Origin of the sequence: Enterococcus sp. AZ103 (assembly GCF_051714685.1) — a bacterium.
GTDB lineage: Bacteria > Bacillota > Bacilli > Lactobacillales > Enterococcaceae > Enterococcus_A > Enterococcus_A alishanensis.
On sequence record NZ_JBIOSI010000001.1, the window covers coordinates 1,265,209 to 1,495,894 of the forward strand.

Annotated in this window: 205 protein-coding genes, 1 other RNA gene and 4 pseudogenes (2 of these 210 running past the window's edge); 163 read left to right on the forward strand and 47 right to left on the reverse strand. The window is 34.7% G+C overall.

The features are described from left to right. On the forward strand, positions 1–1,745 hold the 3' portion of the coding sequence (locus tag ID741_RS06540; RefSeq protein ID WP_260620696.1) for a YobI family P-loop NTPase. Its footprint begins 2,275 nt before the window's first position; 1,745 of the gene's 4,020 nt are visible here — the last part of the coding sequence; its start codon lies off the left edge, out of view; the stop codon is at positions 1,743–1,745. A gap of 556 nt (positions 1,746–2,301) precedes the next feature. On the opposite strand, the gene ID741_RS06545 is transcribed toward ID741_RS06540, so the two are convergent. Continuing rightward, complete coding sequence (locus ID741_RS06545) at positions 2,302–2,958, reverse strand: lysostaphin resistance A-like protein (RefSeq protein ID WP_438719441.1); 657 nt, start codon at positions 2,956–2,958, stop codon at positions 2,302–2,304. A 384-nt stretch (positions 2,959–3,342) separates the two neighbouring features. Then, entirely contained in the window at positions 3,343–3,549 is a 207-nt protein-coding gene (locus ID741_RS06550) for a hypothetical protein (protein ID WP_218326385.1), read from the reverse strand. 304 nt (positions 3,550–3,853) lie between these two features. Here ID741_RS06550 and ID741_RS06555 point away from each other — a divergent pair, with 304 nt between their 5' ends. The 5 genes and pseudogenes from ID741_RS06555 to ID741_RS06575 all read left to right on the forward strand — a co-directional run. Further along, the gene (locus ID741_RS06555) at positions 3,854–4,360 is read left to right on the forward strand and encodes a hypothetical protein (protein ID WP_218326384.1); all 507 of its coding nucleotides are present in this window, start codon (positions 3,854–3,856) and stop codon (positions 4,358–4,360) included. Positions 4,361–4,379: 19 nt separating this feature from the next. After that, a complete protein-coding gene (locus ID741_RS06560; protein WP_438719442.1) occupies positions 4,380–5,036 on the forward strand; it encodes a hypothetical protein in 657 nt (218 codons plus the stop codon). Positions 5,037–5,113: 77 nt separating this feature from the next. After that, positions 5,114–6,364, forward strand: a complete 1,251-nt coding sequence (locus ID741_RS06565) for an oxalate decarboxylase family bicupin (protein ID WP_281419028.1) — start codon at positions 5,114–5,116, stop codon at positions 6,362–6,364. A 67-nt stretch (positions 6,365–6,431) separates the two neighbouring features. Next, complete coding sequence (locus ID741_RS06570; protein ID WP_438719443.1) at positions 6,432–7,136, forward strand: YoaK family protein; 705 nt, start codon at positions 6,432–6,434, stop codon at positions 7,134–7,136. Positions 7,137–7,398: 262 nt separating this feature from the next. Beyond that, positions 7,399–8,272: pseudogene (locus ID741_RS06575) on the forward strand (IS256 family transposase); the annotation flags it as partial. Between the two features lie 59 nt (positions 8,273–8,331). Here ID741_RS06575 and ID741_RS06580 read toward each other — a convergent pair. Then, the gene (locus ID741_RS06580) at positions 8,332–8,490 is read right to left on the reverse strand and encodes a type II toxin-antitoxin system PemK/MazF family toxin (RefSeq protein WP_218326380.1); all 159 of its coding nucleotides are present in this window, start codon (positions 8,488–8,490) and stop codon (positions 8,332–8,334) included. A 184-nt stretch (positions 8,491–8,674) separates the two neighbouring features. On the opposite strand from ID741_RS06580, the pseudogene ID741_RS06585 reads away from it, so the two are divergent. Together ID741_RS06585 and ID741_RS06590 are read left to right on the forward strand one after the other, a co-directional pair. Continuing rightward, positions 8,675–8,970: pseudogene (locus ID741_RS06585) on the forward strand (hypothetical protein). A gap of 293 nt (positions 8,971–9,263) precedes the next feature. Beyond that, positions 9,264–9,782 carry a GNAT family N-acetyltransferase gene (locus tag ID741_RS06590; protein WP_438719444.1) on the forward strand — a complete coding sequence of 173 codons (519 nt, stop codon included), beginning with the start codon at positions 9,264–9,266 and terminating at the stop codon, positions 9,780–9,782. A 266-nt stretch (positions 9,783–10,048) separates the two neighbouring features. Here ID741_RS06590 and ID741_RS06595 read toward each other — a convergent pair whose 3' ends face one another. Further along, positions 10,049–10,438, reverse strand: a complete 390-nt coding sequence (locus tag ID741_RS06595; RefSeq protein WP_438719445.1) for a hypothetical protein — start codon at positions 10,436–10,438, stop codon at positions 10,049–10,051. Positions 10,439–10,961: 523 nt separating this feature from the next. Then, entirely contained in the window at positions 10,962–12,569 is a 1,608-nt protein-coding gene (locus ID741_RS06600; protein ID WP_438719446.1) for a DHA2 family efflux MFS transporter permease subunit, read from the reverse strand. Between the two features lie 333 nt (positions 12,570–12,902). Between ID741_RS06600 and ID741_RS06605 the strand changes: the two genes are divergently transcribed. Beyond that, positions 12,903–13,592 (forward strand): MgtC/SapB family protein, encoded by a 690-nt coding sequence (locus tag ID741_RS06605; protein WP_438719447.1) that lies wholly within the window; start codon positions 12,903–12,905, stop codon positions 13,590–13,592. Positions 13,593–13,633: 41 nt separating this feature from the next. Here ID741_RS06605 and ID741_RS06610 read toward each other — a convergent pair whose 3' ends face one another. From ID741_RS06610 to ID741_RS06625, 4 genes are all read right to left on the reverse strand, one after another. After that, a complete protein-coding gene (locus tag ID741_RS06610; RefSeq protein ID WP_438719448.1) occupies positions 13,634–14,368 on the reverse strand; it encodes a tyrosine-protein phosphatase in 735 nt (244 codons plus the stop codon). 1,203 nt (positions 14,369–15,571) lie between these two features. Next, on the reverse strand, positions 15,572–16,699 hold the full coding sequence (gene glf, locus ID741_RS06615; RefSeq protein ID WP_218326372.1) for a UDP-galactopyranose mutase: 1,128 nt from the start codon (positions 16,697–16,699) through the stop codon (positions 15,572–15,574). Next, positions 16,700–18,019, reverse strand: coding sequence for a GHKL domain-containing protein (locus ID741_RS06620; protein WP_438719449.1), 1,320 nt, complete (start codon positions 18,017–18,019; stop codon positions 16,700–16,702). It abuts the gene before it with no gap. Further along, positions 18,019–18,726, reverse strand: coding sequence for a LytR/AlgR family response regulator transcription factor (locus ID741_RS06625; protein WP_438719450.1), 708 nt, complete (start codon positions 18,724–18,726; stop codon positions 18,019–18,021). Before ID741_RS06625 ends, ID741_RS06620 begins: the two co-directional genes overlap by 1 nt. A gap of 195 nt (positions 18,727–18,921) precedes the next feature. Between ID741_RS06625 and ID741_RS06630 the strand changes: the two genes are divergently transcribed. From ID741_RS06630 to ID741_RS06645, 4 genes are all read left to right on the forward strand, one after another. Continuing rightward, the gene (locus tag ID741_RS06630) at positions 18,922–21,324 is read left to right on the forward strand and encodes a beta-glucosidase (protein WP_438719451.1); all 2,403 of its coding nucleotides are present in this window, start codon (positions 18,922–18,924) and stop codon (positions 21,322–21,324) included. 4 nt (positions 21,325–21,328) lie between these two features. Beyond that, positions 21,329–21,838, forward strand: a complete 510-nt coding sequence (locus ID741_RS06635) for a GtrA family protein (RefSeq protein ID WP_438719452.1) — start codon at positions 21,329–21,331, stop codon at positions 21,836–21,838. An 8-nt stretch (positions 21,839–21,846) separates the two neighbouring features. Beyond that, entirely contained in the window at positions 21,847–22,857 is a 1,011-nt protein-coding gene (locus ID741_RS06640) for a glycosyltransferase (RefSeq protein WP_438719453.1), read from the forward strand. Between the two features lie 217 nt (positions 22,858–23,074). Then, a complete protein-coding gene (locus ID741_RS06645; RefSeq protein WP_438719454.1) occupies positions 23,075–25,981 on the forward strand; it encodes a glycoside hydrolase family 3 C-terminal domain-containing protein in 2,907 nt (968 codons plus the stop codon). Positions 25,982–26,557: 576 nt separating this feature from the next. On the opposite strand, the gene ID741_RS06650 is transcribed toward ID741_RS06645, so the two are convergent. From ID741_RS06650 to ID741_RS06665, 4 genes are read right to left on the reverse strand one after another with little or no spacing between them, the layout of a single operon-like run. Continuing rightward, positions 26,558–27,316, reverse strand: a complete 759-nt coding sequence (locus ID741_RS06650) for a DeoR/GlpR family DNA-binding transcription regulator (RefSeq protein ID WP_438719455.1) — start codon at positions 27,314–27,316, stop codon at positions 26,558–26,560. Positions 27,317–27,370: 54 nt separating this feature from the next. After that, positions 27,371–28,009 (reverse strand): L-fuculose-phosphate aldolase, encoded by a 639-nt coding sequence (locus ID741_RS06655; RefSeq protein WP_438719456.1) that lies wholly within the window; start codon positions 28,007–28,009, stop codon positions 27,371–27,373. Positions 28,010–28,030: 21 nt separating this feature from the next. Continuing rightward, positions 28,031–29,812 (reverse strand): L-fucose isomerase, encoded by a 1,782-nt coding sequence (locus ID741_RS06660; protein WP_438719457.1) that lies wholly within the window; start codon positions 29,810–29,812, stop codon positions 28,031–28,033. Then, positions 29,812–31,257: a rhamnulokinase gene (locus tag ID741_RS06665; RefSeq protein WP_438719458.1), complete on the reverse strand. Its 1,446-nt coding sequence runs from the start codon at positions 31,255–31,257 to the stop codon at positions 29,812–29,814. Before ID741_RS06665 ends, ID741_RS06660 begins: the two co-directional genes overlap by 1 nt. 187 nt (positions 31,258–31,444) lie before the next feature. Here ID741_RS06665 and ID741_RS06670 point away from each other — a divergent pair, with 187 nt between their 5' ends. Genes ID741_RS06670 through ID741_RS06690 form a run of 5 tightly spaced genes read left to right on the forward strand, consistent with a single transcriptional unit; the run spans position 31,445 to position 36,044 of the window. After that, positions 31,445–32,755, forward strand: a complete 1,311-nt coding sequence (locus ID741_RS06670) for an alpha-L-fucosidase (protein WP_438719459.1) — start codon at positions 31,445–31,447, stop codon at positions 32,753–32,755. Positions 32,756–32,757: 2 nt separating this feature from the next. Further along, the gene (locus ID741_RS06675) at positions 32,758–33,708 is read left to right on the forward strand and encodes a PTS mannose/fructose/sorbose transporter subunit IIAB (RefSeq protein WP_438719460.1); all 951 of its coding nucleotides are present in this window, start codon (positions 32,758–32,760) and stop codon (positions 33,706–33,708) included. Between the two features lie 9 nt (positions 33,709–33,717). Then, a complete protein-coding gene (locus ID741_RS06680) occupies positions 33,718–34,527 on the forward strand; it encodes a PTS mannose/fructose/sorbose/N-acetylgalactosamine transporter subunit IIC (protein ID WP_218326354.1) in 810 nt (269 codons plus the stop codon). Further along, complete coding sequence (locus ID741_RS06685) at positions 34,511–35,305, forward strand: PTS system mannose/fructose/sorbose family transporter subunit IID (protein WP_218326722.1); 795 nt, start codon at positions 34,511–34,513, stop codon at positions 35,303–35,305. Before ID741_RS06680 ends, ID741_RS06685 begins: the two co-directional genes overlap by 17 nt. A 34-nt stretch (positions 35,306–35,339) precedes the next feature. Next, a complete protein-coding gene (locus tag ID741_RS06690; protein ID WP_218326353.1) occupies positions 35,340–36,044 on the forward strand; it encodes an SIS domain-containing protein in 705 nt (234 codons plus the stop codon). 266 nt (positions 36,045–36,310) lie between these two features. Here the strand turns inward: ID741_RS06690 and ID741_RS06695 are convergent, their stop codons facing one another. Then, positions 36,311–37,162: a MurR/RpiR family transcriptional regulator gene (locus tag ID741_RS06695; RefSeq protein WP_438719461.1), complete on the reverse strand. Its 852-nt coding sequence runs from the start codon at positions 37,160–37,162 to the stop codon at positions 36,311–36,313. A gap of 236 nt (positions 37,163–37,398) precedes the next feature. Here ID741_RS06695 and ID741_RS06700 point away from each other — a divergent pair, with 236 nt between their 5' ends. The 10 genes from ID741_RS06700 (at position 37,399) to ID741_RS06745 (ending at position 46,017) form a co-directional block, all read left to right on the forward strand. Continuing rightward, positions 37,399–38,412 (forward strand): D-isomer specific 2-hydroxyacid dehydrogenase family protein, encoded by a 1,014-nt coding sequence (locus tag ID741_RS06700; protein WP_438719462.1) that lies wholly within the window; start codon positions 37,399–37,401, stop codon positions 38,410–38,412. Between the two features lie 44 nt (positions 38,413–38,456). Continuing rightward, positions 38,457–39,293 (forward strand): PTS mannose/fructose/sorbose/N-acetylgalactosamine transporter subunit IIC, encoded by an 837-nt coding sequence (locus ID741_RS06705; protein ID WP_218326349.1) that lies wholly within the window; start codon positions 38,457–38,459, stop codon positions 39,291–39,293. A 24-nt stretch (positions 39,294–39,317) separates the two neighbouring features. Then, positions 39,318–40,163 carry a PTS system mannose/fructose/sorbose family transporter subunit IID gene (locus ID741_RS06710; RefSeq protein ID WP_425514621.1) on the forward strand — a complete coding sequence of 282 codons (846 nt, stop codon included), beginning with the start codon at positions 39,318–39,320 and terminating at the stop codon, positions 40,161–40,163. 28 nt (positions 40,164–40,191) lie between these two features. Continuing rightward, on the forward strand, positions 40,192–40,698 hold the full coding sequence (locus tag ID741_RS06715; protein ID WP_218326346.1) for a PTS system mannose/fructose/N-acetylgalactosamine-transporter subunit IIB: 507 nt from the start codon (positions 40,192–40,194) through the stop codon (positions 40,696–40,698). Positions 40,699–40,725: 27 nt separating this feature from the next. Further along, the gene (locus ID741_RS06720) at positions 40,726–41,586 is read left to right on the forward strand and encodes a hypothetical protein (protein WP_438719463.1); all 861 of its coding nucleotides are present in this window, start codon (positions 40,726–40,728) and stop codon (positions 41,584–41,586) included. A gap of 18 nt (positions 41,587–41,604) precedes the next feature. Beyond that, entirely contained in the window at positions 41,605–42,051 is a 447-nt protein-coding gene (locus ID741_RS06725) for a PTS sugar transporter subunit IIA (protein WP_438719464.1), read from the forward strand. Positions 42,052–42,072: 21 nt separating this feature from the next. Beyond that, positions 42,073–43,143 (forward strand): mannonate dehydratase, encoded by a 1,071-nt coding sequence (locus ID741_RS06730; protein ID WP_438719465.1) that lies wholly within the window; start codon positions 42,073–42,075, stop codon positions 43,141–43,143. Positions 43,144–43,164: 21 nt separating this feature from the next. Beyond that, positions 43,165–43,791 (forward strand): bifunctional 4-hydroxy-2-oxoglutarate aldolase/2-dehydro-3-deoxy-phosphogluconate aldolase, encoded by a 627-nt coding sequence (locus tag ID741_RS06735; protein WP_218326721.1) that lies wholly within the window; start codon positions 43,165–43,167, stop codon positions 43,789–43,791. 61 nt (positions 43,792–43,852) lie between these two features. Continuing rightward, the gene (locus ID741_RS06740) at positions 43,853–44,566 is read left to right on the forward strand and encodes an HAD family hydrolase (RefSeq protein WP_438719466.1); all 714 of its coding nucleotides are present in this window, start codon (positions 43,853–43,855) and stop codon (positions 44,564–44,566) included. Positions 44,567–44,853: 287 nt separating this feature from the next. Then, positions 44,854–46,017 carry an MFS transporter gene (locus ID741_RS06745; protein WP_438719467.1) on the forward strand — a complete coding sequence of 388 codons (1,164 nt, stop codon included), beginning with the start codon at positions 44,854–44,856 and terminating at the stop codon, positions 46,015–46,017. Positions 46,018–46,424: 407 nt separating this feature from the next. On the opposite strand, the gene ID741_RS06750 is transcribed toward ID741_RS06745, so the two are convergent. Both ID741_RS06750 and ID741_RS06755 read right to left on the reverse strand, forming a co-directional pair. Then, complete coding sequence (locus ID741_RS06750; protein WP_438719468.1) at positions 46,425–48,317, reverse strand: Ig-like domain-containing protein; 1,893 nt, start codon at positions 48,315–48,317, stop codon at positions 46,425–46,427. A gap of 284 nt (positions 48,318–48,601) precedes the next feature. Further along, positions 48,602–48,997: a RidA family protein gene (locus tag ID741_RS06755; protein ID WP_438719470.1), complete on the reverse strand. Its 396-nt coding sequence runs from the start codon at positions 48,995–48,997 to the stop codon at positions 48,602–48,604. A gap of 254 nt (positions 48,998–49,251) precedes the next feature. Between ID741_RS06755 and ID741_RS06760 the strand changes: the two genes are divergently transcribed. The 7 genes from ID741_RS06760 to ID741_RS06790 all read left to right on the forward strand — a co-directional run bounded on the left by ID741_RS06760 (position 49,252) and on the right by ID741_RS06790 (position 60,672). Continuing rightward, positions 49,252–50,103: a VOC family protein gene (locus ID741_RS06760; RefSeq protein ID WP_438719471.1), complete on the forward strand. Its 852-nt coding sequence runs from the start codon at positions 49,252–49,254 to the stop codon at positions 50,101–50,103. 266 nt (positions 50,104–50,369) lie between these two features. Continuing rightward, complete coding sequence (locus ID741_RS06765) at positions 50,370–51,758, forward strand: tryptophanase (RefSeq protein ID WP_246601490.1); 1,389 nt, start codon at positions 50,370–50,372, stop codon at positions 51,756–51,758. Between the two features lie 374 nt (positions 51,759–52,132). Then, the gene (locus ID741_RS06770; protein WP_438719472.1) at positions 52,133–55,501 is read left to right on the forward strand and encodes a MucBP domain-containing protein; all 3,369 of its coding nucleotides are present in this window, start codon (positions 52,133–52,135) and stop codon (positions 55,499–55,501) included. Between the two features lie 582 nt (positions 55,502–56,083). Beyond that, a complete protein-coding gene (locus ID741_RS06775; protein ID WP_218326332.1) occupies positions 56,084–57,274 on the forward strand; it encodes a glycine C-acetyltransferase in 1,191 nt (396 codons plus the stop codon). A 53-nt stretch (positions 57,275–57,327) separates the two neighbouring features. Continuing rightward, positions 57,328–58,329, forward strand: a complete 1,002-nt coding sequence (locus ID741_RS06780; RefSeq protein ID WP_438719473.1) for an NAD-dependent epimerase/dehydratase family protein — start codon at positions 57,328–57,330, stop codon at positions 58,327–58,329. 257 nt (positions 58,330–58,586) lie between these two features. Next, entirely contained in the window at positions 58,587–59,939 is a 1,353-nt protein-coding gene (locus ID741_RS06785) for an APC family permease (protein WP_438719474.1), read from the forward strand. A 184-nt stretch (positions 59,940–60,123) separates the two neighbouring features. Next, the gene (locus tag ID741_RS06790; protein WP_218326329.1) at positions 60,124–60,672 is read left to right on the forward strand and encodes an ECF-type riboflavin transporter substrate-binding protein; all 549 of its coding nucleotides are present in this window, start codon (positions 60,124–60,126) and stop codon (positions 60,670–60,672) included. A 90-nt stretch (positions 60,673–60,762) separates the two neighbouring features. Here ID741_RS06790 and ID741_RS06795 read toward each other — a convergent pair whose 3' ends face one another. Then, positions 60,763–61,203 (reverse strand): acyl-CoA thioesterase, encoded by a 441-nt coding sequence (locus ID741_RS06795; protein ID WP_438719475.1) that lies wholly within the window; start codon positions 61,201–61,203, stop codon positions 60,763–60,765. A 3-nt stretch (positions 61,204–61,206) separates the two neighbouring features. Next, positions 61,207–62,040: an NAD(P)H-hydrate dehydratase gene (locus tag ID741_RS06800; RefSeq protein ID WP_438719476.1), complete on the reverse strand. Its 834-nt coding sequence runs from the start codon at positions 62,038–62,040 to the stop codon at positions 61,207–61,209. A 104-nt stretch (positions 62,041–62,144) separates the two neighbouring features. On the opposite strand from ID741_RS06800, the gene pepV reads away from it, so the two are divergent. Next, entirely contained in the window at positions 62,145–63,554 is a 1,410-nt protein-coding gene (pepV, locus tag ID741_RS06805; protein ID WP_438719477.1) for a dipeptidase PepV, read from the forward strand. Between the two features lie 22 nt (positions 63,555–63,576). On the opposite strand, the gene ID741_RS06810 is transcribed toward pepV, so the two are convergent. Further along, positions 63,577–63,927 carry a hypothetical protein gene (locus ID741_RS06810; protein WP_438719478.1) on the reverse strand — a complete coding sequence of 117 codons (351 nt, stop codon included), beginning with the start codon at positions 63,925–63,927 and terminating at the stop codon, positions 63,577–63,579. A gap of 137 nt (positions 63,928–64,064) precedes the next feature. Here ID741_RS06810 and ID741_RS06815 point away from each other — a divergent pair, with 137 nt between their 5' ends. From ID741_RS06815 to ytpR, 4 genes are all read left to right on the forward strand, one after another. Next, on the forward strand, positions 64,065–64,382 hold the full coding sequence (locus ID741_RS06815; RefSeq protein WP_218326323.1) for a thioredoxin family protein: 318 nt from the start codon (positions 64,065–64,067) through the stop codon (positions 64,380–64,382). A 10-nt stretch (positions 64,383–64,392) separates the two neighbouring features. Next, the gene (locus tag ID741_RS06820; RefSeq protein ID WP_218326321.1) at positions 64,393–64,851 is read left to right on the forward strand and encodes a universal stress protein; all 459 of its coding nucleotides are present in this window, start codon (positions 64,393–64,395) and stop codon (positions 64,849–64,851) included. A 41-nt stretch (positions 64,852–64,892) separates the two neighbouring features. Continuing rightward, entirely contained in the window at positions 64,893–65,534 is a 642-nt protein-coding gene (locus ID741_RS06825; RefSeq protein ID WP_438719479.1) for an endonuclease III domain-containing protein, read from the forward strand. 70 nt (positions 65,535–65,604) lie between these two features. After that, positions 65,605–66,216 carry a YtpR family tRNA-binding protein gene (gene ytpR / locus ID741_RS06830; protein WP_438719480.1) on the forward strand — a complete coding sequence of 204 codons (612 nt, stop codon included), beginning with the start codon at positions 65,605–65,607 and terminating at the stop codon, positions 66,214–66,216. A 158-nt stretch (positions 66,217–66,374) separates the two neighbouring features. On the opposite strand, the gene ID741_RS06835 is transcribed toward ytpR, so the two are convergent. Next, positions 66,375–67,667, reverse strand: coding sequence for a S1C family serine protease (locus tag ID741_RS06835; protein ID WP_438719481.1), 1,293 nt, complete (start codon positions 67,665–67,667; stop codon positions 66,375–66,377). A gap of 342 nt (positions 67,668–68,009) precedes the next feature. Here ID741_RS06835 and rlmH point away from each other — a divergent pair, with 342 nt between their 5' ends. From rlmH to ID741_RS06870, 7 genes are all read left to right on the forward strand, one after another. Then, a complete protein-coding gene (gene rlmH, locus ID741_RS06840; protein WP_438719483.1) occupies positions 68,010–68,489 on the forward strand; it encodes a 23S rRNA (pseudouridine(1915)-N(3))-methyltransferase RlmH in 480 nt (159 codons plus the stop codon). A 215-nt stretch (positions 68,490–68,704) separates the two neighbouring features. Next, positions 68,705–69,538 carry a PRD domain-containing protein gene (locus ID741_RS06845; RefSeq protein WP_438719484.1) on the forward strand — a complete coding sequence of 278 codons (834 nt, stop codon included), beginning with the start codon at positions 68,705–68,707 and terminating at the stop codon, positions 69,536–69,538. A 29-nt stretch (positions 69,539–69,567) separates the two neighbouring features. Beyond that, complete coding sequence (locus ID741_RS06850; protein ID WP_438719485.1) at positions 69,568–69,885, forward strand: PTS lactose/cellobiose transporter subunit IIA; 318 nt, start codon at positions 69,568–69,570, stop codon at positions 69,883–69,885. 36 nt (positions 69,886–69,921) lie between these two features. Beyond that, the gene (locus ID741_RS06855) at positions 69,922–71,628 is read left to right on the forward strand and encodes a lactose-specific PTS transporter subunit EIIC (RefSeq protein WP_438719486.1); all 1,707 of its coding nucleotides are present in this window, start codon (positions 69,922–69,924) and stop codon (positions 71,626–71,628) included. Beyond that, positions 71,629–73,035 (forward strand): 6-phospho-beta-galactosidase, encoded by a 1,407-nt coding sequence (gene lacG / locus ID741_RS06860; RefSeq protein WP_438719488.1) that lies wholly within the window; start codon positions 71,629–71,631, stop codon positions 73,033–73,035. A 294-nt stretch (positions 73,036–73,329) separates the two neighbouring features. Beyond that, positions 73,330–73,848, forward strand: a complete 519-nt coding sequence (locus ID741_RS06865; RefSeq protein WP_438719490.1) for a DUF1456 family protein — start codon at positions 73,330–73,332, stop codon at positions 73,846–73,848. A 271-nt stretch (positions 73,849–74,119) separates the two neighbouring features. Then, entirely contained in the window at positions 74,120–74,878 is a 759-nt protein-coding gene (locus ID741_RS06870; protein WP_438719491.1) for a tyrosine-protein phosphatase, read from the forward strand. A gap of 33 nt (positions 74,879–74,911) precedes the next feature. Here ID741_RS06870 and ID741_RS06875 read toward each other — a convergent pair whose 3' ends face one another. Then, positions 74,912–76,465 (reverse strand): helix-turn-helix domain-containing protein, encoded by a 1,554-nt coding sequence (locus ID741_RS06875; RefSeq protein ID WP_438719492.1) that lies wholly within the window; start codon positions 76,463–76,465, stop codon positions 74,912–74,914. 271 nt (positions 76,466–76,736) lie between these two features. Here ID741_RS06875 and ID741_RS06880 point away from each other — a divergent pair, with 271 nt between their 5' ends. The 25 genes from ID741_RS06880 to hypD all read left to right on the forward strand — a co-directional run bounded on the left by ID741_RS06880 (position 76,737) and on the right by hypD (position 102,540). Next, positions 76,737–77,993, forward strand: a complete 1,257-nt coding sequence (locus ID741_RS06880; protein ID WP_438719493.1) for an O-antigen ligase family protein — start codon at positions 76,737–76,739, stop codon at positions 77,991–77,993. Further along, positions 77,981–79,030, forward strand: a complete 1,050-nt coding sequence (locus ID741_RS06885) for a glycosyltransferase family 4 protein (protein WP_438719494.1) — start codon at positions 77,981–77,983, stop codon at positions 79,028–79,030. Before ID741_RS06880 ends, ID741_RS06885 begins: the two co-directional genes overlap by 13 nt. Positions 79,031–79,134: 104 nt before the next feature. Next, on the forward strand, positions 79,135–79,719 hold the full coding sequence (locus ID741_RS06890) for a YveK family protein (protein ID WP_438719495.1): 585 nt from the start codon (positions 79,135–79,137) through the stop codon (positions 79,717–79,719). Between the two features lie 31 nt (positions 79,720–79,750). Further along, positions 79,751–80,962 carry a polysaccharide pyruvyl transferase family protein gene (locus ID741_RS06895; RefSeq protein WP_438719496.1) on the forward strand — a complete coding sequence of 404 codons (1,212 nt, stop codon included), beginning with the start codon at positions 79,751–79,753 and terminating at the stop codon, positions 80,960–80,962. Further along, positions 80,959–82,371, forward strand: a complete 1,413-nt coding sequence (locus ID741_RS06900; protein WP_438719497.1) for an oligosaccharide flippase family protein — start codon at positions 80,959–80,961, stop codon at positions 82,369–82,371. The genes ID741_RS06895 and ID741_RS06900 overlap by 4 nt, the downstream gene beginning before the upstream one ends. Further along, positions 82,368–83,093: a WecB/TagA/CpsF family glycosyltransferase gene (locus ID741_RS06905; protein ID WP_438719498.1), complete on the forward strand. Its 726-nt coding sequence runs from the start codon at positions 82,368–82,370 to the stop codon at positions 83,091–83,093. The genes ID741_RS06900 and ID741_RS06905 overlap by 4 nt, the downstream gene beginning before the upstream one ends. After that, a complete protein-coding gene (locus ID741_RS06910) occupies positions 83,090–84,274 on the forward strand; it encodes a glycosyltransferase family 4 protein (RefSeq protein WP_438719499.1) in 1,185 nt (394 codons plus the stop codon). Before ID741_RS06905 ends, ID741_RS06910 begins: the two co-directional genes overlap by 4 nt. Positions 84,275–84,336: 62 nt before the next feature. Next, on the forward strand, positions 84,337–85,029 hold the full coding sequence (locus ID741_RS06915) for a winged helix-turn-helix domain-containing protein (RefSeq protein WP_218326299.1): 693 nt from the start codon (positions 84,337–84,339) through the stop codon (positions 85,027–85,029). Positions 85,030–85,313: 284 nt separating this feature from the next. After that, positions 85,314–85,997, forward strand: a complete 684-nt coding sequence (locus ID741_RS06920; RefSeq protein WP_438719500.1) for a sugar transferase — start codon at positions 85,314–85,316, stop codon at positions 85,995–85,997. 35 nt (positions 85,998–86,032) lie between these two features. Then, the gene (locus tag ID741_RS06925; RefSeq protein WP_438719501.1) at positions 86,033–86,437 is read left to right on the forward strand and encodes a YveK family protein; all 405 of its coding nucleotides are present in this window, start codon (positions 86,033–86,035) and stop codon (positions 86,435–86,437) included. A 149-nt stretch (positions 86,438–86,586) separates the two neighbouring features. After that, on the forward strand, positions 86,587–86,805 hold the full coding sequence (locus ID741_RS06930; protein WP_438719502.1) for a hypothetical protein: 219 nt from the start codon (positions 86,587–86,589) through the stop codon (positions 86,803–86,805). Positions 86,806–86,822: 17 nt separating this feature from the next. Beyond that, complete coding sequence (locus ID741_RS06935) at positions 86,823–87,506, forward strand: CpsD/CapB family tyrosine-protein kinase (RefSeq protein WP_438719503.1); 684 nt, start codon at positions 86,823–86,825, stop codon at positions 87,504–87,506. Positions 87,507–87,570: 64 nt separating this feature from the next. Beyond that, complete coding sequence (locus tag ID741_RS06940; RefSeq protein ID WP_438719504.1) at positions 87,571–90,405, forward strand: immunoglobulin-like domain-containing protein; 2,835 nt, start codon at positions 87,571–87,573, stop codon at positions 90,403–90,405. Between the two features lie 16 nt (positions 90,406–90,421). Then, a complete protein-coding gene (locus ID741_RS06945) occupies positions 90,422–90,904 on the forward strand; it encodes a DUF4352 domain-containing protein (protein ID WP_438719506.1) in 483 nt (160 codons plus the stop codon). Positions 90,905–91,070: 166 nt separating this feature from the next. Next, positions 91,071–92,177: a non-hydrolyzing UDP-N-acetylglucosamine 2-epimerase gene (wecB, locus tag ID741_RS06950; RefSeq protein WP_218326292.1), complete on the forward strand. Its 1,107-nt coding sequence runs from the start codon at positions 91,071–91,073 to the stop codon at positions 92,175–92,177. A gap of 35 nt (positions 92,178–92,212) precedes the next feature. Beyond that, the gene (locus ID741_RS06955) at positions 92,213–93,148 is read left to right on the forward strand and encodes an LCP family glycopolymer transferase (RefSeq protein WP_438719507.1); all 936 of its coding nucleotides are present in this window, start codon (positions 92,213–92,215) and stop codon (positions 93,146–93,148) included. Between the two features lie 294 nt (positions 93,149–93,442). Further along, entirely contained in the window at positions 93,443–93,583 is a 141-nt protein-coding gene (locus ID741_RS06960) for a hypothetical protein (RefSeq protein ID WP_438719508.1), read from the forward strand. 177 nt (positions 93,584–93,760) lie between these two features. Then, on the forward strand, positions 93,761–94,492 hold the full coding sequence (locus ID741_RS06965) for an alpha/beta hydrolase (protein ID WP_438719509.1): 732 nt from the start codon (positions 93,761–93,763) through the stop codon (positions 94,490–94,492). 197 nt (positions 94,493–94,689) lie between these two features. Further along, positions 94,690–96,126, forward strand: a complete 1,437-nt coding sequence (locus ID741_RS06970) for a cryptochrome/photolyase family protein (protein ID WP_438719510.1) — start codon at positions 94,690–94,692, stop codon at positions 96,124–96,126. Further along, positions 96,116–96,496 carry a YbgA family protein gene (locus ID741_RS06975; RefSeq protein WP_438719511.1) on the forward strand — a complete coding sequence of 127 codons (381 nt, stop codon included), beginning with the start codon at positions 96,116–96,118 and terminating at the stop codon, positions 96,494–96,496. Before ID741_RS06970 ends, ID741_RS06975 begins: the two co-directional genes overlap by 11 nt. Positions 96,497–96,798: 302 nt before the next feature. Continuing rightward, positions 96,799–97,497: a gamma-glutamyl-gamma-aminobutyrate hydrolase family protein gene (locus ID741_RS06980; RefSeq protein ID WP_438719512.1), complete on the forward strand. Its 699-nt coding sequence runs from the start codon at positions 96,799–96,801 to the stop codon at positions 97,495–97,497. A gap of 294 nt (positions 97,498–97,791) precedes the next feature. Further along, positions 97,792–98,346 carry a helix-turn-helix domain-containing protein gene (locus ID741_RS06985; protein ID WP_438719514.1) on the forward strand — a complete coding sequence of 185 codons (555 nt, stop codon included), beginning with the start codon at positions 97,792–97,794 and terminating at the stop codon, positions 98,344–98,346. 170 nt (positions 98,347–98,516) lie between these two features. Continuing rightward, positions 98,517–99,317, forward strand: coding sequence for a pyrroline-5-carboxylate reductase (proC, locus tag ID741_RS06990; RefSeq protein WP_438719516.1), 801 nt, complete (start codon positions 98,517–98,519; stop codon positions 99,315–99,317). 18 nt (positions 99,318–99,335) lie between these two features. Continuing rightward, a complete protein-coding gene (locus tag ID741_RS06995; RefSeq protein ID WP_438719518.1) occupies positions 99,336–100,115 on the forward strand; it encodes a 4Fe-4S cluster-binding domain-containing protein in 780 nt (259 codons plus the stop codon). Positions 100,116–100,137: 22 nt separating this feature from the next. Continuing rightward, positions 100,138–102,540: a trans-4-hydroxy-L-proline dehydratase gene (gene hypD / locus ID741_RS07000; RefSeq protein ID WP_438719519.1), complete on the forward strand. Its 2,403-nt coding sequence runs from the start codon at positions 100,138–100,140 to the stop codon at positions 102,538–102,540. 39 nt (positions 102,541–102,579) lie between these two features. On the opposite strand, the gene ID741_RS07005 is transcribed toward hypD, so the two are convergent. The 3 genes from ID741_RS07005 to ID741_RS07015 form a co-directional block, all read right to left on the reverse strand. Beyond that, positions 102,580–103,350 carry an ABC transporter permease gene (locus ID741_RS07005; RefSeq protein WP_218326279.1) on the reverse strand — a complete coding sequence of 257 codons (771 nt, stop codon included), beginning with the start codon at positions 103,348–103,350 and terminating at the stop codon, positions 102,580–102,582. Beyond that, positions 103,343–104,260 (reverse strand): ABC transporter ATP-binding protein, encoded by a 918-nt coding sequence (locus ID741_RS07010; RefSeq protein ID WP_218326277.1) that lies wholly within the window; start codon positions 104,258–104,260, stop codon positions 103,343–103,345. Before ID741_RS07010 ends, ID741_RS07005 begins: the two co-directional genes overlap by 8 nt. A gap of 157 nt (positions 104,261–104,417) precedes the next feature. Next, entirely contained in the window at positions 104,418–104,936 is a 519-nt protein-coding gene (locus ID741_RS07015; RefSeq protein WP_218326276.1) for a type 1 glutamine amidotransferase domain-containing protein, read from the reverse strand. Positions 104,937–105,295: 359 nt separating this feature from the next. Here ID741_RS07015 and ID741_RS07020 point away from each other — a divergent pair, with 359 nt between their 5' ends. The 5 genes from ID741_RS07020 to ID741_RS07040 all read left to right on the forward strand — a co-directional run bounded on the left by ID741_RS07020 (position 105,296) and on the right by ID741_RS07040 (position 116,146). Continuing rightward, positions 105,296–111,469 (forward strand): SpaA isopeptide-forming pilin-related protein, encoded by a 6,174-nt coding sequence (locus ID741_RS07020; protein ID WP_438719520.1) that lies wholly within the window; start codon positions 105,296–105,298, stop codon positions 111,467–111,469. A gap of 232 nt (positions 111,470–111,701) precedes the next feature. Next, complete coding sequence (locus ID741_RS07025) at positions 111,702–112,208, forward strand: cell division protein (RefSeq protein ID WP_438719521.1); 507 nt, start codon at positions 111,702–111,704, stop codon at positions 112,206–112,208. Then, positions 112,205–113,548 carry a glycosyltransferase family 2 protein gene (locus ID741_RS07030; protein WP_438719522.1) on the forward strand — a complete coding sequence of 448 codons (1,344 nt, stop codon included), beginning with the start codon at positions 112,205–112,207 and terminating at the stop codon, positions 113,546–113,548. Before ID741_RS07025 ends, ID741_RS07030 begins: the two co-directional genes overlap by 4 nt. A 77-nt stretch (positions 113,549–113,625) precedes the next feature. Continuing rightward, positions 113,626–114,363, forward strand: coding sequence for a tRNA pseudouridine(38-40) synthase TruA (gene truA, locus ID741_RS07035; RefSeq protein WP_438719523.1), 738 nt, complete (start codon positions 113,626–113,628; stop codon positions 114,361–114,363). An 85-nt stretch (positions 114,364–114,448) separates the two neighbouring features. After that, positions 114,449–116,146 (forward strand): ABC transporter ATP-binding protein, encoded by a 1,698-nt coding sequence (locus ID741_RS07040; RefSeq protein ID WP_438719524.1) that lies wholly within the window; start codon positions 114,449–114,451, stop codon positions 116,144–116,146. Positions 116,147–116,245: 99 nt separating this feature from the next. Here the strand turns inward: ID741_RS07040 and ID741_RS07045 are convergent, their stop codons facing one another. Both ID741_RS07045 and ID741_RS07050 read right to left on the reverse strand, forming a co-directional pair. Continuing rightward, on the reverse strand, positions 116,246–117,421 hold the full coding sequence (locus tag ID741_RS07045; protein ID WP_438719525.1) for a toxic anion resistance protein: 1,176 nt from the start codon (positions 117,419–117,421) through the stop codon (positions 116,246–116,248). Between the two features lie 68 nt (positions 117,422–117,489). Then, positions 117,490–118,140 carry a 5-bromo-4-chloroindolyl phosphate hydrolysis family protein gene (locus tag ID741_RS07050; protein ID WP_438719526.1) on the reverse strand — a complete coding sequence of 217 codons (651 nt, stop codon included), beginning with the start codon at positions 118,138–118,140 and terminating at the stop codon, positions 117,490–117,492. A gap of 168 nt (positions 118,141–118,308) precedes the next feature. Here ID741_RS07050 and ID741_RS07055 point away from each other — a divergent pair, with 168 nt between their 5' ends. From ID741_RS07055 to ID741_RS07070, 4 genes are read left to right on the forward strand one after another with little or no spacing between them, the layout of a single operon-like run. Then, on the forward strand, positions 118,309–118,881 hold the full coding sequence (locus tag ID741_RS07055; RefSeq protein ID WP_438719528.1) for an NUDIX hydrolase: 573 nt from the start codon (positions 118,309–118,311) through the stop codon (positions 118,879–118,881). Positions 118,882–118,883: 2 nt separating this feature from the next. Beyond that, a complete protein-coding gene (gene macP / locus ID741_RS07060) occupies positions 118,884–119,165 on the forward strand; it encodes a cell wall synthase accessory phosphoprotein MacP (protein ID WP_218326265.1) in 282 nt (93 codons plus the stop codon). Between the two features lie 34 nt (positions 119,166–119,199). Next, positions 119,200–119,892, forward strand: coding sequence for a 5'-methylthioadenosine/adenosylhomocysteine nucleosidase (locus ID741_RS07065; protein ID WP_438719530.1), 693 nt, complete (start codon positions 119,200–119,202; stop codon positions 119,890–119,892). A 25-nt stretch (positions 119,893–119,917) separates the two neighbouring features. Further along, on the forward strand, positions 119,918–120,463 hold the full coding sequence (locus ID741_RS07070; protein WP_218326263.1) for a cysteine hydrolase family protein: 546 nt from the start codon (positions 119,918–119,920) through the stop codon (positions 120,461–120,463). A 25-nt stretch (positions 120,464–120,488) separates the two neighbouring features. On the opposite strand, the gene ID741_RS07075 is transcribed toward ID741_RS07070, so the two are convergent. Next, positions 120,489–121,160 carry an HAD family hydrolase gene (locus ID741_RS07075; protein ID WP_438719531.1) on the reverse strand — a complete coding sequence of 224 codons (672 nt, stop codon included), beginning with the start codon at positions 121,158–121,160 and terminating at the stop codon, positions 120,489–120,491. A 115-nt stretch (positions 121,161–121,275) separates the two neighbouring features. On the opposite strand from ID741_RS07075, the gene crcB reads away from it, so the two are divergent. Then, complete coding sequence (gene crcB / locus ID741_RS07080) at positions 121,276–121,662, forward strand: fluoride efflux transporter CrcB (protein WP_218326260.1); 387 nt, start codon at positions 121,276–121,278, stop codon at positions 121,660–121,662. Continuing rightward, a complete protein-coding gene (locus ID741_RS07085) occupies positions 121,655–122,008 on the forward strand; it encodes a fluoride efflux transporter FluC (protein ID WP_218326259.1) in 354 nt (117 codons plus the stop codon). The genes crcB and ID741_RS07085 overlap by 8 nt, the downstream gene beginning before the upstream one ends. A 37-nt stretch (positions 122,009–122,045) precedes the next feature. On the opposite strand, the gene ID741_RS07090 is transcribed toward ID741_RS07085, so the two are convergent. From ID741_RS07090 to ssrS, 4 genes are all read right to left on the reverse strand, one after another. Next, positions 122,046–122,312 (reverse strand): hypothetical protein, encoded by a 267-nt coding sequence (locus tag ID741_RS07090; protein ID WP_438719532.1) that lies wholly within the window; start codon positions 122,310–122,312, stop codon positions 122,046–122,048. A gap of 26 nt (positions 122,313–122,338) precedes the next feature. After that, positions 122,339–122,809 carry a universal stress protein gene (locus ID741_RS07095; RefSeq protein ID WP_218326256.1) on the reverse strand — a complete coding sequence of 157 codons (471 nt, stop codon included), beginning with the start codon at positions 122,807–122,809 and terminating at the stop codon, positions 122,339–122,341. A 61-nt stretch (positions 122,810–122,870) separates the two neighbouring features. Beyond that, positions 122,871–123,155 (reverse strand): hypothetical protein, encoded by a 285-nt coding sequence (locus ID741_RS07100; protein WP_218326255.1) that lies wholly within the window; start codon positions 123,153–123,155, stop codon positions 122,871–122,873. A 69-nt stretch (positions 123,156–123,224) separates the two neighbouring features. Further along, positions 123,225–123,418: non-coding RNA, 6S RNA (ssrS, locus tag ID741_RS07105), on the reverse strand. Between the two features lie 97 nt (positions 123,419–123,515). Between ssrS and ID741_RS07110 the strand changes: the two genes are divergently transcribed. Beyond that, positions 123,516–126,992 carry a hypothetical protein gene (locus ID741_RS07110; protein WP_438719533.1) on the forward strand — a complete coding sequence of 1,159 codons (3,477 nt, stop codon included), beginning with the start codon at positions 123,516–123,518 and terminating at the stop codon, positions 126,990–126,992. Here the strand turns inward: ID741_RS07110 and ID741_RS07115 are convergent. Beyond that, positions 126,989–128,269 (reverse strand): replication-associated recombination protein A, encoded by a 1,281-nt coding sequence (locus ID741_RS07115; protein WP_218326251.1) that lies wholly within the window; start codon positions 128,267–128,269, stop codon positions 126,989–126,991. The two genes, ID741_RS07110 and ID741_RS07115, sit on opposite strands and share 4 nt — an antisense overlap. 110 nt (positions 128,270–128,379) lie before the next feature. Here ID741_RS07115 and ID741_RS07120 point away from each other — a divergent pair, with 110 nt between their 5' ends. The 21 genes from ID741_RS07120 (at position 128,380) to metG (ending at position 154,970) form a co-directional block, all read left to right on the forward strand. Beyond that, entirely contained in the window at positions 128,380–129,015 is a 636-nt protein-coding gene (locus ID741_RS07120) for a DNA-3-methyladenine glycosylase (RefSeq protein WP_438719534.1), read from the forward strand. Between the two features lie 5 nt (positions 129,016–129,020). After that, complete coding sequence (locus ID741_RS07125) at positions 129,021–129,488, forward strand: DUF3013 family protein (protein WP_438719535.1); 468 nt, start codon at positions 129,021–129,023, stop codon at positions 129,486–129,488. Positions 129,489–129,524: 36 nt separating this feature from the next. Then, entirely contained in the window at positions 129,525–130,472 is a 948-nt protein-coding gene (gene prmA, locus ID741_RS07130) for a 50S ribosomal protein L11 methyltransferase (protein WP_438719536.1), read from the forward strand. Continuing rightward, positions 130,472–131,227, forward strand: coding sequence for a 16S rRNA (uracil(1498)-N(3))-methyltransferase (locus ID741_RS07135; protein WP_438719537.1), 756 nt, complete (start codon positions 130,472–130,474; stop codon positions 131,225–131,227). Before prmA ends, ID741_RS07135 begins: the two co-directional genes overlap by 1 nt. 84 nt (positions 131,228–131,311) lie before the next feature. Next, a complete protein-coding gene (locus ID741_RS07140) occupies positions 131,312–133,525 on the forward strand; it encodes a RelA/SpoT family protein (RefSeq protein WP_218326244.1) in 2,214 nt (737 codons plus the stop codon). Between the two features lie 34 nt (positions 133,526–133,559). Further along, the gene (gene dtd / locus ID741_RS07145) at positions 133,560–134,006 is read left to right on the forward strand and encodes a D-aminoacyl-tRNA deacylase (protein WP_438719538.1); all 447 of its coding nucleotides are present in this window, start codon (positions 133,560–133,562) and stop codon (positions 134,004–134,006) included. A 502-nt stretch (positions 134,007–134,508) separates the two neighbouring features. Further along, entirely contained in the window at positions 134,509–136,827 is a 2,319-nt protein-coding gene (xdhA, locus tag ID741_RS07150; protein WP_438719539.1) for a xanthine dehydrogenase subunit XdhA, read from the forward strand. 18 nt (positions 136,828–136,845) lie between these two features. After that, complete coding sequence (gene xdhB / locus ID741_RS07155; protein ID WP_438719540.1) at positions 136,846–137,715, forward strand: xanthine dehydrogenase subunit XdhB; 870 nt, start codon at positions 136,846–136,848, stop codon at positions 137,713–137,715. Between the two features lie 2 nt (positions 137,716–137,717). Then, positions 137,718–138,206 carry a xanthine dehydrogenase subunit XdhC gene (xdhC, locus tag ID741_RS07160; RefSeq protein ID WP_218326236.1) on the forward strand — a complete coding sequence of 163 codons (489 nt, stop codon included), beginning with the start codon at positions 137,718–137,720 and terminating at the stop codon, positions 138,204–138,206. A gap of 26 nt (positions 138,207–138,232) precedes the next feature. Beyond that, the gene (locus ID741_RS07165; RefSeq protein ID WP_438719541.1) at positions 138,233–139,675 is read left to right on the forward strand and encodes a uracil-xanthine permease family protein; all 1,443 of its coding nucleotides are present in this window, start codon (positions 138,233–138,235) and stop codon (positions 139,673–139,675) included. Between the two features lie 424 nt (positions 139,676–140,099). After that, positions 140,100–140,369: an LPXTG cell wall anchor domain-containing protein gene (locus ID741_RS07170; RefSeq protein ID WP_438719542.1), complete on the forward strand. Its 270-nt coding sequence runs from the start codon at positions 140,100–140,102 to the stop codon at positions 140,367–140,369. Then, complete coding sequence (locus tag ID741_RS07175; protein WP_438719543.1) at positions 140,366–141,079, forward strand: WxL domain-containing protein; 714 nt, start codon at positions 140,366–140,368, stop codon at positions 141,077–141,079. The genes ID741_RS07170 and ID741_RS07175 overlap by 4 nt, the downstream gene beginning before the upstream one ends. Before the next feature lie 54 nt (positions 141,080–141,133). Next, complete coding sequence (locus ID741_RS07180; protein ID WP_438719544.1) at positions 141,134–141,877, forward strand: WxL domain-containing protein; 744 nt, start codon at positions 141,134–141,136, stop codon at positions 141,875–141,877. 17 nt (positions 141,878–141,894) lie between these two features. After that, the gene (locus tag ID741_RS07185) at positions 141,895–146,817 is read left to right on the forward strand and encodes a beta strand repeat-containing protein (RefSeq protein WP_438719545.1); all 4,923 of its coding nucleotides are present in this window, start codon (positions 141,895–141,897) and stop codon (positions 146,815–146,817) included. Positions 146,818–146,834: 17 nt separating this feature from the next. After that, positions 146,835–147,587 carry a WxL domain-containing protein gene (locus tag ID741_RS07190; RefSeq protein ID WP_218326229.1) on the forward strand — a complete coding sequence of 251 codons (753 nt, stop codon included), beginning with the start codon at positions 146,835–146,837 and terminating at the stop codon, positions 147,585–147,587. 98 nt (positions 147,588–147,685) lie between these two features. Beyond that, the gene (locus ID741_RS07195; protein ID WP_438719546.1) at positions 147,686–148,783 is read left to right on the forward strand and encodes a DUF916 and DUF3324 domain-containing protein; all 1,098 of its coding nucleotides are present in this window, start codon (positions 147,686–147,688) and stop codon (positions 148,781–148,783) included. Next, the gene (locus tag ID741_RS07200; protein WP_438719547.1) at positions 148,755–149,531 is read left to right on the forward strand and encodes a class A sortase; all 777 of its coding nucleotides are present in this window, start codon (positions 148,755–148,757) and stop codon (positions 149,529–149,531) included. Before ID741_RS07195 ends, ID741_RS07200 begins: the two co-directional genes overlap by 29 nt. A gap of 2 nt (positions 149,532–149,533) precedes the next feature. Then, on the forward strand, positions 149,534–149,974 hold the full coding sequence (locus ID741_RS07205) for a hypothetical protein (RefSeq protein ID WP_438719548.1): 441 nt from the start codon (positions 149,534–149,536) through the stop codon (positions 149,972–149,974). Next, positions 149,958–151,412: a helix-turn-helix domain-containing protein gene (locus ID741_RS07210; RefSeq protein WP_438719549.1), complete on the forward strand. Its 1,455-nt coding sequence runs from the start codon at positions 149,958–149,960 to the stop codon at positions 151,410–151,412. Before ID741_RS07205 ends, ID741_RS07210 begins: the two co-directional genes overlap by 17 nt. A 102-nt stretch (positions 151,413–151,514) precedes the next feature. After that, the gene (fumC, locus tag ID741_RS07215) at positions 151,515–152,885 is read left to right on the forward strand and encodes a class II fumarate hydratase (RefSeq protein ID WP_438719550.1); all 1,371 of its coding nucleotides are present in this window, start codon (positions 151,515–151,517) and stop codon (positions 152,883–152,885) included. A gap of 54 nt (positions 152,886–152,939) precedes the next feature. Then, on the forward strand, positions 152,940–154,970 hold the full coding sequence (gene metG / locus ID741_RS07220; protein ID WP_438720454.1) for a methionine--tRNA ligase: 2,031 nt from the start codon (positions 152,940–152,942) through the stop codon (positions 154,968–154,970). 46 nt (positions 154,971–155,016) lie between these two features. Here metG and ID741_RS07225 read toward each other — a convergent pair whose 3' ends face one another. From ID741_RS07225 to ID741_RS07235, 3 genes are all read right to left on the reverse strand, one after another. Then, a complete protein-coding gene (locus tag ID741_RS07225) occupies positions 155,017–156,078 on the reverse strand; it encodes a hypothetical protein (RefSeq protein WP_438719551.1) in 1,062 nt (353 codons plus the stop codon). A gap of 94 nt (positions 156,079–156,172) precedes the next feature. Continuing rightward, on the reverse strand, positions 156,173–157,219 hold the full coding sequence (locus ID741_RS07230) for a hypothetical protein (RefSeq protein ID WP_438719552.1): 1,047 nt from the start codon (positions 157,217–157,219) through the stop codon (positions 156,173–156,175). An 83-nt stretch (positions 157,220–157,302) separates the two neighbouring features. Next, positions 157,303–157,827, reverse strand: a complete 525-nt coding sequence (locus tag ID741_RS07235) for a hypothetical protein (RefSeq protein ID WP_438719553.1) — start codon at positions 157,825–157,827, stop codon at positions 157,303–157,305. Between the two features lie 172 nt (positions 157,828–157,999). On the opposite strand from ID741_RS07235, the gene ID741_RS07240 reads away from it, so the two are divergent. The 32 genes from ID741_RS07240 (at position 158,000) to ID741_RS07395 (ending at position 195,964) form a co-directional block, all read left to right on the forward strand. Then, positions 158,000–158,767, forward strand: a complete 768-nt coding sequence (locus ID741_RS07240; RefSeq protein WP_438719554.1) for a TatD family hydrolase — start codon at positions 158,000–158,002, stop codon at positions 158,765–158,767. Then, positions 158,768–159,331: a ribonuclease M5 gene (rnmV, locus tag ID741_RS07245; RefSeq protein WP_438719555.1), complete on the forward strand. Its 564-nt coding sequence runs from the start codon at positions 158,768–158,770 to the stop codon at positions 159,329–159,331. Then, positions 159,328–160,200: a 16S rRNA (adenine(1518)-N(6)/adenine(1519)-N(6))-dimethyltransferase RsmA gene (rsmA, locus tag ID741_RS07250; RefSeq protein ID WP_438719556.1), complete on the forward strand. Its 873-nt coding sequence runs from the start codon at positions 159,328–159,330 to the stop codon at positions 160,198–160,200. The genes rnmV and rsmA overlap by 4 nt, the downstream gene beginning before the upstream one ends. A 104-nt stretch (positions 160,201–160,304) precedes the next feature. Then, complete coding sequence (locus ID741_RS07255; RefSeq protein ID WP_218326213.1) at positions 160,305–161,429, forward strand: DUF3089 domain-containing protein; 1,125 nt, start codon at positions 160,305–160,307, stop codon at positions 161,427–161,429. A gap of 123 nt (positions 161,430–161,552) precedes the next feature. Beyond that, positions 161,553–162,512: an oxygen-dependent tRNA uridine(34) hydroxylase TrhO gene (gene trhO / locus ID741_RS07260; protein ID WP_438719557.1), complete on the forward strand. Its 960-nt coding sequence runs from the start codon at positions 161,553–161,555 to the stop codon at positions 162,510–162,512. 79 nt (positions 162,513–162,591) lie between these two features. Further along, a complete protein-coding gene (locus ID741_RS07265; protein ID WP_438719558.1) occupies positions 162,592–163,200 on the forward strand; it encodes a hypothetical protein in 609 nt (202 codons plus the stop codon). A 156-nt stretch (positions 163,201–163,356) separates the two neighbouring features. Next, positions 163,357–163,563 (forward strand): hypothetical protein, encoded by a 207-nt coding sequence (locus ID741_RS07270; RefSeq protein ID WP_438719559.1) that lies wholly within the window; start codon positions 163,357–163,359, stop codon positions 163,561–163,563. A 12-nt stretch (positions 163,564–163,575) separates the two neighbouring features. Continuing rightward, positions 163,576–163,788, forward strand: a complete 213-nt coding sequence (locus ID741_RS07275) for a DUF2922 domain-containing protein (protein ID WP_218326209.1) — start codon at positions 163,576–163,578, stop codon at positions 163,786–163,788. Positions 163,789–163,893: 105 nt separating this feature from the next. Beyond that, entirely contained in the window at positions 163,894–164,496 is a 603-nt protein-coding gene (locus tag ID741_RS07280; RefSeq protein ID WP_438719560.1) for an alpha/beta hydrolase, read from the forward strand. 77 nt (positions 164,497–164,573) lie between these two features. Further along, the gene (locus tag ID741_RS07285) at positions 164,574–165,623 is read left to right on the forward strand and encodes an aspartate-semialdehyde dehydrogenase (RefSeq protein WP_218326207.1); all 1,050 of its coding nucleotides are present in this window, start codon (positions 164,574–164,576) and stop codon (positions 165,621–165,623) included. A 462-nt stretch (positions 165,624–166,085) separates the two neighbouring features. After that, positions 166,086–168,464, forward strand: a complete 2,379-nt coding sequence (gene secA2, locus ID741_RS07290) for an accessory Sec system translocase SecA2 (RefSeq protein WP_438719561.1) — start codon at positions 166,086–166,088, stop codon at positions 168,462–168,464. Positions 168,465–168,500: 36 nt separating this feature from the next. Further along, positions 168,501–169,712: an accessory Sec system protein translocase subunit SecY2 gene (locus ID741_RS07295; RefSeq protein ID WP_438719562.1), complete on the forward strand. Its 1,212-nt coding sequence runs from the start codon at positions 168,501–168,503 to the stop codon at positions 169,710–169,712. A 22-nt stretch (positions 169,713–169,734) separates the two neighbouring features. After that, positions 169,735–171,342, forward strand: a complete 1,608-nt coding sequence (gene asp1 / locus ID741_RS07300) for an accessory Sec system protein Asp1 (RefSeq protein ID WP_438719563.1) — start codon at positions 169,735–169,737, stop codon at positions 171,340–171,342. Then, positions 171,335–172,924 (forward strand): accessory Sec system protein Asp2, encoded by a 1,590-nt coding sequence (gene asp2 / locus ID741_RS07305; protein WP_438719564.1) that lies wholly within the window; start codon positions 171,335–171,337, stop codon positions 172,922–172,924. Before asp1 ends, asp2 begins: the two co-directional genes overlap by 8 nt. Positions 172,925–172,936: 12 nt before the next feature. Then, positions 172,937–173,827 (forward strand): accessory Sec system protein Asp3, encoded by an 891-nt coding sequence (gene asp3 / locus ID741_RS07310; RefSeq protein WP_438719565.1) that lies wholly within the window; start codon positions 172,937–172,939, stop codon positions 173,825–173,827. Further along, a complete protein-coding gene (locus ID741_RS07315; RefSeq protein WP_438719566.1) occupies positions 173,824–175,269 on the forward strand; it encodes a glycosyltransferase in 1,446 nt (481 codons plus the stop codon). Before asp3 ends, ID741_RS07315 begins: the two co-directional genes overlap by 4 nt. After that, positions 175,259–176,146, forward strand: a complete 888-nt coding sequence (locus ID741_RS07320) for a hypothetical protein (RefSeq protein ID WP_438719567.1) — start codon at positions 175,259–175,261, stop codon at positions 176,144–176,146. The genes ID741_RS07315 and ID741_RS07320 overlap by 11 nt, the downstream gene beginning before the upstream one ends. A 63-nt stretch (positions 176,147–176,209) precedes the next feature. Next, entirely contained in the window at positions 176,210–176,395 is a 186-nt protein-coding gene (locus tag ID741_RS07325; protein ID WP_438719568.1) for a hypothetical protein, read from the forward strand. Between the two features lie 27 nt (positions 176,396–176,422). Further along, positions 176,423–177,424 carry a helix-turn-helix domain-containing protein gene (locus ID741_RS07330; RefSeq protein WP_438719569.1) on the forward strand — a complete coding sequence of 334 codons (1,002 nt, stop codon included), beginning with the start codon at positions 176,423–176,425 and terminating at the stop codon, positions 177,422–177,424. Next, positions 177,396–178,418, forward strand: coding sequence for a sugar transferase (locus ID741_RS07335; protein ID WP_438719570.1), 1,023 nt, complete (start codon positions 177,396–177,398; stop codon positions 178,416–178,418). Before ID741_RS07330 ends, ID741_RS07335 begins: the two co-directional genes overlap by 29 nt. A 1-nt stretch (position 178,419) precedes the next feature. Beyond that, the gene (locus tag ID741_RS07340) at positions 178,420–179,034 is read left to right on the forward strand and encodes a hypothetical protein (protein WP_438719571.1); all 615 of its coding nucleotides are present in this window, start codon (positions 178,420–178,422) and stop codon (positions 179,032–179,034) included. Continuing rightward, a complete protein-coding gene (gene glf / locus ID741_RS07345; protein WP_438719572.1) occupies positions 179,024–180,145 on the forward strand; it encodes a UDP-galactopyranose mutase in 1,122 nt (373 codons plus the stop codon). Before ID741_RS07340 ends, glf (ID741_RS07345) begins: the two co-directional genes overlap by 11 nt. A 22-nt stretch (positions 180,146–180,167) precedes the next feature. Next, a complete protein-coding gene (locus ID741_RS07350) occupies positions 180,168–181,040 on the forward strand; it encodes a glycosyltransferase (RefSeq protein ID WP_438719573.1) in 873 nt (290 codons plus the stop codon). 21 nt (positions 181,041–181,061) lie between these two features. After that, positions 181,062–181,958, forward strand: a complete 897-nt coding sequence (locus tag ID741_RS07355) for a glycosyltransferase family 8 protein (protein ID WP_438719574.1) — start codon at positions 181,062–181,064, stop codon at positions 181,956–181,958. Between the two features lie 247 nt (positions 181,959–182,205). Continuing rightward, complete coding sequence (locus tag ID741_RS07360) at positions 182,206–189,450, forward strand: KxYKxGKxW signal peptide domain-containing protein (RefSeq protein ID WP_438719575.1); 7,245 nt, start codon at positions 182,206–182,208, stop codon at positions 189,448–189,450. Between the two features lie 421 nt (positions 189,451–189,871). Beyond that, positions 189,872–191,977, forward strand: a complete 2,106-nt coding sequence (locus ID741_RS07365; protein ID WP_438719576.1) for a hypothetical protein — start codon at positions 189,872–189,874, stop codon at positions 191,975–191,977. A gap of 13 nt (positions 191,978–191,990) precedes the next feature. Next, a complete protein-coding gene (locus tag ID741_RS07370) occupies positions 191,991–192,524 on the forward strand; it encodes a hypothetical protein (RefSeq protein WP_218327765.1) in 534 nt (177 codons plus the stop codon). Positions 192,525–192,550: 26 nt separating this feature from the next. Then, positions 192,551–193,156 (forward strand): hypothetical protein, encoded by a 606-nt coding sequence (locus tag ID741_RS07375; protein WP_218327766.1) that lies wholly within the window; start codon positions 192,551–192,553, stop codon positions 193,154–193,156. 21 nt (positions 193,157–193,177) lie between these two features. Further along, positions 193,178–193,399: a hypothetical protein gene (locus ID741_RS07380; protein WP_438719577.1), complete on the forward strand. Its 222-nt coding sequence runs from the start codon at positions 193,178–193,180 to the stop codon at positions 193,397–193,399. Between the two features lie 451 nt (positions 193,400–193,850). After that, positions 193,851–194,234: a hypothetical protein gene (locus tag ID741_RS07385; protein ID WP_438719578.1), complete on the forward strand. Its 384-nt coding sequence runs from the start codon at positions 193,851–193,853 to the stop codon at positions 194,232–194,234. A 276-nt stretch (positions 194,235–194,510) separates the two neighbouring features. Then, positions 194,511–195,041, forward strand: a complete 531-nt coding sequence (locus ID741_RS07390) for a hypothetical protein (protein ID WP_218326941.1) — start codon at positions 194,511–194,513, stop codon at positions 195,039–195,041. Between the two features lie 239 nt (positions 195,042–195,280). Further along, positions 195,281–195,964, forward strand: a complete 684-nt coding sequence (locus tag ID741_RS07395) for a winged helix-turn-helix domain-containing protein (protein WP_438719579.1) — start codon at positions 195,281–195,283, stop codon at positions 195,962–195,964. Between the two features lie 495 nt (positions 195,965–196,459). Here the strand turns inward: ID741_RS07395 and ID741_RS07400 are convergent, their stop codons facing one another. Together ID741_RS07400 and ID741_RS07405 are read right to left on the reverse strand one after the other, a co-directional pair. Then, complete coding sequence (locus tag ID741_RS07400; RefSeq protein WP_218326939.1) at positions 196,460–196,789, reverse strand: helix-turn-helix domain-containing protein; 330 nt, start codon at positions 196,787–196,789, stop codon at positions 196,460–196,462. 330 nt (positions 196,790–197,119) lie between these two features. Continuing rightward, the gene (locus ID741_RS07405; protein WP_218326938.1) at positions 197,120–197,554 is read right to left on the reverse strand and encodes a DUF3788 domain-containing protein; all 435 of its coding nucleotides are present in this window, start codon (positions 197,552–197,554) and stop codon (positions 197,120–197,122) included. A gap of 829 nt (positions 197,555–198,383) precedes the next feature. Between ID741_RS07405 and ID741_RS07410 the strand changes: the two genes are divergently transcribed. The 9 genes and pseudogenes from ID741_RS07410 (at position 198,384) to ID741_RS07450 (ending at position 203,974) form a co-directional block, all read left to right on the forward strand. Next, a complete protein-coding gene (locus ID741_RS07410; RefSeq protein WP_438719580.1) occupies positions 198,384–198,836 on the forward strand; it encodes a hypothetical protein in 453 nt (150 codons plus the stop codon). Positions 198,837–199,012: 176 nt separating this feature from the next. Next, complete coding sequence (locus ID741_RS07415; protein ID WP_218326936.1) at positions 199,013–199,276, forward strand: hypothetical protein; 264 nt, start codon at positions 199,013–199,015, stop codon at positions 199,274–199,276. A gap of 188 nt (positions 199,277–199,464) precedes the next feature. Beyond that, a complete protein-coding gene (locus ID741_RS07420) occupies positions 199,465–200,328 on the forward strand; it encodes a LysR family transcriptional regulator (RefSeq protein WP_218326935.1) in 864 nt (287 codons plus the stop codon). A 105-nt stretch (positions 200,329–200,433) separates the two neighbouring features. Beyond that, complete coding sequence (locus tag ID741_RS07425; RefSeq protein ID WP_218326934.1) at positions 200,434–200,802, forward strand: MerR family transcriptional regulator; 369 nt, start codon at positions 200,434–200,436, stop codon at positions 200,800–200,802. Continuing rightward, positions 200,799–201,347, forward strand: a complete 549-nt coding sequence (locus ID741_RS07430) for an NAD(P)H-dependent oxidoreductase (RefSeq protein ID WP_438719581.1) — start codon at positions 200,799–200,801, stop codon at positions 201,345–201,347. The genes ID741_RS07425 and ID741_RS07430 overlap by 4 nt, the downstream gene beginning before the upstream one ends. Positions 201,348–201,358: 11 nt before the next feature. Further along, positions 201,359–201,763 (forward strand): annotated as a pseudogene (locus ID741_RS07435) (aldo/keto reductase); the annotation flags it as partial. Positions 201,764–201,771: 8 nt separating this feature from the next. Beyond that, positions 201,772–201,915, forward strand: a complete 144-nt coding sequence (locus tag ID741_RS07440; protein WP_438719582.1) for a hypothetical protein — start codon at positions 201,772–201,774, stop codon at positions 201,913–201,915. An 11-nt stretch (positions 201,916–201,926) separates the two neighbouring features. After that, positions 201,927–202,112 (forward strand): 4-oxalocrotonate tautomerase DmpI, encoded by a 186-nt coding sequence (gene dmpI / locus ID741_RS07445; protein WP_218326931.1) that lies wholly within the window; start codon positions 201,927–201,929, stop codon positions 202,110–202,112. A gap of 515 nt (positions 202,113–202,627) precedes the next feature. Further along, positions 202,628–203,974 (forward strand): MFS transporter, encoded by a 1,347-nt coding sequence (locus ID741_RS07450; RefSeq protein WP_438719583.1) that lies wholly within the window; start codon positions 202,628–202,630, stop codon positions 203,972–203,974. A gap of 80 nt (positions 203,975–204,054) precedes the next feature. On the opposite strand, the pseudogene ID741_RS07455 reads toward ID741_RS07450, so the two are convergent. The 3 genes and pseudogenes from ID741_RS07455 to ID741_RS07465 all read right to left on the reverse strand — a co-directional run. Continuing rightward, positions 204,055–204,162: pseudogene (locus ID741_RS07455) on the reverse strand (recombinase family protein); the annotation flags it as partial. A 618-nt stretch (positions 204,163–204,780) separates the two neighbouring features. Continuing rightward, positions 204,781–205,434 carry a bifunctional 2-keto-4-hydroxyglutarate aldolase/2-keto-3-deoxy-6-phosphogluconate aldolase gene (locus ID741_RS07460; protein WP_438719584.1) on the reverse strand — a complete coding sequence of 218 codons (654 nt, stop codon included), beginning with the start codon at positions 205,432–205,434 and terminating at the stop codon, positions 204,781–204,783. An 18-nt stretch (positions 205,435–205,452) separates the two neighbouring features. Further along, a complete protein-coding gene (locus ID741_RS07465) occupies positions 205,453–207,279 on the reverse strand; it encodes a glucose PTS transporter subunit IIA (protein ID WP_218326928.1) in 1,827 nt (608 codons plus the stop codon). Positions 207,280–207,590: 311 nt separating this feature from the next. On the opposite strand from ID741_RS07465, the gene ID741_RS07470 reads away from it, so the two are divergent. Further along, complete coding sequence (locus ID741_RS07470) at positions 207,591–208,790, forward strand: enolase C-terminal domain-like protein (RefSeq protein WP_438719585.1); 1,200 nt, start codon at positions 207,591–207,593, stop codon at positions 208,788–208,790. Between the two features lie 48 nt (positions 208,791–208,838). On the opposite strand, the gene ID741_RS07475 is transcribed toward ID741_RS07470, so the two are convergent. Further along, positions 208,839–209,546 carry a GntR family transcriptional regulator gene (locus ID741_RS07475; protein ID WP_218326926.1) on the reverse strand — a complete coding sequence of 236 codons (708 nt, stop codon included), beginning with the start codon at positions 209,544–209,546 and terminating at the stop codon, positions 208,839–208,841. Between the two features lie 665 nt (positions 209,547–210,211). Here ID741_RS07475 and ID741_RS07480 point away from each other — a divergent pair. The 8 genes from ID741_RS07480 (at position 210,212) to lepB (ending at position 217,812) form a co-directional block, all read left to right on the forward strand. Next, positions 210,212–210,952 carry a GntR family transcriptional regulator gene (locus tag ID741_RS07480; protein WP_218326925.1) on the forward strand — a complete coding sequence of 247 codons (741 nt, stop codon included), beginning with the start codon at positions 210,212–210,214 and terminating at the stop codon, positions 210,950–210,952. A 2-nt stretch (positions 210,953–210,954) separates the two neighbouring features. Further along, a complete protein-coding gene (locus ID741_RS07485; RefSeq protein ID WP_218326924.1) occupies positions 210,955–211,803 on the forward strand; it encodes a class II aldolase in 849 nt (282 codons plus the stop codon). 2 nt (positions 211,804–211,805) lie between these two features. Then, on the forward strand, positions 211,806–212,270 hold the full coding sequence (locus tag ID741_RS07490) for a PTS sugar transporter subunit IIA (RefSeq protein WP_218326923.1): 465 nt from the start codon (positions 211,806–211,808) through the stop codon (positions 212,268–212,270). Between the two features lie 12 nt (positions 212,271–212,282). Continuing rightward, the gene (locus tag ID741_RS07495) at positions 212,283–212,570 is read left to right on the forward strand and encodes a PTS sugar transporter subunit IIB (protein ID WP_218326922.1); all 288 of its coding nucleotides are present in this window, start codon (positions 212,283–212,285) and stop codon (positions 212,568–212,570) included. A 1-nt stretch (position 212,571) separates the two neighbouring features. Next, positions 212,572–213,972, forward strand: coding sequence for a PTS galactitol transporter subunit IIC (locus ID741_RS07500; protein WP_218326921.1), 1,401 nt, complete (start codon positions 212,572–212,574; stop codon positions 213,970–213,972). Beyond that, positions 213,965–215,428: an FGGY-family carbohydrate kinase gene (locus ID741_RS07505; protein ID WP_438719586.1), complete on the forward strand. Its 1,464-nt coding sequence runs from the start codon at positions 213,965–213,967 to the stop codon at positions 215,426–215,428. Before ID741_RS07500 ends, ID741_RS07505 begins: the two co-directional genes overlap by 8 nt. Positions 215,429–215,959: 531 nt before the next feature. After that, positions 215,960–216,838 carry a sulfite exporter TauE/SafE family protein gene (locus ID741_RS07510; RefSeq protein WP_438719587.1) on the forward strand — a complete coding sequence of 293 codons (879 nt, stop codon included), beginning with the start codon at positions 215,960–215,962 and terminating at the stop codon, positions 216,836–216,838. Positions 216,839–217,212: 374 nt separating this feature from the next. Next, entirely contained in the window at positions 217,213–217,812 is a 600-nt protein-coding gene (gene lepB, locus ID741_RS07515; protein ID WP_438719588.1) for a signal peptidase I, read from the forward strand. A 216-nt stretch (positions 217,813–218,028) separates the two neighbouring features. Here lepB and ID741_RS07520 read toward each other — a convergent pair whose 3' ends face one another. Next, a complete protein-coding gene (locus ID741_RS07520; protein WP_218326917.1) occupies positions 218,029–218,406 on the reverse strand; it encodes a DUF1622 domain-containing protein in 378 nt (125 codons plus the stop codon). A gap of 178 nt (positions 218,407–218,584) precedes the next feature. Between ID741_RS07520 and ID741_RS07525 the strand changes: the two genes are divergently transcribed. Further along, entirely contained in the window at positions 218,585–220,264 is a 1,680-nt protein-coding gene (locus ID741_RS07525) for a ribonuclease J (RefSeq protein ID WP_218326916.1), read from the forward strand. Between the two features lie 54 nt (positions 220,265–220,318). On the opposite strand, the gene ID741_RS07530 is transcribed toward ID741_RS07525, so the two are convergent. Further along, the gene (locus ID741_RS07530) at positions 220,319–220,876 is read right to left on the reverse strand and encodes a chromate transporter (protein ID WP_438719589.1); all 558 of its coding nucleotides are present in this window, start codon (positions 220,874–220,876) and stop codon (positions 220,319–220,321) included. Beyond that, positions 220,877–221,422, reverse strand: coding sequence for a chromate transporter (locus tag ID741_RS07535; protein WP_438719590.1), 546 nt, complete (start codon positions 221,420–221,422; stop codon positions 220,877–220,879). Between the two features lie 127 nt (positions 221,423–221,549). On the opposite strand from ID741_RS07535, the gene ID741_RS07540 reads away from it, so the two are divergent. From ID741_RS07540 to ID741_RS07550, 3 genes are all read left to right on the forward strand, one after another. Beyond that, the gene (locus tag ID741_RS07540; RefSeq protein ID WP_438719591.1) at positions 221,550–222,392 is read left to right on the forward strand and encodes a LysR family transcriptional regulator; all 843 of its coding nucleotides are present in this window, start codon (positions 221,550–221,552) and stop codon (positions 222,390–222,392) included. A gap of 80 nt (positions 222,393–222,472) precedes the next feature. Further along, positions 222,473–223,690: an FprA family A-type flavoprotein gene (locus ID741_RS07545; protein ID WP_438719592.1), complete on the forward strand. Its 1,218-nt coding sequence runs from the start codon at positions 222,473–222,475 to the stop codon at positions 223,688–223,690. A gap of 1 nt (position 223,691) precedes the next feature. Further along, positions 223,692–224,072: a VOC family protein gene (locus ID741_RS07550; RefSeq protein WP_438719593.1), complete on the forward strand. Its 381-nt coding sequence runs from the start codon at positions 223,692–223,694 to the stop codon at positions 224,070–224,072. 34 nt (positions 224,073–224,106) lie between these two features. Here the strand turns inward: ID741_RS07550 and ID741_RS07555 are convergent, their stop codons facing one another. Together ID741_RS07555 and ID741_RS07560 are read right to left on the reverse strand one after the other, a co-directional pair. After that, positions 224,107–225,867 (reverse strand): ABC transporter ATP-binding protein, encoded by a 1,761-nt coding sequence (locus tag ID741_RS07555; RefSeq protein WP_438719594.1) that lies wholly within the window; start codon positions 225,865–225,867, stop codon positions 224,107–224,109. A gap of 18 nt (positions 225,868–225,885) precedes the next feature. Continuing rightward, positions 225,886–226,578 carry a MarR family winged helix-turn-helix transcriptional regulator gene (locus tag ID741_RS07560; RefSeq protein WP_438719595.1) on the reverse strand — a complete coding sequence of 231 codons (693 nt, stop codon included), beginning with the start codon at positions 226,576–226,578 and terminating at the stop codon, positions 225,886–225,888. Between the two features lie 229 nt (positions 226,579–226,807). On the opposite strand from ID741_RS07560, the gene rpsN reads away from it, so the two are divergent. From rpsN to ID741_RS07580, 4 genes are all read left to right on the forward strand, one after another. Continuing rightward, complete coding sequence (gene rpsN / locus ID741_RS07565) at positions 226,808–227,077, forward strand: 30S ribosomal protein S14 (protein ID WP_218326908.1); 270 nt, start codon at positions 226,808–226,810, stop codon at positions 227,075–227,077. Between the two features lie 42 nt (positions 227,078–227,119). Next, positions 227,120–227,236 (forward strand): putative metal homeostasis protein, encoded by a 117-nt coding sequence (locus tag ID741_RS07570; protein WP_218326907.1) that lies wholly within the window; start codon positions 227,120–227,122, stop codon positions 227,234–227,236. A 12-nt stretch (positions 227,237–227,248) separates the two neighbouring features. Next, positions 227,249–227,413 carry a 50S ribosomal protein L32 gene (rpmF, locus tag ID741_RS07575; RefSeq protein WP_218326906.1) on the forward strand — a complete coding sequence of 55 codons (165 nt, stop codon included), beginning with the start codon at positions 227,249–227,251 and terminating at the stop codon, positions 227,411–227,413. 316 nt (positions 227,414–227,729) lie between these two features. After that, positions 227,730–230,201, forward strand: coding sequence for an ABC transporter permease (locus ID741_RS07580; RefSeq protein ID WP_438719596.1), 2,472 nt, complete (start codon positions 227,730–227,732; stop codon positions 230,199–230,201). A 76-nt stretch (positions 230,202–230,277) separates the two neighbouring features. On the opposite strand, the gene rarD is transcribed toward ID741_RS07580, so the two are convergent. Continuing rightward, positions 230,278–230,686 carry the 3' portion of an EamA family transporter RarD gene (gene rarD / locus ID741_RS07585; RefSeq protein ID WP_438719597.1) on the reverse strand. 491 nt of this gene lie beyond the right edge of the window, so the window shows 409 of its 900 coding nt (coding positions 492–900); its start codon lies off the right edge, out of view — the gene reads right to left on this strand; the stop codon is at positions 230,278–230,280.

Genomic DNA, 230,686 nt, shown 5'->3' on the forward strand with positions numbered 1-230,686 from the left:
GAAGAAATGAACTGCAAAATATAATTTTCTACTCATGTTTGGGAGAAAATACCAACTTTTCAGTTCTGTATAACAAAGAGGATAGAAAAAATGTTTTATTCAATTTATTGAATCAACCTGTACAAGAATGGGATGAAGAAGCTGAGGATTACACAGATGTTTATGACTATGTGTTTTCTGAGAACATTCTTTCTAGAAGTAATTTTTTTGTTGAAGTCGAAGAATATGTAAATTTTGAAAAAGTTATGTCTCTATTTTATGAGCATAATAATAGTGAAGTCTACGTTGAGGATGAGTCGAAAATCTATTTTAAAGATTTAAACATCCAAAATTTTTCTTGGGAGATGTTTGAAAAATTTGTTGATTATGAGCTTTTCGAGTTTGAACCTACAATCATCTCTAAAATTTTGAACTATGGAAATGAAGAGGAGAAAAAACCAGTATCGTATAATCAAGTTCTATTATCAGGTATAGATACATTTATAAGTTACATCGAAAGTAATATTGACCTTTTTATAGAAAATGTTTTGTTGAGATTAGAAAACATGTTTGAAACGGAAGAAAGCTTTTTGAACCTATTAAATTTCAAGTTCAGCAGTATTAATACAGAAAAATATAATTCTTTAAAATTCAAGTTGATAGAAAAATCAAATGTTTCTACTATTAAACTAGCCGCGGTCAATGAAACTTTACTGTGGAGAAAAATTTTGGAGGAAAGAAAATGTATTATTACGTGGGAGAATTTGAAGAGCTATTATGATTCAGAACACGAGGATTTTGAATTGATTAAATCAGTGTTCAATTGTGTTGCTGACCTTAATGCGTTGAAAATGGACTATCAAGTTTTGAGTGACGAAGGAAAGAAGACTGCAGAAGAATTACTGTCTACATTTGTTGATAACAGAGTAATAGATGTGACAGATGTTAATATTGAACTACTTAAAATTACGACTTATAATGCTGATGATCTTAACGAAAAGGATATCAGGATCTTAGTTGATAATCACCTAGTCAATTTTAATTTGGAAACTGTGGATATATTTATCAAATATAATTTAATCGTGGATATAATTCTTGATCACCCAAATGAGTTCATTGCAAACTACAAAGAACTAACTTTATCAAGTAGCAATTTGATAAGGTTAATTAAACAATGGAATGACGACCCAATCAACGATTTATTAAATCTTATAACTGAAGAAGAGTCCGATGAATTATTTGAAAACACTGAATTGATAGATGTTTTAATTGAAAGAAAAATTATTTCTTCTGATAAACTTTTCTTGCGGTTAATTAATAATAAAAATCCTCGTTTGAAAAAGTATTTTATTCAAAATTTGAAACAACATTCATTGAGTAAGAATGTAATTGAAAATTCCTTGATTTCATTCCATGATAATAATATTGTAGATTTTACTAATGATGAGTATAATTGCATTTTTGAAAATTTAGCAAATAATGAACTGTTTGTAAAACTTTTAAATCAGGCTTTTATTAACAGTAAAATAAATAGCGATTCTATAGATCATGTAATTTACTGGGTACAAACTCAAAATAGTCCAATCTCTGAACTCTATATCAATCAAAATAGTGAAGTTAAACTTAAGAAAACACTTGAAAACGAGCAATTGCTTAAAAATTTAAGGCGAATTGGTATAGTATCGAAATTTAATGAAGTAGAAGGAGATTATTTTAGTGTTTATAATAAAAGAAAGTATCCCCCAAAAAAAAATATTAGTACTTGAAATAAACATTTTTCAGCGCCCCACATTACTTATTTTGACCGAAAATTGACCCAAATCCGCTTGAAATTTTATGAAATCGAATGAATTCAGGTGAAAACTAGATATTAAAAAGTTTACACTTATACAATCCTATGAGACTGCATGAGACATACTTAGTCGCTGACCAAGCTAAAGGATCTTTAAGTAAATAATTTTTAAACATTGATTTAACAATGTTAAGCCCACTATTTTTAGTGGGCTTTTTTTGTTTTCTAATAATTTCCCTTAGTTCTTGATACCAATCGATAACTGATGATGAATTATAAAGAGCAGAGCCGTAGTTAAGCTTATTTTAATTTTTATGAAAAAGAATCTAATGTAACTCTTACCTTCACCTGTACTTGAAAGTGTATAGTTTGTTCTATTCAATTTAACTTTGGTGAAATATTGGAAAGATGGCTGTTCACCATGGTAGCTATTGTTGTGATTGGACTGTCATTAAACCAAATAAAAAAAGGTAGAAATGTAAAAAAATAGCTTAGTCGGCTATTTTTTTTGGGATGAAATAATATTAGATTTAAAAAATTAAAAGTGCTAAATCCCAAAGCATGTGAATGACGATTGGGACGAGAATATTTTTACTTTTTAAAAATATAACTGAAAAAATAATACTCAATATCAAGACATTAATGAAGCCACCGGAAGCAAAATTTTGAATGAAACTTCCTGTTTTAACCCAAATAGGAAAATGAATACATAAAAACAAGACCGAAGAAATAAGAACCGCAGGGATCGTTGTAGTTTTTAATAACAACGCATTCAGCAACCAACCTCTAAACACCATCTCCTCGGTAATTCCCACAAATAAGAAGACACCAATTAAATCAGTTGCATTAAAAGAATTGCTAAATTGCAAGCTGCCATGTTCAACCCATTCTCCCAAAATAATATAACTAATCATCAAAAATGTAATCAAAATATAAGGTGCGACACGAAATTTATTTGTAAAAATTTTATCAAAGGGTACATATAAAGAATCGTGATATTTTTTCATCAAAAGAAAAGCTGGAACAGTCCAAGTCGCAAATTTAATTAATGAACCAGATAATGCTTGCGGGAAGGGTGTGGCAAATAATTGAAAGCCAGATAATTCATAAAAAGACCACCATAAAAAGAAAATCACGAGATAAATGCCGATTATTTTTGTGGGCACTTGTTTTTGGAGGTTTGTCATAGAAAACTCCTTTGTATATTTTCTGAAATAATTCTATCTCAAATACAAAAGGAATAAAAGAAAATATTCCCTCACCAAAGTGTTTTTTTCACCGACCAATAAATCATGCTCAAGACGATGAAAATCAGTCACCCAAGATCATACAAAAAATTGACCATTATTTCAGCTGCTGAAGTTGCAGAGTGAGCACTTCTATATTAATCGGTGTCGTTTTGTTAAAGACTAATTCATCCAAACTTATACCAAAAAATCGAGCCAGAGCTACCAATTTTTCTAAATCAGGTGTCGTGTCTCATAATTCTCATTTTGAAATTGTCTGTCGCGAGATGTAAAGTTTGTCGGCAAGAAATTCTTGCGAGATTTTTTTTTATCAAATTAATTAATTTAGCTTGAAATTCGATAGTCAAATAAGAAGTGATGTTTTACGACTAATTGATAAATTCGTTCTTCAATATCTGTGAGTGTAGAAAAATTTCGAGTGCTATTTCGATAATAAATACTTCTAGAAATACCGAATAAAGAGGTTAAGCGAGTAATAGCTAGCTTTTCAGTGTGTTGATTGATGAAACGAATAATGTTTTCCGCGGTCACCACCTTTCCTGGTAGAAAAAATTATTAAAGGTGCATGGGTTCATTTAATAGATTACAGTGAATAACTTGTCTACATTTACATTACAGAGTTAAACACCTCAATAGGTTTTTCAAAAAATGTATCTGGACTTAAATTTTACCCAATCAACGTATAGTCAGAAATTAACACCTATTAAAAAAAAATGAATAAAAGCTTTCATTAAGGGGTTCATAGCCGATTTTAATTCTCTTTTTTTCCCTCTTTTTTTTACAAATAAAGCCGAGGCAATTAAGATGACTTTACTGAAAAGAAAGAAGGAATTTTATGAAAAAAGTAGCATTAATTACTTATAATGAAAAAGCTGTTAATTATGAAGCCTTTTCTCGTTTAAAAGAATTATCAAATGGGAAAACACTGGTCATTAAACAGGCTGCCATTATAGAAAAAGATCGTTCTGGAAAAAAAGTCTCTATTAGAGACGGTGTTGATTATGAAAGCACGGATCGAATTTTACGTGGCGGATTAATCGGTATGATTATTGGGATACTAGCAGGTCCTTTAGGTATCTTATGTGGGTGGATTATTGGTGATGTTGCAGGAATGGGCTCAAATTATATTAAAGCAAAAAAGACAACAACTATATTTGATTCCATTAGTCAAGTATTAGACGATGGTTCTGTGGGCTTACTTGTATATATGAATGAATCAAATGAAGACATTATTGATACTATGCTAGTTAAAGACCTTAATGGAGTGATTGTAAGATTCAATTATGAAGAAGTAGAAGCAGATATTGAGCTAGCTAAACAGCATGAAAATACAAAAGCATAGGAAGTGGATAGTAATGAATATGAGAAAAAAGGTAAGTCTTAGTATTGTAACATTAGCAGTAATTGCGACATTAGGTGCATGTGGTACAACAAAAGAAAAAGTAGATAATGTTTATGGAGATTCTAGTTCACAAAAAACAAATAAGGAAAAAGATGGTGTTGTTGAAACTGAAACAAACGAAAAGCTAAAGTATGATGGTTACTTCAAAGACATAGTGACACATGATGTTGATCCTCGAATTGAGACAAAACTGTCTTACGATACTGATTACGAAAACACAGACTGGGATAATATCACATTTAAAGTAGATCATGCAAAATTTGTTACTGTTGATCACTATAAGGACACAGATGGCACACCTTATAAAACGTTAGCATCGCTTCATTACAAACTTGAAAATGAAGACTCATCTGATAAACATATTACACCAGATACTGCTGAATTGGTGATGAAAGATGGAGAACATGTCAAGGCTGAAATCTTTATGAATGTTTGGGATGACGAAGTTTTAACTTCACACAAACATAAAGATGGCTACATGCATTTTAAAGTAGCAGATGAGAAGAAATTGGAAGAAATCAAAGCTATCGATATTACCTTTAAAGCTAAAGATAGCGAAGGAAATGAAGTGACGCATACTTATACTGTAAACATGCCTATAGATGCTGAAAAATAGAATTATGGTCAGATGTGATTACGATACGCTCATTAATGGTAGTGATATCTCAAAATTAAAATGTAAAGGATGTTTTTATGATGAAAAAAGAAAATAATGCACCACAACCAATTCGTAAAAAAGATGGAAAGGGATGGCTAGATTTTGGCCCTCGAGACATTCAAAGGGATATTGAAGGACCTGATTTTTTAATTCCCCCTGCAACTGATCACGGAACATTGCCTAATATGCGTTTTAGTTATAACGATGTTCGTAATCGACTGGAAGATGGTGGTTGGGCACGAGAAGTTACCAACCGAGAAATGCCTGCATCTGATAAGGTCGCAGGAGTTAATATGAGTTTGGCGCCTGGTGCCTATCGTGAAATGCACTGGCATAAAGAAGCTGAATGGGGATTGATGTTATATGGAAATGCCCGCGTAACAGCTATTGATGAGAATGGTAAGACTTATATTGATGATGTAAAGGCTGGAGATATTTGGAATTTTGAAGCTGGTGTTGCACATTCTATTCAAGGTTTAGATGAAGGTTGTGAATTTTTATTAGTTTTTAGCGAGCCTGATTTCTCTGAAAATAATACGTTACTAATTACAGACTGGTTAGCTCATACACCACCTGAAATTGTTGCAGCTAATTTTAAAAAGAAACAATCTGAACTGGAAAGCTTACCGGATAAACAAAAATATATTTTTAGAGCAGATGTACCAAAAGCTATTGATGAGGTCTCTCGTCCAAATAAAAATGGAGAGGTCCCAAACCCTTTGACCTTCCATATTGATACATTGGATCCAATTGAATCAGAAGCAGGACGTGTGTGGATTGTTGATTCGAAAGTATTTCCTGGCTCTCCAACTATATCTGCTGCAATTGTTGAAGTTGAGCCTGGTGGTATGCGGGAATTACACTGGCATCCTAAAGCTGCTGAATGGCAATATTATATTCAAGGCGATGCGCGCATGACTGTATTTAATTCTAATTCATTAGCAAGAACATTTGATTATCATGCAGGCGATGCTGGGTATGTACCCATGGTGGCTGGTCATTATGTCCAAAATATTGGTAGTGAAAAGCTAATTTTTATTGAAGTATTTAAAAATCCTGATTATTCAGATATTTCTTTAAATAAATGGTTAGCTACGATCCCATCTCAAATAGTAGCAGACCATCTAAATCTCACTAAAGATTTTGTCGAAAGCTTACCACAAGAAGAATCTCCTTCTCCAGTTATTTGGTTTGATCAAGATAAGATTGATGAAGCTTTAAAAAATCCTAGTAAAGATTCCATTAATAAAATGAAATCAGGATTAAACGCAACAGATATTTTTTAAATTCAATATCCTCTTTGATTCTATGATTGAAGGGGATTTTAATATAATGAAAAGAGATGTTTAAATAATGATGAATAAAGAAATTAAAAGTGGAGAACCATATATGGAGTTTCCCATGATTGCTTTTTTCTTAGCTGTAGCAGCTGGAAGTATGAGTGGATATACTTATTTTATAGGAAAAGCATTTAGTACAGTACAATCAGGAAATATTATTTTATTAGGTCAATCATTGGCGGAGAAAGATTGGTCACATTTTTTTACTGTGGCGTTAACAGTACTAGCTTTTGGTATCGGAGCTGCAATCACAGCAATCATTCAAAAAGATAGCCCTAAAAACTGGTCGTTCAATGTCATTATTATAGAAGTTATTGTTTTATTCTTATTGTCATTAAACTTTATAAATTCGCAATTACAAACCGTTCATATTTGTATGATTATCTCTTTATTAGCAGGAATGCAAGGAAATGCTTTCCATAAGTTTGGTAAAGATTTAGTTTATGGAAATGTTGCAGTAACTTTGGTTGTACAAAATGCTTTTAGCTTTTTAATGAAATCATTTTTTAACCAATCTGGAGCTGCACATAAAGCTTTTCTGTACTTTAGCATTTTGGTAGGCTTTGGATTTGGAGGTTTTGCGGGAACATTATTGACAAGTAATTTCAATGATAAAGCTTTATTTCTACCGATTATTGTTCTATTGGTAATATATACTTTAGGTAAGAATATAGAATCTAAAACTAACCAAGCTATATCTGTTAACCCAAAAGGTTAATATTTAAAGAGTAGATCAAAATTAATAACCGAAGAGGATTTTCTTTTCGTTTTTTTAAAAGTAACAGGGAAAAATTATTAATGGATTTGACAATTCCTTATGTATTTAACCATTTAAACTGTAATTTTTTAATAGTAAAGTCGTTTCTTATTATTATGGAAAACTAAGAGTGTAAAAAAACCGTGTGAGTAACCGTTATTCTAGATATGGGTTGCTTCACGGTTTTTCTTTTTCTGAAGTAAGATGAAGAGGTGATTACAAAATGTCTAATAAGAAAAGAAATTCTGAATCGGTGAAGTTAGCTGAATCCAGTCTTAATACTTACCAGCCAGAATTTGTAAAAGATACGCAAGATGTCTTGAAAGGCGTATTTGGTTCGTTGCTTGAAAAAATGCTACAGGGAGAACTAAACAATCATCTAGGTATAAATTCCATTCTAAAGAGCTTAAGGAACATGAAAATCGTTGGAATGGTTATGGGAATAAAACACTCAAAACAAGTTTTGATGAAGTAAATATTGATGTTCCCAGAGATCGAGATGCTTCTTTTGATCCTGAGCTAGTCCCTAAAAGAAACCGTATGTCTCCGACATTGAAGAAAAATTTCTTTCTATGTACCCTCGTGGAATGAGTCAACGAGATATTGCCACGACGATTCAGGACACCTATAGGTTTGATATCTCTCACGAAGTGATCTCTGATATTACAGATGCACTTCTTCCCGAATTAGAGGAATGACAAGCGCGCCTATTAGCCAAATGTTACGCCTTTTATTTGTCGATTGTATGTACGTCACTTTACGAGAAAACTACGAAGCAAAGAAATCTGCAGTCTATACAAACCTTGGTTACGATTTGAACGGTAATAAAGATATTTTAGGTTTATGGCTACATCAAACTGAGTCGAAAAATCGCTGGATGCAAGTATTTGATGAACTAAAATCACGTGATGTTGAAGACGTCTTTTTTTATCTCCATGGATGGTGTTTCTGGCCTCGAAAAAGGCACAAAAACGATTTTCCCTTTAGTGGTTGTTCAACTTTGTATGGTTCATCTTGTTCGAAATACATTACGCTATATTCCAAGTAAAGACTATAAAGAAGTGTGCAGAGATATGAAAAAATTCTATGGTGCTTCCTTCTTCACTTAAAGCTGCTCACGCTGCAGTTTCTTAGGGTAAATCTTGTTGTACCTAGTTTAACGATAGCAAATCACCACCAATAATGTGGATTGATTAAATTGATTATTTGAGATGACTAATCCAGGTCGTCTTTTTTTGTTTTCTTCCGTTGAACCTACTTTAGGATTTATCCAAATAATATCTCCAGTATTGGATGATGCAAAAGGATTTTCCACTTTCTGAATTAATTTAATAGAACCATCTTTTTTAGATTAACTTTTAACATTACATATTACTGAATGTAATGTAGTTAAGTAACGTTGGTAGGAGTTGGTAAAATAAAGACTATTTCATCTATTCGAGAAAAAAAGAGAGGATATGAAAAAATTTTCGCTTAGCAATCAATAGGGAGAACGAAATATTTTATTACTTTATATTGGCATAAATACTGAGTATAGAATTTCTGATTTACGTCAATTAAAGTCATTTGATGTTTTAGGAATTTCTCGTGGTCAAATTGTTGTTTAAGAACTGAAACAATCCACTTAAAAAATATTGGTTCTCGGTCTATTAGAAAGTCCTTCAGTTATTTATTATGTAAACAAGGAATAAAAAAAGAGATTATTCAATCTTTATTAAAACATCCTTCACAGAGGGCGGTCTTGCGATATATTGATATCACACAGCAAGATAGAGATGTAGCTGTTAGGAGCTAGGAACTTTAAATTACCATGCTGTTCCACCTTTTTATAGTACTTATGAATTTGGAAAGACTTTTATAGAAAAAAATCAAGGAACTTCTATGGTTATCCAAACTTCCGACAATGTAAATATACAATAAAAATAAAAAGTGAGAAATCATTCTAAAGTATAGAGTAAGCTGTTTAATGTAAAAAAAGACAAAAAAACTATAATTTCTCTGATAACATTGATTTCTTTGAATTTTAGCTCATTAGATACTATATAATGTGTTTAGGGTAAGAATATTAATTTTAAGGAGTATAAAGATATGGACACAGAAATCAAAGTTACTTGCAGAAATCCTACTGAGGACGATGCAAAAAATATCGTTGATTTTTATAATTTAGTTGGTGGTGAAACGACGTATTTAAGTTTTGAAGAAAATGAGTATCCTTTAAATGTGAAAGAAGTAAAAGAATTAATCATTAATACAAATCACCAGATAAATTCTACGATACTTTTAGCACTCATAAATGGAAAAATAATAGGTATCGGAACGGTGAGTTCTGGAAATAAAGTTAAATCAAAACATTGCGGTGAACTTGGTATAGTGGTAACAGAAAAATTCCAAAGCATAGGTATTGGAAAGGAAATTATTTACCAGCTATTAACTTGGGCAAAGTCTAATGGTGTGACTACCAAAATTCAACTAGATACCCGTGTAGATAATAAAAAAGCCGTAAAACTATATAAAAAATTCGGATTTAAAATAGAAGGTAAGCTCGAAAATACTACTATAATAGAAGGTAAGTACTATGATTTATATGTGATGGGGCTGATGTTATAGTCTATAAAACTGTCATTGGTGAAAGCAATATAAGTTGAAAAAATAAATAGTTAATAAAAGAATATTATCAAGTAATACTTCTGTTTTTTGAATATGTCTTTTACGCACTCTTTTCTTTATTTCTAAAAATGCAATCTATGAGTGTACCAAAAGATAAATTAATTATCTCTTAGTAATTTAACAATTATGTAACTATAATTTCAAATGAGGTGTCACTTTTTTATTTTTATAAAAAAAAAATTCTTCTTGTAAAGGCTGTAAAAATACTATTCAAAATTATTATTGAAGTAATTGATTATGTGAGGAACTATAATACGAACATAAATCCACATGAATGAAAAAATTGTAGCTGATATAAATACATTGACTGGCCATGTAATTTCTTTTTTTAAACGAATATGATTGATAATATAAACGATATAATAGCTACAGAAAAAACTTAACATTAATTCTTTGAGGTAAAAAATTCTGAGTTTCAACTTTTGATTAATTTTTTTATTATATCGTATTTCATAATTTTCAGGATTTATAAATAATGTGATGATTGTTCCAATAATGCCAACCTTTCCTGTTTTATCAGCTGCTAAAATCAGTAGAAAAAAGCAACAGATGAAAGGAATAAAAATGACCATATCTCTTAAATCACGCTTTATCAAATAGACACTTCCTTTGTGAAAGGATTTTTATAATATATGTAGAAGAAAAAATATCAAGTCAGTGAAATTATGTACTAGTATTTTCCAAACTATTGAACAATTTTATTGCTTAATTCCTAGTTTTTATTATATTTTATGAAACGGTAAAAAAATCAGGGATTATATGAAAAAAAATAATATTGGATATGTATTCAGATGAAATTATCAAATATGGAGGCCAAATAATTTTTGGGGTTATGGCATACCCTCATAAATGTTCGATGGTCATAATATGCAAGCAAAAAATAAAAAACCATACACAAAGAAATGTTAGCACTAATGAATCAAGATCAGGATTAGATGGAAATGGACCACTTACAAATGAAATAAAAAATCAGCTCAACTTTTGACAGTAGCTCCCCACCATGGCTACCATTTCCTAAGAATTATAAGAAATGAGACAAGCTGAGAAAAGTATTTTTTCAAGGTTACAACATTGTCGATATTGTCCTTAACAACTGTCAAAAGATAAGCAAATCAATTTTTAGTTATTTTTTTGTTTGTATAGTCCAAATGTTAGAAAGAAACTAATCAGTATAACAATAGATGAAATACCTATTGTTTTCACTAAACTATTTGTAAAGTTAATATCTAATTTTACAACCATATTATTTCGCATAGTTTCTGTTATGTTCAATATCTTTGGATTGGATACTTTTAATGCATGAATAGCTGATCCTGCACTATTTATCACACTTGATTCCAATGAATGCTGCATTTTTGCTGATATTCCTAAACCATCAAGAGTATGGGGAATGTCATTTTGTAGTTTTGAATTAAATATTGTTCCGATAATAGCAACACCTAATGCAGATCCAATTTGTCGTGTAGTGGATTGAATACTTGATCCCTGTCCTGACTGAATAGGTGGGACATCCTTTAATACAATGGATGTTAACTGGGCTGAAGCAAATCCAAGTCCTATACCGTAAATAATAAGCCAGATAACAATCCAGGCTAAACTATTATTGGGATTTACAGTTTTGAAAAAGCCAAAAAATCCTAAAGTTTCTAAAAATAAACCAAGAGATACAACAAAAGATGCTGATGTTTTTTCAACAATAAATGTAGCCATACCACCTGCTAAGAACGCTCCTAACCCCATCACTGAAAGTATAATTCCAGACTTTATTGGACTAAGTACTAAAATATTTTGCAAGAATAATGGTAATAAAAATAAGAGTCCAGATTCTCCGATAGCAACGATACCGGCAATAATATTTCCTAATGAAAAACTTTTAAACTTAAATAGTGATACATCTAGTAAATGAGATTTATTTTGTTTGTTCAGACGCGATTCCCATACTATAAATAATGAAAATACTAATATACCAATGGCAATTAATGTAGGTATAATGGATAAATTAAAGAACGTTGGATAGCCATTATTGGCATGCCACCAGCCGTATGTACGACCTTCTATAACTCCGAATACAAAAGAAATTAAACTTATCGTAGAAAGTAAAAAACCGATAAAATCAAATTTCCCTACTATTTTTTCACCATAAGTTTCGGGTAAATATTTTAATGCTGAAATAATGATGAAAACACCAATTGGAAAATTAATCCAAAAAATCCAGTGCCAAGATAAGTAAGTTGTCAAATACCCACCTAATAATGGACCGATTGCTGCCATACCAGCAATTACTGATCCCCATACTGCAAAGGCAACAGTTCTATCCTTTCCAAAAAACAATGAATTTACAACTGATAAAGTTGTTGGTAAAATAGATGCTCCACCGACTCCTTGTATCGCTCTAGCAGTTAGCATAAAAGTAATATCTTTTGAGAAGCTTGCCAATATTGATCCGAACAGAAAAATTATAATTCCTATAATTAATATTTTTTTTCGACCAAAATTATCTGCAAGTCGTCCCATGGTAATGAGCAATGAAGAAAAAAGCAGAGAATACAGAGTAATAATCCATTCGGCATTTGTAAAAGATAATTTCAAATCCTTCATTATGACTGGTAATGATACATTCACAATTGTGCCATCGATAATAACTAATGATACGGATAACGCTAATATTGTTAAAACCCACCATTTGTGTTTAACAGTTTTAGTATAAGTATTTGTTACATTTAACATTTTGCACCTCTTTTTTAATTTGATAATATAATGTGCTTTCAGATTACCGCATTACCTGTAAAAGACTAATCAAATAAAAATATTTCTATTTTTAAATAACTTAAATTTATCAATAAGTGTCATTAAAAAAGAGTATAATTGTCATAAAAAAACTATATCCATTTTTTAAAAAAAAATAAAAAAATGAATTATAAATTAATGGCTATTTTTAGGTTAAACACTAACTAACTCATAGGATCTAATAGTAAAACATATAGGTCTCAGTTAACTACCGCATGATTTTTCTAAATAAATTACTACCGTTTCAACAAAAATATATTTGTGAGGTAAATGATGAATTTAATTAATATTTTAGAACCTTTATTATTTAGTATACTTGTATCTTCTATGATTGGTTATAATAGAGAAACCAAAAGTAGTCCTGCAGGAATGAGAACTTATAATTTAGTTTGTTTGGGTGCAGTCATTTTGACAATCATATCTAAAGAATTATCTGAAGCTACTGCTCAAGCAGTGATCACTAACCCTGAATTAAAGGGAATCATCAGTGCTGATTCTAGCAAAATCATTGCTCAAATAGTTAGTGGTATTGGTTTTTTAGGTGCTGGAACAATTATTGTCTCTCAAAAAAGAGTAAAAGGTTTGTCGACAGCATCTTCTTTGTGGGTAACTGCTGCTATAGGGATCGCTGTAGGATTAGGATACTACCTGCTAGCTTTATTTAGTTCATTATTAGTGGTAGTTATCTTAGCAACTTTTAACAAAATCATTCCCTTTCAATCTTTAAAAAATTTAGCCATAACTATTTCATCAGTGGAGACAGAAAAAATGATTACAGAATATTTTAAAAATAACCAAATAACTGTTAAAAATTTAACAACAAAAGTATACACAAATGAAGATAGGAAATACTATACTAATGTGTACACTATCAAACCTCATCATGTTACAGACATGCATCACCTTATTATTGATTTAGCAAGAATAGATGATATCAGTTCAATAGAAATACTCGATGTGTAGGAGGCTCTTACGACAAGCCTCTCACACATCGAGTATTTTGTTTATTTTTGTATATAAATTTTTTGAAATTGTTCAACATAATCATCCTGCAATTTAAGACCAGATGTTAAGTAATTATCCAAACTACCAAACTGTTTAATTAATATTTCCTTCGCATGTTCTAAGTAAGAAGAATCTACAACTAAAGCAACCTTTAAGTCATTTATTTGAGAAGCAGACAACTTGCCATCTAATGAATTGAGAATTGACTGATTAGCAATCTTTCGAGATTCATTTGTTTTCAAATAGTCCTTCATAATTTGTTCATCAGAGGCACCTGAAATTTTTAATATCAAAGCAGCGGCGAATCCTGTTCTATCTTTTCCCGCAAAACAGTGAAATAATATAGGCTGTTTTGTTTGTAAAACTTCTGTTAGAAATTTTGAGTAACCATTTAACGCTGACTGACTTGTTACAATCTCGGTATAAGTTTCTAACATAGATTTATGAATATCAGAATTACTTAGCATACCTTCTAAAGAAGCACCGTTAGCTGTAATAGAGGCTAAAATATCAATATTGCTTATTTCTATACCATTAATTTTTAAATCTGGATTTTTCTTTATTTCATCAGCACTTCTAAAATCATAGACTTTTTTTATTTCGCATTTATTTTTTAAAAAATTTATATCAGATTCATTTAGTTCCGTGAGTTCTCCACTCCTGAAAAATAGTCCGCTTTCTAATTTTCCTAATTGCGTAGTTATATCACCAATATCTCTAAAATTTGTTATCATAAAATGTATCCTCCAATTTTGTTAATGGATTTATTGTACAATTTTTTTATCAAATAAGAAATTTTTAAGACATAATTTTCTGTTGCTTATATTTTTTTAATTCAGATTACTGTTAGTATGCCCATTAATAACACTTTTTATTTTCCAAAAAATTTTATTTTACTGAATCCTTTGGAACGTTTGATAAGGTGGTTATTATGTTGTAAACGAATTAGACACAAATAAATGAGATATGTTGTTATTAATAATAATGATTACAAAGAAGAAATATTTTAAAAAAAAATTTAGGTTTGTGACTGGGTGTGTTTTATAGTCATACGCTGAAGCAGAAGAACTAGGGTTAGAAACTTTATTTCTTAGAGTTTATTACTCAAATTTGGGTATTTTTTCACGGTTAATTATGATGAAGGAAAGCACCGCTCGGGCAATCTCAGATAAAGGGATTGTAAAATCGTGGGTTCCATGTATACAAGAAGAAAGTTCAACCCTTGATTCGAAAGCGGGAGATTGAAGTCCACTCATCCATGAGGAAAACTTACCGTTATCAGTCTCATCGGGGAAAATCGAATTCATCAATGCTTTATACACAAATGTGTGTTATCAAAAAATCACGACAGATACAACAGCAAGATTATCTCTTATCGAATTTCAGGGATGCTGAATATATTGGTAATCAAGGAGGATTTATAAGAGGTAATCTACGTAATGGAAAACAGCATCTAGTATCGAACCTTGGATGAGCCTACCATATGAACGTCTATACTTACAAATTAAAAGAGCATAAGATTTTCCAAAATAAGTCCCGTAAAAAAATTTATTTAGATAATTCGATCATTGAGAATTTCTTTAGTCTAATAAAGCAAAAAATCTATAATGTAAGAGAATATCACAGCTTTGAGAAATTGAAATAAGAAATTGATTACTATAATTATGAGCTTATGAAGGGAAAACTAAATTGGCTGAGTCCAGTGAATATAGAGAAGTGACATTAAAAGCTATCTAAAGTCATCAATAAAAGCACAGAAAAATGGAGTGGATTTCTCCACTCCCAAAAAGTCTAACTTTTTTGATCGCTACACCCACTAATTTTGGTGGACTTTTTTTATAGAGTTATACTCTTTAATGTCATAGAAAAATAGTACAAATTTTAAAATACTCACTGACTTTTGAGCTGTGTCTTAAAAGTCGGTGGGTATTTTTGTATCAATTAAATTCTTTTTGCACCACATGTAAGGCGGCGCTGATTACTTGGTCCATATCGTAATATTTATAATTACCCAAGCGTCCACCAAAAATTACTTGTGGCAGTTGTTTGGCTTTGGCGCGGTACTGTTTGAAAAGTTGATTATTTTTTTCATCATTAATCGGATAATAGGCCTCTTTTGTTTCATCCCAATCTTGAGGAAACTCTTTGGTAATTAAAGTGATATTATCTTCCCCCTGACCATCAAAATGGCGCCATTCCATGCTGCGAGTGTAAGGCGTTTTGCTGTCAGTGTAATTAATCACAGCATTGCCTTGAAAATTTGCGGTAGGCTCTGCAACTGTTTCAAATCGCAGTGAGCGATATTCTAAAGGACCATATTCAAAATCAAAAAAAGCATCAATCATTCCTGTATAAATGGTTTTAGGAAATTCAGCTAAATAAGTTGATTTATCCGCAAAAAAATCAGTGTTCAATTGAACATCAATGAGTTCGCTTGCCAGTAATTTTTCAAAAATTGTCGTGTAACCACTAACAGGAATTCCTTGATAGCGATGATCAAAATAATTATTGTCAAAGGTAAAACGAGTCGGCAGGCGCCGAATGATAAAACTTGGGAGTTCTTTAGGATCTTTGCCCCATTGTTTTTGCGTGTAGCCTTTGATTAGTTTTTGATAGATGTCAGTACCAATAAGGCTAATGGCCTGCTCCTCAAGGTTTTTAGGGGAGCCAGTCAGACCGGCAGCTTTTTTTTGTTGAGCAATTTTAGCTTGCGCTTCTGCTGGCGTTTTCACTCCCCACATTTGATAAAAAGTATTCATATTAAAAGGTAGATTATACAATTGGCCTTGATAGTTAGCGATGACTTGATTGATATAATTATTGAACTCTGAAAATTGATTAATGTACTGCCAAATTTCTAAGCTATTCGTGTGAAAAATATGGGCACCATAATCATGGACATTAATGCCATGCTCTTGGTGTGTCGCTAAGTTTCCACCGATTTGAGGACGTTTTTCGATAACTAACGAGCGTTTATTTCTTAGCGCCGCTTCATAGGCAAAAATTGCACCAAATAGACCAGCGCCGACAATCAAGTAATCATAATTTTTTTGGTTGATTTTCATTTAAATACCTTTCTTTTGTAAAGGAATCAAAACATTTAATTTAAACCAGTTGTCCTCCAATTTCACAGTCAAACTGCCATTATACTTTTCAGCAATATATGCGCTGCTTTTTAATCCGTAGCCGTGATATCGCTGATCTTCTTTAGTAGTTTGTGGCAGACCATCTTCAAAATGAAGGGGCGTCTCTGAATAATTTTCTAGACTATACATGACAAAATTAGCTTTTTTGGATACGCGTAAATTAATCAAGCGTTTTTCTGTACTTGCTAAAGCCAAGGTGGACTCAATCGCATTGTCTAAAGTATTTCCTAGTAGACTGACTAAATCCATTGTATTCATAAAGCTTAACAGAGCACCATCAACAATACAGGTGAAAGTGATTTGATTTTCAATACAATAAATATTTTTTCGTGTGACAATCACATCAATAATTGGATTGCCTGTTTTAATATTGGTTTGATATTTTTCAATATCTTCTTTGAGTTGATTGACATAGCTAAGACGTTTGTTTTCGTCTGGCTCCATTTCAATAATCGAGAGCTGATGTTTGAGATCGTGAAATTTTCGATTGATAATCTGGTTACTTTCACGATAGGCTTCATATTGTTCATACTGAGACTGAAAGACATTGTTCATCGCAGTTAATTCCTGTCGCAGATTATTTTCATAACGAGAATTTTCTTGAATATAAATCAGAAAAATCCCACAAAGATTAATCAAGCTACGAAAAATAAAAATTGCAACAGAATCCCCAATCGCAAAGTTTGTACTTGAAAGAATAAAACCGATATTACTCATAGTAAAAATTATGACAGCTGTCAAAATAACTTCCAACGTATCTTTGGGTTGGATATTTTTCAGTAACAGTTGGTGGTTGCTCTTTTTTTCAATTGCAAAATAGATCCAGGCTAGTAACAAGTAGCTAATCAGCATAAATGCAATCTGTAATGGGATGATTTCTTCAAAGCGATTATAAAATAAATAACAATAAAGCTGCCAAGTCAAGGATGCAATAAATTCAGCGAAGATGAAAGCCTTGCTGACATTGTATAGGTTACTGAGGGCTCTTTGATTAACCAATACCATAAAGGTTAAAAGCATCCAACAGACATTGATAATCATACCAGGAATCCAAAAAAACAAAGGCCAAGTACCTACCCAAAGTTGCAGACAAATTTGACCAATGAGCAAGGCAATAGCCTTTAAATAAAAAAAGTTTTGTCGTTTTTCTGGTACGATGGCCATTATGAGAGCGATACAGGCAAGCCACTCAGAAATTGCTGTATAAATACGGGGAATATTTGGAAAAATGTCATTCATCAATTCATATCAGCTCCTAAATAGTTGGTTAAAGCCTGCATAAAATCTTTTTTGCGGGGCCGACTGATAATTAATTCATATTTATCCAGGTACAGCATATTGCCATCAATCGATTTAACGTGTTTCAAGTTGACCAAATAACCATTATTAGAACGGAAAAAGTCTTTGTCTTTTAATTGATTTTCAACATTTTTCATCGAATCCAACACAGTATAATCACCAGAGACACTGTGGAAATGCAAATAATGCCCCTCGCTTTCAACAAAAAATAAATCATCTAGAAAGATTTTCCGAATGCCACTGTTCGTTTTTAAGGTATAGCTTTCTTTAGGACTTTGATTCAGACGTTCTAGCACTCGTTTAAAATGTTCTTGAAAATTAAATCGGGTGATGGGCTTTAATAAAAAGTCAGCCGCCTCCACTGCATAACCTTCAATGGCCCATTGAACATAATTTGTCAAAAAAATAATGATTACATTAGTATCTACCTTGCGAATTTTTTTTGCAGCGGTCATACCGTCCATAATCGGCATTTCTACATCAAAGTAAATCACATCATAATTGCCTTGATAATTATCCACAATTTCAATGCCATCACTAAATTGGATTAATTCTAACGAGATATCTTGTTCATTACAAAAATTCGTGATTAAACGAGCAAGGGTTTGACTGGCCTCTGGACTATCTTCAACAATTGCGATTTTCATTTCAGGCCTCCGTTTCTTTAAATACTCCCTTATTATAGAAGAAGGCGGATAAATATCAAATAAAATCTGTTTAAATTTTTTTCAGCGACAAGTTATGCTGTAATTTTATCAGGTTATGTAATTTAGGTTTGCGAACGCTTACTTTGTTGTTAGAGTATTTTTAAGAAGCATGGAAGAATAAAGGTGGGGGAACTTATGAAACATGAAAATATTGTAAAGCAGTTGAATTTAGGTCAAAAGGCAGCAATGATGTCCGGCAAAAATACGTGGGAGACTCAAGATATCAAAGGTCTAATCCCATCAATGTTTTTATCTGACGGGCCTCATGGTTTGCGTAAACAGCTAGGTAGCTCCGATCACTTAGGCTTAAATGAAAGCGTACCAGCAACTTGTTTTCCGACAGCAGCGACTTTGGCCAATAGTTGGGATGAGAAGATTTTAACAGAAGTTGGTTATTGTTTAGGTGAAGAGGCACAAGCTTTAGATGTGCAGGTGGTTCTGGGACCGGGTTTAAATATTAAGCGTAATCCTAAATGCGGCCGGAATTTTGAATATTATAGTGAAGACCCTTATTTAGCTGGAAAGTTGGCAGCGGCTAGCATTCGTGGTATTCAAACAAATGGTACGATCGCAAGTCCGAAGCATTTAGCAGTTAATAGTCAAGAAAATAGAAGAATGGCCTCAGATTCGATTGTTGATGAACGAACATTACGGGAAATTTATCTGACTAATTTTGAAATCGCGGTAAAAGAAGGACAGCCAAAATCGATTATGAGTTCTTACAATTTGATTAACGATGTTTACGCTAATGAAAATTCTGAACTTCTTCAAGATATATTAAGAAAAGATTGGCATTTTGACGGCTTTGTAGTTTCCGACTGGGGTGGTGATAATAACCATGTAGCAGGCGTGAAAAATGGTAGTCATTTAGCAATGCCTGGACAAGCAATGACAGGGCCGTTAGAAATTTATCGTGCTGTCAAAAACGGACAACTTGATGAAGCAGTACTTGATGAGCGAGTAGATGAGTTAATTGACGTGATTTTCCAATCGACCGCTGGAAAAAATGATAACGTGACGATTGATTGGGACCATCATCATAAGGTTGCCAAAGAAGCAGCAATGCGTAGTGTCGTTTTATTAAAAAATGACAATGTCTTGCCTCTTGCCAACAATCAAAAGGTAGCAGTCATTGGTGATTTCGCTCAAAATCCGCGCTATCAAGGGGCTGGATCATCAGTAGTCAATCCTAAAAACTTGGAATCAACAATGTCCGTCATTGATGGTTATCCGTTGGACGTGGTCGGCTACGCGCAAGGTTATACCCGTGGTGGCGTTATTCAACCAGAATTGGAAGCAGAAGCTTTGTCACTAGCAGAAAAAAGTGATGTTGTTTTATTGTATATTGGTTTAGATGAAATTTTTGAAAGTGAAGGCATGGATCGAAGTAGTCTTAGCATGCCTAATAGTCAACAGCAATTGATTGAAAAGTTGGCAGCTCTTGATACGAAAGTTGTGGTAATCTTGTCCGCTGGTTCGGCTATTGAAATGCCGTGGGTGGATCAAGTTGACGGCATTTTACATGGCTATTTATCTGGGGAAGCTGGTGCGAGTGCCATGCTGGAAGTTATTTGTGGGCATTACAATCCTAGCGGGAAATTAAATGAAAGTTATCCTATGACTTATGGAGAGGTTTACTTCGGTGAAAACTTTCCAGCCACTAGCCGTTACTCATATTATCAGGAAAGTCTTTTTGTTGGTTATCGTTACTATGAAGCTGCAAAAAAAGCAGTTAGATTTCCTTTTGGTTTCGGTCTTAGCTATACGACTTTTGATTATTCTGATCTAAAAGTGAATGATACATCTATTGAGATGACAATTACGAATACAGGTGATGTTGAGGGTGAAGAAATTGTTCAACTATACGTTGGTAAAAAAGATAGTCAGCTGATTCGTCCAGTCAAGGAGTTGAAAGGCTTTAAGAAGATTACCTTGCAAGCGGGAGAAAGTCGTATGATAACGATTGGTTTTGATGATAAAACCTTCCGCTACTATGATGTCGATGAAAAAAATTGGCAAATTGAGGCGGGGGAATATCAAATTTACGTTGGAAAAAATGTCGCTTCAATTGAATTGCAGGGAAGTGTGACAGTTGCTGGTGTTGAAGTGAGGAACCATAATCACGAGAATTATCAAAAGCATTATTTCGAAAAAATTACGTTAGCGGATTTTGAAGAGCTGTATGGCAGAGCTTTACCGCGAGAATCACAAGAAAATCAGATGGTGTTACATGAGAACAATGTCATTTCAGAACTAAAATATGCGAAAAGTTGGATTGGTCGTTTTGTTTATGGTCGTTTGCATAGTATGTTGAAAAAAAGTGAGGCTAAAGGGGAACCGGATTTGAATATCCTGTTTATCTATAACATGCCTTTCAGAGCAATAGCTAAGATGACTAATGGAATGGTTAGTATGGAAATGGTTGAGAAAATTTTATTAGCAGTTAATGGTCATTTTTTCAAAGGTGTGGGTGGTTTGATTGCCAGCTTTTTCCGCAACCGTAAAGAACAAAAGATTAATATATTGGAACAGGAGTGAGTAGATGGCTGAAAAAAATCAAGCAACCGGTGTCTTAAAAAAATTCAAACAGAATCATCCCGATTTATTTGAGTTTATTCTATTTAATATTATGAGTAACGTTGCAACAATCACTAACTTTATCGTACTGTGGATTGGTACTGGCTTTTTATTTACCAGCTTTGCTAATCGCAGTTTCAACTGGTTCATTTTTAATTACGGTATTGATCAAGGTGGACTGGGTGGATTTTTAAGCTTTTTACTCGCTTATATATGTGCCCAAATTGTCAATTTTATCGTACAGCGAAAAGTTGTGTTCTCAGCCAACGTAAAAATTGCTAAAGTGTTGCCGTGGTATATTTTAACAGTAGTGGTGGCAGGTTTGATTTCGATTTGGTTGCCACCATACATCATATCAATTTTGACTCCTTATGTTGGGGGTTGGGCTGCTACAATTGCAAATGCTGTTAATATTATCATTCAGGTTGTGATAAACTATCCTATGATGAAATTTGTAATTATGAAAAAGGAATGATAGTAAACATGAAAATTTTAAGTATAATCGTTCCTTGTTATAACTCGGCAGAATACATGGAACGCTGTATCAATTCTCTTTTGCTTGGTGGGAAATTGGTGGAAATTATTCTTGTGAATGATGGATCTAGAGACAATACCCCTCAAATTGCTGATCATTATTTGGAAAATTTTCCATCTCAAGTGAAAGTTGTTCATCAAAAAAATGGTGGCCACGGACAAGCGATTAATTCTGGGTTACAAATCGCGACAGGGAAATTTACGAAAATTGTCGATAGCGATGACTGGGTGGATGTCCAAGCTTATCGAGAAATTTTAAATTTTTTAGAAACTAAAGCAGACGACTTAGAGATTGATATGTTGATAAGTAATTATGTTTATGAAAAGCAAGGTCAAAAAAATAAAAAGGTTATGAACTATCGACGTTTTTTACCGACGGACAAAGCATTTACTTGGCAAGATGTGAAATTTCCTTTTGGTAAATATTTGTTGATGCATTCTGTCATTTATCGCTTGGAAGTATTGAAAGAATCGCACATTCAATTGCCGCAACATTCTTTTTATGTGGACAACCTTTATATTTTCGAACCGTTACCAATCGTGGAGAACATGTATTATTTAGATGTTGATTTCTATCGTTACTTCATTGGACGAGAGGATCAATCGGTGAATGAAAAAGTTATGATTAGCCGTATCGATCAACAAATTGCAATAAATAAAACGATGATTGCCTATTATTCTGATACACAAGGAACAGAGGATAATGTGCTGACTTATATGCGACGTTATCTAGAAATTATTACAGCAGTTTCATCGATTTTGTTGATTAAAGAAGGTTCATCAGAAAGTTTGGAGAAGAAAAAAGAGCTATGGCAATTTATCCGTAGCCAGGATACGCATTTGTATTATCGTCTGCGTCTCGGGCTTCTAGGAATAGGCCTGCATTTGCCTGGTAAGGTAGGTCGCAAGACGACAGTCGGCGTTTACCATATGGCACAACGAATTTATGGATTTAATTAAAATTACGTTCAGTTGAAGTCATTTTAGATTTCAACTGATTTTTTTGTGACGCTTTAAAAATAAAATGAAAGCCTGTTCAAGTTATGTAGAATAAATGACAGATTATGCAGCATAAATATATTTTTTGAAATTCGAAAGGTATACTAAAAAAGTAAGAAACCCCTTACAAAGCTAGGGTTGTAGTTTAAGGGGTTAAAACAATTTAAGGAGGATTCATATGAAGAAGTATTTAAAAATAATTATTCCCATTGTGATTGTTTTGGGGATTGTTGGCGGAGGGGCATTCTTTCTCAACAAACTGAGTCAAGATGGTACGTTGAATATGGAAGATGTATATGCCACAATTGAAACCGTTTCAGTTTATTTTATACCAACTGCAATTTTATTAGTTGTAATTATTATTGCTTTAATTGTATTCCGTAAAAGAAGTCGAACTTTTAAGTTTTGGCTAAAGGCAGAATCTGTTATTGCCTTATTGGTAGCGGTTGCTATCACTATAAATGTGGTAGTTTTTGGTCCGATGGCTAGTTTGTTTAATTTGAACTATGCAAAACTAAATGAAATCAGTGCTGCTACGCTTGACGATAGTGCCGCACTAACAAATGAAATCGCAGATGAAGGAACGGTCCTACTAAAAAATACTGATAATTACCTACCTTTAGGGACAGGTACAAAAAATTTAAATGTCTTTGGCTGGGCCTCTACTAATCCAGTCTATGGTGGAACTGGTTCAGGGAATGTTGATACGAGTAGTGCAGTTAACTTGTTAAACGGTATAGAAAATGGTGGCTTTAATCTAAATACTGAGCTTTCTGATTTCTACACTGATTATCGTAGTGATCGTCCAGAAGTTGGTATGTGGGAGCAGGATTGGACATTACCAGAACCGACTGCAAAATCCTATTCTGACAAATTAATGCAAAATGCCAAAGATTTTTCTGATACTGCCGTTGTTGTAATTGGTCGTGTCGGAGGCGAAGGTGCCGATTTACCGACAGACATGAATGCTAAAGGAATCACTTATGATGGTAATGAGGGTGATTTCACTGATGGTCAACATTTCTTAGAATTATCACAAACTGAAAGAGATATGGTTGATCTTGTAACGAATAATTTTGAAAATGTAGTAGTTGTAATTAATTCAGCAAACTCAATGGAGTTGGGTTGGTTAAACGATTATGAAAATATCAGAGGCGCCCTTTGGATGGCAGGTCCTGGAACAACTGGATTCAATGCGTTGGGATCAATTTTAAATGGTGATGTTAATCCTTCTGGAAAAACTGTAGATACTTATGCTTATGATTTAACAGCAACGCCTACTTGGAACAACTTCGGTGATTATCAATATAAAGATAGTGATTACACCTATATTAATTATGTTGAAGATATCTATGTTGGTTATAAGTTCTATGAAACTTATTACGAAGCAAATGATGAAAGTTATGACGCAGCTGTGCAATATCCATTTGGATATGGTCTGAGTTATACAAACTTCACCCAAGAAATGACACCAGTTACAGTCGCTAATGATGGTAAAATGTCCTTTGATGTAACTGTCACTAATGTTGGTGATGTTGCTGGTAAAGATGTCGTACAGAGTTATTTCACACCACCTTATACGAATGGTGGCATTGAAAAAGCAAGCACGAACTTGATTGCTTTTGAAAAAACTGACACTCTAGAACCTGGTCAAAGCCAAACCTTAACAATTACTTTTAATCAAGAAGATATGGCTAGCTACGATTCTACAGGGACAGGTGCTTATGTTCTGGAAGAAGGTCAGTACGCAATTCAATTAAAAGCTGATTCTCATACAGTGTTAGCTGAGCAAAACTATACCTTAGGAGCAACAATTATGTTTGATGAATCAAACAAACGCTCAACCGATGAGATTGTTGCCACGAATCAATTCGATTATGCAGAAGGCGAAGTAACTTATCTTAGCCGAGCAGATGATTTTGCCAACTATGAGTCAGCGACAGCAGTTCCTGAATCTCGAGCTTTAACAGAGGCAGAAAGTAATGGTTTGATGAACTCTAGTAATTATGAATTAACCGATGACAGTGATGCAGAAATGCCAACAACTGGTGCGGATAATGGCGCTACTTTGTCAGATTATGTCGGCGTAGATTACGATGATGATTCTTGGAATGATCTACTGGATCAATTAACAATTGATGATATGAGTAACGTCATTAGTTACGCTGGCTACCAAACTGTTTCTGCTGATTCAGTAGGCAAGGCACAAACTTATGATTTTGATGGTCCAGCTGGAATAAGTAGTTTCTTTGTCGCAACAAACGGATCAGCTTTTCCAACGGCCGTGATGATTGCTGCAACTTGGAATAAGGATTTAGCTAATCAACGAGGAACTGCAGTAGGAACTGAAGCCAGTGAATTAGGTATTTCAGGGTGGTATGGTCCTGCAATGAATATCCACCGAAGCGCTTTTGCAGGTCGAAACTTTGAGTATTATTCAGAAGATGCTGTAATGTCAGGCTTTATGGCTGCCAATGAAATTGCCGGTGCAAATACACAAGGTGTTTATTCTTACATGAAACATTTCGCTTTGAACGACCAAGAAACTAATCGAACAGACTTATTGTTAACTTGGTCGAGAGAACAGGCAATCCGTGAAATCTACTTAAAACCATTTGAAATGGCTGTTAAAGAAGGTGGCGCAACTGCTGCAATGTCAGCTTTTAACTACATTGGTAATAAATGGGCTGGAGCTAACTCAGATCTAATGAACACTGTGCTACGTGATGAATGGGGCTTTGATGGATTTGTTTCCACTGACTATTTTGGCGGATATGGCTACATGGAAGCTGATATTGCTATTCGTAACGGGAATGATACCATGCTTTCAACAACTGGTGAGAATGGTGCAACTTTAGAAGATACAACAAGCGCAACTTCCGTTTCAGCAATGCGGACAGCTGTTCATAATGTTTTGTACACTGTTGTAAATAGTCGTTCATACTCTGATGGGCAGACTGAAAACCAATTACTTCCTTGGGAACAAACAGTTCGAAACATCGACATTGCGGTTGGTGCAGTTATTCTAATCATACAAGGTTTGATTGTTCTACTATATGTAAAACGAATTAAGAAGAAGGCTTAGAATACAATATATTTGTTACCGAAGTCGGTAATTTTTTAGAGGCATAAATGAATAGTTTATGATGAAAAATACGGAGAAAGTGCGTTTCCTGAAAAAAGGAAGCGCACTTTTTGATACACACTCATTTAAAAAAAGTGAAGCTTGTTTACTTTAAATATTTCAATAGAGATGAACATAGCGGGTTGAATATGTAGAGGATCTAATCAGTAGACCTGTTCCATAAATCGACAAATTTTAAAGTGGCAAAAAAAGTCCCATTAGTTTTATTTTTTGAATTAGATGTATTTTGAGTTGAGTGTCCTTAATTTATTAAAAACCTGATTTAAAGTCTATCGTTTGTGTTTTACCAAGTACTATTAAGCTTTAAATTTGGTTGATCCAGCGGAAACTTCATTGGCTAAATAATGAAAAAAAGGAACCTCTACTATTTTCAGTAGAGGTTCCTTTTGTATTTAATGTATAACTAAAAGAAGTCAATGATAAACCTATTTTCATTGATGTCATCGCATATATAATATAGCATTTTTCGAAGATCATTTTCTTGGAAATTTACAAATAAAATTCAAAAAAATATATTTAATATAAAATTTCTGTATCGTATTTTTTAGCAATAGCTAGATATTCATCATCGGGTTGCTGATCAGTAATGACATATTCAAAAGAAGCCCAGTCTGAAAATTTATAAGCGTGTTTTTTTCCAAACTTAGTATAATCTGCTAACAGTAAACTTTTACCGCCCATAGCCATAGCCTTTTTTTTGACTAACGCTTGCGCAAAATTAGCCTCGTAGATACCAAATGAATCGATACCAGTAGAACTGAAGATACATAAATCTATTTGAAATAACTCTAGAAATGAGTTGCCATAATCACCAACGACACTCTCGGCATCTTTAATTACTTCACCAGCAATCATAAAAATTTTAGAATCTTCTGTACAAACATGGGAAAATTCATATGCAATTTTGAGACCATTTGTTATAACAACTAGTTTTGGAGTATTTGCTAAATATGGAAGTAATCTTTTAACGGTAGAGCTTGAATCAATAAAAATACTCATTCCGGGACCAATAAAAGTGCTAGCTATTTCAGCTATTTTTTCTTTTTCAGAGATCATGACATTTTCTCGGTAATTAGTGGAAATAACATGATTTTGTTCCACTTCTAAAACAACTCCTCCGCGGTATCGGCGAATAACTCCTTCCTTTTCAAGAATAAGTAGTTCTCGTCTTAAAGTAGAGTATGAACAAAATAACATTTTTTCGAGTTCGTAATTATCTAATTTCTTATATTTTTTCAATAAATTTACTATCTGATCTCTTCTAGAATCACTCATAAATGTACCTCCTCAATCACTGACAATGAATGATTTAAGTGTACCATAGGGTTGTTATTTTTGTCCGTAGGTTTCAAAACGGATCGCCATGTTTGCCATCTCATCATCAGTCATAACTGTAGGAATTCCCACAGTTGACGCAATGATATGAACTTTTGAGCAATATTCTAACTCCTCTAGGACCGCGAAGGCTTCTGCCATTGTTTTTCCACCTGTGAGAACTCCGTGGTTTGCTAATAAAACAGCTTTTCTATATTTCATTGCTTCAAAAGCATTAATCGCCAATTCTTCAGTTCCAAATGACGCATATCTGGCACAGCGTACATTTTTCCCAGCGGTAGCAATCATATAGTGAGAGGCTGGAAGTGGTTTTCCAAGTAAGGCTAAAGCAGTTGAATAAATAGTGTGACCATGAATAACACAATTTAAATCATCACGTTTCTCATACATTATGCTATGCATACGCCATTCACTTGATGGTAATCGTGTTCCTTCAACGATAGTGCCATTAAGTTCCATAGTAACTATATCTTTAAGTTCAATTTTATCGAAAGGTATTCCTGATGGTGTGATAAGCATTAGATTGTCTTGACGAATAAAAGAGCTTAGATTTCCTCCTGTTCCTAAAGTATAGCCATCTGAAATTAATTTATTTCCGTAATCAATCAGTTCTTGTTTTTGTGATGAATACATGGAGATCCTTCTTTCTCAATATTATTTATAAAATGGTCCAAAAGTTTGACAGGCTTTGAAATCTGAAGACTCTGTGTCTTTTGTTCCAAACCCAGAAAAGACATGCGGTCTAAATATTTTTTTACTTGGGACATTGTGAAGAGACACTGGGATTTGTAACATACTAGCTAAAGTTAATAATTCTGCGCCGATATGTCCATGAACACTAGCACCATGGTTGCTTCCCCAATTATTCATCATTGTATAAACATCTTCAAAACCAGTTTCACCTAGGTTTGGAGCAAACCAAAGTGTTGGCCAAGTCTCGTCGGTCCGTTTATTCAAAATATCGTGAACATGTACTGGTAATTCACAAGAATAACCTTCAGCAATCTGTAGGGTTGGTCCAACCCCATCAATAATATTCAACCGAATCAAAGTCAAAGGTAGTTCAGCTTGTAAATGATATTGACTTGAAAAGCCGCCACCTCTGAAGTATTCATAATTAGCTCGACACCATTTAGTTTTACTAAGACAGCTATCAATGTCTTCTTCGGTCATATTCCAAAATTCTTTCATAGTTGGTTGTCCATTTTCATCAAGACTGCCACCACTACCATCCAAAGCACTAGCACCTGAATTTAATAGATGAATTAATCCATTCTGAGCTTTACCAGTTAATTCGTAACCTGTAATTCGTTTAATTGATTCAGTACTCCAGTAGGTTCTGACATCAGAAAATATTGGTGCTTTATTCGTTAGAAGAGAACCAAAGAGCATAGCAGCAGCATTACAAGTGTCGTTTTCTGTAGCAAAAGAAATCGGTTGTTTTGGTCCGTTCCAGTCAAATGTGCTAGTTAAGATTGATTCCATAAAGTCACCATTAGGTAACCAATCTGTCCATTGACGTTGACCTTGAAAGCCTCCCGAAATAGCATTTCTCCCTTTAGCTTCTTCTAACCATCCTAATTGAGCTAACTTAGGGTTGCCAAATAAAATATCACGAACGATTAAGGTTTGTTTTGCAATAAAATCCCACTGATCATTATCAGAAATATAGCGGGATTTAGTAATTATTTCTGGAAATTCTTTCCCTTCATTAATATCAATCCCTTCATGACATTTAGTGTCAATCCACTCTCGAATAACTTTGTATTCGTTAGGGTCAAAAATTTCCAATTCGATGCGACGTAAGATTTCTGTCATATCAACATACTCAATGTGCATACCTAAATATTTTTCAAAGAATTCTTGATTAATCTGACTTCCGGCAATCCCCATTGAAGAAGAACCAATGTTAACGTAAGATTTATTTTTCATTTCCCCAGCAGCAATGCTAGCACGAGCAAATAATAATATTTTTTCTTTAACATCTTTCGGAATAGCTTGATCATCGTTGTCTTGAACTTCTTTACCATAAATTTTGTACGCAGGAATTCCTTTTTGAGCATAGCCGCTCATTGCAGCTGCTAAGTATACAGCCCCAGGTCTTTCGGTTCCGTTGAATCCCCAAATAGCTTTAAAAGTACCTGGTCGTAAATCAATCGTTTCAGTACCGTAACACCAACAGGGTGAGACAGTTAAAGTTGCAATAACATCCTGCTGTGCAAAAGAATCATCTACTTTGCTAGCATCAGCATAGCCTCCAATTGTGATATTTGGAACGATACATTCTACCGGTGATCCATCCATATAATAAAGTGATGATTCTATTAACTTTTTCGCTTTGAGTGCCATCTCCATAGTTTGTTGTTCTAGTGATTCTCGGACACCTCCTTGTCTACCATCGATTGCAGGTCTAATACCGATTTTAGGATAATTCATTAGTAGTTCCTCCTCATAAATTGTTTATATTGGTTATAACTATTATTGAACTCTTCTGATTTTTGCGGATAAAAATAAATAGGGGGATAATTTTCATTGACAATGCTTACTAATTCAACACGATTTTGAATTGTTTCAATGGCTAAAAATTGAGCCAATGCGTTTCCTAATGCGGAATTTTCAGAATAACAGACAGCTATGGGTGATTGAATTAAATCAGCAGTCAATTGATTCAAAAATTTTGATTTACCGCCACCACCAAATAAAAAAAGAGTACTTAATGGCGTGGATTGAGCTAAATTTTCTAAGACAGTAGCATATTTAAAAGCTAGATTTTGATAAATAATCAGAAAAATTTGGTGTGGTTCATCGATAGATGGAAACTGATGGAATTCTCCATATTTTTTTAATTTTTCCACGAATTGTTCCTGATTTATCAAATCAGAATTTTGATTATCAAAGAAAAAATCAATGGGACTGCAGTTAATTAACATTTCTTGAATTTGTTGGATGGTTATTGATTGAGATTGATTAACAAAATTTAATGCTTCTTCAATAAACCACATACCTAGCAAATTTTTCAGTTTTAATATTTTTCCATCACCGGCTTGTTCATAAGAGTAATCAGAATTAAGTGGTTGATTTACCAAAATACCCCTTTCTGATTTTTCTCCTAGTACAGACCATGTTCCTGAAGATAAAAAGAAACAAGAATGATCATTTGAAGGTAACGCAAAAATAGCACTAGCTGTATCATGTTCCATGACTGAGTGAACCAATATTTTTTTATTGTTTAATTTGATTTCTCCGATTTGAGTGTAAGGCAGAACAATTGTTGAAAATAAAGAAGTAGAGACGCCTAATAGTTCTATCAAATCTAATGCCCACTGATGCTTATCTATATCAAATAGCTGACTTGTTGAAGCGATTGATGATTCTGTCCAAATTGCACCGGTTAATAGATACTGAATTAAATCAGGCATCATTAAAAGGTGGTTAGCTTTCTTTAAAACTTCAGGATAAAAATCTTTTAAAAAGAGTAGCTGTGAACTGGTATTAATAGATGCATTAGCGATCCCTGTTCGTTCTTGAAACACGTTAGGTAAGGACATACCATAATGTAAATACTCAGCTTGTAACATGGTTTGATAACATAAAGGAAGCATTAAGAGATTTCCGTTTTCATCTAATAAACCAAAATCACATCCCCAAGTATCAAATCCAATGCTTTCAATAGAATATTCAGTTGAAGCAAGAACGATGATTTGTTTGATTTCAGATATAATTTTATCTATATTCCAATAAATTTGATTTTTTGTAGAATCGATTAATTGATAGTCTTTAAATCTATAAATTTTTTCTTCTGTAAGTTTTCCATTATTTAAAGAAAAAACCACACCTCGGCCACTTGTTGCACCTAAATCAAAGGATAAAACTGTGGACATTTCATATACCTCCCAATCTAATTACATAATCCATATTTCAATAATAATCATACATTAGAACGCTTCCATTTTTTTAGATGGCGTATTTTTTGAAGAATTGCCAACAAACTTTCCAACTATGGAAACGTTTTTATGCAAACGCTATAATTTATTTAAATAAAATAAAAAAACTTTACAGGAGGAAAAAATGACAGCAAAAAATGGACGCAAGTGGTTTTCAGAAAGTAGATATGGTTTGTTTATTCATTTTGGCTTATATTCAGTTGCCGGAAGACATGAGTGGGTTCAGACTTTAGAAGAAATCAGTGTTGAAAGTTATAAAAAGTATTTTGATCATTTTAATCCTGACTTATTAAACCCTAAAGAATGGGCACAAAAGGCTAAAGATGATGGGTTTAAATATGTGATTATTACTGCGAAACATCATGATGGTTTTTGTCTGTGGGATACTAAAGAAACTTCATATAATGTAATGAATTCGCCTTATCAAAGAGATTTATTAGGTGAACTTATTGAAGAATTTAGAAAAGTTGGTATTAAAATTGGTATTTATTATTCATTGTTAGATTGGTACCAGACTGACTTTTTAGTTGATGGTTACCACCCAATGAGAAACAACAAAGAGTACATTGATAAAAATCCTGGTGACATGGAGAATTATAGACAATTTTTAACCAATCAAGTGAAAGAAATATTAACAAATTACGGAACGATTGATTATTTATGGTTTGATTTTTCATATAAAAGTAGAGACTGGGGAACTTCGGTTGGTAAAGGTGCTGCTGATTGGGGAAGTGTCGAGCTTGAAAAAATGATTTATGAAATTCAACCTAATATATTTATTAATGACCGTTTAGATCTTAATAGAGGAGTGCTTACACCAGAACAGTTTGCACGGAACAATGCTATGGAAAACGAAGAAGATGTCTGGGAAACAGTCCAAACCTTGAATAATAGTTGGGGCTATGATCGGGATAATTTGAACTTCAAAACAAGTGAAATGGTAGCTAAACAATTAGTAGATACAGTTTCTAAAGGCGGCAATTTCACAATGAATATTGGGCCAAATGCTCGAGGAGAATGGGACTCGACTAGTGATGAGATTTTAGAAACTGTAGGAGAATGGTTACGAAAACACGGAGATTCTATCTATGGAGCTACATTGTCTGAGTTTAAAGCACCCTTAGATTGTCGCTATACTCAAAAAGGGAATAAATTATTTTTACACATTTTTAGTTGGCCATATAGAACAATTTTATTACCAGAGTTAGGTGGAAAGATCTCGTTTGCAAGACTGTTAAATGATGGTTCGGAAATTCGGTTTACAGATACAAAAAATTTAGGAGGAGATAGAAAAGCGACCACTAACTTATACAAAGAAATTACAGAAGTTCATGTAAAAGAAGCACTTGATCCAAGCATGTTGATGCTAAATATTCCAGTTAGAAAACCAAATGAATTAATTCCAGTGATCGAACTAACATTAAAGGAGGGGTAAAAATGAGTGTGGGAATAATTATCGCAAGTCATGGTGATTTTGCTCTAGGTGTTAAGCAAACAAGCGATATGATTTTTGGGGAACAAGAAAAAGTGGAAGTATGTATTTTAAAACCTGAAGATAGTTTAGAATTATTTCGTGAAAAATTAGATAAAGTATTAACTAAATTTGACTCAGATGATGAGCTATTATGTTTAGTTGATTTATGGGGAGGCACACCATTCAATCAATTAAATCAATTAAAAGAAGAAGAGACGAGACCGATTGAAATAGTTTCAGGTTTAAATATCCCCATGATATTAAGAGCGTATAGTGATAGATTCAATCCAAATGAAACGGCGGCTAGTATTGCAAAATCTATTATGATAGAAGGATCAAATGGGATTAAAACATCAGCTAGTAATAATGAAGAATTAGTACACAAACAATCTAATTTAATGAATCTCCCAATATCTGAAAGTAAAATGATTAATCTGGGAATCAGACATGTAAGGTTAGATGAACGTTTGATTCATGGTCAAGTTGCAACACTTTGGTTAGGGTCTTTGGGAGCTACAAGAGTGATGATTGTCGATGATGAGGTAGTTAATGATCCAATTGCCAAAGCTTCATTAAAAGCTGCTGTTCCAGGAGGCATTAAGTTAAGTATTTTAAAAACTGAAACAGCCGCACGACGAATAAAAGAAGATGCTTACCATGGACAAAAGGTAATGTTAATTGTAAAAAATATCAAAACGATTTTTCGTTTGATTGAATCAGGGGTGCCAATTAATAAGTTTAATTTAGGCAACTCTAGTCCCAAAGAAGGTACAAAACAAGTGACCAAATCAGTATTTCTATCAGAAGAAGATGTGCATAAAATTTTAGAATTAGAAAAAGATGGAGTTGTTGTGACGGCTCAGATGGTTCCAATGGAGGAAGAGAAATCGTTCTCACAATTTTATGGGAAGTAGGGAAAAAGAATGAATATTGAAATTTGGCAAATTGTAGTCTTATCATTATTAGGGTTTTATGCAATTGTAGAAAATTTAGGTATTAATGTTATTGCTAATCAAGCATTAATCGTTGGGACGATTACTGGGTTAGTTATGGGTGATATAAAGATGGGGTTGGCAGTAGGGGCAACCTTACAATTGATGGGATTAGGAATTCAAGCTTATGGTGGAGCCAGCGTACCAGACTATATGACAGCATCAATTGTAGGTACGGTATTTGCAGTGATAAGTGGTAAAGGTGTGGAATTTGGTATTGGTTTAGCAGTACCAGTTGCATTGTTAATGATTCAGTTAGATATTTTTGCTCGTTTTTGCAATGTTTTTTTCCAAAAGAAAATTGATAAAAGTATTGAAGAAGATAATGTTAAAGGAATCAAAATGTACCACTTAATGGGGACAATAAGTTGGGGTCTTTCTCGTGGATTACCGATTTTTATCGTATTTAGTTTTGGTGATGGTGTAATTAAATTTGTTTCAGATGTTATTCCTGAGTGGCTAACTGGCGGACTCTCAGTGGCAGGTGGGATGCTACCAGCAGTTGGTATTGCTATTTTATTGCGATTTTTACCAGTTAAAAATTTCATAACATATTTAATGATTGGCTTTTTAGCAGTGGCTTATTTAGAAATACCAATGTTTGGCGTGGCGCTTTTAGGTCTAGCATTAGCTATTTTAGAGTTTAAAAAATTAATCAGTAATCAAAACACATCTGAAAATACAGTACCAGTTAATGTAAATGCAGGAGGGGGACTAAGTGACGATGAGTACGAAAATTAATCAAAAAGATCTGGATAAAGTAAGTTTGAATTGGTTGGTAGGTAGTCAATTGTCCTGGAACTATGAACGAATGATGGGCGGAGGTTATCTATTTTCAATGCTTCCTATTCTAGAGAAGCTGTACGGAAAAGATAAAGAGACAAAAAAAGACATGATGCGTATGCAAAGCCAATTTTTTAATACTACTCCTCATATGGGTGGATTTATTTTAGGAATGGATATTGCAACAGAAGAAGCTGAAGGTAAAAATTCGAAAGATACGGTATCTAGTTTAAAAACCGGATTAATGGGCTCCTTTGCTGGTGTTGGAGATACAATTTTTGGAGTGCTTTTTCCAACAGTTTTTGGTTCAGTAGCATCATATTTAGCCTTAAAAGGAAATGCGATTGGTGTCATCATCTGGTTGCTAGTAAATATTTTAATATTAATATTTAGATTTTTTTCTGTAAGAATAGGTTACAAACAAGGTGTTAAATTAGTAACGAGTATGTCTGGACATTTAAATGCTCTAACAACTTCAGCAACACTATTAGGAGTTACAGTTATTGGTGCAATGATACCTTCAGTTATAAATGCTAAGATTGCTTGGACTTTTAAAACTGGAGATGTTGAACTGAATATTCAAGATACACTTGATCAAATTATGCCAATGATGATCCCAGCTATCTTGGTAGGTGTCATCTATTGGTTGTTAGGTAAAAAACATTTTAATTCAACAAGAGCAATTCTTTCGATTATTGTACTGTCTATTATTTTAAAAGTATTAGGAATCATGTAGAAGTTTACACGAGATTTAAGAGAGGGTGTTCATTATGTCATTAGAATTTTTTGATGAATGTAGAAAACTTACTGAAATACTTGAAAAGTATGAAGCAGCAAATATTACAAAAGCGGCTGAGATCGTTGCGGAAGGAATAATGAATGGCGGTATCACTCAATCTTTTGGAAGTGGCCATTCGTATGCTGCGGCGCTCGAAATCAGCGGGCGTGCAGGAGGGTTAATACCATCGAAATTAATTATGGATCCTGCCGGTGGTATGTATGAACAGAATCACGGGGTAGGTAAAACATTAATGCATAAAGTTTTAGTTAGTCCAAATGATATTTTTTTCTTAGTTTCAAACTCAGGACGAAATCCGATGATTATTGAAATGGCTGAAGAAATAAAGAAACATGACAATAAATTAATAGTTGTAACCGCACTTGAATCATCTAAGGCGTCAACTTCTCGACATGAGAGTGGCAAATTATTGTATGAATTTGCTGATGTAGTTTTAGATAATCATTCAGTTTATGGTGATGCGGCATTGAATATTAGTGGATTGGAAACAAAAGTATGCGGCACATCCTCCTTTGCAGCTACACTGTTATTACAGCAAACGATGTATGAAGCAATTAAAATAATGGTATCTAAAGGTTTTGAACCACCGGTGTATTTAAGTGCGAATATTGATGGTGGTCATGAAAGAAACTTGAAAATAGAAAATCAATATGCAGAAAGAATTTTCCATATTTAATTTTATGAAATAGCCCTACCTATCCTAGATTGCTTATTAAAGATATAAAGTAGCTAATATCTTAAAATATTGATTTTAGTTATTTTTAACAGTGAAAAAAATCTGAAGTTAGAAATAATTAGACTACTTTATGAAGGGGGTTCAGTCAGTAGACAAAGTTCATGTTTTGGCTACTGTCTACAGTATTTTATTTACGACAAATTTCAAATAACTAAGGACTCAGTAATCATCATTGCCGATTACTGAGTCCTTTTTTATTTAAATGATTATTCTTTAATTTTGTTGATGACTTCTCGAATTTTTCCAATCGAAGTTTGCGAACCAGCTGCATTTCTGAACATCAAAATGGTGAAAATAGCGTCTAAAATGCTTAACTGAGAAATCCGTGATGCCAGTGCTTCAGACCGAAAAGCAGTTTCTTCAGAAATCGAGGTGAACACAATATCTGCTAGTTTAGCTAACTGGGATTGGATTTGGCTGGTGACCACAATAATTTTTGCACCATTTTTTTTAGCTACTTCTGCTAACTGAATGGTTTCTTTTGATTTGCCAGTGTGGCTTATCAGTAAGGCACAGTCTTTTTCTGTCATCATGGAAGCTTCCATTAATTGGATATGATAATCAGCGTTGTGAACAACATTTACTGGGCTACGAAGAAATTTATGATAGGCATCTGAAGCAACAATTTCCGATCCTCCCACACCAAAGAAAAATAATCTATCGGAATGATCAATGAAGTCAACAGCATCTTTTAATTTCTGCTTATCCAAAAGTTTCTTGGTATCTAGAAGAGTTGAAATATTTGAGTCAAAGATCTTATAAGCCATTTCAAGTTCGTCGTCGTCTTGTGTAATGCCTTGATGGATCGTTGTCATCGAATTTTGATAATCGTCACTAGTTAATAACGCCATTTTAAAGTCTTTAAAACCTGAAAACCCTAGTTTTTTAGTGAATTGAAAAAAAGTGGAATCAGCGATGTTTAAATCGTTAGCTATATCACTGATTGAGCTATGGCTAACTTTTTGCGGCTCTTTCAAAATATAATCAGCAATCGATTGCTCTTTAGGCGTCAAATTTTTGTAGATGGATTTTATTGTTAAACGAATAGAAGTAGCCATGATGATTAATCTCCTTAATTATTTATATTTCTAAAACTATATCATGCATAGAAGTTTATTCAACCTGTATTTTACATGATAAGTGGGAGAAGAACAAAAATCAATAAAAACTTTTTTTCTTAAATCTATTTACAAAAAAATATTTTTTTGTATAATAAGAGTATGAAATGAATACGCTATCATTATTTATGGAAAAGGCTGTTGAAAAATCGAGTGGTTTAAAATGGAGGAAGAAAATGACAAAATACAAAATTGGTATTGTAAATTCAAGTAGTTTTGGAAAAGTTTTCCCTAAGCATTTGGAACGGTTAGAAAAAATTGGACAAGTCCAGCACATTAATGTTGATTCGGAAATTGGAGGAAAGGAGTTGGCTGAGACTTTACAGGGAATCAATATTGTCATCGCCAGTGTAACGCCATTTTTTACTGAAGAATTTTTCCAGCATAAAGATGAACTGTTGATGATTTCTAGACATGGAATTGGTTTTAACAACATAGACTTAGCTGCAGCAAAAAAACACGATACAGTAGTAACGATTATACCTGCTTTGGTTGAACGAGATGCTGTAGCAGAAAATAATGTGACGAACTTATTGGCTTTAATGAGGCAAACAGTTCAAGCTCACAATCGAGTTGCCGATAATCGTTGGGAAGATCGGGCAAGTTTTGTCGGCCACACACTTTTTAATAAAACAGTTGGTGTAGTTGGAGTCGGTAATACTGGTAGTTGTGTCGTAGAAACCATTCGAAATGGATTTCGGTGTGAAGTATTGGCTTATGATCCTTATAAATCAGCCCTGCATATTGAAAGTTACGGTGCCAAAAAAGTTGAATTTGATCAATTGTTAGAGCAGTCGGATGTGATTTGTTTATGCGCTAGTTTAAATGATGGTAATTATCATATCATTAATGAAGAGACAATCGCTAAGATGAAAGAAAGCGTTTATATCTCTAATAGTGCAAGAGGGGCATTAATTGAAGAGGCAGCGATGGTCGCAGGTTTAAAAAGTGGGAAGATTGGTGGCTTAGCGACAGATGTTTTAGAAGAAGAACCTGGGCGAAGTGATCATCCTTATCTTAAGTTTGAGAATGTCATTATGACACCGCATACTTCAGCTTATACAATGGAATGTTTAGAATCGATGGGCGAAAAATGTGTGAAAGATGTTGAAGCTATTATTGCCGGTCAGTTGCCGGAGAGGGCCGTACAAGCCGAAAGTAAATATTTAAAAACGAATGTTTTAGTATAAAAAATTAAGCATTGATTGATATTAAAGATTCAGAGGGAGGACTTATGGAAACATTAAATGTATTACAAAGTTTATTGATTGCCTTATGGGTTGCAGCAATTATGTCACGTTGGCTAGGTGGTGGGGCGACTTTAACCTTACGTTTTTCACCTTTAATGACTGGTTTAGTTGTTGGGATTATTATGGGAGATGTACCACAAGCCATGATTGTTACTGCCGCATTGCAAATGATTTATATGGGGGTGTTTTCTCCTGGCGGTTCGATGCCAGCAGAACCATCTATTGCAGCAGCGATTGCTGTACCCGTTGCGTTACTAGGTAATTTAAAACCAGAAGCAGCGATTGCAGTAGCTGTACCCGTTGGACTTTTAGGAAGTTATTTGTATCAATTCCGTTTCTTTATCAATACATTCCTTGGAAAATATACCGATAAAGCCGTGGATGATTTAAATGATAGTGCTATTAGACGGTCAATTATTTGGTATCCAACAATTGCTTCTTTCTTATTATTCGTACCATTGGTATTCTTCGCATTGTATTTAGGGGCACCAGTAATTGCAGATATTATTACAGCTTTAGAAGGTACCGTAGTTATTCATATTTTAGAAGTTGTCGGTGGTGGTTTAGCCGCGATTGGTATTGCAACAACGGTCTATGTTATTGGTCGAAAAGATTATCTAGTATTTTTCTTCTTAGCATATTTCTTAAGTGTCGTGTTCAAATCGTTAGAAATCACTATGGTAACTTATGCAATCTTTGGTGTGTTAATTGCATTGATTTTTGTTCAATCACAAAAAGGGAAATTGGCGCCGGCACCTGCACAAGCTAGCAGCTCCAGTACTTTAGATGATGACGACGATGATTATGATGATGGATTTTAATAAGGAGGAAAAAAGATGAGTGAAATGACTGAGACAACCCAAGCGCCAGAAGAAATTACAAAAAAAGACGTAACAAAAGCCTATCTCCGTTGGCATTTTGCAAACGAGATTCCTCACTCTTTTGAGCGATATTTAGCACCGTCACTACTATACGGGATGATGCCGATTCTACGAAAATTATATAAGGATCCGGAACAATTAAAAGCAGCGTACAAACGTCAATTATTATTCTTCAACACTCAGTTAAGTTGGGGTGGTGGGGTCATCACTGGTTTGATGTCTTCGATGGAACAACAACGAGCAGAAGAAGAAAGCCAAAATAAAGAAATTATGATGCAAGATGATTTAATGTACAACACAAAAGCGGGTTTGATGGGTGCTTTAGCTGGGATTGGTGATGCAATTGATTCAGGCACGGTTCAATATATTTTTATCGCGATTGCTGTTCCATGGGCACAAGAAGGTAGTGCTTTAGGTGCAATTTTCCCATTTGTTTGTTTTGCTTTATATCAAGCAATTTTAGGTGTGTTTTTTGCAAGACAGGCTTTTACAATGGGACGAAGTGCATCAGGTTTAATGCAAAGTACTGGAGTTCAGACAGCAATTGAAACATTATCTGTTTTAGGGTTGTTCATGATGGGGATTTTAGCAGGTAACTATGTAAATGTCTCCTCAGCATTGAAATTTGATATTTCAGGTCGAGAATTTGTTATTCAAGATATTTTAGATCAGATTGCACCAGGTATATTACCGCTAGCGGTTGTAATGGGTGTGTACTGGTTCTATACGAAAAAAGGGTTAAAAGTAACCCAAGCATTACTCTTGCTGACTGCAATCTTAATTGTATTGGCAGCAATCGGAATTTTATAAATCTGAAACATAAAGGAGAAAATAAAAAATGGGTAGAGTTAATTTAGCACGCGTTGATGAACGATTGATTCATGGTCAAGTAATGGTGACCTTATCACAAAAAAGTGGTGTAAATTCAATTTTTGTTGTTGATGAAATAGTAGCAAAAGATAAATTTATGAGAGATTTATATAAAAGTGCTGGTGGCCGAACAGGTCAAAAGACCATTGTGATTACACCAGAGAAAGCTAAATTTTACTGGGATGAATATAAATTTAAAGATTATGATTGTATTTTGATTACTAAGACTGTCAGTGTTATTTATGACTTAGTGAAGCATGGCTTACCAATGGAGGAATTAAATATTGGTGGGATTGCGCAAAAAGATCCTGAAAAAGATTTGCTAGTAACGAAATCAGTTTATTTGAATAAAGAAGATGCAATAAAATTAAAAGATTTAAACGAAAACTATGGTGTGAAAGACATCTATTTCCAAGCAACACCATCGGCACCTAAGTCTAGTTTAAAAGATGTATTAAAACAGTTTGATTTATAGAAACTCATCTTATTAGGAGGTCATGAAATGGCAGCAACAGAAAAATTTAAAGATTGGCAATTTCGCTACCAATATATGTACGCAACTCGCAGAAGTGAAAAATCTAAAAAACGTTTCATTGGTGCCTTAGTGACCGACTTGTCTGAGTTGGGTGTTGAACCGAAAGTGATTGAATTTGATCAACAAAAAAAGGGTGCATCTCGTAATATTTATGTCGGTGATTTGAAGCGGGCGAAAAAAATTATTTGTACCTATTATGATACCCCGCCAAATTTTTTTGGTGATTATGTCTTGTTTGATCGTCAAGCTCAGTCTCGTAAAACAATCTTTTTTATTGTTTTAACAACCATCATTTCAATAGTCTTAGGTTTAGCTGGTCTGGCATTGTTTATGCAAAATAATTTATTTGCCTTTGATTTTAGTCAGTTGAAAACATATGTTGGAATTGCAGCAATACTGCTTTTCTTTCTGATTTTCGGTAAAGTCACAAAGGGTTTGTCAAGTCGAAAAAATTTGGTAAGAAACACTTCAACGATATTGATGATGCTAGCTATGATCGAAGAAAATAAAAATGCCGATATCGCTTATGCTTTTATTGATGAAGGTAGTTACGGCGAAAGAGGACTAGAAGTGTTAAAAGAGTCTACAAAAAAAACAATACCTATTTATTTTATGGATTCAGTTGGTGCTGAAACACCATTGTATTTTAAAGGAGATAAGACTGAAAGCTTTTCTAAAACAGCAGTTGATACTCAAACAAAAAGACAGATGAATTATATTTTTTGTGGTGAATCAAAAGATACTACGTTTTATTTATCAAAGGATATATTGAAAAGAAAAGAAATTAACATGGCAAACATTAATCAATTAATAGAAGCTTTTTCATAAAAAAATGGAGGTTTTGAAATGTTAGGAATCGTAATTGCCACTCATGGAAAGTTAAGTGATGGTCTCAAAGATTCAGCAGAAGTCATTATTGGTGCGACTGATAATATTGCAACAGTAAATCTGAATCATGGTGAGGATATTCAACAATTAGGTGCCAAAATTTCTGAAGCTACTCAAAAAGTTGATCAAGGAGATGGCATTATTATTTTAACCGATGTTATTAGTGCTAGTCCGTATAATCAATCTTTAATGGTTGTAAGTCAGATGAAGGAAGACGTGCAAACCAATACGTATGTTATCGGTGGTGTTAATTTACCAATGTTATTGGAAACAATCAACCATCAAATTCTATCAACACCTGTTAATGAGGCAGCAAAAGCAATAGTAGATCAAGGTGCTGTCAGTATGAGCCTCTGGCATGCTTCAATGGTGGCAGATGATGAAGACGAAGAAGATGAATTCTAAAATCAGAAAGGAAGTAAGTCTATGAAATGGGGCTTTAGATGGTATGGTACAGAAGGTGACCCGATTCCGATCCAACATGTGAAACAAATTCCTGCGATTGATGGGATTGTTGGCACTTTACTAAATAAAATGCCTGGAGATGTCTGGGAAATTGACGAAATTAAAGAATTAAAAGCTGAAGTTCAAGCAGGAGATTTGGAATTATTAGGTATTGAAAGTGTTGCGATTCACGATGCAATTAAAGCTGGAACGGATGAACGAGATCAATATATTGATAACTATATTCAAACCATTCGTAATTTAGCGGCATGTGATGTTCGTCTGATTTGTTATAGTTTTAAACCGATCTTTGGTTGGTTTAAAACAAATATGAATTATGAATTACCAGATGGCAGTACAACCTTGCAATTTGATCAAGCAGTGATTGACGAATTGGAACCTCAGGATTTATATAAACGCATTGCCAGTCAGTCAAAAGGGTTTCAAATTTCCGGCTGGGAAGAAGAACGATTAGCTAAATTCAATGGATTAGTAGCCATGTATGATGGCGTGACGGAAGAAATTTTATTTGAAAATCTAAAATATTTTCTAGAAAAAGTTATTCCTGTTTGTGAAGAAGTTGATGTTAAAATGGCTATTCATCCAGATGATCCACCATGGGAAATTTTTGATTTTCCACGTATTACAAAAAATCTTGCTGATTTGAAGCGGATTATCAATGCAGTTGATTCACCCTATAATGGACTAACTTTTTGTACTGGCGCATTAGGTGCTGATCCAAATAATGATATCCCTCAAATGATTCGTGAAGTCGGTCATCGAATTAATTTTGTTCATTTCCGTAACGTGGGCTTTTTAGGAGAGCAAAACTTTATCGAGACAGCTCATTTATCAACAGAAGGTTCATTAGACATGTATGCTATTATGGAAGCATTAGTAGATGTCGGCTATGAGGGACTTTTACGACCAGATCATGGACGAACTGTTTGGGGTGAAGTTGCCCGACCAGGTTATGGATTGTATGATCGTGCGATGGGCTTGACTTATACTCAAGGCTTACACGAAGCAATTACAAAAGCCAAAAAGAAATAGGAGGGTCATTAATTGTTTGATATGAAACAGCACCCAGTTTATTTAAAGATGAAAGAAGCAAGACTATTACCGCTTTACACGGCTACTGATTTAACTTATTTACCAATAGTTGAAAAGATTTTAGTAGATCATTCACTACCACTTATTGAAGTAACCTTTAGAAGTGATTTGGCGGTAGCAGCGATTAAACAACTTTCAGCATCGGGTGATTTGATGGTTGGTGCCGGAACTGTTAAGACAAAAGAACAAGCAGTTGCAGCAATTGAAAATGGTGCACAATTTATCGTATCACCAGCGATTGTGCCAGAAGTAGTTCTTTATTGTAAAGAAAAAAATATTCCAGTATTTCCAGGAGTTGCTACCCCCGGGGATCTTCAACGAGCACTGGAATTAGGATTAGATGTTGTGAAGTTCTTCCCTGCGGATGTTTATGGAGGCTTAAAAGCTATTAAAGCATTAAGTGGCCCTTATTTTGAGATGTCATTTGTACCAACGGGTGGGATCAACAAAAATAACTTAGCTGAATATCTTTCTTTTGATAAAATTCTAGCTGTAGGCGGATCGTTTATTCTTTCTGAAGATGTCGTGAAAGAAGATAATGGTGAAAAAGCCAGTTTAATCTTAGACGAGTTAATGAAAATAAAATAATCAAGAAATAGTGTGGTTGATTTTTTTGCCATGCTATTTTGTTGTGTTGGGAGGAATAAGTATGGAAAAAGTGGAATTGCTAATATTTGATATGGATGGTCTGATGTTTGAAACAGGACGCTTAGCTTATCGTTCGTATCTTAAATCAGCTGAAAAGTATGATTATGAAATGAATCATAATGTTTATTATTATTTAACCGGTCGCGTAGAAGAGGCGATCCTTAATGAGATGGGCAATCTTTATGGTGAAGAGGTTCCTTATCCAGAATGGCGTGAAGAAATGAAAGCAAGCAAAAGCCGGATTTTTGCAGCTGAAAAAAGAGTCTTTAAGAAAAAAGGACTGGAGAATCTACTGAAATACGCTAAAGATAGTCAAAGAATGGTTGCTGTCGCTTCTTCTAATTTTCTGCACAATATTGAGGAATATTTGGAGATTGAAGGAGTGATCCAATACATCGATTTCATTATTTCGGGTGATGAAGTAACAAATGGAAAACCTGATCCAGAAATTTTTCTGAAAGCCTGCAAAAAAGCCAATGCTTTACCAGAAAATGCGGTCGTGCTTGAAGATTCTAGAGTGGGAATAAAAGCCGCAAAAGCCGCAAAAATTCGTGCATTCTTAGTAGAGGATGATATTACCGACCTGCCAATAAATATGGGGAAATATAAATTATTGATGGATTTATCCCAATCTTTGGCCTATGAGGTGAAACCGGATGTAAGCTTCAAAGATCTTGATGAAGTGGTTGATTATTTAAAAAATGAGAAGATTTAAGTAGTACTACGGAGATATAGACATCCATATAGTAGAATAAAGCGGATAAATAAACGAAATAAGTATGTTTAACCTCACTTTAGCGAGTGGGGTTTTTTGTTTGCAATTATTTACCGGATTATCTTGAAGCAATTTTGATAGTAATGCTATATTTTTTAATAAAGTTACAAAAGTTTTTTAAATAAAAAATAAATCAATTTGGCTTATTAATGTTTTTTTAACCAAGGAGGAATTATAAAAGATGAGAATACTAGTTGATATAAAAAATATTAAATGGGCAGTGTCAGATGAATAAAAAATTGATATTTTTATTGATTATTTATTTAACCTTTATAAGCTTGGGATTACCAGATTCTTTATTAGGGGTTTCTTGGCCAGAAATGGCTAGAAATTTCTCTGTTCCTTACAGTGCTGCTGGGATTATCTCTATGACGATCTCAATTTGTACGATTCTTTCAAGTCTTTCAACGATGAAATTGGTGGCGAAATTAGGAACGGGCAAGTTAGTTTTATTAAGTGTATTGGCGACGGCTATTGGAATAGTAGGAATTGGCTTTACTCAAAACTATGCTTTTTTAATTTTCTTTGCCTTGCCAATGGGGCTAGGTGCAGGGGCAATCGATACTTCATTGAATCAATATGTGGCTTTGCATTTTAAAGCCCATCATATGAATTGGCTGCACGCTTTTTGGGGAATCGGCGCTACTTTAGGCCCGATAACGATGGGGGCTGTGATGCGAGGAGGTCATTCATGGCGATTTGGCTATTGGATTATTGGTGGAATCCAGTTGTTTTTAGTCGCAGTACTTTTTTTCAGCTTGCCCTTATGGGAAGAGGAGAAAAAAACTGGGAAAAATAAATCAAACCAATCCAATCTAAAATTTGTCGATGCGTTCAAAATACCAGGTGTTCCCTTTGCATTGCTTTCCTTCATATTTTATGTGGGAACTGAAGCAACTATTGGTTTATGGGGTAGTAGTTTTCTAATTGATATAAAAGGAATTTCAGTAAGTTCGGCCAGTTTTATAGTTTCCATCTTTTATGCTAGTTTAACTGTTGGTCGGATTCTTTCTGGTTTCATAACTTTTTGGCTTTCTAACAAAAAGCTGCTTATTATTAGTGAATTATCTTTGCTAGTAGGAATCATAATTATCGGAATAGGTTCTGGAAGTGTGCTTTATCTTGGTTTTGCATTAATTGGTTTGGGTTGTGCTGCTATTTTTCCAACAATGCTTCATGAAACACCTAAAAGATTTGGTGATCAAAATTCTGGTGTTATCATGAGTTTACAATTGGCACTGGCATATGTGGGAACCACCTTATTACCTCCTTTATTAGGTGTACTTACTCAAACTTATAGCATGTCATTATTTCCAATCTTTCTTTTTATCTATGGCATAATTTTATTGACAGCAACAATCATTATTGAAAAAATTCAAAAGTCGGGATAAGGCGGATTTATTTGCTCGATGCACAACCGAAAGATATTAGAATATAGGATGAAAAAATGATACTAAGTTTTTATACCTTAAAAACGTAGCAGATAGTCTGGAATATGGGCCGAACGTTCTGGTAAAAAAATTTTAAAAAGAAAAATCAGTTAAAATAGATTCCTAATTTGAAAAGTGACGATGTCGGCATTCCTTAAAGTTTATCGGAACTTGGCATGAAGGAAACTGATATCAAAAAAATGTAGAAGATGCTTATCAAGATGTTTGTACTGGAGAAAATCCAAGAGATGCAAGCGAGGAAGAAATTATTGAATTGTATCAATCAATGTTATAGACGATAAAATCCCTTGACTCACAGTCAAGGGATTTTCTATTTGAAATCTGTAATAATGAAATATTCATATTGATTATTTTGTTTGATTCACACCGTACCAGCCAATACCTTCATCTTTCCAACCAATTGAAAGCAAACTACGATGTTCGCCAGTGTTAGTCGTATAATTGTGATTCCCTGTTAATGCATTTGGATTATATGAGCGATATAACGGCACTGTTTGGTTGACATCTGAATACCAGCCGATACCTTCGAAAACCCAATTATTAAAGACTAAGAAATCTCTTTCGACTACATTTGAAGTATAATGATGATCGCCTGAAACGGGATTGTACATACGATAGACCGCATTTCCAGCTTCGGGTGCATACCAACCGATTTGTTCATAGCGCCAGCCAAAATCAACTAGTACATTTTTTTCATCTGAACTTGCTGTAAAGAAGTGTTCGCCAGTATTCGGATTATACAAACGGAACATTGCTATGGATTTTTCCGGTGTAGGTTCTTCATCTTTTGCTACATTAATAATGCAAGTCCCTATTTTGTCGCCATCTTTACTTGTCGCGGTGATTAAAGCTAGACCAGCTTTTTTAGCAGTCACTAATCCTTTAGCAGAAATACTCGCTACTTCTGGCGTATCGCTGCTCCAAACGTATTCTTGGTTAGATGCATTTGCCGGAGAAATTTCAGCATCTAGTAAAAAAGTCTCTCCAATCGCCAAATCTTTTGTTTTTGTTGTCACAGTAATACTGTCAACACTAATAATTTTAGGCCCAATTTTTACAACAGCGGTTCCAGTGATGCCGCCATCTTCAGTGGTGGCAGTTATTGTGGCAACACCTTCACTGATACCAGTAACTTCTCCAGCAGCATCAATCGTTGCGATCGATTCGTTAGAAGAGGACCAACTGATATTTTGATTTTCAGCATTTGCCGGCAAAACTTCGGCAGTAAAAGTTTCTTCTTGTTCAATGGTTAATTCACGATAAGCAGGGCTAACGAGAACATCACTAGGATGAACTGTTCGATCTTTGACAGTAATTGTTGCGGTCGCTTCGATGTTTGTGCCATCTTGAGTGATTGCAGTAATCACTGCTGTCCCAGCTTTTTTAGTCGTAATCAAACCAGTATCAATTTCTACGCTGGCGATATCAACATTGTTACTGTACCATTTTAGATTCCGATTTGTTGGATTACTTGGTTTGAATTCTGGTAACAATTGCCACTGTTCATCAACAAATAATTCTTTTGTATCAGGATGAATGTTTAAACCGGATACTAGAACATCAGCCGGAGCAGTTGCATCTTCTTCTTGAGGTAGGATTTCAAATTTAATAAAAGGTGGAGCAGATTGTAGACCAAAAATAAGAACAATCCCGTTTTCTATAGCTCCTAAACCGAGTGCTTCTAATATTTGTTGTGTAATCTTATCGATTGCTTCTTCGATAATATTACCAAGAATATCTCCGATACCTGGAATCAAAGAAACAATTGTTTTAAGAATCCCTTGAAGTAATCCGATTGATCCATTCAAAAGTAATTCGCACATACTTTGACTCAAATACAATTTTACCAAAGTACCTTCAAAAACAATTCCAGTTACCCCACCAGCAGGAACGGCAATTCTTGATGCTGGTGTATTTGGTGTAATCTTTAACATATTTCCTTCAGCACTGACTGAAAATTCATTGCCAAGTTCCGCTTGCGTTTCCGCAACATAGGCCTGTGTTACTTGCAGCTCACCCGTATTTGTTTCTGCTAAGTAGCCAGCATCAAGTAAATTATCAATAATTTTCTCTGAATCCATTTCTTTTAGAACTTGATTCACTACTTGTTGCTCTTCTGGTGTGACTATTTCTGTCTCAGTTTCAGGAGTTATTTCTGCTACCGCGACAATACTAGGTATTGAAACGCTACCAATTATTAACCCCGTCATAACTAACAAACCTATCTTTTTCAAATTCATGACACACTTCCTTCCAAATAATTGTAGATTTTGTTGCTAAAGATTAATGATTTTTTATTAATCTTTAAAGATATATTTTCGCCTTTAAAAATAATTAAAAACATTAACTTTATTACATTATATTATATGTCGTTGATGAATTCAATTTGAATTGGAATAATTTGAAATTGCTGGGCCATAGCGAAAGAATTAACTTATTTTTTTTTCGTATAATCATTAATTTTATAAAAAAAGCCAGTCAAAGCTAGATTATTTCTAACTTTGACTGGCATAGATAATTTGATTTAATTTCCTTTTGAGGCAATGACTTCGATTTCAATCAAAGCACCCAATGGCAAGTTTCCAACTTCATAAGCGGTACGAGCTGGATATTCACCATCTTCAAAATAAGCGGCATAAATATCATTTACTTTTGCAAAATCACTGACATCATCCATAAAAATATTTGTCTTCACAATATCTTTCATTTCCATATCTTCATGGGCTAGTAAAACACGGCAATTTTCTAAGGATTGTTTTGCTTGGGCTTCGATTCCTTCAGACATTTTTCCAGTTTTTGGATCAATTGGTAACTGTCCAGAACTAAATAAGATACCATTAATCATCGATCCATGCACATACGGACCTACTGCTGCGGGTAATTCCTCGCTAATAATTCTTTTGATGGCTTTTTTACTCATTAACATCAACTCCCTAATATTTATTCTTTTTCAGCTATAGCCATATATCTGAAAAAGATATCGAAAACAGTTTATCATCAATACGCATTTTTTTCATGGGGGTAGACCAAAAAGTCGCTTAACAATAGATGAGCATTATTTGGCTTCTCTTTGAAATAAATTGAATAATAAAACTAAAGTATCACAAACGGATGATTTTACAGACAATATAGAAACCGCTAAGATGAGAAATATAGTCAATTTGGAGGTAAATAATGCATAAATTTAAATTATCAGACGGCGATGGTATTGGTTTCGTTGTCTTGAAAGTAAAAAAACTTTCCGAAATGGTGGCATTTTATCATAACGACTTAGGTTTAGAAGTCATTCAAGCAGAAGAAGACACAGCCTCATTAGGTGTAAATCAACGAACGCTGTTAATGTTACAGAAAGTTTCGAATGGAGTAGCCAATCCAGCTGCAACGGGTTTGTATCATTTGGCATTCTTATTACCAACAAGAAAAGATTTAGCCAATATTCTTCAGTATCTCCTAGTTAATGATATTCCTTTAACTGGTGGTGCTGATCATGGGTATAGTGAGGCACTTTATTTAAATGATCCTGAAGGAAATGGTGTCGAGATTTATTGGGATAAGCCGATATCTGAGTGGGATATTCGTGAAAATGGCGAGGTCGTTGGTGTCACCGAGCCAATGGATGCTGAAGGCTTAATTCAATTGAGTGATGAGAACTGGCAAGGATTTCCTGCGGCTAGTAAAATTGGACACGTCCATCTAAAAGTAGCTGATTTAGTCAAGACACAAGAATTTTACGAAGATATACTAGGTTTTTCTTTGAAATATAATTTTGGAGAACAAGCGAAATTTCTATCTAGCGGCACTTATCATCATCACATCGGCGCAAATACATGGTCAGGAAAAGATTTACCAGCGATGAAGGATATAGATTTAGGTTTGGCATATTTTTCAATTGAGCTACAAACTGAAGAATTTGAATTATTGAAACAGCATTTAGCTAAAAATAATCAAAACTTTGATAATTCTGCATCTGATCAAATTTGGATAACGGATCCAAATGGTATTAACATTTTAATTAGTCACCTTTAACCTTTTACATTATATAGAAGGTTTTTTTATTTTTAGGAAATTATCATCTTATTTTTATCTAATTATCTTTTTTTTATTTATGCATTGTGAAAATTATTGCTTGATTTTAATGAATGTAAAAACGCTTTCATGTTAAACTGACAAAAGAATGTGAATGATTTTCAACTTCACCAGATTTATGAATGATTCATCCTTGGTATTATACTGTCCGCTCATCATCTATCGATAACCGGGGTATTGTATAAATATATGTAGGAGGTTTTTTGATGGAGAAGAAATATGTAGCAGAACCATTCAGAATTAAAGCAGTAGAGCCTTTGAAAATGTTGACTCGCGCAGAACGTGAGGAAAAAATTCAAGCCGCTAAGTACAATCTTTTCAATTTAGCTGGGGAAGATTGTTACATTGATCTACTGACTGATTCTGGAACAAATGCTATGAGTCAAGATCAATGGGCAGGCATTATGCGAGGTGATGAGGCATATGCAGGTTCGTCCAGTTATTACAAATTAATGGATGCTGGCAAAGATATTTTTGGTTATGGTTTCATCCAACCAGTGCATCAGGGCAGAGCAGCAGAAAAAGTGTTACTGCCACTATTTTTATCAGAAGGGAAATTTGCAATTTCTAACATGTTCTTTGACACGACTAGAGCGCATGTGATTCTAGCAGGTGCCCGACCAATTGACTGTGTGGTAGAAGAAGCAAAAGATCCCAAAGTTCGCGCCAAATTCAAAGGTAATATGGACGTACGTAAATTAGAAGAAACCATTAACGAAAAAGGGATAGAAAATGTTGGTCTAGTAGTTATGACTATCACCAACAATTCTGCCGGTGGTCAGCCAGTTTCGATGGAAAACTTGCGAGCAGTTTCAGAAATTTGTAAAAAATATGATTTACCAATGTGTATTGATGCCGCTCGATTTGCCGAAAATGCTCATTTTATAAAACGGGATGAAGATGGCTACCAAGATAAAGAAATCAAAGAAATTATTCGCGAAATGTTTAGCTACGGTGACATGTTTACTATGTCAGCGAAAAAAGATGCCATCTTAAATATCGGTGGATTGTTAGGAATTAAAGACGGCGATTCACCACTAGTACTTGATGTAAAAGCTAATTGTATCAGTTACGAAGGATTCTTCACTTACGGTGGATTAGCTGGACGTGATTTAGAAGCGATGGCAATTGGTTTATATGAAGGCATCGAAGAAAATTATTTAGAGTACCGAATTGGACAAATGGAATATTTAGCCGCTCGTTTAGATGAAGCTGGGATTGCTTATCAATCACCAGTTGGCGGTCACGGTGTGTTTATTGATGCAGCAGATATGTTTCCAGATATTCCTTATTATGAATTCCCAGCCCAAACTTTATGTATCGAATTATATAAAGAAGCAGGAATTCGGACCTGTGATATTGGTTCATATATGCTAGGTAATGATCCAGATACCAATGAACAATTAAAAGCTGATTTCGAGTTTTCTCGACTAGCTATTCCACGCCGAGTGTATACACAGGCTCACTTAGATATTATGGCAGATGCATTAATTGCTATTAAGGAAAGAGCAAGTGATGTGAAAAAAGGTTATCGAATTACTTGGGAGCCGCCAATTTTACGTCACTTCCAAGCACATTTGGAACCAATTGAATAAAAAATACTTTTGTAAGCAGCAATGGATTTTATCCATTGCTGCTTTTTTATTTTAAAAAAATGATATATATATTTATTTTTAATTGTTAATAAAAGGATTAAATATCACATATCAATAAAATAATATTTAAAAAATCATTAAAATGAAATTTTATTGTAATTTAAGAAAAAAATTTATATTTTTTTTAGATGTAAAACAAATGAATACGAATTAAACCAAATAGAATATACATAATATTTGAGTTTAATAACATAAATAGTTTTTAAATTGTTGTTTTTGGTTTGATAATACAAATATTTATAAAAAATGTTTTACATTATATAATTAATTAATGAAAAAATTTAAAAATAAATAATTTGTATGAGGTGAGAACAATGAAGAAGTGGACAATAGTACTTAGCGTATGGCTGAGTATAATTTTTATAGGAGGATTTTCGAAGAAAGCGCTTGGTGCGCCTGTTAATTCAATCGATCAGTTAGAAAGCGCTGTAAATAATGCGAAAGGTAATGAGACGATTACTTTGAGTGAGAGTTTTCCAGAAGTAATTGATCGAACAATTAAACTAAAAGAAACAGCCAATCAAATAATAATCGATGGAAATGGACAAACTTTTAAAACTGAACTTGGAAAAAATGTTGAAATATTTTCCTATGGTAGTGGCAATGGCAATGCGACATCTACTTTGACACTACAAAATATGAAGCTTGTGGGAAATGATACTTCCGATAGAAGTAAGGCTCTATCTACTAATGATTATTCGGGAACATTTATTTTAGATAACGTATTAATTGATAGTTTCAATGGAGGAGGACATGGAGGGGCAATTTATTTGTCTGCTGATACTATTATTAAAAATTCTACTATCTCGAATAATCAACAACTAGATCATGGTTATTCAGGCGGAGCGATTGGAACAAAAGATGGCTTTAGCAAAAAAGTTGAAATAACAAATACTAAATTTATCAATAATTGTACACCAGATGTTCATGGAGCAAGTGTCGGTGGTGAAGGTGGTGCTATTCATTTTCACCAACCAACAGCTAGTGCGGTAATTGAACTAACGGACAATTACTTTGAAGGGAATTCCGCAGCAAAAGATGTAGATGCCAATAATGATAAATCTCTTTTAGCTGATGGAGGTGCCATTTCTTTTTGGAATATAAAAAAAGGAGTAACTATAGATTTAGAAGGGAATACTTTTGCAAATAATATTGCTGGAGATGACGGCGGAGCGATATTAATTCAAGCAACTGAAACTATAAGTAGTGGAATATCATTAAAAAATAATACCTTTTACGGTAATAAAGCATTGGGGAAAGATTCTGGATCTAATAGTGGTGGTGCTATTCAGGTTTTTACAACAGGATTTTTGCGTGTGTCGTATGTCGAGTATATTAATAATAATTTCATTAACAATTTTGCTACCCATGATGGTGGTGCAATTGGCAATAGTGGTGGTGCTGGTGGGAGCTCAGCAGGTAAATTTTCAAATAATTTATTTGTTGGAAATATTTCAAATTCATCACAACTAGACGATAAAGGAAATAATATTGCAGGTTCTTCTTCAGAGTCTAAGAAAGATTCAAATGTCGGATTTGCTGATAATAAAGTTAAAATGAAAGACGTCTTTGGTTTTGACACAATGAACCTTTCTGAAAACTATAGTACAGTTATGGCTGGAGCAACAGTTGATGGATCGGCAGCAATTATCCCAACAATACCAATTGCTCCTGAAAAAGCAGCTGATGACAAAATCGATAATTTTGTAACTGGAATTGATTCTGTATTGGATCAAAGAAATCGACCACGACCAAGTGAAACAGATATTAATACTAACGGCTTAAAATCAGATATTGGAGCTGTGGAAATCAATTGGGTTAAATACGATGCTAATGGTGGCACATTTGAAATGAATAATGAATTAACTTCCTATGATGGAAAAATTTATTATGAAGGTGCCAATCCAACTGAGTATTATCAAGTTGGTTACGATAAACTATCAGAAACAGTTGTAGATGGAAAAAATACACTCAGTGCCACTCCTGATGATCCTGAGTCAGAATTTTTGGGTTGGTCAAAATATAAAAATGCAACAGAACCAGATGAAGGATTAGAAGCTGGGACAACAATCACGATACAAAAAGGTAATGAAATCTTGTATGCTGTTTATCAAAAGAAAGCTGCTGCAGATGTTACGGTTCGGTATATTGAGATAAATGAAGATGGAGATGAAGTTCAAGAATTAGGTAAAAAAATTCTAAAAGGGAACATTGGTGGAGAGTATAAAGCACCATTCCAAGAATTTGAAGGTTATAGATTAACAGAAATCAGAGATAGTGAAGGAAATATAACTCAAACACCGACAGGAGTATTCACTGATGAACCGCAAACCATTATTTTTAAATATCGTAAAGAAAAGTCTTCAAAAGGTACGGTATTAGTTCATCATGAAGACGAGTCTGGAAAACCAATAGCGAAATCTGAAGTTCAAACGGGAGAAGTGAACGCACCATATACTACCTCTGCTAAATCAATTAGTGGACATACTTTAAAAACAACACCAGCTAATGCAAAGGGCTCTTTTACTGATGGAGTGATTGAAGTTACTTATGTTTATAGTAAAGACCCAGTCGGTCAAGGAAAAGTGATTGTGAAATATCAAGATGAAGCTGGTAATAATCTTTTGCCAGATGGTAGAGAATCGATTGAGTTAACTGGAGATATTGATAGTGTTTATGCAGCTGAATTGAAAGAGTTTGAAGGATATACTATAAAGACAATTCCTGATAATTTTTCTGGTCTATTTACAGATAAAGAACAAGAAGTAATTTTAGTGTATAGAAAAGGTGAAGCTGGTCAAAGAAACGGTGTAGTATTGGTTCACTACGTAGATGAACAAGGTAATCCCCTGGTAAAAAGTGAAGCAACTCTAGGTGAAATTGACGAACCATACACTACTAATCCTAAAACAATTTCAGGATATGAAGTAGTGAACCGAATACCAACTAATTATCGAGGCACGTACAGAGACGGAATCATTACTGTCACTTATGTATACAAAAAAACAGCCATTGAAACTGGGAATGTTACTTATCATTATCAAGATCAAGCCGGTAATAAATTAGCAGATCCAAAAATAATTTCTGGAGAAGTAGGTGCGAGCTATCCGGGAGCAAATGATAGCATCTTACGAAATTTTGATGGCTATTATTTAACAGATATCGAAGGAGAATATGCTGGCTTATTCACTGTAGAAGACAAGAAGGTAACTTTAATTTATGCTAAACAAACTGTTCCGACAATTAATCAAGGTCTAGTCATTGCTAAATATCAAGATGAAAATGGCAATGAAATAGATGATACAGTCTTTTCTTTAGGAGATATCGGTAGCGACTATACAACTGAACAGAAAAAAATTGATGATTATACTTTTAAAGAAGTCAAAGGAAATCCGATAGGAAAGTATATCGACGAAACTATTACAGTAACTTATGTTTACACAAAAAATACTGAAGTTGGCGGCGGAGTAACTGGAACGAATAACACTGGTACCACAAGCAGAGGTAGTACCTTACCTGTGACCAGTAGCGGCAATAATGCAACTACTAAAAATTTACCACAAACTGGTGAGAGTAAAAGAATGGCTACAATTTTAACCATTATAGGAGTAATTGTCCTAGCTGGGGTGGCTTTTATCGTATATCGTCGTAGAGAGCAATCAAACGTATCGTCTAAAGACTAGAGATAGTTTTTAGACGATTTTTTGTGAAAACATTCAAGAATCTTATCAATCGCATCAATTAAATCAATAATTTGTGAGAAATTTTTCCACTAAAATGAGAGAATGGAAACGATTTATAAAAAAATCGGTTTTATTTATATTGATTTAGAAATAAGAATGAAAAAAATTTTTTTGTGAGGTATTAAACGATTAAAATCTGTTTATTATCGATAAATAAGTAGCTTAAACAGGGGAATACTTTGCAATAATCTAATAAAAGATTTATTAATTGTGAATAAAAAAACTTTGTAATTGCAAGAAAAATATTTTGATTTTAAGGTTTTTGTTGATTAAATCATAATGAAAGATAGACGTAAATTTACTGAAGAATTGATTTAAATTAAAATTTTTTTCATCAAAATTATAATTCAAACAATTTGAGGTGAGATTAATTGAAAACGTTAACAACCAGTTATATACTAAGCATGTAATCAAATGAAAGCGGTAATATCAATCATTCTTGCCCATATTAAGAATTATAAAAATTTATAATATAACAGAATGAGAAATATTTACACTTTCAAATTAATGGGAGGAATTATAATGAGTTCAAAAGTACTTGATCAGTTCTTAGAAACAAACTTGAATGACCTAAAAGAAAAAGGTTTGTTCAACACAATTGACGTGTTAGAAGGAGCAAATGGTCCAGTTATTACTGTTAACGACAAAAAAATGATCAACTTAGCTTCTAATAACTATCTAGGATTTGCTACAAATCCTGAAATCGTTGAAGCTGATGTTGAAGCAACTGAACATTACGGAGCTGGTGCTGGTGCGGTTCGTACAATTAACGGAACTTTAGATATCCACCAAAAATTAGAAGAAAAAATTGCTGAGTTTAAAGGAACTGAAGCTGCAATTGCTTTCCAATCAGGTTTCAACTGTAACATGGGTGCCATTTCAGCAGTAATGAAAAAAGGCGATGCAATTTTATCAGATGAATTAAATCATGCATCTATTATTGATGGCTGTCGTTTATCTGGAGCAAAAATTATCCGTGTAAACCATCAAGATATGGCAGATTTAGATGCTAAAGCAAAAGAAGCGACTGAAAGTGGCGAATACAACAAAGTAATGTACATCTCTGACGGTGTATTCTCAATGGACGGCGATGTTGCGAAAATTCCTGAAATCGTTGAAATTTGCGAAAAATACAATGTTATCACTTATATTGATGATGCTCATGGTACAGGTGTTATGGGTCATGGTCACGGAACAGTTAAACATTTTGACATGCAAGATCACATTGACTTCCAAATGGGTACTTTATCAAAAGGTATCGGCGTTGTCGGTGGATACGTTGCCGGCTCTAAACAATTAATTACTTGGTTGAAATCTCAAGCACGTCCATTCTTATTCTCAACTTCATTAACACCAGGAGCTGCAGGTGCTTGTATTAAAGCGATTGATTTAATCGAAACACATCCTGAATTTGTTGATAAATTATGGGATAACGCTAACTACTTCAAACAAGAATTAAAACGTATCGGTTATGATATTGGCGTTTCAGAAACACCAATCACACCAGTAATTGTGGGCGACGAAAAAGTTGCACAAGAATTTTCTAAAAAATTATTAGAAAACGGTGTATACGTTAAACCAATCGTATTCCCAACTGTGCCATTAGGAACAGGTCGTGTTCGTAACATGCCAAATGCTGGACATACAAAAGAAATGTTAGACGAAGCAATCACTGTTTACGAAAAAGTAGGTAAAGAATTAGGAATCATCTAAAAAAAGGTAAAAAGTTTCACACTATAAAATGTTATTCAGAAAGGGAGAACAACATGAAAAAAGTAATGATTACCGGAGCATTAGGACAAATTGGATCAGAATTAGCTGAAAGATTACGTCGCGACTTAGGTGTAGATAATGTAATCGCAACAGATATCCGTAAACCTGAAAATAACCCAACAGTTGAAAATGGACATTTTGAAGTATTAGATGTTCAAGACTATGATAAATTCTTAGAAATTGCTAAAACAAATAAAGTAGACACAATTATTCACTTAGCAGCTTTACTTTCAGCAACTGCTGAACAACGTCCTGCTTTTGCATGGAATTTAAATATGGGCGGATTAATGAAGGCATTAGAAGTTGCTCGTGAAGTAGGGGAAGGAACTAAATTCTTCGCTCCTTCATCTATCGCAGCATATGGTCCAGATGCACAACCAGATAACACACCTCAAGATACTGTTATGCATCCAACAACTATGTATGGTGTAACAAAAGTTTCTGGTGAAATGTTAGAAAATTATTACCACGATAAATATGGTGTAGATACTCGTTCCGTACGTTTCCCTGGTTTGATTTCTTATAAAGTTGAACCTGGTGGCGGTACTACTGACTACGCTGTAGATATTTATTATGAAGCATTGAAAAACAAATCTTACAAATCATTCATCGACAAAGGTACTTACATGGATATGATGTACATGGACGATGCAATCGATGCAATCGTTAAGTTGATGAACGCTGATCCTTCTCGTTTGGTTCACCGTAATGCCTTCAATATTACTGCAATGGCATTTGAACCAGAACAAATCGCAGCTTCAATCAAACGTCGTATTCCAGACTTTGAAATGGGCTATGATGTAGATCCAGTTCGTCAAGGAATTGCAAACTCTTGGCCAAATGCGATTGATGCTACAGATGCGAAAACAGAATGGGACTTCTCACCTAACTATGATTTAGATAAAATGACTGACGAAATGTTAGTAAGACTTTCTAAAAAATTCGCTGAAGAAGGCGTAGAAACTAAAGTATCATTTGATACAGTTGAAAGCTAATTCACTAGTTTAACAGAAACATCACAAGTTAAGAATGTCAGGAAGGTAACATTAGAAAAAGGTAAATGTTAAAAATAACATTCACCTTTTTCTGCCTTCATGGTAGAATAAGCGAGGAATAAAAATAACGTACTAGAGATACATATTTTAGAATAGAACTTCTGAAGGATGGCAAAAAAAGCTAGTTTATTTTTATTATTCCAAAACAAGTTAAGAAGTGCACAAGTAGAGGTGCGTACTTCTGAAGGAGGAGAAAAATGGCTTCAAACGAGAACAATACAGCTACTCCAAATGGCGGCGGCGAATTACAACGGACGATGACTTTCTTCCCAGCACTTTCGACAGTTATGGGAACGGTAATCGGAGCCGGCGTATTCTTTAAGGCAGCCAGCGTAGCACAAAATACAGGGTCAACAAGTATGGTTATGCTTTCGTGGTTCTTGGGAGGATTAATTAGTGTCTGTGCTGGATTAACTGGGGCAGAACTAGCAGCAGCTATTCCTGAAACAGGCGGTATGTTACGTTATATCGAACGAGCATACGGAAAATTTGCAAGTTTCTTACTAGGTTGGGCACAAGTTATTATTTATTTCCCAGCTAACGTAGCGGCATTATCTATTATTTTTGGTACACAATTTAAGAACTTATTCGGTTTATCAGATGGGACTGTAGTTCCAATTGCAATCGTCGCTGCGATTTCAATTATGTTAATCAACTTTTTAGGCTCAAAAGCCGGTGGTATGCTTCAATCAGTTACTTTAGTATGTAAACTATTGCCACTTGCTGCAATCGTAATCTTTGGGTTATTGCGCCAAGGAGATGTTTCAGTTAGCTTGTTCCCAGTTCAAGCTGGCGCAAGTGCTGGTGGTTTTGCTCCTGCATTAGGTGCTGGTTTACTAGCAACAATGTTTGCTTATGATGGCTGGATTCACGTAGGTAACATTGCTGGAGAATTGAAAAATCCTGCCCGTGACTTACCTCGAGCAATCGCTGGTGGTATCTTAGGGATCATGGTTGTTTATTTATTAGTAAACTTTGCTTATCTACGTACTTTGCCAATTGATCAATTAGCAGGTAATGAAAATGCATCAATGGAAGTTGCCGGTAGAATCTTTGGCGGCATGGGCGGTAAAATTGTAACTATTGGTATTTTAATTTCTGTATATGGAACAATTAATGGTTATACTATGACAGGTATGCGTCTTCCTTACACAATGGGTAAAGAAAAAACATTACCATTCTCTAACCAACTATCTAAATTAAACAAAAACTCAGTTCCTTATATTGCGGGTGTTTTAGAATTAATTATTGCTATCATCATGATGCTAGTTGGTGGTTTCGATATGTTAACAGATATGTTGATTTTCGTAATCTGGATTTTCTACACACTAGTATTTATTGCAGTTATCAAACTTAGAAAAACTGAGCCAGATTTGGTTCGCCCGTACAAAGTACCTTTATACCCAGTTATTCCAATTATTGCTATTTTAGGTGGCTTGTTCATCTTAGTAATGACCTTACTTACTCAATTCACATTAGCAATGATCGGTATCTTAATAACTGCAATCGGTATTCCTTTCTACTTCTTCATGCAAAGTAAAAATAAATAATTGATTCAATTGACTGAAGTAGCTTTTTAGCTGCTTCGGTTTTTTTATGTTTCAAATAGTTTTCATTGCATTTTGAAAGTTAACATTATAATATGGTTAGTGATTCCTTTGCAATCTTAATATAATTATTAATCGAAATTATTTCATCTTAAGTAGGAGTCAATCATATTTTAGGAGGAAGAAAATGAATAAAGGTTTTTCAGTTAAAACAATTGTTGCGATCGGAATTGGCGCGGCAGTATTTGTTATTTTAGGACGTTTTGTTACAATTCCAACCGGTATTCCTAATACGAATTTACAAACAACATATCCTTTCTTAGCTTTGATGTCTGTTTTATTTGGTCCAATTGCAGGTGGTTTGATTGGGCTAATTGGTCACACACTCGTTGATTTTACAACTTATGGTCCTTGGTGGAGTTGGATTATTTGTTCAGGTGTGATGGGAATTATTTTTGGTTTAGCTGGTCGTAAAATTGATTTGCAGCATGGTGTTTTTGGTAAAAAAGAAATGATTAGTTTTAATATTTTCCAAATTATCGGAAACGTTGCCGTTTGGGCAGTTTTAGCACCAATTTTAGATATTTTAATTTATAGCGAACCTGCTAATAAAGTATTCACCCAAGGAATTGTTTCTGCAATCTTAAATGCTCTATCAGTAGCAATTATTGGAACAATTATTATGAAAGCTTATGCAGCGACGCAAACAAAACAAGGTAGTTTGACAAAAGATTAATTTAAAAAGCACAAAAAGTTTAATGTACCGACCCTAAAAATGTTAGATTTTTGGGGGCGATACATTAGTTAAAAACTTTTTTGTGCTTTTTTATTTGCCGGTTTCATTTTTGGTTAAATCAAAATAGGTTTCAAATAATTGATGCAAGTCAGGTTGTGATTTCTTAAGTTGTACTAAACGATTAGTTTCGTAAGACATAAAGCAATGTTGACTGGTTCCAGTTGTGACTAACTTATCATTTTTAAAAATTTGATATTCAAAATTTAAGCGCGTCCCCGTATATTTACTGACATATGGCTGAATGATAATCTCATCACCAAAGTAAACCATCTCCTTATAATTGCAACTCACTCCTAAAACAGGTACCATGATGCCCATTTCTTCAATTTTTTCAAAAGGATACCCTAAAAAAGTTAGGACGTCGACACGGGCCTCTTCAAACCAGCGAATGTAGTTGGAGTGATGGATAATCCCCATTTTGTCAGTTTCATAATAAAAAGGTTTGCGTGGATAGCCAGGATATTTTTCCATTGTTTAGTTCCTTTCTGTGGCGTATTTTTTCATATATTTTGGTAACTCACGGCTAATATTGGTGGGCAAAACAACATAATTATCTACTGCTAAGTCATCAGCAATTTTGCTATGAAGATAAACAGCCGCTGCAATTGTTTCCGTATTTTTTTCAAATTGGGCTAAAAAGCCAGCAATCATACCTGCTAAAGTGTCACCCATTCCACCAGTCGCCATAGCTGGATTACCGGCTGTATTGTGATAGATTTCTTTTCCATCATAAATCTTGGTGCGATGACTTTTTAAAACAATAGTTGCTTGGAGAGCTTGTTGTTTAATTAGATTATTTGCGTCATCTTGTTGAGCTATAGGTAAACCACTCAATCGTTGCCACTCCATTTGATGAGGGGTAAAAACTGTGTGTTCTGGATAATTTAAGGCCAAAGTATGATTAGCAAATAAGGTAATCGCCGAGCCATCAATAATTAGCCACTGATTTTCTTTTTGCTTGCTTAAAATTTCTGATAATAGTGCCAAACTTTCATATTCAAGACCTAATCCGGGACCAATTAAGATGACGTCTGTCTTAGCTAATAATTCTTTTTGCAAAGAAATTTCTCGAAAGTTTAGAACCATTGCTTCTGGCAGTCTGGTGTGTAAGGCACTGTGATTTTTTTCATCGGTCACAACAGTCACTAGACCTGCACCTGATTGCAGACAACTTTCAGCACTCATGATAATGGCGCCACCATATTGTCGGTTGCCGCCAAGTAATAATGCTCGCCCGTAAGTTCCTTTGTGGGAATCGGCCGCTCTTTTTTTGATAACTTCAGTTAAAATATCTTCAGTTATATTCAAAAATATCCACCTTCTTTCTACCCTCTCATTATACCAGAGTTATCAGTTTTCAATTAAAATCGAAAGTGCTATCATTAAATTGACATCAAGAAGGAGGAACTTTCATGAGTATTGATTGGAAAAAAGAAGTTGAGGCACGTAAGACAGATTTATTTGCTGATTTAAATGAATTATTACGGGTGAAAAGTGAACGAGATGACAATCTTGCAACAAAAGAAGCACCCTTTGGTCCTGGTCCTAAAGAAGCTTTAGAAAAAGTTTTAGCGATGGCTGAACGAGATGGCTTTGCAACTAAAAATGTTGATAACTATGCAGGTCACATTGACTATGGTGAAGGTGATGAAACTTTAGGTATTTTTGCTCACGTTGATGTCGTGCCAGCTGGTGAAGGTTGGGATACAGATCCTTATGAACCAGTAGTAAAAGATGGAAAACTTTTTGCTCGGGGCTCTAGTGATGATAAAGGTCCAACAATCGCGGCTTATTATGGAATGAAAATAATTAAAGAATTAGGCTTACCAGTTTCTAAAAAAATTCGTTTTGTTGTCGGAACGGATGAAGAAAGTGGCTGGGCTGATATGGATCACTACTTTGAAAAAGAACCAAAACCAGATTTTGGTTTCTCACCGGATGCTGAATTTCCAATGATTAATGGAGAAAAAGGCAATGTAACTATGATTCCTCATTTTGATGGGACAAATGGCACAAGCTATGTATTGGTGAATTTCGATGCAGGCCTACGTCAAAATATGGTACCAGGAAATGCTAAGGCGATTGTCAAAGTTTTGGATAATACTGAAGCTGCTAAATTAGCACATGAATTTGAAGATTATGTGATTAATAATCCAGTTAGTGGAACTGCAAGTGTGGATGGCAATTACGTTACATTAGACTTAGAAGGAAAAGCTGCCCACGGTGCAAGCCCGCAATTAGGGACCAATGCCGGAACATTTTTAGCCGTCTTTTTAAATAATTTTGACTTTGATGGTGGTGCCAAAGCCTTTATCGATTATTCTGCTAAATATATTCATGAAGATGTTTATGGTAAAAAATTAGGTGTTGCTTTCCGTGATCCTAAAATGGGTGAGGTAACAATGAATGCCGGAATCTTTAGCTTCAAAGATGGCGAAAAAGATAATTATATTACCTTGAATTTCCGTTATCCAAAAGGAACAACAGCGGACGCAATCAAAGGGAAACTAGCAGACTTATTTGGTAAGGATGCAAAAGTAACGCAAGATGGCCATCATATGTTGCCACATTATACACCGTTAACGGATCCATTAGTTGCGAATTTAATGGCTACTTTTGAAGATCATACTGGTCTAAAAGGAGAAGAAAAAATTATTGGTGGCGGCACATTTGGTCGTTTATTAGAACGCGGCGTGGCTTACGGCGCTCAATTCCCAGGCTATACCGATACGATGCACCAAGCCAACGAATTTATGCCAGTTGAAGATATTTTACGGGCAACAGCAATTTATGCAGATGCCATTTATCGTTTGGTGAAATAAAGAAAAAAAGCTATGCCTTGGTTTAATCCAAAGCATAGCTTTCTTGTTGTGCACGATTAATTGAAAGTACAGTACCGGTTTTAGCATCTGCTAAAAATTCATACGCAACTAAAGTACCATCTTCAATTCGAGTGATGCCGCCTTCAACCGTTTCAATGTTGATTGCAAAGCGTTGCATCGGTTTGGTTTCAAAAGAAATCCAAGATCCTTCAATCGGACCTTCATTGGTAAATGAGTGTTTTACTTTGTTTAAAATTGCATCTGGAGATAAGTTTTGTTTATTACTATACCAGCGAGTACCAACAACGCCTAAAGCGAGTCCTAACGCTGAACCAATTGTTAATCCACGTGAAAATTCTTCAAAATTTGCCATCTACTCAACTCCCACTAGAAATGTTGACTTTATTTTAACATACAACCGTCTCAAACCCACGGAAAAATCGCTTTGATTATCGCTTATTTGAAAAAAAGAGTATAATTAAGGCAATAATAGAAAAGGTTGTGACGGTTATGATTATTCCTAAAAATATAGAAGAACTAGCAAGTTACGCTGAAAAAGGAAAAAATGTGTTCTTTTTTACGGCGGACTGGTGTGGAGATTGTAGTTTTATTAAACCGCAAATGCCTGAAATCGAAGCGGATTTCCCGCAATTTAACTTTATCCAAGTAGATCGCGATCAATATATTGATGTTGCAGCAGAATGGAGTATTTTTGGGATCCCTAGTTTTGTTGTCACTAATGACGGTGAAGAATTGGGTCGCTTAGTCAATAAAAATCGTAAGACAAAAGAAGAAATTAGTGGCTTCTTAAAAATGGTAGAAGGGTAGGCGAGAGCGGATGTTTGCACAAACATATCAAAATATTTTAGTTGGAACTGACGGTAGTGAGCAAGCGATGGAAGCGTTCAAAAAAGCAGTAGCAGTTGCTAAACGAAATGACGGAACTGTTTTTGTTGCAAATGTGATTGATCATCAATTATACAGTTTTATGGGCTACTCACCTTTAAATGAAAGCATTATTGATCAACAAACCGAAGATGCCAAGAAATTAATTGAAGAATGTAAACAAGTCGCTAAAGATATGGGCTATGATCGAATCGAAGGGATTGTTGCCTACGGATCGGCCAAAGAAGCGATGGCTCGTACCTTGCCAGAAAAATACGATATTGATTTAGTGATGGTAGGTCAATCTGGTTTAAACGCAGTGGAGCGATTTATGACTGGAAGCGTGGCTAGTTATACTATTAAAGAAGCGGTCTGTGATGTCTTGATCGTTCATCCAAGTGTTGAAAAATAAAGTAAAAGCTGGTGGGAGCCAGCTTTTTTAATGGAGAAAAGATGGATAAATTATTTCAACAGTTAGAAAATCATTATGGTCAACAAAAATGGTGGGATGTCCATAATCAACTTTTTTCAGTGACTGAAATGGTGTTGATTCAAAATACGAATTCACTCAATGTGGAAAAAGCGATGGTGAATTTACGTCCGTATTTAACTGATTTAGAGACGGTATTATCGTTACCAGAAGATAATTTAGCAACATTAATTCGACCTAGCGGCTATTACAAAATCAAAGCCAAAAGACTGCGGGCAGTTTATCAATGGTTAGTCGAACATTCGAAAGAAATAGTTGAAAAAATACCCACTGAAGATTTGCGAATCGAACTGTTAAATATTTATGGTATTGGTAATGAAACAGCAGATGTAATGATGCTTTATTTATATAATCGTCCCGTTTTTGTAGCAGATAATTATGCCCGACGTTTGTTCGAACGCTTAGGTTTTGGGAAAAATACAGACTACAATAAGATGCGGAATATATATCAACCAGAGGTTAATCAATGGCCAGCTAACCAAGCCAAAGAATTTCACGCGTTAATTGATGAACACTGTAAAGCGCATTGTTTGAAAAAACCTCACTGTAAAAATTGTCCGTTGTTGGAAACCTGTCAATATCCAGAAAAAGATTTGACTAGATGAAAAAAATCTCATGCACAAGCTACAGAGTTTTTGGTAAGATTATCTGTTGTATAGAGAAGGAGGATGCAAAGTGATTTTTGCTTATAATAAACAAAATGTCGGTGATACTTTAATGGTACTCATTGCAGATGATCATCAAATGGATAATATTTCTGAAAGAAAAGGCAATGTTGCCCGAATTAGTATTCCTGACGGCACAACAGTTGCTTGGAATTTCTTTGATATTTCAAGATTAATGATTTTTAAAGAAGATGGTCAACAATTTTTATCGGAAAAAGAAATTGATTTATTAAATCAAGAACTAAAAAATGCAGGTTTTGAAGAACGTTTACCTGATGATAATGAACCAAAATTTGTTGTAGGTTATGTTAAAACAAGTGTTGACCATCCAGATTCAGACCATTTACATATTACTGAAACAGAAATTGACAATGGACAAGTATTACAAATTGTCTGCGGAGCAAAAAATATTGCCGCTGGTCAAAAAGTGGTCGTAGCTAAACCTGGTGCTATGATGCCAGATGGCATGATGATTTGGCCAGGGAAATTACGGGGCATAGAAAGCTTTGGCATGATTTGTTCAGCAGCAGAATTACACTTACCTGACGCAAAAACAGGACAAGGAATTTTAGTTTTACCAGAAGATACGCCGACTGGTGAAGCGTTCCCGATTGGAAAATAGATTTTAAGAGGCTGTGACATCAGTCTTTTTACAGATAAAAAATGGTATTTAGCAGTTTTTAATGAGTGCTGTACCAATATTTTGAATCTGTTTTGGCTGATGTTGCTGCCTCTTTTTGTGAAAAAAAGAAGACCGTCAAAGGACGATCTTCAAAAAACTTATTGATTTTGATTACTTGCTGATGAAGTAAGTTGTGAAGCATCCATAGTTAATTTCGCTTCAGCTGTTTCTTCTTTTCCATCGCGATAGTAAGTAATTTTCACGGTGTCACCAATTTTATGTTTGTATAAAGCTGATTGTAATTCAACACCTGTGTCTACTTCAGTGTCACCAATTTTTGTAATGACATCATATTGTTTCAAACCAGCTTCATCAGCAGGAGTACCAGCAGTCACGTTAGCAACTACGACACCTTGAGTCACTGATTCAGGAAGATTCTTCAAGAATTGTGATTGTTGTTCGCTAGTGATATTTGCTAAATCAACCATTGAAACGCCGAGACCAGGACGACTAACAGAGCCGCTAGTTTCAATTTGATTAATTACTGAGACAACATCATTACTTGGAATGGCAAAACCAATTCCTTCAACGCTGACACTTGATTCAGTTTGAACAATTTTACTTGAGTTGATGCCGACAACTTGACCTGCTGCATTTACTAGTGGACCACCAGAGTTCCCAGGATTAATCGCTGCATCTGTTTGGATTGCATTGATATTTACTGTTTGGCCTTCTTCATTTTGACTAGTTACTTGACGATTCAATGAAGAAATAATTCCAGAAGTTACTGAATTTGCATATTGAGAACCTAAAGGAGAACCAATCGCAATCGCTGTTTCACCAACTTTTAAGTTGTCAGAATCACCAAATGTTGCTGGGGTAATATCTTTTACTTTGTCAGAATCAACTTTTAAAACAGCTAAGTCAGTATAAGAATCTGTTCCGACTAACTCAGCCGTCACTTTACTACCATCAGATAGCAATACTTCTAAACCATTTTGTCCTTCAACTACGTGATTGTTTGTTACGATATAAGCAGTATTGCCCTCAACTTTGTAAATCACACCAGAACCTTCAGAAGATTCCTCTAAATCACCACTACTATCGTTAGAATCACTTTGACTACTATTACCACTGCCAAAAATACTTGACCAATCAGAATTTGATTGCGCATTTTGTAAATTAACAACTGAAACAACTGCATCTTGTGCTTTTTCTACTGCCTCAGTAATATCTGAGCTAGAATCTACTTTTACATTACTAACTTGTGTCGATCCAGCAGAAGGCGAGCCACTCGTGTTATTCGATGAACCCAGCCCATTAGCAAAATAAAATATTCCTAAAATTACTCCTGCACCAACCACGCCCCCGGCAACACCTGTCAAAAAGCGTTTCAAGCCATTGCGGGGTTTTTTAGGACTAGGGGTAGGGATAAAATCTTTTTCTTCCATGTTTAATTTCCTCCAACTATTATTAATCTTATTTAAAGTATAGTATCTTTGTATGAGATTAGTCTACTACGTTGATTTGAACTTTTTATGAAGAAGATTGGGAAAAATTTCTGTAAATAGTAAAATAAGGTATAAATTTGTCCACAAGAGTAAGTGGAAAAACTATGAATAACTAAAAAAATCAAAACAAATAGTTATCCACAAATCTGTGGATAACGGGGATAACTCTGGGGAAAACATATGTTTGTATCCAAAAAGCTGGTAAAAAAGGTAAAATAATCCAAAATTTTGTGGATAAGCCTGTGATTAATGTGGATAAAAAAGTGGAAAAGAGGAGACAAAATGAATATCAAAATTATTTCAGTGGGGAAACTAAAAGAAAAATACTTAATTCAAGGAATTGCCGAATACACCAAACGACTATCTAAATACGCCAAAATTGAGTTAATTGAAGTACCCGACGAAAAAGCACCAGAAAAACTAAGTGATGCAGAAATGCGTCAAGTCAAAGAAAAAGAAGGCCAACGAATCTTAGCCAAAATAAAAGAGCAAGAATACGTCTACGCCCTAGCAATAGAAGGAAAAAATCCCAGCAGCGAAAGCTTTGCTGCCGAAATCGATCGCCTACAAGTCAGCGGCAAAAGCCAATTTGTCTTTGTCATCGGCGGATCACTAGGCTTAAGCCAAGAAGTAGTCAAAAGAAGTAATACTCAAATTTCGTTTGGTAAAATGACTTATCCCCATCAATTGATGCGCTTGATTTTAGTTGAGCAGATTTATCGGGCTTTTCGGATTAATTTTGGGGAGCCTTATCATAAGTGAAAAAGGCAATAATTATGCAATATACAAACAAAATCAAACAAAAATCAATAAAATGCAACAAGAAAAGGTTTACAAGATTAAAATGCTGTGCTAATATAAATTTAAATTTAATACCAGTGGATTGTTACTATTCAATTAGGCAAAAACCGCAAATGACTGAGGGATAGCTCTCTGTCGTTTTGCGGTTTTTTTATTTCTTAAAGGAGGGGTGAAAGTTGTATCGAGTCGTTCAAGTTTTAAATAATAACGTAGCAATTGTCAAAAATCAGTTTGATGAACAATCAATAGCAATGGGCAAAGGACTGGTTTTTCAAAAAAAGAAAGGTGATTTAATTACTGAGGAAGCTATTCAAAATTTATTTGTTTTAAAAAATGATGAATCTAAAGAAAACCTTTATACGTTGCTAAAAGATGTACCTTTAGATTTTATTACTACAACCTATGAGATCATCGATAATGCCATAAAAAAATATAATTATCCTGTTCAAGAATATATTTATGTCACTTTAACCGATCATATTTTTTGGGGTTATCAACGGTTAATAAAGAACGAATATCAAAGAAGTTTGCTACCAGAAATGGAAGGACAATATCCAGTGGAGTATGCGATTGCTAAAGATGCTTTGATGATTTTAAAACAGCATTTAGCGCTAGACTTTCCTAAAGAAGAAATCAAAAGTATTGCACTACATTTCATCAATGCTAAAGGTAAGACTGAAAAATATGACAAAACAAAAATTGATAAAAAGCAAATAACACTAGATGAAGTTTCAAATATTTTAGAACGAGAAAATATATCTCGCAATAATCACAATCAAAATTTTTATGATCGCTTGATGATTCATCTTCGCTATATGTTGGAAAGAGAAGAAAAAAATATTGAGCTTGATGAGTTTACAAAAAAAATGGATAAAGAATTACAACAAAATTATCCTAAAGCATACAAGATAGCTGAAGAAATTTATCAGGTCATTGTTAATAAAATGGGTGTCAAATTGAGCAGTAATGAAAAGGTTTACTTAACAATCCATATTCAAAGAATTATCTAAAAAAATATTTTAACGGAGGAATTTATATTATGAATAAAGAAGAAGTAGCTATGTTAGGTTTTGAAATTGTTGCTTATTCAGGAGATGCACGATCTAAACTATTGAATTTATTAAAAGAAGTTCGTAGTGGAAATAGTGAGAATGTCACAGAAGTCATGGAAAAAGTTGATGAACTGTTGAAATTAGCTCACGAGTCCCAAACTCAAATGTTAGCTAAAGAATCTGGAGGTGAAGAGGTAGAACTAGGATTTATTTTTGTTCATGGACAGGATCATTTAATGACGACCTTATTATTAAGAGACATTATTTTTGACATGATTGAGTTGTATAACAGAAGCGAAAAATAAAAAATACATTCAAAAAATAGGTTGGGGGAAAGAAAAATGAATAGATTAGTTGCTCAAATTGAAAAATGGAAACCCTTTTTTGAAAAGATATCCAAAAATACTTATTTAAGTGGAATAAAAAATGGATTTGTCGCATGTATGCCAATTGTTGTGTTCTCAAGTATTTTTCTGCTGATTGCTTATGTTCCTAATATTTTTAATTTTTATTGGCCTGAAGCAATTGAAGCAGTTCTTTTAAAACCGTATAACTTTACCATGGGTTTTTTAGCTGTCGGGGTTGCAGCTACTACGGCGAAGTCAGTAACAGAAAGCTTTAACCGAGATATGCCGAAAACCAATCAAATCAGTACTGTTGCGACAATGTTAGCTGCTATTTGTGGGATTTTGATGCTAGCAACTGATCCGATTGAAGGCGGAATATCGACTAGTTATCTTGGTTCAAGCGGATTATTAGCTGCATTTGTTGTGGCTTTTGTGACTAGTATTGTGTATCGCTTTTGTGTGAAACGTAATATTACTATTCGTTTACCAGAAGAAGTACCACCAAATATTTCTCAAGCTTTTAAAGATATTATTCCTTTTGGTTTTTCGATTATCATTTTTTGGTTGTTTGAATTAGGATTTAGAAATTTGACCGGTGTAAATTTTGCTCAAGGGGTCATCCAATTTTTCCAACCATTATTTACTGCAGCAGATGGATGGATTGGGTTAGCAGTAATTTACGGTGCAATGGCTTTTTTCTGGTTCATCGGAATTCATGGACCATCAATTGTCGAACCAGCTGTTTCAGCAATTTATTATGTTAATATTGCGGCCAATATTTCAACTTTCCAAGCAGGAAATCACGCTACCGATTTATTAACTCCGGGGCTACAATATTTCGTAGCCACGCTTGGAGGAACGGGCGCAACTTTTGTTGTACCTTTCCTATTCATTATCTTTGCAAAATCAAAAGCAAATAAAGCGGTCGGAAAAGCAGCAGTCATCCCTACATCTTTCGGGGTGAACGAACCAATATTATTTGGCGCACCTTTGGTATTGAATCCGGTTTTCTTTGTACCATTTATTTTAGCGCCAATTGTAAATGTATGGTTGTTTAAGGCCTTTGTTGATTTTCTTGGAATGAACAGTTTCCTGTATGTTTTGCCATGGACGTTTCCTGGACCAATTGGACTAGTGATGGGGACTGGTTTTAGCCCAATGTCCTTTGTTTTGGCAATCGCTTTAGTAGTCGTTGATGGATTGATTTATTATCCATTCTTTAAAGCTTATGATTTAGAAAAATATGAAGAAGAACAAAAAAATGAAGATCTGAATGTAGAATCTGCTTTAGATGATGTTATCACGAGTACAAATAATTTAGTCAACGTAGTTGAAGAATTGCCGAGTGAAACAGAAGATGAGGTTTCAGTATTGGTAGTTTGTGCGGGTGGTGGTACCAGTGGACTATTGGCTAATGCTTTGAATAAGGGTGCAAAAGAACATCAGATGGCTTTAACAGCAGCAGCAACATCGTGGGGTGTTCACCAAGAGATGTTACCTGATTATGATTTAGTTGTATTAGCACCACAAGTTGCTACTAATTTGCCGGATTTGAAAAAAGATACAGATCGACTAAATATTGAAGCAATTGCGACAGAAGGAAGAGAATATATTACATTAACACGTGATCCAGAAAAAGCCCTCAACTTTGTTTCAAAAATATTGAAGCAAAGAAAAAATAAACAGATGGAGGAAGTATAAATGAGCTTAAATTTACCGAAAGAATTTGTTTTTGGCGGAGCAACAGCAGCCTACCAAGTGGAAGGATCAACAAAAGTAGATGGAAAAGGTCAAGTGTGTTGGGATGTGTTACTAGAAAAAGATGGACGTTTTTCACCAGATCCAGCGAGTGATTTTTATAATCGTTATGCAGAAGACTTGCAGTTATCTCATGAATTTGGTGTCGATGCAATTCGTATCTCAATCGCTTGGTCAAGAATTTTTCCTGATGGTACTGGCGAAATCAATCCAAAAGGGGTTGAGTTTTATCATCATTTAATTGACGAATGTTTGAAACAAGGTGTAGAACCTTACGTTACTTTACATCATTTTGATACCCCCTTACCACTGCACACTTCTGGTGACTGGTTAAGTCGAAAAACAATCGATGCTTTTGAAAAGTATGCCGAGTTTTGTTTCGCTGAATATGGCAACAAAGTAAAAAAATGGATTACGATTAATGAACCTGGCTCAACAGCACAGGCGGCGTACATTATGGGGAGCTTTCCACCAAGTATCAAATATGATATTCCCAAAGCAATTCAAGCGATGCATAATCAAATGGTTGCTCATGCTCGAGTAGTAAATCTATTTAAAGAAAAAGGCTATAATGGTGAGATTGGTGTCGTGCATATTTTAGAATCTTATTATCCAGCGGATGATGCCGTTGAAAATGTTTCTGCTGCCAATAGAGGAAATGTCTTACTTAATCAATTTATGCTAGATGCATTATACAAAGGTTATTATGATAATGATACATTATTAGTGATCAATGATATCTTAGATAAAAATGATGGGGTATTAGATATTTCATCTGAAGATCTAAACGCTTTAGCTAAAGCAGCAAAATATAATGATTTTCTTGGGTTAAATTATTATCAAAGTCATTTTGTAAAACCTTTTGAAGGAGAAACATTTATTCATCATAATGGAACTGGTGATAAGGGAACAGCTGTCTTTCGTCTAAATGGTGTTTTGGAAAAAACTTATAATTCAGCAATTCCTAGAACGGATTGGGATTGGGTCATTTATCCTAAAGGCTTGTATGATATGCTACTTTATATCAAGAATAGATATGAAAACTATAAAGCTATTTATGTTACTGAAAATGGCTTAGGTTACAAAGATGAAGTCATTGATGGTAAAGTAGAAGATCAGCCTAGAATTGATTATGTTGCTCAACATTTAGCAGCGATACAAAAGGCGATTGAAGTAGGAATTAATGTAAAAGGGTACTTTATTTGGTCGCTTCAAGATATGTTTTCTTGGACAAATGGCTACAATAAACGTTATGGTTTGTTTTACGTTGACTTTGAAACCCAAGAAAGAATACCCAAAGCTAGTGCTAGTTGGTGGAAGGAACTTTCTGAAGTAACGAAAAAATTATAGATAGCAGTTAAAATTAACTATTAAAAGAGACTCGTAAAAAATAGATCAAACTAGAATAATCATCATTTAATCAGACAGCATATAAAGTGTTGTCTGATTTTTTAATTCTATAATTCTAAATACGTATTAGAAATCAAAAAATTACTTAAATAATCTTTCCCATCAATAATTATAGATTACCTAATCCATGCTACAATAACTGAAGACAAGTTTGTCAGTATTTTCGTAAATGATAGATGGTTTGCCGTATCATAATACTGATAAATGAAATATCAAATAATAAGGAGCCCCTCAATGAACAACAACGACAGATTACTACGACTAAGATATGCAATAGATATAAAAGATAATGACTTAATGAAAGCCTTTGAATTAGGTGGTTTGAATGTAACGAAAGAAGAAATGCGAGATATGTTAACTAAGGTGGGAACACCTAAAGAAAATGAAAACAATACGTATGCCAAAGCCATCAATAATGAAATGCTGGATAAATTTTTAAATGGTTTCATTATACTTAAGCGTGGTGAACAAGAGAAGAAAACAGAAGGTGTAGCACAGCCAAAAAGTAAGGATATTAAATACATCAATAATGTCCTTTTAAAGAAATTGAAAATTGCTTTGTATTTAACAAGTGATGATATGTTAGCAGTTTTTGCCGAAGCTGGCGTATATCCTTCAAAGGGAGAATTGGGTGCGATTTTGAGAAAAGAAGATCATCGTAATTTTAAACCTTGTGGAGATAAATATGCTCGCAATTTCTTAAAAGGATTAGGTATGGTCTATCGGAGTCAAGAAAATCGTAATAGTCGATGATTTTTTGTAATATAGAGGATTAAAAAATAGGCTGAATTAGTATGATACCTTAACTAAGATTTTATTATTTCTTTGTCTTAGCTGGGGTATCATATCATTTTTTATCAAAAAGTATACAAATTCTGACATGAACATTTCTAGTATTTTGTTAAAATGATAAGAACAAAAAAATACTTATTAATTTTATTTGGTAAAATGGAATATTTTTTAAAATCGTTAAAACTTGATAAGTAAATTGTTGCAGTCTAATCAATGATTTGGAGTGATATTTGTGATCGACTTACATTGTCATATTTTGCCTGGGATAGATGATGGTCCTCAAACATTGGAAGAGAGTATAGCTATGGCTCATGAAGCGATCCGACAAGGGATTAACTATATTTTATGTACCCCTCATCATGATAATGGTCATTATAATAACCCTGCTTCAAAAATTATCCCAGCTGTTCAAGATTTACAACAACAATTAGATCAGCGTAAGATTGAGTTAACTTTGTTTGAGGGTCAAGAAATACGTTTAACTAGTAATCTGATGAAAGAAATTCAACAAAAAGACATTCTATTTGTTGATTTAGCGAATCAATATTTATTGATAGAGTTTCCAACAATGGAAGTACCAGCTTATGCTGAACAGTTATTTTTTCAACTGATTGAACAAGGCCATGTACCGGTAATTGTGCATCCTGAACGCAATGTTATTTTTTCTCAAAATCCAAATCGCTTACTCCCCTTTTTAGAGATGGGTACACTAACTCAGTTGACAGCACCTAGTATTGTTGGTTTTTTTGGTAAGAAAATTCAAAAGGCAGCCAAGCTAATGCTGGAAAATAATTTGGTTTATATGGTGGCTTCTGATGCACATAGTATTAAAGACCGTGGTTTTTATTTAAAAGAGGCTTATCAGGAAATTGAAAAAATGTTTGGTAAACAATATGCGAGGGACATGGAACAGATGTCAAAGGATTTGTTGAATGGTGATCCAGTGCAACGACCAGCCTTTAGAAAAGTAAAACACAGTTTTTTTAAATGAATAAAATAAAGCACGAGTAGTTAAAATATTATTTTAACTACTCGTGCTTTTTAGTTCGGGCAATTTTTTTTGTTGATTTTTTTTGAGATAAAGACTGCTTAGTATTTTTTCTAATGTATAAAAATCGAGCTTCGTGGGTTCTGTTGGAATGACGATATTTGGTGTTAAAGATTGCTCTACTACAGAAATTTTTTTAGTGGAAAGAAATAAATCCATTGATCTGCTCTTAAATAAACAATCATTATGGGTGTAAATTTCTAATTTATATTTATCAATAAACTCATTTTTGATTGTTTTAATGAGTTTTTTTTCTTCTAAACTTGATAGATCCGATTCAAAAAAAATCTGCAAAGGTTCTTCGATTTTTGAAAGCAGCGTGAGGGACTCTAGTAATAGTGAATAAACTGAACGTAAAAAGTTGGTTTCTTTAAAAAGTGGGAAGCCCGTCTCACTATACAGTAAAGAAATCAAAGTTTCTGAAAGACTTTTTAAATGAATGGGTAGCTGCTGGTTTGAAACATCAAATAAGCCATTTAGGTTGGTTACCGTCTGATCTTCGTTATGAAATATTTGTGCGCATAAATGTGCACTGTATAAACTTTGACTAACCAGTTTAAGGTCATCTTTTTGAATGAAAAGATTTTGGTTATCCAATAAAATTTTTTTAAATGCTTCGACCGATTGGAATAACTGTGTCTTTCTTTCATAATGAAATGTCGTGAACTTTTTTAAAATGTAACTGTCATTAAACACCTCATCTTTTGTGAAGATGTATAAAAAAAGAAATCCGATTTCTTCTCGATGATAAAATTCTTTTGGTAAAACATCCTTCAATTCATAAAAAAAATGATCAAATAAGTCATTTTTCTCAATATTTTCCTTTAATTCTTTCGATAAAGTGATGTACTTTCCCTGTTTTGTCCGTTCAATGCCTATTGCAATCATGCAAAAGAGCTTTTTATACCCAAAGTCTGACAGACATAAATGAAAAAAAGGAATAACTTTATTAATAATTTTTTCCACTTTTAATTTTGTTGTACTGCCATAAAGCCAGGTGTCTTTGGTATAGGAATGAAACAAGAGCGATAGACTTAATCGACGAATTTGGATTTCACTACCAATTAGTTCCAGAGAACGTCGTTCGATTGAAATCCCCTTAGGTAAAAGTTTTTTTCTGAATTTATTAATCATTCGCCACAAAGAAGATTCACTTACGTAATATTCATGTGAAAACTGGATAATTGAAGGGATTTTTGAAAAAAAAATTTTCATTAGAAGCTGATAATTAATCGTTTCTTCAATAATTTTAAAGACTAAATCTTCTAAAGCAGTCTCAAAGTCATAATCTAAAAAAAAGCCTTTTTTACTATGACTTTTAATTACGATTTCTTTGTTTAAGGAGAAAGTATCAATGTCTTCTTCAATAAATGTTAGGTACTTTGAAATTGTCCGTTGATTAATCTCCAATGTCAATGACAATTCATCTACAGAAACCCAAGTTTTTTTTTCCATAAAGAAATAAATGATTTTAATTTTTGTGACTGTTTCTTTATCAAACAGATCAGCAAGTTGATTAATTGGAATCATTTTGCATGATAATCTCCTTCCAATAAGTCAATGACTTATTTTTAATGTAGTAAATATTTTAAAAAAATATAAATTCGAAAAAAATAAGGACTTGTTAATTTAAGTTTTAATAATAATCACACTTATAAGTATATATGTTAAAGATAAAGTTATTCTGTCAGAAAAATGCTAAAAACTAACAAAAAAAGATGTTTATTAACTAACTAGATAGAATAATATTAATTATATTTGTTGTGGCAATTTGTTAATTCTAATGTAGGGGAGAAACATTTTGATTGATCGAATGAAGGCGCAAGGCTTTTTATACTTAATAATGATTTTTCCATTAATTGATATTTTTAATGGGGTTTTTATATCTTATGGGCATAATATTCCTTTAGGAACAGCTTATCGAATATTTTTTATTGCATACATAATATACGGTGTTTTATCAAAAGGCATAAAACTTAATGGTAGTTATGCTCTACTAATTATTTCACTCTTTTTATTTATAATACTCTGTATTGTTCAAACTATTTTTTTTGAAACGAATATTTCTTTATTAATAGAAGAATTTTCTTATGTTATTCGTTTTTCATTGTGCTTGTTGATTCCTTTTTTTGCTAATCAATTTGAAGAATATTTGTCAATTAAAAAAATTATGAACGTAGCCATCTCCTTAAATGTTCTATTAATTGGGGGCTTAATTATCCCTTATTTTCTTGGTTTAGGGAATAGCACATATGATGATACAGCTGGTTTTAAAGGTTTTTATTTCGCAACGAATGATATCGCTTATGCTTTTTTAATTATGCTTTTTTTCATGGGCTGGCTGCTTATTCAGCGAAAAAGAAGATCGATCCCTGCCGGTTACTTATTGATTCTTTATTTTCTTGATATGTATTGTTTATTGATTTTAGGAACAAAGTCGGGATTGTTGGCTGGTTTGATCTATTCTATTTATTTGATTTTTCATTTTCTTTATCGCTATCGAAGTCAAACATTATATGAACAATTTTTTGTTTTTGAATTTTTGTTAGCTATGCTTTTTTTTCTATTAGTAAAAGGAAAAGAGTTCATATTAGGATCTCTATCTGGAGTGCTACAACGATTTGCTTATTTTAGAACACTGTATCAAGACGATTGGGTAAGGCTATTTATGAGCTCTCGAAATGTCTATCTTAAAGAAGCTGTAGATAATTTTTTACAATTGCCTGATAATCAATATATTTTTTGGTTCGGCCAAGGTTTTGAAAACCGTTGGAATTGGTATGGAAGAAGAGGCGGATTAGTCGAAATGGATTTTTTTGATATGTTTTTTTCTTATGGAATTATCGGAACTATGATTCTTATAGCAGTGATAGTTTATTTTTTAAAAGTAGCCTTGTATCGAAAAGCGAATAAATTCAGCATTTTTTTATTAGTTTTTACCATTATATATAGTCTTTTAGTGGGACATGTATTTTTCTCAGCATTATCGGCAACGGTGTTTGGTTTTATGTGCATGTTTATCCAAGAAGTAAAGAAGGAGCAAGTATGTCAAGAATAATTATGGTAGGACCAGAAAGTACTGGCAAGGGTGGGATTTCAACAGTTATTAAAAATTTCATTCAATATTTCCCCGAAAATAATAATTTGCAAATAGATTATCTATTTTCTTGGCATGAAAATTGCAAATTACGCTATGCTTTACAGTCGTTTGGACAACTATGGCACAAAACCCATACCAAAAAAATAGCAATTGTTCATTTTCACGTGTCGCAAGATGCTAGTTTTTACCGAAAATCTGTTTTGTTAAAAGCAGTCAAAAAAGGAACAAAAACTATTTTTCATATGCATGCACCAAATTTTGAAAAATTTTACCAACAAGCATCTGTAAAAAAGAAACAATATATTCGTAAAATATTGGATCAAATCGATTTAATTGTGGCTCTTAGTGAAGAGTGGGCTGTGTATTATCAGTCTTTGACAAAGACAGAAGTAATCGTGATTCATAATGCTGTTTATGTACCACAAGATAATCATTATCAAGCTCAATCAATGAACATTCTTACTTTCGGTCGAATCTGTGAACGAAAAGGCAGTCAGGACATTGTCACAATTGCATCAAGACTTGAAAAAAAAATACCAAAACTACGATTTCATCTTTTCGGTGATACTGATGAAACGACAGTTAATATTATTGAAAAAATAAAACAACTTGATTGCAAAAATATTGAGCTGCATTCTTGGACAACAAATCAACAAGATCTTTTAGCTGATTGTGCTTTACACTTACTGCCCTCTTACCATGAAGGTGTTCCAATGGCTATTTTGGAAACGATGGCTTTTGGGGTTCCTAATTTGGCAACTGATGTTGGCGGGATTAAGCAAGTCTTAGAGGACAAGAAGAATGGTTTTTTAGTTGTACCAGGTGACGTTGATCAAATGGAAGAAGATATCTTGAACTTTTTTTCTAATGTAGAAAAACGAAAAGACTTTTCTGTTCATGCCAAGCAAAAAATTGAAGACCATTTTTCTATTTCAGCTTATTTTTTAATTTGGGAAAATGTATATGAATCATTATCTGAGACAGGAAAGGAGTAATCATGTATTCATTTAAAGATTTCATATATTTTCTTTGGTTACACAAGAAAAGTATTGTGATAATGACATTTTTATTCACGGTGATAGGTTGTGCAGGCTTTGCCTTGACAAAGGGTTTTCAATATTCTAATCATGTTTCTTTTTTATTGTCAGCAACAGATGAACAGACTGAAAAAAATTCTTTTGAAGGGGAAGATGAACAAGAAATTGAAAATAGAATCATCAACAGCAATATCAAACTAGTGGAAACATACAAAGAAATGGTTAAAAGTGACACCATGATTCAACAAATTCAAAAAGATAATCCTCAAAAAAATTGGTCAGAAATTTTGAATGCTCTGACAGTCAACAGCAGTATCAATTCACAAATATTCACTGTAGTTGTTACTACTGATAGCCCTGAGAAAAGTCAAAAAATAGCTAGATCAATAGGGAAAAACTTTCCAAAAGTAGTTGAAAAAAATCATTTACCGCGAGAAGTTTTTGTTCTTGCAGCAGAATCAACTGAGACCAGCCGTTCGCCTAGTTTTTCTAAATTATTAATTGAAGCTCTGTTACTGAGTTTTATTTTAAGCACTTCTTGTAGTTTTATTTGGGACAATTTATATAAAAGAAAATACATTCAAAACTCGGAAACCGTCCAGTCCCTGATCGGGGTAGAAGTTATCGGAGTTATTGATTATTACTAAATACAGAAAATATGAAAGTAGAGTTTAACAAATGAAAGCAATATTAGTAAGTTTCATTGACAGTACAAATATAGGGGATCGTTTGATAGCTGAAGTTTTATCTAAAGAGTTATTGACTGGTATTGAGACACGTAAATTTAGTTACAAATTGCTTGAGGATTCTCAAATTAAGCTAGATAAAAATTTAGTTCGTCGATCGGAAGTTCATAACATCTATTATAAGTACTTTCGTCAATTACCTTTTGTAAAAAATTTGGTTAGCCACAGTAAGTGGCTAAAATCTTGCAAAAAAATGTATGATCCGGAAAGTATCCAACGATTTGAAGAGGCTTTGAAGCAAACCGATCTTTTAGTAATTGGAGGTGGGAATGCGATTTTTGATTTATCACCAGTTACGTTATCTGCGCAACGGTTTGATCAAGTAGTGACTTTGGCAAAACAATATCAAGTGCCGATATTTGTAAGTTCAATTGGTATTGGTCCCTTTTGTACTGAAAAACAAAAGCAAGCGGCTGTTGAGACATTAAAAAAATGTGACTATATTACTTTTCGCGATTATCGATCTTGGCAATACATGAATGGTTCTCATCATCCTGCAGTTTACCCTTCAGTTGACCCAGTGTTTCTTTTGCCAGCAGAAAAATCTTTCGAGCAATTAAAAGCTCAACGCGATGGATTCCAGCGTATTGGTATTTGTGTGATTGATTACCGGATTACTGGTTGCTCACAGAAAGAATATTTACGGTACTTAAAAGATTTAACAGCTTTAATTCAACGTCTAGTTGACCAACAAAGAGAGATAGTTTTATTTTCTTCTGAAGTTCAAGATTATGAAACAATTGAAACTATTTATAGTGAGTTTCAAAGACAGCCGCAAGTAAAATTGGTTCCTATTAAAGATAAAGAGGAGTTACTCACGTTATATCAAACTTTGAATCTAGTAATTGGTACTAGGATGCACTCGATGATTGTGGCAGTTTCACAATATATACCTATTATCGGATTATCTTGGCAACAAAAAGTTGTTGAAATGTTTAAAAATCTTAGCATTGAGAATGATGTTTTTCCGATAGAAGAATTACATGTAAACACTGAACTATTAATAAAAAAAGTAGATGAAAGATTAGACAATAATCAGCAAATGATCAATCAGGTGAAACAAGCTAAAGAAGATATGCAAAGTGCTTTTACAATTAATTATCAGATCATGAAAACTATTCAGAACAGTTTGACAGATCTATGAATCAATATAAAAAATTATTCAATGATTCGCTGATTTTTGCTATTGGTAGTTTTGGGAGCAAATTAATTACCTTTTTTTTAGTAGGTTTTTATACCTACTATCTAACTAAAGCACAGTATGGAACTGCCGATTTATTGATAAATACAATTAATCTTTTACTTCCAATTGTTAGTTTAAGTGTCTCAGAAGGTGTATTGCGTTTTGTATTAGATAGTAAAAGCAAAAAAGAACAGATGAGCTGGTTATCAGTAGCTTTACGAATTAATTTGATAGGTCTTGCTTTTTCGGGAGTTTTGCTATTAATTGTCTATTTATTAGGGCTACATTGGACAATCTCTTCAAGTATTGGGTTGCTAAGTTTTGTTCTATTAACAATTCAATCATTTCAATTAATTCTTATGCAATATATCAAAGCGGTTGGTAAATTAAAAATCTATGCAGCAAACGGCATTATTCTTTCATTGCTGACTTTACTTTTTGGCATTCTATTCTTTCGGCAAATGAATAACAAATTGGTAGCTTATTTCTTGTCATTAGTAGTTGCCAATAGTTTCTCATTAATTTTTTTAGTTCTTAATATTTCTTGGAAGGATATGTTCTTTAAAAAGTCGGCAAGCAGTTTTCAAAGCAAACAAATTATTAAGTATAGTTTGCCACTAATTCCAAACTCTGCAATGTGGTGGATATTGACTACCTCTAGTCGTTTTATTATGACCTTTTTCTTAGGGGTAGCAAGTAATGGAATGTATGCTGCTGCAAGCAAAATACCTAATTTATTATCGGTGCTTGGTGCTATTTTTATGCAAGCTTGGCAGTTATCCGCAGTTGAGCAATATCATAAAAAAGATGCGGGTCTCTTTTTTCAAAAAGTATTTAATCACTACAGTACCTTTTTATTGTTTTCTTCAGGTATGATCTTACTATTTTTGGATCCATTAGCAGCCGTTTTATTGTCTAAAGAATTTTATTTTGCTAAAGCATACATTCCTCTTTTATTGATTAGTAATTTTTTCTCCTGTATTTCAGGTTTCTTTGGCACTACTTATATAGTAGTGAAAAAAACAAAAGGAATTTTGACTACTTCATTAATCGGAGCAGCAGTGAATTTGGTAGGTAGCCTATCATTAATCCCATTAATTGGCATTAATGGAGCGTCTTTAGCTTCTAGTTTAGGTTTTTTCATCATTTTTTATTTACGTAAACGACAAACTAATCATTTAATGGACAGTCAATTAACTACTGGAACGATGTTTTTACAATTGGGTTTATTAATTGTTCAGATCATGTTGAAACAGTGGGGAGGATTCTCCAAAATATTCCTGTTTACCAGTCAAGGATTAATTATTTTTTTGATTGTTCTAATTGGATTATACCGTAGTAATTCAGGTCAGAAAGGGGCGTTAAAATGAAAAAAATAAAATTATTTGACCTCCTAATAGATAATGGAAATTTGCAGGAAACTGTTGATGAAATGGTGGAGAGAATCAAAAATAACGAGGTAATTGAACACATTGGGGTGAATTCTAATAAAGTAGTTCTTTGTCAAAAAGATCCTAAAATAAAAAAAATTATTCAACAAGCCGACATGGTAAGTGCCGATGGTTATTCGATTGTATGGGCTTGTCGGTGGCTTAAAAAAAAGAAAATCGAACGAGTTACCGGCATTGACACCATGACAGAGTTACTTAAAAGTGCTGAAAAAAATGGTTTGAGTTTATATTTTTGGGGTACTAAAGAACGCATCTTAAAACAATTATTAATAGTACTCAAACAACAGTATCCAAATTTGAATATTGTTGGTGCTCAAAATGGGTACTTCAAGGATGAGACAGCTGTAGTAAAAGAAATTGCTGAGTGTCATCCGCAAATTTTATTCATTGGAATGACTTCTCCTTACAAGGAAGAATTTGTTGCTAAGTATAAAAGGAAGTTCAATGCTAATTTACTGATGGGAGTAGGCGGTAGTTTTGATGTGTTGGCAGGAGAAATTTCACGAGCGCCTACATGGATGCAACAAAGTGGTCTGGAGTGGCTACACCGGTTTATGAAAGAACCGAAAAGACTTTATAAACGCTATGTTTTTGAGAATATTTATTTCATTTACTTAGTGATAAAGGAGAAATTTAAATGAAGAAGCTTCGGGTAATGTTACTCACTTATGGGAAACTGCCTATTCCAGCAGTAAAAGGCGGTGCTGTTGAAACTTTATTAGATTCTTTAATTGAGGAAAATGAGAAACATCAATTATTAGAATTATTCATAGTATCTAAAGATGATGTGGCCATTACCGTTTTTAATAAAACTCACAAGTTTAGTAAGGTGATCGCAGTCAAAACAAAAGAACGTCCTTTAAGGTGGTTCATGCAAAAAGTTTTGAATAAAGTGCGGTTCATGTTAACTGGGAAAAAAAAGAATTTGATTCCCTACCCAGAGATAATGACTAAAGCTCAAGATTATTTGCAGAATACTGCAGTCGATTGTCTAGTGGACTTAAATTGTCCTGAAAGAATTCCCATTATTCGGACATTTTTTTCAGGTAAATTAGCGGTCTATTTACACAATGATTATTTAAATGACCAAACTATGAATGGAAAGGAAATTTTACAACAGTTAGATGGAGTCATGTCAGTCTGCGATTTTTTAGCTAAACAAATAAAGAAAATTCCCAAAGTCAAAGAAATGCCACCATTTTATCGAGTAAACAATGGGATTAAATTAGAAGATTATCAAATGGCAAGCCCGATTGAGAAACAAACACTTCGGTCGGAATTAAGTCTAAAAAAAGACGATTGTGTCATTGTATTTTCTGGGCGAATTACGGAAACCAAAGGAGTACATTTACTGCTAGCAGCCTTAGATAAAGTTAAATTTAAAAAAAATGTGAAAGTTCTAATACTAGGTGGTACAACTTATAGCGCAATTAAAAAGGATAACTACTTCAAAAAAGTCATGGCTCAAGCAGAACAACTACCGATCGAAGTAAGATTCACCGGCTATATAAAAAAGACAGAGGTTCCTTCTTATTTAAAAGCAGCCGATATTTGCGCCGTTCCATCAATCTTTCATGAAACTTGTTGTCTTTCGGCTGTCGAAGCACAAGCAATGGGGATACCAGTAATTGTCACTAGAATTGGTGGAATTCCAGAATATATCAGTGAAGATAGTGCGCTTCTAATTGATTATGATAAAAATTATATAAATAATTTCGCCAAAGGGTTAGATCGATTAATTCATGATGATAAATTTCGTAAGCGATTAAGTGATCAGGCAATAAAAGGAAGAAACCGACATTCACAAAAACGCTACTATTGAGGAATTTGTTAGGAGTATAGAACAATTAACTGAAACCGAACAGTTAAAGAAGGAGGAAAGTCATGAAAATATTAATCTTGACTAAAAATGTATTAGCTGAATCAAGTTTCCAAAATAAACTACAACAATTAAACCATGAAGTTTTTTGTAGTACTTGTCTGATAAGCGATTTTCATTTGATGGCGAAAAAAACTACGCAATTAGTTACTTGTTTTGATGCAGTAATCTTAAGTGAAACTATTTCTTACCAAGAATTGGATGAACTAATGTTCAATATTCGTAATCAAGTTCCTGCTATTTTCAGAAAGTATGAAAGTAAATTTGCAAAAAATTACGAAGAAGAACGAACAGAGTACAGTATAGATCAATGGATCAAAAGTGATGCTTCATTGGAAGAGATTCGAGAATTGTGCCAGACAGTTCTCCAAACAGAAATCGCAGAAATAGATAAAGGAAATTATAAAAAGAAATATCATTTTTATAGTTTTGGCTTATCAAAAAAAGAAAGTTTACTTTTGAATTGTTTGTATGAATATAAAGGACTGTACGTTTCGAGACAAGAACTGATTGAAAAAATTTGGGGAAAAGAAGAAGTTACTAATTCAAGACTATCTGCTTTGTCCACCTGTGTCCGTAACATCAAAGAAAAAGTCGAAAAAAGTGGGCTATATTGCAACCCGATTGATACCTCATGGGGGAAAGGTTATAAAATTTCAGATGATTTCTATCAATTAATTGAAAATAAGGCAGGTTAGCTTAAAATTATATAATATTAATTTTTATAGAGAATTTTTAATTAAAAATCTAAAAAAAACGAAAAATTAACAAAAAAAAAAGAAGATTGCATTAAATATCATTCTAATTTAAAAAAACAGTATTTTTTGAATATAAAAATTCAAAAAAGAGACAATTAATTGATGGTTCATTAATTCCCTTCTGTTTTATTATTACTTTGTTAGCTGTAATGACTCTAAAGAACAAGGTCTTATTAATAAAGAAAAATATATCGGTAATTTACCGATCATTTGGAAGTGAAAAGATGAATAACATTTATGAGAATAATCCTGCAATAGGAAAATTTGATTTAAAAAACAAAACAAGTTTGGCTTATTCCGACTTTTTGGGAAGTAAAACCAAAAGACTTATCGATATTATTATCAGTTTTGTAGGGCTCATTGTTCTTTTAATTCCTTTTGCTTTAGTGAGCTTGCTGATTAAAATAGAAGATCCTAAAGCACCTGTTTTTTTTAGTCAAAAGCGAGTTGGTCAAAATGGGAAGTATTTTATCCTATATAAGTTTCGGACGATGTCTGTGAACGCAGAAAAACGTTTGGCAGACTTGACTGAAAAAAATGAAATTCAAGGCCCAATGTTCAAGATAAAATGTGACCCGCGCATTACTCGTGTTGGTCATTTTTTACGAAAGTTTAGCATTGATGAGTTTCCACAATTATTAAATGTATTAAAGGGAGACATGTCGATTGTGGGGCCACGACCAGCTCTACCTAAAGAGGTTGATCAATATTCGGCTTATCATCGTTTAAGATTACTTGTAAAACCTGGATGTACCGGTCTTTGGCAAGTAAGTGGACGGAATAAACTTCATTTTGAAGAAATGATCCGCTTAGATATAAGCTACATAAATAAAGGGAGTTTTCTTTTTGATTTAAAAATCATGCTAAAAACTTTTTTAGTCATTATCACCCATGACGGAGCTTATTAGACCAGTACATAAATTATCGGAGGCAACAAATTATTATGGATGAAAAATTCAATTTCACCTTTTTACTTCAAACAATTAAAGAAAAACTACCCATTATTATTTTTTGTAGTATCACGGGATTATTGATTGGTGGGTATATTTCTTTTTTCTGGATTACACCAAAGTACAGCTCGCAGACTCAAATGATTGCTGCGACCAAAACGACTGAAGAAAATATTTCAAATGAAATTACTGCCAATTTACAATTAGTAAAAACTTATAAAGAACTGGTATTAAGTGACTTAGTTTTAGGCGAAGTGCAACAAGAGCTGCAATCTGAAGAAAATCAGAATATGTCTATTAGTCAATTAAGAGAAGCAATCACGCTGGAACAACAGCAGGAGTCGCTTTTTTTTCCATTCGAGCAGTTAGCGATCGTCCTAGGTTGGCTTCTTATTTAGCCAACACAACTTCTGAAGTATTTCAGGAAGCACTGGAAGATAGTCAGATACCAGGTGAGATTTCGATTACAAGTAAAGCAACAGCAAGTTGAAATCCTTTTTCACCAAATCATAAATTAAATTTAGTGTTGAGTTCATTTATTGGAGGAATGGTTGGATTTTTATTTGTCCTGTTACGAGCTAGCCTTGATCAAACAATAAAAACTGAACAAACAGTCTTTGAAATTTTTGGTACCAGTGCACTAGGAATTATTCCTCATACGACAAATGTAGATATGAAAATGTCTGCTAAAGATAAAGATCTTTTGAAAAGAGATCTCACAGGCACTTCAAACAGTGTTTCAAGAAGAAGAAGAAAAAGAGTTTAAATTAGGAGTAGCGAAAAATGAGAGAAAGAGAAAACCGATTAATTGCGATTGAAAACAGATTTTCACCAATTACCGAGCAATATCGCAACGTACGAACAAGTATTCAATTTGCTGCTTCATCTGGAAGACCAATGAAATTACTTTTGGTTACATCAACTGAACAGGAAGAAGGAAAAACGACCTTGGCTTCAAATTTAGCGGTCGTCATGGCAGAAACCAATACAAAAGTACTATTGATTGATGGTGATTTACGCCGATCAACTGCTGGGAAAATTTTTAATTTACGTACTGGCACAGTTGCTGGTTTAAGCACATTGTTAAGTAATGTTGGTAGTTCACTTGAAGAGGCTATTCAAAGAACACAAATTAAAAATTTAGACTTTTTACCTGCAGGACCGATTCCTTCTAATCCTTCAGAGCTGTTAAATTCAAATCGTTTAAATGAAATTTTTCAACAGGTGGAGGAAAAATATGATTTTATTATCGTCGATTCACCACCGCTTTTAGTAGTAACAGATGCTCAAATTTTCTCATCGAAAGTTGATGGCGTTGTTTTAGTGGTTCGAGAAAATCGTACGAAACGAAATAATTTAATAAAATGTAAAACCCTACTAGAGCGATCGAAAGCACGCTTAATCGGCGTTGTTTATAACGGTGCCAAATCTCTGAGTGCTGGAAATTATAATTATTATAAGTATTAGGGGGTGATGAATGATTAGGTTGAGATTCAATTCATAAAAGGAAAAAAAGAGAGGGGAAAAAAGAGTGAAGAAAAAGAAATTATTAACTATTGGTGCTAGCAGTTTAATGTTATTGAATGCAGGATTACTTCCTGTCGTATCGTTAGCTGAAGAAAAAACAGCGGGGACTGAGGAAGTATCGCCGGAATTAGCTGAAAGTTTAGCTGACAATAACTTGCCAGAAATTAATGCTGAGCAACCAGCACCGGCGGAAGAACCAGCTGAATCTGCTGTAGTTGAAAATACAGAGGAAACGACTGAACAAAATGCTATTCAACCACTAGATGTTGGTTTGGTTGCTTGGGGAGAAATCGGTTTGAAGATGTCAACCGATAAAAATTTAGTTATCAACAACCAAAAAACAGAAGGTATTTTAACAGTTGATTTAAATGTTAGACAATTAGCTAACATGTCATACAACGACAAAACTTTTTATCAAGTGAAATTGCCTAATGAGTTTAAACCGTTGTTACAAGATCCGCGTTTCATCAATTATTTATCAGGTGAAATGAAAGCTTATAACTTTGGTATTCAAATTAAAGCTCAAAATTATACTTCAGCTGATATTAAAGTAGATCCAGATAGTTGCTCTTTAATTATTCAAAATCCAACAATTTCTACAATTATCGGGATTTTACCACGGGTTTATTGTTCAATTAACATCGATTTAGGTGGCTTCGTAACTGATACAGAAATTCGCGTGCCAAATTCCCTAGATGGGAAATATCACTTTAACACAGCTCTATCTCAAGACAACAACATTATTGATTGGACTGTTGGTGGCGGAAAAGAATCTAGTGGCTTCTTAGAATATGCTCAATTAGATCCAGCATACGGAACTGAAAAACCTGTTTTAACTGCTGAAGATCGAAAAATTATTTTAGGTGAAGACTTTACTGGTTCATTTGCTATGAGAGGTGTCTCTGCAATTGATAAAGAAGATGGCGATATCACTAAAAATGTAGTCATAATTGATAATCCAGTACAACCAAATGTACCAGGTGTTTACCCTGTAACATACAAAATCACAGATAGCCACGGGTTAACTGCTACTAAGACAATCAACGTAACAGTAGGTGAAAATGTATTACCGGTAATCAATGCCGAAAATAAAATTATTGAAAAAGGTGAACCTTTTAATCCATTAGAAGGTATTACCGCGCATGATGAAGAAGATGGGGACTTAACTTCAAAAGTCATCATCAAATCAAATAACGTTAATACTAATGTCGCTGGAAAATACTTTATTACTTATTCAGTAGAAGATAGTCATAGAGGAATTACCACTAAAGATATTGAAGTTGAAGTGAAAGAAAGTATTCATGGTATTACAGTGAATGATTATACTGTGGGCCAAGGGCTTATCACTGGTAACTATGAAGGTGATGTTTCTTATCTTGAATTTTATGTTGATGATAATTTGGTCTCTAAAGGTGGGACATTGAAAGATGGTAAATTCACCTATGAAGTGAACAGTGGACTAATCAAGAAAAATTCAAAAGTTGTGTTAGTTGCTTATGATAAAGATCAAAAGAAATTAGATGAAAAAACTGTCAAAGTTCTATCTAATTATACTGGCACAATTTCCGCTTATGATTATACAGTTGGTGATGAATACATTCGTGGAACGTACACAGGTGATGTGAAAAAAGCAAAAGTAATTGTTAATGGAAAAGTACTTTCTTTAGGTGGCTCTTTCAAAGATGGTGAATTTAGCTACTGGGTTGGTAAAAACGCAATTAAACAAGGTAACAGCGTATTAATTAACGGTTACGATGTTGATGGTGATGTGTTAAGCCAAAATAATAAAGTGACTGTAATTGCTGCGCCTGCAGCAGCTGGAACTATTACACCAAATAATTTTTCAGTTGGAGCGGTCGAAATTACTGGTTCTTACACAGGTGATGTGAAAAAAGCTAAATTGTACGTTAATGATAAATTAATTTCACAAGGTGGAACATTTAGAAATGGTACTTTCACTTATTATGTAGGTCAAAATGTAATTTCTAAAAATTCAAATGTACGTTTAGTTGCTTTAGATTCTGAAAACAAAGAATTAGATAGTAAAACAGTTCGAGTTGAATCTAATACTTCAGGGACTATGCTAGCAAGTGATTATACAGTTGGAGATGAATACATCACTGGGGTTTACAGTGGAGATGTGAAAAAAGCGAAAGTAATTGTTAATGGAACTGTTTTATCACTCGGTGGTAATTTTGCTAATGGACGCTTTACTTATTGGGTAGGAACATCAAGAATTAAAGCTGGAGACAGTGTGATGATTAATGGTTATGATCAAAATAATTCGTTGTTGACTCAAAATAACCCAGTTACTGTTAAACAAGCGCCTGCAAAACAAGGTTCAATTTCTCCAAATAGCTATACTATTGGTAATGGTGAAATCACTGGAACATATAGTGGAGATGTACGCAAAGCTCGCTTATCAGTGAACGGAAATGTTATTTCTTGGGGCGGAACTTTTAAAGATGGACGCTTCAATTACTATGTGGGTAATGCTATTAAAGAAGGCGATAATGTTACTATGAACGCTTATGGAACAGACGATGTCTTATTGCAAGAAAACGTAAAAGTATCTTTTGCAAATTCATCTTATAATGGCAACATTTCTCCTAATGTATACAACGTTGGGGCAATTGAAATTTCTGGAGTTTATTCAGGTGATGTAAAACAAGCTTATCTTTATATAAATAATAGCTTGGTTTCAATTGGTGGAACATTTAGAAATGGATCCTTCACTTATTACGTTGGAAATGCCATCAAAAAAGGTGATATTGTCAATTTAGTCGCTTATGGTCCTGATGGAAAAGAATTAGATAGAAAAACAGTTCAAGTGAACTAATGAACGGAGATTTTGCATGAAAAAATTTTTATTGAGTATGATCGCAGTTGGTTTTGTTTTAACTGGGTGTAATTCTAACACTAACAATAAAACAGATGACAGTGGTAATAGCTCCGCTTCAATTGCTAAAGTGGAAGTAAAAGATGGTTTAAATGTGCCTTTTACAGCTGACAGTATTGAAATGAAAATCACTGAAGTATCCAGCAGCGAATCTGTAAATGAAGCTGAAAAACCTAAACAATTAATTACTTTTTCAGTCGAATACAAAAACATTGGTACCCAAGATAAAGGTATGGGAGCAATCGATTTTCAATTAGTAACGGATAAGAAAGATAAAACCTACAATGTAACAGAAGAAATGGAAGCTTTTGGTGGTGTGTTAAAACCAGAAGAATCAGCGACTGGTAAATTGTATTATCTAATTGGAACTGGAGAAAAACCAACAAAATTGGAGTATGCACCAACTGATAAAACTCTAAAAACATGGGACCTACAATAATAGATTTTTTCATTGTCCGTTATAACAAAAGAATGGTTTATGAATCAGTAGATTTAAGATTGTTTATTTTATGTAGAAAATGAGGGGTTTTGAAGGAGAGTGGCGGATTTCTCCTTCAAGACCTTTTGTTATAAATTGTGAATTTTTTAATAAAAGGGAGATACATATGTCGATAAAAGTAATGTCGATTTTTGGTACTAGACCGGAAGCAATCAAGATGGCACCAGTAATAAAAACTTTAGAGAGGGATCCACGTTTTCAATCAAGAGTTGTCGTTTCAGGTCAACATCGTGACATGCTGGATCAGGTATTGAATTTCTTTAAAATAACTCCAGACTTTGACTTGAATATTATGAAAAAAAAGCAAAGTTTAAGCGAAATGACAACTCATATTATTGATAAATTGACGCCCGTACTAGAAGCGAATATGCCGGATGTTGTTTTGGTTCATGGTGATACGACAACGACTTTAGCAGCAGCTTTAACAGCTTATTATCTAAAAATTCCGATTGGACATGTTGAATCAGGGTTACGTACTTGGAATAAATACTCTCCATTTCCAGAGGAAGTGAATCGTCAATTAGTTGATGCTTTGTCGGATATTTGTTTTGCTCCAACAAAGGAGAGTGCCGTTAATTTGATTAAAGAAAACCATCGACAAGAACAAGTATTTGTTACTGGAAATACAGCGATTGATGCAATGACATATACGATAGATAAAAAATATACTCACCCCAATTTATCAAACGAGGGAAAGAAAAGACTTTTAGTCACGATGCATCGAAGAGAAAATTTAGGACAGCCAATGATAGAAGTATTTAAAGCATTGGCGCAGATAGCAAAAGAAAAAGATGATGTAGAAATTATTTTTCCGATGCACAAAAATCCGCTTGTTCGTGAACTGGCTGAAAAAGAACTTGGAAATTTAAAAAACATACAATTAATCGAACCGCTAGATTTATTTGATTTCCATAATTTTGCACAACATTCAGATTTAATTTTGACTGATTCTGGTGGTGTTCAAGAAGAAGCGCCCTCACTGGGGATTCCAGTTCTTGTATTACGTGATACAACAGAGCGTCCAGAAGGAATAAAAGCGGGTACTTTAAAACTTGTTGGTACAAATCAAGCAACAGTCTATCAGGAAACGATGAGGTTATTAGAAGATCCGATAGCTTATCAGAAGATGTCTGAGGCAACTAATCCCTATGGTGATGGTCATGCGAGTGAACGGATAGCTGATATATTAGCGCAGTCTTTTAATGATTTTTGAAAGAAGACATGCTAGATGGATAATGGAGTGAGTATATGAGAAATAAGGGAAGAAGACCAAGTGGAAAGCTGAAAAAAACCTTAATTTTACTAGTAAGTATTTTATTAGTTTTGGTTGGCTTGATTACTGCTACAGCAGCAAAAGTGCTTTATGATGTAAAAGGAGTCACTGATGAAGTATATGAGCCAGCAAAAAAAACTCAACCTCTTGATGAAGTTAGCTTAAATCAGAAAAAATCATTTAGCGTATTATTATTAGGTGTTGACACAGGTGCTTTAGGTCGAACAGAACGAGGACGTTCTGATACGTTAATGGTAGCAACCGTTAATCCAAATACGAAAAAAACCGTAATAGTAAGCATTCCTCGAGATACTTATACAGAGATTGTTGGACATGATACGATGGATAAAGTTAATCACGCTTATGCTTTTGGTGGTGTTGATATGGCTGCGGATACTGTTGCTCAATTATTAGCTATACCAATCAATTACTATGTTGTTATCAACATGAAGGGGATCGAGACTTTAGTTGATTCAGTTGGGGGGATTGAAGTAGATAATCCATTTGCTTTTACCTATGAAGAAACTGAATTTCCAGCTGGTTCACAGTATCTAAATGGAAATAAGACATTAAAATACGTTCGGATGCGCTATGATGATCCAGAAGGAGATTATGGCCGTCAAGGAAGACAGCGAGAAGTAATAGCTGGAATTTTGAAACAAATGGTTAGTATTAAATCGTTAAGAAATTATCATAGTATTTTAAATAGTCTAGGAGATAATTTACAAACAGATATTACCTTTAATGATATCGAATTATTATTTAGAAACTATCGTGAAGCGTTTAATCAAGTGGATTCAGAACAAGCAATGGGTGAAGGTTTTATGCTAGATGAAATTTCTTACCAAAGTATTCCATTGGACGAACTTATTAGAATTCAAACGTTATTAAAAGAACAATTAGCCAATTAAAATTAGTGTAATAAAATGTAGATTCCATTTTAGTGAGGTATTAGATTACAAAAATACCTTGTTAAAATGGTTTTTTTATACGGTTTGATTTACAAAATTTACCATTAGAAAGTTTTAGATATGTCCAGAGAAAATGCACAAGAATATTTAATTTCAACTAGAGAGTTGTGCTGGTAGTGGTGGTAGATTTGATCCATTATGTGGGCCTACAGTCCTCAGATATGGACTTCTGATGATATAAAGGCTGTTGAACGTTTGTAAAACGAAGCCTCTTTAATTTATCCGCTAGTAGCTATGAGTTTTTATGTTTCAACGTTACCAAATCATCAACTTGGTCGAATAACTAGTTTGAAAATTAGAGAAATCATCGCTCAACAAGGAAATTTTTATGATGAATTAAATTTAGGCGACCATTTTTTTATGGGCGAGAGTTAAAAATACTGGCTTGGGTTTACCAAAATCTGCAGGTGATTGCTTCAGTAGTCAGTGGATATTTACAATCGAAAATAAGAAATAGTAAAATTTGTTGAGTTGCTTTGCCTTTTCATTTAACGTCTAAAAAAATTGTTCTTTTTCCTGTCTTCTTCTACAATGAACAGCAGGAGGGACGAAATGAAACGATTAAAAAGATGGCAAAAGATAGTATTAGGTGTAATTATTACTCTGGCTCTACTAGTATCTGGTGGGTTGATTTATCTAAATTCACTGACCTATCCGCCAGCAGAAAATGCAGTGAGTGCAGCAAAAGTTAGCCAAAATGATGCGGGTTATTTATTATTTGAGGCACCAGAAGAAAGTCAGACAAATTTAATCTTTTATCCAGGTGCGTTAGTAGATGCTGAAAGCTATAGTGTGTGGGCAAAAGAGGTCGCAGCAGCTGGTTACAATGTTTATATTGTAAAAATGCCGTTGGATTTAGCCGTTTTAGGCGGCAATAAAGCTGAGGAAATTATCGAACAAAAACCACAGCAAAAATATATCTTAGCTGGACACTCTTTAGGCGGTGTGATGGCCAGTCGGTTTGCAGATGAACATGCTAATCAAGTTGCTGGCATGATTTTTCTAGCTAGTTATCCTGATGAAAAAGGCAGTCTTAAACAAACTGAGCTGCCAGTCTTATCGATTACAGCTAGTAATGATAAGGTGTTAAATTGGGACAGCTATGATGCTGCAAAAAAATATTTACCAAAAAATGCTGCTTATACTACGATTGAAGGTGGCAACCACGGTGGATTTGGTAGCTATGGTAAGCAAAAAGGTGACGGTAAAGCCGAAATCACTAATGATGCGCAACAACAAGAAGTTAGTCAAAAAATAGTTGATTGGTTGAAAGAAATTAATTAAAATAAATCCAAAATTAAGTTGAAAAAGCATGTTGTAGATATCTGTTGCAACGAGTTTTTTCAACTTTTTTATTAACAGATTTGTCTAAAGATTGAAAGATTTTTATCTTGCTGAATAAGTTGCAAACATATCCAATGCATCACTTTTAATAGTGTGATACCTTGAAATGAATCAACTGGGAATAGTGAGGTAAGAAGATGAAAACAGTTATGTGGTTTCGCAGAGATTTACGAATTCAAGATAATAAAGCGTTATATTATGCTTGCGAAAATTTAGGTTCAGATGAATTAGTCTTATTATTTCAAGCAAATCCGAATCAATTTATTCAAGATAGCCCCAATCATCAAGCATTTTTTTCAAGTGTTCAGCATTTTAAGGAAACAATTGATCAACAAGCCCATTTACAAATTCAATATGGTGAACCGCTGGAGTTATTTGAACGGCTGAAAAACGAGTTGAAGGATTGGAATAAGATTTATTTCAATGAAGATACTAGCGGCTATGGCGCGGTTCGTGATCAAGAGGCAATTAAATTCTTTCATGAAAATGAAATCGAAAGTTACGCATATCAAGATGCTTATCTTCATGGGGCCAAAGAAATCAAAAAAGAAGATGGCGACTACTATAAAGTCTTTACGCCTTATTATAAAAAATGGTTGGAAATGATCAAAGAGACACCTTTGAAAGTAGCTTACGACGCGAAAGCCGTCTATAAAAAAGTCTTGTTTTCAAAAGACGAAGAAAAATTCAAAAAAATGATTGAAAAGATTCCTGAACAACAAATTTCCTTTGGTGAAGAAGCTGCTGAAGAACGTCTTACAAAGTTTATTCAAGCTGATTTAGAAGAATATCAGCAAGCTCGAGATATTCCTAGCTTAGACCAGACTAGTCATTTGTCGCGTTTTTTACGGACAGGAGAAATTTCGATGCGAACTGTTTGGGAAAAGGTTCAAAAGGTTAATAAGTCTCAAAGCAGGACAACTTTTCAAAAAGAACTTTGTTGGCGGGACTTTTACAATATGATTTACACTTCTTTTCCAAAACAAAAGGATGAACCGATTCAAGCGAAGTTTAAATTTGTGGAATGGGAAAATGACCAAGAAAAATTTGAACGTTGGCAAGCGGGAAAAACTGGTTATCCAATTGTGGATGCTGCGATGCGGCAACTAAAGAAAACTGGTTGGATGCATAATCGGTTGCGGATGATCGTGGCCTCCTTTTTGACTAAAGATTTGTTAATCGATTGGCGCTGGGGAGAAAAATACTTTCAACAGATGTTGATTGATTACGATCCTGCCAGTAACATCGGAGGTTGGCAGTGGGCAGCATCTACTGGAACAGATGCAGTACCATACTTTAGAATTTTTAACCCCACCACACAAGCTGAAAAATTTGATAAACATGGGGATTTTATTCGAGAATATCTACCAGAATTGGCAGATTTACCGGATAAATATATTCATCAACCAGAAAAAATGACTATTGAACAGCAAGAAGAATACGGTGTCATACTTGATGACACTTATCCTAAACCAATTGTTAACCATAAAGAACGTCGCAAAAAAGCTTTAGCAACTTATGAATCCAGTAAAGAATATGCCCAAGAAACTTTTGGTGAGTCAGATGGAAAATGATTTATTAAAAGATTTTCAACAATCTTGGGCCAAACATAAATATTGGGTGATGGCACGGAATCAGAATGCTTATAACAAGATTCGTTTATTAGCTAAAAATAATCAATGGGATGCAATGAAACAAGCACAATATCAAAAGCTATTAACTGAATTGGAAACAGTGGAACCGACTGAAAAAACTTTACGAGTGACTTATCAACATATTTGGGGCTATTTCAAAAAGCAAGCTACTAGTGAAGAAAAAGAAAAGTATGCTTTATTGATAGAAGACATAACACCAGATAGTCATGACTTAGATCATTTCTTTCAACATTTAATAACGAAATATCAACAACCTTATTTATTACACATGCGTTGGATAAAAGATTGAGAAATAGGTTGTAACTGACTCAATAACTTTATTTTAAATATAAAGAACTGATATGCGAAATCTTCTCCAGCAAATCAGCTCTTTTATTTTTATGAAATAAATGAAAATTTTTTATATTTTTAAGTTAGTTATGAGTCATTTTCTCACTGTTGCTACATCTAGCTATAAAAAAGGTTTAATTTCTAAATGATATACTAAATCTATTGCGACTAAAAATGATTTGCGGATTATAAAAAAGGTTTGAAGAAATACATACCGTTATACGAGGATATTAAAAAAATAAACAACACGGAGGACGAATTATGAAACCAGTAATCGGCGTGATGCCATTATTTGATAATCAGAAAGATAGTATTTGGATGTTGCCAGCTTATTTAGATTTACTAGAAAAGTATGGAGCGATTCCGTTAATTTTACCTTTAACTACAAATCAAGAAAACTTAGATTACTTTTTAGGACAATGTGACGGATTTTTGTTTACTGGTGGTCAAGATGTTTCACCAGAATTATACGGCGCATTGCCAAGTGTGCTTTCTGGGGAACCTTGTTTAAAAAGAGATAAGATGGAAATTTATTGTATGCAAAAAGTTATTGCGATGGACAAGCCATTATTAGGTATTTGTCGTGGGATTCAAGTGCTGAATGTTGTCAATGGCGGGACGCTTTATCAAGATATTGCAGCAGAATATTCAACCCAGATTGCCCACGATATGACAGCACCTTATGATCGCACTCAACACTCAGTTAAACTTTTAAAAGAAGGGCCTCTCTTTCAATTATTAGAAAAAGAAAATCTAGGTGTCAATAGCTATCATCATCAAGCAATCAAAGACTTAGCACCAAATTTAGAAGTGACCGCACTTTCTGCGGATGACTTAATTGAGGCAGTTTATATGCCAGATAAAAAATTTGTTTGGGCAGTTCAATGGCATCCAGAATTTTTTGGAACAGATACAGTGGTAAATGAACGACTATTTAAGGCTTTTATAGCCAAATGCTAAAAAAACACTTACGATTGGAAGGAAACTTTCGACCGTAAGTGTTTTTTTTATTCGCCATATAAGAAGTCTTTATAATTTTCACGATTTTCTTTTGAAAAGTCTGCTAACGAATCCCATTTTGTTGTGGCATAAGAAACTACTTTATATAAGATTGATTTGAAGAATAAACTAATATCTAAAATACTATTATATACACTTTACAAAATAAATATCAATATAACTGAAAGTTAGTACTTTTTAGTTATTAATAATTCGGTATAATATGAATGAATACTGAAGGGAAGGTGTTTACTTTTGGAACTGGGTCAGCAAATCAAGAAATTACGTAAAAATAAAAAAATTACTATTAAGCAAATGGCTGCGTTAACAGGACTTTCAACGGGATTTATCTCTCAATTTGAAAGGGGAATTACTACAATAGATGTGGACCATCTGAATGAAATGGCACAGATACTTGAAACAGATGTAGCTGATTTTTTTAGAAATAATGGCAAAGCAGCCGAAAATTTTGAAGATGAGATTGTTGTACGTGGCTATCAACGACCTTATTTGCAAAATTTGAATCAATCGATTCATTTCAATTTAAGTCAGATTTCTCCTCAAGCAGTGATCCGACCAGAATATATCGAAGTCATGCCGCGCGAAATTAAGGAAAAACCGACTATTTATACTCATGAGGGTGAGGAATTTATTTTTGTTCTGGAAGGAATATTGACTTTTTATTGGGATGATCAAGTTACAAAACTTTATCCCGGTGATTCTGCTCATTATCATGCGGAACATCCCCATAATTGGGCGAATTTGAGTGATTCAGTAGTTCGTTTACTAGTGATTCACGTTCCAGAATAAATCGCATGAGCAATCATGCTTTTTTTATATCATAAAAATGAAATTGTTGTTGAAAAAATTCATTTGAGTGAATATAATGGAGTTGAAAAAGAAAATATTTTTTTAAATTATTTTGTGAAAAAAGTTCAAATAAAAAAACAGATATTAAAAAACTTGAGGAGTGACGATGCATGGCAAAAACGATTGGATTTTTCGGAACAGGAAACATGGGCAAGGCAATGATTCGTGGTTTAGTGGAAACAAAAAATTATCAACCAGAAAATATTTGGATTTATGATGTTTATCAACCAGCTATGATGGCGTTAAAAGAAGAATTAAATGTTTCAGCAGCGACTGATCCCAAAGAATTAATTCAAAATAGCCAGATGATTATTTTTGCAGTGAAACCTTATGTACTACCTAACCTGTTAACTGAATTAAAACCAACATTATCGAAGGAAAAAATTATTGTCTCAATTGCGGCTGGAGTGACGATTGAAACGATTGAAAATGCACTTTCGACAAGTCATAAAATTATTCGGGCCATGCCGAATACACCTGCATTAGTCGGTGAAGGAATGGCAGCGTTTTGTCGCAATCAACAAATTACCGATGATGAAACTGAATTGGTAGCGGCGGTCTTTAATAGCTTTGGGAAATGCGAAGTAGTGGAAGAAAAATTAATGTCGGCAGTTGTCAGTCTTAGTGGATCAGGTCCAGCTTATGTTTATATCTTTATCGAAGCTTTAGCTGATGCAGCCGTTTTAGAAGGAATGCCTAGAAATCAAGCTTATAAATTTGCTGCTCAAACTGTCTTAGGTAGTGCGCAAATGGTTTTAGAAACTGGAAAACATCCAGGAGAATTGAAAGATATGGTCACTTCACCAGCAGGAACAACAATTGCGGCAGTGAAATCGTTAGAAGATCACCATTTTCGTAGTGCAGTGATGAATGCAGTTCAGGCGGCAGCTATTCGAGATAAAGAAATGTAGTTTGCGGGAGGCAATTTGATGAAAACACCGACAGTTTTTAACATTCAGAAGTTTTCTACCCACGATGGTCCTGGTGTGCGGACGACTATTTTCTTTAAAGGTTGTCCAATTAGATGTCTCTGGTGTCATAATCCTGAAAGTCAAAATTTTAAGCCAGAAATCATGCTAAATAAAGATGGCAAAGAAGAATTGATTGGTCAAAATTATTCCATTAAAGAATTAGTCAAAAAAATTCAAGCTGATCAAATTTTTTATGATCAATCAGGTGGTGGCGTGACTTTTTCTGGCGGGGAAGTGATGGCCCAACCGCTAGATTATGTGGTGGAGCTGGCCAAAGAATGTCAACGTGTCGGTGTCTCAGTGTTAATTGATACCTGTGGCGTAGCACCAACTGAGCATTATCAAAAGATACTGCCTTATGTAGATGGTTTTTTATATGATTTGAAATTTTTGGATTCTTCATTGCATCAGCAATATACCGGTGTTGACAATCAATTGGTTTTGAAAAACTTATTGTATTTATCCGATCAGGGAGCAGAGATTGATCTGCGTTTAATTTTATTGGATGAAATTAATACTGATAACCAGATAGCTGAAAATATTCTTGCTTGGTTAAAAAAAGAAGCAGTGCGGGTCGCAAAAATTTCTCTGTTGCCTTATCACAATTTTGGACAAGACAAATATCGTCGCTTAATGCGAGAATGCACGCAACATTTTATTGAGCCAAGTCAAGCAAAATTAGCAGAAATTCAGGCGTTGTATCAAGCTGCTGGGTATCAAGTTTCCATCGGCGGCTAGTCAGTATATAGGAGGAAAAGAAATGCCAGAACTAACTTTAGAACCAACACGCAGAGGAAGCACTGAACGAATCAAACATTTGCGGGAGCGTTCAGAAAAAGAATGCCAGCCGAAAATTTCGATTGAACGAGCTGTATTGTTAACAGAAGCCTATAAAAAATGGGAAGGCAAAGTATCTGCGCCTGTTTTACGTGGCTTAGCTTTTAAATATATTATGGAAAATCGAACCAATTATATTGAAAAAGGCAGTTTGATTTTAGGTGAAAAAGGTCATGAACCTTGGGCCGCACCAACATTTCCAGAATTGTGTTGTCATACGATGGCAGATTTTGAAAATATGAACAATCGTGAAAAAGTCTTCTTCAAAGTGTCTGATGAGGATCGTCGAATTCAAGAAGAAGTGATTATTCCTTATTGGCAAGATCGGGCGATGATGACTCGCATGAATAAATTGTTACCAGAAGAATGGCATTTATTATTTGATGCTGGTTTATATACCGAATTTTTAATGCAACGAGGCCCCGGCCATACCGTTGCTGATGGTAAAATGTATCAAAAAGGCTTTGCTGATTTTAAAGCGGAAATTGAAAAAGAAATCGAACAATTGGATTTCAACAATGATATGGAAGCTTTAAATAAAAGAGAAGAATTAGAAGGCATGAAATTAGTCTGCGAAGCAATGATTATTTTTGGTCATCGTTACGCGGCACAATGTCGCGAATTAGCTGAAAATGAAACGGATTTAAAATGGAAACAAGAATTGTTAGAATTAGCCGAAGTCTGTGATGTAGTCCCAGAACATGCACCGCAAACTTTCCGCCAAGCGCTACAAATGTACTGGTTTGTGCACATTGGTGTGACTGTAGAAATGAATAACTGGGATGCCTATTCTCCTGGAAAGTTAGATCAACATTTAGAACCATTTTATGAAAAAGATCTAGCTGAAGGACGCCTAACGCGGGAAGAAGCCAAAGAATTATTAGAAAACTTCTGGATTCAGTTTAACAATCAACCGGCACCGCCAAAAGTGGGCATTACTTTAAAAGAAAGTGCCACTTATACAGATTTTTGTAACATTAATACTGGTGCTTTACGACCTGACGGGACAAGTGGTGTCAGTGGTGTCAGCTATCTGATTTTAGAAGTTATGGATGAAATGAAATTATTACAGCCGAGTTCTAATATCCAAGTTTCTAAAAAATCACCAGAAAAATTTTTACGAGAAGCTCTAAAAATTTCTCGCCGAGGCTGGGGCCAACCGGCAATTTATAATTCTGAAGCCATTTTAAATGAGCTGGCTTATTTAGGAAAATCAGTGGATGATGCCAGAGAAAGTGGTATTTGCTCTGGTTGCGTGGAAGTTGGCGTCGCCGGTAAAGAAGCCTATGTATTAACTGGCTATTTAAATGTTCCGAAAATTTTTGAGTTAGCAATGCATCGTGGTTATGATCATTACACGAATAAACAAGTGGGTATTGATGTTGGTGATTTTAATGAAATGACTAGCTATGAAGAAGTTTTTAAAGCATTTTATGAAGAATTAAAATATGTGGTAGATATTAAAGTTGCTGGCAATAATTTGATTGAAAGAATGTACATGGAAAATATGCCGGTTCCTTTATTGTCAGTGATGACCGATGATTGTGTTCGAGATGGGAAAGATTATAACTGTGGTGGCGCTCGTTACAATACGAGCTACATTCAATGTGTTGGGATTGCGACTATTACTGATTCTTTGGCAGCTATTAAGCATCATATTTTTGAAGAAAAAACTATGACGATGGAAGAATTAATTGTTGCATGTAACGATGATTTTGTTGGGCATGAAGCCGTTTATGAAGCTGTATATAATCAAGCACCGAAATATGGCAACGATGAAGATTATGCCGATGACTTATTAAAAGATGTTGCCGAATCTTTACAAGCGGTGATTGCTGGTCGATCAACACCAAAAGGATCTAAAACGGTGGTAGAATTTTTACCGACAACTTGCCACGTTTATTTTGGGCAAGTGATGGAAGCTTCACCAAACGGTCGTCACAAAGGAATTCCTTTGCCAGATGGGATTTCTCCAGAAAAAGGTGCCGATCGTAACGGACCAACCGCGGTGATTAAATCTGCGTCTAAAATTGATCAAACCAAAACAGGTGGTGCCTTGTTAAATCAAAAATTCACACCAAGTGTCGTCGCAGGTGAACAAGGAATTAGTCATATGGCAGCACTAGTCAGAAGTTATTTTGCATTAGACGGTCACCATATCCAGTTTAATGTCATTGATCGAGAAGTTTTATTAAAAGCGCAAAAACATCCGAAGGAATATGAAAACTTAATTGTGCGGGTGGCAGGTTATAGTGATTATTTCAACAATTTAGATAAAGCGTTACAAGATGAGATAATCAATCGGACAGAGCAGTCGTTTGGATAACGAAAAAGTCGATGAGTGAAAAATCACCCATCGACTTTTTTAACTTCTTAATCCCCGTCCTCGGTCAATAAAATACCAGCAGACAGAATATAAAACCACAATAAAACCAACTAAAATAATTAAAGAAACTACAATCGAGACATCTTCTACCCCTAGAAACCCATAACGAAAGCCTGAAATCATATAAACAATTGGATTTACTTTAGAAACGGCTTGCCAAAATGGTGGCAACATTGAAATAGCATAAAAGACACCACCAAGATAAGTTAAAGGTTGTAAAACAAAGGTTGGTACAATTGATACATCGTCATAGGATTGTGCAAAAACTCCGTTTAACAATCCTGCTAGTGAAAATAGTGTCGAAGTCATTAATAAAGTAACTATTATAATAATCCAAGAATGTACTTGTAACGGGACAAAAAATAGTGAAACAATCGTCACAAAAGTTCCGACAATCAAGCTTCGACCTAAACCACCAATTACAAAGCCCCACATAATAATATGAGTTGGCACTGGAGCAATCAGCAATTCTTCAATATTTTTTTGGAATTTTTGTGAGAAAAAAGATGAAGAAACGTTGGCATAAGAACTGGTGATGACTGACATCATGATTAAACCAGGAACAATAAATTGCATATAAGAAAATCCCGCCATGTCACCAATTCGTCCACCGATTAAATTGCCAAAAATAATGAAATACAATGAAGTAGTAATCACTGGTGGAACTAAAGTTTGGACCCAAATCCTTAAATAGCGGTTGGTTTCTTTGACAGCCAGACTTTTTAAAGCTGTATAATATAGACTAAACATGTTTATCCTCCGTAATTTTCAAAAACAGTTCTTCCAGACGGTTGGATTTGTTGCGCATGGAAAGAACTTTGATTCCTTGTTCGCTTAACTGATGAAAAATTTCATTGACGCCTTGATCGCGATGGACTTCCACAGCTAATGTTTGTTCATCTTCTAATTCACTTCGATAGCCAGAAATTTCTGGTATTTTGCTAGAAGGTTCTAAATCAAAGATAAAGGTTTCAAATTGTAATTTTGAAAGTAAATTCTTCATACTAGTATTTTCAATTAATTCACCTGATTGAATAATACCAATATGGCGACACAACATTTCGGCTTCTTCTAAATAATGAGTAGTTAAAATAATCGTTGTGCCAGCTTCGTTTAATTCCCGTAAAAAGTGCCACATTTCACGACGTAATTCAATATCGACCCCGGCAGTTGGTTCGTCTAAAATTAATAATTTTGGCTCGTGCATCAAGGCGCGAGCAATCATTAATCGACGCTTCATTCCACCAGAAAGCATCCGTGCTTTTTCATGTCGTTTTTCCCATAAATCCGACTGTTTTAAATATTTCTCGCTGCGTTCCATGGCTTCTTTACGAGGGACACCATAGTAGCCCGCTTGATTAACAACAATTTGTTGGACTGTTTCAAATGGATTGAAATTGAATTCTTGTGGCACTAGTCCGATTTGTTGTTTGGCTCTGACTAAATCACGATCGATATCGTAGTCAAAAACTTTTACAGTACCGCCAGATTTGTTAACTAGTGAAGTAATAATACCGATAGTAGTAGATTTTCCAGCGCCATTTGGTCCTAATAGTGCATAAAAATCGCCTTCTTCAACAGTTAAGTCAATCCCTTTTAAGGCTTCTACACCTGTGGCATAGATTTTTTTAAGATCTTTTATTTCTAGTGCATAAGTCATTTTATCTAAATCTCCTTGTTACAATGTGATTATTCATTCTATCATTAATTTGTTCGTTTACAAACTGCAAAGATTGGTTAAATTCATATATATTTTTTCAATAGAAAGACAAAAAAAGTTGTGACTAAAGTGAGTAATCACTTCAATCACAACTTTTTTAGGCATTAGCTAAAACTTCTAAGATACCACGATTAAAATCAGGTAGATCATCGGGGTTTCGACTAGTGACTAAACCTCGATCAATGACTAAGGATTGATCTTTTAGGTTAGCTCCAGCATAAATTAAATCTGGCTGAACACTAGTATAAGCCGTCATAGTCCGACCTTCTGTTAATCCTGTTTGAATAAATAATTGAGGGCCATGACAAATCGCGAATAAAGGTAAGTCATTTTCTAAATAGTACGTAACAAAATCAACAAAACGTTGATCAGAACGTAATTGATCAGGTGAAAAACCACCAGGAATTAAAAGTCCCGTAAAATCGGTAGGTGCTACATCATCAATTGCTTGATCAATGATAAAAGTTGTTCCTTTTTTTCCTTCAATCTTTTTACCAGCTTCTTTTTCAATTAGAACCAATTCATAACCAGCATCTTCTAAAGCTTTTCTAGGAGAAGTTAATTCTACATCTTCCACTAAATCTGTCACTAATACGGCAATTTTATTGTTGTTCATTATCTCTCATCCTACTTTCTTTAGTCTCTTCTAACAACCTTCAGAGTAAAAGTAATTATCTAAAAACTCAAAGATTTCACTTTTGAATACTTTAGAATTTATTTTAAAAAATGTTATTTTAAACTACAAAAACAGTTCTGTGAAAGCTTTTAAATATGCTCAATCAAAATAAATTATCATAGAAAAAAAGATTCTAAAATAAAAAAAAGATGAATAAACTTGATAAATTCAATTTTATTGTATTCAAATTCATACAATATAGACTGATATAATGCGGTTTTACAGCCAACATTTTTCATAAAAATGAAAAATTTTGATAGCATGACCCTGAAGCGATAAGACGTTTAGGGGGAATTATAATGAAACAGGGGAAAAACAAATTTATTTATTTAATGATGCTAATGACAATTATTTTATCAAATATTTTACCACTAACAGTGTTAGCTGAAGGGGAAACGACTGATGGTATCGTTCAACTAAAAGATTTTATGATTCAAAAAGCACCAACTGAGGAGATAGAAGGGGATTTAAGCCTTCAAATTTCAAATACACAGACCACTTTCAGTGAAAAAATTATTTCATTAAATGAAGGAATTAAAATAAACACAGCTGAAATTTCTGAAAAAAATCCAGGAATTGTCGTGGAAAAAAGTGGCGAACCTTCTAGTTTAACTGCTGTGGCGACAACAAACGCTTCATCAGATGAACTAAGAGAATCACCCATTCAACCAACTACGCCAACATCGATTAATCAAAATCAATTGCGTATAGTTATTCAGCCAAATGTAAAAGAGGATATTTCGTTAAAGCTAAGTTTGACGACAGACCAGACTTCGATCACAGCGACATTGGATAAACAACAACTATCAGCCAGTTTACCTGTAGTAGAAAGTTCAACTACTGAAGCGACTGATACTAAGGAAGAAACTAGTGAACCTAAAAGTTCTAGTGAAGAAACTACTCAAAGCCAATCTTCAAGTGAGGAAACAACAGAAAGTAGCACTGCTACATCTGGAAATAAACTAAAAAAGCAACAAAGAGTAACGACTTTACGAGCAGCGGCGAACATTGGTGATTTAATTGACCAATATTCACCTGGTGATCGGTTTGTTACTAATGTTGTTGCCGATATTCCTAATCCGGCTATTATTTCTCAACCTAATAGTTTGAAAATTAATTTTGCTGTACCAGAAACGGTGCGTACCCAGTTACAGATTGGTGATTATTATGAGTTTCCATTACCAGACGGTTTAACCGTGGAAAATTTCATTGAGGAACCATTAGTTGATCCTGATAATCCGAGTCTGACTTTAGGGAAATATACGATTGATCCGGTTACTAAAATGATTCGCATTACCTTGACTGATACTACTGGTGGGACAACTGGAACTTTTGAACCTTTGCAGTCTGGCGAAATTAATGTGGCAACTAAATTTGATCGTCAAGTGATTACCCAACCAGGAATAAATCAACTTATATTTCCGACAGAATACCAGTTACCGCCGATGTCAATTATGATTCAACCAGAAACGGCAACCTCGGTTTCTAAAGCGGGGAATTTTGATAAACAAATTAACCCAGAGAAAATTATTTGGTCGGTAGATGTGAATAAGGATTTGTCGACACTAACTGATCCAGTGGTCAATGAAACTTTTCCGACTGATACAACTTTTGAATCAGCTCAAGTTTTTCCAGTGCAGTTAGATTTTTCTGGCAATGTAACAAGTGTTGGCAATACAGCATTAACTGCTGATCAATATCAAATTGATAATAATGGCAATATCAAATTTAATGGCATGATTAATCAAGCTTATCGAATTGTTTATCAGACAAAAATTAATGATGAAGCGAAACCGGCTAACGGCGGTAATGCGACTTTTACCAATAACGTAACTTTTAATAATTTACCCGCTAGTGCGTCAGTAACGGCAAGCTATGGCAAGTTAATTGAAAAAGTTCAATCAAATTATTCTGCTAGTAATCAGCAATATTCATGGACTATTCGCTACAATTATGGGCAAAAACAAATTGCCAATGGTGCTACTGTGACAGATAATTTTTCTAACAATATGGATGTGACCGCAGATGATGTCAAACTTTATTATATGATTGCTAACCCAAATGGACAGTTTTCTAGAGGTCAACTGGTCCCAGATAATACCTACGAAGTAAATGTTACATCAGGAAGTCCCACCAATAAATTGACTGTAACTTTTAATGATCAAATCATGCAAAATCAAGCGATTGACATCGTTTATACTTCAAAAGTGAATGGGATTGTATCTGATGACAGTCAACCGAAAATTACCAACACGGCTGAAACAAATGGGCTAACGACTACACCAAATATTTCACAACCAGTTCAACAAGCAGTTATAAAAAATGCACCTTCAGTTGAAGTCGGGTCAAAAATTGCTAATTGGTCGGTAGATATTAACCGCAATCGCTATCAAATAAAAAATGCCACCTTTACTGACACGTTGACTCAATCAGAAAAAGGATATGTTTCATTTCCTCAATATCAAGTTGATGGAGAAAGTATTGCTGGTGTGGAAATCGTAGATAATCAGACTGGAGAAACATTAAACAGTCAAGTTTTGTTGAATGGACAGTATATTTTTGGTGATGATGATCCAGATTTTGAAGTAAATATTGTTACTGGACAAGATCAGTATAGTGATACGTATCAATATTTTACTGTGAAATTTTTGAATAAGTATCTTACAACCGATCATTCCTTCAGTATGAAATATCAAACTTATTATAATCAGTTTTCCAGTAGTAATCCGCCTACGCCACAAAGATTGAATTACAATAATGAAATTGAAATGAAGTGGACGGACCAAAACAATAATGATCATGAAGCAAAATCAAACAACGGTTTTGAAACCACTACCGAAGAAGCCAATCAAGGAGAAAAATCTGGTAGCTACAATCCAGTTACCAAAGAAATTACTTGGACCATTGTGGCAAATTATAATAATCAACTAGTTAATCAATTTGATTTCAATGATCCGATTACTGGTAATCAAGTTTATCTGAAAGATTCTTTAACAATCACTAGAGGGATCATCGATAATAATACAGGCCGCTTTGAAGCCACTGACGATTCGCTTTTTGCTGGGGAACAAAAAAATAGTTCTTATATTACTTCATCGGAACCAACAGAAAATAATAATCAATTAGCTATCTCAATCGGGAACAATCAAACAAGTATTCCTGGTGGTAGCAATTACGATACGCCAAAGGTTTTTCAGATTCAATTTAAAACTAGCTTGAAGAATCAGATTATTCAAGATCAAAGCAGTTACAAAAATACTGCGGATATTACAATAAATGGGCTTACCGAAAGTTTGCCAGCTTCAGTTTCAATTGAGTACAGCAATGAAATCGTTAATAAGTCGGTTAATTACAATGCCTCAACCAATACGATTAATTGGGGTTTGTGGTTAAATCGCAATCAATCTTTATTGGTGGAACCAACGATTACTGACATGCCTTCTAATAATCAAACAATTGACCCAGCTTCAATTAATATTTATCAAGGTACAGTGACGGAAAATGGCAATGTCAATCAAACCAGTCAAACTTTGAGACAAGGAACAGATTACACCTTAAATATCACTACCGATAATGTTTCTGGACAGCAAAAAATGGTTATTGCCTTTTCAAAAGATTATTTGGAAGAAGGACAATCTCAAACAGGTTTTATAGAAAAACCTTATTATATTTCATATCGTTCAAGTCCTAACTTTACAACTGCGCGGGAACAGGTTAGTAATATGGTGAATGTGACTACCAAAGAAGGTGTCATTCCTCATCCAGATACCCAACAATCGCAAACCATCCAGATTACCAATACAAGCGGTACAGCAATTGGTGAAAAAGGTTCGGTAACTGTTCAAAAAAATAATGACGAGGGGGCTGTTTTGGCTGGCGCCAAATTAACTTTGACTCGTGTATTTAATAATGAAACGATTCCTGAGCAAAAATTATACGAAGTTACGACTGATCAACAAGGTCAAGCAACTTTCGGTAATTTAGTTTATACCAACACCGACTCAGTAAATGGCTTTCGCTATATATTAAAGGAAACGCAAGCACCAGATGGGTATACGATTAGTGATGAATTAATGCAGGGAGTTGAATTAAGAGTTGATCGAAACTCCTCGCAAGAAAATGAGATTGAAAAGATTATTAATCAGCCTGTTTCACTGACTTTTAATAAAGAAGATGCAAGTGGACAAAAAATTTCAGGGGGATTGTTTGCTTTAGAAAAGGAAAATGAGCAGGGCATTTTTGCAGCCTATGGGAGACCGTTTGCAGCTGAAGAAAATGGGAAAAAGTTAACTGGTTTAACTGATGGTAATTATCGTTTATTTGAGATATCCTCACCAGCAGACGAAGCAGGAAACTTACAATATTTATTAAATCAAAAACGATTACCTTTTAGTGTGAATATGAATGATACTGGTCAACGTCAAGTAATTGTTGATGGTGCTCCAGTGACTTCTTTAACATTGACGAATTATCGAGGAAGTGCTCGACTTTATAAAACAAATGAAGACAAGCAGCCAATTGCAAATGCAACATTTTCAGTAGAATGGGCACCGTTAGATACAAATGATTTTAGTGAATATCAGCCGACAACTAACTTTGTAACGGATGAAGCAGGGGTGCTTAACCTAACTGATTTACCACCTGGAAAATATCAAGTGAGAGAAAGCGCTGCTCCGACAGGTTACTATGTGAACAATCAAATTTTTAGTTTTGCAATTCAAGGCGATGCTAGCGACCAAGCACCTGTACCAGTAGAATTAAATACTGCTGAAGATCCTTTAATAGATTATTTAGGTAACGCACGTTTTACTAAAATTGACGGCAGTTTATTTGCTGAAACTAGTGAACAAAAAATATTAGCTGGCGCCAGTTTCCAACTTTATAGTGAAGATGGTGAAACGCCAATCGGTACGCCGGTTACTTCAGGTGAGGACGGTTATTTCACCTTTGAAAACTTAACTGCTGGAACAACGTATCAGTTCAAAGAAATTAGTGCATCAACTAGCTATCTCTTAAATCAAGAGGTGGTTCGATTTACAATGCCAGTATCAACAGAGGGTTCACCAGTTTATGTTAGCAACTCCACAGAAAAAATTGTTTATAATGAAGCGACACCATTTAAAAATTATCAAGGTAGCGCCCAAATCCAAAAATACAGTGAGGTGGACGGTCAAGACGTTGGTTTGGCTGGAGCAGTTTTTGCTGTTGTTAATGCAGCGGGTGAAGTGGTAGCGGAAAATATTGTCAGCCAAGCAGACGGTATCGCCACAGCTACTGGTTTAGCACCAGGAACTTACCAGTTTAAAGAAACCAAAGCACCAGATGGTTTTATTTTAAATCAAAATTTATCAGAAAAATTTACGATTGAGGATGCGACAGTAGGTCAACCAGATATCATTCAAGTAGGTAGATTTATCAATTTTAAAGGAACCATTGAACTAGAAAAAGTGAATGACTCTGATCAGCCTTTAGCTCAGGCGCAATTTAAATTGTGGAAGATAGCTGGTAGCAATAAAACCGAGGTCCAACAAGTAGTCTCTGATTCACAAGGAAAAATAAATATTACTGGTTTGGCACCAGGTGATTATCAATTGCAGGAAATAAAAGCACCTGATGGTTATATCGTTAATGATAAGACTGTGAACTTTACAATCGACTCGTCAGCAGTGGAGCAAAAAGTTCAAAAGCTAGGCAAATTTATCAATTATCAACAATCAGTTAAATTCGTTAAAGAAAATGCGAAAGGTAATCCTTTGGCTGGTGCAGAATTTGTATTACTGGATCAAGCAGGAAATATGCTTGATGGAACAACTAAATGGCGCTCTGATAAAAATGGTGAGGTAACAATCGATCATTTAGCACCAGGCGATTATCAGTTAAAAGAAGTCAAAGCACCAACCGGTTACTTGTTAGATACACAAATGAAAAACTTTACGATTGCTAATAACCAGTCAGGAAAACCAGAAACGAAAAGTTTGCCTGTCTGGAAAAATTATCAAGGGTCAATTCAACTAACGAAGATTAACCCAAAAGGTGAAAAATTAACTGGCGCGACTTTCCAATTATTGGATGATAATAAAAAGGTAATCAAAGATAATTTAACTACTAATCGTGAAGGTCAGCTAGATTTGGCAGATATGGCACCAGGCAGTTACTTCTTTAAAGAAGTGACCGCTCCCGAAGGTTATCAAAAATCAAAAGATTTATATCCGGTAGTCATTGAAAAAGAAGCGGCTGGTGAACCTGAAAAAGTACTGTTAACGGTAAGCAATCAACCAATCTCAACGCCACCAAACCATTCAAATAAACCCAATAATCCTAGTCATCCAAAAAATACTAGGTTTGGATCTAATAATACCCGCTACCCCCAAACCAATGATCTGAATTCACCAATTCTTTGGATCAGCGGGATGTTACTGGTAATTTTGGCAGGTGGAGTTTATTGGTATCGCAGAAAAAATAATGAATCTTGAAGAATTTAAGCCATAATTTTTCCTAAAGCAGAAAAAAGCTGCTTTAGGTTTTTTTAAATTTTAAATTAGAAAAGGGTTTATTAATACCATTTTAAAATAATTAAATAATTAATATTAACTATTATTAAGCAAATTATTGAAAATGAAAATAAGTTTGGAAACCAGTGTAAATTATTTCTTATTTCAGAAAAAAAGAATAGAATGATCTCAGTCAGAAATGGAGTGAAGAATTATGAAGAAAAATACCCGTGAAGATGTTGCCTCTTTCTTAGTAAAAGATAAATTTTTCGAAAAAGGCCATCTCGGTTTGAAAATTTTTCAAACGGTGATTGGATCGATCGGCTGGCTAGGTGTATTTTTACCATTTGTTTGGATTTTTACACCAATACTTTTCCCCAAGTTAAATATTAGCCAATACTTCCACAGTTACTCAGAAGAAATTCGTTCGTTGATGTTTTTAGTTTTATTTTTAGCAGTCGCTTTTGTAATCATTTTAATAACCTATGTTGCCTTAACTTTATGGAACAATCACCGTTTTGGTGGATTGTTACGCAAGGAAAATACTTTTGATGAAGAACGCTTAAATAAGCGTCGTAACTTATTGAATAATTGCTACACTGATCGTTTTGGTGATAAAGATTTTCGTCACACGGTAAAATATTATGCAGTTAAAGAAGAACAAAATTTGGATACACATTTTATCTCAGACTTGTTTAAAGAAAATGGGGTGGGCTTATGAACGTGATGTTTCATACAGGAAATATGGTAGTCGATGTAGTTTTGACTTTACTATTTTTAATTTTATTGACTTATCCAATTTTAGGCGGATTCTCTTGGTTTATCGGTGTCTTTTGTTATCGATTTATTTTCAAGTATCGACAAAAGGATTTAGGAGATATTCCGATTGAAATTGAACCGTTTGTCACCATCATGGTACCGGCTCACAATGAAGAAATCGTGATTGGAAATACCATTAATTATTTGATGAATGAATTGAATTACCGGAATTATGAAGTATTGGTGACGGATGATGGGTCAACCGATGATACTCCTAATATTTTGGCCCGATTAATGGAACAATATGATAATTTACGGGTGATTCGAATTGAAAAAAATAAAGGCAAAGCTCATGCTTTTGATATCGGTGTTGGTTTTGCGAAAGGTGAACTGATTCTAAGTAATGATGCTGATACGGTACCGGAACCAGACGCACTAAATCAATATATCAATTATTTTTTACGAGAAGATAGTACCAATATTGCTGCTGTTACAGCAAATATGGATGTTCAAAATCGTAGTCGATTGATAACCAAATCGCAAACCGTAGAATTTTCTAGTATTGTCGGTATCATTAAACGAACTCAAAAAGGTGTTTTTGGTGGCCTGTATGCTTATAGTGGTGCCAATACAATGTATCGCAAAGATGCGTTAGTTGATGTTGGGTTGTTCCGTCAAGATCGTGCAACCGAAGATATTAGTATCGCTTGGGATCACCAAATGGATGGCTGGTTGTCTTTATTTGCACCTGGAGTCATGTTCTTTATGGAAGTTCCAGAAACTTTACGGATGCTATATCGTCAACGTCAACGCTGGGCAAAAGGCGGGACGGAAGTCTGGCTAACAAATTTCAAAAAAGTATTTTTACATCCCTTTAAAAATATTGGTCGTACCATTATGTATATTGATCAATCTTTAAGTATTTTATGGTCATTTTGTTTCTGGTTGTTTACTTTTTGGTTCGTTGGATTATTTTTCTACTTTTTAAGCCAAGGCAATTATGAAAGAATTTATCATATGTTTACGATGGCTTTTGTGTTTGTCGTTTTTGAAATGATTTCAGGCTTCTTCCAATTATTTGCGGCACTTTTAGCAGATGATCATGGTCGGAAGATGAAATATATATTCTTTGCACCTTTATATATGTTGTTTTATTGGATGATGAATGCCGTGACGATTGTGACAACCTTTATCCCAGCGGTTAAAACAATTCTTGGTTTTGGTTCCGGTACTTGGAAAAGTCCTGATCGTAGTCGAGATGAGAAAAAAATTCAAGAAGAACTATCTAAAGATATCATGTAAAAGTTGAAACTACGCCTTTATTAGACGTGGTTTTTTTATATGGTAAAATGAAGGCAAATGAGTTTGAGGAGCACACAATGAAAAATATAAAATTAACGATTGAGTACGATGGACGACGCTATCTTGGTTGGCAGCGATTGGGAAATTCAGATAAAACAATTCAAGGGAAAATTGAGAAGGTCCTCCAACAAATGACTGGTGAGGAAATTGAAATCATTGGTTCCGGTAGAACTGACGCAGGCACCCATGCTCGCGGGCAAATTGCCAATTTCAAGACCCAGTCAGAATTGACCCCACCAGAGATGATTGATTTTTTAAATCGTTATTTGCCAGGTGATATTGTAGTTAAAGCAGCAATAGAAATGCCCGATAGATTCCACGCCCGCTACAATGCCAAAGGGAAAAAATATACGTATTATATTTGGAATGCCGAGATTCCATCAGCATTTGAACGGTATCGTAGTTTTTATTTTCCTCAAGAATTAGATTTGGAAAAAATTAATCAAGCTTGTCAAAAGTTAATTGGAACCCATGATTTTATTGGTTTTTCCGCACTAAAGAAAACCAAAAAATCAACTATTCGGACAATTGAGGATATTTCAATTGAACAAAACGGACATTTAGTAGCCTTTACTTTTGTTGGGAATGGTTTTTTGCATAAGATGGTGCGCATCTTGATGGGCACGATTTTAGAGATTGGGACTGGGAAATTACCATTAGAAACAATTGATGAAGTATTAGATCACAAAATAAGAGAGGCCGCTGGTGAAACTGCACCAGCACAAGGTTTGTTTTTGGATGATGTATATTATTAAATCGTTCACGGAGTAAGTTTTTTCAATCAATGGAAAAACTTAACTTTTTTTGAAAACGGATACAAGGGATGTAATGGAGAAATTTATGGATGATACAAGAAAAGTATTGAAAAAATTTAAAAGACCGATTGGCGTATTTCTTGGTTTGGGAATCGTTGTTTCATTTTTGTCGGCTTTGAATGTTCACTATTTTCAAAAAATTATTGATTCAGTAAACGACGGTTTTGATTGGAAATATGTTGTTTTTTATGCCATCAGTATGATATTCATCACTCTTTTTTCCTATGCTGGAGAATGGCCTAAAAGTCGATTATTTACTGGCTTATACTATTATTTCAAAGAAGAAGCTTTAACAAAGATTAGTGTGATAGATTACAATAGCTATCTGAAGCAAGGAAGAGGCCACTTACTTCAAAAAATCGAATCTGGTGCAACAAGTGGCAGAAATATTTATTTTAATTTTTGGTTTAGATTAATTAGGGAACTGCTACCTGATTTATTATTTTATTTATTTTTTATTGCTTTAATTAATTATCGCTTAGTACCTTTGATTTTAGTAGGTTATGTGCTTGTTTTTTTAGTGACTCGAATATTGTTGTCTTCTCTTTATTTGGTCAAAAAAGATTTATTGATAAATGAAGAATCTTTAAATCGGACCTTGACTAGAGGGATTTCAGAAATGGTCACCTTTAGAATTAATAAGCGGTTCGAAAAAGAAATTGCTCAGTATAATACTCAGTCTGATCATGTCACTCAGGGTATAACAAAAATGACAATGACTCATGAACTTTTTTTTACAGTCTTTGCCCTTTTAGTTGCGCTGATAAAAATCGCTACCGTTATTTTGTTTTTCTCAGGAAAATTAATGTTTTCTATTGGTAGTTTAGTAGCGCTGATTACCTATATCGATAAAATATATAGTCCCATTGCAATTTTTAATGTGCTATTTGTACAATATAAATTAGATAAAATCAGTTTTTCTCGTCTGGAAAGTTTTTTAAAAGAAAAAAATGATCCTAATCTCCTTAGTGTAGACAAAGAAAAATTTGGTAATATTCAGTCAATCAATGTGGCGGATGTTACTGTTAAAATTGATCAGGAAACTGTCTTGAAGAATCTTAACTTTACTTTTGAGAGAAAATTTTACGGTATTGTCGGTGCTAGTGGTGCTGGGAAATCCACCTTCGTAAAAACCTTGTTAGGATTACTTAAAAATTGTGAAGGAATTATTTACTATAATCAACAAGATTTGTCGCAAATAAATTTAAATGAATTATACAATGAAATTTTTTATCTTTCACAAGATGTGCCAGTATTTGAAGGGACATTAAGGGAAAATATTGTTTTTGACCAGCAAGTCTCTGATAAGGAAATCATCGATGTATTGATAAAATGTCAATTGGGAGATTTTTTTAAAGGATTAACGTTGGGTTTAGAAACAAAAATTGGAGAACAAGGAGCACGACTATCTGGCGGTGAAAAACAACGTGTAGCTTTTGCGCGGTTATTTTTTAGTGATGCTAGTTTAGTAATTTTAGATGAAGCAACATCTGCCATGGATGTTTTGACAGAAGAGGCTCTAATGAATCAAATCCAAACATTCCTTAATGATAAAATCGTTCTGACTATTACTCATAGAATGAAAAATCTGATTTATTCAGATCAAATCATTTGTTTTGATTCTGGGGAGCTGATTGAGACAGGTTCTTATAAAGAACTATATCAAAAACAAGGAAAATTTTTCCAATTGGTAAAGGAAGAGAATAAGCGTCAAACCAATTGATTGCTGAAGAATCATTAGGAAAACCACATTAATGTAATTAAATAAAATGGTACAAAAAAAGAGAATTTTGAGTTTGATCTCAAAATTCTCTTATTATTATTATTGTGAAGTCAATTCCATCAATTTAGTTTTCAATTCATTTTCCATATGACCGATTTCTAGTTCGGCTGCTTGGCGACGTTCTTTACCTTCTTTTTGAATACGTAAGGTTTCTTGCAAGGTTTCGATTAAATCATTTTGAGTCTGTTGCAAGGTTTCTAAATCAACAATGCCACGTTCATTTTCTTTGGCAGTTTCAATAGTAGAAATTTTCAACATTTCAGCATTTTTCTTCAACAAGTCATTAGTAGTTTCCGAAACTTGTCGTTGTGCTGTAGAAGCATCTTTTTGACGTAATAAGGTCAAAGCAATCGCTACTTGGTTTTTCCATAAAGGAATTGCTGTGTTGATTGAACTTTGGATTTTTTCGGCTAATGCTTGGTTGGTATTTTGAATTAAACGAATTTGCGGTGCTTGTTGAATCGTAATTTGACGAGCTAGTTTTAAATCATATGTTCGTTTGTCTAGTCGGTCTAAAAATTGAGAATAATCATTTACGATTTGGACATCCATTTGATCGCCAGTTGTCCGTGCCTTTTCAGTTGCTTCAGGAATGGTTACTTTTTGTAATTCTTCAATTTTTAATTCTGCGGCAGCAATATAAATATTTAACGCGTCAAAATAGTCTTTGTTTTTATTGTAGAGTTGTTCCAACATTTGATTGTCTTTTAATAAGCCGTCTTTTTCCATCGTTAGTTTGGCAGCAATTTTATCAATTTGGGCACCAATTTTTTGATATTTAGTGGTGATTTCATAAATCGATTGTTTTACTTTACCGAAAACTCTTTGGAAAAGATTGCCCTCACCAGCTCTTAATTCATCAGGATTGGCTTCTTGTAGACGGTACATTAATTGATTTAATGAATCGCCGATCGGTCCAATGTCTTGAGCAGAGACAGTAGTCAGCATAGATTGCGAGAATTCACTTAATTTTGTTTGGGCAGTAGCACCATAGGCAATTACCGCCTGTGAGTCATTGACATCAATTTTTTTTGAAAGCTCTTGTGCTTGCTTTTGACGTTCCTCCGGTAATTTATCAAATAATCGCGGCGCTTGCTCCTGCGCTTGTAAATGTGAAATTTCATCTTTTTGAATAGGGGTTAAAGCATTGCTATCAAAAGGATTCGCAAGTAAATCATCAAGTGTCGTATCGACAGTTTTATTTTCTGGTTCCAACAAAATTCCTCCTTTAACTTTTAAAAAAAGTCGTCTCCAATGGTGTCCATTTGAAACGACTATCCCACTTATTTAGTTTGAAAATCTGGATCGTTTTCGATATGTTCTTTCGCTAAATTCATATCAGCATCTAAATCTTCTAAATCATTTGAAACGAAATGTTGATAATCCTTCACGATCAAAGCAGCCATTTGATCAATAATCCGACTACTTTCTTCTAGTTTACCATAGACTTCTTTTGATTTAACCTGGTGTTCATTAATTTCAACAAAATGGTTGGTTAAGTCAACTAAGTTTGGCAAGTGCGTGTAAAGAAATTGACTTGCTTCAGGTAGACGAGTAGGTTCTTTGGTCAATTCTTTAAATAAAGCCTTACTAGTTTTCAAACAATCATGTCTTAAATCAATTGCTTTTAATTTAGCATTATTGGCAATATTTTTTTGCAATTGTAAAATTTGCTTTTTGGAACTGTTCATTGTATCCCTAAACAAATTGATTTCACTTTCTGACATACCTAGATCTTTATAATAGGTTTCTTTTTCTTTCGTCAAGAAAGGTGTTTCTTCCGTTTTTTTCTTCTTCCTACTAAAAATACCACGGTAAATCAAATAGCCGCCTCCGATTAATAAGATATATGGGATTAAGCCATCCATGCCATCTTCCATAAAGGCCAGAAGTCCAACGACAACTGCAATAATCGGGAGAATTTTTTTTATCATAATGGGGCCTCCTAACACTATTTTAAAGTGTGTTCATTTCTATGAGCTAATCATAGCACGAAAGTCTTTAGAAATAGTATCGGGCTAAAGATGGATTTTTAAGATTTAGAAAAAACATAATAATTTTCTGTGATACAATAGGAAAAACATCAGTAGAAGAGGTGCAATATGTTAGATTTTCAAGATTTTGAAGAAAAAACCATCGAACGAAAAGAAATTTTCAAAGGACAGATTATCGATGTTTATGTAGATCAAGTTGCTTTACCGACAGGTGGCACGGCAACAAGAGAATTAGTTTTTCACAATGGCGCAGTAGGAGTCATTCCAATTACCGCTGAAAATAAAATTATTTTAGTTAAACAATTTCGTAAACCATTGGAAAAAGTTATTTTAGAAATTCCGGCTGGTAAAATTGAAAAAGGTGAAAATCAAGATCCTTTAGCAGCTGCTAAAAGAGAGCTAGAAGAAGAGACAACTTATCAAGCAGATAATCTGAGTTACATCAACTATATGTATGTCTCACCAGGTTTTTCTAATGAAAAGATTTACCTGTATGAAGCAACTGGTTTAACCAAGGTCGAGCATCCTTTACCGCAAGATGAGGATGAAGTGCTAAAATTATATCAGTTGACTTTAGACGAAGCCAAACAAGCAATTAAAGATGAATTAATTTGTGATGCTAAGACGATCTTTGCTGTGAGTTATTTTGAATTATTGTTGTTGAAAAAAGGAGAGATTTAATTATGAGTCGTTCCCCTTTAGTAACCCGTAGTGAGATTAGGCGACGTAAGGAAGCGCAAGAACGGCTAGCAGAAGAACAGGCGGAAGCCAAAGCTGAACTTGAAAAAAAAGAGCGGGAAATTGCGAATGTCTATCGCAAAGAGCTAAAAAAAAATAAACCTTTAGTAAAAAGTCGCAGTAATGAAAGGCAAAAAGAAAAAAAGCGCAGTACTTTTTTGAACAAAGCAATTTTTATTGTTGCATTACTATTAATCATTGTTATTTTGGCAGTATTATTTATTTAAAAGAGTATCTTATTTAACAGGAGGAATTTTAGTTATGAAAATCGGTATTATCGGTGCAATGGAAGAAGAAATTAAAACTTTACGGGATAACTTAGACCACCCATTATCTTGGGAACAAAATGGTGCTTTATTTATTTCAGGCGCGATGGGCAATCATGAAGTAATTGTTGTTCGTTCAGGAATTGGTAAAGTCTTAGCCTCAATTACAACTTCCGTTTTGATTCAACAATATAAAGTCAACATGGTGATTAATACTGGAACAGCTGGCGGGATTGGCGGCGGTGTTAAAATTGGTGATTTGGTGGTTGCGGATAAAGTCGCTTACTTTGATGTGGATGCAACAACTTTTGGTTATAAAATCGGTCAAGTACCTGGAATGCCATTATATTTTAACAGCTCTACTTATTTAAAAACCGAAATGTTGGCAGCAGCAGAAAAAATGAAGCAACCTGCTCATGTAGGATTAATTGTATCAGGAGATACTTTTGTTTCTAGTGTTGCAAAAATCAATGAGATTAAACATAATTTTCCAGATGCTGTGGCAAATGAAATGGAAGGCGCAGCAGTCGGACATACAGCTTCTCAATACGGTATTCCATTTTTAATTGTCAGAGCAATTAGTGATACGGCTGATGAAGAAGCAACGGAAACCCATGAAGAATTTGTTGCCCGGACAGGCGCTGCTTCAGCAGAATTAGTGATGACTTTTGTGAAAAATTTAAAATAAATATTTTAATCTAGGAGGCAGTAATATGCGGGCTTTACTATCGATTGATTACACTAATGATTTTGTAGCAACTGATGGAAAATTAACAACCGGTGAAGCGGGACAAGCGATTGAAAAAGATTTAGTAGCTATCACTAAAGAATACTTCAATCAAGCTGATTTTGTTGTTTTTGCGATTGATGGTCACGACCCTAGTGATCAATATCATCCAGAAAATAAATTGTTTCCAGCACATAATGTCATTGGTACCGAAGGAAGAGACTTATACGGTTCACTTGCTGATTTTTATCAAGAAAATAAAGCAGAGAAAAATGTATATTGGATTGACAAACGTCACTATTCGGCTTTTTCTGGGACTGATTTAGATATTCGTTTACGAGAACGAGGGATTACTGAATTGTGTTTAACGGGTGTGTGTACGGATATTTGTGTGTTGCATACGGCTGTAGATGCCTATAATTTAGGTTATCAGTTAGTGATTCCTGAAAAAGCGGTAGCCAGTTTTGATGCTACTGGTCATACTTGGGCGCTTAGTCATTTTAAAAATACTTTAGGGGCAAAAATAATTTAAGTCAGCGAGATTCTCGCTGACTTTTTTAGATATATTTTTCAACGAATCCGTCAAAATCTTCAATAATGTCATCAATTCTAAGCTGTTCTTTGGCAAATTGTTCACGATTTTTCCCTAATGGATCAATCGCAATAATTTTGCCGATCTTTGCATTTTCAGCAGATTGGATACCAGAATAAGAATCTTCAATAACAATGGCATCAGCTGGCGAAACCCCAATTTTTTCAGCTGCGATTAAAAAGATATCTGGTGCCGGCTTGCCAGGGAATGTTCCATTATCAACCACAACTTTTTCTGGATCAAACCAACGATTTAAATCAAACAAATCAAAATAAAAATCCATATTGCGTCTTCGTGAGGCAGAAGCGATAGTCATAGGTATTTTTTGTTCTTTTAAAGCATCTAAAGTAGCAACCATTCCTTGAGTCATCTGTTGATGGTCGGGACTATCTCTTACCATTTGGCGATAGATTGCTTCTTTTTCATCAGATAATTTCTCAACTTCTTGATCCGTCAGTTGATCACTTAGAAAATGACGTAAGGCAACGGGATTTATTTTTCCGTGAAGGTTTTTTAAAATATCTTCTTCAGTTAGTTGTCGGTCACTGTATTTTTTAAGCATTGTAATCCAAGCTGCTTCGTGAAGATCAGAATCTTGAAACATGGTACCGTTAAAATCAAAAATAATTCCGGTCATTAAACCACCTACTTTTTTTCTTTAGTATATCATGTTTGAATATTTTACAAATTGTTTGTCAAAAATTCGTGTTAGGCATATATTGATAAGGAAGTTTTTTTCAGGAGGATTTGTAATGTTAGATTATTTAGTGATTGCCTTTTTTGCCTTTTTCGGAGGAATAGCCCGCTATTTATTGGGGGCTTATTTACCTTCAATGGGAGATTTTCCAATCGGTACTTTAGCGGCAAATTTGATTGGCTGTTTTATTTTTAGTTGGTTAGTTAAACAAGTCTTGGATGATTTAGATGTTTCGGGACGTTTAGTGCTTGGTTTAGGTGTTGGCTTTTGCGGTGCTTTGACGACTTTTTCATCCTTTGCACTAGATGTCATGAAGCTATTTTCAGCAGGAGAGTTTTTCTTAGCGTTGATTTATTTGATCGTGTCTATTGTTGGTGGCTTTTTAATGGTAATAATTGGTGAAAAAATCTATCATAAAAAGGCGGTGACGCCAGATGATTAGTTCAATTTTAGTGGGTAGTGGTGCAGCGCTAGGGGCTATGATTCGTTTTACTTTAAACAATTATTTTGAATCCCGAACCAAACGATTGCCCAAATCGACTTTTTTTATTAATTTAACTGGTAGTTTTATTTTAGGCTGTTTATTTGGTGCAAAGCTTTCTCCCGAATGGTTTTTATTTTTAGGGACAGGAATAATGGGAGGCTATACGACTTTTTCAACTTTTAATTTTGAATTATTGATTTTAATGAAAGATGATCGTCCAATGTTCTATCGCTATTTCTTTCTGACGTATGTAGTAGGTTTAATTTCAAGTTTTTGCGGCATTTTAATAGGTAGTTTCATCTAAAAAAGGTACCCCTTGCTAGTTTAGGGATACCTCTTTTTTATGCTTCATCCAAGATGATTCTTATGACTTCATTTAAAAATTGTGCTTCTGTTTGTTCAGGTTCTTCAACAACTTTAGTTTCTTGTTTTCCATCAGTCAAGCTGTATACACCATTTTGATCCTCGAATAGGTAATAAACGTATTCTCCTTCAATTTGGAAAGCAGCTTGTTTTGCTGGAAATTCAATACTGACATCAATTACGGTAATTCCACTAATTCTGTTAGTTAAATAATCTTCAACTTGTTTCAATGTAAATTTTTTCATAGTAAGACCTTCTTTTAAATTTTCAACTAGTCCTTTTCAGTTGGTAGTTGATTGTTCAAATCAGTTCTGACAATTAAAACATCGCAACTAGCATTGCGAATCACGTATTCTGAGACAGAACCGATAAATAACCGTTCCACAGCATTTAACCCAGTCGCACCAAGCATAATTAAATCCACATCGTATTTTTCTGGAATTTGAGTTGCGATGGTAAGTTTAGGGGCACCATACTCAATCACTTGGCTAACTTCAGTGACACCAGCTGCCCGAGCATCTTTTTCATAATCACTTAACGTTTGTTTTGCCATATCTGTTGCTTGTTCAGCTAAGACATTATCAAAAGAAGAAACTGTTTGGAAAGCGCGAGTATCAATTACATGTGCTAAAACTAATTCAGCTTGGTTCCTTTTTGCTACGTTGACAGCTTTTTTAAAGGCTAATTCAGCTTCTTGTGAGCCATCGACAGCTACCATAATTTTACTATATTGTTGTTCCATCTTCTTCATCTCCTTTTAACTACATCTTTATTTTAAATCAAATTAAGCAAAATTGGTATCATTATCCTTTGTCTATAGTTATTTTTTTTGCCAGTCGAATACCAAAGAAAGAGGCAACTATAAAAACTAAAAAAAGATAGATAAATGTTGGAATGCGGTGGTTAATGATGGCTAGTAATATACCACTGACACCTAATGCAGCATAAATCAAACCAAAGTGACGCAAGAATTTTAAATTTTCAGGATTGTTTTTAATTAGTGCTAAAAAGCCTTCATTCTTCATTAATAAATAATAACTGACCGCAAAAAGTAATACTGCAAAAATGATTAATCCGATTCGAATCATTTGAATCCTCCTAATAAATAAAAGAAAAAGCAATTTGCCTGAGCAAATTGCTTTTGTTCCAAAAAAATGGAAAACTCCGTCGATGCCGTTATTCGCCCGGTAGTATTGATCCCGCAAAATACAGCAGGTGGGTTCCATGGTCTAAGCATCGAACTACCAAAAGAAAAGGCATGTTACCAACTTTGACACAAGACGGATCCCAAAGTATCAATAAAAATGTTCGGTCAACACTTAAGTGGGCAACGCGCACATCACAGAATTTCCACTCTTATAATAGCATAGTAATTATTTAGAAGCAATAAATCGAATTTTCAATAAATTGGCTTCTTTGTACGTATATTATATAAAAAGGAGGCACCTATGTCAAAGAAAATTTCTTATTTTATGGCAATTATTTTATTTTTCTTCTTACTTTTTGAAAACGTTACAACTGTTGATGCATCACAGTTGATTTTATCTCCAAATATTGACAACAAAACTTATGAATCATCACCATCAGGTATAAAGGAAATTTTACAAGATATTCTTTCGACTCCAACAAAAGATGCTTTTACGATTCAAATGTCAGGAAATTTAGATTTATCTAAGGCCGCAAATTTGACCAACGATGAAAAAACCGAGAATCCTGATCAAATCAACTTTGTCAGTGTTAGCAATCCAATTTCTTTTATTGGTGCAGAAGATACTGAAATTATTTTACCGAAAGAGACATATTTTGGTAGTTCACTAACATTGTCTAATATGAAATTAAAAGGGGAAGCTATTTTTGCCAATGGACATCCTTTGAAATTTGAAAACGTTCGTCAGATGGGAAACGTTCAAATATTTGGTGGAGGAAAACAATTTTGCCAAGGCAATAGTTCTTTATCCTTCAAAAATGTTCAAGGAGAAAATTTTGAAATCATTGGTGGCAATCAAACAGGAACGTTTATTGGAAATAGTCAGACAAATATTGAAAAGTTAACGGGAAATCTAAAATTAGTTGGTGGTAATCAAACAGGGTCTTTTGAAGGAGATATTGTCAATCAGATTCACTTCGTCGATGGCAGACTAGATCTATTTGGTGGTGGTGAAGGGACAGAAGCTACACCTGTTGAGGTAACAGGCACTATTAATAATCGAATAAATAGTCAAAGTAGCGAAATGATATTAAATCAATATGTCGGCGGTGTTTGTTATGGGAAAACTGAGGGTATTACAAATAGTATCACTGGTTTGGGTCAATTTGATTCAGTTGAACCATTAATTGGTGGTTCTTTAACCGGGGAAATTATCAGTCAAAGTGATGCTATAAAAAATACTATCGATACCCGTAATTTTTCAAAGGGAGAAAAAATTTTTGTTGGTGGAAATCGCTATAAGGGAAAAATTATTGGACATATTACCAATCAAATTCAAGCAGGTAGAGTAAACAGAGGAAGTTTTTCCAGTATTAGTGGCGCTGGCGGTTCAGAAATTATACAAGCGCCCTTAACTAATAGTCCGAAGTTAACGCCATCAGTCGATCGCTCTAATTTCCAAAATCTAACTGAAGAAGAACGGCAGTACGATCAGATGTCAACTAACCAGCGTTTTCAACTAGCCAAAGAAAAAACCAATTTTTTGGTTGAAGGTAATGTCAGAACTGAATTATTAAATGGCTGTGTTTCCTCCACCAATAACCCGATTCGAGCTGGTACAAATGCGGGAGTAATCAAAGGAAATACAGAAATCATTGTTGGTGAATATACTGGTGAGCTTGGCGGCGAAGGATTTGTTTATTCTAAAGAACGAGCATTAGAAGCTGAAAATGAAGGAAAAACATCTTCTAATTTTTTGGTTTCTGCTAAAGATTTAATTATTACCGGTGGAAATGGAAATTCAGGGGATGATCTTACTTTTTCAACCAGCTGTTATCAACTAGGTAATCAATCAGTGAAATTAAACAATAGTCTTGTTAAAAAATTATTAGGGGCAAGCTATTCTGGAGTAATCGAAGGAGATAGTTTGGTGCAAATTTACCAAGGCCAAACTGAACAAGTATCTGCTGGAGGAATGGCTTGCTACCGTCATTATGGAAGTAGTCTTGTGGAAATGAAAGGTGGGAGCAATACAAGAGATCTGTATGGTGGAAGTGAAGGCAATAGATTGCAAAAAGGAGACGCGCAAATAAAAATTTATGATGGAGAGTTTTTTGGTGATATTGGCGCTGGTAGTGGGAGATTTAGGGGAAACCAGTTGCAAGCAGACAGTGATGTTCAAATTTTTGGTGGCGTGTTTAACCCAGAAGCAAGAATCTTTGGAGGTTTTGAAAATAAAGGCTTTATCAATGGGAACACCAACGTGACAATAGATGTTCCGAAAGAGAATAACTTTTTTTTAGCTCCTGGATTAAAAATTATTGCTGGAAGACCACAAACTATGTCTAATGATCAAGAGATTGGAAATAGAACCTCCAGCAGCCAATTGATATTAAAGACTTATAGAAAATTTGAGGATCTTTCACTTTTTATAGATGAACATGAAGATTATTCACTTTTTAGAACAAGAAAAAATAAAATAATAGTAGATGCGCCAAATGGTAATTTTGAATCTATTAATGGTGTTGGACAAGCAGTTTCTATCTATCGAATTGAGTTAGACTTAAAAATAAATAGTTGTGAACAGTTAATTCCCGCTAAAGAATCATTGAATAATAATGTTCATAGTGAGGATGCCAGCAAAATTACCTTGCGACAAAGCTGCAGCATTGAAAATATAAGTAACTTTACCCAACTAAATCTCTGTGAAGGTGTGGCACTTTCAACTGAAACTATTTTGAATTCTTCTGCAGCTACCGATGAAAATTTTAAAAAAAGCTATGCTAATTTTGGGGTGCTAAATTTATCTGCTGGAAGTCATTTGAGCTGTAATAAATTAAAAGCACAGTTAATTCGGATTATTGAGAGTGCTAAAATAACGAGTCCTTCTGGTGTAAATAAATTGATGTTAAAGGAATTAGCTATCGATCAGCAACTTTTTTGGCAGGAAAAAGTTAAAGAAGCATTGGATGAAGATGAAAAGAGTGGGCGGATTTTTGGTGAACAAGCTGGAGTAGATATTTTTACTTTCGTGGAGCAGCCAATTGAGAATAGTCTGAATCCAGCAAATTTTATTGGTTTTAGTTACGATGGAACTAGTTTAACTGGTGATACCAGTAATCAATTTGGTAGAGGAATTAGAGCACTGATTGTCGATGGAAAAGTGCAGTCTGGATTAGGGGATATTCAATTGAAAAGTTTTGATTGGCAGGAAGAGTTGTGGGATGGTTCTCGGCGGTTTGTACAGTTGGAAAAAAATGTTGAGGATCCTGAGATAGTATTTAGCGAGAATTTTTTAAAAGCTCGAATTCAGATGAATCAATTAGAGTACGAAACCATTACTGATCAATCATGGAAGATTCCTAAAATAGCTTACTATCAAGTTTTTGCTGATTTTAGTCAAAATACAGGAGAGCTTTTATTAGTGGAAGTTCCAACGCAAATTGATTTTGGTAAGCATGTACTCTATCAAAAAGAAAAATTTACCCCAACAGTCACTGGTCAAATAAAAATTAAAGACAAGCGTCTTTTGCAGACAGATTATCAACTGCAACTAAAAGTAAAAGAAAACCAAATAGGTAGTTTTTTTTATCAGACAGAGGAACAACTTTATAATTTAAGTGAAGACACAACCATTTTAGCTGGACAAGGAGATTTTGTGACTGGATTTCCTGAAACAAAAGCTGCTGTGTTTTGTGAAATACCAAAGAATAAACAAAAAGTTGGACAACATTCAACCATTTTTCAATGGACATTAGTAGAAAATCCCGAAAATTAATTTTCGGGATTTTTTTTCCATTCTTTAATGCGATAATATTGCTGACCTAACGCTTGTTCATATTTCCCTGTGGCTTTAGGTTGGTAGTATTCGGCATTTTTTATTTTATCTGGTAAATATTGTTGGTCAACCCAAGCATTTTCAAAATTGTGGGGATATTGATAACCGATCCCACGATTTAAGGCAGCAGCTCCTTTATAATGACTGTCACGCAAATGATCGGGAACTTCACCAACATTTCCTGCTTGAATATCTGCCAAGGCCGCATCAACAGCTACGTAGGCTGAATTTGATTTGGGCGACAAGCATAAATCGACAACAGCATCTGCTAAAGGAATTCTAGCTTCTGGTAATCCCAATTTTTCAGCTGCTTGAACCGCTTGGACCGTTCTTGCTGCAGCTTGCGGATTAGCTAAGCCGATATCTTCATAACCCATCACCATCAAACGCCGACAAATTATTGGTAAATCGCCCGCTTCAATTAAACGTGCTAAATAATGTAAGGCGGCATTCACATCGCTACCGCGGACTGATTTTTGTAACGCAGATATCACATCGTAATGGGCATCGCCATCTTTATCATGGGTGAGGGCTTTTTTTTGTAGACATTCTTCAATAATCGACAAAGTTAAATGAATCTTACCATTTTCTTCAGGCGTAGATTTTGTGGCTAATTCTAACGCATTTAAAGAACTGCGCAAATCACCATTGGTAGCTCGGGATAAATGCAATAATGCATTTTCATCCAATTTCACCGGATAATTTCCTAGTCCTCTATCTTTGTCAGTCAAAGCATTTTTTACAGCCACTTGAATATCTTCTTCCGTTAAAGGTTTGACTTCAAAAATCTGTGTTCGTGAACGAATTGCGGGATTAATCGTTATGTAGGGATTTTCTGTGGTGGCACCAATCATAATAATTCGGCCACTTTCTAAATGAGGCAACAGAAAATCTTGTTTGGTTTTATCCAAGCGATGGACTTCGTCTAATAGTAAAATGACGGTACCACTCATTTTGGCTTCTTCGGCTACGACTTGTAAATCTTTTTTTGTATCGGTCGCAGCATTTAACATTCGAAAAGCATAATTTGTGGAGCCGGCAATAGCACTTGCAATACTAGTTTTTCCAGTTCCCGGCGGACCATATAAAATCATGGAAGAAAGCATTTTAGCTTCTACCATTCGACGAATAATTTTTCCAGGTCCAACTAAATGCTGTTGACCAACGACTTCATCTAAATTTCGTGGGCGCATTTTATAAGCTAAAGGTTGTTGCATAGGAACCTCCTTCTTAAACAGAATATATGTTCTATTATACCATGTTTTGACTTTCCTTGATATTTGAGGGATTGTCATAGTCAGAGCCAAGAAATTTGTGTATCATAAAGATGGTGAAAAAGATGGAAGAAATAAAAAAAATATTTGCTCAAGAAAAAACAACCGAAATTGCAGCATCACTTTTAGGTATGTATTTGGAACACGATACGCCTAATGGAAAAATAGCTGGCTATATTGTTGATTGTGAAGCCTATCTAGGACCAGAAGATGAGGCAGCCCACAGTTTTTCTATGCGTAATACGCCACGACTGGCAGCTATGTATCAAAAAGCGGGCACAATTTATTTGTATACAATGCATACCCATTTAATTTTAAATTTGGTAACGCAAAAAGAGGGTTTCCCTCAAGGGGTAATGATACGCGGAATTGAACCCATAAAAGGGATTGAACAAATGCAGATCAATCGTGGTGGCAAAACGGGTTCGGCTTTAACTGATGGTCCTGGTAAATTAGTTACTGCCTTAGGTATTACTAAGGATTTGTACGGTCAGTCGATTTTTTCCAGTTCATTACATTTAGTGGCAGAAAAAAGTCGTATTCCTAAAAAAATTGAACGCTTGCCACGAATTGGGATTCCCAATAAAGGCATTTGGACCGAGGCCCCACTCCGCTATGTAGTTGCCGGCAATCCTTACATTAGTAAACAAAAGAAAAATCAAATTAGACCGGATCACGGTTGGAGGTAAATATTATGGCAAAAATGACAATGACAACTTATTTAGACAATTATTTAAATAAGACAATCCCTGATTACGAAATTGCTTTAGATTGGGATACGAAAAATCATACGATTGAAATTATTTTTAGACTATACGCTGAAAATAAAGAACAAATTGAAATTAGTGATGTTGACGGGGTCGCCAGTGATGAAATCATTGAATTTGAAGATGGAATCTTATTATACGATCCTAAAAAATCACAATTTGATGCCGAAGATTATTTAGCTACTATTCCTTATGAAGGGAAAAAAGGGCTACCGGAAAACCACTTAAGAGGGATTGTGGATTATTTAAAAGAGGTTTTAGATGATGGTCAAAGTGATTTATTAGACTTTTTAACAAGTGATGCGGAAGTATTTGAATTAACATGGAATACTGAAAAATATCAAACTTATATCAAAGGGGATGCAAATTCATATATCCCTTACCCAAGTTATTAAAACAGTAGTGAGTGAACGTTAGAAGGAGTAAAATCGATGAAATGGAATGAAGTAAAAGTCACAACTGCCAGCGAGGCTGTAGAAGCAGTTTCTAACATTTTAATGGAAGCTGGTGCAGCAGGGGTGGCAATTGAAGATGTATTAGATATTGAAAATTATCAAAAAGATCCTTTTGGTGAAATTTTGGATAAGGAAACTTTTACTACTTTGGCTGAAGGCGCGATTGTGGCAGCGTATTTCCCTGAAACAATTTTTTTACCAGAAATCTTGCCTACGATTAAGGACCGCATTACAAAATTACCGGAATACGGTTTAGCAATCGGTGAAAATATTGTGGCGGTTAGTGAAGTAGAAGAAAGCCAATGGGCAACCGCTTGGAAAAAGTATTATCATCCGGTTAGAGTGACCCGTTATTTGACGATTGTTCCAAGTTGGGAAAAATATACACCGGCTTTTGCTGATGAAAAAATTATCACGCTAGATCCTGGGATGGCTTTTGGTACTGGAACGCATCCTACGACTAATTTAACCTTGCAGGCACTAGAAACCGTCATCCGTGGTGGAGAAACAGTTTTAGATGTTGGAACGGGTTCAGGTGTATTAAGTATTGCCAGTTCTCTTTACGGGGCGAAGGAAATTTTTGCTTATGATTTAGATGAGGTGGCTGTTCGTAGTGCGCAAGAAAATATTGATCTGAATGCCCAGATGGAAAATGTTCACGTTGCTGCTAACTATTTGCTTAAAGGAATTGATAAAAGAGCCGATATTATTGTAGCTAATATTTTAGCGGATATTATCAAATTAATGTTACAGGATGCGTGGCGTTTACTAAAAGATGATGGTACGTTTATTATTTCTGGTATCATTGAAGACAAAAAATTGATGATTCTAGCGGAATTAGCAGAAGTTGGCTTTGTCGTTGATCGTATTTTCCAACAAAAAGATTGGTTTGCGATCATTCTAAAGAAACCTGAGGCAGAATAATGCAACGCTATTTTATTGACGAAAATTATCAACCAACTATTCATTTAACTGATGAAAATTATCATCACATTGTAAGAGTCATGCGAATGAAAAATGGACAAGAAATTTTTGTGGTATTTGCTGACGAAATGGCAATCAAGGCCGAAATTACAGATATCACTGAAGAATCGGTAATTGTGACGGAAATTGAAAAAGAAACGTTCCAGCGGGAATTACCGATCCACATTACAATCGCTTCTGGCTTTCCTAAAGGAGAAAAATTAGAATTGATTGCCCAAAAAGCGACTGAATTAGGAGCTTTCAATTTTTTCGTATTTCCAGCTGAAACCTCAGTAGTGAAATGGGACCAAAAAAAGCAAGGGAAAAAGGTTGCTCGCTTAAACAAGATTATTCAAGAAGCAGCTGAACAATCTCATCGCCAGCATTTACCAAGATTGGAAAGTATTTCGCCTAAGGAACTAGTCAATCACTTTTCAGATTTTGATGCCGTTTTGATTGCTTATGAAGAGTCAGCTAAACAAGGAGAACAAGCACAATTAGTTCAAACTTTTCAGCAACTAACAGCCGGGCAAAAATTATTAGTTATTTTTGGACCAGAAGGCGGACTGACACCTAACGAAATTGAAAAGTATCAACTAGCAGGTGCTAAGTTAGCTGGTTTAGGACCAAGAATTTTAAGAACTGAGACGGCTCCTTTGTATTTGTTGAGTGCGGTAAGTTTTTATTATGAATTAAGCTCAAGTACTGCCCATTGAAAAAGCTGGAAGTACTTTGTATAATGGGAACAATTATTTTCAGTAAAGGAAGAAATGTGTGCATAAATTAGAGGAGGACGTCTCATGGCAAAAGATATAGAATTAACTGGACCAGATGTCATCAATTTGGTTGCTGAATACATGGGTAAAGAACATGTGGCGTTTGTTGAAAAAGCCTATAACTTTGCCTTTGAAGCCCATAAAGAACAAGTCAGACAATCAGGAGAACCCTACATTATTCATCCGATTCAAGTGGCGGGAATTTTAGCGGATTTACATATGGATCCCCATACAGTTGCGACCGGATTTTTACATGATGTAGTCGAAGATACCGAAGTCACCTTAGAAGATTTGAAAAATGAATTTGGTGCAGACGTAGCCTTATTAGTTGATGGCGTGACAAAACTAGGGAAAATTAAATATAAATCTCATGAAGAGCAATTAGCTGAAAATCACCGCAAAATGTTATTAGCGATGGCACAAGACTTGCGTGTAATCATGGTAAAACTGGCTGACCGTTTACATAATATGCGGACTTTGAAATTTTTACGAGATGATAAGCAACGCCGAATTGCCCGGGAAACATTGGAAATTTATGCTCCATTGGCAGATCGTTTAGGGATGAGCCGGATTAAATGGGAACTGGAAGATACTTCTTTACGCTATTTAAATCCGAAACAATATTACCGGATTGTTCATTTAATGCAATCAAAGCGGGAAGAACGAGTTTCGTATGTCGATGAAGCTGTTGAAGAAATAAAAAAAGCTACCAAAGAATTAGGTATTGAAGGCGATATTTATGGTCGCCCCAAACATATTTATTCAATCTATCGAAAAATGCGAGATCAAAAGAAACAGTTTGAAGAAATTTATGACTTGTTAGCGATTCGAGTAATAGTTGATTCCATCAAAGATTGTTACGCTGTACTTGGTGCGATTCATACCCAATGGAAACCAATGCCAGGTCGTTTTAAAGACTATATTGCGATGCCAAAAGCTAATATGTATCAATCTTTGCATACAACGATTATCGGACCGAGTGGCAATCCAGTCGAAGTGCAAATTAGAACCCATGAAATGCATCAAATTGCTGAGTTCGGGGTAGCGGCACACTGGGCTTATAAAGAAGGAAAAACTGATAAGCAAGAAGAAAATAACGACAATCGTCAATTGGATTGGTTCAGAGAAATTATTGAACTACAGGACGAAAGTTATGATGCTTCTGAATTTATGGAAGGCGTTAAAGGTGATATTTTTGCCGATAAAGTTTATGTCTTCACACCAAAAGGTGATGTAACTGAATTACCAAAAGGTTCAGGACCACTGGACTTTGCGTTTAGTATTCATACCGATGTTGGGAATAAAACAACTGGTGCTAAAGTAAATGGCAAGATGGTGCAATTGGATTACAAATTGAAAAACGGCGATATTATTGAAATCATGACTTCACCAAATTCCTTTGGTCCAAGTCGTGACTGGTTAAGCATGGTGAAAACTAGTAAAGCCAGAAATAAAATCAAACGATTCTTTAAAACCCAAGACCGCGAAGAAAATATTATTAAAGGTCATGATGCCGTTTTAAAATGTATCGCAGAGCTAGGTTTCAATAGTAAAGAAATGTTAACGAAAGAAAAAATGGCTGTAGCTTTGGATAAGTTCAATTTTCATAGTGAAGATGATTTGTATGCAGCAGTCGGTTTTGGTGAAATTAGTCCACTAACCTTTACCAATCGTCTGACGGAAAAAGAACGCCGTGAACAACAGAAACAAAAACAGCGAGAAACTGTAGATGAAATTGTAAATAATCCACCGAAAAAAGAACCAGAACGAATCAAGGTGCGCCATGAAGGCGGCATCGTCATTCAAGGAATTGAAAATCTATTGATTCGGATTAGCCACTGTTGTAATCCCGTTCCTGGTGATCAAATTGTTGGCTACATTACCAAAGGTCGAGGAATATCGATTCATCGTACCGATTGCCCGAACATCACGAACCAAAAAGATGTTCAAGAACGGTTAATTGAAGTGGAATGGGAAGATACTTCTAATACGGTACAAGAATATAATGCTGATCTAGAGATTTACGGCTTTAATCGAGAAGGCTTGCTAAATGATGTCTTAAATATTGTTTCCGGCTTAACGAAAAAATTAGTCAGCGTAGAAGCCAAACCAACCAAAGATAAATTAGCCATGATCAAATTAACTTTCAAAATTCAAAACGTGACTCACTTATATAATATAGTGGATAAAATTAAAACCATTCCTGATGTGTATAGTGTGAAGCGAACAAATGGCTAAATCTTGTCATGAAAAATGAATGAGGAGGAAAGAGATGCGGGCAGTTATTCAACGAGTCAGTCAAGCTGAAGTAGCGATTGACGGTGAAACAGTTGGAAAAATTGGTAAAGGTTTTATGATTTTACTAGGTGTTCATCAAGAAGATACGAAAGAGGACGCCGATTATTTAGTCCGAAAAATTTCAACTTTAAGAGTATTTGAAGATGACGAAGGTAAAATGAACTTGGGATTGAAAGATGTTGGTGGTAGTATCTTAAGTATTTCACAATTCACCTTACATGCGGATACAAAAAAAGGGAAAAGACCAAGCTTTGTCAAAGCAGCTCGTCCCGAGACGGCGATTCCTCTATACGAATACTTTAATGAAGGACTTCTTAATGCAGACTTAACTGTTGAAACGGGAAAATTCGGGGCAGATATGGCAGTTTCTTTAATCAATGATGGACCAGTCACGATTCTTTTTGATACCCGAGATAAATAAAAATTTAATTGCGTTATAGCTGAAAAAGATAGCTATAACGCAATTTTTTTTATTTGAGAATGATTCTCTAATAACTATAAAAATTTTTCAATAACTAAATAAAAAATTAGTAAGTAACATTTTGTCATTGATAAATAAGATTTCTAAAAATAAAAAAATGGTTATTGAAAGCGTTTTTAAAGCGGTCGTTTTAAAATATGATCCGTAATTTAATTAGTCGGTTTAAAAAATGGACTAGAAAAAATAACATCAGAATCCCTGTTAATTCAGTTTTTTTAATTGATTTATTTTTAATAATTAATAATTGTTGAAAATAAATCGTTATCTATCACCATTCTAAAATTAATTGTTTTTCAAGAAAAGCCATGATAAAATTTATTTGTAGAAAAAATATTATTTTTATCAGGTACAGTTGCAAATGTACCTATTATTTTTAACTTCGTCCCTAAAAAATTTTTTTTTGAAATTCAAAATATTGTGATTGAGAATGGAGGAAACGATAATGGAGAAAAAAGGTGCGATTGGGCAATCTGAGACACGTTGGGATGCGATTTCCAAAGTCAAAGGAACAGCTATGTTTACAGCTGATTTTCCAGTTCAAAATATGTTGCATGGAAAAATTGTTCGCTCAACAATTGCCCACGGCCGAGTGCTGGAATTTGATATTTCTGAAGCAGAAAAAATGCCTGGTGTGGTGAAAATTCTTTTACCAGAGGATATGCCGCAAAATCAATTCGCGACTGCTGGACATCCTTACAACATGATTCCCGAAAAACGGGATATCGCTGACCGATTAATCTTAACTAGAGACGTACGTGTATATGGGGAAGAAATTGCAGCGGTGGTGGCAAAAACGGAGTTACAAGCCGTTCAAGCAGCAGAAAAAATTAAAGTCACTTATGAAGAGTATCCAGTTTATCTATCACCAAAAGAGTCAATGGCAGAAGGCGCAATGCGGATCCATAAAGAACGCGATAATGTAATCGCTAACACAAAAGTTGGCTTTGGCGATGTGGAAGAAGAGTTAGCCAAAGCTGATTATGTCTTAAAGGAACATTTTAGTACCGGTGTTCAGCAACATGCTCATATGGAAAATCAAGTAGCGATTGCTTATCAAAGTGAAGATCAACGTTGGACTTGTATTAGTTCCACGCAAATTCCTCATATTTGTCGCCGAATTATTGGTGAAGCAATGGGCATGCCATGGTCACAATTCCGAGTGAAAAAACCATTCATCGGAGGCGGTTTTGGGAATAAACAAGACGTTACGATTGAACCATTAGCAGTAGCCATGACTATGGCTTGTGGCGGACGTCCCGTTCAATTATCTATTACCCGAGAAGAATCTTTAGCCTTTACTAGAACGCGTCACGCGATTGATTATGATGTGCAAATTGGGGTAAATAAAGATGGTCATATTACAGCGATTGATTTTGATGTTTATTCAAATCAAGGCGGCTATGCTTCTCATGGGCACGCCATTGGTGGTAAAGGTGGAACCTTTATTCATGCTTTATATAAATCAGATGCTTTAAGATATGCAGCAAAAACAGTTTATACAAATATTGCCACTGCTGGTGCAATGCGTGGATATGGGATTCCACAAGTTATGTATGCATTAGAATCATTAATTGATGATGCGGCAGAAAAAATCGGAATGGATCCGATTGAATTTAGAATGATGAATGCTCAGCCAGATAATTTCAAAAATACCATCAGTAAAATCAAACAGAAAAATTTCTTGATTGAAGAATGTTTAAAAAAAGGTCGGGAAGCATTTGAGTGGGATCGAAAATTAAAAGATAGTTTGAATTATAAATCTGGTTCAAAACGCCGTGGTGTTGGTGTTGGTAGCTTTTCTTACGGTTCCGGAACTTATCCTTTTGGGCTAGAAGTTTCAGGTGCCCGCCTAATCTTAATTCAAGATGGACGTTTTAAACTAATGCTAGGTGCAACAGAAATTGGTCAGGGGGCCGATACAGCCTTCTCTCAAATGGCAGCCGAAATTTTAGGCGTGCCAACAAATCACGTGATTCGTGACTTTATGACTGATACGGATGTCGATCCTTTTGATACAGGCGCATACGCTTCTCGTCAAAGTTATATTACGGGATTTGCTGTTCGTGAAGCGGCAGAAGAAATGAAACAAAAAATTGTTGAAAGAGCTTCAGACATTTATGATGTTCGTCCAGAATATTTAGATATTGTTGATTCACAAATTATTTATGCTTATGACGGTGAAGTAGTTACTAGCTTAGCTGACTTAGCATTAGCATCGTTTTATGACATGCAGCATGGTCAATCAATCGTTGCAGAGTCTGCTGTAAATATTCATCATAATGCATATGCTTCTGGTTGTACCTTCGCGGAAGTAGAAGTCGACGTAGAAACTGGTAAAGTTGATTTATTAAGTGTTATGAATGTCCATGATTCCGGAAAAATTATTAATCCAAAATTAGCTGGTGGGCAAGTTGAAGGCGGTATGGCGATGGGAATTGCTTATGGTTTAAGTGAAGGACTGCGCTACAACGAAAAAGGCAAACCACTGAACAATAATTTATTGGATTATAAAATTCCGACTACGATGGATTTACCAGAATTAGACTTTGAATTTGTGGAAGAAATGGATCCATTGGCACCGTTTGGCAATAAAGCTTTGGGGGAAAACCCAATGAACTCACCAGCACAAGCGATTCGAAATGCCGTTAAGAATGCGACAAATGTTGCAATCAATGACATTCCATTGTCGACACAAAGAGTATTTGAACATATGAAAGAAAACAATGTCATTACAGTCAAAAATCAAGCAGACGCTAAATAGAAAAGAGGGGAAAGCGAAATGTATGACATCACTGGATACCATGAAGCAACTAATTTGCAAGATGTTTTTGAAATAACTAAACAAGATCCTAACGCGCGAATTATCGCTGGCGGCACAGATGTTTTAGTAAAATCTCGTGAGCGTAAAGAAGATTTTGTTAATACACAGTTGATTGGCGTTACTCGAATTGAAGAAATGCAAGGTGTTTATTTAGATGAAGAGGAAACTTTAGTAATCGGTGCCTTAAATTCTTTTACTCAAATTGAAAAAAATCCAATCGTACAAAAATGCGCACCGCTCTTAAGCTATGCTTGTTCAACTGTCGGAGGTCCGCAAACTAGAAATGCGGGAACGATTGGTGGGAATGTCTGTAATGGTGCGACCTCGGCTGATAGTGCACCGACGCTATTTTGCCATAATGCCATTTTGGAAATCCATTCCCTTGACGGCGTGAAAAATGTGTCAATTCATGATTTTTATAAAGGTGCTGGCTGGGTGGATTTAAATCCTGGTGAAATCTTAGTAAAAATCAAAATTAAAAAAGAAGATTATGCTGGCTATTTAGGTGGCTATACAAAATTTGCTCAACGAAAAGCTTTAGATATTGCGAATTTAAGCTGTGCAACCATCATTAAGCATGATGCTGATGTAATCGAAGATGTTCGCATTTGCTTTGGTGTTGCTGGGCCAACACCAATCAGAATGCGTCAAGCTGAAGAATATGCTAAAGGAAAAGAAATTACCGATGAGGTATTAAAGGAAATTGGAGAAAAATGTCTGTTAGATGCCAAAACGAGAAATTCTTGGCGGGCTTCTAAAGAGTACCGTGATTTCTTAATCACTATTTTACCTGCTCGCAATATTGTTGAAGCGTTGAAAGGGGAATAATTATGAATAAAGAAATTTCATTTACTTTAAATGGTGAAGAAGTCACGTTGTTTGTTGATGTAAGAAAAAGTTTATTGGAAATGCTACGAGAAGATTTCTCCTTGATTGGAACAAAAGAAGGCTGTGGTGTAGGTGAATGTGGTGCTTGCACGGTAGTTGTCGATAATGTTACGCTAGATTCATGTTTAGCAATGGCCGTTTGGGCGGATGGTAAAAATATTAAAACAATTGAAGGCGAAGCACAGATTGATGGGACATTATCTGATGTACAAGAAGATTTTGTCGAAGCTGGAGCAGTCCAATGTGGCTTTTGTATTCCAGGGATGGTAATGTCGGCTTCAAATTATTTGGGGGAAGTAGACGAACCAACAAGACAAGAAATTAAACGAGCACTTTCTGGAAACATGTGTCGTTGTACTGGTTATTCTAAAATTGTTGATGCAGTTGAAAATACTGCTGCCAAAAGAGCTGCCGCAAAACTTGCCAATTAGTTAAGCCAAGTAGGAGGAAATCTCAAATGGAAAATGATAATATTTCGAAAGTAGATGAGAATGTAAAGTCAGATGTTGCAGCAGAGAAGCCTGAACATGAGTTAAAGCAAGAAGAAATTCCTGAAATTCAAGCCAGTGTAATTTCTGATGTCGATGAAAAACTTCCGTTAAGTAAAAGCATACCATTGGGGTTCCAACATACCGTAATCGCTGTGTTAGCAGCGATTCCGGTTCCATTAATTATTGGATCAAATGTTGGGTTGAGCCCAGAGCAATCACGTTATTTTGTTAGTGCAATTATTTTTACCGCCGGAATTTCTTCAATTCTAGCGGCGGTTGGTGTTATTCCTCGGACAAGTCCTAAAATTCCGATGATTATGGGGGCCAACTTCGCAGTTATTACCGTAGTAAGTAGTGCTTTGTCAAATGCGCCAACGATTAGCCAAGGTTTCCAGGTTGTCGCTGGATCTACGATGGTTGCCGGATTATTCTGTTTCTTGATTTCTGGTTTCTGGGCAAAACTACAACGCTTTTTCCCACCGATTGTTGTTGGGACTAACCTGATGGTATTAGGGACAGCTTTGTTACCAAATACTTTCCACTGGATGATGGCAGATAACGCCTATAATCCTGGTGCAGCAATGGAACCGAGAGTTTTAGGCTTAGCCTTTGGTGTTTTCTTGTTTCACGTGATTATCTCAAAATATTTAAAAGGCATCTTAGGAAATTTAACTTTGCTCATTGCCTTATTAGTGGGAACAATTGCCGCAGGATTTATGGGAATGGTGGATTTTTCAAGTGTCAGTTCTGCACCATGGTTTGGTTTGATTTTACCTTTCCATTACGGTGTACCAAGAGTGGAATTTCAAACAACTTTAGCCTTCCTAATCGTTATGATTCTTGGGATGGTAGAGGTATCTGGAACATCGATGGGGATTCACGATATTGCCAATAAAGAAATGACTCATAAACAGTTCGGTCGTACATTAAAAACTTTAGGGATTAATACATTCGCTTCCGGTTTGTTTAATGGTGTACAACCAACAGCTTTTATTCAAAATGTTGGGGTACTGGATTTATCTAAAGTAACCAGTCGTTTTACTACTGCAATTGCTGGGGGAATGTTACTGCTAATTGGTTTAGTACCAAAGTTTTCAGCGTTGATCTCTGCGATTCCAAAGCCAGTTTTAGGTGGATTAGGATTTGCGATTTTCGGGATTATTATTGGTAGTGCAGTAAACTTATTAAAACAAGTTGATTTTAATGGCAATCAAAATATGTTAATTATCGGGATTGCTGTTGGGATTGGTATGTTACCAGAAGTTTATCCAAGTTTTTACGCAAACTTCCCCGAAATGGTCCAAATGATTTTAGGTAGTGGTATCTTATCTGGGGCCTTAGCGGCAATTTTATTGAATATGTTCTTTAACTTTAAGGATATTATTAAGCCGGAAAAAGTAGATAACTGATGAAATAAAAAAATAATTTTCAGGATTCGAGAAACTAATTTTTATTTTCTCGAATCTTTTTTTGCTTAATGCAGCAATTTTATCAGCATTAATTATAAATAAAAAAAAATTTTAATAGAAAGGATAGAAGGTAAGTTAATTTAAAATAATGTTATTTTTAGAAAAAGTGAAAACTGTAGTTCTGGCTAGTTCATTATTACTTTTTTTCTTTCAAATCAAAAATTAGTAATAGAAATGGTTTGTTGATAACGATATTATATCGTTAGCAGAGTTATGTTTATATGTATTCTTATTTAAGGAGGGGGAAATTACGAGAAAAAAGTGGTGCGTTTTTTCGCTAATTTTGTTATTTACAGGTTTGTTGCTAACGAGTGGGAAACCAAACTATGCTCAAGAAACGAGGAGTAGTGATGAAACACATGGAGTGGCTACTTTTTATGGTGAGTACAGTTATCCCAGTTCTTCAACAGATCAAAGTACTAATCAAAATCAAATAAATAAATCACTTGATGACCATCAATTGGCTTATGTCTCGAACAACGGACAAACACCCAGTTACTCTGCAAATGGCGCTGCCATTATTCCAAAAACTGGAGACAATAATTTTTTTATGTTGCAGTTAATTGGTATGGTGTTTTTATTATTTAGTTTAAGTTTATTCATTTATAAAAGGGAAAAGGGAGAAAACATATGAAAAAGACAACATTATTTTTATCAACAGCAATTTTATTAGGGATTGTAATAAATACAAGTCAAGCTTTTGCAGCGGATTATACGACCGATGGGACAATCAATTATAAGGCGGGGAGCGCTGTTATCCCTCCTGTTGATCCAACTAATCCTGATCCAACAAACCCAGTTGATCCTGTAGATCCTCCACAACCGGGTACTGGTGGTGCCTTATCAATTGATTATGCATCAAAAATCAATTTTGATACGCAAGAAATTACCAGTATTGATAAAACTTACAATGCCAAACTGGATCAAATGAAAGATGGTTCCGAAAAACCTTTGTATGTTCAAGTTACAGATCAAACTGGAACTTTAGCTGGTTGGAATTTAACTGCAAAACAAAATGCTCAATTTAAAACAACTGATGGAGATGAACTAACTGGAGCAGTTCTAAAATTATCAAAAGCTTCGGTAGCTTCAAATGTTGATAAAAAGTACACACCTGGTACCGTAGCTACGGATGTGACGTTAAAACCAGATGGTTCTCAATTACCTGGTATTACCGCAGCTAAAGGTCAAGGAGCAGGTACTTGGGTTTATCGTTTTGGAGATACTAATACGAATGCAGCCGATGCGGTCACTTTAGCAGTACCAGGTTCAACTGTTAAATTAGCCAAAGAATACAAAACTACCATTACTTGGACACTTCAAAGTACCCCAACTAACCCATAAAAGGTGATTAAGATGAAAAAAAGTAGCTGGCTTTTCGCTTTTGTAATAGGAGTCATGAGTTTTTTTAGTTTAACATCGACTACTTATGGTGCAGAAAGCACAGCAAACACTGCTAAAGGTGTGGTTGAATTTGTACCTAATTCTGATCCAACGAATCCAGTCGATCCAGAAAATCCTGATCCGAATAAGCCGGTTCAACCAATTGATCCGACGAATCCTGGTGGAAAACCCAATGAAGGAACAGCTGGACCACTATCGATTGATTACGCTTCTTCGTTTGATTTTGGAAAAAATAAAATTTCCAATCAAGATCAAATTTATTATGCCAATGCACAGCGTTATAGTGACGGACATTCAGATACGGCTAACTATGTTCAAGTAACTGACAACCGCGGAAGTAATGCGGGATGGCAATTAACGGTTAAGCAGACCAATCAATTAACGGCTACTTCACCAACTCTAAATAAAATATTGACCGGTGCGCAAATCACTATTGAAGAGCCACATGTTGCATCAGTTGCAAAAAGTAAAGCACCGGTTGCAGCAGCTAAAATTACTTTGAATCCTAGTGGTTCCGAATCAATGGTAATGTCAGCGAAAGTTGAGAGTGGTAGTGGAACCTGGGTAGATTATTGGGGGGAAGTTGAAAAAACAACTGTATCAAATGAAAATAATCAAAAAGAGGCAGTAAACATTACAAAAGCTGTTTCTCTCAGTGTACCAGGTATAACGCCGAAAGATGCCGTCAAGTACCAGACCAATCTTATTTGGACTTTATCTGATACACCGGCAAACTAACAGAAAAGAGGTGAATGATGTTGTGGCGTAAAATATTGGTAATTATTTTTGTAATGAATTTCTTTCTTTCAAGTGCGCCCGTTTTGGCTGCTACAACTCAAGATTCAACTACTTCAACCTCTAATGAAGTGTTTCCTTCTGAGGGTTCAGAAACAGTCAACCAAGCGGACTCTTTGCCAACTCAAAGCACTGATCCGATTGAACAAGCTAGCCAATCTGATGATTATTCAACAATGGCCGATCCACAGATATATACGGTCATATTTGAAACTGATACAGCCCATCTGTTTTCTAATCAGTCTTTTCAAGCAAGTATAAAATTGAATCAGGGAGATTTGTTAACGGATTCTCAAATTCCGATTTTTGAAGAAAGTGTGCAAGATGATTTTGAAGGTTGGAAAATCGGGGACAAGTTATATAGTAATGAACAGTTAAAACAAATGGAAATTGACCAAAATATTCAAGTGGTGGCACAATTTAAAGAAAAAGCGCAAATGACTAGACAAAGCTTGGCAGTCAATCAATCAATTAAAGATATTATTGCCTCTGCTAACCAAAGCAAAGTGATTGTGGTACCTAGTCCAACAGGTGATGGTAATCCTTATCATGAGTATGATGCTAATGAGAATGGTGTAAAGCAAGGATTGTTTGATTTGTATACCAATGGTCTTAATAACGACTTTGTCATGTATTTTGGTAGCAATGTGACATTGGGAGCGGCTACGATGGCAAAAGCTGTACCCACAGCTGTCAGTGCAGCAAATGTTACTTTTACAGCATTAACTGGTAAGGTGAACCAACTAACAATTACAGGAGTCAGCAATGATCCTATCTCAAATGATACAACTTCACCCACTGGCGCAAAAACTTTGTCACTACCAGCTGATAGTTTCTTTGGAAATAATATTATTTTGCGAAATATTCGCTATAGCGGTAGTAGATACTATATGAATGGTTACAATTTGAATTTAAATGGTGGTTCTTACGGAACAAGTACAAGCAGCATCTTCGGTGGAACTGATAACGGTGATGTAACAGGAAATCCAATTATAACGGTGAATAGTACTGGTAGTGGTTATTGGGATTTTTATGGTGGTAATGATTCTGGTGGTACATTAAATGGAAGCACAACTTTAAATTTTAATAATTCTAGTGGTAATCTACGAAATCTAGCCGGTGGTGCAAAAGTCGGCACAATTAACGGAAATACGGCTGTGACAATTAATAATTTAGGTGGAGAAATTACTGACAGCTATTATGGTGGTGGAGTCGGAAATACTGCTTCGGCAACAGCCAATGTGACAGGAAATGTTGTGACTAACATGGATGTCCAAGATCAAAATACTAAATTTAAGCTAAACAGTAATGTTATCTACGGTGGCGTTCAGTATGGAAATATTAACGGAACAATCACAACGACGATTGCTGGTTATGGTGCTATTGATGGTAGTAATACTGGGGGGCTAACTACCTATCCAGGTTTTATCGGTGGTTCTCGTGAAGGAAATATTGGATCTGATCGACAAAAAGTTGCGATAACCAATAATATTGATTTCAGTAAATATTCAGCAGGTGTCACACCGTTTTCTGGTGGAAATAATGTAAAAGGAACGATTACTGGGTCAATTAAAAATACAGTTCGCGCTGGCCAAAGAAATAAAGGTGCTCTGGCAGGCGTTTATGGTGGCGGTAGTCGAAATATTACTACATTAAGTGCAGCTAAGCTTGGAACTTCAAATGCAGTTATTAATAGTGCAAATGATAATTTTGATAGTTTAACTAAGGAGCAACGTAAAGCGAAGGCAGAATCTGCTGCTGACTTCAAAGTATACGGGAATATTGACTTGAATGTTCTAGGCGGTTGCGTCAGTTTAGACACTGATCCTAGTTATACTAGAGCAGCCGGTTATGGTGGATATATTGAAGGAGACACTTCTGTTACTTTAGGAACACTCACTGCTGATAAAAGTGTTGGAGGAGATGGTTTGGTTTATTCAAACTATACGGCAGCCTATAACTTAAATAATTTGTCATATGACAAAACAAAAAATACAAGAAGCTATTTTACTGGCTATGATGTAGTCGGTGGTGGTGGAACTCCTGGAGATAGCTGGTCTATCTACATCTACGGTCATACAAAAGTAACAATGAATAATGTAGTTGCACGTTGGACATACGGTGGAAACTTTTCTGGTGTAGTCGATGCACCAACAAATAGTAGTAACTATGCTTCAGAATATGTGATGAATGCCGGAATTGCCGATACTACCGAAGGAACTGGCTATATCGCACAGAGAACTTACGGTTCTTCCCATACGCAAATTAATTATGGACAAGTCGACTGGTTTACCTCTGGTGGTGGCTGGGGTGACTGGAAGCAGTATGGTGATGCTTCTGTTGAATTTGTCAGTGGTATCCATAATGGGACAGTTGGGGGTACTTATGGCTATTCTGGCGTTGCCAACCATGTGATTGATGGCAATGTTTCAGTATCGATTTTAGGCGGCGATTTTTCGGGAAGCCCAAGTCATACCAGCGATAAAGCTTTCTCAGCAGGTCCATCTAATCAGGGGACAATTACTGGTGATGCCACGCTGACTTTAGATTTGCGAACAGTCAATGGAAAAACTTTTGTTCCACCACCTAAAGTCGAAATTACTGCTGGTCGTCACGCCAGTGCTATTAATAATTATATTAAGTTAGGAAAAACTGGCAGTAAGGTTAACTTAAATATCTATGCTAATAAAGATTCAGGCGATGTATTGAAAGGTGCAACAATTTTTGGTGATGGTGGAAATACAGCCAGCGATAGCCAAATGTCTGATGTGAATATCAATATTGATGCCCCTGATTCAACAATTGGAACTTTATACGCAACACAATATAGTAATGTTGCTAGCGATGCGTTATTACGCAACGTGAATGTCAAAATCCAAAGAATAAAATCAATCAGTGGTATTTCAGGTGGGAATCAAACTGATAACATCACCAACTTAGTCGCTAGCAACAGCGCAGCCAAAAATATTCATTCAAATTTTCAAATTGGTCAACAAGTTTCTGATACGAGTGAATTTCAAACAACGCCTATTTTGATAAGCGGTGTAGGTTTAATTAATTTTACTAGTTTGGATATTGATAATAAAACCATTTTAACTGCGACTACTGGAAATATAAAAAATGGTGCCAATGCAACTGTGGCAAGTCATAGTACTACGTATAACAACTTTGGTGATATTACTTTACATGATGGGTCTGGTTTAGGAATTTTGACAAATACAGCCTTCATTTCAGCGGGGAAATTATCCATTAACGGAGAAAATTCTTTGGAGTCACCTGAAGGTAAAGGGAAAGTTAATATTAGCGATATTAACTTTAGTGATCCTACTAATGCACGACTTACATGGATTAAGAATTCAACCACCAACACGATGACTACTCAAACAGGTAGCTGGTTTGGTAAACAAAGTTCCTATCAAGTATTAACAATTAATCCGACGGGAAAAAATGCTGAAAAAATTTCTCCATTGAATTTCAAAGGTATTGAAAAAACAACTGGTAAAACTTTTATTGGTGATAATGACATTACAAATTCTCAAGAAGGTTATGGATTGATGCTTCCTGGAGCAGTGTATGACTATCAAGTGAATACGCCAATTGCTGAGGGAAAAGGATTTATTGAGCACAATGTTGCACAAGTAACAGCTGATAATAAACCTATTTTACAAGTTTGGGGTTCTGAGGTGGCAAACACACCTGTAACTAAAGGAAGATTGGTAGTTCCAGCAGTAAATAAAATATTGCCGACGTTAACTTTTTCACCAGATAAGAGTTCGTTTTCTTGGCTGTATAGTGGCGAAGTTGTTTCTACAAAAGTTGGTAGCAGTAGTCAAATTTTTACTGAACAAAAAAATAGTGATCCTGTTACTTGGACATCAGCCGATGGTGAATATAGTTACACAATCAATATAAATTACTCAAATAAGGCTGAAGTGACTGCTAAAAATGCAATTATCACAGAGAAACAAGCAGCTGCAATTCAAACAAAAGAGGATGTTGTTAAATTAATGACAGCTAGTGGGCGCCCTAATTTACAAAGTAATTTGGATGATCAACTTCTGGCATTGATCAAGCAGCCTCTTGCACAAGATCAATTGAGTCGTGTGCATGATATTCGTTTTTCAACTGGTACTTCAACAGTCAACCAAGCTACACAGGATGTGCAATTGACTGTGGTAAAAGATGATAGTTCGATTGCTCCAGATGGCTCTTTTGCAATTGTTGCTCAAGACATTCAGTTAAAACTAGTGGATGCGAATAATTTGGCTAATCTTGAGGCACTGAACCAATTAACTAAAGCTAGTGTAATTTTTGCTGATGGACGTAGTAGTCAGGTGCCTAGCCTTCCTCAAGCAACTTTTGACGAAGTGAAAGGCGCCAGCGATGCAAAAACCGTTATTGCTAATTATACTTTTAGTGATTCAGGTCAAAGTGCAACCAAAGATGTAAATATCAGCATTTTAGGTACATTATCTTTGAACGAAGTACCTTCTAAAGTTGATTTTGGTGCCCAAAAAGTAAGTAATACGGTTAAAACTTATACACCAACTGTTACAGGTGCATTAAAAGTTAAAGATACTCGCGGTGTGGACAAGCAACCGTGGCGATTAACTTTAAGAGAATCAGATAAACTAACCGATGGTAGCAATGATTTAAGTGGATTATTTAACTACACGAACAATCAAGGGACCGTTCAAATAACCGATCAAAATATACCGGTCGAAGAAAGATCAGCGCAATCAAATGATGTAATTGATATTACCCAACAGTGGGATACTTCTTATGGTTTGCATTTGACTGTACCGGTAGAAAAACAATTAATAGGTGATTATCAAGGAACGTTAACATGGAGTTTAGAAAATGTTCCTGGAAATAATCCATAATAAAGGAGATTTTAAAAATGAAAAGAACAGCAAAATTATTATTAGCATCTATGGCTTTAGGTGCAGTTGTAGTGGCACCGATTAGCACTTTCGCAGCAGATGGTGGAAATTATGATTCTAAAGGAACAATCACATTTCAACCTGGGACGGATCCAACAAATCCAGTAGATCCAACGAACCCAACAAATCCTGTGCAACCGACAGATCCAACTGATCCAACTGGTCCTAAACCAGGTACAAATGGACCTTTGTCTATTGATTTTGCTTCAAGTTTTGATTTTGGTACACAAAAAATTACTTCTCAAGACAAAACTTATAACGCTCAAGCCCAAAAATATTATGAAATAGACAGTGATGGGAAAACTTCTACCACAGTTAAAGAAGGTCCGAACTATGTTCAAGTTTCTGATAATCGTGGAACTGAAACTGGTTGGAGCTTGAACGTTACTCAAGACGCTCAATTTACTTCAAGTAACAGTCATGTTTTAGAAGGTGCAGTAATTACACTTAATAACGGAAATGTTGTGAGTGCTTCAAAATCAGCTAAACCAACTGGAACTACAAAAGTGAGTTTGACACCGGGAGCTGCTTCAACAATGATGTCAGCTAAATTAAATGAAGGTGCTGGAACTTATTTATTAGATTGGGGAACGGATGCGACAACTGGTGCAGAAAGTGTTCAATTGAAAGTTCCAGGATCAACAACCAAATATGCAGAAAAGTATAATACAACATTAAAATGGGCACTTTTAGACACACCAGGAAATTAAAAGTGTCAATGAACTAATTATTTTGAATATAGGTGGACGTAGGAATTAAATTTTTAATTTATTTCCCACGTCCCTTTGCTGTAAGGAAGGACAAATTCATGAAAAAGAAAAATATATTGTTGACTCTATTTTTATTTGTTTCGGTATTGATGTTAAATACTGTGAAATCGTATGCGAATGAATTCGGTTTTGCAGTTGAACCACAAATTCCTGAAAATCAAATAGATAAATCAAAAACATATTATGATTTGCAACTAGATCCAGGACAAGCGCAACAATTAAGTGTACACCTAGTAAATGATACGGATAATCCAGTCAAAGTGGAGGCCACTATTAAAAGTGCGACAACTAACTCAAACGTAGTGGTTGAATATGGCCCAAACAAACTTAAAGCTGATAAAAGTTTAAAATATAATCTGGCTGACTATGCAAAAATGCCCAATACCATAGATATTCCAGCCAAAAGTACTTTAGACGTACCGATTGATGTGACAATGCCGAGTGAAAATTTTGATGGGGTCATGGCAGGTGGTATCACCTTTAAAGAAATTAAAAAAGATAATAAAACAGCCGATAGCAGTAATGATAAAGGGCTGGCTATTCAAAACGAATATTCTTATGTAGTAGCTTTATTGTTAAGAGAAAATACGAATGAAGTAGCTCCTAACTTAAAATTACATACAGTAAAAGCAAGTCAAGTCAATGCCAGAAATGTTATCTTGGCTAATGTTCAAAATGATCAGGCAACCTATATTAATCAAGTAGCGATTGATGCCCAAATCACTGAAAAAGGTAAATCAAAAGTTTTATATAAAAAAAGCGCAGAAAACCTACAAATTGCCCCAAATACTAATTTTGATTTTCCGGTATCTTTAAATGGGAAATCACTAAAAGCTGGTACTTATCATTTAAAAATGATTGTGAATGGCAATCAACTAGCAGAGGGCCAATTTGTTAGAACTGGCGAAGATAAAAAAGAAATCCACTACAGTAATCAATGGATTCTTGAAAAGGACTTTACTATCAAAGCTGAAACTGCTAAAAAATTGAATGCTAAAGATGTCTCCATCAAGAAAGATTACACATGGCTTTATATTTTAATTGGTATTTTATTGCTTTTACTAGTAATTATCCTTATTTGGGTGATTCGGAGAAGGAAAAAAAAGAATGACGAAGAAGCAGAAAAAGTCGAATAATTTATATAAAATAATTATCCTGTTGTTGTTATATGCAGGTACTTTTATGTTGTTTTTTCCGCTGTTTAAAAAAAGTTTTATTGTATATGAAGCTACGACGGCTCAGTTTAAAGAGGTGACGCAGCTAACTAAAGTTGCTAAAATCCCTTTTGAACCAGTAGATGCAATTAGTTTTAAAGAAACTTTAGCTGCAGTGAATCAACCTGACTTTTCTTCAATTGGTAGTCTGCAGATTGATTCATTGCAGTTAATTACGCCTATTTTTGCAGGATTAGATCAGACGCAAATGATTTATGGAGCAGGGTCCATGTATCCGGCCCGCAACCCAGCAAAAGAAAATTTGGTTTTGCTGGGTCACCATTTAGGTGTCGGTGATATTTTATTCGGTCGATTGAATAACATTAAAAAAAATGCTGAGATTCGGCTGCGATATTTAGGGAAATATTATACTTATCAAGTTTTCGAAAAAAAAGAAATTAATGAAACAGATTTAAATGTATTAAGAACGCAAAACAAAGCAATGCTGACTCTGATTACTTGTGATCAGCCGACAGCAACAAATAAAAGAATAATTGTCCAGGCCAAACTTGTAAATAATAAGAAAAATACCATTAAAAAAATCGAAAAGAAAGCAAATAAATGGAAATTAATCAGAAAAAACGTTAAATTCAAATGGGTTTGGTTGCCGATGATTGCTTTTTTTGGAATCAATACAATTTTAAGCTGGTTCATTATAAAGAAGGTGTAAGGTTGGTTGGCAAAAAAAAATTTTTATTAAGTGGTTCATTGCTACTTTTATCTTCACTAATATTAGGTTCACAAATTTCAAAGGCTGAAAATAATATTTATAGTCCAGATGATCCAAATCAAAAAGTGGTTCCTATAGAGCCGACACAACAATCAAATACAGCCGAAACTAGTGACACCTCAGAAGTGGTTCCTTATGTCGAAAAAGAAACTGCTCCAAAACAAAAGAAAAAAGTAAGAAAAACAAAAATTGCAAAGAAGCAGCGAAGAAAAACAGAAAATCAAAAAAAATTATTGTTAAATCAAGCTTTCTTCTCAGACAAATATCAAGCCACTTCGGCGCAACCTAGTTTTGGTGGTGGACAAGATGGTGTAGAGGAGCCGCAATTAATCAAAACAGTTCAACTATTAACTGGAATTGCATTTTATGGGAGAAAGAAGTGAACGAACGTTGAATTTTGAAGTTTTTTTAAGTAAAGACAATACAAGAAAATATCAATTTCTGAGATTTATTGAAGAATCTACTGATTTAGCGGCAAAAAGTTCTTTAATTCAAGAAAAGTTAGGTATATCTAATTTTTTATATGATAAAACATTAGGAGAATTGCAAAATGATTTTATTGAATTTAATTTAGATGGTTTTTTTGAATTGGTTACTGATAAAGAACAAGTACAATTGAATGAAAGTCAGGAAGCTGTTTCTGATTTAGTTTTACGGGAATATTTAAAAGATTCTTTGGATATTGCGATTCTATTGGATTTACTTAAAGGAAATTTTCAATCGATTCATGACTTTGCTAACCAACATTTTATAAATTATCGGATTGCTTATGAAAAAGTCAAAGAAGTAAAGAAAATTTTGGCTTCTTTTGGAATTGGGATGAATAAAAATCATCAGCTAACGAGTAGTAATCAAAATATTTTTTTCTTTTTCACTAAAGTAACTTCCTTTCTTTTTCAGGAGGATTTTTCATTTTATGGTCAACAGATTGAGGAAAAAATTAATGCAATTAGCCAAAAATTGAAGGATCAGGAAATCTTTATTCCGTTAACTAGGCAACGCCGATTAGAACATTTTTTTGGGGTGTTTTTCTTATTAAAAGATCTTAAAATTGATCAAAATAAAAATAAAAAGACAGTTTTGCAAAGCCTAAGAAAAAGTTTTCCTGGAGAAGAAAACTGTCTGAAGGAACTTGAATTACCAATAGAATTAGAAGATGATATATTTTCATTTTTGTATTTAGAAGGTATATTGACCGAATCTACAATAGAAAAAAACATAATTGGAAAACGAATTACTCGATTGAACGATCGCTTTATTTCTGCATTTGAAAAAAATTTTTATCAACTAGATCCACAAAAAGAAATTGTATTATTCAATGAACTGAACCGTCTCCATTTTGAGATGTTATATTTCCCTTTTCGCTTGTTCGATGGTTACGATAATATTGATATCAGCTTTTTTGAAGAAACCTATACCGAGTATTTCTTATTTTGTCGCAAATATTTAATGGATCAAAGCTACATAAAAAAAGAGGGCATCATAGACTACCGAAATGTATTATTTTTGACTTATTTGCTGATTTTGGTTGAAAATATTTCTTTATCTGAGGTAATCGAACAAATTAATGTGTACATTGATTTTAGTTTTGGCCAAAAGTACAATCGCTTTATTGCGAATAATTTGTCGATATTTTCTCATCTAAATGTTGTGACACAAGACAAGCTAACTGAGGAAACAGATTTGGTTATTTCTAACATTAGTGAGTTATACCATTCCAATTTAATTGAAAATATTATTTGGCTTGACCCGCCCCGTCCAACTGACTGGGCAAATCTAGGAAAAACATTGCTACAAATTCGAGCAAAAAAATTTAATTAGTCGCTTTTATCAGACTCTTGCTAAGTTTGATAAAAGCTTTTTTGTCTTCATTTTTCATTTGATTTAAGCGATAATGTAAAAAAAGATGAAGGAGCTATGCAAATGAATACTAGAACCGAACATGATTCATTAGGAGCAATTGAAGTACCAGAAGATGCACTATGGGGCGCACAAACTGAAAGAAGCCGTCAAAACTTTAAAATAGGTGGAGAAAAGATGCCACCAGAACTATTGGAAGCTTTAGTGACTATTAAAAAAATGGCTGCAATTGCAAATCATCAAGTTGGAAAATTATCCAGCCAAAAAGCGGAAGCCATTAAGAATGCCTGTGATCAATTACTAATTCAAAAAAATTGGTCCCAGTTTCCTTTAGTCATTTGGCAGACTGGCAGCGGTACTCAAACTAACATGAATGCCAACGAAGTAATAGCTCATCTAGCAAGTCAAGAAACGCCGATTCATCCTAATGATAATGTTAATATGTCTCAAAGTTCTAATGATGTTTTCCCCACAGCGATTCATTTAGCAGCAACTATGACCATTGAGAAAAATTTATTACCGGCGATTCACCAAACGATTGCAACTTTGGAGGATTTAGAAGAAGAAAATCAAGATGTGATCAAAATTGGTCGAACTCATTTACAAGATGCGACACCAATTACCTTTGGACAAGAAATTAGTGGCTGGAAAGCAGGTTTTGAACATAATGAGAATATGCTGATTGCTACATTGGCTGAATTAAAACAATTAGCAATTGGTGGAACGGCAGTCGGCACTGGCTTAAATGCATCAAAAATATATGAAGAAGCTTTCATTGTGGCATTAAATAAAGCGACAGGTATTCATTTTATGAGTGAAAGCAATAAATTTCACGCATTAGCCAATCGAGATGCTGTAGTTTTTGCTAGTGGTGCTTTGAAAGCAACAGCAGCTAATGCTATGAAGATGGCTAACGATATTCGCTGGTTGGCAAGCGGACCGCGAAGTGGAATTGGTGAAATTACATTACCAACAAATGAACCTGGTAGCTCGATCATGCCAGGAAAAATAAATCCAACTCAATCTGAAGCATTAACTATGGTGGCCTTGCAAGTAATGGGAAATGATGCAACGATTGGGATGGCAGCTTCTCAAGGGAATTTTGAATTGAATGTTTATTTGCCGTTGATTGCCTATGATTTATTACAGAGCATTCGTTTATTGACCGATAGTTTGCATTCTTTTAGAGAAAAATGTTTAGTCGGTATTACTGTTAATCAAGAGCGAATGACTGAATTATTAGATAATTCCTTAATGCTAGTGACCGCATTAAATAGCCATATTGGTTATGATAAAGGCGCTGAAATTGCTAAAAAAGCCCATCAAGAAGGAACGACTTTAAAAGCAGCAGCATTGTCTTTAGGTTACCTGACTGAAACAGAATATGATTTGTGGGTACGACCGGAAAAAATGATTGGTGAGATTGACAGATAGGACTTGTCTGGAACAAAGAAAGTCCAGTGAAATTGTGGTATACTAACAAAGAATATTTTTTTAAGGAGGAGTAAGATGTCAGAAAAAGAGACATTTTATATTACGACACCGATTTATTATCCAAGTGGCAAGCTCCATATTGGAAATTCTTATACAACAATTGCTTGTGACGCGGTGGCTCGTTATAAACGTTTAATGGGATTTGATGTGTTCTACTTAACTGGTACCGATGAGCACGGTCAAAAAATTGAGAAAAAAGCTGAAGAATTAGGTATTGAACCACAAGAATATGTGGACGAAATGGCGGCGGGTATTAAAAAACTTTGGAAAACTTTAGATATCAGCTATGACAAATTTATTCGGACAACAGATGATTATCATGAAGCTGCTGTTCAAAAAATCTTTGACCAATTATTAGCACAAGGGGACATTTATTTAGGTGAATACGAAGGCTGGTATTCAGTTTCTGATGAAGAATTTTTCACTGAAAATCAAATGGCGGAAGTTTATCGCGATGATGAAGGAAAGGTCATTGGCGGAAAAGCACCAAGTGGACATGAGGTGGAATTGGTCAGAGAAGAATCTTATTTCTTCCGGATGAGTAAATACGCGGATCGCTTGTTGCAATACTACGAAGACCATCCAGAATTTATCCAACCAGAATCTCGTAAAAATGAAATGATTAATAATTTCATCAAACCAGGTTTAGAAGATTTAGCTGTATCACGGACGACCTTTACTTGGGGAATTCCTGTGAATGCCAATCCTGAACATGTCGTTTACGTGTGGATTGACGCTTTAACTAACTATATTACAGCGTTAGGCTATGGTTCAGATGACGATAGTTTGTATCAAAAATACTGGCCAGCAAATGTTCATATGGTTGGGAAAGAAATTGTGCGTTTCCATACGATTTATTGGCCAATTATGTTAATGGCGTTAGACTTACCTTTACCGAAGAAAATCTTTGGCCATGGTTGGTTAATGATGAAAGACGGAAAAATGTCTAAATCTAAAGGGAATGTAGTTTATCCTGAAATGTTAGTTGAACGTTTTGGTTTAGATGCTTTGCGTTATTATTTATTGCGGGCTGTGCCATTTGGTTCAGATGGTGTATTTACGCCGGAAGATTTTGTGGCTCGTGTAAATTATGATTTAGCTAATGATTTAGGGAATTTATTAAATCGGACAGTGGCCATGATTAACAAATATTGTGGTGGCATGGTTCCTAAATATCAATCAAAAGTGACACCATTTGATAGTGAATTATCGACTACTGCCGCTAACGTAGTTTCTCGTTACCGTGAGGCGATGGAAAAAATGGAATTTAATACTGCTTTAGCTGAAGTTTGGACTTTGGTTTCTCGAGCAAATAAATATATTGATGAAACTGAGCCTTGGATTTTAGCAAAAGATGAAGAAAAACAGGCTGAATTAAATAGTGTAATGGTTCATTTAGCAGAAGTCTTGCGGATTGTAGCAATTTTATTACAACCAATTATGACTGAAACGCCAACGAAAATTTTTGAACAATTAGGCTTGAACACTGAAATGATGAATTTAGCAGATATCCATTTCGGCGAATTTCCAGAAAATACTAAAGTGATTAGTAAAGGTCAACCAATCTTCCCTCGTTTAGATATGGAAGAGGAAGTAGCCTATATCAAAGAAAAAATGTCTGAAGGTGTAGCGCCAGAACCTGAAAAGGTTAAATGGCAACCGGAAGAAACAGAATTGGTTTCGGTGAAGGATAAAGAAATCAAATTTGATGTTTTTGATAAAGTTGAATTGAAAGTGGCAGAAGTCATCGATTGTAAAAAAGTCGAAGGCGCAGATAAATTGTTACAATTTAGACTAGATGCTGGCGACAAAGCAGACCGTCAAATTTTATCAGGAATCGCTGAATATTATACTGATCCAGCTAGTTTGATTGGTAAAAAATTAATCATTGTAGCTAATCTAAAACCTCGTAAAATGCGCGGAGAAATCAGCCAAGGGATGATCTTATCAGCCGAAGCTGTAGATGGTAGTCTGAAAGTAGTAGAAGCACCAAAAGGAATGCCGAATGGATCGGTAGTAGGTTAAAGCTAAAAGAGGTGTTTAAAATCTTAGGATTTTAAACACCTCTTTTTTATTTGACTAGAAGTTTGTCTTGCATTTCGAACAAGGCTTTTTTAATCCAGAAGCCTTCTCGAACGAGGGGGCTAATTTTGACAATGTTTTCGAACATTTCGTTGTATTCTTCTTCAGTGAATGAATCTAGTAATGCTGGAAGCTCTGATAAATCTGAAATTGCTCGACCAATATTGTTTCTTCTTACAAATTCTGCTTCAGCAGATTGATTCCAGACAATGACCGGCAAGTTGACTGCTAAATACAAAGATAATTTATTTGAAATATTGTATTTTTCGTAAATTCCAAAGCTTCCAGTAACTTCTGGATAACTATCAGACGTCCAAACTAAGCCGAAACTACCTTTTAATTGGAAAGGAATGGCCTCTGGATCAAAACTGCCACCTAAAGTAATATTTTCAGGAAGTGTCCAATCGACATCCATTTGATTAGAAAAGATAGTCAACTCAATTGAAGGGGGGAGTTCCGTCAAAAATTTGGATTTTGAGATAGAACCAGCATAATCAACTTTTTTAGCTAAAGTTCTGATTTCACCTGAAAGATAAGCTGTCTTATAGCCAGATAATCCTCTGATGACCGTTTTTGTATCTTCTTTAATTTTAATATCGTGTTTTTCAATTTGCTCATAGAAAGTTTTTGCCATATTTTTTGAATGGAAAATGAAGCCATCTGCTTCCTCAAAAAGGACATAATTGATGGAATGATTAATACTTATTTCTCGCCACTCACTAATATCGTCAATGTATACAACAATCATAGCACCCATAAAATGAGCGTGTTCAGTTAACATTTTTATAAAACGTTCACTTGTTGGTAATGGATGTTGCAGTATTAGGATGTCACTCTGTTTTATTCCGCTCAAGATACCATCAATTCTTGATGCTAATTCTCTGTCAGTCTCATTTATATCATTATATATATAAATATTTAAATCTTTTCCACCAATTTCATTAGTAAATGTACTCATATCGTAGTGAGCTTTCCCAGCAGCGCCGGAGTGCCAATAAGCAAAACTATGAGGAAAAGTATTATGATGAGATTTTGAACAATAAATCGTCATGGGAAGACTCCTTTAAAAAGATAACTAAATTGTAGTTAAGTAATTTTTAATTCAATGCTTAGTTAATTGAGTATGCGTGAAAAATAAATTTTTTTCAGACGGTTAAAAGTTTACTTTGAATTTCCAATAATGCTTTTTTAAACCAAAATCCTTCGCGAACCAACTCACCAATTATTGTGGCATTTTGATACATCTTTTCATATTTTTCTTCTGTAAAAGACTCTAACAATGCGGGAAGTTCAGCTAGATTTGAAATAGTACATCCAATATTGTTTTTTGTAATAAAATTTGCTTCAGCCGATTGATTCCAGACAATTACAGGTTGATTAGCAGCTAAATAAAGCGATAGTTTATGCGGCATATTGTATTTTTCGTAGATTCCGTAACTTCCCGTAACTTCTGGGTAGCTATCTGATGTCCAGCTTAGACCAAAACTACCATTGAGTTGAAACGGGATTGATTCAGGGTCAAAGCTACCACCTAAAATAATATTTTTGGGTAAATTCGAAATATGTTTGTTTAAATTGGAAAATATGGTCATGTTAAGAGTAGTTGGGATATGAGTTAAAAATTGAGACTTGGAAAAAGTACCAGCAAAATCAATGTTTTGACTAAGTGAACGTGTTTTTCCATTTAAATAGGCTGTTTTATAACCGAATAGACCTTGTATAACTGTTTGAGCATTATTTTTAATTTTGAACTGATTAATCACTTGATCTTGCATCGCTTTTGAATGGAAAATGAAACCGTCAGCATTTTCAAATAGAAAATCAGTTATCAAGTCGTAATACTGATTTTCTCGCCAAAGGCCAATATCATGAATAAAAATTACTATCTTAGAGCCCATAGATTTTGCACGAGAAAAAAAGATCTCTTTAAAGCGTGGACTACCTAAAAATGGATATTGAATAACAATAATGTCATTTTTTTTAATTTTACTTAAAATACCGTCTATTCTAGTGGCCTGTTCTGAATCACTCTCAGTTGAGTCATCGTACTCATAGAAATCTAAATCTTTACCACCAATTTCTCTTGTAAATTCACTAATATCATAATGTGCCTTACCTGATGCGCCTAGATGCCAGTAAGCAAAGCTATGTGGGATAGTGTTGGAATGAGTTTTTGAACAATATATAGTCATAAGGCATCTCCTTTATTTATAATGCTAATATAAATAAATTATATCATTATAAATAGAAAATATATAAAAATAATGAATAAATTTTATATTTTATGTTCAGGTCTCATTTTAAACTTTCTGGTAATTTTCTTCGGCAAAGCCAATAACAATATTTCAAAAGGAGTAGCCAAAACAGTCCATGCAACTTGACGAACATTTCGGTGAACCAAATAAGCTTTATTCAAAAGAAATATTAAAACGACAATTCCTAGTATCCAAAAAATAATTAATTGCCATTTTTGCTGCCAGTCTAAAAAATAAATCATTCCGCTAACGACAAAAGGATAAAGATAGAACCAAGAACTAACCATATTTACTCGCCAACTTTTCGTTAATAAATGTAAATTTAATAAAAAAAAGATGGTGGTTAAAACAACACCTAATGGTGGAAATAATGAAATCAAAAATGTATAAATCGCTCCCCAAACCAATAGACCAGGTCCTTTTATTAAAGCAACTATTAATAATAGTAAAGCAATCAGTAAAAGTTGTTGACTAAAGCTGGCCACCACGAATAAACTAAACAGGCAGATAAGTAACCAGTGCCAACGATTTTGTTTGTTTTCCATAGAATCACCTCGTGGCTCCATTATAAATAGTTTGTCAAAAAAAACATCAGACTAATGATGGAGATGTAAGCTGGTCTTAATATTTAGAAATATATTTATAATATAGCTGAATAAAGATATGTGTTAAGGTAGTAGTTGTCCTAAAAAGAAACAAATGACAGGAGGAGACAAAATGATTTTTGACTCTCATACGCATTTAAATGCGGAGCAATTTAACGACGATATACCTGAAACTGTCGCTCGGGCGAAAGAACTTGGCGTCACAGAAATGGCAGTTGTTGGTTTTGATACAGAAACGATTACTAAAAGTTTACAGTTAAATCAGACTTATGAAGGAATTTATTCGATTATTGGCTGGCATCCAACTGAGGCTGGCAGTTATACAAAAGAAATTGAAACGGATTTGATTGAAAAACTAACTTTACCAAAAGTTGTGGCTCTTGGAGAAATTGGCTTAGACTATTATTGGATGGAAGATCCCAAAGAAGTCCAAGCTAAAGTATTTCAACGACAAATTGCGATTGCAAAAGAAATGAATTTACCAATCAGTATTCATACTCGAGATGCGATTGAAGATACTTACAAAATTTTAAAAGAAGCAGATATTCGTGAGATTGGCGGTATTATGCACAGTTTTTCTGGTAGCGATGACTGGGCCAAACGCTTTTTAGATTTAGGGATGCATATTTCTTTTTCTGGCGTAGTGAGTTTTAAAAAGGCCACCGATGTTCAAGCGGCAGCAAAAATTGTCCCTTTAGATAAATTGTTAGTCGAAACCGATGCACCTTATTTAGCACCGGTTCCTTATCGAGGCAAACGAAATGAACCAGGCTATACACGTTACGTAGTAGAAAAAATTGCGGAGCTACGAAATTTACCATGGGAAGAGGTCGCTGAAATAACGCGCAACAATGCCCATCAACTATTTAGGATTGATTAAATGAAAGAACGAATTGAAGAAATTATTGTTGTCGAAGGAAAAGATGATACAAAGCGGCTTAAAGAAGTTTTCCAGGTGGATACGATTGAAACCCGAGGCTCAGCGATTGATGAAGAAATTTTGAGCCAGATTGAACATGCTGAAGAAACCCGTGGTGTGATTGTTTTTACTGATCCGGATTTTTCTGGAGAGAAGATTCGTAAGACGATTATGGAGAGTATTCCTAGTGCCAAACATGCCTTTTTAGCTCGTCGAAAAGCCGCACCACAAAAAAGAGGCAGCAGTTTAGGGGTAGAACATGCTAGCGATGAAGCAATTATTGAAGCCTTGGAAAAAGTTGTGACACCTTCCACTGTTGACGATCTACCTGAAATTCCTAGACAAACTTTGGTGGCCTATGGTTTAATAGCGGGAGCTTCTGCCAAAGAAAAACGAGAACTTTTAGGAGAAGAATTAAAAATAGGCTATACCAACGGCAAACAATTAGCCAAACGTTTGAAAATGTTTCGCATTAGCGAAGAGGAATTAAATGCCGCTATTAAGAAAGTCGAGGAAAGACTGTGAATAAAGATATCGCAACACCTTCTAGAACAAGAGAAATTTTAAAGGAACACGGATTTTCCTTCAAAAAAAATCTAGGACAAAACTTTTTAACTGAACCGAATATTTTACAAAAAATTGTTGAGACTGCTGATATTACTTCAGCTGACAATGTGATTGAAATTGGTCCCGGCATCGGTGCATTGACTGAATATTTGGCTCGTAGTGCCGGAAAGGTTTTAGCTTTTGAAATTGATGACCGTTTGATTCCAGTTTTAGCAGATACTTTAAGTCCCTATGACAATGTAAAAGTGGTGCATGGCGATATTTTAAAAGCCAATGTAGCAGAAGAGATTGCTTACTTTGATACAGCCGGTCCTTTAAAAGTCGTGGCAAATCTGCCCTATTATATTACGACACCGATTATGATGTCTTTATTGGAAAGCCAGTTGCAGATTGATCAGATGGTAGTGATGATGCAACGGGAAGTAGCTGACCGCATTAGCGCTCAACCAGGGACAAAAGCTTACGGCTCTTTATCGATTGCTGTTCAATATTATATGGAAGCTGAAACAGCTTTTATCGTACCGAAAACGGTTTTTATTCCCCAACCCAATGTTGATTCAGCGATTTTAAAATTGGTTCGCCGAGAAAAACCTGCGGTGACTGTTACAAACGAAAAAGAATTCTTTAAATTAACCAAATCAGGCTTTAATCAGCGTCGTAAGACTTTATGGAATAATTTATTGAACACTTATGGGAAAGATGAAGAAACGCGTGCTTGGTTAGAAAAAAGCTTGATTCAAGCCGAAATTGATCCCAAACGACGAGGAGAAACCTTATCACTACAAGAATTTGCTAATTTATCCAATGCGCTGGAAGCCAATCGTTAAGTTGAAATAGTTGAACCAAAATAATTTCTCGTTTTATTTTTTTGCTATCAGTAAAACGAATCAGTTGATATGAAACCAAAGATTTTAGTTTTAGGAGGATTTACGTGAAAAAAATAATTGCCGCTCTTTTAGTTGTTGCTGCTGCTGTAGCTCTTTATTTTGCTTTTTACTCTGGTGATGAGCAAAGAAATGATCAGACTGCAACGAGTACAACCGCTTCAGTTAATGAGCCCAAAAAAGCCGGAGACGATATTAAAGCTACGGATTATAGTAAAGCAACAAATTGGCTAGAACAAGGAGAAGACAACGGAAAAACAACCGATGTCTTTATGTTATATCCGACTGCTTACGCACAGAAAGAGAAAAAAGATTCACCAGTTTCTACTATTTCAAATGCCAGCATGCAAGCTGGTGCCCAAGTGTTTATGGCAACTCAAGGGTCTGCTTTTGAAGCTAGTGGAAATGTGTATGCTCCTTATTATCGTCAATTAGATGCGACATGGTGGTTAAGTAAAGACAAGAGTGAACAGCAAGATTACATTCAAGGCGTTCCCAAAGCCGATGTATTAGCTGCATTTGACTACTATATCAATAATCTAAATAATGGCCGACCATTTATTTTAGTTGGTCACTCTCAAGGTGCCGCGATGGTCAAAGAAATCTTATTTGACTATATGAAAGAACATCCTGAATTAAATGATCGATTAGTAGCCGCTTATGTTTTAGGACAATCGGTTACCCAAACTGAAATTGATCAAAATCCAGGTATTCATTTTGCTCAAGGTGCTGATGATAACCAATCGATTATTTCCTATAATACTGTTTCACCAAACTTTACCGGTGAATTAAGTACTTGGGAAGAAGGGTCTTTAGCCATTAATCCATTAAACTGGACAACTGATGGAACGCCAGCCGATGTTACTCAAAATTTAGGTTCGTATGTTAGAAATAGTGAGACTGGCGAGTACGAAAGAGTTGATAATTTGGCAGATGCAACCGTTGATACGACTCGTGGCTTATTAATTTGTTCAAGCGTCGATCAGGCAACTTATGAAATGCCAAAATCAGCACAAAAGATTTTCCCATCTGGGTCTTACCATAATAACGACATTAGTTTTTACTATTATAATTTACAAGCCAATGCTGAAAACCGGGTGGCTCAATACCTAGCGCTACATCCAGAAGCAGCAACGGTCGCCCCTGCAACAACGGATGCAGCAGCTGAATAAAAGTCTTTAAGCTATCGAAGTTCGATAGCTTTTTTTGTACAAAAATAGACAAGCATAAATTTCGCGCTAGTTATGAAATTTCTATATTATAGTAAGATAGGAATTTTTTAGGAGGAACAACAAATGGATTATCGCGTTTTGCTTTACTATAATTATACAGAAATTACTGATCCGGAAGCTTTTGCTGCTGAACATTTGGCTTTTTGTAAAAGTTTGGATTTAAAAGGTCGTATTTTGGTGGCCAACGAAGGAATTAACGGAACTCTTTCAGGAACGCTCGAAGCGACAGATGCGTATATGGAAATGATGTTAGCTGATGAACGTTTTAAAGATACATATTTCAAAATGGATGAAAGTGAAGGCCATGCCTTTAAGAAAATGTTTGTCCGACCTCGTCATGAATTAGTCGCATTAAACTTAGAAGATGACATTAACCCATTAGAATTAACTGGGAAATATTTAGAGCCCCAAGCTTTTAAAGCTGCTCTATTAGCTGAAGACACAATTGTAATCGATGCTCGGAATGATTATGAATATGATTTAGGTCATTTTCGTGGTGCAGTTCGTCCCGATATTCGTAATTTCCGTGAATTACCTCAATGGATTCGCGATAACAAAGAAAAATTTATGGATAAAAAAGTTGTGACTTATTGTACTGGCGGTATTCGTTGTGAGAAATTTTCTGGCTGGATGGTAAGAGAAGGCTATCAAGATGTGGCACAATTGCATGGTGGTATCACCGCTTATGGAAAAGATCCTGAAGTTCAAGGGGAACTATGGGATGGTAAAATGTATGTCTTTGATGAGCGGATCAGTGTAGATATCAATCAGGTAGATAAAAAAGTAATCGGGAAAGAATGGTTCGATGGCACGCCCTGTGAACGATATATTAACTGTAGCAATCCCTTCTGCAATAAACAAATTTTAGTTTCTGAAAGCAATGAAGAAAAATATCTTGGTGCATGCTCATATGATTGTGCGACCAATGAAAAAAATCGTTATGTTGTAAAACATCAATTGACTGAAGTAGAACGAATTGAAAAATTGACAGCGTTAAGAGAAGAACTAGCGTTAGCAAAATAACTATTCCGAACTGTCTTGACACATCTCTGTGATTTCGATAAACTAGATTTCATTGAGTGTGTCAAGACAGGAGAATAAAATGAAAACCAATTTAAAACATTTAACTATTTCAGCTTTATTAATCGGATTAGGGGTATTGATTCCAATGGTGATGCCTAAAGTAATGATTCCTCCGGCATCTTTTACTTTAGCGAGTCATGTCCCCGTCTTTATTGCGATGTTCTTTGCGCCGTGGGTTGCGGTAGCTGTTTCATTAGGAACCGCTTTTGGTTTCTTTATTTCAACTTCACCAATCATCGCTTTGCGAGCATTGTCCCATGTTGTTTTTGCTTATTTTGGTGCAAAATATTTGCAGAAACATCCCGAGATTGTTTTAAAAAATGGCAAATTTACTTTTGCTAATGGCCGTTTCCAATTATTTAATTTGGTGATTGGTATCATTCATTCTGTTTGTGAGTTAGCAGTTGTGAGTGCTTTTTATTTCATGGGAAATATGCCGGATACTTATTACTCGCAAGGGTACATCTATACGATCTTTATTTTGATGGGTGTAGGTGGATTGATTCATAGTTTAGTGGACTTCAATATCGCTTACTTTGTTGCCGGGGCATTATATAAGCAGTTTGATCTACCGATTTTCTCATCAGCAGTGAAACAAGCGAAAGAATTAAAAAAAATATTGGTTTAACAAAAATCTTCAAAGGTTGATGCAATCAGCTTTTGGAGGTTTTTTATTATGCTTCAAAAAAAGATTCCATTTCTTTTGCACTTTTTGCCAGAAACTTTCGTCATTAATAGTGTAGGCAGTCGCGACACCTATAACAAATCAAGAGGAGGCAATACCATGATTCAAAAAGTGAGTACAAAATTACAAGTTCAACTAACCCAGGTAGGCAGCAAGGAACTAAAACGAGTTAATTTTAGTAATGTTGTTGATGAGCCCACAGAAGAAGAGATGTTAATTTTAGGCGATGTGATGAAAGCCTTAGGACAAAACGAATCAGCACTAGATGGCGTATTAATGACTGTTCAATCAAAAGTAACGAAATAAGGAGGAAGTTAAATGTTAAAATTAAGTGCCGTATTTAAAAATAGTGTTGGTAAAAATCATACTTGGTCATATAATGAACCCAATAAAGATTTAACTGCTGACGAGATCAAAAATGAGTTAGTTAAATTATCAACTTTGGGAATTTTTGAAAAAGACGATGTACGGCTTTTTAGTGAAGTTGTTGAAGCAAGTTTTGTTGAAACGATCGAAACACCTATTTTTTAAAGATATTAAGTCTGTAGCAAATTCGCTGCAGGCTTTTTTAATTGCTATCTTTTTAAGAACATGCTAACTTTGTACTAACAAAAAGTAAGTAACGGAGGGAATCAAATGAAATCACTTTACGATGCTGGACAAGCGGGCGGAAAAAAATTATTATTACTTCACGGAACTGGCGGAGATGAAACTTCTTTAGTGGATGTTGCCCGATTTTTAGATGGTAGTTGCCGCATTCTTTCTTTTAAAGGTGAAGTTAACGAAGATGGGATGAATCGATTCTTTAAAAGAAATGGCTTAAATCAATTTGATTATGAAAGTTTGGAAGAAGAAACCGATAAACTATATGAAGCAATTAAGCAAGAAAGTGAAGATAAAGGCGTTGATTTAGCTGATTGGGTTTTAGTTGGCTATTCGAATGGTGCCAATATTGCCGCTCATTTATTATTGGAAAGAGATACACCTTTGCGTTATGGTATTTTTTTCCACCCAATGTCACTAGAAGTCCATACCAAAACCTCTGATTTGTCTGATAAGCGTGTCTGGATGTCCTACGGCGGCGTGAATGATCCGATTGTCAGTGAACAAGCTTTTGATGAATTGGAACGGGCTTTTGTTGCCAGAAATGCCAATGTTGTGGTAGATCGGACTGAACTTGGTCATCAATTAAGTATGGATGAACTAAAATCGGCCCGCGCCTTTTTATATCAGCTTTAATCAAAAAAACTTCTATTTGTATTTAAAGGTATTTGTGATAAAATATTAAAAAAATATGAAGTGGAAGAGTGATATTGATGAGAAAAATCAACGTTGCCGTTGTGGGAGCAACTGGTGCTGTCGGAACCCAAATGATTAACATGTTAACAGAAACGAGTTTACCAATTAATCAAATTAAATTTTTAGCTTCGAAACGTTCTGCAGGAAAGACCATTGCTTTCAAAGGCCAAGAATTTACGATTGAAGAACTTGTACCGGAATCTTTTGAAGGCGTTGATTTAGCACTTTTTTCTGCTGGTGGTGGTATTTCAGAAAAATTTGCCCCCGAAGCTGTTAAACGTGGCGCTATTGTAGTGGATAATACTAGTCATTTTCGGATGCAAGAAGGGGTACCGTTAGTGGTTCCTGAAGTGAATCCAGAAGCATTAAAAACACATCAAGGGATTATTGCCAATCCAAATTGTTCAACGATTCAAATGATGGTGGCTTTGGAACCAATCCGCCAAGCTTATGGGTTGAAAAGAATCATCGTTTCAACTTATCAAGCTGTTTCTGGTGCAGGAAATTTGGCTATGGATGAATTAAAACAACAAACTCAAGCTTTTCTTGACGGTGTACCAAAAGATGAAATTCCAGCCAATATTTTACCAGCCGGCGGCGATAAGAAACATTATCCATTAGCATTCAATGCGTTGCCACAAATCGATGTCTTTGCTGAAGAAGGCTATACTTATGAAGAATGGAAAATGGTTAATGAAACGAAAAAAATCATGGAAGACAGCCAAATAAAGGTATCAGCTACTTGTGTACGAATTCCCGTTTTAACTGGTCATTCGGAATCGATTTATATTGAAACTGAAAAACCGGCTACTGTATCAGAAGTGCAAGAAATCTTAACAAATGCAGCTGGCGTCACTTTAGAAGACGATCCCAGTCAACAAATCTACCCACAAGCTTTAAATAGTGTCGGAAGTAAATCAACCTTTGTTGGTAGAATTAGAAAAGATTTAGATGAAGAGAAGGGCATCCATATGTGGGTCGTATCAGATAACTTATTAAAAGGTGCTGCTTGGAACTCTGTCCAAATTGCAGAAAAAATGTTTGAGATGGATCTTTTAGGAAAATAAATCAAGTTAACAGGAAATCAGTTGATTTCCTGTTTTTTTTTTTGGAAATAAATAGCTAAAAAAACAAAATAGTCATATGAATATTTAATTAAAAAAATCATAAAAAAGATAATTTTTATGCAGCTAGTCCTGGTATTTCTACAAGGGCTTTTTCGTTTTTAAATAAAAAAGATCTATATTATAAAAAAAATATGCAAGAACTAATTGCTATTATAACAAAATAAATATCTATTTTTTTCTCAAATTAATTGTTTTAAATAACAATAATATGAAACTGATTTTAAATAAATTAGATAAAAAGATAATAAATAAATGAAGTTAAATTTATTTTAGGTTTATGTTTTTAAAAATATCAAAAAATATAATTTATATTGATTATAAATAAAATGTATTGTAAAATTTTATCAGATAGTCATGACATAAATAAAAAAATTATTTTATATATATAAGGATGAAGAGTTTATGAAACCATTGAAGCTAAGAAAATACAGTCGTATAGCAAAAAAAGTTGAACAATTAGCAGATAAATATGCAAATTACTCGGATGAAGAGCTACAAAACCAGACTATAAAATTTAGGAAACAATTAGCAGATGGAAAGAAATTAGAAAATTTACTTGTTGATGCTTTTGCTGTTGTGGTTGAAGCGGATTATAGAGTCCTTGGATTAAAGCCATATTCTGTTCAAATCATAGGTGGAATTGCTCTTTTTTACGGAAATGTCGCTGAAATGAAAACAGGAGAAGGGAAAACATTAGCGGCTACTATGCCGCTTTATTTGCGCGGTTTAACAGGTAATGGGAATTTTTTAATTACTGCTAATGATTATCTAGCTTATCGAGATGCAAAAGATGTAGGCAGAGTATATGAATGGCTGGGTCTCACTCTAGGAATTGGTGTTGCTGAAAATGAAGGCGATGAAGTAGTAGATAAAGAGAATGTATATTTTTCTGATGTCGTATACACAACTCATAGTTCATTAGGGTTTGACTATTTAATTACCAATCTGTCATCAACCCCTGAGGAACAGTATGTGCAATCATTTAATTTCGCAGTGATCGATGAAATTGATGCGGTTTTACTGGATATGGCCCAAACGCCTTTGATAATTTCTGGTGCTCCTAAAATTCAATCTAATCTTTTTAAATCTTCTGACTGGTTTATTAAAAGTATTAATGAGAATGAAGACTACGAAGTAAGCGAAGATAAAAAAAGCATTTGGTTTACTGAAAATGGAATAAAAAAAGCAGAAGCATTTTTTGGAGCAAAAGATATTTTAGAAAAACAATGGCAACACTTATATCGGCATATCACAATTGCATTACGTGCAAATATTATTATGAAAAAAAATCGCGACTACGTGATAGATGATGATCAAATTTTTTTGTTAGATGAGGCTAATGGTAGGAAGCTAAAAGGAACTAAACTACAAGCTGGATTGCATCAAGCTATTGAAGCAAAAGAAGATGTTGAAATCTCTGAGGAAAGTAAATCAATGGGAATGATTACTTATCAAAATCTTTTTAAAAAATTTGATATTTTATGTGGGATGACAGGTACTGCTAAGACAGATGCGGATGAATTTCGCAATACCTATCAGATGGATGTAGTAGTAATTCCGACAAATAAACCAATGATTAGAAAAGATCATAGTGATGAGATTTTCGTTACTAATAAAGCAAAAATTGTAGCTTCGCTGAAATCTGTGAAAGACGCTATCAGTAAAGGACGTCCCGTATTGATTGAAACTGGTTCAGTAAGTATGTCTCACTTATACTCAATGCTCTTACTGGATCATCGGATTCCACATAATTTATTAAATGCTACAACAGTAATGAAAGAAGCTTGGATTATTGCAGAAGCTGGAAAATCTGGAGCAGTTACGGTAGCTACTTCAATGGCCGGTCGTGGCACAGATATAAAACTAGATCAAGCGGCGCGAGAACGAGAAGGATTATTGGTTGTTGGAACAGAACGTATGACGAGTGAGCGGATTGATAATCAATTACGGGGGAGAGCCGGAAGACAAGGGGACCCTGGAGATAGTGTTTTTTTTGTTTCTTTGGAGGACAAAATTGTCATAGAGAACGCCCCCAAGTGGGTAGCTAAAACAAGAAAAAAGTTTACAACTGAAATAGATGTTGAGTCTGAAAAAGATTTAGAATCACCGTTGACAGCTAAGAGATTTCAAAAAATTATCAATAAATCTCAAAATAGTAAAAAAAATCAGGAGTATGAAAATAGAAAAAATGTTTTAGATTATGATGAAATTGTTAGTATTCAAAGAGAAAAAATATATGAGACTAGAAATATGATCATGCGATCTGAGATGGATAATCTAGATACATTAATTGACCGCTGTATAGATAGAGCAATAGAAGAGTTCACTACAAAAAAAGAGAACTTGAATATGGTAGATTTGATCAATTTCATTTTTAATAATCTCGACTATAACTACGATGTTTCTTTATTGGATATAGATCCTGAAAAAATGACCAAGAAAAATGTTGCAGCATTATTGTATCAAATTGTGAATCAGCAACAACAGCATATAAAAAGTATGATTCCTAGTTATTTTCAAATGATCTTCTATAAACGAGTAGTTATGCTAAAAGCTATTGATACGATGTGGGTTGAGCAATCGGATAATCTACAGCAATTAAAAACAGTAGTTAGTGGTCGTAGTTGGGGACAACATCGACCAATTTATGAATATCAGATAGAATCCAGGCGTTCTTTTACCGAAATGAAAGATGAAATTTGGATAAATATTTTACGAAATTATTTGCTTTCAGAATTGAAAAAAAATGAAGATGGCACGGTTGATATTGAATTCCCGTAGCAAATAATCGGAAATTAAGTTGAGAAAGGCGATATTATGCGGAAATACAGTGAGCTTGTGAGAAGATTTTTTTGGGCTATTTTTTTAGTCCTAATAATGCAAATAGGTAAAAATATAACTTTACCAGGTTTTCCTTTGACCACAGGAAGCGGAAACTATTCGATAGTAAATCAATTTTTGTCAAGTGTAACTGGAGGGAATTTTTCTCGACCGACAATTTTTACATTAGGGATTGGTCCTTATATGACAGGATTGATTATTTGGACAACCATTTCAATGATTGATACTGATCGAATTAATAACATATCTGAAAGAAATCGTAGTTTCTTTCAGAAACTCATTATAATTGTTTTTGCTTCAGTTCAAGCATTTGTAGTGATACTTCGTTTTAGAAATATGATGGATAAATCTTATTTTAATAATTTATCAGATCTAAAAATAATGATAGTAAATATCATTATTTTGGTTGCAGGTGCAATGCTAGTCTCATGGTTAGCTGATGTAAACTGCCAAAAAGGTATAGGAGCTCAAATGATATTTGTTATCCCGGGATTAATTGGAAATTTACCGGGTATGTTAGTATCTGGTCACGAAAAAATAAATGTTGAAATGTGGATGCTGGTTGTTCTATTTGGAATAACATTGATCTATTTATTAATCACCCTATTTTTATATAAATCTGAATTACGAATTTTTATAGAAAGAACAGGGATAGACAATACATTTAGCCATTCTTACATTCCTATCAGATTATTAACTGCAGGTGCAATGCCTTTTATGTTTGCTCTGACGATTTTTTCAATTCCGCCTTTACTCTTACTTATTCCGGGTATTGCAAATACCTGGTTTTCAAATTTTTTAGTTTATTTTTTTGCATTTGATCGTATTGAAGGAATTTTGATGTATGGTTTAGTTATTTTTTTATTAGGGCTAGGATTTAGTTTTATTAATGTTCGCCCACATGATATTGCTAAAAACTTGAAAAATTCTGGAGATTATATATTTGGTATTCCACCTGGTGAAAAAACTGAAAAATATTTCAAACAAAAATTGTATCGTATCTCATTTGTAGGGAATAGTTATCTTGTTTTGGTCTCACTTATTCCGTTATTAATTGGATTAAAGATCTCATTAATAGGAAATCTTGCATTTTACTTTGGGAGTCTGACCATGCTTATTGTAATTCTAGATAATTTAATACAGGAAATAAGGTTTATTTTCTCGAAAAAACAATACGATATATTTTAATTCTAAAAATGGAGGTATCTTAATGAATTATTTTATTCCGAATTGGAAGCAATCTGATGAGCGTTGGGATAATAATCGTGCTTTGAACATCATCAAATTATTTATCGAAAATGAAATAGAGCATCAATTGGTGCTGATTCATTATTTGCCGTTCCTTAGATATAAAGCAATGGAGTACAGTATTTATCCGAAAAATTATTGGCATCTCTATGATGTTTTGCAAAATATCCATACGAAAAATGGTCATCCAATATCTATTGATGAATTGGAATTGCCTGATGGTATAGAAAAGATTTATTCTCCACATGGTATTTTGTTAGTTAAAAATAACCAAGTCTGTGGAGAAATAAATTTTAATAAATACGGTTGTATCGAGAGTATTCATTTTAAACCAATTGAAGAGAGTGATATGGAACATACAGATTATTATGATGACCGTGGATTTATTTCATCAACTGAGTATTTTAATGACAACCACGTTCTCTGTAAATGTGATTACTACAATGAATATGGAGAAATTACTTTGACAGAATACCCTGACAAAGAAATGAAAGTAAAAATTAGCAGTCATGGGAATAAGGAATTTGAACATCAAGAATATACAGATATAAATAGCTTGATTATTGAAGTATTGGGAAAAAAATTCCAAAATTTTGAATTTAAGAAAGATAATTTAATATCTGTTACCGAAGAAAATATTTTAGCTGCAACAAAGGAACTACAAGATAAAATTAATATTATCCGCATAATTGACGATGATCAATCTTTACATAATTTTGATGAAGAGCAATTTTCATTAATGCTGAAGACCAGTTCGTCAATCGTGACAGATTCTAGTGAAAAACAAAAAGAATTGGAACTATTTATAAAAAATCATGGAGGATTGTCTGATGTCTGTATTATAAGAATTCCAATGTACAATACTTATTTGAACCTAGGTATGAGCAATTCTGTACCTAACTTAGTTGTTTTTTGGAAAGTCAATCAATTATCCGAGGATGCTCATTTGATTAATCGATTGTTGATAAAAAAAGTAATAGACGATGAAAAAATTGCCGTGATATTAGAAGTTAATAATAAAGAAGAAGAAGATTTATTAACAGAGACACAAAAAGATATCATTGATGGCCATTTTGGAATTGATAGTGATTCAGATGATTTTGAAAAGACCAAAAAATTTATTCAATCAAAACGAAAAGAACAGTTATATGAAGCTGATGAATTAGCAGTAAAAGATCTTCAACCAACTGATCAGTGGCTACCATTAGTTGGGGCAGTAGATACTTATGAAAGAATTAGTTTTAGAGTTAAACCATCGCTTATTCAATTAAAAAAAGATTTTCAACAAGCGAGGATATATGTAAATCTCGCTAAGAAAAACGATTTACAAATTCACGCGGAAATAATAAGTGCAGGTATTCCAATGATTATAAAAACAAAAAGTGATTATTTAGTAGAGGATAAAAATGGAAAGATTTTAAAAAAAATTGGTGATTTTTCCGATGTTTTAGAATTTTATTTAAATGAATTAGATAATTGGAATAAAGTTTTAGTTGAAAACGTACAATTGATTGATGAATTTGGTGTAGAAACAACGATTGAAAAATGGAGGAGTATTTTTAATGGGTAAAGAAAAGAAAACTTTAGTTTTTCATGTGGGAAAACGACCATTTGAGAGTGCTATCCTTTTTGAGAAATTTACTTATAAATGGTTACCAGAAGATTACGATTTTATTTATGATCAATTATTGCTTGAAATAATCAAAGATGGTGAATTTAACTCCAAATTCGGCAGAGCTGTTTTTGTTTTTTCTAAAGATGCAAAAGTCCTTCATGATCAAAAAAATTTGCTTGTAAAGTTTCCTGCTCATCAAATTATATATGATAAAACAGCTAAAGTAGGAGCAGATATAAAAAAAATCTTAGACTTAAAAGAAGCAAAACCGCTTGATTTTTCACAAAAGGATGTTGTTTTTTTATATATTAATGAACAATATAATTCACGTCAGGAAGGGTACAAATTACCAGGAGGGTACTTTAAAGTTTATAACAATTTTAAAGGGGAGGTAAATAGACAAGGTAATACTTACACTGAATTGACTGGTGATTTTGGAGATGAACTGCAACAACTTGCTTCATGGAAGATGACCACAGTAGTTTTTTCAGATAGTGTATTTGAATCTTATCCCGAGTTTGAGATTGTTTCTGGTGATGTTTCTTTAGTTTATAAATTTTTTATACTTAATAATAATGGTACAGATATTATTAAAGTTATAGAAGCAACTGATAAAGAAATTAAAAAGACTAAGCGAGTTATAATTGAAAGTCGTGAATTAAACGGTTTGCTAAATGTCTCTGTATATGCAAAAGGAAAAAATGGAAAAATACGTATTGGTCCATTGCATATACGACGTGCTTTAAGTCCAGGAAGCATCATGATACCTGGAGGAAAAAGAATTATTGATGAAGAAAACCTTAATGGGGAGTTAATTTATTACTTTAATCCTGGTGATTTTAAACCACCATTAGCTGTTTATTTTTCAGGATATCGTTCTGCTGAGGGATTTGAAGGTAGAAGAATGATGACTAGTATGGACTGCCCATTTATGTTAATCGGTGACCCAAGACTTGAAGGTGGGAATTTTTACCGTGGAAGTGAAAAGCTTGAACAACAGCTAGTAAAAATAATAAAAGAAAAATTAGATTTGTTAGGGTTTGATAAATCAGAGTTAGTTTTATCAGGTCTATCAATGGGAACCTTTGGATCATTGTATTATGCTGCAGATTTAGAACCTTGTGCAGTGATTGTCGGGAAACCGTTAGTAAATATGGGCGATATTGCTCTAAATCAAAAAATAAATCGGCCTGATGTTTTTGATACTTCATTGGATATGCTTTTTTACGAAACCAGAGGAATGACTGAAGAGCATGCAAGAAAACTAAATAAAGAATTTTGGGATAAATTTAGAACAGGCGATTATACCAATACAACTTTTGCTTTTAGTTATATGAAACAAGACGATTATGATAAGGAAGCATTCCCCAAATTATTTGAAGTAATTAAAGAGAAAAACCCGCGAACGAGAGTTCTGTATAAAGGTTTTATTGGACGACATAATGATAATTCACCTGGAGTTAACGGCTGGTTTTTGAAACAGTATAGAAATATCATGGTAAATCGCTTCCATCGTAAACCAAGCGACTTTAAGTAAGGAGAACTATACATGGAAAATTTTTTTTTAATACGTTGGAGTCATGATTATAACGATAATTATAACTATGGAGCGAACATAAAATTTTTGAAAGATGGAAAAATTAGTTTTTCTTCTCCTTTGATGCCGTCAGGTTCAGTTATCAAAACTTGGCGATCAGTTACCAGTTTCCAAAGTGATCGGAAGACACCGATGTTACCTTTATTAGCTCAAGAGAATACGTACAAAATAGCTGTTGTTGGGTTACTTGATGAAGTTGAGGATATACAATTAGCTATTGAATTTTACGATAACGATGAACAATTAATTAAGAGGAAGTATTTCACTTCTCTAAATGGTGTTTTTACTTATCCTGAAAAAGCCGTAAGTTATCAAGTACTGCTGTTAAATAAAAATCATCAAACATTTGTTTTCGATTACTTATTAATTGCAGATTTAAGTGTGGAAAACCATTATGAAATTAATTTAAAAGAAGATTTAAAAGCCGTAAGTTTTATTAACAATGAAATTGTAAGTGAAAATGACATTATTTTATTAAATGGTGCGAAAGAAACCATCTGTATGCCATTGAATGAATCTCCTCCAAAAAATTATTTTTTTATATTTATTGATAAAGAAAGTGATTGGTTAGAAAATGTTGCATATATCTACCAAGTAATTGCTAATAATGGTATACATGGAGATTCATTTTTTACAATTCAAAGAGGAATTGATCATAAGAAAATTATAAAAGAAGGTCTAATTGCTTCCAAACTACTGTATAGCATCTTATCTAATGTTTCAAAAAAAGATTGGTATCTAAAACAAAAATCAATCAACGAGGAAATTTCAGAGCAAATAAGAGTTAATGATTTTGCAAGTAAAATATTATTGCAATACAGTGTAGGAGGGAAAAAAGAATGAATTTTTTTGTAAACAAAGCGATTGGTATAGGCAATTCAGGAGTTGAACATGCCCAGTTTTATAGAGCTAAATGTTTTGATATAGAAAATATTCCTTATAAATACGTGTTCACAGAATTGGTGAAAAATTTTCATGAAGCAATGGCGAAATGGAATATTCCTGATCATAAAGTAATTAATTTATGGGAAATGTTTGTTTTTGGTGGCAACTATATTTACAACGGAGCCAAGAAAAAATATCCTCATAAGACAAAAATTGATGTTGATTTCACTAATACTCACCGTGTGAAAAAAACAATTACTTCTTCAGGAATGCTAGTAGTGGAACATATTGAAAAATCTCCTAGTAAAAAAAATAAGGACATGCTTTTAGTATCAGAATATCAAGTTGAAATTTATAATTATCGAACAATGGAAAGAAAAATAATTTTTAAATATTATCATCATCCACGTAGAGAACGTCTAATGCAAAACATTCACATTTATGACTTTGAAGGTGAAAATTTATTCTTTAGAAATGAAGTAATGATGCACAGATTTTTTTTCAATTATTTAGCTAAAAAATTTAAAGGAACTACGAACTTTTTTATTGATAGAGGACAAGAAACTGAATCAGCTTTGATTCATCATAAGCCTGAGGACAGTAATTTAATTGAACTAATTCATGCTGATCATATATCAGATCGAGATGAACCCACTGCTCCTTTATGGAATAATTTTTATGAGTATGCCTTGAATCGAGCAGCTTTGATTGAACGAATTGTTGTATCGACGGAATTGCAGAGAGAAGATATGTTAATTGACTTTCCGAATGAGGAGAAACGATTTGTAACAATTCCAGTTGGAGGAATTAGGGATTTTGATAAAAACAATGTGACGCTGATTCCTATTGATGCGAGGCCAACAAAATTTATTACAGCTTCTCGTCTAGCATCAGAAAAACATATTGATGTATTAGTGAGAGCAATGCACAAGCTCCATGAAGAGTATCCTGAAAATATTTTGGATATCTATGGACAAGGTGGAGAAGATGTAAAAATAAAAAAAGTTATCGAAGAATTAGGTGCTGAAGACTATGTAAAACTACAAGGTCATTCAAATAACCTAGAAGAAATTTATGAAAAATATGATGCTTTTTTATCAGCATCTTATTCTGAAGGATTTGGCTTAACATATATTGAGGCATTAAACGCGGGATTACCAATTGTTACTTTTAACGCCCGCTTTGGAGCGATTGAACTAATTAAAGAAGGTGTGAATGGATTTTTAAAAGATTATTCGCGGACAGACGAACAGTACAGTGTCGATCAGATGGCAGAAGGAATCCGACAATTGATGCATGCGAACTATTCAGAGATGCGGAGAAATACTCGTAAATCAGTGAGTGATTATCAAGATTCTGTTATTGCTCACAAATGGAGGGAATTAGTAGATGGATTATGAAATTGTAGGGATCATAGAAACAAATAATCCTATCTGGGAAAAGCAGAAGAAGAGAGTGCAGAATAATAGAGGTAAATTAATCTCTATCCTACCAGATTTGGAATTTGATAAAAAGCTATTTGACGAGAAGGTTGAAGGGCTCAATATCATTAATAAAATTACTGAAAAAAGTTATGATCCAGCTGGTTTTTTGTTTTTTAATAAAATTCCAACTTCTTCTGAAGCTGAAATATTTGTTAATGAAAATTGGTCAATTTCAGTAGTCCATAATGGTGAAGAGATTGGTCAAGTTATTTTATTTCCAAATACACGACGCCATGTTAAACAAGTGAAATACTTTAATATTGATAACTCAATTGATTTTATTGAAGAGTATGCATCTGATGGAAAACTCTTCAGTATAATTTATTATCACGATAATAAAATTCAAGAAATTGCGTATATGAATGATCAAAAAATCCCAGTTTTAAATTATTATTTTTATAATGAAGATATTAATTTTGTCACTATTTCTGATCCTAGTATTTTAGAAGTAACTCACAAATATCAAAATTCTATTGAATTTTTAGCAGTACAATTAGCCAATATTTTACAAGAAGATGATACTGTCAATTTTTCTTATATGGGAATTGAATTATTAGCTTTGTCGAAAAGTAAATCTCGCAATATCTTAAATCTAGAAGAATCACCCTTCACTGAAGATGGTCAAGTAAAAGGAAATTTGCTAGGTATACTAGAAAATCGTATCCCATATGTTCAAGAAGTTAAAATGTCTCAGGATTACTTTGTGGCACTGAAAAATAAAAATATTTCTGTTGATAAAGTAAAGGTAATTGAAAGCAACGATCGACCAGTAGATTCATTGGCTATTAAATAAGAAGTTAAACAATGAAACGGTATTTGACTCGAAAAACCAGCTGGATTCGAGATGGAGGTTTTTATGAAAAAAAAGCAGATATCAAAAGAAATAGAAAGGCGATTTGAAGAAGAAAGTAATAAAGTTGTCGATAACAACGATGATGAGGGAAAAAAAGAAAAAGCATTAAGAGTTGCTCTGACAATCATCATGTCAACGGTAGTAATAGGCTCTTTAGCATATTCTCTAATTACTGCATTACTGCAATAAAAAAGGCAAAAGAAAGGAGAGTTACCCATGCCAAAAAATCTTCTTAGTGTAGACAGGATGATTGAAAATCGTAATCCTGGGCTCATAGAACCTCAAATGTCTGTGATAGCAGTAAATATAAATAGAGAAGAATTAGAAAATATCCGTAAGAAAAAAGGTATCCCAGTCAGAGTACTTGAAAAAAAAATAAATCTATCAAAATCTCGATATTACCGGTGGCTACAATATCAGATTGATCTACCAATGGAAATGACAATTGGATTGAAAAAAGTATTAAATATTTCAAATAATGAACTATTAAGTTTATTTGTTTCTTCTACTGATGAGCAATTACAATTATTGACGTTGATATTGTATACTTCCAACTCAAGTGACTCAGAAGAATTTTCTCAATTTATTGATATTAGAAATAGGCTAACTAAGTATCGGTCGGTTGGCGATGAGAATATCTCATATAAATTAATGCTGGCATATACTGATATAGTAGTGAATTATTTACAAGGGAAAAGTATGACGAAGCCCCACGAAATTATTGAAAACTATTTTTTAGGAACGGACTATCTTGGAATTTTCGATATTCTTCTTTATTTAGGTACTTTAAAGGCACAGGAAAAATTTAAATTGCCAATAAACTCTATGAATAAAGGCATATTGTTACTAGAAAACGAGATTTTAAGAAAATTAAACACGCAGTATTTTGGTGATAGTATGTCAATTTTAGTAGGCTGTGTTATAGATTTAGTCAATTTTTACAAGCAAGAATCTCCAGAACGTGCCAATGTCTTAATCAGTCATGCGATGAAAATTTTATCTGAAAATAACCAACTGACTACCTACACTGAATGTATTTTTAAATTTATGGACAATGTGGTGAATGGAGAAGAACAAAACGAAAAACTTATATTTGATTTTAAAGCAAGTATTCAAAATAGTTTATGGTGTTTGCCAAAGAGTGACGTAAAATATCTACAAGAATTGGTAAAAGAGGAGGAGTATACTTTTGAAAAAATGGGTGACAAATATTATTGAAGCACCATCGGTAGATGCAGTATCGAAATCACGAAATGACATTACAACAATAGGGAGACAAGCGGGTTATGAGCAGCTTTATATCTATCGTTATATCGATGAGTCAGAATCAGATGAAGCACTGAATGCTAGGATTGACGGCATTACAGCGGCTGTTACTCGAGATGATTTCGTTATTTATCAGTATCCCTGTTATAACGGATCAAAATATGAAGAGTCTTTTGTACGTCGTTTGAAACTAAGAGGGATAAAAGTAGCCATTCTGATTCATGATTCGGAATTAATCAGAGGAAGCGGATACAATGATGAAAAAAGGTTACTGGAATTACCTGATGCTCTTATAGTTCACGGAGAACCCATGGAGAATAGATTAAGAGAGTTTGGTATCCAAACACCAATGATTCGTAAAGAATTATTTGATTTTCTAGTAACTAGTATTCATGGACGGCTGGTAGATGAACTAGAAAGAAAACTTGTTTTTGCAGGAAATATAGCCAAATCCAGATACTTAAAAGACTGGAATTTTAATACTGAAATTACTGCATTCGGACGTAAAGGCGAAGTGGAGTTAAGTGAAAAAGTTGACTACCAAGGAGAATTTCAACAAGAAGACTTAATTCGTGTAATACCAAAAAATGCTTTCGGATTGGCGTGGGACAACGATATTAAAGATGGTGGTGCATATGGACAATATACTAGATATAATGCACCTCATAAAGTGTCTATGTATCTTGCTCTAGGCATGCCGGTGATTGTGTGGAAAGAATCCGCAGCAGCTCAACTAATTCAAAAATATCAGTTAGGATATGCAATTGATTCTTTGGATGATTTAGACAAATTGATGATGACAATTTCAGATGAAGATTTAGTTTCATTAAAACAACGAGTTAACCACTTTAGTAATGTATTAAGAGATGGTAGATTTACCAAAAATGCTATGAATGATTTCTCGAATTTAATGTTATTTCCTAAAATAGAAGAAGTGATGAATTGAAATGATTCCGAAAAATAAAAATATTCTCCAACAACAGATGATTAATATTAATCAACGGTTGATACTGATTGAAAATAGCGATAACGAAACTAAGGAGAAAGATCGTTCACTATCAGAAGATAAAATACTTAAAGTATTGGCTGGACTTGAAACAGAAGAAATTAATAATTTAAAAAAAGATTTGCAAGGACAAGCTGAAAAAATAGCCTACATCTCTGAATCTTTTTTGAGAACCAAAGAAGTTTTTAAAAAAGAAATTTCTGAATCTACCGAAGAAGATGAAGTGTTAGTAACAAAGAACAAAAACGAAGAACATGATAATGTAACCCAAATTGAAATTCAAGAAAAAAATCATCATCCATCTGAACATTTAAAAAATAAATCAAAAATAAAAAGAATTTTTCAATGGAAATTCAAAAAAAATAATGAAGAAAATAAGGATGCATTATCCGACGAATCTAAATTATTAGAAGAAGCGAAAGCATCATTGAACGATGAAAGTATCGAGAAAACAAATGAAGTTCTAGAATTAAATGAATCAGAAATATCAAATCAAGAAGATGCTTTAAATCAAACTGATGATAAGATAGATGAGGCAGAAAAAAATGAACAATAAAAAATATGATTATTTGATTGTAGGTGCGGGTTTTTTTGGAAGCGTTTGGGCCAGAGAAGCTGCTGAAGTTGGAAAAAAAGTATTGCTAATCGAAAAACGAAATCATATCGCAGGGAATATGTATACCTACAGTGAAGAAGGAATTACCATTCATCAGTATGGTCCACATATTTTCCACACAGATGATCAAAGAGTGTGGAATTATGTCAATCGATTTACAACTTTTAAAAATTTTGTCAATCAAGTAGTGGCTAATTATCATGGAGAACTTTACAATCTACCATTCAATATGAATACTTTTTACCAAATGTGGGGAGTTAAAACTCCCGCAGAAGCCAAACTAAAAATTCAACAACAACAAGAAGAAAGCCAATTAAATAAAGAACCTGAAAATTTAGAAGAACAAGCGATTGGTTTAATTGGGCAAGATATTTATCAAAAATTAATTAAAGGCTATACGGAAAAACAATGGGGTCGCAAGACTACTGAATTACCACCATCAATCATTAAACGTTTACCAGTCCGCTTTACATTTGATAACAATTATTTCAATCACCAATATCAAGGAATTCCTGAAAATGGTTATACGGAATTATTTGAAAATCTGTTAGACCATCCAAATATTGATGTGAAAATCAATACAGATTTTTTTGAACACAAGGAAGAATACATCGCTGAATTTCCAAAAATTGTTTTTTCGGGTATGATTGATCAGTTTTTTGATTATCAATTCGGACGTTTAGAATACCGAACAGTAAGGTTCGAACATGAATTGGTTGACAGTGACAATGTTCAAGGCAATGCGGTGATTAATTATACCGATTATGAAACGCCCTTCACTCGTAGTATCGAATGGCGGCACTTTGATAAAAAGGGCAATAAAGATAAATCAATCTTGTCAAAGGAATACCCGGCAGAATGGACTCCGGAAAAAGAAGCATATTATCCAGTCAATGATGAAAAAAATACTCAAATGGTTGACCGCTATCTATCATTAGCAGAAGAGTTTCCGCAATTTATTATTGGTGGCCGACTTGGTGAATACAAGTACTATGATATGGACCAAGTGATTGTTAGTGCATTTGAATCGATTGAAAAATATTTAGAGTAATTCCTTTTGGGAGGATAATTAGATGATAAGGTATGCTGTAAATTATAATGTAGACCGTTCTCACATGATGCTGACAGCAGTATCGATTACCTCACTAGTAAAAAACTATCAGAGCCAAGAAGAATTGGACATTATCATTATTGCTGGAAATATCTACATGCAAGATATTGAAAATATCAAAAAAATACCAAAACAATATGGAAAAGACCATATACATATTAGTTTTTGGCACCCACCTCAGCAAATGGAATTGATAAAAAATTATGAAAATAAACGTTTTCCAGAAGTTACTCTTTGGCGTTTATTTACTCCGATAAACTTTTCACATTATGATGAAATACTCTATTTGGATAACGATACTCTTATAACGGGAAATATTTTTTCTGTATTTGGACAGGTAAAGGAACCTAATATTATTGGTATCGTTTCTGACATGTATTTTTATTTGATGGGCAATGAAAGCAATCTAGGAGATATTTTTCATGTTGAAAATGTAGAAAAATATTTTAATAGTGGAGTGATTCTTTTTAACGTGATGGAATACAATAAAGTTGTTTCTGTAGATTTAATAGCAGAATTAATTAATACACGAGAATATAGTTTTAAATTTGTTGATCAAGGTTTTTTAAATGAAATTGCTAAAGGAAGAGCTCATTATTTTGGATTTGAATATAATTATCAAAAAGATGATAAATGGTTAGAACAATTTGCTATTCCTCTTTATCCGGAAAAATCAAAAGAGATGGTAGATGCAAGAAAAAAAGTAATCATCCGTCATTTTCTTGAGTTTGGTGAATTTTCAATACCATGGGAACATTATTCTGTGATTGATGAATGGGAGAAAGAATATTGGAGTTATTTTTTTGAAGCAAAAATAAATGTATCCAAAAAATAAAAGCCGATTGGAAGATTAATTATGGCAAAAAATGCAGTCGTATATTGTGTTACTGGGTCGCATATGCCCTTAGTTGGTGTTTCTATTACTTCGTTGGTAAAAAATTATCAAAGTAGTGAAGCGTTAGATATTCTTGTTTTAGTGGAAGAAATTGCACCACCTGATGTTGATGAAATTCGAAAAATCCCCAGCTATTATAATAAAGAGAATATTTCTATTTTTGCTTGGTATTCTCCTAAAGAAGCGATGAACCAAATCGAAGACTATGATAGTAAGAGGTTTCCGCCAGTGACATTATGGCGACTGTTTATTCCGAGTTATTTCCCAGATTATGAAAAAATTCTATTTCTCGATAATGATACGATTATTCGACAAGATATCTCAGGGATGTTTGAGCAGGTACAATCACCGAATGTTCTTGGTGCAGTTCGAGATTTTTACTTTAGAATGATAGAGAATAATTATGATTATACTGCTAAGTACGGCATTAAGAACAGATGGAATTATTTTAATGGTGGAGTTATCTTGTTTAATGTCTCTGAATTCAATAAGGTAGCGCCAAGAGAAAGATTAGTTAATCTGGTAAATGAAAAAAAAGAGTATGTCTATCCGGATCAAAGTATTTTGAATCATATTGCAGAAGATCGGGTTCATTATTTTGACTTCGAATATAACTATCAAAAAGATGATACTTGGCTTTATTCTTGGGCTGTACCACAGGAAAAAGATGTAACAAAAGAGATCGAAAATGCTCGAGAAAATATTGTTATACGACATTATGTTGAATACCAGGTCTTATCAAAACCTTGGGAACATTTATATATATCTGATCAGTGGGATAAGGAGTTTTGGAATTATTTTTCTGAAATGAAAAATAATGCAACTAAATCTTTTATAAATAATAACATAAATAACTAGAATATAAATAATATTTTTTTATTAAAGAAGATATCGCATAAAATAACGTGATATCTTCTTTTTTTATCAAAAAGATAGTTTATTTAATTTATTTATAAAATAAATTGTCCCGATTTCGATACAAATAACAAAAAATAGTTATTTTTGTGAGAGAATCGTTAATAACGGATATCGTCTTTTTCAAAAATATTAAAAACTAATTGGCGATGGAACGTTAATCATTAAGAAAGGAGAAATAAATAAATTTATGAGCCGTAAAAATAATATAAAGAAATTATTAGAATCTAACAAAAAAGAGCATTTTAAAATGTACAAAAGTGGCAAACATTGGATGTATGCCATGATTACGGCTTTTGGCGGTGTATTAGGTGTAAGTACCTTTATGTCTGAGAACTTTGGAGTCTCGACTGATACACAAGCCGATGCAGCAGGTAAAGAGGCCGATGCCAGCAAATTCTTGGCGAATATGGATAAAACTCAAATACCAGTAAATGAAGATATCACCAATAATTCTTCAAAAGATTCACCAGTGCTAGCTGATTCCATGGGACTAGATGCCCGTCTAGAAGCAGCTGCAAAAGCACAAGCAGCAACAGTAGAGATTAGTGAGGATACTAATGAGTTAAATGTCAATATGATAAATGAAACTAGTCCAAGTGCTGAACTAATCGATGCTGCAGCAGAATATTCTGCACAGAATAACCTTGTCACAAATGTTACTACACGCTCTATTTATAGTACGCTTGCTTTGAGCCCAACAGCAAGTGTGGCAACCGCTGATGCAGATGGAGGAATAGTTAACGGGCGGAATGATTTTGATAATGAAATCGCTAATCCAGCACCAGTGACAAATCCGACATCAGTTACGGTAGAAATGGCGGATGAAATAACTAATACAGCCGCAATACGTGACGAAGCGATTGCTAATAATACGTATGCATCAGTTGGTACTTTCAATGAGTTGAGTACAGCTTTTAAAGATACAAACATTACCTATATTGATATTGCAAACGATATTACTGATACTCCATCTTCTCCGGGTGTTAGAGATATGGAAAGAAATACAGGTATAACAATTAATGGCAATAGTTATACGGTATTATTAAACAGAGCTGAATTTTCTTTCGTAAACACTCAAGGAACATCTGGAACAGTCAACTTTATCGATACTCACTTCTTGCAGGCTCCTGCTTCTGGTTGGGATTCAGGAAGTGGTGCAGGACGTGGTGATGCATTAATTGATATGACTGTTGCTACGAACCCTTTGTGGAACGTTAATATCCATAATTTGATACTTGATCCAACAGATTCTGCTGCTGGCGCAGCACAAACTCCAGTAAGGTTAGTTGATAACAATGGGGGGAATACTACGTTCTCTGGAACTGTCATTGCTTTGTGCCGAGCAGAATTAGGTCAGTTTGGTTCGGTTGATATTGTCAATGGTTCTCATGTTGAACTCAATCGTCCTCAGTCCTCTAGTGATTACTCAATGTTTTATTATTGGGATGCAAGTTCTTCACTTATCCCTGATTCGACTCGTCATTTTACTGTTGGAGATGGGAGTACTGTTATTGCAAATAATGATACAGGTAATTCTAATTCATATCCTCCAGTCTATAATAGATTTAACAGTATGACTGTCGGGGATGATGTGACATGGTACCAGAAAGGTTTCCAAAGAATTCTTGAAACTGATAGAGGAACCATTCAAAATAGAAAAATAGTTTTTGGTCAAAATTTGGATATGACTGCCCTAAGTTTAACTGGTGCATATGCGTTTAATTTGAACAAAGCAGCTGATGTTACATTTAATGCAGGAACGGTATTGAATGCAGAGGCTTCTGGTAATGAGATGATTTGGCTTAGAGAAAATGCAAATTTAAGCTTTATATCACCCAAATCCTTACGTATGGCTCGAGTTAACACATCGGGTGGATCAGTAGCAGGACGCGTCTTAACAGTATGGGCTGGATCAAAATTTACCATTAATAATTCCTCAATTTCATCTTGGCGAGGAACAGCTAATTCATCAGGAGCACCGACAACAACGTCAGAATTTACAAGTTTGTCGTATACGGATTTTACATCGACAATTGTAGATAAAAATGGAAATACTTTATCAGATACAAATATTTTTGCAACTAATGTTCGTGAATTCTCAACGAACGCTCTTGGTATCGGAGCAGTGAATGTTAATTTTATTAAACCAAATGGAGATGTGGAAAAAACAGTACCGGTATCTCTTGACGAAAATTCAAACTATATTGGACAATTTTTACAATTAAAGAATCAAGACTTTGTTGACCAAATTCCTGAAAATTATATGTGGGCGATTGGTAATCAAGTACCAGAAGGGGCAAATCAAAATGGCGGTGATGCCACTAGTACAGAAGATGATGGAGATACCTACGGGCAAGCAGAAACTGCTATTGTACCAATGGAGGGTCAAACCTACGAATATAATATTTATATCTACGGTGTAGCTAATCCTAACATCAAATATCAATACGAAGACGTTAAAACTGGAAATATTGTTTCTAGTGAGTTTGTTAATTCAGGACAGGAAGCTGCTGATCGAAATAGTGCAAATGAACTGACACCGGCTAACGTAGGTAATGTTATTAACTGGACAAAAGACTACTATATTGGTGACCCTGCATCAGGAGGCACAACAAATTTACCTGCAGGAACACACTATGCGACAGCAGATGAATTAACTGCTGCTGGATTAGCTACCGATGCGCAGCCAACTACGACAACTGTAGGTACTGATCCTGAAACAGTCACAATCTATGTTGTAGCAGATATACAACAAGTGGATGTTCAATATGTTCTTGAAGATGGTAGCACAGTAGGAAGTGTCCGTACCTATGATGGTACAACTGGTCTAGCTGTAAATATTGGTGATTTAACATCGGATAGTGCAACAATGAAACTGGGATATTCAGCTGATCCTTCAAGAGTAGTTTCAGCTGGTACTGATTATGATCCAGATACTGGAACCTTTACATTTGATAATACAGCTAATGGTTCATCTGCAACAGAAGATAGTGCTAAGCAAGCCTTAAATGTTACGTTAGTGCCCGATTTCCAAGCTTCAGGCATTATTTCGTCTACTGAGCCAACAGCAGATCCGACAAATGGGGATCAACCATATCCTAATGAAGCTTTACCAACAACTATTGACCCAACAGGAGCTGGGACATACGGGGCGGTTGGTGCATCTACTGATAATATCAGTTTTGGAGTAACAGATGATGATTTGGCGAGAGCTGGTTACACGTATACAGTTTTAGGACCAGATGGAACTGAATATTCTACTCTAGCAGATGCATTGGCAGCAAATCCAACGTATGATACAACAAACAATGGGTTTGGTGCGACGACTGATGGTTCGCCGCAAGCATTTACAGTTGTTTATGATATTGATGACGATTCATTATTAGCTTCTGAATCTAATTCGTTAAGTGCATCATACGAAGGATCATACAGCGATAGTACATCATTAAGTGCGTCATATGAAGGATCGTACAGTGATAGTACATCACTAAGTGCATCATACGAAGGATCATACAGCGATAGTACATCATTAAGTGCATCATACGAAGGATCATATAGCGATAGTACATCACTAAGTGCATCATACGAAGGATCGTACAGTGATAGCACATCACTAAGTGCATCATATGAAGGATCATACAGTGATAGCACATCACTAAGTGCATCATACGAAGGATCGTACAGTGATAGCACATCACTAAGTGCATCATACGAAGGATCATACAGTGATAGCACATCACTAAGTGCATCATACGAAGGATCGTACAGTGATAGCACATCACTAAGTGCATCATACGAAGGATCGTACAGTGATAGTACATCATTGAGTGCATCATATGAAGGATCGTACAGTGATAGTACATCATTAAGTGCGTCATATGAAGGATCATATTCAGATTCATATAGTGCAAGTGAATATTTAAGCGATTCGTATGTAGGTTCGTATTCAAATTCATATAGTGCAAGTTTGCAGGGATCTTATTCAACTTCAGCTAGTTTGAGTACATCTTATAGTGCTTCTTTATCTGAATCATTAGAAATTGTAGTTAGTGAATCAAGTTCACGCTCAACCAGTGAAAGTTTATACGTCAGTGAAAGTTATAGTGCTAGCACAAAAAATAGTGCTAGTGAATCAGTAAGTGATTCTACATCTTTCAGTGCAAGTAATTCATTGAGAGAAAGCTATTCAAGTAGTGATTCTACTTCACTAAGTGCCAGTCGATCAGAAAGCACGAAAGATTCAGTAAGTGAAAGTAACTTAGAAAGCGAAAGTTACAGTGATAGCACATCATTAAGTGCTAGCTACTCAAGTAGTGATTCTGCCTCATTAAGTGCGAGTCGTTCCGAAAGTACAAAAGATTCAGTGAGCGAAAGTAACTTAGAAAGTGAAAGCTACAGCGATAGCACCTCATTAAGTGCCAGCTACTCAAGTAGTGATTCTGCCTCATTAAGTGCCAGTCGTTCGGAAAGTACAAAAGACTCGATAAGCGAAAGTAACTTAGAAAGCGAAAGCTACAGCGATAGCACATCATTAAGTGCTAGCTACTCAAGTAGCGATTCTGCATCAATAAGTGCCAGCCGCTCATTAAGTGATGTTGCATCGTCAAGCGATAGCATGTCACTAAGTGCCAGTCGTTCCGAAAGTACAAGAGATTCAATAAGTGAAAGTAACTTAGAAAGCGAAAGCTACAGTGATAGCACGTCATTGAGTGCTAGCAACTCAAGTAGTGATTCTGCATCACTAAGTGCGAGTCGTTCCGAAAGTACAAAAGATTCAGTGAGCGAAAGTAACTTAGAAAGCGATAGCACATCCTTAAGTGCCAGCTACTCAAGTAGCGATTCTACCTCATTAAGTGCGAGTCGTTCCGAAAGTACAAAAGACTCGATAAGCGAAAGTAACTTAGAAAGCGAAAGCTACAGTGATAGCACATCCTTAAGTGCTAGTTATTCAAGTAGTGATTCTGCATCGATAAGTGCCAGCCGTTCACTAAGTGACATTGCGTCGTCTAGTGATAGTACATCACTAAGTAATAGTCGTTCACTAAGCGACATTGCATCATCAAGTGATAGCACGTCATTAAGTGCCAGTCGTTCAGAAAGTACAAGAGATTCAGTGAGTGAAAGTAACTTAGAAAGCGAAAGCTACAGCGATAGCACATCATTAAGTGCTAGCTATTCAAGTAGTGATTCCGCTTCATTAAGTGCTAGCCGCTCATTAAGTGATGTTGCATCATCAAGTGATAGTACATCACTAAGTAATAGTCGTTCACTAAGTGATGTAGCATCGTCAAGCGATAGCACGTCACTAAGCGCAAGTCGTTCCGAAAGCACAAGAGATTCAGTGAGCGAAAGTAACTTAGAAAGTGAAAGCTACAGTGATAGCACATCATTAAGTGCTAGCAACTCAAGTAGCGATTCCGCATCGATAAGTGCCAGCCGCTCAGAAAGTACAAGAGACTCGATAAGCGAAAGTAACCTAGAAAGCGAAAGCTACAGCGATAGCACATCATTAAGTGCCAGCTACTCAAGTAGCGATTCTGCATCGATAAGTGCCAGCCGCTCATTAAGTGATGTTGCATCATCAAGTGATAGTACATCACTAAGTAATAGTCGTTCACTAAGTGATATTGCATCATCAAGTGATAGCACGTCACTAAGTGCCAGCCGTTCAGAAAGTACAAGAGACTCTGTGAGCGAAAGTAACTTAGAAAGCGAAAGCTATAGTGACAGCACATCATTAAGTGCTAGCTATTCAAGTAGTGATTCCGCATCGATAAGTGCCAGCCGTTCGGAAAGTACAAGAGATTCAGTGAGTGAAAGTAACTTAGAAAGCGAAAGTTACAGCGATAGCACATCATTAAGTGCTAGCAACTCAAGTAGCGATTCTGCATCGATAAGTGCCAGCCGCTCAGAAAGTACAAAAGACTCGATAAGCGAAAGTAACTTAGAAAGCGAAAGCTACAGCGATAGCACATCATTAAGTGCCAGCAACTCAAGTAGCGATTCTGCATCGATAAGTGCCAGCCGCTCAGAAAGTACAAGAGACTCGATAAGCGAAAGTAACTTAGAAAGCGAAAGCTACAGTGATAGCACATCATTAAGTGCCAGCTACTCAAGTAGTGATTCCGCATCGATAAGTGCAAGCCGCTCATTAAGTGATGTTGCATCGTCAAGTGATAGCACGTCGCTAAGTGCGAGTCGTTCCGAAAGCACAAGAGATTCAGTGAGTGAAAGTAACTTAGAAAGCGAAAGCTACAGTGATAGCACATCATTAAGTGCCAGCTACTCAAGTAGTGATTCCGCATCGATAAGTGCAAGCCGCTCATTAAGTGATGTAGCATCGTCAAGCGATAGCACGTCGTTAAGTGCGAGTCGTTCGGAAAGTACAAGAGATTCAGTGAGTGAAAGCAACTTAGAAAGTGAAAGCTACAGCGATAGCACATCATTAAGTGCAAGTAACTCAAGTAGTGATTCCGCATCGATAAGTGCAAGCCGCTCATTAAGTGATGTTGCATCTTCTAGTGATAGTACATCACTAAGTAATAGTCGTTCACTAAGTGACTGGGCATCATCAAGTGATAGCACGTCACTAAGCGCAAGTCGCTCAGAAAGTACAAGAGATTCAGTGAGTGAAAGTAACTTAGAAAGCGAAAGCTACAGTGATAGCACATCATTAAGTGCCAGCTATTCAAGTAGTGATTCCGCTTCATTAAGTGCTAGCTGCTCATTAAGTGATATTGTATCTTCTAGTAATAGTGCTTCTTTAAGCGATAGTTTATCGTTAAGCGGATTTGCGTCATCGAGTGATAGTACTTCTTTAAGTGATAGTCGTTGGTTAAGCGATTTTTCATCTAGTAGTGATAGTACTTCAATCAGTTCGAGTCGTTCTGAAAGTACACAAGAATCAAACAGTATCAGTCTATTAGAAAGTGCAAGTTATAGTGATAGTGCATCAATGAGTACAAGCTATTCTACAAGTGGTTCTGTATCAGTTAGTACTAGTGATTCTTTAAGAGTAAGTAACTCCTCTATTGAATCCACTTCAGTGAGCACTAGTCTAAGTCAAAGTACTAGTGACAGTACTTTAGCAGCAAGTATAAGTCAGTCACTTTCAGATAGTCTAAGTCAAAGTAGCTCTTTGGCAGGTGTTACAATTGGTTCAGGCGGTAGTGGTTTACCTAGCACCCTTGGTTCGTCAGGAGGTGGCGGTACTTCAAGAATGGCGAATGCTACAGTTGGTGGATCTTCTCGTGGTGGAGCTTCGAATGCCACAATTGGATCATCTAGAAATGGAGCAACGTCAGGCACCCTGCCACAAACTGGTGAAGCACAAAATGCACAATTAGCTATGTTAGGTGGATTCATTGCTGTAGGATCTGTGTTACTAGCATTAGCCAAAAAGAAAAAAGAAGATGACAGTGTGACAGATTAATGGATGCTCACTCTTCAAGCTTCTGAGAATCAAATAAGAAACCGTGTGAAGTATAAAACTTCACACGGTTTCTTTATTTTTAAAATAAAGAATTTTCTGATTGAGAATGACTGAAAATAATCATTATAAAATCCAAAAATAACAATAGCATTATTATTAGGGAAAGTGTATATGGCGAAAAAGCCTTATGAATCGGTGTATCAACCTCCTCTTAATAAAAAATTAACGATTGTCTCTTTTTATTAAATAACGATTGGAATCAGCTAATATAATCACGTTTTTTTGTGTTAAGAAATAAGAAATTCACACAATATTTTGTTCAAAACGAATTATTTTAGACTTTTTATTTGAAAATAATGATTAAAGATTATACTATTTCGGGACTGGTTAAGAACCAAATTTGTTGTGGAGGGGTTGAACTTTGAAGAAACTTATTAACTTATTTTTATTATTTGTAATCTTGATGTCTTTATCGCCGGTTCAATCACTTGCTGCAGATACGTCAACGGTAGAAAGTTCCGAGACAACAGATACTTTACCAGAATCTAAGGATGCGATAACGAGTGACACAACAGAAAGTACGGCATCTTCATCTGATGTAGCTTCATCTAATACGGCTTCATCAGAAAATGAAGAAGTAGTGGCAGAAACTTCTGACGAACCTCAAGTAACAGCTGCGGATGTGACCCAAACAGGAAGCAGTACAGCACCTTTTCTAGTTTCCAATGCCAGTGAGCTATCCAGTGCTTTGGCTAATGCTATTCCAAGTGGATCTGATGCATTGTACATAAAGTTTTTAAACAATATCGACTATAACTTTACTGGGCAAGTGATTAATAAGAATACAGTGATTGATGGTGGAAATTATAATCTGACCTATACTGGGACAGCTTATACAGCTATTCATTTTGTTGTCCGACTAAATAATTTGAACATAACCTTAAAAAATATCAATTACAAAAATGCTAGTAGTTATTACGGGATCCTTACTGTTGCCAGCAATGCCACAGGAAATCAGGTAAATATTGAAAATGTCACCTACAATGTCAGTCGTGGGGGTCAGCCCTTTTATTCAGATGTGGGGAATAATACTTTGAATTTCAGTGGAACGAATGATTTTTATGTTGATAGTTCAGGTGGTGATAACCAAGAATTTTCCGAAGGCTTTAGCAATATCAATTTTAAAAAGGACAGTGTCACTAAGATCCATCAGAATACCTCTAGTAGCGAGGGCGTGTTCTGGATGAAAAGTAATGGCACGATGAATCTGGAAGAGAATGCTCAAGTCAATATTGAATCTGGAAAATATGGATTGTTTTATGTCAATGGTTCGATGAATTTGAATGTCGGGAAAAGTGCCCAGTTTAATTTTAATCGCATCAATGGATTTCAACCTACCTATAACGATCTGATTCGAGTGCAATCAACGATGAATATTTCGACTGGTGAAGATGCGGAAGTGAATTTTTCCACTGAGGCGATGGGCATGAATGTTAAAACAGTAAATATCTATGCCAATAAAACGAGTCAAGTTGCATTTCGTTCTACTGGTTCCCAAGCCGCGATTGCACAAGGGACAGCAAATTTTTTGAGGCAAGATGATTCTAATAGCTTGTACCAAATTAACTCAGAAGCAAATGGTGTGACGACGACTTTAGTGGATAAGGTTCCTTACAATCAATGGCAGACAGTTAATTCCACTAGTTACAGCGGAAAGTCAGCGATTATTTATGAAAGAATGCTGTCTTTAGAAGGAATTACTGCTGCAGAAACGGTAGGTCGTGGCGTCAGTCGAATCGATGCCAATACTTCCGGCTATAAAACAATGAAGAGTCGGAATAATTCGATGCGCTATTTATTAAGTAGCCAACAATTGACGACCCAGGCTGATATAAAAACAGCTTATGATCAAATGCTGACAACCAATCCGAATGCTGCTAAGGAAATCACTAGTTCAGCTGTGCCAGATGCGCCACTGAGCTTTAGTAATTTGCCGGCGGGAAATTACTATGTCTATGGTCAAGCAGTCGCAAGTACGACTGGTGCAACTGCGACAACGGATTGGGTACAGGCGACCGTCACTGTTCCAGAGTATAAGGATTTATCTATTGTTTCTACGATTGATTTTTGGGCCTTCAGACCGAAGATTACCAAAGAAGACAATCTGGACTTTGCCAATTATCAAGTGATTAATTACGGGAATACTACCCGCAGTTTGTCATTGAATAATTTAACCGTGAATAGCGGCTCTGCTAGTGACGTTACTTTGGTGGATCAATTAACTGAAGGAAAAGACAGCCAGCTGGCACTTTCATTAGTTGCCCAAAAAAATGATTCCCAAGATGAAGTCAAGTGGGGACCGTTGTTAGCAAATAAAGGCAGTACCGCAAGTTTGAGCCTGACTCCTTATTGGCAGACAGATCATGGTGCAGATCTTTATGTGACTGGGAATTTTTCTGGTCCTTATGATGTGATAAAAAATGTCAGTTACACGTTGCATTTTGATATAGCGACCGTGACTAGCTAGAAAGGAGAACAAGATGGAAGAAACAAAACCCCAAGAAGAAAAGAAAAAGAAAAAATGGTTGTTGTTACTTTTGTTGCTATTGTTGTTAATCGTTGGTGGATACTTTATCTACGATAGGTTTATCAAAAAAGACGAAGTACCTGTTACCGTGATTGCTGGTGATTTTTTACCAGAGGGCAAAGATGCCTCTAAGATGTCAGATAAAGAACTGGCAAACTTGGCACAGCAAAATGTCGATGACAGCCAATTTAATATGATGATTACATCAGAAGCCACCTTCAATAGTGACATGACTGGCAACTTACAAATTAAAAATCCCGACAGTAACCATAATCCCGTCAACGTGGTAGTGACGTTAGATAGTAGTGGTGATGTCGTTTATAGTTCTGGTGCAATTCAGCCAGGTGAGGAAATTAAGCAGGCTACTTTAGAGAAAAAATTAAGTGCCGGTAATTATCCTGCTACCGCAACTTTTAATTTATATGATCCGGATACCAATAAAAAAACCGGAGAAGTCGCTTCAGCAGTAACCTTAATGGTGCAATAAATAGATAGAAGAAAGAGGAGAACAAAATGAAGAAAAAAATGATGGCAGGTTTATTAGTAGCAGCTTTTGGCGTAGTAGGATTTAGTGGAACAAGTTTAGCAGATGAAACATCAACAATTGATGGTCGGGATAATGGAAAAGATACTGCAGATATCACAATTAACGGGAACTTAGCCGCTGATAATACTGATCCTGATTCAGGCTTACCAGAAGGCGATCCAGTTTGGGTCAATGTGACAGTGCCAACTGTGACAAGTTTCTGGAATACACCTACTCAAGCAGCTTTCCAATCACCAAATTACACGATTACTAATAACTCAGGACGTCCTGTGACGCTAGCAACAACAGCTTTCAAACAAAATGACTCTGTGACATTACCTAATGATTTCAGTTTAAATGCTGTCTTAAATGGAACAGATATCAAACTAGCTGAAGCTGGTAGTTTAGCTTTTTCTGCAAATGACAACTTGATGACTTTAGCAAATAAAGATGGCAAAATGACATCAGCTGCATCAGCTGTTACAGATTCTAACAAAGCTAGCTATAAATATACTGGTTCAGCAACTGTTTCTAGTAGCTTAAAACCACAATTCCAATTAACGATGAAATTCACACCAGTTGTTTGGAACTAGTGATAGAAAGGTTCGCTGCTGATGGAAAAAGATATTCAAATCAACGGCAATTTGACTGTTGAAAGTACGACAGATACGAATCAGTCGCCAACAACAGACACAACTACACAAAAATTAGTTATCACACAAGAACGCCAAGGTCGTTATCCGCAAACAGCAGATTTAACGAATATGGACTGGGTATTTCTAGGTTTACTATTATGTCTGATCGTCATTGTTTCCCGCAAGCTAATAAAAGATTAAGCTGGAGAAACAAAGAATCTCTGATCAATCCCACCAGTCTTACTTGGAATATCATGATGGATAACTAAAATAATCGAAAATTTAACTGCCGACAACATTAAAAAAGATGTTGTCGGCAGTTTTTTTGTCTGGAAAAATTTTCAGTAAGTCAGCTAAAAAACTTAAAACCGCCAAAATTCCAGCACAACTTGTTGGGATTTTTTTATTTTGTAAAAAATCGCCAAGTTCAATGACACTGAACAGATTTTTTAATCTACGACATTTGTTTTTAAAGGCTTTAAATCAAGGTCTTTTAGCTGAAAAATAAAATAGGATTTTTCTCATGTCGTGGATTTTTAAAACAGTTGAGTGTCCTCTGGAGGACGGAAAAAAATATTTTTAAGATTTTTTGGACTTTTTCACCAAAACTTTCGTTATTAGAAATAAGAAGAAAAAATGAGGAGAAAAAATTATGCAAAAACATCCTTTTACTTGCCGCCAGCTATTAAACCGCGACTATCGAAAAATCCAACGACAAGTGACGAAATACTATAGAAATACGACGAATCTAGTTTTGTGTCTGAAAATCATCCAAGCGCTATTAATCCGCCGAAACCTTGCGGCAGAGAAACTAGATTTACCACTAGTGGAAATCGTTAGAGAAATCTATCAAAAAAATCCAGCTACCCCTGATATAGCTGCGGAAATTTATCAATTTGGCGAGTATTTCACCGCGAGAGAATGGCATTTGTTAATGGGAAAGTATAAACAACTAGTCCGTTTATTTGTGCTGGTGAGAATTCTTGGAGAGCGCTTGCTGCATATTCGCAAAAGAGGATTATTTTTGAGTGGCTAATGAAAAAGTGACTATCTTTAAGCTTGAAAAATTGTTTGAGATAAAAGAACCGACAGAAATCGTTAATTTACGATGGCTAAAACTGTTAATATTTCTTTGTTCTCAGAATTCGTTGTTATTTATAATTAAAAATCTATATTATTAATTATTAAGTTAACACTATGTGTATAAGTTATTATATTATTTTTAGTCTATTAAATGACGAAAATGCCACAATTAAAGGATTCGACCTGTTATAATTAGATGAATGTGGTTAAAAGTCAAGGAGGATTAAAAATGAAAGAAGGACAGAAATTTAAATTAATCAAGTGGAATAAACAATTAATCTCAGTCGCCACCGGAATATTATTAATCAGCCAATTAGCAGTCGGACCAGTCCAAGTTTTAGCGGAGACGACAGATAGTGCATCACCAAATAGTTCCGAAAATATTGATCAAGAAAATCAACTAGATGTCGGGATGTCTGGTGAATTATTTACAGAAGAAAAGCAAAATTCTGATGGGAATACTGGAGGCGAGAGTCAGGCATCAGCCAGTAAAGAGACTACCAGAAATGGTGCGAGTCCACAAATTGGTGAAGTGACAACGGAACAAGGACTAAAGGATGCTATAGCGAGCGCTTCAACTACTGGTGCAGAACCTATTGTTTTATCTGGCACAATCGAGATTAGTTCTGTAATTGCTTTTAGCGGAAAAGATATCACTCTGACATCCACAGATGGTGCTACTTTAAAAAGAGTAGGTAGTTATACTGGTGGTGTTCTGACTGTACAATATCAGCTCATTTCTACAAATATCACGAATTGATCAAAATAAAATGACAATAATAAACACTGGCCTATTAATCAATGGAACACTGATAATAAAGAATTATTAGAACGAAAGTTATTTCTACTTAATTGATCACTATTTATTCTTTTTAATAGGTGAATGAGATTAGGGATATATCAATATTTAGATAGTCAAAATTAATTATTTTCTAAATTGAACGACTGGGGGAGTATAAAAACTCCCTCTATACATATAGGAAAAGAGAGGTGTTAGGTATGTCTCGTATTTTATATTTAACGAGGAACGTTTATGCAGAACAACAGTTGGAGTCACGGATTCGCAAATTGGGACATGAAGTCTTATGTAGTCAAACGCTGTTAAAAGAAATAAGAAATAAAAAAGTATCACAGAATTTTTTTACGGAATTTGAAGTAGTGCTATTAAGTGATACATTGACAAAAAGCGATAGTGAAAATATCTTACCGGAAATCTCCCAACAGGAACCACTAATTATTAAAATAATTGAGACAGAAGAGGAAGTCAGCCAGCAATCACAGATTCAAATTTATTTATCTCCTGAAACTTCTTTAGAAACGATACGGGAAGTCTTGAGTGTGGAAAAGAAAGAGGATCCTCAAAAAGAACCTCAAAAAGAACACAAATTATTGAACCCATCTTTATGGGAGTGGCGTGATGAATTGATTTTTCAAAAAGTAACTTTTACAAGAGTAGAACAAAATATTTTGAAGGAATTATTAAAAGCTGAAGGAGAACCATTAACCCCAAGAGAATTGGCTCATTTGGTTTGGGGAACAGAATATAGACCTGCCATCCAAAGTCATCTGTCGGCGACTGTTGGCCGCATGAAAAAGAAGATCCGAGACTGTGGCTTTGGCAGTACCTATTTACAAACCGTTTGGGGAAAAGGCTATGCATTCAAGCTGGAGCAGCAGGATTAGAATAGTGGAGGACCAGGTAATGAAAATTTGCTGGTTTTTTACTATAATCATTGGTTAAAACTCTGCTTTTCTTACGCCAATCTGTTAACTTACAATAATTATTAAACTTTCTAAAGAAACAACTAAAATAGCCGACCATCTAGCTTGAAGAATGGTTGGTTATTTAGAGGACTAATAAAAATTAAAAGCACTATACTTTCAGCTGTATTTTTAGCATTTAATCTTGACTTTATAGGTGTACATCATAAGAAAAATAAGGCATAACCCCATAAGGCTACGAGAAAAATGAAAATCGCCAACCAAACTAATTTTCCGATTAAACTATTGGGATTTATCGATAACCCTACGCCATAAACTTTAGGGATCCATAAAGGTTGGGGCAAATTAGGGTCAGAGTTAAAATGAGTTTTATAAAGTAGATAGCTGATCACTTGCAGTGGTATACATAGAGTAAGGATAGACAGAGCAACCCACTTTTCAGATAGAATATGTTGATTACGCAGTGCAACACCAGCCACTGTAGTCAGCATGATAGCAATCGTCAGACCAGCAACTATTCTGCCTAATTTTTTGAGCCCGTCTTTCTCTTTTTATTAAGGCATAATCCTTTTCCACTTTTTTCATATAGTTCACGTCTTCCTTGAGTAAGTAATCTAAGGAAAGATCCAATTGATCGCTAATTTGAATAAGTGTAGGAATATCAGGAAAGTTTTTTTCATTCTTCCAATTAGAAATAGTTTGACGCGTGACAAAGATTTTATCTGCAAAATCTTGTTGGGTCCAACCTAGTTCTTTTCGCCTTTCTTTTATCAAATCACTAAACAAAGTCTCTCCTCCTTAGTTATTTCTAACTTTCCAAAAGTACATCTAAATGCTAGCAAAACTCTTTTGTATCAACAAGCAAGAGATTCTTGCAACCTGATTAAATTAGACTTTTTAAAAGGAGAAGAGATTATTTTTTACTTGGAATAGTGGGAGTTAGTTTGGCAGCGAATCTCCTAATTCCTGAAGTCATATTGATCATAAAAAAAGAACTTCGATTTAGAAGTTCTTTTTTTTGTTTGTTCTAGTTCGAATACAATGATAAATTAATCAACTTTAGATCTGCTAACCAAATGAAATCCTGCAGTAAAGTTAGATAGTTTTTTTGACTTACTACCCACGAACTCTCAAAGAGATAATTTGTTTAATATCTTTGACAGTACTTTCATTTCGAATGTTTAACGGCAATGATTTTCCAGTATGGCCAACCTTGGTATTATTATAGATTTCTTGAGTCTCATGGGAAAGTGTCGGTAAAAGTATTTCTGCTTCTGCTAATTCCTTATGATTTAATGGTAACAATGCTAAAACATATCCTTCTTGAGGATAGAGGGTACAAATAGTACGCCCCTTTTTACGATATTTAATATTCCATCCCTTCCAAATCCCTTGATCCATGGAACAACCACTATAAGCTTTTTTCGCTTTTATTTCATAAGTATCTTGTAAATAATGATCTAATTCTTCAAACATAGGGTTATTGATAAAGTCCTTGACTTGTTGTGGGGTTGGTTCAACATCTTTGGTATATTTTTCACTCCATAGCATTTATATCCATCCTCTCTTTGTCGCAAACTACTCAACAGCATCCGTACCTTCGACCTATTTTTTTAATACATCAATTTTACCAGATTTCTATTTAGGTCGCTTGTCTATCAGTGCTATTTTCCAGAAAAATGGAAACGATTACGACGCTTGCCTTTAATTGAGTACACTAAACTCTGATTTTATCTATTCATAATCGAGCTTGAATTCATTCTTTTACTCGATATTATTATGTCTTCTTGTAGCTAAGTAATGATTTCTTCGGACTTTTGTCTCAAGTTCTGCTTCCTAGTTAGTCGAATATAACAAAAAGCAAAGTTTTTTTATGAAATCAGTTCATTTTATCTGTAAATTTTGAAAAATAGTGCAGATGTGACTAATCTTGTCCACTTATGCTTAATTTTAAAAAAGTCGTCTTCAAAATTAGTATGATTTAAAAAGAAAGATCATGAACTATGAAGATGTTTTCTAAATGATCTTGATTACGGTAAAAACTGAGGTGGTTTTCAATGAGAAAGGTTCATTTTGATTAAGGAAAGGAGTGTCCGTCTTCTATGAGTGAAGAAGATCGTGCCAGACAATAATAAAGACAACGATTAAATGCTGCGAAACGTACGCTAGAAAAGGAAAAGTCTAACTTTACTAAATAAATAGTCAGCAAAATGGCTTAGGAATATGCAAGAAAGAAGTTGGGAAGATAACTCTGGCGATGCACAATTCATTGAGGATGGAATTAAAGATTATAAATAAAGACAGGTGAAAAAATAATGTATCATTTGCAAAAAAAATACTCCTATTTTTTTCAGGATCAATTTTAGCAGTAGTAGTATTTATGGGTGTTCTTGTGCTTATGAATGAAACTAAAATTTTATCAAGCTTGAACTATACGAAGATGAAACCTAATCAAGAAATAAAATTAGAGGTAAAACCAAATATTGATCATCTTGAATACTATTCAACTTTGGTTATTGATAATCCAGATGGTTTGAAATTACAAATGAGTAGCAATACAAATAAAACTATTTGGCGAAATAAAACAGATGATGAATTTTACGATATAATAAATAAAAAAAAAATTACCTTAGTTGATAAAAATGGAGAAATTATTGAGTTAGAGGAGGATATTCCAGATAATTATCCAGTTGATTTTTATCAAAATAAATTAGTAACATGGTTTAAAGAGGAAAAAACATATGGTGTGACAAACAATAAGTATTATTCTATAACAATAAAAAACATATCTAACCGTTCAGGAAAAGTATCTGCATCTGTATATAATTATTGAAAATTAAATAAAAGATAGTTATTTAACGGTTAGGGAAACATGACCTGCAGCCCACCAAGCGTTTGGTGGGCTTCTTTTGCTTCAAAATTAGCTAAGGTGCTAATACGTTTAAAACAGTAAGTAAGGCTACATCAGTTAGCAAATTAGGAAAAGTAACTAGCATATTAGATAAAACTATGAAGTATGGAGATGATGCAGCAAAAGCATTAGGGAATAAACTGAGCAAGATACCAATTCCAGTCGTTGATGAATTTGTGGACTCTAATGGGTATTTAACAAAAGTAATAGGTAAAGGTGATCTTGGAGACTATTCTAAAATACTCAAATCTGATATTGCTAAAGGAAAGAACGTTGGTAAATATAAGAAAGCCAGTGGGGCTAAACTGAAAGTAGAGACAACTATGAATAGTAAAATACCTATTTTTCATAGGTTTAAATGACTTATCACTTCTAAAAAAATGACGTTGAAATATTTCATCTGTAATGAATAAAAACCTAGAGTAATTATATTCCAAAACCATATTTGATTTTACAACGTCTTTATAGTTAATTATAATGAGCTATAAAATCTGTTTAAAATGACTTAAAAATTTTTGTGACGGTTAAAATTAACGGCAGGAGTAAACTTATGGAATTAAGAGTTTTGAATTATTTTTTAGTGGTTGCTAGAGAAGAAAATATCACACGAGCGGCAAGTATTTTACACATTACTCAGCCTACCTTATCCCGCCAATTGCTACAGTTAGAAGATGAACTAGGTGTGAAACTATACCAACGCAGTAAGCACCGTATTATTTTAACTGAAGAAGGGAATCTTTTGCGTCGTCGGGCGCAAGAAATTTTACAACTAACTGAAAAGACCAAGTCAGAATTAGTCCAAGCTGATGAAAATGTAGTCGGAGAAATCTCGATTGGTTGTGGCGAGTTATTGAGTATGGAACAAATAGGAAATTTAATTCAGGGCTTTAAAAAACTATATCCACTAGTTACCTTCCATATAATAAGTGGCATGAATGATTTTATTAAAGAACAAATCGAGCAGGGTCTAATGGATTTTGGTTTATTGATACAACCTGTGGAGATAGAAAAATACCAGTTTATCCGTATGAAGCAACAGGAGAGATGGGGGATTCTAGTCAAAGAGACTGATCCATTGGCTCAGAAGTCAAGGGTCACCCCGCAAGATTTATTTGGGAGAGATTTAATAGTTACAGACAGTCATCCTATTCAAAATGAATTAGCTAGTTGGTTTAATCAGAATGATGCAGAATTAAAAATCGTTTCGACTTATACTTTATTGAATAATGCAGCGGTGTTAGTTAATAGTGGGGTAGGTTTAGTCCTCTGCATAGAGTTACATGTTCGTTACCCAAATCTTAAGTTTATTCCTTTTGAGCCCGACTTAACTTTACATTCCGTGTTGGCATGGAAAGCCAATCAAGTATATTCAGAAGCTACTCGAGCGTTTATTGAATTCGTTAAAAATGCTTAAAAAGCATTTGTTTGCATTTAATATAAGTATTAGACATTTATTGTTCTAGACACGATAATGAATCGTGTTGAGAGGAATAGATGTCTTTTTTTGTGAGGTGAAAAAATGAAACAGAGTGAAGTTAGCCAACAATATCATATCCCAGTGGAAGTTTTAAAAGAATATGAAACATGGGGCTTATGTGATTCCGTCAAAATTGTGATGGGAGCTTGGCAATACGATGATCAAGATTTAGAACGACTTGGAAAAATTATGGCTCTCCATGATATTGGTTTTGAAAATGATGAAATTAAAACCTATATGCAATTGAATATTTTAAAACCAGATTCTCAAGTTGAACAACTACGTTTCTTAGAGAAAAAGCGTGGTCAAAAATTAAATCAAATTCACTTAGAAGAACAAAAAATTGAACGAATTGATTATCTACGACAAGAAATTAGAAAAGCTGAAAGAAAAGGAAGTAAATTTAAATGAAAACAACGGTATTAGTATTTCACCCTGATTTATCAACATCAAACGTTAATGCAAAACTAGCTGAAGCAATCAAAGATCTAACAGATATCGAAGTGCGTGATATGTACCAACTGTATCCTGATTTTAAAATCGATGTGGCGGCTGAACAAGCTGTCTTGGAAGAGGCAGATCGGATCGTTTTACAATTTCCTATGTATTGGTATTCAAGTCCGGCTTTAGTTAAACAATGGGAAGATGCCGTCCTAGCCTATGGTTGGGCTCATGGTAGCGCAGGTGATAAATTACACGGGAAAGAATTATTGTTAGTTGTTACTCCCGGTGCGCCAACTGAATTATATGGTCATGGAAATGATTTTAAATACACTGTAACTGAGTTATTACGCCCGTTCCAAGCTACTAGTAATTTAATTGGGACTGATTTTATTACGCCGTTTATCTCAACTGGTGCTTCTCGAATGGACGATGCAGAAATTGCTGAGCGAGCAGCAGCATACAAAGCGTATTTAAGTACAGAAGATTTAGTAGTTTTAGCAGATTTTGAATAGGAGGAATTGTAATGGAATATGTAACTTTAAGTAATGGCGTAAAAATGCCAAAATTAGGTTTTGGCGTTTTTCTAATGAACGAACCAGGAGAAGCAGAAGAAGCGGTCACTAACGCTTTAAAAACTGGCTACCGCTTAATTGATACAGCTTCAAGATATTACAACGAAGAAGAAGTAGGGGCTGCCTTGAAAAAAAGTAGCATTCCTCGGGAAGAATTGTTTATTACCACAAAACTTTGGTTTAAAGATGCTGGATATGAAAATACCAAAAAAGCTTTTAACGTTTCTTTAGAAAAACTAGGACTGGACTATCTGGATTTATATTTAATTCATCAACCTTTTAATGATTATTATGGTTCATGGCGGGCGATGGAAGAGTTATATCAGACAGGAAAAATTCGAGCAATTGGTGTCAGTTAGAAAGAATGCAAGAAAACTTTGAGATTTTTGATTTTGTTTTATCGGCTGAAGAAATGGCTTTAATCAAAGCGATAGATCAAAAAGCACCGTTGGGTGGTACGACACATGATGACCCTCGCATGTTAGATATGTTAAGTCAATTCGAATAGGAGAGAAAAATATGCCAGTGATTACATTTGAAGCAGGAAAATTAACGAAGGAACAAAAACAAATTTTAGCTAAAGAATTCACTACGACCGCAGCCCGTGTATTGGGCGCACCTGAAGCAGCCTTTTATGTTTTTTTAAAGGAAAATAATGCAGATAATGTCGGTGTTGGTGGGAAGTTACTGAGTGACAGAGACTAAAAAACTGTTTCTTATAATTATAGTCGTAAGGTATACTGGCGAGAAAATGATTAGTGAGGTATTTTAAATCGATCACCGGTCACTTGATACCGATCAAATTTACGGAAATGCTGTCAGAAAAAAAGGGTGTCCTAGAGAAGAATTTTTCACGACTTCAAAACTTTGGATTTACAATGATGGCTATGGAAAAACGAAAGTTTCCATTGACGAATCACAGCGTCTTTTACGAACAGATTATCTTGATTTAATCCTTATTCACCAACCATTAACAATTATCATAATAGTTATCAGGCAATGAAAACAGCTCGCAAATCTGGCAAATCAAAAGTAATCGATGGAGTAATTTTTATCCCGATCGCTTTATTGATAGTGCCCTTACGGTGAAATTAAGTAGAAACGCATATGATTAGATCAAAAAGAAAATTTATTTTTTTTAACAATGATTCCGAAACAGTTAATTTTTTGACTAGTTTTAAATAGTCAGATCTTATTTTGAAAGGAAGTTTTTTTAGATAATGGAAACAATAGCTGTAAGAAAAACTGATTGGATTTTACCAATTATTTTGATTAATTACTTTATGATTTTGCTGGATAATTCAATCGTTTTTACCGGTTCCGTACGGATTGCCGCAGATTTAAATCTAAATGCGATTCAACTAACTTGGGTAAGTAATGCGTATGCGTTAACTTTTGGCGGACTCCTACTTTTTGGTGGTCGTGCTGGAGATATTTTTGGACGTCGCCGGGTGTTTATATTAGGTATGGTAATCTTTGCTATTGGTTCCTTGTTTGTAGGTACGGCAACTTCAGCAACACATATTATTGTCGCTCGTTTCTTTCAAGGAGTAGGCTCAGCAATTTTAGCACCCTCGACTTTGGCGCTAATTTTAGATAATTATAAAGATAAGAGCAGAGTCAAAGCGATTGCTCTATACGGAGCTACTGCTGGAGTGGGTGCTAGTATTGGTTTAGTTTTAGGCGGCTTTTTTGCTAGTGTCTTTAGTTGGCGCGATGGTTTTTTCATCAACATTCCGATTGCAATTTTGTTAATCCTTGCAACACTTAAATTTATTGGTGCTAGCCAAAAAGTGAAAGCTAAAATGGATATAATTGGTAGTCTTTTATCCATTTTAGGTATGTCAGCTTTGATTTATGGTATTTCAGCAGAAAATTTTCAAGTGCCAATCATTATTGGTGCAATCATGGTTTTAGGAATATTTATTTTAGTTGAACGAAAAATTTCTACACCGTTAATTCCATTGTCTTTGTTTCATGACAAGCGTCACTCTGGCGCTTATCTTGCACGGTTTTTATTTACTGGTGCCAGCTTCACCTACTGGTTTGTAACGCCTCAACTATTACAGACACACTTTGGTTTTTCGCCTTTAGTTACTGGCTTTGCATTTTTTCCTTTAACGATAGCGGTATTTATTTTTTCTTATCAAACAGCTCGTTTGACAGAAAAATATGGAAATACAAAAGTTTTGATAACTGGATTAGCTATCTCTATTGTTGGTTACGCTCTGACAGTTATCTTAAATACTGGAGAAAGTTATTTTATTGGAATTGCAATTCCGATGATTGTAATTGGGATAGGACAAGGATTGACCTTAAGTCCACTCACTTCTTTAGGTGTTGTAGATACAACAGAAGGGGAAGCTGGTTCTGCATCAGGTTTGGTCAATACGATACATCAAATGGGTGGATCAGTAGGGTTGGCGCTAATTACAGCGTTAGCCAGTCATATTTCTGGAAATCTTGCAACGTATCATTTTGAAGTTATTTTGAGTACTATCATTTTGGTCATAGCGCTAGTAGTAACATTGGTAGTCATTTATCCTGTTGATTCAAAAAGCAATTAGAATAAATTTTAGATGATATAAGAAGGAAGAATCAATAAAAGGTTTGTACAAGAAAACTACGCTCTTAACTCAGGGAAGCATCGTATTTTAGATTCAGTCCTTTCTTGTTCTGCTATCATAACAAGTATCTGGATGATTAAAGCTTTGATGAAACGATCTAAAAGCGGATTACCAATTGCTTCTGCCATAAATGTATCTTCTTTTCAAATAAAGTTTAATGCTTTAAAAAAAAATCGGACGCTGCTCAATTGCGGTGTCCGATTTTTTTTAAAAATTTTTTTTGGGACAAATTTTAATCGATTGTTGAAACTCTCGCATATGTAACTTCAAAATATACCTTTTAAAGTGTTTTTTATACACTGAAAAATAGTTATTCCAATATATTTCTAGTGTCTATTTTAGATGTGCTTTAAATGAACGATAATTAAATATATGAAAGGAGATAAAATTATGATAAAGGACAAATATTTTGGGGATTTTCAAAATAAAAAAGATGTTAATACTATTTAAAATTATTCCAACATATCTAGAGTATTGAAAATTAATCATCTAAATGAAATAGCAGGAGAACTAGTTGATATCTAAAGAGAACTATTAATTATTCGGATAAATTTTGTAGCTAGTGCAATTTAACAGTTGAAATAATGCAATATGGCGCTAAAAGTGACAAGAACACATAGTTATAAAAAATTAAAATAACAGTCACTTGTCTTCTATAACAGATAGCAAGTGACTGCCGTATTTTTTATCTAGTATTATCACTAATCATGAACTGCACCACTGTGTCCCCAGTTAGACAAGGCACTTTAGTCATGATTAATGCCTCTAATTTCATCTAGTTTTGCAGCATACTGCTGAGCAATTACTGTTACCTTGGAAAAATCACCTTCAGCCGCTGGGGCCAGCAAATTACCACCGACACCGACAGCTACTACTCCAGATTCAAACCAGATAGCCATATTTTCTAGACTTACTCCGCCTGTTGGCATCAAATTAATGTGTGGTAGGGGTGCTTTAACTGCTGAAACGATACTTGGGCCATAAGCACTTCCTGGGAATAGCTTAATAATATCCACACCGCTCTTTAAAGCCGTTTGCATTTCAGTAACGGTCATGCAATCTGGTAAATAAGGAATCTGGTACAGGTTGCAAAGTTCAGCCGTTTCAGCATTGAAGCTAGGGCTGACAATAAATTCCGCCCCAGCCATAATAGCCAAGCGTGCGGTCACTGCATCCAAAACAGTTCCTGCTCCGATTACGACATCTTGTCTCCGATACGCATCGGTCAATTCCTGAATAGCCAACTGAGCGTTCGGGATCGTGAAGGTAACTTCGATTCCGATTACTCCGCCTTCAATGATGGCTTGACTAGCTTTGATTGCTTCAGTGTGATCTTTGCCGCGAATAACGGCGATGACACCGGCTTTTTCTAAACGTGCTAAAATTTCTACTCGTTTCATTTAAATGTCTCCAGTCTATTAGTTAAGAACAGCCCGCTCTAGTAATGTTCCTGCTGAATGTTGCCCTTCTAGATCACGCATACCTGAAAATGACAGGACACGATCCATATTAGTAATAACCACAATAACCATGGTTTCTTTACCTTGATTGCGAATATAAGCTAAATCCATTTGTGCCAGTTTGGTTTCGATCGAGACTTGATCGCCTTCTTTAACAAACACTTCAAAGCCTTGTCCGTTTAAAGCCACCGTGTCAATTCCCATGTGAACTAGCACTTCTACACCATTACTGGTTTTAATACCAATCGCATGCTTAGATGGGAAAACCGTTGTTACAGTACCAGCTACTGGTGAGAACACAGCACCATCCGTTGAGTTAATGGCAAACCCTTCACCCATCAATTTTGTTGAGAAAACTTCATCTGGTACATCTTCTAATGGAACATAGTCTCCTTTTGAAACCGCATGTAAATCAACTTCATTGGTTAATTCAGTATCTTCATCCATTTCTTTTGGCACTAGCATGTAGGTTAAAACAAAGGATAGAACCAAGGCAATGATGATGCCTAATACGGCAAAGATAAAGTACTGCCCAATGTAAGCTGGTAAACTGAAAATACTTGATAAAATGTAGCCATAAATCCGAACCCCGAAGAAGCTGATAAAGGCTGATGCAACTGAGCTTCCGATCGTAGCAGCGATAAAGGCTTTTTTGTATTTAGACAAAATACCGAATAATGCTGGCTCGGTAATTCCTAAAATACCTGATACAGCCGAAGATAAAACAATTGATTTTTCTTCTTTGGTTTTTACTTTAGTGTAAATTGCTGCTGTAGCACCAGTGATGGCCATGTTTGCCATAAACATCATAGGCATTAACATGTCATAGCCTTGATTAGCAAAGTTCTGCAACGCAATTGGTGTCATCGCATGGTGCAAACCAGTGAAGATCGCAATTGGACGAATCGCACCTACGACAACACCGGCTAAAACTGGTGAAATGGTAAATAGTCCAGCCACACCAGTAGCCAATAGGTTTCCTAGATGGATACTGATTGGCCCGATAATTGTTAAAGTAACTAACCCGGCGACAAACAACGAAATTGTTGGAGTAAATACCGTTCGTAAAACTTGCGGTAAGACTTTATCTACCCAGCGATAAATGTAACTCAAAGCTAAGACCGCGAATATAATCGGAATGACTGTTCCTGCATAGTTAAAAACTGGAACCGGCACTAGGCCGAACAATTGGAACGCTGAAACATTTCCTTCAGCTACTGCATTAGTCATAGTCGGAAACTGTAATGTAGCCGCAATAGCAATCGCCAAATATTGGTTCGTTTTGAAAATACGGGCAGCAGAAGCGGCAACGAAAAATGGCAAGAATGTAAATACACCGCTGGCAATCATATCAATCACTAAATAAGTATCGGTTTGGTTAGAGATGACATTTAAAGCCACTAAACCAGCCATCAATCCTTTGATCATTCCGGCTCCAGCAATCGCAGGTACGATTGGTCCGAACACCCCAGATACAGTATCCATAAATAAGGAAACGGCACCTTTTTTCTCAGTGCTTCCCTGTTGGCTGCTTTCATCTAAGTCCAATTCTTTAGCAAGTGGCGCAAAATAATCAGCTACATCAGTTCCGATAACGACCTGTAATTGATCGCTTTGATATTTAGTACCTACTACTTTGGGAATCTTATCTAAAGACGCGTAATCGACTTTCTTTTCATCCTTTAGATTAAAGCGTAAGCGGGTCATGCAATGCCATGCATTGTTAATGTTGTCTGCTCCGCCGACATCTTTGATAATTTGTTTTGCAATATCTTCATGTTTCATTTTTTGGTATCCCTCCTTAGTTCATACGGAACAAGTAATTCAGGCTTGGACCAGTCAGTTTCGCCTGCATCACGTGATTCCGCTTTCACATCCACATATTAGCATGATATCTTAAGCTTGTAAAACCAGTCCTTTTCACTTATTTTCAATAATAAACAGCTTTAAATAAGCGTTTTTTAATAAATTGAATATAAATTGGACTGGTTTTATATCAAAAAAATAGTGTTTTTCAGACCAAATTGACACTGTCAGTGTATCCGTGTTTCAATGAGTGTGGAAATGATTTGTATTACAAAATTGGAGTGAATAGAATGACACCAACGATTATTACTGACATAAAAAGTTTTGCGATTAAGCCTGATCGCCACAACCTATTAGTTGTTAAAGTTGAAACCAATAAAGGGGTATCCGGTCTGGGTTGCGGCACGTTCCAGTTTCGCCCATTAGCTGTTCAAACAGTGGTTGAAGAGTACTTGAAACCACTGTTAATCGGACGTGATGCTAACCAAATCGAAGATATCTGGCAAGTAATGAACGTAAATTCTTACTGGCGTAACGGGCCCATCACCAACAATGCGATCTCTGGTGTAGACATGGCTCTGTGGGATATCAAAGGTAAATTGGCAGATATGCCCTTGTATCAGCTATTAGGTGGAAAAGCTCGTACAGCAATTCCAGCTTATACTCATGCAGTTGCTGATAATTTAGACGACCTTTATGGAGAGATTGATAAATTCTTAGCAGAAGGTTATCGTTATATCCGTTGTCAGTTAGGTTTCTACGGAGGCAACCCTGAGAATCTGCAAACACCCGAACATCCGATGAAAGGTTCTTATTTCGACCAAATGGATTATATGCAAACAACCTTAAAAATGTTTAAAGCGATCAAGGAAAAATATAACAACCAATTTCAAATGTTGCATGACGTGCATGAACGCTTGCATCCGAATCAAGCGATTCAATTTGCAAAAGCTACTGAACCATACAATTTATTCTTTTTAGAGGATATTTTGCCACCAAACCAAAACGAATGGCTGGCGCAATTACGCAACCAATCAGCAACACCGATTGCGACAGGCGAGCTGTTTAACAACCCGATGGAATGGAAGGAACTTGTGCGTAACCGTCAAATCGATTTTATGCGGGCTCATGTTTCTCAAATCGGCGGGATTACACCAGCCTTGAAGCTGGCTCACTTCTGTGAAGCGATGGGTGTGCGAATTGCTTGGCATACCCCCTCCGATATTAGTCCAGTGGGACTGGCAGTGAATACTCATTTGAACATTCATCTGCACAATGCAGCAATTCAAGAAAACATTGATATTCCTGAAAATACACCCAGCCTGTTTGGTAATATTCCAGCACCTGAAAAAGGCTTTTTCTATCCAATTGAGCAAAGCGGAATCGGTGTGACTTTTAATGAAGAATTAGCCGGACAATATCCAGTAGTTTATCGTCCACATGAATGGACCCAAAGCCGGACACCAGACGGAACCATTGTAACGCCATAATAAAAAACCTCACGGGACCTCAAGTAAATCCTTGAAGTTCGTGAGGTTTTAGTCTATTCTTGAACGATGAATCTCCCGATCAAAGGGTCTTATATAAGTCACCGAATAATCAATTGCAATAATACTACTGTATTCGTAGACCTGACCATTCTCCAAGATGGCTCGATTGGTAATTTGCATTGCTGGCGTGCCCCGTTTGCATAATAGCAAGTTGGATTGTTCCTTATTGGTAGTAATCGGATCATAGCTGGTGATGTAGTGAGAAATGCGGTAACCCTGCTTTTCGACATAGTTTTGAATCGAATGCTCCACGACCTCCCGAGATAAATCCGGAAACATTGAAACCGGCAATTTAGAAATTTCCAGCTGCTCAATCTTATAGTTCACAATCCGAATTCGTTCAAAGGACCAAACTTCCTCCTGTTCACCAATCTGGAAAATTTTCTGTTCCTCCAGAGTTGCTGATGCTCTCTTCAAATCAATCATTTTAGAATCAATGCGATCATAAGGTGTTCGAGTCAAAGAATTGAAAATCAGCGGATTCTTCACCCACTTCTCATGAACGAAAATTCCCGAACCTTGAACTACCCGAACAATCCCAATTTCCTCCAGATTCTTGATCGACTGTTGAATTGTGAAGCGCGATACCCCATAAATCCGTGCCAACTCCCGCTGATTCGGCAGTTTACCGTTTCTAAATTCTTCTTGATATATTTTACTAAGCAAATCTTGCACAATGAATTCGCGTTTTTTCATAAAGAAACTCCTTTGAATCGTTTAATACTATTACTATACATGGAATTCTGAGAAAAGTTAATAAGTATATGACTTACGTTAAACGAACGAAACTGCAGCATGTTCTGTCTGGTGGGACACCGAGTTTTTGATTGCTGAATTCCACAGCCAATAGACTGCCCACTCAGCTAATGTAATGCTCGTTTTGTGCGATTATTCGAAATTTCTGATCGACCATCAGAAGGAATTATAGTAAATGAATCCAAAGCTACTTTTTTAAAAAAACTCCTTAGTTTTCCAAAAAATACAACTTAGTAATTAAATAAATTCAGAGTTGCTTTTTGGTAATTATTTAATTAAACAAATTAATATAAAAAAAATAATCTTAAAATAGCTCTTGTTTTAATAAGACAAGAGCTATTTTTATACATTTTATCCATTGGAATTTATGCGAAATAATTTAAAAGTGATAACAAAAAAAGTGAATCCTTTGAAGTAGAGGGTCTGCTTATATCTTCTACTAGTTTAATGTTTTTAAATAGAAATATAAAAAAAACTTTACTTTTCCTCTGTTAACGGTTACAATTCACTTGTACTTGCTTGTACACTCTAGTTCTATGTTGTACACACAGTTATATGCTTGTACACAAGCTAGTGATACAAGACGATTGAAGGAGGTGTTTAAGATGATTATTAATAGAGATGTTTCAAAACCAGTTTATCTTCAAGTAGCAGATTACCTACGAAATAATATTTACTCTGAGGAATGGGGAAAGGGGGAACAAATACCGTCAGAGAATCAAATAATGAAACAACTAGAAATAAGCAGAGGAACTGTAAAGAAAGCAGTAAGTTTGCTGGTTAAAGAAGGTCTACTTTATCAAATCCAAGGTAAAGGAACGTATGTTGCAGAGGATAATATTTCATATTCTTTGGGTAAAGGATTACTTTCATTTGCGGAATCGTTAGAAGGCCAAGAATTGAATTTTGAGACACAGGTTATCACCTCTGAATTTCGAAGTGCTACAAAAGAGATTGCTTCAAGGCTAAATTTAAATGTTGGCGATGAGTACCTGTACATGAAACGAATTCGATCGGTTGAAGGCGAGAAAGTAATGCTGATTGAAAATAGAATTAACAGTAAATTCTTTCCAAATATTCAAACCCATGATTTTAACAAAGAAAGTTTGTTTACTGTAATGGAGAAAATCAGTGGTAAAAAGATCGCTTATTCTGAAAGTAGATATGCCGCAAGAGTTGTTGGAGAGAAAAGAGGAAAAGAATTAGAAGTATCTTCCGATGCGCCAGTTCTCCATTTAGAACAGCTAGTGTATTTAGAAGGAGGGATACCTATAGAATTCGGTAATGTATGGCTAAAAGCTAATAAATACTACCTTGGAACAGTACTTCAAAGGGAGGAAATTTAGAAATGCCATTAGTAAATGGATTTACATTATTAGACATTATTAAGGAAAGAAAAGTAGTTGCAGGAGCTTTCAATACCACTAACTTAGAAACAACAGTTGGGATTTTGAAAGCTATTGAAGAGAGCGGTATTCCGACCTTTATTCAAGTAGCACCAACAAACATTACTTTGGCTGGCTATGATTACATTGTAGATATGGTTTCTCGTTACGCTAAAAACATGGATACACCAGTTGCCTTACATTTAGATCATGGGAAAAGTTTTGAGGATGTAAAAAAAGCGACACGTGCTGGTTTTACATCCGTAATGATTGATGGCGCTGCTTTTGATTTTGAGGAAAACATTGCTTTTACTAAGAAGGCTGTTGATTTTGCTAAAGGTTATGGGATTCCTGTCGAAGCAGAATTAGGCGCTATTTTAGGTAAAGAAGATGATCATGTTAGTGAAGCAGATTCTAAGACAAATCCAGAACAAGTCAGAGAATTTGTAGAGCGAACCGGTTGTGATATTTTAGCTATTTCTGTAGGAAATGTTCATGGATTAGAGGATGAGCCTAAAATAGACTTTGAACTTTTGAAAGAAATTAATGAAGTATCGCCAGTTCCCCTAGTAATCCATGGAGGTTCAGGAATTCCAGATGAACATATTCAAAAAATGGTAGAGTTTAATGTAGCGAAAATTAATATTGCTAGTGACTTGAGACAAAGTTTTATCAGAAGTGTCGGACAAGCATATGAAGAAAATAATAATGAAGCAAACCTAATTAAAGTTTTGCAAAATGCTGAAGATAAGGTGTTTGAAACAGTTTATTCAAAAATTCTTAGTATGAATGCTGTCACAATGGAGGTTTAATAATGAGTGATTCATTAACAAATATGAAAAATATTTTTGTTGGTGTGGATGTAGTTGATTTTCCAGAGTTGATCAATCTAATTGCGCAACCTCTGATTGAAGATCAAGATGTTGTATCTGAATTTCCTATGCAAGTAATTAAACGAGAAGAGAGTTTCCCAACAGGATTACCAACAGAACCGATAGGAGTGGCTATCCCTCATACCGATGCAAAGTATGTTAATAATAACCGCGTAACAATTGCCACATTAAAAAATCCAATAAAAATGGACATTATGGGTGGTATGGATGATGAAAAAATTGATGTTTCAATTGTCTTTTTGTTGGCTTTAGGACAATCGAATAAGCAATTAAATATCCTACAAAAATTAATGAGTATTCTGCCTGATGCTGAACTATTAGAAAACATTAAAAAGGGTAATCAGAAAGAGATTTATCGAATTGCAAAAGAAGAAATCGGACTTTAGGAGGAAAATATAATGGCTAAAAATTTATTATTTGTATGTGCGACTGGAATTGCAACTTCAACAGCGGTAACGGAAAAAGTGTTGGAATTTTTAAAAGAAAAAGAAATGACTGATATAAACTATTCACAAACAAATGTAGCATCTGTTCAAGCAAACTCAGAGGATGCGGATTTAATTGTATCAACAACTAAGATTCCTTATGAATTAGACACACCAGTTATTAACGGTTTAGCTTTAATCACAGGAATCAATGAGGAAAAAGTCTTAAATGCAATTTATGATCAATTAAAAGGAGAATAATATGTCTAATATTTCGCAAACTTTATACGATGTTGTTCAATATATTTTAGGATTTGGACCTACTGTAATGTTACCTTTAGTATTATTTATACTTGCGTTGGTATTTAAAATCAAACCTGCAAAAGCACTAAGAGCTTCTCTGACTGTAGGTATTGGATTTGTCGGAATTTATGCAATTTTTGATATTTTAACTAATAATGTTGGACCTGCTGCGCAAGCAATGGTAGAACAGACAGGAATTAACCTTCCAGTAGTTGACTTAGGTTGGCCGCCTTTATCAGCAATTACTTGGGGTTCTCCAATTGCACCATTTGTAATCCCGTTGACCATGGTAATCAATATTGCTATGTTAGCTCTTAACCAAACAAAAACAGTTGATGTAGACATGTGGAATTATTGGCATTTTGCGCTAGCAGGTACACTAGTATATTATAGCACAGGAAGTTTTTGGTTGGGAATATTAGCATCCGCTGTTATTGCTATTATTGTTTTGAAGGTGGCAGACTGGGCAGCACCTATGGGAGAGAAATATTTCGGTTTAGAAGGTATGTCTTTTCCTACTGTTTCAGCAATTACCTTTTTCCCAATCGGTTTAATCGGAAATAAAATTATTGATATGATTCCTGGAATTAGAAAAATCGATATTAATCCAGTAAGTATTCAAAAACGTTTTGGTATTTTTGGAGAACCAATGATGGTTGGAACGATTTTAGGAATTCTTTTAGGGATTGCTGCAAGATACGATCTAAAAGGTATCTTAACGATGGGTATCAGTATTGGTGCGGTAATGTTTATTTTACCTCGGATGGTTCGAATCTTAATGGAAGGTCTGTTACCAATTTCTGAGGCAATCAAAAAATTCTTGAATAATCGTTATCCAGATCGTGATGATTTATATATTGGATTAGATATCGCAGTTGCTGTTGGAAATCCAGCGATTATTTCAACGGCTTTATTATTAACACCAATTGCGGTTATCTTAGCTTTTGTTTTACCCGGAAATACAGTTTTACCTTTAGGTGATTTGGCTAACTTAGCTGTAATGGCCTCGATGGTTGTCCTATCTACTAAAGGAAATGTATTTAGAGCTGTATTGATTGCAATTCCAATTATGATTGGTGATTTATACATTGCTTCAGCGATTGCACCATTTATTACGGGAATGGCAAAAGATGTTAACTTTAGTTTTCCAGAAGGATCTAGTGGCTTAGTTTCAAGCTTCCTAGATGGCGGTAATCCGTTAAGGTATTGGTTACTTGAAATCTTCAACGGGAATATGATTGCGTTAATTTTAATTCCAATTATTGGTATTGCAGTATTTTGGTTGTACAAAGCAACTTATAAACAAACCCATTTAATTGATGATACTGCTACAACAGAGAGGGAGTCATTAAATGGCTAAGAATCTTTCCGTGACGATTGACATCGGAACGACCAATTCTAAAGTCTCTCTTTTTGAAATATCCACTGGAAAGCTTGTATCACGTAAAAGTTTTCAAACAGAAAAACAAGTTGATTCATTTGGTGATTTATTTGATATAAAAGATATTTGGTCACAGTTAGTAAATATCTTACAAGATTTTGTTTCTAAATATATTGGAAAAATCGATTCCATAAATATTTCTAGCGTAGGAGAAGCTGGTGTTCTGATAGATTCTAATGGTGAGATTGTTACTCCAATGATTGCATGGTATGACCGACGAGCTTTCGAGTACATTAATCGATTAACGGATGATCAAAAATTACGAATTTATGAAATTACAGGTCTTCCTGCGCATTCAAATTACAGTGTTCCAAAAATAAAATGGTTAGTGGATCATTTAAAGCTATCGAAGCAAAAAAAATATACTTGGTTGAATGTTCCAGATTTGTTAGCTTATTTTTTAACGAACCAGATTAAAACCGAATTCTCTATGGCAAGTAGAACTATGGGATTTGATTTAAATAAGCGTACTTGGTCTGAGGAAGTTTTGGAAATTTTTGATTTAGAAAATATGATTGAATTTCCTGAAGTGATTAACTCAGGTGACATTGTCGGCTATACTTCTTCTGATAGTGTACAAGAATTAGGAAATGAAAAAATTTCTGTCAGAATTGCTGGACATGACCATATGGTAGGCGCTTTAGGCATTGATTTAAAGTCAGGTGATCTACTTAATTCTACTGGAACAACTGAAGGGCTTTTGTTGATTAATAATTATCCTTTTCTAAATAAAAAAAATTTTGAGGAATCTCTGTCTAATGGGATATTTACCAACTCTCAGTATTACACACTATTTTCATCGATGCCGACTGGGGGTAATGCTTTTGAGTGGTATCAGAATTTTTTCAATATTAGCCAAAATGAGTTTGAAAAGGACTGTAATGGGATCTATCAACAATATTTGGATAATGAGATTGAATTAGACGATCCAGTTATTCTGATTCCTCATTTGAACGGTTCCGGTGCACCATTTAAAAATGGTAAATCTAGAGGACTGATGTATGGAATTAGTTTAAGCACTCGTCGAGAAGATGTTCTGCTAGGTATTTTTTTAGGTCTATGTTTAGAAATGAAATACGTAGCAAATTGTTTCCCAATGGAACATGTGAACAAAATTATTGCAATTGGACCCGTTGTTAAAAATCCATTATGGGTACAATTAAAAGCAGACGCACTTAATAAAGATATTGAAGTTGTAAATATGGAAGAGTCTGTATCCTTTGGGGCACTAAAAGCAGCGTATCCTACTTTTGACTATGAGATCAACTATAGAAAAGTTAAGCCAATTCAACAACATGTTACTTCATTCGATCAAATGCTGGATAAATATTCTTATCTATATGAATCAAAGCAAGTGTTAATTGATAATAAATAAAAGACAAGTAGTAATGGCATTAATACTTTAAAAAAGCAGCAATCACGCATTTCTTTCGACTAGGTCAATTGAATTTTTACAATTGATTTTACTGAAAGATGCATGATTGCTGCTTCTTTGTAGAATGGTTGATATGCTGATTTTTATATTTTATTTGTTTTAAATAGATTAATGTCTACTCACTTTTTATATTTATTTTAGATTATAGCTGTTGAGCTAAATAAATTAAAAAAATTGCCTTTAAATCTAAAAGGTACAGGATACCTTAGTATGATCAAGAAATTAAAAAAATTAACCGTCTCCAGATTTTTGGAATATTGTTTAGAATGCATTTCATAAGAATCTTTGACAATTAGTTATTTTTATTAATTCTTGATTTTTATTGAAACGCTATAAAATTCAGTCAGTTTTGCTTCTTTGTCGTATGAATGGATTAGTTTTATTGCGTATTTATTCACAAAAAGCATTTTTTTGTAGATTGTTCTAGCTTTTTCTTGTTATAATTAGAAAAAATGAAAAGAGGATGAGTATTTGGCACAAATTATTTTCTACATTCTAATTATTTGGATGCTTTTTCAAGCGGTAATTTTATTGCAGGATGTCTTTAAACACCGAAAAGATTTGGGTGATAGTAGCTGGCTAATTAACGGGGTAATTGGTTTTATTGCTGATTTTGCTGATACATTAGGAATTGGCAGCTTTGCTTTAACTACCTTGATGTTAAATGCTACCAAACAGTTGAAAGACGATCGATTGTTACCCGGTATCTTAAATGTCGGACACGCAATTCCTGTAATTACTGAAGCAATTATCTTTGTGACTGTTATCAAAGTCGACGTAATTACCTTAGTTTCTTTAGTTTTAGCAGCAATTATCGGATCATTTTTGGGCTCTAAACTAGTACCAAAACTATCTGAAAAAAGTATCCGTAAATGGATTGGCTGGGCTCTAGTGGTAACAGCAATCTTAATGTTTTTGCGACAAACAAATATGATTGCCTTGCTAGGCGAAGGCAATACCGCCACCTCACTAACGGGAACTAAACTAGTTATTGGCATCATTGGAAATTTTATTTTTGGGGCGTTAATGACTTTTGGTGTTGGACTATACGCACCGTGTATGGCAATGGTTTATATGTTAGGCATGACTCCTTTAGCGGCATTTCCCATTATGATGTGTTCTTGCGCAGGCTTACAACCTGTAGCCAGTTTTAATTTTATTCGCGAAAAAGCTTACGATCGTAAAATCAGCTTAGCTATTACTATCGGAGGTATTCCTGGCGTTATTATTGCTTCACAATTTTTGATAAATCTAGATATTTCTGTTATTTCCTATCTAGTTATCCTTGTGATTATTTACACAGGTATTCAATATATCATTAAGGGTATGTCTAAAAATGGAAATAAATAAAAATTCTTCCCTCTATACATGATATACCAATCGCTAAAGAGTTTTTTTATGACCAGATTAAATAATCACTGAAAAAAATGGCTTAGAAGATCATATCACAAATTGTATCTCTTTCTTTTTGATGGCTCAATCTTATGTGGCTTTGGGATAATTTACATATTATCTTAGCTACATTTTTTAATATACATTATGACAAATTTTCTTTGCCGTAGTCATCAAACCAGTTTCCAAATGATGTGTATGTCACTGCCCATTACCACATAACTGTCATCACTAGTCTTTTTTTTAATTATTACTTTACAATCCACCTTATGAAGTTGGTTGATATGTTATATTTGTAGGTAAATACAATATAAAATAAGGAGAAAGTATTCATGAAGGTTAAAAAATTTTTAAAAGAATGGATTCCAAGCATACTTTTTGTAGTTATATTCGTCATTCTTTTTAATTTTTTTGTAGGGAGTGCAAAAATTGTTGGGGATTCTATGGATCCTACTCTCGCAAATGGCGAACGAGTGTTGGTGTCTAAAAAATCTACCATAAAAAGATTTGATATTGTAATTGCAAAAGAACCAGGAGATGTATCAACTACAATAGTAAAAAGAGTAATCGGATTACCTGGTGATAAAGTTTCTATGAAAAATGACACTCTCCGTGTTAATAATAAAGTTATTGAGGAGGACTACCTAGATAAGTATAAGAAACTTTTTGAGAATAATGAATTAGATACAGTGGAGCAAAACTCTTTTTCACAGCTTATTGAAAATCAACCTAATTTTACAAGCACATTCGAAACAGTTGTTCCTGATAATGAATATCTTCTTTTAGGCGACAACAGAATTATTTCTAAAGATTCCAGAGCATTTGGTTGTGTCTCTGAAAATTTAATAGAAGGCAAATGCATTCTAGTATTTTGGCCTTTTTCAAACTTTCAGATGTTAAGTCTTAATTTACCACTTAAATTTACATTTTAAGTGCAACACAAAAATGACTCATAACTGAAATCCAGATAAAATAGGTCTATCGAGAACACTATTAGGAGGAAACGGTTAGGAATCACTATAATCATTTAAACTAGAAGAATGAAGTATTGTATTTGGTTTGATAATTCAAGCGGGAAATAAAAATACTCCTAACTAAGACAAAATTAATCTTAGCCAGGAGTATTTTTTGTACGAAAATGAAATCAATTATTTTTTCAGATCGGTTTGTCCTTCTTGAATTTCTCGGCTTAAGAAATAGGAAATCACTGTTCGAATGATTACGATTAGGCCTAAGCGGAAAATATCTTGGAAAGTTGGATTAATAATTGAGTCAATAATATCCGCCACAATCAATAATTCTAAACTTAATAAGACGTAGCTACCTAGAAATGCTTTGATTAGACGATTTTGTTGGATGACATCCAAACGATCGAATTTTCGAGTTAATAAATGGGTGAAAAAATCTTTTGATGCTACGACAGCACCGATAATTAAGATCAAGATGGAAACGATATTTAATAGCGAAGAAATCAATTCAAAAATGGGAAAAATAAATGCATCTAATTGCTGATGTAAATCGGCCATAACTGTCACTCCTTATTTTTATATTTTACCATAATCAATAGAATAGTTTTAAGATGACGTCAGAGAAATGTCTTTTCAGAAAAAATCATGTATAATGGATAGGAATATGCACAAACCGAACTGTTACGGGGTTTGAGAAAGCTATTGTAGATAAATAAAATATGAGAGGTGGACTGTTTTGAGTACAGTAAAAATTATTCCTTTCAGTGGCGTACGGGAAAATGGTAAAAACATGTACGTTGTGGAAGTGGATGAAGATATTTTTGTGTTGGATTGCGGCCTGAAATATCCAGAAAATGAATTGTTAGGAATTGACGTAGTGATTCCTGATTTTACCTATTTAGTTGATAATGCCGATCGCGTTGCGGGGGTCTTTTTGACTCACGGACATGCGGATGCCATCGGTGCTTTACCTTATTTGGTTTCCCAAATCAATGTGCCTGTTTTTGGAACGGCGCTAACGATTGAATTAGCCAAATTAAGTGTCAAAGACAACGATGAAAGTAAAAATTTTAAAGATTTCCACGTGATTGATGAGCATGCTGAAATTGATTTTGGTAAAGCCGTGATTAGTTTCTTTAGAACGACTCATACGATTCCGGATTCTGTCGGTATTAGTTTGAAAACGGACGAAGGTCATGTTGTTTATACGGGTGATTTTAAATTTGATCCGACAGCAATTCCTATGTATGCCACAAACTATAAACGTTTGGCAGAAATTGGTGGTGAAGGGGTTTTAGCCTTATTAAGTTCTTCATCAAATGCTGAAAATCCGTTACAAGTGGCTTCAGAATTAGAAATTGCTGGAGAAGTCTTTGATACCATCAATGACTGGGACGGCCGAATTATTGTGGCTTCCGTAGCAAGTAATCTGCAACGGGTCCAACAAGTGTTAAATGCAGCTGAAAAGTCTGGTCGAAAAGTAGTTTTAACTGGACAAGATTTCGAGCGGGTAATCCGAACAGCGATGCAATTAGGCAAGTTAGAAGTTCCAGAGGATATCATCATTACCTTAAAAGAAATGAAAAAATACCAACCTGATGAGCTGTTGATCTTAGAAACTGGTCGAATGGGTGAGCCAATTAAATCGCTTCAAAAGATGGCGAATGGCTCTCATCGTAATTTGCACATTACTAAAGGTGACTTGGTATATATCGTGACGACACCAACGATTGCGATGGAAACAACAGTAGCCAAGACTGAAGACATGATTTATCGTGCCGGTGGGATTGTAAAAAGCATTTCTGAAAATCTACGGGTTTCGGGTCATGCCAACCCACGTGATTTACAGTTAATGATTGAATTTATGTCACCAAAATTTTTCATTCCGGTTCAAGGAGAGTATCGTCAATTGGCGGCTCACGCTGATTTGGCTCATGAACTTGGAATGGGCTATAAAAATATTTTTATTACCGGTCGTGGAGATGTGCTGGAATATAAAAATAATCACATGAGTGCTTCTGGTAGCGTACCTGCTGATAATGTCATGATTGATGGTATTGGTGTGGGCGACATCGGTAATATCGTTTTACGAGACCGGAAAGTCTTGTCAGAAGATGGTATTTTTGTGGTAGTAGTAACAATTGATCGCAAAGGAAAAAGAATTGTTTCGGCACCACAGATTACTTCGCGAGGTTTTGTATATGTCAAAGCCAGTCGTGATTTGTTGAAGGAAAGTGGCGAAATGACGAGTGAAATCGTTGAAAAGCACTTGCATTCTGATGATTTTGAATGGAGTAAGCTAAAAACAGAGATTCGCGATACGTTAAGTCGTTATTTGTTTGATCAAACTAAACGCCGTCCAGTTGTTTTACCAGTAATTATGGAAGCAACACAACGTAGAAAACGTAAAAAATAAAACAGAAAACCGCTAAAGAGTCAGCTATAAAGGCCGATTCTTTAGCGGTTTTTTTTAATATACGAAAAAGCCAACAACACCGGCTAGACAAAGCAATAAAATCGGGTGAATTTCAAAGCGTTTTAATAAAAACCAAGAGCCAATAAAAATAATGACTGCGCGAATGTCCAACATGGAAAGTCCAGTGATTTGTGAAAATTCTGAAGTAGTGAAAAACGTCAATAAAATAATGGTTAAAGCTGCAGAGGCAATTAAACCTGCTGACGAAGCTTTTAAGCCTTGTAAAATAGTTGATACGACTTTAGATTCTTGATGACTTTGAAAGAAATTAAATAGTAGTAACGAAATAATAACCCCAGCGATAACGGCGCCAATCGTTGCTACCAACGCTCCACTGACCCCAGCGACTTGCATCCCAACAAAGGTAGAAGTATTAATCGCTAAAGGTCCAGGAGTCATTTGCGAAATGGTAATGACATCGGTAAAGACTTTTTGGGTGAGCCAGCCTTGTTGCTCGACGACTTCAGCTTGAATCAACGGAATAATTGCATAGCCGCCACCGAAACTAAATAAACCAATCTTAAAAAAGCGCCAAAATAATTCTAATAACATTTATCTAGCCTCCCGTTTAAGATTTAGTAACATTAAAATACTAGCAACAACTAAAATTAAAACAACATTGACTTGTAAAATCGCATTGGCAATAAAACTACCAACCAAAATAATCAGCAATAAACTTTTTTTCTCCAAACGAATGACTTTCATCATGTCCACCACGACTTCAAGGATTAATGCCGCAACAGCAGCCTGCATACCTAATAAAACTGCTTGAACGATTTTATTAGCGGCAAAAGCGACATAAAATTGTGAAATGACACCGATAATGACTAAAGGTGGAATAATTCCACAAATAAAAGCAATCCAAAAACCTATTTTACCGTAGGCTTTTTTTCCGGCTAACACACATAAATTTAAAGCAATTGCCCCAGGGGAAGACTGAGCAATCGCCGCCATTTCTAATAAATCATCTTCTGTGAAGAAGCGCCCCACATAGTATTTGCGAATCATTGGAACCACTACATAGCCGCCACCAAAAGTGAAAGTACTGATCACTAAATTAATCCGAATCAGCCATAAAATTTCTTGATATTTTTTCATTCTATCTACTCCTGTACGCTTTTTTACAAAATACCTGATCATTTCATTTTACTGGTATTTTTAGGGAGTGTGAAATGATAATATAAGGGTGTAGACATGAATTTGAATCATGGGAAGGAGAGTTTTTTTGAATTTTAATCAATGCGTGATTTTTTATCATGTGTGTCGTGAGTTGAACTTTACTAAAGCTGCCAAGAAATTATTTATCACCCAGTCGGCAGTTTCTCATGCCATGAAAGAATTAGAGAATGAAGCTGGTTATCCTTTAATTGAACGTTTGCATAGGGGAGTTAAGATCACACCAGCGGGTTTGGAATTTTATCATTCAGTTATCCCTTTAATAGAAGATTTTAATAAGTTAAATCAGCAACTGCCACGTTTAGCTAAAAAAGTTCCTGTGAAAATCGCTGCTTGTATGACCTTTGCGGAAAATGACTTAGCTACTTTTATTCAGGGTTTAAGTCAGCAAGGTATTTTGACGGAAGTCCAAATTGCTAAAGCTGATGAAGTCCTCTCATTACTGGAAAATGGTGAGGCAGATTTAATCTTTTTAGAAGGACCAGCTCCATCAGGCACTTTTTTACAAAAGGAAATCAAAAGTTATTCGTTAGGTTTTTTTACCAATCAAGCCGTCGCACAAAAATTGCCAGCTAAAATGAAATTAGCCAATATACTGCAGGAAAATTTATTGGTACGGGAACGGGGAAGTGCTGTACGAGAGTTATTGGAAGCAGCTTTAGTGTTGAACCATTTGGCGTTACATCCTAGCTGGCAAAGTAATGACTCGGCTGGTTTAATAGCAGCTGCGAAAGCTGGCTTAGGGATTGCTTTTTTGCCGAAAGTTTTAGTAGAGACGAGCGATTTAGTAGAAATAAAGGTCACTGACTTAGCATTGGAAAATCCCGTGATTGCCTTGATGCGAAAAACAGCAGAAAATTCACCAGTTTATCAAGTTTGGAAAAATTTATAAGTGGTTGACGAAAGTAAGTGAAAAACGTAACATCATATAGAGAACGCTTACTTAATTTGGAAATTAAAGGAGTTAGAACAATGCAAAACATTAGAAAAGTAACAGAAGACATTTATTGGGTGGGGGCTTCTGATCGGCGCTTGGCTTTATTTGAAAATCTATTTCCAGTCGATCGCGGGATTTCCTACAATTCATTTGTCATTTTAGATGAAAAAACAGCTTTGATGGATACTGTGGATTCGTCTATAACTGATTTGTTTTTAGAAAATGTCGAGGCTGCTTTGGCTGGTCGGACACTGGATTATTTAGTGATCCACCATATGGAACCGGATCACTGTGCCAATATTGAAGAAATCGTACGCCGTTATCCAGAAGTAAAACTAGTTGGGAATAAATCAACTTTTAGTTTCTTTGAACAGTTTTATCCAATGGATGCTTCTAAAAATTATTATCCTGTTAAGAAAAATGACGAATTGAATTTGGGTGCCCATACTTTGAAATTTACGATGACACCGAATGTTCATTGGCCCGAAGTGATGATGTCATATGATTTGAAAGATAAAATCTTGTTTTCTGCTGATGCATTTGGTTGTTTTGCGCCAATTGATGGGAATTTATTTATGAATGAATTAGATTTTGACCAACGAATTTTAGCGGAAGCTCGCCGTTATTATGTAAATATCGTTGGACACTATGGGAAAAATGTTTTGTCTGCTTTGAAAAAGCTGTCTGCATTTGAGATTGATATGATTTTGCCTTTACATGGTCCTGGTTATTCTGGTGAATTGATCGAAAGAATGCTTCACTACTATCAAACTTGGGGTGCCTATCTACCAGAAGAAAAAAGTGCTTTGCTTCTTTATGGCTCAATGTATGGTAACACCGAAAATGCCGTTGATATTTTAGCTGGAAAATTAGCAGAAAAAGGTGTGGCAAATATAAAAATAGTCGACATTTCACGGACGGATCCTTCTTATATTATGGCGGATATTTTTAAGTATTCTAATTTAGTCTTTGCTGGCACCAATTACAATACAGGTTTGTATATTAAAATGGATAATGTCATTCGCGAAGCTTTACATCTAGAAATAAAAGACCGCAAGATTTCTTTCATCAGGAATGGTACTTGGGGTGGAAAAGCTCTAGAAATTATGCAGAATTATTTCAGTGATGAAAAACGTTTTACGATTGTTGGTGAACCGGTAGAAATCCATTCTTCAGTGAAAGATGGCGATTTAGCACCTATTACTGAATTAGCGGATGCAATTGCAGCTTCAATATTAAAGGAAGAGGAATAAGATGAGAATTGAACATATTGCTTTATGGGTAGAGGATTTAGAAAAAGTTAGTCAATTTTATCAAAAATATTTTCAAGTAGAAAAATCTGAAAAATATCAGAATCCTAAGACGGGTTTTAGTTCTTATTTTCTTAGCTTTGCCAGTGGAAGTCGCTTGGAACTGACTAATAAAAAATATTTGAGTCCCCGCATTGCTGATAGTTTGGGTTATGGTCATATCGCAATTGCAGTAGGTGATAAAAAAGCTGTCGATCAGATGGTGGAAATATTTCTTGCCGATCATTTTCCATTATTAAGTGGTCCTCGGACAACTGGAGACGGCTATTATGAAGCAGTGATTCAAGATCCTGAAGGAAACTTGATTGAATTAACGACAGATTAAAAAAACGTACGCCAAAATTTCTGGCGTACGTTTTTTAATTGACCACTTGTTCTCTGACATATTCAGCGTAAAGTGGATGATTGTTGATTAATTCAGTGTGGGTCCCATGACCGGTGACACTGCCTTTTTCAATAAAATAAATTTGATCAGCATCCACAATGGTTGATAGTCGATGGGCGATGACTAAAGTGGTTCGCCCTAACATTAAATCATCTAAAGCCCGTTGCACTTTTTCTTCTGATTGGGAATCAAGACTAGCAGTTGCTTCGTCTAACATCAAAATTTTAGGATCTCTCAAAAAAGCGCGAGCAATCGCAATCCGTTGTTTTTGACCGCCAGATAATTTTACGCCCCGTTCACCAATTTCAGTTTCTAATTCCTCAGGAAAATCCTTCACAAATTGGTCTGCATAAGCTAGCGACAAACCATGCCATAACTCTTCATCGCTCAATATACGGTTAAGACCATATTGCAGATTATCGCGAATACTACCAGCAAAAACAGCACTATCTTGTGAAACATAACCGATTTGGGCGCGCCATTCTTGTAAATCAATCGCTTGAATATTTTGCTGCCCAATTTTTATGGCTCCACTAATTGGCTCGTAGAATCTTTCAAGTAAAGAAAAAATAGTTGATTTTCCGCCACCACTTGGTCCAGCAAAAGCAATGACTGAATTAGGTTTTGCTTCAAAAGAAACATCTTTTAAAATAGGATGTTCTGCTGAATAACTAAAAGATAAGTTTTCAGCAGTAATAGTTTGCCCGACCACATCGATTGTTTCACCAGCACCAATTGGTTCAAGTTCCGTTTGAAAAATTTCTTGAATCCGTTCAGTTGAGCCCATTGCCTTTTGAACTTGTGAGAAAAAGGTCGCGAAGGTTGCAGCGGGTGCAATAATATTAAATAGATAAAGTAAAAACGCAACTAATGAGCCACTAGTTAAAGTTCCTGCTTGCACTCGGACAGCCCCGTAGCCTAAAATTCCAACGAATAAACCTAACATCGCTGTCATCATAATCGGTTGTACAACAGCTTCAATCTTGGCATCTTTCACGCCCAAAGTGAAGATTTTTTGAATAAAGTTTCCACCAGAAGTGACTTCTGCTGCTTCACCATTACTGGCTTTGATTAATCGAACCTCAGATAATTTTTCACTAGCATCAGCATTAAAATCGGCAGTAGCTGCTTGTAGTTGACGACCAATTTTTGACATGATTTTTCCAATTGGCAGCATAATCAAAGCAATAATAGGAACAGCGCTAAAGATTAAAGCCGCCATCTTCCAATCCATTAAAAATAAAATAATCATCGAGCCAATTAGTTGAATCCCACCAGTTACGAAATTGGGAAATTGTGATGTCACCAAGTCTTTGATGACTGAAGTATCGTTGACTAAACGCGAACTGCTTTCACCAGATTTATGATCATCGAAATATCCAACGGGTAACTTCAATAAATGGGCCCATAATTTTTCTCTTAAGGTTTTGACGGCGGTTTCTCCTACATAGCGAAGCAAAAAGCCACCGATTGTACCAAATCCAAGCTGCGCAATAAAGGCCAAGGCTAAAATAATAAGCATCTTACCATCAATTTTAGCCAAGTTTGAAGTGTCGACTAAATTTTTAGTTAATTGCGGCACAATCAGACTGGCACCACTAGTAATCAGACTCAATAGCATGCCTAAAATAAATAAGCCTTTTCGAGGATTAACGCTATTGATTAATTTGATAAAATCCTTGAATTTAAATTTTCCGCGTACTTTTGGTAATTCAGGTGCAAAACGTTGATCCATTAACATATCCTCCGTAAATTAAAAATCGTGCCATTCATCTTGATCTTTTTGGTCAAAAGGCGGACGTCCAAAATTTCTGCCACCAAAAGGAGGTCGTCCGCCAAAGCTGCCGCGATGACCAAAAAAGCCTAGCTCTTTGAAATTTTCCCGCATTTCTTTTTTTAATTTTTTTATGTCTTCGTGGGACATATCACGCCAATCACCATATTGATCTAGATAACTCTCTTTTAACGCTTGAATGGCTTGCATACGATCCATCGGGTCTACGAATTTCTCAGCTTGTTTTTTCATTTCAGGTTCCCAACCAGCGGGAATCTTCCCTAAAAGTTGGCTAAATTCTGCTTGTTCCGCTTCATTTAAACCAGCAAAAAAATCATCACTGGCATTTTTCTCACCAGATGCTGCATTTTGTTCCGCTTTTTTTCGTCCGGTTTCCGTTAAGTAGACGCGTTTAATTCTTTTGTCATTCTCATCTTCTTTTCGTAAAATGTCGTGACTGTTTTCCATTTTTTTTAATAACTCAGCTAAAGAACTGGGGCGTAAATCTAACACTTCAGCTAAATAGCTTTGAATTAAACCATCTTCTACAGCTAAAATTGCTAAAACTCTTTGTTGTCCTGATAAATGTTGCTTGTTTTGACGCATAAAAGCATTACTAGCTTCACTTATGAAACGAAATTGTTTCATTAAATCATCAGTAAATTGACTCATATTTATTTCCTCATTTCATCTATTTTTTAAAATAATTCGGTACCGAACTTTATTTCGATTTTGATTATAGTTCGGTACCGAACGGTTGTCAAGAATTTTGTAGCAAAATTTTTTTATTGACAATTTAAATAAATCCTGATAAATTTATTGAGGTTAAATCATAACCATTACGATTTGTTGTGGAGAAATTGTAAAATTAATCATAATTAAAATAAATGGAGGAACCAAAATGGCAAAGAAATCAAAAATTGCAAAAGCCAAAAAGCAAGAACAATTGATTGAACAATATCGAGAAATTCGTGCTGAACTAAAAGCCAATAAAGATTATGCTGGTTTGGCTAAGCTTCCGGTGGATTCAAATCCTAATCGTTTAAAAAATCGTGACAAGATTGACGGTCGTCCCCGTGGCTATTACCGTAAGTTTGGTCTGTCTCGGGTTAAATTTCGCGAGCTAGCCCATAAAGGTCAAATTCCTGGCGTGAAAAAAGCCAGCTGGTAATAACTACCGAATCATCAAATTATTTGTATAGGAGAATGACAGATGGAAAAAAATAACTTAGCAAGTGCTTATCGTAGATTGAAAAGTCCCAATATCCGTACCAAAAAACGAGCATTGAAAATTATCAAAGCAGCAAAGAGAACTAAAAAAGGGATTTAAGGAGGAGTTATCGTGGCTGTACCAGCAAGAAAAACATCCAAAGCCAAAAAGCGCCTTAGAAGAACCCATCAAAAATTGAATTTCCCAGAAATTTCAGTTGATGAAGCGACGGGAGATTTTAAACGAAGCCATCATGTTTCTCGTAATGGCTTTTATAAAGGACGTAAAGTGTTGTAGACAAAAAGAGATTGACCTCACGGGTCAATCTCTTTTTTTAGATTAAATTGCTAATTATTTGGTAGAATTGATGTGCAACGAATAAAATGATTAGTTCATAAGCGATATCTTTTGAGACGGTTTGCCATTTCTGTTGGATTAAATTTTTCATAGGCCTCTTCCTCTCTACTTTTTATAAGCTTAACTAGAAAATATGAATGAACTGTTGTGAAAATTTGCAGAAAAAATAAAAGTTTTATTAGGATTAAGATTTTACAAGATTGCAGGAACGAATGATAATTATTATACTGACTGTAAAAGTCACTAGATAAAGTAGGTGAATAAAATCAAAAATGTGTATTTAAAATCAATTTATCGCGATATTAAAGCTTCTTTTGGCCGTTTTATTTCGATCGTGTTAATTATTTTTATGGGTGTCATGCTATTTGTCGGTATTAAATCGGTTGGACCTGATTTGGAAGCGACGGTTAATCAATTTATTAAACAAAATGAGTTGTCAGATGTCCAGATCGTGTCTTCTGCTGGTTTGACGAAGGAAGATCAGAAAGCCGCTGAAGAAATTAAAGGGGTACAAGCGGAATTAGGTCATAGTTTTCCAGTGACGTTAAAGCAGCAAAATATTCAATTGTATTCCTACAGCAATAATCAAGCGAACAAATTAACTCTGACTGCCGGTCATTTACCTAAAAAGAAAGATCAGGTTGTTTTAGATGAAAAATTAAGAAATGACTATCGAATGGGCGACCAATTCACGATTGACAATCAGCAATTGCGACAACAGGAATTTACAGTCGTTGGTTTCGTGACTTCTCCGATTTATGTGGATGAAAGAGAACGAGGAACGACTACCATTGGTGATGGAGAATTGGCTGGCTTCATGTATCTACCAGAAACAGCTTTTGATGATCAGAATTTTTCGATTCTTTATATTAGTTCTGATCGCTTGAAAAATATTGATTACTTTTCTAAAAAATATGAGAATCGTTTAGAGAAATTAGACGAGCAATTGACTGAAGTTTTTACTCAACAAGGAATAGCACGTCAGGAACAGTTGCAATCAGTTGCTGACCAACAAGCATTAGCGAATGGGCTGGAAGCTGGTACGATGGAAATCGCAACACCAAATTATATGATTAATCCCCGTAACAGTAATCCAGGCTTTACTGAATACACTAGTCTCTCTGATCGAATTGATGCAATAGCAAATGTCTTTCCGGTCTTTTTCTTTTTCATAGCTGTCTTAATCACCTTTACAACTATGACACGAATGATTGAAGAAAATCGAAAAGAGATTGGCACCTTAAAATCACTCGGTTATCGTAAGCGCGAAATAGCCAGTAAATATATTTTATATGCTTTGTTAGCGGCATTGATTGGGACAGTTTTTGGCGTGGTGATCGGCACATTGGCATTACCGAAAATTGTTTTCCATCTATTGAGTGATCAGTATATTTTTACGAACTATCAATATCATTTTATTTTTTGGCCGATAGTTTTAGCTGTTATTGTGGCATTGATAGCGACTTTAGGTGCTTCTTTATTAACTTTAATGAAAGAATTGCGGGAAAATGCGACGACTTTATTAATGCCTAAAGCACCAAAAGCTGGTAAACGGGTTTTTCTGGAAAGAATCAAACCGATTTGGCGGCGAATGAGTTTTAACCAAAAAGTGACTTATCGCAATCTTTTTCGCTATAAAGCGCGGATGATTTTGACCATCGTTGGCATTGCTGGTTGTACAGGATTAATGCTGGCTGGCTTTGGTCTACAAGACTCCATCAGTGCGCCGGTAGAAAAACAGTTTGTAGCCTTAACGAAATATCAAGGAATCGTTACTTTAAACGGAAATGTACAAACCGAAGCGGAAAAGGTTTTGATGGAAAACCAACTAGTTACCGCGCAACTGCCAGTTTATACCGATACGGTAACCTTCAATCTTACTGGACACAGTAAACAAACGGCGACACTTTATGTCAGTGATCAACCAGAAAAATTTAGCCAATATGTTGCCTTAAAAGATGAAAAAACAAAAGCACATATTTCGCTATCTAATCAAGGAGCATTAATTTCCCAACGATTAGCCAAGATTTACCAAGTAACCAAAGGTGATCAACTGACTTTTGAAGACAATGATGGCAAAAATTATCAAATTAAAGTGGCGGGAATCGTTGAGAATTATTTGGGTCATAATCTTTATTTAAGCAAAGAATATTATCAGGAAATTTCTGGCCAAACTTTCACGCAGAACAGCTATTTAATTAAGACGAAAAAAATGACTAATTCCCAAGAGAAAAAATTAGCAGAAGATTTGCTGCAAACTGGTGAAGTGTTAACCACGACTTATACCAGCAATCAGATGGCTAAACAAGAGGCGGCCACTGAAAATCTAGGCTCAATTGTTCTGATTTTTATTGTTTTATCAGGCACATTGGCTTTTGTTGTTTTATATAATCTCACCAACATTAATATATCTGAGCGGGCACGAGAATTAGCGACGATTAAAGTTTTGGGCTTTTTCAACCAAGAAGTAACGATGTATATTGTGCGGGAGAATATTATGTTCACTTTGTTTGGGATTCTATTTGGTTTCGGGATTGGGAATTTACTCACCCGTTTCATCTTAGCGATGGCATCATCAGATATGATTGTTTTTCCTTTGGTGATTTCATGGCAAGGATATGTCATATCAGCGGTAATGACTGTAGTGTTCTCTGTTATTGTAATGGGTGTGACCCATTTTAAACTAAAACAAATCGATATGATTGCCGCTTTAAAATCAAACGAATAAAAAAGGCGTAACTGTGATGAGGAAATCCCTAAAAGATCAGATCAAAAATCTAATCTTTTAGGGATGCTCCATCTAGTTACGTCTTTCGATATTTCAGGCCAGTTTTAACGCTGCCATAAACAAAAATAAGAATCCCTAGCCAAATAAATGAAAAGGCGATAAATTGCTGTAAGGTGTATGTCTCATGAAAAAGAAAAATTGCCATGATTAACATGATTGTTGGATTGATATATTGAATAAAGCCTAAAATAATAAATGAAATTCGCTTAGCAGCTTCAGCAAATAATAACAATGGAATCGAAGTGATTGTACCTGCGCCGAATAATAAAAGATTTGTGCTCCAGTCATATTGTAAAAAGCCATCAGGAGCGAAAAATAAAAGATAGGCTAAGGCAAAAGGAAAAATCACTAAGGTTTCCAAGGTTAAGCTCGTCGCCGAACCGAGGGCTAAGCCTTTTTTGATGAGTCCATAGATACTAAATGAA

Bases quoted from the DNA above. Each gene is read 5' to 3' on its own strand.
- ID741_RS07460 (WP_438719584.1), bottom strand. From the start codon at position 205,434: ATGAAACGAGTAGAAATTTTAGCACGTTTAGAAAAAGCCGGTGTCATC.
- ID741_RS07055 (WP_438719528.1), top strand. From the start codon at position 118,309: ATGTTAGATTTTCAAGATTTTGAAGAAAAAACCATCGAACGAAAAGAA.
- ID741_RS06735 (WP_218326721.1), top strand. From the start codon at position 43,165: ATGAAACAGCACCCAGTTTATTTAAAGATGAAAGAAGCAAGACTATTA.
- ID741_RS07385 (WP_438719578.1), top strand. From the start codon at position 193,851: ATGCAAAAACATCCTTTTACTTGCCGCCAGCTATTAAACCGCGACTAT.
- ID741_RS06685 (WP_218326722.1), top strand. From the start codon at position 34,511: ATGAGTACGAAAATTAATCAAAAAGATCTGGATAAAGTAAGTTTGAAT.
- ID741_RS07010 (WP_218326277.1), bottom strand. From the start codon at position 104,260: ATGACTTATGCACTAGAAATAAAAGATCTTAAAAAAATCTATGCCACA.
- ID741_RS06795 (WP_438719475.1), bottom strand. From the start codon at position 61,203: ATGGAAAAATATCCTGGCTATCCACGCAAACCTTTTTATTATGAAACT.
- ID741_RS06965 (WP_438719509.1), top strand. From the start codon at position 93,761: ATGAAACGATTAAAAAGATGGCAAAAGATAGTATTAGGTGTAATTATT.
- ID741_RS07175 (WP_438719543.1), top strand. From the start codon at position 140,366: ATGAAAAAGACAACATTATTTTTATCAACAGCAATTTTATTAGGGATT.
- ID741_RS07355 (WP_438719574.1), top strand. From the start codon at position 181,062: ATGGCAAAAAATGCAGTCGTATATTGTGTTACTGGGTCGCATATGCCC.
- ID741_RS06660 (WP_438719457.1), bottom strand. From the start codon at position 29,812: ATGAATTATCCTAAAATCGGTATTAGACCTGCAATCGATGGTAGACAA.
- ID741_RS07190 (WP_218326229.1), top strand. From the start codon at position 146,835: ATGAAAAGAACAGCAAAATTATTATTAGCATCTATGGCTTTAGGTGCA.
- ID741_RS06920 (WP_438719500.1), top strand. From the start codon at position 85,314: ATGAATAACATTTATGAGAATAATCCTGCAATAGGAAAATTTGATTTA.
- ID741_RS06820 (WP_218326321.1), top strand. From the start codon at position 64,393: ATGTTTGCACAAACATATCAAAATATTTTAGTTGGAACTGACGGTAGT.
- ID741_RS06715 (WP_218326346.1), top strand. From the start codon at position 40,192: ATGGGTAGAGTTAATTTAGCACGCGTTGATGAACGATTGATTCATGGT.
- ID741_RS06785 (WP_438719474.1), top strand. From the start codon at position 58,587: ATGGCTTCAAACGAGAACAATACAGCTACTCCAAATGGCGGCGGCGAA.
- ID741_RS07405 (WP_218326938.1), bottom strand. From the start codon at position 197,554: ATGCTATGGAGTGAAAAATATACCAAAGATGTTGAACCAACCCCACAA.
- ID741_RS06705 (WP_218326349.1), top strand. From the start codon at position 38,457: ATGGAAACATTAAATGTATTACAAAGTTTATTGATTGCCTTATGGGTT.
- ID741_RS06675 (WP_438719460.1), top strand. From the start codon at position 32,758: ATGAGTGTGGGAATAATTATCGCAAGTCATGGTGATTTTGCTCTAGGT.
- ID741_RS06720 (WP_438719463.1), top strand. From the start codon at position 40,726: ATGGCAGCAACAGAAAAATTTAAAGATTGGCAATTTCGCTACCAATAT.
- ID741_RS06885 (WP_438719494.1), top strand. From the start codon at position 77,981: ATGTCAAGAATAATTATGGTAGGACCAGAAAGTACTGGCAAGGGTGGG.
- ID741_RS07440 (WP_438719582.1), top strand. From the start codon at position 201,772: ATGCAAGAAAACTTTGAGATTTTTGATTTTGTTTTATCGGCTGAAGAA.
- ID741_RS07380 (WP_438719577.1), top strand. From the start codon at position 193,178: ATGGAAAAAGATATTCAAATCAACGGCAATTTGACTGTTGAAAGTACG.
- asp1 (WP_438719563.1), top strand. From the start codon at position 169,735: ATGAATTATTTTATTCCGAATTGGAAGCAATCTGATGAGCGTTGGGAT.
- ID741_RS07280 (WP_438719560.1), top strand. From the start codon at position 163,894: ATGAAATCACTTTACGATGCTGGACAAGCGGGCGGAAAAAAATTATTA.
- trhO (WP_438719557.1), top strand. From the start codon at position 161,553: ATGGATTATCGCGTTTTGCTTTACTATAATTATACAGAAATTACTGAT.
- ID741_RS06970 (WP_438719510.1), top strand. From the start codon at position 94,690: ATGAAAACAGTTATGTGGTTTCGCAGAGATTTACGAATTCAAGATAAT.
- truA (WP_438719523.1), top strand. From the start codon at position 113,626: ATGAAAAATATAAAATTAACGATTGAGTACGATGGACGACGCTATCTT.
- ID741_RS06995 (WP_438719518.1), top strand. From the start codon at position 99,336: ATGAAAACACCGACAGTTTTTAACATTCAGAAGTTTTCTACCCACGAT.
- proC (WP_438719516.1), top strand. From the start codon at position 98,517: ATGGCAAAAACGATTGGATTTTTCGGAACAGGAAACATGGGCAAGGCA.
- ID741_RS06865 (WP_438719490.1), top strand. From the start codon at position 73,330: ATGAACAACAACGACAGATTACTACGACTAAGATATGCAATAGATATA.
- ID741_RS07040 (WP_438719524.1), top strand. From the start codon at position 114,449: ATGGATGATACAAGAAAAGTATTGAAAAAATTTAAAAGACCGATTGGC.
- ID741_RS06755 (WP_438719470.1), bottom strand. From the start codon at position 48,997: ATGAGTAAAAAAGCCATCAAAAGAATTATTAGCGAGGAATTACCCGCA.
- ID741_RS07480 (WP_218326925.1), top strand. From the start codon at position 210,212: ATGATTATTAATAGAGATGTTTCAAAACCAGTTTATCTTCAAGTAGCA.
- ID741_RS07450 (WP_438719583.1), top strand. From the start codon at position 202,628: ATGGAAACAATAGCTGTAAGAAAAACTGATTGGATTTTACCAATTATT.
- ID741_RS07165 (WP_438719541.1), top strand. From the start codon at position 138,233: ATGGAAAATGATAATATTTCGAAAGTAGATGAGAATGTAAAGTCAGAT.
- ID741_RS06910 (WP_438719499.1), top strand. From the start codon at position 83,090: ATGAAGAAGCTTCGGGTAATGTTACTCACTTATGGGAAACTGCCTATT.
- ID741_RS06590 (WP_438719444.1), top strand. From the start codon at position 9,264: ATGGACACAGAAATCAAAGTTACTTGCAGAAATCCTACTGAGGACGAT.
- ID741_RS07140 (WP_218326244.1), top strand. From the start codon at position 131,312: ATGGCAAAAGATATAGAATTAACTGGACCAGATGTCATCAATTTGGTT.
- glf (WP_218326372.1), bottom strand. From the start codon at position 16,699: ATGAAAATCAACCAAAAAAATTATGATTACTTGATTGTCGGCGCTGGT.
- ID741_RS07270 (WP_438719559.1), top strand. From the start codon at position 163,357: ATGATTCAAAAAGTGAGTACAAAATTACAAGTTCAACTAACCCAGGTA.
- ID741_RS06900 (WP_438719497.1), top strand. From the start codon at position 80,959: ATGAATCAATATAAAAAATTATTCAATGATTCGCTGATTTTTGCTATT.
- ID741_RS07095 (WP_218326256.1), bottom strand. From the start codon at position 122,809: ATGGAACAACAATATAGTAAAATTATGGTAGCTGTCGATGGCTCACAA.
- ID741_RS07395 (WP_438719579.1), top strand. From the start codon at position 195,281: ATGTCTCGTATTTTATATTTAACGAGGAACGTTTATGCAGAACAACAG.
- glf (WP_438719572.1), top strand. From the start codon at position 179,024: ATGAACAATAAAAAATATGATTATTTGATTGTAGGTGCGGGTTTTTTT.
- ID741_RS06665 (WP_438719458.1), bottom strand. From the start codon at position 31,257: ATGTCCACAGTTTTATCCTTTGATTTAGGTGCAACAAGTGGCCGAGGT.
- ID741_RS07415 (WP_218326936.1), top strand. From the start codon at position 199,013: ATGAAGTATGGAGATGATGCAGCAAAAGCATTAGGGAATAAACTGAGC.
- ID741_RS07050 (WP_438719526.1), bottom strand. From the start codon at position 118,140: ATGATAAAAAAAATTCTCCCGATTATTGCAGTTGTCGTTGGACTTCTG.
- ID741_RS07520 (WP_218326917.1), bottom strand. From the start codon at position 218,406: ATGGCCGATTTACATCAGCAATTAGATGCATTTATTTTTCCCATTTTT.
- ID741_RS06835 (WP_438719481.1), bottom strand. From the start codon at position 67,667: ATGGAAGAAAAAGATTTTATCCCTACCCCTAGTCCTAAAAAACCCCGC.
- ID741_RS06770 (WP_438719472.1), top strand. From the start codon at position 52,133: ATGAAGAAGTGGACAATAGTACTTAGCGTATGGCTGAGTATAATTTTT.
- ID741_RS07235 (WP_438719553.1), bottom strand. From the start codon at position 157,827: ATGGAAAACAAACAAAATCGTTGGCACTGGTTACTTATCTGCCTGTTT.
- ID741_RS06915 (WP_218326299.1), top strand. From the start codon at position 84,337: ATGAAAATATTAATCTTGACTAAAAATGTATTAGCTGAATCAAGTTTC.
- ID741_RS07500 (WP_218326921.1), top strand. From the start codon at position 212,572: ATGTCTAATATTTCGCAAACTTTATACGATGTTGTTCAATATATTTTA.
- rpsN (WP_218326908.1), top strand. From the start codon at position 226,808: ATGGCAAAGAAATCAAAAATTGCAAAAGCCAAAAAGCAAGAACAATTG.
- ID741_RS07120 (WP_438719534.1), top strand. From the start codon at position 128,380: ATGGTGAAAAAGATGGAAGAAATAAAAAAAATATTTGCTCAAGAAAAA.
- ID741_RS07390 (WP_218326941.1), top strand. From the start codon at position 194,511: ATGAAAGAAGGACAGAAATTTAAATTAATCAAGTGGAATAAACAATTA.
- ID741_RS07025 (WP_438719521.1), top strand. From the start codon at position 111,702: ATGAAGAAAAATACCCGTGAAGATGTTGCCTCTTTCTTAGTAAAAGAT.
- ID741_RS06635 (WP_438719452.1), top strand. From the start codon at position 21,329: ATGGCTGAAAAAAATCAAGCAACCGGTGTCTTAAAAAAATTCAAACAG.
- ID741_RS07410 (WP_438719580.1), top strand. From the start codon at position 198,384: ATGGGTGTTCTTGTGCTTATGAATGAAACTAAAATTTTATCAAGCTTG.
- wecB (WP_218326292.1), top strand. From the start codon at position 91,071: ATGTCGATAAAAGTAATGTCGATTTTTGGTACTAGACCGGAAGCAATC.
- ID741_RS07350 (WP_438719573.1), top strand. From the start codon at position 180,168: ATGATAAGGTATGCTGTAAATTATAATGTAGACCGTTCTCACATGATG.
- ID741_RS06700 (WP_438719462.1), top strand. From the start codon at position 37,399: ATGACAAAATACAAAATTGGTATTGTAAATTCAAGTAGTTTTGGAAAA.
- ID741_RS06750 (WP_438719468.1), bottom strand. From the start codon at position 48,317: ATGAATTTGAAAAAGATAGGTTTGTTAGTTATGACGGGGTTAATAATT.
- ID741_RS06690 (WP_218326353.1), top strand. From the start codon at position 35,340: ATGTCATTAGAATTTTTTGATGAATGTAGAAAACTTACTGAAATACTT.
- ID741_RS06960 (WP_438719508.1), top strand. From the start codon at position 93,443: ATGAGTTTTTATGTTTCAACGTTACCAAATCATCAACTTGGTCGAATA.
- rnmV (WP_438719555.1), top strand. From the start codon at position 158,768: ATGAAAGAACGAATTGAAGAAATTATTGTTGTCGAAGGAAAAGATGAT.
- ID741_RS06955 (WP_438719507.1), top strand. From the start codon at position 92,213: ATGAGAAATAAGGGAAGAAGACCAAGTGGAAAGCTGAAAAAAACCTTA.
- asp3 (WP_438719565.1), top strand. From the start codon at position 172,937: ATGGAAAATTTTTTTTTAATACGTTGGAGTCATGATTATAACGATAAT.
- ID741_RS06790 (WP_218326329.1), top strand. From the start codon at position 60,124: ATGAATAAAGGTTTTTCAGTTAAAACAATTGTTGCGATCGGAATTGGC.
- ID741_RS07285 (WP_218326207.1), top strand. From the start codon at position 164,574: ATGAGAAAAATCAACGTTGCCGTTGTGGGAGCAACTGGTGCTGTCGGA.
- ID741_RS07370 (WP_218327765.1), top strand. From the start codon at position 191,991: ATGGAAGAAACAAAACCCCAAGAAGAAAAGAAAAAGAAAAAATGGTTG.
- ID741_RS07070 (WP_218326263.1), top strand. From the start codon at position 119,918: ATGCGGGCTTTACTATCGATTGATTACACTAATGATTTTGTAGCAACT.
- ID741_RS07555 (WP_438719594.1), bottom strand. From the start codon at position 225,867: ATGGATCAACGTTTTGCACCTGAATTACCAAAAGTACGCGGAAAATTT.
- ID741_RS07090 (WP_438719532.1), bottom strand. From the start codon at position 122,312: ATGAAAAAATTTACATTGAAACAAGTTGAAGATTATTTAACTAACAGA.
- ID741_RS07495 (WP_218326922.1), top strand. From the start codon at position 212,283: ATGGCTAAAAATTTATTATTTGTATGTGCGACTGGAATTGCAACTTCA.
- ID741_RS06600 (WP_438719446.1), bottom strand. From the start codon at position 12,569: ATGTTAAATGTAACAAATACTTATACTAAAACTGTTAAACACAAATGG.
- pepV (WP_438719477.1), top strand. From the start codon at position 62,145: ATGAGTATTGATTGGAAAAAAGAAGTTGAGGCACGTAAGACAGATTTA.
- ID741_RS06905 (WP_438719498.1), top strand. From the start codon at position 82,368: ATGAAAAAAATAAAATTATTTGACCTCCTAATAGATAATGGAAATTTG.
- ID741_RS06945 (WP_438719506.1), top strand. From the start codon at position 90,422: ATGAAAAAATTTTTATTGAGTATGATCGCAGTTGGTTTTGTTTTAACT.
- ID741_RS06895 (WP_438719496.1), top strand. From the start codon at position 79,751: ATGAAAGCAATATTAGTAAGTTTCATTGACAGTACAAATATAGGGGAT.
- ID741_RS06765 (WP_246601490.1), top strand. From the start codon at position 50,370: ATGGAGAAGAAATATGTAGCAGAACCATTCAGAATTAAAGCAGTAGAG.
- ID741_RS06645 (WP_438719454.1), top strand. From the start codon at position 23,075: ATGAAGAAGTATTTAAAAATAATTATTCCCATTGTGATTGTTTTGGGG.
- crcB (WP_218326260.1), top strand. From the start codon at position 121,276: ATGTTAGATTATTTAGTGATTGCCTTTTTTGCCTTTTTCGGAGGAATA.
- ID741_RS07465 (WP_218326928.1), bottom strand. From the start codon at position 207,279: ATGAAACATGAAGATATTGCAAAACAAATTATCAAAGATGTCGGCGGA.
- ID741_RS06555 (WP_218326384.1), top strand. From the start codon at position 3,854: ATGAAAAAAGTAGCATTAATTACTTATAATGAAAAAGCTGTTAATTAT.
- ID741_RS06695 (WP_438719461.1), bottom strand. From the start codon at position 37,162: ATGGCTACTTCTATTCGTTTAACAATAAAATCCATCTACAAAAATTTG.
- ID741_RS06710 (WP_425514621.1), top strand. From the start codon at position 39,318: ATGACTGAGACAACCCAAGCGCCAGAAGAAATTACAAAAAAAGACGTA.
- lepB (WP_438719588.1), top strand. From the start codon at position 217,213: ATGAAGGTTAAAAAATTTTTAAAAGAATGGATTCCAAGCATACTTTTT.
- ID741_RS07275 (WP_218326209.1), top strand. From the start codon at position 163,576: ATGTTAAAATTAAGTGCCGTATTTAAAAATAGTGTTGGTAAAAATCAT.
- ID741_RS06670 (WP_438719459.1), top strand. From the start codon at position 31,445: ATGACAGCAAAAAATGGACGCAAGTGGTTTTCAGAAAGTAGATATGGT.
- ID741_RS06875 (WP_438719492.1), bottom strand. From the start codon at position 76,465: ATGATTCCAATTAATCAACTTGCTGATCTGTTTGATAAAGAAACAGTC.
- ID741_RS07550 (WP_438719593.1), top strand. From the start codon at position 223,692: ATGAGAATTGAACATATTGCTTTATGGGTAGAGGATTTAGAAAAAGTT.
- ID741_RS06605 (WP_438719447.1), top strand. From the start codon at position 12,903: ATGAATTTAATTAATATTTTAGAACCTTTATTATTTAGTATACTTGTA.
- ID741_RS07490 (WP_218326923.1), top strand. From the start codon at position 211,806: ATGAGTGATTCATTAACAAATATGAAAAATATTTTTGTTGGTGTGGAT.
- ID741_RS07535 (WP_438719590.1), bottom strand. From the start codon at position 221,422: ATGAAAAAATATCAAGAAATTTTATGGCTGATTCGGATTAATTTAGTG.
- ID741_RS06775 (WP_218326332.1), top strand. From the start codon at position 56,084: ATGAGTTCAAAAGTACTTGATCAGTTCTTAGAAACAAACTTGAATGAC.
- ID741_RS07100 (WP_218326255.1), bottom strand. From the start codon at position 123,155: ATGATTCGAATCGGATTAATCATTTTTGCAGTATTACTTTTTGCGGTC.
- ID741_RS07015 (WP_218326276.1), bottom strand. From the start codon at position 104,936: ATGAACAACAATAAAATTGCCGTATTAGTGACAGATTTAGTGGAAGAT.
- ID741_RS07135 (WP_438719537.1), top strand. From the start codon at position 130,472: ATGCAACGCTATTTTATTGACGAAAATTATCAACCAACTATTCATTTA.
- ID741_RS07425 (WP_218326934.1), top strand. From the start codon at position 200,434: ATGAAACAGAGTGAAGTTAGCCAACAATATCATATCCCAGTGGAAGTT.
- ID741_RS07360 (WP_438719575.1), top strand. From the start codon at position 182,206: ATGAGCCGTAAAAATAATATAAAGAAATTATTAGAATCTAACAAAAAA.
- ID741_RS06620 (WP_438719449.1), bottom strand. From the start codon at position 18,019: ATGAATGACATTTTTCCAAATATTCCCCGTATTTATACAGCAATTTCT.
- ID741_RS06680 (WP_218326354.1), top strand. From the start codon at position 33,718: ATGAATATTGAAATTTGGCAAATTGTAGTCTTATCATTATTAGGGTTT.
- lacG (WP_438719488.1), top strand. From the start codon at position 71,629: ATGAGCTTAAATTTACCGAAAGAATTTGTTTTTGGCGGAGCAACAGCA.
- xdhC (WP_218326236.1), top strand. From the start codon at position 137,718: ATGAATAAAGAAATTTCATTTACTTTAAATGGTGAAGAAGTCACGTTG.
- xdhA (WP_438719539.1), top strand. From the start codon at position 134,509: ATGGAGAAAAAAGGTGCGATTGGGCAATCTGAGACACGTTGGGATGCG.
- dmpI (WP_218326931.1), top strand. From the start codon at position 201,927: ATGCCAGTGATTACATTTGAAGCAGGAAAATTAACGAAGGAACAAAAA.
- ID741_RS06650 (WP_438719455.1), bottom strand. From the start codon at position 27,316: ATGAGTGATTCTAGAAGAGATCAGATAGTAAATTTATTGAAAAAATAT.
- ID741_RS07325 (WP_438719568.1), top strand. From the start codon at position 176,210: ATGAAAAAAAAGCAGATATCAAAAGAAATAGAAAGGCGATTTGAAGAA.
- ID741_RS06545 (WP_438719441.1), bottom strand. From the start codon at position 2,958: ATGACAAACCTCCAAAAACAAGTGCCCACAAAAATAATCGGCATTTAT.
- ID741_RS07185 (WP_438719545.1), top strand. From the start codon at position 141,895: ATGTTGTGGCGTAAAATATTGGTAATTATTTTTGTAATGAATTTCTTT.
- ID741_RS06640 (WP_438719453.1), top strand. From the start codon at position 21,847: ATGAAAATTTTAAGTATAATCGTTCCTTGTTATAACTCGGCAGAATAC.
- ID741_RS07545 (WP_438719592.1), top strand. From the start codon at position 222,473: ATGCAAAACATTAGAAAAGTAACAGAAGACATTTATTGGGTGGGGGCT.
- ID741_RS06855 (WP_438719486.1), top strand. From the start codon at position 69,922: ATGAATAGATTAGTTGCTCAAATTGAAAAATGGAAACCCTTTTTTGAA.
- ID741_RS07180 (WP_438719544.1), top strand. From the start codon at position 141,134: ATGAGTTTTTTTAGTTTAACATCGACTACTTATGGTGCAGAAAGCACA.
- ID741_RS06825 (WP_438719479.1), top strand. From the start codon at position 64,893: ATGGATAAATTATTTCAACAGTTAGAAAATCATTATGGTCAACAAAAA.
- ID741_RS06570 (WP_438719443.1), top strand. From the start codon at position 6,432: ATGATGAATAAAGAAATTAAAAGTGGAGAACCATATATGGAGTTTCCC.
- ID741_RS07265 (WP_438719558.1), top strand. From the start codon at position 162,592: ATGAAAACCAATTTAAAACATTTAACTATTTCAGCTTTATTAATCGGA.
- ID741_RS06935 (WP_438719503.1), top strand. From the start codon at position 86,823: ATGAGAGAAAGAGAAAACCGATTAATTGCGATTGAAAACAGATTTTCA.
- ID741_RS07375 (WP_218327766.1), top strand. From the start codon at position 192,551: ATGAAGAAAAAAATGATGGCAGGTTTATTAGTAGCAGCTTTTGGCGTA.
- ID741_RS07200 (WP_438719547.1), top strand. From the start codon at position 148,755: ATGACGAAGAAGCAGAAAAAGTCGAATAATTTATATAAAATAATTATC.
- ID741_RS07110 (WP_438719533.1), top strand. From the start codon at position 123,516: ATGTCAAAGAAAATTTCTTATTTTATGGCAATTATTTTATTTTTCTTC.
- ID741_RS06565 (WP_281419028.1), top strand. From the start codon at position 5,114: ATGATGAAAAAAGAAAATAATGCACCACAACCAATTCGTAAAAAAGAT.
- ID741_RS07115 (WP_218326251.1), bottom strand. From the start codon at position 128,269: ATGCAACAACCTTTAGCTTATAAAATGCGCCCACGAAATTTAGATGAA.
- ID741_RS06740 (WP_438719466.1), top strand. From the start codon at position 43,853: ATGGAAAAAGTGGAATTGCTAATATTTGATATGGATGGTCTGATGTTT.
- ID741_RS07340 (WP_438719571.1), top strand. From the start codon at position 178,420: ATGATTCCGAAAAATAAAAATATTCTCCAACAACAGATGATTAATATT.
- ID741_RS07020 (WP_438719520.1), top strand. From the start codon at position 105,296: ATGAAACAGGGGAAAAACAAATTTATTTATTTAATGATGCTAATGACA.
- asp2 (WP_438719564.1), top strand. From the start codon at position 171,335: ATGGGTAAAGAAAAGAAAACTTTAGTTTTTCATGTGGGAAAACGACCA.
- ID741_RS07330 (WP_438719569.1), top strand. From the start codon at position 176,423: ATGCCAAAAAATCTTCTTAGTGTAGACAGGATGATTGAAAATCGTAAT.
- ID741_RS07420 (WP_218326935.1), top strand. From the start codon at position 199,465: ATGGAATTAAGAGTTTTGAATTATTTTTTAGTGGTTGCTAGAGAAGAA.
- ID741_RS06630 (WP_438719451.1), top strand. From the start codon at position 18,922: ATGAAACATGAAAATATTGTAAAGCAGTTGAATTTAGGTCAAAAGGCA.
- ID741_RS06815 (WP_218326323.1), top strand. From the start codon at position 64,065: ATGATTATTCCTAAAAATATAGAAGAACTAGCAAGTTACGCTGAAAAA.
- ID741_RS07470 (WP_438719585.1), top strand. From the start codon at position 207,591: ATGACACCAACGATTATTACTGACATAAAAAGTTTTGCGATTAAGCCT.
- ID741_RS07560 (WP_438719595.1), bottom strand. From the start codon at position 226,578: ATGAGTCAATTTACTGATGATTTAATGAAACAATTTCGTTTCATAAGT.
- ID741_RS07195 (WP_438719546.1), top strand. From the start codon at position 147,686: ATGAAAAAGAAAAATATATTGTTGACTCTATTTTTATTTGTTTCGGTA.
- ID741_RS07505 (WP_438719586.1), top strand. From the start codon at position 213,965: ATGGCTAAGAATCTTTCCGTGACGATTGACATCGGAACGACCAATTCT.
- ID741_RS07315 (WP_438719566.1), top strand. From the start codon at position 173,824: ATGAATTTTTTTGTAAACAAAGCGATTGGTATAGGCAATTCAGGAGTT.
- dtd (WP_438719538.1), top strand. From the start codon at position 133,560: ATGCGGGCAGTTATTCAACGAGTCAGTCAAGCTGAAGTAGCGATTGAC.
- ID741_RS06780 (WP_438719473.1), top strand. From the start codon at position 57,328: ATGAAAAAAGTAATGATTACCGGAGCATTAGGACAAATTGGATCAGAA.
- ID741_RS06760 (WP_438719471.1), top strand. From the start codon at position 49,252: ATGCATAAATTTAAATTATCAGACGGCGATGGTATTGGTTTCGTTGTC.
- ID741_RS07085 (WP_218326259.1), top strand. From the start codon at position 121,655: ATGATTAGTTCAATTTTAGTGGGTAGTGGTGCAGCGCTAGGGGCTATG.
- ID741_RS07030 (WP_438719522.1), top strand. From the start codon at position 112,205: ATGAACGTGATGTTTCATACAGGAAATATGGTAGTCGATGTAGTTTTG.
- ID741_RS06925 (WP_438719501.1), top strand. From the start codon at position 86,033: ATGGATGAAAAATTCAATTTCACCTTTTTACTTCAAACAATTAAAGAA.
- hypD (WP_438719519.1), top strand. From the start codon at position 100,138: ATGCCAGAACTAACTTTAGAACCAACACGCAGAGGAAGCACTGAACGA.
- ID741_RS07230 (WP_438719552.1), bottom strand. From the start codon at position 157,219: ATGACTATATATTGTTCAAAAACTCATTCCAACACTATCCCACATAGC.
- ID741_RS07225 (WP_438719551.1), bottom strand. From the start codon at position 156,078: ATGACGATTTATTGTTCAAAATCTCATCATAATACTTTTCCTCATAGT.
- macP (WP_218326265.1), top strand. From the start codon at position 118,884: ATGAGTCGTTCCCCTTTAGTAACCCGTAGTGAGATTAGGCGACGTAAG.
- ID741_RS07570 (WP_218326907.1), top strand. From the start codon at position 227,120: ATGGAAAAAAATAACTTAGCAAGTGCTTATCGTAGATTGAAAAGTCCC.
- ID741_RS06810 (WP_438719478.1), bottom strand. From the start codon at position 63,927: ATGGCAAATTTTGAAGAATTTTCACGTGGATTAACAATTGGTTCAGCG.
- secA2 (WP_438719561.1), top strand. From the start codon at position 166,086: ATGAAACCATTGAAGCTAAGAAAATACAGTCGTATAGCAAAAAAAGTT.
- ID741_RS07125 (WP_438719535.1), top strand. From the start codon at position 129,021: ATGGCAAAAATGACAATGACAACTTATTTAGACAATTATTTAAATAAG.
- ID741_RS06975 (WP_438719511.1), top strand. From the start codon at position 96,116: ATGGAAAATGATTTATTAAAAGATTTTCAACAATCTTGGGCCAAACAT.
- ID741_RS06850 (WP_438719485.1), top strand. From the start codon at position 69,568: ATGAATAAAGAAGAAGTAGCTATGTTAGGTTTTGAAATTGTTGCTTAT.
- ID741_RS07295 (WP_438719562.1), top strand. From the start codon at position 168,501: ATGCGGAAATACAGTGAGCTTGTGAGAAGATTTTTTTGGGCTATTTTT.
- ID741_RS07475 (WP_218326926.1), bottom strand. From the start codon at position 209,546: ATGAAAAAACGCGAATTCATTGTGCAAGATTTGCTTAGTAAAATATAT.
- ID741_RS07075 (WP_438719531.1), bottom strand. From the start codon at position 121,160: ATGACCGGAATTATTTTTGATTTTAACGGTACCATGTTTCAAGATTCT.
- ID741_RS06725 (WP_438719464.1), top strand. From the start codon at position 41,605: ATGTTAGGAATCGTAATTGCCACTCATGGAAAGTTAAGTGATGGTCTC.
- xdhB (WP_438719540.1), top strand. From the start codon at position 136,846: ATGTATGACATCACTGGATACCATGAAGCAACTAATTTGCAAGATGTT.
- ID741_RS07240 (WP_438719554.1), top strand. From the start codon at position 158,000: ATGATTTTTGACTCTCATACGCATTTAAATGCGGAGCAATTTAACGAC.
- ID741_RS07210 (WP_438719549.1), top strand. From the start codon at position 149,958: ATGGGAGAAAGAAGTGAACGAACGTTGAATTTTGAAGTTTTTTTAAGT.
- ID741_RS07485 (WP_218326924.1), top strand. From the start codon at position 210,955: ATGCCATTAGTAAATGGATTTACATTATTAGACATTATTAAGGAAAGA.
- ID741_RS06655 (WP_438719456.1), bottom strand. From the start codon at position 28,009: ATGTATTCATCACAAAAACAAGAACTGATTGATTACGGAAATAAATTA.
- ID741_RS06730 (WP_438719465.1), top strand. From the start codon at position 42,073: ATGAAATGGGGCTTTAGATGGTATGGTACAGAAGGTGACCCGATTCCG.
- ID741_RS07320 (WP_438719567.1), top strand. From the start codon at position 175,259: ATGGATTATGAAATTGTAGGGATCATAGAAACAAATAATCCTATCTGG.
- ID741_RS06610 (WP_438719448.1), bottom strand. From the start codon at position 14,368: ATGATAACAAATTTTAGAGATATTGGTGATATAACTACGCAATTAGGA.
- fumC (WP_438719550.1), top strand. From the start codon at position 151,515: ATGAATACTAGAACCGAACATGATTCATTAGGAGCAATTGAAGTACCA.
- ID741_RS07530 (WP_438719589.1), bottom strand. From the start codon at position 220,876: ATGTTATTAGAATTATTTTGGCGCTTTTTTAAGATTGGTTTATTTAGT.
- prmA (WP_438719536.1), top strand. From the start codon at position 129,525: ATGAAATGGAATGAAGTAAAAGTCACAACTGCCAGCGAGGCTGTAGAA.
- ID741_RS07430 (WP_438719581.1), top strand. From the start codon at position 200,799: ATGAAAACAACGGTATTAGTATTTCACCCTGATTTATCAACATCAAAC.
- ID741_RS06980 (WP_438719512.1), top strand. From the start codon at position 96,799: ATGAAACCAGTAATCGGCGTGATGCCATTATTTGATAATCAGAAAGAT.
- ID741_RS06560 (WP_438719442.1), top strand. From the start codon at position 4,380: ATGAGAAAAAAGGTAAGTCTTAGTATTGTAACATTAGCAGTAATTGCG.
- ID741_RS06745 (WP_438719467.1), top strand. From the start codon at position 44,854: ATGAATAAAAAATTGATATTTTTATTGATTATTTATTTAACCTTTATA.
- ID741_RS06625 (WP_438719450.1), bottom strand. From the start codon at position 18,726: ATGAAAATCGCAATTGTTGAAGATAGTCCAGAGGCCAGTCAAACCCTT.
- ID741_RS07005 (WP_218326279.1), bottom strand. From the start codon at position 103,350: ATGTTTAGTCTATATTATACAGCTTTAAAAAGTCTGGCTGTCAAAGAA.
- ID741_RS06930 (WP_438719502.1), top strand. From the start codon at position 86,587: ATGGTTGGATTTTTATTTGTCCTGTTACGAGCTAGCCTTGATCAAACA.
- rlmH (WP_438719483.1), top strand. From the start codon at position 68,010: ATGAATATCAAAATTATTTCAGTGGGGAAACTAAAAGAAAAATACTTA.
- ID741_RS07065 (WP_438719530.1), top strand. From the start codon at position 119,200: ATGAAAATCGGTATTATCGGTGCAATGGAAGAAGAAATTAAAACTTTA.